The 230686-nt window shown below is 72.1% G+C and carries 190 protein-coding genes, 1 tRNA gene, 3 pseudogenes and 3 CRISPR repeat arrays (2 of these 197 running past the window's edge); of the genes and pseudogenes, 104 read left to right on the forward strand and 90 right to left on the reverse strand.

Translation table 11 applies throughout. The annotated features are described in order from the left end of the window. On the reverse strand, positions 1 to 1736 hold the 5' portion of the coding sequence (locus tag OHQ87_RS03720; RefSeq protein ID WP_328344949.1) for a penicillin acylase family protein. The gene continues 1543 nt to the left of window position 1, outside the view; only the first 1736 of its 3279 coding nucleotides appear in the window; it begins with the start codon at positions 1734 to 1736; the stop codon falls past the left edge of the window. Between the two features lie 212 nt (positions 1737 to 1948). On the opposite strand from OHQ87_RS03720, the gene OHQ87_RS03725 reads away from it, so the two are divergent. Continuing rightward, positions 1949 to 3307 (forward strand): jacalin-like lectin, encoded by a 1359-nt coding sequence (locus tag OHQ87_RS03725; protein ID WP_328344952.1) that lies wholly within the window; start codon positions 1949 to 1951, stop codon positions 3305 to 3307. Between the two features lie 10 nt (positions 3308 to 3317). Then, positions 3318 to 5258 (forward strand): excinuclease ABC subunit UvrC, encoded by a 1941-nt coding sequence (gene uvrC, locus OHQ87_RS03730; protein ID WP_328344954.1) that lies wholly within the window; start codon positions 3318 to 3320, stop codon positions 5256 to 5258. 68 nt (positions 5259 to 5326) lie between these two features. On the opposite strand, the gene recQ is transcribed toward uvrC, so the two are convergent. Together recQ and OHQ87_RS03740 are read right to left on the reverse strand one after the other, a co-directional pair. Continuing rightward, entirely contained in the window at positions 5327 to 7171 is a 1845-nt protein-coding gene (gene recQ, locus OHQ87_RS03735; RefSeq protein WP_328344956.1) for a DNA helicase RecQ, read from the reverse strand. A gap of 129 nt (positions 7172 to 7300) precedes the next feature. After that, on the reverse strand, positions 7301 to 7540 hold the full coding sequence (locus tag OHQ87_RS03740; RefSeq protein WP_328344958.1) for a hypothetical protein: 240 nt from the start codon (positions 7538 to 7540) through the stop codon (positions 7301 to 7303). A gap of 18 nt (positions 7541 to 7558) precedes the next feature. On the opposite strand from OHQ87_RS03740, the gene OHQ87_RS03745 reads away from it, so the two are divergent. The 9 genes from OHQ87_RS03745 to OHQ87_RS03785 all read left to right on the forward strand — a co-directional run bounded on the left by OHQ87_RS03745 (position 7559) and on the right by OHQ87_RS03785 (position 15831). After that, a complete protein-coding gene (locus tag OHQ87_RS03745; RefSeq protein WP_328344960.1) occupies positions 7559 to 8458 on the forward strand; it encodes a hypothetical protein in 900 nt (299 codons plus the stop codon). A 260-nt stretch (positions 8459 to 8718) separates the two neighbouring features. After that, positions 8719 to 9627 (forward strand): RNase adapter RapZ, encoded by a 909-nt coding sequence (gene rapZ / locus OHQ87_RS03750; protein WP_328344962.1) that lies wholly within the window; start codon positions 8719 to 8721, stop codon positions 9625 to 9627. Further along, positions 9624 to 10586: a gluconeogenesis factor YvcK family protein gene (locus tag OHQ87_RS03755; protein WP_328344964.1), complete on the forward strand. Its 963-nt coding sequence runs from the start codon at positions 9624 to 9626 to the stop codon at positions 10584 to 10586. The genes rapZ and OHQ87_RS03755 overlap by 4 nt, the downstream gene beginning before the upstream one ends. A 54-nt stretch (positions 10587 to 10640) precedes the next feature. Continuing rightward, on the forward strand, positions 10641 to 11621 hold the full coding sequence (gene whiA, locus OHQ87_RS03760) for a DNA-binding protein WhiA (RefSeq protein ID WP_328344966.1): 981 nt from the start codon (positions 10641 to 10643) through the stop codon (positions 11619 to 11621). 338 nt (positions 11622 to 11959) lie between these two features. Beyond that, on the forward strand, positions 11960 to 12964 hold the full coding sequence (gap, locus tag OHQ87_RS03765) for a type I glyceraldehyde-3-phosphate dehydrogenase (protein ID WP_328344968.1): 1005 nt from the start codon (positions 11960 to 11962) through the stop codon (positions 12962 to 12964). A gap of 52 nt (positions 12965 to 13016) precedes the next feature. Further along, the gene (locus OHQ87_RS03770) at positions 13017 to 14216 is read left to right on the forward strand and encodes a phosphoglycerate kinase (RefSeq protein ID WP_328344970.1); all 1200 of its coding nucleotides are present in this window, start codon (positions 13017 to 13019) and stop codon (positions 14214 to 14216) included. Then, entirely contained in the window at positions 14216 to 15007 is a 792-nt protein-coding gene (tpiA, locus tag OHQ87_RS03775) for a triose-phosphate isomerase (protein WP_208569200.1), read from the forward strand. The genes OHQ87_RS03770 and tpiA overlap by 1 nt, the downstream gene beginning before the upstream one ends. 95 nt (positions 15008 to 15102) lie before the next feature. Beyond that, positions 15103 to 15363, forward strand: a complete 261-nt coding sequence (secG, locus tag OHQ87_RS03780; RefSeq protein ID WP_088645052.1) for a preprotein translocase subunit SecG — start codon at positions 15103 to 15105, stop codon at positions 15361 to 15363. Positions 15364 to 15486: 123 nt separating this feature from the next. Further along, on the forward strand, positions 15487 to 15831 hold the full coding sequence (locus OHQ87_RS03785) for an RNA polymerase-binding protein RbpA (protein WP_328344977.1): 345 nt from the start codon (positions 15487 to 15489) through the stop codon (positions 15829 to 15831). 61 nt (positions 15832 to 15892) lie between these two features. Here the strand turns inward: OHQ87_RS03785 and pgl are convergent, their stop codons facing one another. The 5 genes from pgl to tkt form a co-directional block, all read right to left on the reverse strand. Then, on the reverse strand, positions 15893 to 16663 hold the full coding sequence (gene pgl, locus OHQ87_RS03790) for a 6-phosphogluconolactonase (RefSeq protein WP_328344980.1): 771 nt from the start codon (positions 16661 to 16663) through the stop codon (positions 15893 to 15895). A 172-nt stretch (positions 16664 to 16835) separates the two neighbouring features. Next, the gene (locus OHQ87_RS03795) at positions 16836 to 17852 is read right to left on the reverse strand and encodes a glucose-6-phosphate dehydrogenase assembly protein OpcA (protein WP_328344982.1); all 1017 of its coding nucleotides are present in this window, start codon (positions 17850 to 17852) and stop codon (positions 16836 to 16838) included. 46 nt (positions 17853 to 17898) lie between these two features. Continuing rightward, on the reverse strand, positions 17899 to 19449 hold the full coding sequence (gene zwf / locus OHQ87_RS03800) for a glucose-6-phosphate dehydrogenase (protein ID WP_328348727.1): 1551 nt from the start codon (positions 19447 to 19449) through the stop codon (positions 17899 to 17901). A 304-nt stretch (positions 19450 to 19753) separates the two neighbouring features. Beyond that, a complete protein-coding gene (tal, locus tag OHQ87_RS03805; protein ID WP_328344984.1) occupies positions 19754 to 20932 on the reverse strand; it encodes a transaldolase in 1179 nt (392 codons plus the stop codon). 16 nt (positions 20933 to 20948) lie between these two features. Beyond that, a complete protein-coding gene (gene tkt, locus OHQ87_RS03810; RefSeq protein ID WP_328344986.1) occupies positions 20949 to 23078 on the reverse strand; it encodes a transketolase in 2130 nt (709 codons plus the stop codon). Positions 23079 to 23341: 263 nt separating this feature from the next. Here tkt and OHQ87_RS03815 point away from each other — a divergent pair, with 263 nt between their 5' ends. From OHQ87_RS03815 to OHQ87_RS03825, 3 genes are all read left to right on the forward strand, one after another. Beyond that, entirely contained in the window at positions 23342 to 24301 is a 960-nt protein-coding gene (locus OHQ87_RS03815; RefSeq protein WP_328344988.1) for a heme o synthase, read from the forward strand. 341 nt (positions 24302 to 24642) lie between these two features. Beyond that, complete coding sequence (locus OHQ87_RS03820; protein WP_328344990.1) at positions 24643 to 24975, forward strand: hypothetical protein; 333 nt, start codon at positions 24643 to 24645, stop codon at positions 24973 to 24975. A 7-nt stretch (positions 24976 to 24982) separates the two neighbouring features. Continuing rightward, positions 24983 to 25897, forward strand: a complete 915-nt coding sequence (locus OHQ87_RS03825; RefSeq protein WP_328344992.1) for an ATP-grasp domain-containing protein — start codon at positions 24983 to 24985, stop codon at positions 25895 to 25897. Positions 25898 to 26307: 410 nt separating this feature from the next. Here OHQ87_RS03825 and OHQ87_RS03830 read toward each other — a convergent pair whose 3' ends face one another. After that, positions 26308 to 27294, reverse strand: a complete 987-nt coding sequence (locus OHQ87_RS03830; RefSeq protein WP_328344994.1) for a COX15/CtaA family protein — start codon at positions 27292 to 27294, stop codon at positions 26308 to 26310. A 313-nt stretch (positions 27295 to 27607) separates the two neighbouring features. Here OHQ87_RS03830 and OHQ87_RS03835 point away from each other — a divergent pair, with 313 nt between their 5' ends. The 9 genes from OHQ87_RS03835 to OHQ87_RS03875 all read left to right on the forward strand — a co-directional run bounded on the left by OHQ87_RS03835 (position 27608) and on the right by OHQ87_RS03875 (position 35595). Then, complete coding sequence (locus OHQ87_RS03835) at positions 27608 to 28267, forward strand: helix-turn-helix transcriptional regulator (protein WP_328344997.1); 660 nt, start codon at positions 27608 to 27610, stop codon at positions 28265 to 28267. Further along, positions 28264 to 29694, forward strand: a complete 1431-nt coding sequence (sufB, locus tag OHQ87_RS03840; protein WP_328344999.1) for a Fe-S cluster assembly protein SufB — start codon at positions 28264 to 28266, stop codon at positions 29692 to 29694. Before OHQ87_RS03835 ends, sufB begins: the two co-directional genes overlap by 4 nt. A 151-nt stretch (positions 29695 to 29845) precedes the next feature. Further along, positions 29846 to 30988, forward strand: a complete 1143-nt coding sequence (sufD, locus tag OHQ87_RS03845) for a Fe-S cluster assembly protein SufD (protein WP_328345001.1) — start codon at positions 29846 to 29848, stop codon at positions 30986 to 30988. Position 30989: 1 nt separating this feature from the next. Continuing rightward, the gene (locus OHQ87_RS03850) at positions 30990 to 31316 is read left to right on the forward strand and encodes a non-heme iron oxygenase ferredoxin subunit (RefSeq protein ID WP_328348728.1); all 327 of its coding nucleotides are present in this window, start codon (positions 30990 to 30992) and stop codon (positions 31314 to 31316) included. Continuing rightward, positions 31316 to 32089 carry a Fe-S cluster assembly ATPase SufC gene (gene sufC, locus OHQ87_RS03855; RefSeq protein WP_328345003.1) on the forward strand — a complete coding sequence of 258 codons (774 nt, stop codon included), beginning with the start codon at positions 31316 to 31318 and terminating at the stop codon, positions 32087 to 32089. Before OHQ87_RS03850 ends, sufC begins: the two co-directional genes overlap by 1 nt. Positions 32090 to 32114: 25 nt before the next feature. Continuing rightward, positions 32115 to 33419 (forward strand): cysteine desulfurase, encoded by a 1305-nt coding sequence (locus OHQ87_RS03860; protein ID WP_328345005.1) that lies wholly within the window; start codon positions 32115 to 32117, stop codon positions 33417 to 33419. After that, on the forward strand, positions 33419 to 33895 hold the full coding sequence (gene sufU / locus OHQ87_RS03865; protein WP_328345007.1) for a Fe-S cluster assembly sulfur transfer protein SufU: 477 nt from the start codon (positions 33419 to 33421) through the stop codon (positions 33893 to 33895). Before OHQ87_RS03860 ends, sufU begins: the two co-directional genes overlap by 1 nt. 101 nt (positions 33896 to 33996) lie before the next feature. Then, a complete protein-coding gene (locus OHQ87_RS03870; protein ID WP_328348729.1) occupies positions 33997 to 34446 on the forward strand; it encodes a metal-sulfur cluster assembly factor in 450 nt (149 codons plus the stop codon). A 462-nt stretch (positions 34447 to 34908) separates the two neighbouring features. Continuing rightward, on the forward strand, positions 34909 to 35595 hold the full coding sequence (locus OHQ87_RS03875) for an acVLRF1 family peptidyl-tRNA hydrolase (RefSeq protein WP_328345009.1): 687 nt from the start codon (positions 34909 to 34911) through the stop codon (positions 35593 to 35595). A 75-nt stretch (positions 35596 to 35670) separates the two neighbouring features. Here the strand turns inward: OHQ87_RS03875 and ypfJ are convergent, their stop codons facing one another. Next, on the reverse strand, positions 35671 to 36585 hold the full coding sequence (gene ypfJ / locus OHQ87_RS03880) for a KPN_02809 family neutral zinc metallopeptidase (RefSeq protein ID WP_328348730.1): 915 nt from the start codon (positions 36583 to 36585) through the stop codon (positions 35671 to 35673). Between the two features lie 246 nt (positions 36586 to 36831). Between ypfJ and OHQ87_RS03885 the strand changes: the two genes are divergently transcribed. Then, on the forward strand, positions 36832 to 38436 hold the full coding sequence (locus OHQ87_RS03885; RefSeq protein ID WP_328345011.1) for an ABC-F family ATP-binding cassette domain-containing protein: 1605 nt from the start codon (positions 36832 to 36834) through the stop codon (positions 38434 to 38436). Between the two features lie 15 nt (positions 38437 to 38451). Here the strand turns inward: OHQ87_RS03885 and OHQ87_RS03890 are convergent, their stop codons facing one another. Further along, complete coding sequence (locus OHQ87_RS03890) at positions 38452 to 39054, reverse strand: cadmium resistance transporter (protein ID WP_328345013.1); 603 nt, start codon at positions 39052 to 39054, stop codon at positions 38452 to 38454. A 202-nt stretch (positions 39055 to 39256) separates the two neighbouring features. On the opposite strand from OHQ87_RS03890, the gene OHQ87_RS03895 reads away from it, so the two are divergent. The 3 genes from OHQ87_RS03895 (at position 39257) to OHQ87_RS03905 (ending at position 42390) form a co-directional block, all read left to right on the forward strand. Next, positions 39257 to 39484: a helix-turn-helix domain-containing protein gene (locus tag OHQ87_RS03895; RefSeq protein ID WP_007072022.1), complete on the forward strand. Its 228-nt coding sequence runs from the start codon at positions 39257 to 39259 to the stop codon at positions 39482 to 39484. 43 nt (positions 39485 to 39527) lie between these two features. Next, a complete protein-coding gene (locus OHQ87_RS03900; protein WP_328345015.1) occupies positions 39528 to 40295 on the forward strand; it encodes an enoyl-CoA hydratase/isomerase family protein in 768 nt (255 codons plus the stop codon). A gap of 112 nt (positions 40296 to 40407) precedes the next feature. Next, a complete protein-coding gene (locus OHQ87_RS03905) occupies positions 40408 to 42390 on the forward strand; it encodes an ABC transporter ATP-binding protein (RefSeq protein ID WP_328348731.1) in 1983 nt (660 codons plus the stop codon). 226 nt (positions 42391 to 42616) lie between these two features. Here OHQ87_RS03905 and OHQ87_RS03910 read toward each other — a convergent pair whose 3' ends face one another. The 7 genes from OHQ87_RS03910 to OHQ87_RS03940 all read right to left on the reverse strand — a co-directional run bounded on the left by OHQ87_RS03910 (position 42617) and on the right by OHQ87_RS03940 (position 47512). Next, entirely contained in the window at positions 42617 to 42886 is a 270-nt protein-coding gene (locus tag OHQ87_RS03910) for a hypothetical protein (protein ID WP_328345016.1), read from the reverse strand. A 111-nt stretch (positions 42887 to 42997) separates the two neighbouring features. Then, the gene (gene mug, locus OHQ87_RS03915; RefSeq protein WP_442930672.1) at positions 42998 to 43690 is read right to left on the reverse strand and encodes a G/U mismatch-specific DNA glycosylase; all 693 of its coding nucleotides are present in this window, start codon (positions 43688 to 43690) and stop codon (positions 42998 to 43000) included. After that, positions 43687 to 44439: an SDR family oxidoreductase gene (locus OHQ87_RS03920; protein ID WP_328345017.1), complete on the reverse strand. Its 753-nt coding sequence runs from the start codon at positions 44437 to 44439 to the stop codon at positions 43687 to 43689. Before OHQ87_RS03920 ends, mug begins: the two co-directional genes overlap by 4 nt. Positions 44440 to 44472: 33 nt before the next feature. Continuing rightward, positions 44473 to 44934 (reverse strand): hypothetical protein, encoded by a 462-nt coding sequence (locus tag OHQ87_RS03925; protein WP_328345018.1) that lies wholly within the window; start codon positions 44932 to 44934, stop codon positions 44473 to 44475. 119 nt (positions 44935 to 45053) lie between these two features. After that, on the reverse strand, positions 45054 to 45872 hold the full coding sequence (locus OHQ87_RS03930) for a DUF692 domain-containing protein (protein WP_328345020.1): 819 nt from the start codon (positions 45870 to 45872) through the stop codon (positions 45054 to 45056). Further along, positions 45869 to 46810 carry a TIGR04222 domain-containing membrane protein gene (locus OHQ87_RS03935; RefSeq protein ID WP_328345022.1) on the reverse strand — a complete coding sequence of 314 codons (942 nt, stop codon included), beginning with the start codon at positions 46808 to 46810 and terminating at the stop codon, positions 45869 to 45871. Before OHQ87_RS03935 ends, OHQ87_RS03930 begins: the two co-directional genes overlap by 4 nt. 129 nt (positions 46811 to 46939) lie before the next feature. Then, positions 46940 to 47512, reverse strand: a complete 573-nt coding sequence (locus tag OHQ87_RS03940; protein WP_328345024.1) for a TetR/AcrR family transcriptional regulator — start codon at positions 47510 to 47512, stop codon at positions 46940 to 46942. A 230-nt stretch (positions 47513 to 47742) separates the two neighbouring features. Between OHQ87_RS03940 and OHQ87_RS03945 the strand changes: the two genes are divergently transcribed. Together OHQ87_RS03945 and OHQ87_RS03950 are read left to right on the forward strand one after the other, a co-directional pair. Next, positions 47743 to 48390, forward strand: coding sequence for an HAD family hydrolase (locus OHQ87_RS03945; RefSeq protein ID WP_328345026.1), 648 nt, complete (start codon positions 47743 to 47745; stop codon positions 48388 to 48390). 235 nt (positions 48391 to 48625) lie between these two features. Beyond that, complete coding sequence (locus OHQ87_RS03950; RefSeq protein ID WP_442930790.1) at positions 48626 to 49471, forward strand: serine protein kinase RIO; 846 nt, start codon at positions 48626 to 48628, stop codon at positions 49469 to 49471. Positions 49472 to 49518: 47 nt separating this feature from the next. Here OHQ87_RS03950 and OHQ87_RS03955 read toward each other — a convergent pair whose 3' ends face one another. Further along, positions 49519 to 49773, reverse strand: a complete 255-nt coding sequence (locus OHQ87_RS03955; protein ID WP_328345030.1) for a DUF2630 family protein — start codon at positions 49771 to 49773, stop codon at positions 49519 to 49521. 346 nt (positions 49774 to 50119) lie between these two features. Here OHQ87_RS03955 and OHQ87_RS03960 point away from each other — a divergent pair, with 346 nt between their 5' ends. The 4 genes from OHQ87_RS03960 to OHQ87_RS03975 all read left to right on the forward strand — a co-directional run bounded on the left by OHQ87_RS03960 (position 50120) and on the right by OHQ87_RS03975 (position 54034). Then, complete coding sequence (locus OHQ87_RS03960; protein WP_328345032.1) at positions 50120 to 52555, forward strand: sensor histidine kinase; 2436 nt, start codon at positions 50120 to 50122, stop codon at positions 52553 to 52555. 78 nt (positions 52556 to 52633) lie between these two features. After that, the gene (locus tag OHQ87_RS03965; protein WP_328345034.1) at positions 52634 to 53056 is read left to right on the forward strand and encodes a roadblock/LC7 domain-containing protein; all 423 of its coding nucleotides are present in this window, start codon (positions 52634 to 52636) and stop codon (positions 53054 to 53056) included. Between the two features lie 5 nt (positions 53057 to 53061). Beyond that, on the forward strand, positions 53062 to 53448 hold the full coding sequence (locus OHQ87_RS03970; RefSeq protein ID WP_328345036.1) for a DUF742 domain-containing protein: 387 nt from the start codon (positions 53062 to 53064) through the stop codon (positions 53446 to 53448). Beyond that, positions 53429 to 54034 carry a GTP-binding protein gene (locus OHQ87_RS03975; RefSeq protein WP_328345038.1) on the forward strand — a complete coding sequence of 202 codons (606 nt, stop codon included), beginning with the start codon at positions 53429 to 53431 and terminating at the stop codon, positions 54032 to 54034. The genes OHQ87_RS03970 and OHQ87_RS03975 overlap by 20 nt, the downstream gene beginning before the upstream one ends. 76 nt (positions 54035 to 54110) lie before the next feature. Here the strand turns inward: OHQ87_RS03975 and OHQ87_RS03980 are convergent, their stop codons facing one another. Beyond that, positions 54111 to 56963 (reverse strand): aconitate hydratase, encoded by a 2853-nt coding sequence (locus OHQ87_RS03980; RefSeq protein ID WP_328345040.1) that lies wholly within the window; start codon positions 56961 to 56963, stop codon positions 54111 to 54113. A 280-nt stretch (positions 56964 to 57243) separates the two neighbouring features. Here OHQ87_RS03980 and OHQ87_RS03985 point away from each other — a divergent pair, with 280 nt between their 5' ends. From OHQ87_RS03985 to OHQ87_RS04000, 4 genes are all read left to right on the forward strand, one after another. After that, positions 57244 to 57678 (forward strand): VOC family protein, encoded by a 435-nt coding sequence (locus OHQ87_RS03985; RefSeq protein ID WP_328345042.1) that lies wholly within the window; start codon positions 57244 to 57246, stop codon positions 57676 to 57678. A gap of 34 nt (positions 57679 to 57712) precedes the next feature. Then, on the forward strand, positions 57713 to 58213 hold the full coding sequence (locus OHQ87_RS03990; protein ID WP_328345044.1) for a YcxB family protein: 501 nt from the start codon (positions 57713 to 57715) through the stop codon (positions 58211 to 58213). A 99-nt stretch (positions 58214 to 58312) separates the two neighbouring features. Then, entirely contained in the window at positions 58313 to 58570 is a 258-nt protein-coding gene (locus OHQ87_RS03995; protein WP_328345046.1) for a Txe/YoeB family addiction module toxin, read from the forward strand. Between the two features lie 100 nt (positions 58571 to 58670). After that, entirely contained in the window at positions 58671 to 59327 is a 657-nt protein-coding gene (locus OHQ87_RS04000) for a DedA family protein (RefSeq protein WP_328345048.1), read from the forward strand. 92 nt (positions 59328 to 59419) lie between these two features. On the opposite strand, the gene OHQ87_RS04005 is transcribed toward OHQ87_RS04000, so the two are convergent. The 3 genes from OHQ87_RS04005 to OHQ87_RS04015 all read right to left on the reverse strand — a co-directional run bounded on the left by OHQ87_RS04005 (position 59420) and on the right by OHQ87_RS04015 (position 61515). Further along, entirely contained in the window at positions 59420 to 60073 is a 654-nt protein-coding gene (locus OHQ87_RS04005) for a C39 family peptidase (protein WP_328345050.1), read from the reverse strand. Between the two features lie 358 nt (positions 60074 to 60431). Continuing rightward, positions 60432 to 61157, reverse strand: a complete 726-nt coding sequence (locus OHQ87_RS04010; protein WP_328345052.1) for a dienelactone hydrolase family protein — start codon at positions 61155 to 61157, stop codon at positions 60432 to 60434. Between the two features lie 178 nt (positions 61158 to 61335). After that, positions 61336 to 61515, reverse strand: coding sequence for a hypothetical protein (locus OHQ87_RS04015; RefSeq protein ID WP_328349124.1), 180 nt, complete (start codon positions 61513 to 61515; stop codon positions 61336 to 61338). A gap of 19 nt (positions 61516 to 61534) precedes the next feature. Between OHQ87_RS04015 and OHQ87_RS04020 the strand changes: the two genes are divergently transcribed. The 5 genes from OHQ87_RS04020 (at position 61535) to pulA (ending at position 69820) form a co-directional block, all read left to right on the forward strand. Continuing rightward, positions 61535 to 62215, forward strand: coding sequence for a hypothetical protein (locus tag OHQ87_RS04020; protein WP_328345054.1), 681 nt, complete (start codon positions 61535 to 61537; stop codon positions 62213 to 62215). A gap of 37 nt (positions 62216 to 62252) precedes the next feature. Further along, entirely contained in the window at positions 62253 to 62447 is a 195-nt protein-coding gene (locus OHQ87_RS04025) for a hypothetical protein (RefSeq protein ID WP_328345056.1), read from the forward strand. Between the two features lie 83 nt (positions 62448 to 62530). Then, entirely contained in the window at positions 62531 to 63289 is a 759-nt protein-coding gene (locus OHQ87_RS04030) for a hypothetical protein (protein WP_328345058.1), read from the forward strand. A gap of 102 nt (positions 63290 to 63391) precedes the next feature. Continuing rightward, on the forward strand, positions 63392 to 64168 hold the full coding sequence (locus OHQ87_RS04035; protein ID WP_328345060.1) for a cellulose binding domain-containing protein: 777 nt from the start codon (positions 63392 to 63394) through the stop codon (positions 64166 to 64168). 153 nt (positions 64169 to 64321) lie between these two features. Further along, complete coding sequence (gene pulA / locus OHQ87_RS04040; protein ID WP_328345061.1) at positions 64322 to 69820, forward strand: pullulanase-type alpha-1,6-glucosidase; 5499 nt, start codon at positions 64322 to 64324, stop codon at positions 69818 to 69820. A gap of 100 nt (positions 69821 to 69920) precedes the next feature. Here the strand turns inward: pulA and OHQ87_RS04045 are convergent, their stop codons facing one another. From OHQ87_RS04045 to OHQ87_RS04060, 4 genes are all read right to left on the reverse strand, one after another. Next, complete coding sequence (locus OHQ87_RS04045) at positions 69921 to 71579, reverse strand: hypothetical protein (protein WP_328345063.1); 1659 nt, start codon at positions 71577 to 71579, stop codon at positions 69921 to 69923. 412 nt (positions 71580 to 71991) lie between these two features. Beyond that, a complete protein-coding gene (locus OHQ87_RS04050) occupies positions 71992 to 72273 on the reverse strand; it encodes a hypothetical protein (RefSeq protein ID WP_328345065.1) in 282 nt (93 codons plus the stop codon). Further along, entirely contained in the window at positions 72261 to 72524 is a 264-nt protein-coding gene (locus OHQ87_RS04055) for a DivIVA domain-containing protein (protein WP_328345067.1), read from the reverse strand. Before OHQ87_RS04055 ends, OHQ87_RS04050 begins: the two co-directional genes overlap by 13 nt. A 39-nt stretch (positions 72525 to 72563) precedes the next feature. Further along, a complete protein-coding gene (locus OHQ87_RS04060; RefSeq protein WP_328345069.1) occupies positions 72564 to 73121 on the reverse strand; it encodes a hypothetical protein in 558 nt (185 codons plus the stop codon). Positions 73122 to 73343: 222 nt separating this feature from the next. Here OHQ87_RS04060 and OHQ87_RS04065 point away from each other — a divergent pair, with 222 nt between their 5' ends. Then, a complete protein-coding gene (locus OHQ87_RS04065) occupies positions 73344 to 73583 on the forward strand; it encodes a winged helix-turn-helix domain-containing protein (protein ID WP_328345071.1) in 240 nt (79 codons plus the stop codon). A 497-nt stretch (positions 73584 to 74080) separates the two neighbouring features. On the opposite strand, the gene OHQ87_RS04070 is transcribed toward OHQ87_RS04065, so the two are convergent. Further along, the gene (locus tag OHQ87_RS04070; RefSeq protein ID WP_328345073.1) at positions 74081 to 75562 is read right to left on the reverse strand and encodes an aminopeptidase P family protein; all 1482 of its coding nucleotides are present in this window, start codon (positions 75560 to 75562) and stop codon (positions 74081 to 74083) included. A gap of 198 nt (positions 75563 to 75760) precedes the next feature. On the opposite strand from OHQ87_RS04070, the gene asnB reads away from it, so the two are divergent. Next, positions 75761 to 77722, forward strand: coding sequence for an asparagine synthase (glutamine-hydrolyzing) (asnB, locus tag OHQ87_RS04075; protein WP_328345075.1), 1962 nt, complete (start codon positions 75761 to 75763; stop codon positions 77720 to 77722). A gap of 151 nt (positions 77723 to 77873) precedes the next feature. Here the strand turns inward: asnB and OHQ87_RS04080 are convergent, their stop codons facing one another. Then, positions 77874 to 79019 (reverse strand): lytic polysaccharide monooxygenase, encoded by a 1146-nt coding sequence (locus tag OHQ87_RS04080; RefSeq protein WP_328345077.1) that lies wholly within the window; start codon positions 79017 to 79019, stop codon positions 77874 to 77876. A 340-nt stretch (positions 79020 to 79359) separates the two neighbouring features. On the opposite strand from OHQ87_RS04080, the gene OHQ87_RS04085 reads away from it, so the two are divergent. After that, entirely contained in the window at positions 79360 to 80292 is a 933-nt protein-coding gene (locus OHQ87_RS04085) for a carbohydrate kinase family protein (RefSeq protein WP_328345079.1), read from the forward strand. 110 nt (positions 80293 to 80402) lie between these two features. Here OHQ87_RS04085 and OHQ87_RS04090 read toward each other — a convergent pair whose 3' ends face one another. Beyond that, on the reverse strand, positions 80403 to 81233 hold the full coding sequence (locus OHQ87_RS04090) for an MBL fold metallo-hydrolase (RefSeq protein ID WP_328345081.1): 831 nt from the start codon (positions 81231 to 81233) through the stop codon (positions 80403 to 80405). Next, a complete protein-coding gene (locus OHQ87_RS04095) occupies positions 81230 to 81634 on the reverse strand; it encodes a thioesterase family protein (protein WP_328345083.1) in 405 nt (134 codons plus the stop codon). Before OHQ87_RS04095 ends, OHQ87_RS04090 begins: the two co-directional genes overlap by 4 nt. 147 nt (positions 81635 to 81781) lie before the next feature. On the opposite strand from OHQ87_RS04095, the gene OHQ87_RS04100 reads away from it, so the two are divergent. Further along, complete coding sequence (locus OHQ87_RS04100; protein WP_328345085.1) at positions 81782 to 82822, forward strand: phosphatase PAP2 family protein; 1041 nt, start codon at positions 81782 to 81784, stop codon at positions 82820 to 82822. Positions 82823 to 82915: 93 nt separating this feature from the next. Here the strand turns inward: OHQ87_RS04100 and OHQ87_RS04105 are convergent, their stop codons facing one another. The 3 genes from OHQ87_RS04105 to OHQ87_RS04115 are packed head-to-tail and all read right to left on the reverse strand — an operon-like array spanning position 82916 to position 85085. Beyond that, on the reverse strand, positions 82916 to 84343 hold the full coding sequence (locus OHQ87_RS04105) for a PH domain-containing protein (RefSeq protein WP_442930674.1): 1428 nt from the start codon (positions 84341 to 84343) through the stop codon (positions 82916 to 82918). Then, the gene (locus OHQ87_RS04110) at positions 84340 to 84858 is read right to left on the reverse strand and encodes a PH domain-containing protein (RefSeq protein WP_328345087.1); all 519 of its coding nucleotides are present in this window, start codon (positions 84856 to 84858) and stop codon (positions 84340 to 84342) included. Before OHQ87_RS04110 ends, OHQ87_RS04105 begins: the two co-directional genes overlap by 4 nt. After that, positions 84855 to 85085: a hypothetical protein gene (locus OHQ87_RS04115; RefSeq protein ID WP_328345089.1), complete on the reverse strand. Its 231-nt coding sequence runs from the start codon at positions 85083 to 85085 to the stop codon at positions 84855 to 84857. Before OHQ87_RS04115 ends, OHQ87_RS04110 begins: the two co-directional genes overlap by 4 nt. 241 nt (positions 85086 to 85326) lie before the next feature. Between OHQ87_RS04115 and OHQ87_RS04120 the strand changes: the two genes are divergently transcribed. The 7 genes from OHQ87_RS04120 to OHQ87_RS04150 all read left to right on the forward strand — a co-directional run bounded on the left by OHQ87_RS04120 (position 85327) and on the right by OHQ87_RS04150 (position 92613). Beyond that, positions 85327 to 86436 carry an AAA family ATPase gene (locus OHQ87_RS04120; protein ID WP_328345091.1) on the forward strand — a complete coding sequence of 370 codons (1110 nt, stop codon included), beginning with the start codon at positions 85327 to 85329 and terminating at the stop codon, positions 86434 to 86436. Further along, on the forward strand, positions 86415 to 87422 hold the full coding sequence (locus OHQ87_RS04125; protein ID WP_328345093.1) for a DUF58 domain-containing protein: 1008 nt from the start codon (positions 86415 to 86417) through the stop codon (positions 87420 to 87422). Before OHQ87_RS04120 ends, OHQ87_RS04125 begins: the two co-directional genes overlap by 22 nt. Continuing rightward, positions 87419 to 88369 carry a VWA domain-containing protein gene (locus tag OHQ87_RS04130; protein WP_328345095.1) on the forward strand — a complete coding sequence of 317 codons (951 nt, stop codon included), beginning with the start codon at positions 87419 to 87421 and terminating at the stop codon, positions 88367 to 88369. Before OHQ87_RS04125 ends, OHQ87_RS04130 begins: the two co-directional genes overlap by 4 nt. Before the next feature lie 797 nt (positions 88370 to 89166). Continuing rightward, the gene (gene fabG, locus OHQ87_RS04135) at positions 89167 to 89871 is read left to right on the forward strand and encodes a 3-oxoacyl-ACP reductase FabG (protein ID WP_328345097.1); all 705 of its coding nucleotides are present in this window, start codon (positions 89167 to 89169) and stop codon (positions 89869 to 89871) included. A 23-nt stretch (positions 89872 to 89894) separates the two neighbouring features. Beyond that, positions 89895 to 90662, forward strand: coding sequence for an enoyl-ACP reductase FabI (fabI, locus tag OHQ87_RS04140; RefSeq protein WP_328345099.1), 768 nt, complete (start codon positions 89895 to 89897; stop codon positions 90660 to 90662). Between the two features lie 100 nt (positions 90663 to 90762). Continuing rightward, positions 90763 to 91794 carry a ferrochelatase gene (locus OHQ87_RS04145; RefSeq protein WP_328345101.1) on the forward strand — a complete coding sequence of 344 codons (1032 nt, stop codon included), beginning with the start codon at positions 90763 to 90765 and terminating at the stop codon, positions 91792 to 91794. A 39-nt stretch (positions 91795 to 91833) separates the two neighbouring features. Then, entirely contained in the window at positions 91834 to 92613 is a 780-nt protein-coding gene (locus OHQ87_RS04150) for an HAD-IIA family hydrolase (protein ID WP_328345103.1), read from the forward strand. Between the two features lie 129 nt (positions 92614 to 92742). Here the strand turns inward: OHQ87_RS04150 and OHQ87_RS04155 are convergent, their stop codons facing one another. After that, complete coding sequence (locus OHQ87_RS04155; protein ID WP_328345105.1) at positions 92743 to 93537, reverse strand: hypothetical protein; 795 nt, start codon at positions 93535 to 93537, stop codon at positions 92743 to 92745. A 127-nt stretch (positions 93538 to 93664) separates the two neighbouring features. On the opposite strand from OHQ87_RS04155, the gene OHQ87_RS04160 reads away from it, so the two are divergent. Next, complete coding sequence (locus OHQ87_RS04160; RefSeq protein ID WP_328345107.1) at positions 93665 to 94492, forward strand: DUF3097 domain-containing protein; 828 nt, start codon at positions 93665 to 93667, stop codon at positions 94490 to 94492. A gap of 113 nt (positions 94493 to 94605) precedes the next feature. Here the strand turns inward: OHQ87_RS04160 and OHQ87_RS04165 are convergent, their stop codons facing one another. Beyond that, positions 94606 to 95919: a serine hydrolase domain-containing protein gene (locus tag OHQ87_RS04165; protein WP_328345109.1), complete on the reverse strand. Its 1314-nt coding sequence runs from the start codon at positions 95917 to 95919 to the stop codon at positions 94606 to 94608. A 94-nt stretch (positions 95920 to 96013) separates the two neighbouring features. On the opposite strand from OHQ87_RS04165, the gene OHQ87_RS04170 reads away from it, so the two are divergent. The 4 genes from OHQ87_RS04170 to OHQ87_RS04185 all read left to right on the forward strand — a co-directional run bounded on the left by OHQ87_RS04170 (position 96014) and on the right by OHQ87_RS04185 (position 101023). Next, positions 96014 to 96487, forward strand: a complete 474-nt coding sequence (locus tag OHQ87_RS04170) for an NfeD family protein (protein WP_328345111.1) — start codon at positions 96014 to 96016, stop codon at positions 96485 to 96487. 4 nt (positions 96488 to 96491) lie between these two features. Next, the gene (locus tag OHQ87_RS04175; RefSeq protein ID WP_328345113.1) at positions 96492 to 97598 is read left to right on the forward strand and encodes an SPFH domain-containing protein; all 1107 of its coding nucleotides are present in this window, start codon (positions 96492 to 96494) and stop codon (positions 97596 to 97598) included. A gap of 221 nt (positions 97599 to 97819) precedes the next feature. After that, complete coding sequence (locus tag OHQ87_RS04180) at positions 97820 to 98614, forward strand: hypothetical protein (RefSeq protein ID WP_328345115.1); 795 nt, start codon at positions 97820 to 97822, stop codon at positions 98612 to 98614. A 180-nt stretch (positions 98615 to 98794) separates the two neighbouring features. Further along, positions 98795 to 101023 carry a transglycosylase domain-containing protein gene (locus OHQ87_RS04185; protein ID WP_328345117.1) on the forward strand — a complete coding sequence of 743 codons (2229 nt, stop codon included), beginning with the start codon at positions 98795 to 98797 and terminating at the stop codon, positions 101021 to 101023. A 192-nt stretch (positions 101024 to 101215) separates the two neighbouring features. Here the strand turns inward: OHQ87_RS04185 and OHQ87_RS04190 are convergent, their stop codons facing one another. Then, positions 101216 to 101821 (reverse strand): dTMP kinase, encoded by a 606-nt coding sequence (locus tag OHQ87_RS04190; RefSeq protein ID WP_328345119.1) that lies wholly within the window; start codon positions 101819 to 101821, stop codon positions 101216 to 101218. Between the two features lie 248 nt (positions 101822 to 102069). Beyond that, on the reverse strand, positions 102070 to 103908 hold the full coding sequence (locus OHQ87_RS04195) for a thiamine pyrophosphate-requiring protein (protein WP_328345121.1): 1839 nt from the start codon (positions 103906 to 103908) through the stop codon (positions 102070 to 102072). Positions 103909 to 104040: 132 nt separating this feature from the next. Between OHQ87_RS04195 and OHQ87_RS04200 the strand changes: the two genes are divergently transcribed. The 3 genes from OHQ87_RS04200 to OHQ87_RS04210 all read left to right on the forward strand — a co-directional run bounded on the left by OHQ87_RS04200 (position 104041) and on the right by OHQ87_RS04210 (position 108357). Next, a complete protein-coding gene (locus OHQ87_RS04200) occupies positions 104041 to 104916 on the forward strand; it encodes a TrmH family RNA methyltransferase (protein ID WP_328348734.1) in 876 nt (291 codons plus the stop codon). A gap of 56 nt (positions 104917 to 104972) precedes the next feature. Beyond that, positions 104973 to 106424, forward strand: a complete 1452-nt coding sequence (gene argG, locus OHQ87_RS04205) for an argininosuccinate synthase (RefSeq protein ID WP_328345123.1) — start codon at positions 104973 to 104975, stop codon at positions 106422 to 106424. Positions 106425 to 106590: 166 nt separating this feature from the next. After that, positions 106591 to 108357 carry a PucR family transcriptional regulator gene (locus OHQ87_RS04210; protein WP_442930675.1) on the forward strand — a complete coding sequence of 589 codons (1767 nt, stop codon included), beginning with the start codon at positions 106591 to 106593 and terminating at the stop codon, positions 108355 to 108357. A gap of 220 nt (positions 108358 to 108577) precedes the next feature. Here the strand turns inward: OHQ87_RS04210 and OHQ87_RS04215 are convergent, their stop codons facing one another. Continuing rightward, a complete protein-coding gene (locus tag OHQ87_RS04215; protein ID WP_328345125.1) occupies positions 108578 to 109927 on the reverse strand; it encodes a hypothetical protein in 1350 nt (449 codons plus the stop codon). Between the two features lie 88 nt (positions 109928 to 110015). Between OHQ87_RS04215 and murD the strand changes: the two genes are divergently transcribed. The 3 genes from murD (at position 110016) to OHQ87_RS04230 (ending at position 114504) form a co-directional block, all read left to right on the forward strand. Beyond that, positions 110016 to 111365 (forward strand): UDP-N-acetylmuramoyl-L-alanine--D-glutamate ligase, encoded by a 1350-nt coding sequence (gene murD / locus OHQ87_RS04220; RefSeq protein ID WP_328345126.1) that lies wholly within the window; start codon positions 110016 to 110018, stop codon positions 111363 to 111365. Positions 111366 to 111562: 197 nt separating this feature from the next. Beyond that, on the forward strand, positions 111563 to 112870 hold the full coding sequence (locus OHQ87_RS04225; protein WP_328345127.1) for an aspartate aminotransferase family protein: 1308 nt from the start codon (positions 111563 to 111565) through the stop codon (positions 112868 to 112870). Next, positions 112867 to 114504 carry a CoA-acylating methylmalonate-semialdehyde dehydrogenase gene (locus OHQ87_RS04230; RefSeq protein WP_328345129.1) on the forward strand — a complete coding sequence of 546 codons (1638 nt, stop codon included), beginning with the start codon at positions 112867 to 112869 and terminating at the stop codon, positions 114502 to 114504. The genes OHQ87_RS04225 and OHQ87_RS04230 overlap by 4 nt, the downstream gene beginning before the upstream one ends. A gap of 128 nt (positions 114505 to 114632) precedes the next feature. On the opposite strand, the gene OHQ87_RS04235 is transcribed toward OHQ87_RS04230, so the two are convergent. Continuing rightward, complete coding sequence (locus OHQ87_RS04235) at positions 114633 to 115727, reverse strand: N-acetylglucosamine kinase (protein WP_328345131.1); 1095 nt, start codon at positions 115725 to 115727, stop codon at positions 114633 to 114635. A gap of 196 nt (positions 115728 to 115923) precedes the next feature. On the opposite strand from OHQ87_RS04235, the gene OHQ87_RS04240 reads away from it, so the two are divergent. The 7 genes from OHQ87_RS04240 (at position 115924) to OHQ87_RS04270 (ending at position 124085) form a co-directional block, all read left to right on the forward strand. Further along, the gene (locus OHQ87_RS04240) at positions 115924 to 116871 is read left to right on the forward strand and encodes a MurR/RpiR family transcriptional regulator (protein ID WP_328345133.1); all 948 of its coding nucleotides are present in this window, start codon (positions 115924 to 115926) and stop codon (positions 116869 to 116871) included. After that, positions 116868 to 117617 carry an SIS domain-containing protein gene (locus tag OHQ87_RS04245; RefSeq protein WP_328345135.1) on the forward strand — a complete coding sequence of 250 codons (750 nt, stop codon included), beginning with the start codon at positions 116868 to 116870 and terminating at the stop codon, positions 117615 to 117617. Before OHQ87_RS04240 ends, OHQ87_RS04245 begins: the two co-directional genes overlap by 4 nt. A gap of 25 nt (positions 117618 to 117642) precedes the next feature. After that, positions 117643 to 119082, forward strand: a complete 1440-nt coding sequence (ngcE, locus tag OHQ87_RS04250) for an N-acetylglucosamine/diacetylchitobiose ABC transporter substrate-binding protein (protein ID WP_328345137.1) — start codon at positions 117643 to 117645, stop codon at positions 119080 to 119082. A 20-nt stretch (positions 119083 to 119102) separates the two neighbouring features. After that, a complete protein-coding gene (locus OHQ87_RS04255; RefSeq protein WP_328345139.1) occupies positions 119103 to 120011 on the forward strand; it encodes a carbohydrate ABC transporter permease in 909 nt (302 codons plus the stop codon). 1 nt (position 120012) lies between these two features. Beyond that, the gene (locus tag OHQ87_RS04260) at positions 120013 to 120933 is read left to right on the forward strand and encodes a carbohydrate ABC transporter permease (RefSeq protein ID WP_328345141.1); all 921 of its coding nucleotides are present in this window, start codon (positions 120013 to 120015) and stop codon (positions 120931 to 120933) included. 553 nt (positions 120934 to 121486) lie between these two features. Next, complete coding sequence (locus OHQ87_RS04265) at positions 121487 to 123184, forward strand: bifunctional 3'-5' exonuclease/DNA polymerase (RefSeq protein ID WP_328345143.1); 1698 nt, start codon at positions 121487 to 121489, stop codon at positions 123182 to 123184. 307 nt (positions 123185 to 123491) lie between these two features. Continuing rightward, a complete protein-coding gene (locus OHQ87_RS04270) occupies positions 123492 to 124085 on the forward strand; it encodes a nucleotidyltransferase family protein (RefSeq protein ID WP_328348736.1) in 594 nt (197 codons plus the stop codon). Between the two features lie 42 nt (positions 124086 to 124127). On the opposite strand, the gene OHQ87_RS04275 is transcribed toward OHQ87_RS04270, so the two are convergent. The 5 genes from OHQ87_RS04275 to OHQ87_RS04295 form a co-directional block, all read right to left on the reverse strand. After that, positions 124128 to 124937 (reverse strand): metal-dependent hydrolase, encoded by an 810-nt coding sequence (locus tag OHQ87_RS04275; RefSeq protein ID WP_328345145.1) that lies wholly within the window; start codon positions 124935 to 124937, stop codon positions 124128 to 124130. 102 nt (positions 124938 to 125039) lie between these two features. Further along, a complete protein-coding gene (locus tag OHQ87_RS04280; protein WP_442930791.1) occupies positions 125040 to 126707 on the reverse strand; it encodes a serine/threonine-protein kinase in 1668 nt (555 codons plus the stop codon). A gap of 203 nt (positions 126708 to 126910) precedes the next feature. Next, on the reverse strand, positions 126911 to 129115 hold the full coding sequence (locus OHQ87_RS04285; protein ID WP_328345149.1) for a serine/threonine-protein kinase: 2205 nt from the start codon (positions 129113 to 129115) through the stop codon (positions 126911 to 126913). A 79-nt stretch (positions 129116 to 129194) separates the two neighbouring features. Beyond that, positions 129195 to 130526, reverse strand: a complete 1332-nt coding sequence (locus OHQ87_RS04290; protein ID WP_328345151.1) for a glycosyltransferase family 4 protein — start codon at positions 130524 to 130526, stop codon at positions 129195 to 129197. Positions 130527 to 130668: 142 nt separating this feature from the next. After that, complete coding sequence (locus OHQ87_RS04295) at positions 130669 to 132609, reverse strand: amylo-alpha-1,6-glucosidase (RefSeq protein ID WP_328345153.1); 1941 nt, start codon at positions 132607 to 132609, stop codon at positions 130669 to 130671. A 45-nt stretch (positions 132610 to 132654) separates the two neighbouring features. Between OHQ87_RS04295 and OHQ87_RS04300 the strand changes: the two genes are divergently transcribed. The 4 genes from OHQ87_RS04300 (at position 132655) to OHQ87_RS04315 (ending at position 138128) form a co-directional block, all read left to right on the forward strand. Continuing rightward, positions 132655 to 135393, forward strand: a complete 2739-nt coding sequence (locus tag OHQ87_RS04300; protein ID WP_328345155.1) for an MGH1-like glycoside hydrolase domain-containing protein — start codon at positions 132655 to 132657, stop codon at positions 135391 to 135393. Positions 135394 to 135446: 53 nt separating this feature from the next. Further along, on the forward strand, positions 135447 to 136145 hold the full coding sequence (locus OHQ87_RS04305) for an HAD family hydrolase (RefSeq protein WP_328345158.1): 699 nt from the start codon (positions 135447 to 135449) through the stop codon (positions 136143 to 136145). A gap of 27 nt (positions 136146 to 136172) precedes the next feature. After that, entirely contained in the window at positions 136173 to 136967 is a 795-nt protein-coding gene (locus tag OHQ87_RS04310; RefSeq protein ID WP_328345160.1) for a DUF4184 family protein, read from the forward strand. Between the two features lie 468 nt (positions 136968 to 137435). Next, positions 137436 to 138128, forward strand: coding sequence for a L,D-transpeptidase family protein (locus tag OHQ87_RS04315; RefSeq protein ID WP_328345162.1), 693 nt, complete (start codon positions 137436 to 137438; stop codon positions 138126 to 138128). 10 nt (positions 138129 to 138138) lie between these two features. On the opposite strand, the gene OHQ87_RS04320 is transcribed toward OHQ87_RS04315, so the two are convergent. The 4 genes from OHQ87_RS04320 to OHQ87_RS04335 form a co-directional block, all read right to left on the reverse strand. After that, positions 138139 to 138414, reverse strand: a complete 276-nt coding sequence (locus OHQ87_RS04320) for a hypothetical protein (RefSeq protein WP_328345164.1) — start codon at positions 138412 to 138414, stop codon at positions 138139 to 138141. 47 nt (positions 138415 to 138461) lie between these two features. Continuing rightward, positions 138462 to 138893, reverse strand: a complete 432-nt coding sequence (locus OHQ87_RS04325; protein WP_328348737.1) for a hypothetical protein — start codon at positions 138891 to 138893, stop codon at positions 138462 to 138464. A 752-nt stretch (positions 138894 to 139645) separates the two neighbouring features. Next, the gene (locus OHQ87_RS04330; RefSeq protein WP_328348738.1) at positions 139646 to 139828 is read right to left on the reverse strand and encodes a DUF397 domain-containing protein; all 183 of its coding nucleotides are present in this window, start codon (positions 139826 to 139828) and stop codon (positions 139646 to 139648) included. Continuing rightward, positions 139825 to 140622, reverse strand: coding sequence for a helix-turn-helix domain-containing protein (locus tag OHQ87_RS04335; protein ID WP_328345166.1), 798 nt, complete (start codon positions 140620 to 140622; stop codon positions 139825 to 139827). Before OHQ87_RS04335 ends, OHQ87_RS04330 begins: the two co-directional genes overlap by 4 nt. Before the next feature lie 312 nt (positions 140623 to 140934). On the opposite strand from OHQ87_RS04335, the gene OHQ87_RS04340 reads away from it, so the two are divergent. The 5 genes from OHQ87_RS04340 (at position 140935) to OHQ87_RS04360 (ending at position 145840) form a co-directional block, all read left to right on the forward strand. Further along, positions 140935 to 141189 carry a flavin reductase gene (locus tag OHQ87_RS04340; RefSeq protein ID WP_328348739.1) on the forward strand — a complete coding sequence of 85 codons (255 nt, stop codon included), beginning with the start codon at positions 140935 to 140937 and terminating at the stop codon, positions 141187 to 141189. Between the two features lie 416 nt (positions 141190 to 141605). Further along, positions 141606 to 142895 (forward strand): ABC transporter substrate-binding protein, encoded by a 1290-nt coding sequence (locus tag OHQ87_RS04345; RefSeq protein ID WP_328345168.1) that lies wholly within the window; start codon positions 141606 to 141608, stop codon positions 142893 to 142895. Further along, on the forward strand, positions 142892 to 143791 hold the full coding sequence (locus tag OHQ87_RS04350; RefSeq protein WP_067308257.1) for a carbohydrate ABC transporter permease: 900 nt from the start codon (positions 142892 to 142894) through the stop codon (positions 143789 to 143791). Before OHQ87_RS04345 ends, OHQ87_RS04350 begins: the two co-directional genes overlap by 4 nt. Position 143792: 1 nt before the next feature. Next, positions 143793 to 144626: a carbohydrate ABC transporter permease gene (locus OHQ87_RS04355; protein WP_208569783.1), complete on the forward strand. Its 834-nt coding sequence runs from the start codon at positions 143793 to 143795 to the stop codon at positions 144624 to 144626. A gap of 8 nt (positions 144627 to 144634) precedes the next feature. Further along, positions 144635 to 145840, forward strand: coding sequence for an ABC transporter ATP-binding protein (locus OHQ87_RS04360; protein WP_328345173.1), 1206 nt, complete (start codon positions 144635 to 144637; stop codon positions 145838 to 145840). A 144-nt stretch (positions 145841 to 145984) separates the two neighbouring features. On the opposite strand, the gene OHQ87_RS04365 is transcribed toward OHQ87_RS04360, so the two are convergent. From OHQ87_RS04365 to OHQ87_RS04375, 3 genes are all read right to left on the reverse strand, one after another. Beyond that, positions 145985 to 147361, reverse strand: coding sequence for a ricin-type beta-trefoil lectin domain protein (locus tag OHQ87_RS04365; RefSeq protein WP_328345174.1), 1377 nt, complete (start codon positions 147359 to 147361; stop codon positions 145985 to 145987). Positions 147362 to 147625: 264 nt separating this feature from the next. Then, positions 147626 to 148693: a winged helix DNA-binding domain-containing protein gene (locus OHQ87_RS04370; protein ID WP_328348740.1), complete on the reverse strand. Its 1068-nt coding sequence runs from the start codon at positions 148691 to 148693 to the stop codon at positions 147626 to 147628. Between the two features lie 315 nt (positions 148694 to 149008). Then, entirely contained in the window at positions 149009 to 149500 is a 492-nt protein-coding gene (locus tag OHQ87_RS04375) for a GNAT family N-acetyltransferase (protein ID WP_328345175.1), read from the reverse strand. Positions 149501 to 149586: 86 nt separating this feature from the next. Here OHQ87_RS04375 and wrbA point away from each other — a divergent pair, with 86 nt between their 5' ends. Continuing rightward, entirely contained in the window at positions 149587 to 150204 is a 618-nt protein-coding gene (gene wrbA, locus OHQ87_RS04380) for an NAD(P)H:quinone oxidoreductase (protein ID WP_328345177.1), read from the forward strand. A 125-nt stretch (positions 150205 to 150329) separates the two neighbouring features. Here wrbA and OHQ87_RS04385 read toward each other — a convergent pair whose 3' ends face one another. Further along, positions 150330 to 152249 (reverse strand): chorismate-binding protein, encoded by a 1920-nt coding sequence (locus OHQ87_RS04385; RefSeq protein WP_328345179.1) that lies wholly within the window; start codon positions 152247 to 152249, stop codon positions 150330 to 150332. Positions 152250 to 152480: 231 nt separating this feature from the next. On the opposite strand from OHQ87_RS04385, the gene OHQ87_RS04390 reads away from it, so the two are divergent. The 3 genes from OHQ87_RS04390 (at position 152481) to OHQ87_RS04400 (ending at position 156952) form a co-directional block, all read left to right on the forward strand. Further along, complete coding sequence (locus OHQ87_RS04390) at positions 152481 to 153908, forward strand: FGGY family carbohydrate kinase (protein WP_328345181.1); 1428 nt, start codon at positions 152481 to 152483, stop codon at positions 153906 to 153908. Positions 153909 to 153977: 69 nt separating this feature from the next. Next, complete coding sequence (locus OHQ87_RS04395) at positions 153978 to 156533, forward strand: sensor histidine kinase (RefSeq protein ID WP_328345183.1); 2556 nt, start codon at positions 153978 to 153980, stop codon at positions 156531 to 156533. Beyond that, complete coding sequence (locus OHQ87_RS04400; RefSeq protein WP_244253239.1) at positions 156533 to 156952, forward strand: roadblock/LC7 domain-containing protein; 420 nt, start codon at positions 156533 to 156535, stop codon at positions 156950 to 156952. Before OHQ87_RS04395 ends, OHQ87_RS04400 begins: the two co-directional genes overlap by 1 nt. Positions 156953 to 157083: 131 nt before the next feature. On the opposite strand, the gene OHQ87_RS04405 is transcribed toward OHQ87_RS04400, so the two are convergent. Beyond that, a complete protein-coding gene (locus tag OHQ87_RS04405) occupies positions 157084 to 158580 on the reverse strand; it encodes a GH1 family beta-glucosidase (protein WP_328345185.1) in 1497 nt (498 codons plus the stop codon). An 890-nt stretch (positions 158581 to 159470) separates the two neighbouring features. On the opposite strand from OHQ87_RS04405, the gene OHQ87_RS04410 reads away from it, so the two are divergent. Further along, positions 159471 to 162377 carry a glycoside hydrolase family 48 protein gene (locus OHQ87_RS04410; RefSeq protein WP_328345187.1) on the forward strand — a complete coding sequence of 969 codons (2907 nt, stop codon included), beginning with the start codon at positions 159471 to 159473 and terminating at the stop codon, positions 162375 to 162377. Positions 162378 to 162781: 404 nt separating this feature from the next. On the opposite strand, the gene OHQ87_RS04415 is transcribed toward OHQ87_RS04410, so the two are convergent. Further along, on the reverse strand, positions 162782 to 163432 hold the full coding sequence (locus OHQ87_RS04415) for a DUF3159 domain-containing protein (protein ID WP_328348741.1): 651 nt from the start codon (positions 163430 to 163432) through the stop codon (positions 162782 to 162784). 263 nt (positions 163433 to 163695) lie between these two features. Between OHQ87_RS04415 and OHQ87_RS04420 the strand changes: the two genes are divergently transcribed. Then, complete coding sequence (locus OHQ87_RS04420) at positions 163696 to 164583, forward strand: phosphatase PAP2 family protein (protein WP_328345189.1); 888 nt, start codon at positions 163696 to 163698, stop codon at positions 164581 to 164583. On the opposite strand, the gene OHQ87_RS04425 is transcribed toward OHQ87_RS04420, so the two are convergent. Further along, positions 164580 to 165032 (reverse strand): YbhB/YbcL family Raf kinase inhibitor-like protein, encoded by a 453-nt coding sequence (locus OHQ87_RS04425; protein ID WP_328345191.1) that lies wholly within the window; start codon positions 165030 to 165032, stop codon positions 164580 to 164582. The two genes, OHQ87_RS04420 and OHQ87_RS04425, sit on opposite strands and share 4 nt — an antisense overlap. Positions 165033 to 165110: 78 nt before the next feature. On the opposite strand from OHQ87_RS04425, the gene OHQ87_RS04430 reads away from it, so the two are divergent. Next, on the forward strand, positions 165111 to 165944 hold the full coding sequence (locus OHQ87_RS04430; RefSeq protein ID WP_328345193.1) for a maleylpyruvate isomerase N-terminal domain-containing protein: 834 nt from the start codon (positions 165111 to 165113) through the stop codon (positions 165942 to 165944). A 44-nt stretch (positions 165945 to 165988) separates the two neighbouring features. On the opposite strand, the gene OHQ87_RS04435 is transcribed toward OHQ87_RS04430, so the two are convergent. Then, on the reverse strand, positions 165989 to 166840 hold the full coding sequence (locus tag OHQ87_RS04435) for a low temperature requirement protein A (RefSeq protein WP_328345195.1): 852 nt from the start codon (positions 166838 to 166840) through the stop codon (positions 165989 to 165991). A gap of 46 nt (positions 166841 to 166886) precedes the next feature. Further along, positions 166887 to 167162: pseudogene (locus OHQ87_RS04440) on the reverse strand (low temperature requirement protein A); the annotation flags it as partial. Positions 167163 to 167286: 124 nt separating this feature from the next. Here OHQ87_RS04440 and OHQ87_RS04445 point away from each other — a divergent pair. Next, positions 167287 to 168261 (forward strand): annotated as a pseudogene (locus OHQ87_RS04445) (LLM class F420-dependent oxidoreductase); the annotation flags it as partial. Positions 168262 to 168364: 103 nt separating this feature from the next. Next, complete coding sequence (locus OHQ87_RS04450; protein ID WP_328345197.1) at positions 168365 to 169180, forward strand: SDR family oxidoreductase; 816 nt, start codon at positions 168365 to 168367, stop codon at positions 169178 to 169180. A 184-nt stretch (positions 169181 to 169364) separates the two neighbouring features. Here OHQ87_RS04450 and OHQ87_RS04455 read toward each other — a convergent pair whose 3' ends face one another. The 6 genes and pseudogenes from OHQ87_RS04455 to OHQ87_RS31320 form a co-directional block, all read right to left on the reverse strand. Beyond that, entirely contained in the window at positions 169365 to 171740 is a 2376-nt protein-coding gene (locus OHQ87_RS04455; protein WP_328345199.1) for a DUF3488 and transglutaminase-like domain-containing protein, read from the reverse strand. Continuing rightward, entirely contained in the window at positions 171734 to 172882 is a 1149-nt protein-coding gene (locus OHQ87_RS04460; protein ID WP_328345201.1) for a DUF58 domain-containing protein, read from the reverse strand. The genes OHQ87_RS04455 and OHQ87_RS04460 overlap by 7 nt, the downstream gene beginning before the upstream one ends. Before the next feature lie 10 nt (positions 172883 to 172892). Continuing rightward, positions 172893 to 173891, reverse strand: coding sequence for an AAA family ATPase (locus OHQ87_RS04465; RefSeq protein ID WP_328345203.1), 999 nt, complete (start codon positions 173889 to 173891; stop codon positions 172893 to 172895). A gap of 35 nt (positions 173892 to 173926) precedes the next feature. Beyond that, complete coding sequence (locus OHQ87_RS04470) at positions 173927 to 176551, reverse strand: fibronectin type III domain-containing protein (RefSeq protein WP_442930676.1); 2625 nt, start codon at positions 176549 to 176551, stop codon at positions 173927 to 173929. Between the two features lie 196 nt (positions 176552 to 176747). Further along, complete coding sequence (locus OHQ87_RS04475) at positions 176748 to 177299, reverse strand: fibronectin type III domain-containing protein (protein ID WP_328349125.1); 552 nt, start codon at positions 177297 to 177299, stop codon at positions 176748 to 176750. A gap of 2610 nt (positions 177300 to 179909) precedes the next feature. Continuing rightward, a pseudogene (locus OHQ87_RS31320) lies at positions 179910 to 180209 on the reverse strand (hypothetical protein); the annotation flags it as partial. Between the two features lie 93 nt (positions 180210 to 180302). On the opposite strand from OHQ87_RS31320, the gene OHQ87_RS04485 reads away from it, so the two are divergent. From OHQ87_RS04485 to OHQ87_RS04495, 3 genes are all read left to right on the forward strand, one after another. Further along, positions 180303 to 180386: transfer RNA gene (locus OHQ87_RS04485), tRNA-Leu, on the forward strand. Between the two features lie 266 nt (positions 180387 to 180652). Beyond that, a complete protein-coding gene (locus tag OHQ87_RS04490) occupies positions 180653 to 180979 on the forward strand; it encodes an AbrB/MazE/SpoVT family DNA-binding domain-containing protein (RefSeq protein ID WP_328345205.1) in 327 nt (108 codons plus the stop codon). Further along, on the forward strand, positions 180976 to 181995 hold the full coding sequence (locus OHQ87_RS04495; protein WP_328345207.1) for a tyrosine-type recombinase/integrase: 1020 nt from the start codon (positions 180976 to 180978) through the stop codon (positions 181993 to 181995). Before OHQ87_RS04490 ends, OHQ87_RS04495 begins: the two co-directional genes overlap by 4 nt. Here OHQ87_RS04495 and fxlM read toward each other — a convergent pair. Then, positions 181881 to 183446: a methyltransferase, FxLD system gene (gene fxlM, locus OHQ87_RS04500; RefSeq protein ID WP_328345209.1), complete on the reverse strand. Its 1566-nt coding sequence runs from the start codon at positions 183444 to 183446 to the stop codon at positions 181881 to 181883. The genes OHQ87_RS04495 and fxlM overlap by 115 nt on opposite strands. A 283-nt stretch (positions 183447 to 183729) precedes the next feature. Continuing rightward, a CRISPR array of direct repeats spans positions 183730 to 185924; the repeat unit is 37 nt; unit sequence GCTGCGCCCGGTCTACGGACCGGGCGAGGATCGCAAC. A gap of 195 nt (positions 185925 to 186119) precedes the next feature. Here fxlM and cas3 point away from each other — a divergent pair. The 7 genes from cas3 to cas2 all read left to right on the forward strand — a co-directional run bounded on the left by cas3 (position 186120) and on the right by cas2 (position 194517). Next, positions 186120 to 188387 carry a CRISPR-associated helicase Cas3' gene (cas3, locus tag OHQ87_RS04505; RefSeq protein WP_328345211.1) on the forward strand — a complete coding sequence of 756 codons (2268 nt, stop codon included), beginning with the start codon at positions 186120 to 186122 and terminating at the stop codon, positions 188385 to 188387. 766 nt (positions 188388 to 189153) lie between these two features. Further along, on the forward strand, positions 189154 to 189843 hold the full coding sequence (cas5c, locus tag OHQ87_RS04510) for a type I-C CRISPR-associated protein Cas5c (protein ID WP_328348743.1): 690 nt from the start codon (positions 189154 to 189156) through the stop codon (positions 189841 to 189843). Beyond that, complete coding sequence (cas8c, locus tag OHQ87_RS04515) at positions 189843 to 191669, forward strand: type I-C CRISPR-associated protein Cas8c/Csd1 (RefSeq protein ID WP_328345213.1); 1827 nt, start codon at positions 189843 to 189845, stop codon at positions 191667 to 191669. The genes cas5c and cas8c overlap by 1 nt, the downstream gene beginning before the upstream one ends. Continuing rightward, entirely contained in the window at positions 191666 to 192556 is an 891-nt protein-coding gene (gene cas7c, locus OHQ87_RS04520) for a type I-C CRISPR-associated protein Cas7/Csd2 (RefSeq protein WP_328345215.1), read from the forward strand. Before cas8c ends, cas7c begins: the two co-directional genes overlap by 4 nt. Then, on the forward strand, positions 192553 to 193203 hold the full coding sequence (cas4, locus tag OHQ87_RS04525) for a CRISPR-associated protein Cas4 (RefSeq protein WP_328345217.1): 651 nt from the start codon (positions 192553 to 192555) through the stop codon (positions 193201 to 193203). Before cas7c ends, cas4 begins: the two co-directional genes overlap by 4 nt. Next, positions 193196 to 194224, forward strand: a complete 1029-nt coding sequence (gene cas1c / locus OHQ87_RS04530) for a type I-C CRISPR-associated endonuclease Cas1c (protein WP_328345219.1) — start codon at positions 193196 to 193198, stop codon at positions 194222 to 194224. The genes cas4 and cas1c overlap by 8 nt, the downstream gene beginning before the upstream one ends. After that, positions 194209 to 194517 carry a CRISPR-associated endonuclease Cas2 gene (gene cas2 / locus OHQ87_RS04535; RefSeq protein WP_328345221.1) on the forward strand — a complete coding sequence of 103 codons (309 nt, stop codon included), beginning with the start codon at positions 194209 to 194211 and terminating at the stop codon, positions 194515 to 194517. Before cas1c ends, cas2 begins: the two co-directional genes overlap by 16 nt. A gap of 126 nt (positions 194518 to 194643) precedes the next feature. Further along, a CRISPR array of direct repeats spans positions 194644 to 198102; the repeat unit is 37 nt; unit sequence GCTGCGCCCGGCCACCGCGCCGGGCGAGGATCGCAAC. Between the two features lie 205 nt (positions 198103 to 198307). Here the strand turns inward: cas2 and OHQ87_RS04540 are convergent. The 4 genes from OHQ87_RS04540 to OHQ87_RS04555 form a co-directional block, all read right to left on the reverse strand. Next, the gene (locus tag OHQ87_RS04540) at positions 198308 to 199444 is read right to left on the reverse strand and encodes an IS701 family transposase (protein WP_442930677.1); all 1137 of its coding nucleotides are present in this window, start codon (positions 199442 to 199444) and stop codon (positions 198308 to 198310) included. Between the two features lie 66 nt (positions 199445 to 199510). After that, positions 199511 to 200355: a CRISPR direct-repeat array (repeat unit 37 nt; unit sequence GCTGCGCCCGGCCACCGCGCCGGGCGAGGATCGCAAC). Positions 200356 to 200939: 584 nt separating this feature from the next. Then, the gene (locus OHQ87_RS04545) at positions 200940 to 201578 is read right to left on the reverse strand and encodes a hypothetical protein (RefSeq protein WP_328345223.1); all 639 of its coding nucleotides are present in this window, start codon (positions 201576 to 201578) and stop codon (positions 200940 to 200942) included. 137 nt (positions 201579 to 201715) lie between these two features. Further along, a complete protein-coding gene (locus OHQ87_RS04550) occupies positions 201716 to 202423 on the reverse strand; it encodes a hypothetical protein (protein ID WP_328345225.1) in 708 nt (235 codons plus the stop codon). Positions 202424 to 202434: 11 nt separating this feature from the next. Beyond that, entirely contained in the window at positions 202435 to 203109 is a 675-nt protein-coding gene (locus OHQ87_RS04555; protein WP_328345227.1) for a hypothetical protein, read from the reverse strand. A 336-nt stretch (positions 203110 to 203445) separates the two neighbouring features. On the opposite strand from OHQ87_RS04555, the gene OHQ87_RS04560 reads away from it, so the two are divergent. The 3 genes from OHQ87_RS04560 to OHQ87_RS04570 all read left to right on the forward strand — a co-directional run bounded on the left by OHQ87_RS04560 (position 203446) and on the right by OHQ87_RS04570 (position 205197). After that, the gene (locus OHQ87_RS04560) at positions 203446 to 203766 is read left to right on the forward strand and encodes a hypothetical protein (RefSeq protein ID WP_328345229.1); all 321 of its coding nucleotides are present in this window, start codon (positions 203446 to 203448) and stop codon (positions 203764 to 203766) included. An 81-nt stretch (positions 203767 to 203847) separates the two neighbouring features. After that, positions 203848 to 204186 (forward strand): transposase, encoded by a 339-nt coding sequence (locus OHQ87_RS04565; RefSeq protein ID WP_328348744.1) that lies wholly within the window; start codon positions 203848 to 203850, stop codon positions 204184 to 204186. 218 nt (positions 204187 to 204404) lie between these two features. Beyond that, positions 204405 to 205197, forward strand: a protein-coding gene (locus OHQ87_RS04570) for an IS5 family transposase (RefSeq protein ID WP_442930792.1) whose coding sequence is annotated in 2 segments (ribosomal slippage) — positions 204405 to 204742 and positions 204741 to 205197 — 795 coding nt in all. Because the reading frame shifts where the segments join, the coding sequence is not laid out codon by codon here. A 98-nt stretch (positions 205198 to 205295) separates the two neighbouring features. Here OHQ87_RS04570 and OHQ87_RS04575 read toward each other — a convergent pair. The 21 genes from OHQ87_RS04575 to OHQ87_RS04675 form a co-directional block, all read right to left on the reverse strand. Continuing rightward, positions 205296 to 205583: a hypothetical protein gene (locus tag OHQ87_RS04575; protein ID WP_328345231.1), complete on the reverse strand. Its 288-nt coding sequence runs from the start codon at positions 205581 to 205583 to the stop codon at positions 205296 to 205298. 16 nt (positions 205584 to 205599) lie between these two features. Further along, a complete protein-coding gene (locus OHQ87_RS04580) occupies positions 205600 to 206592 on the reverse strand; it encodes a ribokinase (RefSeq protein ID WP_328345233.1) in 993 nt (330 codons plus the stop codon). A 49-nt stretch (positions 206593 to 206641) separates the two neighbouring features. After that, positions 206642 to 207385, reverse strand: a complete 744-nt coding sequence (locus tag OHQ87_RS04585) for a glutamine amidotransferase (protein ID WP_328345234.1) — start codon at positions 207383 to 207385, stop codon at positions 206642 to 206644. Positions 207386 to 207396: 11 nt separating this feature from the next. Beyond that, positions 207397 to 208218: an N-acyl homoserine lactonase family protein gene (locus OHQ87_RS04590; protein ID WP_328345235.1), complete on the reverse strand. Its 822-nt coding sequence runs from the start codon at positions 208216 to 208218 to the stop codon at positions 207397 to 207399. 31 nt (positions 208219 to 208249) lie between these two features. Next, a complete protein-coding gene (locus tag OHQ87_RS04595) occupies positions 208250 to 209359 on the reverse strand; it encodes an ABC transporter substrate-binding protein (RefSeq protein ID WP_328345236.1) in 1110 nt (369 codons plus the stop codon). Between the two features lie 20 nt (positions 209360 to 209379). Next, the gene (locus OHQ87_RS04600; protein WP_328345237.1) at positions 209380 to 210096 is read right to left on the reverse strand and encodes an ABC transporter permease; all 717 of its coding nucleotides are present in this window, start codon (positions 210094 to 210096) and stop codon (positions 209380 to 209382) included. A 76-nt stretch (positions 210097 to 210172) separates the two neighbouring features. Next, the gene (locus OHQ87_RS04605) at positions 210173 to 210943 is read right to left on the reverse strand and encodes an ABC transporter ATP-binding protein (RefSeq protein ID WP_328345238.1); all 771 of its coding nucleotides are present in this window, start codon (positions 210941 to 210943) and stop codon (positions 210173 to 210175) included. Next, positions 210930 to 211982 carry a LacI family DNA-binding transcriptional regulator gene (locus OHQ87_RS04610; RefSeq protein WP_328345239.1) on the reverse strand — a complete coding sequence of 351 codons (1053 nt, stop codon included), beginning with the start codon at positions 211980 to 211982 and terminating at the stop codon, positions 210930 to 210932. The genes OHQ87_RS04605 and OHQ87_RS04610 overlap by 14 nt, the downstream gene beginning before the upstream one ends. 582 nt (positions 211983 to 212564) lie before the next feature. Then, positions 212565 to 213419, reverse strand: coding sequence for an SMP-30/gluconolactonase/LRE family protein (locus tag OHQ87_RS04615; protein WP_328345240.1), 855 nt, complete (start codon positions 213417 to 213419; stop codon positions 212565 to 212567). A gap of 87 nt (positions 213420 to 213506) precedes the next feature. Further along, entirely contained in the window at positions 213507 to 214448 is a 942-nt protein-coding gene (locus OHQ87_RS04620) for a GNAT family N-acetyltransferase (RefSeq protein ID WP_328345241.1), read from the reverse strand. Continuing rightward, positions 214445 to 215275, reverse strand: a complete 831-nt coding sequence (locus OHQ87_RS04625) for a fumarylacetoacetate hydrolase family protein (RefSeq protein ID WP_442930678.1) — start codon at positions 215273 to 215275, stop codon at positions 214445 to 214447. Before OHQ87_RS04625 ends, OHQ87_RS04620 begins: the two co-directional genes overlap by 4 nt. 86 nt (positions 215276 to 215361) lie before the next feature. Then, entirely contained in the window at positions 215362 to 216459 is a 1098-nt protein-coding gene (locus OHQ87_RS04630; RefSeq protein WP_328345243.1) for a hydroxyacid dehydrogenase, read from the reverse strand. Next, on the reverse strand, positions 216443 to 217450 hold the full coding sequence (locus tag OHQ87_RS04635) for a dihydrodipicolinate synthase family protein (protein WP_328345244.1): 1008 nt from the start codon (positions 217448 to 217450) through the stop codon (positions 216443 to 216445). Before OHQ87_RS04635 ends, OHQ87_RS04630 begins: the two co-directional genes overlap by 17 nt. 2 nt (positions 217451 to 217452) lie before the next feature. Beyond that, positions 217453 to 218472, reverse strand: a complete 1020-nt coding sequence (locus OHQ87_RS04640) for an NAD-dependent epimerase/dehydratase family protein (protein ID WP_328345245.1) — start codon at positions 218470 to 218472, stop codon at positions 217453 to 217455. A 5-nt stretch (positions 218473 to 218477) separates the two neighbouring features. Further along, positions 218478 to 219371, reverse strand: a complete 894-nt coding sequence (locus OHQ87_RS04645; protein ID WP_328345246.1) for a carbohydrate ABC transporter permease — start codon at positions 219369 to 219371, stop codon at positions 218478 to 218480. Beyond that, positions 219368 to 220270 carry a carbohydrate ABC transporter permease gene (locus OHQ87_RS04650; RefSeq protein WP_328345248.1) on the reverse strand — a complete coding sequence of 301 codons (903 nt, stop codon included), beginning with the start codon at positions 220268 to 220270 and terminating at the stop codon, positions 219368 to 219370. The genes OHQ87_RS04645 and OHQ87_RS04650 overlap by 4 nt, the downstream gene beginning before the upstream one ends. A gap of 94 nt (positions 220271 to 220364) precedes the next feature. Further along, positions 220365 to 221597, reverse strand: a complete 1233-nt coding sequence (locus OHQ87_RS04655; RefSeq protein WP_328345250.1) for an ABC transporter substrate-binding protein — start codon at positions 221595 to 221597, stop codon at positions 220365 to 220367. A 23-nt stretch (positions 221598 to 221620) separates the two neighbouring features. Beyond that, positions 221621 to 222883 carry a Gfo/Idh/MocA family protein gene (locus OHQ87_RS04660; protein WP_328345251.1) on the reverse strand — a complete coding sequence of 421 codons (1263 nt, stop codon included), beginning with the start codon at positions 222881 to 222883 and terminating at the stop codon, positions 221621 to 221623. A gap of 35 nt (positions 222884 to 222918) precedes the next feature. Then, complete coding sequence (locus tag OHQ87_RS04665; RefSeq protein ID WP_328345253.1) at positions 222919 to 225102, reverse strand: hypothetical protein; 2184 nt, start codon at positions 225100 to 225102, stop codon at positions 222919 to 222921. A 26-nt stretch (positions 225103 to 225128) separates the two neighbouring features. Continuing rightward, complete coding sequence (locus OHQ87_RS04670) at positions 225129 to 227228, reverse strand: hypothetical protein (RefSeq protein WP_328345255.1); 2100 nt, start codon at positions 227226 to 227228, stop codon at positions 225129 to 225131. A gap of 278 nt (positions 227229 to 227506) precedes the next feature. After that, positions 227507 to 228322: an IclR family transcriptional regulator gene (locus OHQ87_RS04675; protein WP_328345257.1), complete on the reverse strand. Its 816-nt coding sequence runs from the start codon at positions 228320 to 228322 to the stop codon at positions 227507 to 227509. A gap of 239 nt (positions 228323 to 228561) precedes the next feature. Between OHQ87_RS04675 and OHQ87_RS04680 the strand changes: the two genes are divergently transcribed. Together OHQ87_RS04680 and OHQ87_RS04685 are read left to right on the forward strand one after the other, a co-directional pair. Then, positions 228562 to 229941: an aspartate aminotransferase family protein gene (locus OHQ87_RS04680; RefSeq protein ID WP_328345259.1), complete on the forward strand. Its 1380-nt coding sequence runs from the start codon at positions 228562 to 228564 to the stop codon at positions 229939 to 229941. Then, positions 229941 to 230686 carry the 5' portion of a mandelate racemase/muconate lactonizing enzyme family protein gene (locus OHQ87_RS04685; protein WP_328345261.1) on the forward strand. 442 nt of this gene lie beyond the right edge of the window, so 746 of the gene's 1188 nt are visible here — the first part of the coding sequence; its start codon is at positions 229941 to 229943; its stop codon lies beyond the right edge, outside the window. The genes OHQ87_RS04680 and OHQ87_RS04685 overlap by 1 nt, the downstream gene beginning before the upstream one ends.

Consider the following 230686-nt stretch of genomic DNA (forward strand, 5'->3'; position numbering starts at 1 on the left):
GCCTCGTGCCGGTAGGTGGAGCGCAGCTGGGTGAAGGCGTGCGGCCGGCCGCCCACCGTGCCCCGCCACGACACCAGGCCGAGCTTGGTCCGCCAGGCGACCAGTTTGTACGACCCCTTGGCGGTGCCGTCGGCGAGGGTCGGGGTCCACTTGTTGACGTGCGCGAGCTGCTCCATGGCCAGGCACTGACCCCGGTAGAGGTAGTGGTCGGCGGCCAGGGTGGGGGCGCTGCCGTCGGTGGTGCACAGCGGCACCGCGTAGGTGTCGGTGATGTCGTGGATCGACGAGGTGGCGCTCCACGCGTAGTCCTGGCCCCGGCCGAGCAGCACGTAGAGGTTGAGGCCGGCGAACGCGGCCCCCCGGGCGCTGATGCCCGGCCCCTGCAACTCCTGCACCATCAGCAGCTGCGGCGAGAAGTAGCCGGTCTGCGGGCCGAAGACCGCCACCGGGTGCCCGGTCGCGGAGTTCGCGGCGGAGACCACCGCCGCGTTGGACATGCCCCGGTGCGCCGGGCTGATGGTCAATCCGGACAACGCGGCGGCCAACTCACCGGCCGCGCTCGTGGTGCCGGCCTTGGCGGCACCGGCGGTACGGGCCGCGCCGGTGTGGGCGGCGGCGGTGCCGGCGGAACCCGTCGGGTCGGTGAAGATCGGCTCGACCCGGGCCGAGCCGGCGTCGGGCAGCACCACGCTGGCCGCGTCCGGGGAGGCGTCGCCGTACGGGAAGCTCTGCCCGTCGTGCAGGGTCAGCACGGTCTCCGGGTCGTTCTGGTTGCGGAACCCCGTCCACACCTTGTCGCCCTCGGTGGCCCCGTACTTGGCGCGGGCGGCGATCCGGACCAGCGCGGACTGCATCTCGGTGCCGCCCCCGCCGCCGAACAGCCCGCCGACCACGCCGGCGATGGCGATCAGGTCGGTGAGCTGGAACGGCTCCGGGCCACCGGCGTTGGTGACCGCGTCGAGGTGGCCGGTGAGCACGTACTCGCCGGGGCAGTTGCGGTTGGCCATGCAGACACCGATGTAGGCGTTGATGCCGGCGATGTACTCCTGCACGTCGGCGTAGAGCTGCTGGCCGCGCGTCCCCTTGTCGCGCAGCGCCTCGATCTGCGTCTGGAGGTCCGCCTCCGTGTACGGCGAGTTGCGCCAGACGCTCTGCTCCAGCGCCCGGTTTCCGGGTGCGCCCCCGGCGAACGAGGTGAGGGTGCCCCGGCCGACGTGCCGCAGCAGGTCCATGGTGAACAGCCGGTCCTCGGCCCCTGCGTACCCCGCGCCGTACATGGTGCCGCCCCGGGTGCTGCCGGTGACGTGCGGGACGCCGGTCGCCTTGTCCCGCAGGATGCGCACGTCGGCGCGGGGCGAGTAGTCGCGTTCGACCTGCCCCTGCGGGACACCGAAGGACGCGTCGTCGAAGAACGAGCCGATCTGCTCCTCGCGCAGCCCGGCGTAGCCGTAGACCAGGTCGGCGTACCGGCCGAGTTGGTCGGCGGAGTGCCGGGGGAGGGTGCCGAGGGTCTGGTTGCCGAGCACCTCGACCAGTGTGGCGTTGCCGTTCTGGCCCGGCGGCAGGATGTCGCCGCACTCGCCGAGGCAGTTGTCGTTGGCCGCGTACCCGCTGGTGGTGACGGCGGCGGGCGCGGCGGTGGCGGGTGGGGTGGGGGTGGCGACCAGCAGCGCGGCGACCGCGACGGCGGCGGTGCCACCGGCGAGCAGGCGGCGGGTGGGGCGGGGACGGGGCATGGTGATCCTCCGATGAGGATGGGGATCTTTACGTGAATAACATTCGGTTACCGGATGGTAATCTCCGTTCGTCGATATCGGAAGACGTCCATCGCGCGGCTGCCGGATCGTTGCCCGGGAGTATCGAACCGGTCGGCGCGGGTGGATAGCTTTCGATTCCGCGTCCGCCCGGCGTCAGCCCGTCGGGCCTGCCTCTCCAGATTGGACAGTCGATGAAGGTCGTCCGTCTGCTCGCGTCCGCGACGCTGCTCGCGGCCGTGCTCACCCCGTCCGGGCCGGCCGCCGCGTCCGCGGCCCCTGCCCCTGCCGCTGGCACCGCTGCCGGCACCGCCGCTCCGACGTCGGGGGCGTTCTCCGTGCTCACCTACAACGTGGCCGGTCTGCCGGACATCATCTCCAGCGGCGACCCGGCGACGAACACCCGGCCGATCGGCGAACGGCTCGGCGGGTACGACATCGTGCACGTCCAGGAGGACTTCAACTACCACGCCGACCTGTACGCCACCGACCAGCACCCGTACCGGACCCCGACCAGCGGGGGCGTGCCGTTCGGCAGCGGCCTCAACACGTTGTCGAACTATCAGTACAGCGACTTCGCCCGGGTGAAGTGGCACTCCTGCAACGGCACCGACTGCCTCACCCCGAAGGGCTTCACCGCCAGCCGCATCCGGCTGGCCGAGGGCGTCTTCGTCGACCTCTACAACGCCCACCCGAACGCCGGCAGCACCGACGCCGACCTGGCCGCCCGGCGGGCCAACCTGAGCCAGCTCTCCGCGTACGTCGCGGCCAACTCGGCGGGCAACGCGGTGGTGCTGATGGGGGACCTGAACGTCCGCTACACCCGTACCGGCGACAACATCCGCGACCTGGTGGCGGCCAACGGCCTCACCGACGTCTGGGTGCAGCAGGAGCGGGGCGGTCAGCCGCCGGCCGCCGGTGACCCGGCGCTGGTCTGCGACCCGGCCAACGTGACGGACAGCTGCGAGGTGGTCGACAAGATCCTCTACCGGAGCAACAAGCTGGTGAACCTCACCCTGAACCGCTACCACAACGAGCACGCCCGGTTCCTCACCCCGACCGGCGGGCCGCTGTCGGACCACTACCCGCACGCCGCCTGGTTCGACTGGACCCTCGCCCCCGACCTGCGGGCCAGCGACACCTGGGGCGGCCCGCACGGTGACCCGTTCACCGACGCCGACCGGGTCGGCCCGGCGGTCACCCGGGTCACCCTGCGCGGTGGCTCCCGGCTCGACGCCGTCGGGGTGGACCTCGCCGACGGCGGCCAGCTGCGCCACGGCGGCACCGGCGGGACCGAGACCAGCCTCACCCTGGCCCCCGGCGAGCGGATCACCCAGGTCACCCTGACCCAGGGCCAGAAGGACGGCCGGACCCGGATCTTCTCGGCCCGGCTCGGCACCGACCAGGGCCGCACCCTCGCCACCGGTACGCCCACCTCTGCGGCGGTCACCTTCACCGCGCCCCCGGGTGGTCGGCTGGCCGGCTTCTTCGGCCGCAGCGGCACCGAGGTCGACCAGCTCGGCGTGATCTGGAGTGTCGGGGGCAACGGATAGTCTCGGTGCCGTGGCTGATCCCTCGACCTACCGTCCCGCGTCCGGCACGATCCCCGAGTCCCCCGGGGTCTACCGGTTCCGTGACGGCACCGGCCGGGTGATCTACGTCGGCAAGGCGAAGAACCTGCGCAGCAGGCTCAACTCCTACTTCGGCGATCTGCTGGGTCTGCACGAGCGGACCCGGCAGATGGTCACCACCGCCGAGTCGGTCGACTGGATGACAGTCGCCACCGAGGTCGAGGCCCTGCAGCAGGAGTTCACCTGGATCAAGCAGTACGACCCCCGGTTCAACGTCCGGTACCGCGACGACAAGTCGTACCCGTACCTGGCGGTCACGCTGGACGAGGAATACCCGCGGTTGCAGGTCATGCGGGGCGCGAAGCGTAAGGGCGTGCGGTACTTCGGGCCGTACTCGCACGCCTGGGCGATCCGCGAGACGCTCGACCTGCTGCTGCGGGTCTTCCCGGCGCGCACCTGCTCCGCCGGGGTGTTCAAGCGGGCCGGCCAGGTGGGCCGCCCGTGCCTGCTCGGCTACATCGGCAAGTGCTCCGCGCCCTGTGTGGGCACCGTCTCCGCCGACGCGCACCGGGCGATCGTCGACAACTTCTGCGAGTTCATGGCCGGCCGCACCGACAGCATGGTGCGCCGCCTCGAACGCGAGATGACCGAGGCCAGCGAGCAGCTGGAGTTCGAGCGGGCGGCCCGGCTGCGCGACGATGTGGCCGCGCTGCGCCGGGCCATGGAGAAGCAGACAGTGGTGCTCGGCGACGGCACCGACGCCGACGTGGTCGCCTTCGCCGACGATCCGCTGGAAGCCGCCGTGCAGGTCTTCCACGTCCGCGACGGCCGGGTACGCGGCCAGCGTGGCTGGGTGGTGGAGAAGACCGAGGAGCTGACCACCGGCGACCTGGTGCACCACTTCTGCACCCAGGTCTACGGCGGCGAGCAGGGCGAGGCGGACGTCCCCCGGGAGCTGCTGGTCCCCGAGCTGCCGGGCGACGCCGAGGCGCTCGCCGACTGGCTCAGCGCCCGCCGGGGCAGCCGGGTGTCGCTGCGGGTGCCCCAGCGCGGTGACAAGAGGACCCTGCTGGAGACGGTGGGCCGCAACGCCAAGGACTCCCTGGCCCGGCACAAGCTCAAGCGGTCAGGTGACCTGACCACCCGGGGCAAGGCGCTCGACGAGATCAGCGAGGCGCTCGACATGCGCACCTCACCGCTGCGTATCGAGTGCTTCGACATCTCCCAGATCCAGGGCACCGACGTGGTGGCCAGCATGGTCGTCTTCGAGGACGGATTGCCGCGCAAGAGCGAATACCGCCGGTTCATCGTCCGGGGGGCCACCGACGACCTGTCGGCGATGTCCGAGGTGCTGCGTCGCCGTTTCGCCCGCTACCTCGACGCCCGCGCCGAGACCGGTGAGCTGGGTGAGGAGACCGCCGCCGACCCCGACCGTCCCGGCATCGACCCGACCACCGGCCGGCCCCGGAAGTTCGCCTACCCGCCGCAGTTGGTGGTGGTCGACGGCGGTGCCCCGCAGGTGGCGGCGGCGGCCCAGGCGCTGGCCGAGCTGGGTATCGACGACGTGGCGCTGTGCGGGCTGGCCAAGCGGCTGGAGGAGGTCTGGCTCCCCGACGACGAATACCCGGTCATCCTGCCGCGCACCTCCGAGGGGCTCTACCTGCTGCAACGGGTCCGGGACGAGGCGCACCGGTTCGCCATCACCTTCCACCGGCAGCGCCGCTCCAAGCGGATGACCGAATCGGCCCTGGACACCGTCCCCGGGTTGGGTGAGGTCCGCCGCAAGGCGCTGCTGCGGCATTTCGGCTCGCTCAAACGGCTCTCCGCCGCCACGGTGGAGGAGATCACCGAGGTGCCCGGGGTGGGCCGGCGCACCGCCGAGGCGATCCTCGCCGCCCTCGACGGCACCCCCGCTCCCGCCACGGCCGACTGATCCCGCCCGCTCGCCGGATCGGCCGGGGCAGGGAGCTCGATCCGTTCTATCGGGTGGGAGCGGTGCGGTCAGGGTTGGTCGGCGAGGACGGTGAGGATGGACTCGCCGTACTTGGCCAGCTTGTTCTCGCCGACGCCGCTGATCCGGGACAGCTCGGCCAACGAGGCGGGGGCGTCGGTGGCGATCTGCCGCAACGTCGCGTCGTGGAAGATCACGTACGCTGGCACGCCCTGTTCCTTGGCGGTGGCCCCCCGCCAGGCGCGCAGCCGCTCGAACAGCGACCCGGCCGCCGGGGAGAGTTCCGCGACCACGGTGGCTGCGCCGCGTGGCTTCGCCGACCGGGTCGAGGCCACCTTCTCCGGCTCCCGGCGCATGGTGACCGTGCGGCGGCGGGCCAGCACCTCCGCGCTGGCCTCGGTGAGCGCCAGCGTGCCGTAGTCGCCCTCGACCGCCAACAGCCCCTCGGCGAGCAGCTGCCGGACCACCCCGCGCCACTCCGCCTCGCGTAGCTCGGTGCCGATGCCGAAGGTGCTCAGCGCGTCGTGGCCGTACTGGCTGATCTTGTCGTTATGCTTGCCGATCAGGATGTCCACGCAGTGCCCCGCGCCGAAGCGCTGGTTGCGTTCCCGGTCGAGCCGGTAGACGGTGGAGAGCAGCTTCTGCGCGGCCACCGTGCCGTCCCAGGTCTCCGGCGGGGTCAGGCAGGTGTCGCAGTTGCCGCAGTCGGCCGTGCCGGGCTGACCGAAGTATTCGAGCAGTTGCACCCGGCGGCAGCGGACCGTCTCGCAGAGCGCCAGCATGGCGTCCAGGTGGGTGGCGAGGTTACGCCGGTGGGCCAGGTCGCCGTCGGACGTCTCGATCATCTTGCGCTGCTGCACCACGTCCTGGAGGCCGTAGGCGAGCCACGCCGTCGACGGCAGCCCGTCCCGGCCGGCCCGCCCGGTCTCCTGGTAGTAGCCCTCGACCGACTTGGGCAGGTCGAGGTGGGCCACGAAGCGGACGTCCGGCTTGTCGATGCCCATCCCGAAGGCGATCGTGGCGACCATGACCAGGCCGTCCTCCCGCAGGAAACGCTGCTGGTTGGCGGCGCGGGTGCCCGAGTCCAGGCCGGCGTGGTAGGGCAGCGCGGCGACCCCGTTGGCGACCAGGAACTCGGCCGTCTTGTCCACCGAGGCCCGGGACAGGCAGTAGACGATGCCGGCGTCGCCCGGGTGCTCGTCGCGCAGCAGGGCCAGCAGCTGCTTGCGGGGCTCCTTCTTGGGCACGATCCGGTACTGGATGTTGGGCCGGTCGAAGCTGGCCACGAAGTGCTTCGCCTCGGTGAGCTGGAGCCGGGTGGCGATCTCGGCCCGGGTGGCGCTGGTGGCGGTCGCGGTCAACGCGATCCGGGGCACCGCCGGCCACCGCTCGTGCAGCATCGACAGGGCCAGGTAGTCGGGGCGGAAGTCGTGCCCCCACTGGGACACGCAGTGCGCCTCGTCGATGGCGAACAGACCGATGCGGCCCCGGTCGAGCAGTTGCTGCACGCCCCGGGTGCCCAGCGCCTCGGGGGCCAGGTAGAGCAGGTCAAGCTCACCGGCGACGAACGCCTGCTCGACCGTGCGCCGGGCGGCGTAGTCCTGCGTCGAGTTGAGGAAGCCCGCGCGTACGCCGACCGCGGTCAGCGCGTCGACCTGGTCCTGCATGAGGGCGATCAGCGGGGAGACGACCACCGCGACGCCGTCCCGGACCAGGGCCGGGACCTGGTAACACAGCGACTTGCCGCCACCGGTGGGCATCAGCACCAGGGCGTCCCCGCCGGCCACCACGTGCTCGATGATCTCCTGCTGGAAGCCCCGGAAGGCGTCGTAGCCGAAGACCCGGCGGAGCACGTCGAGGGCGTCGGAGGCGCGCAGCTCGGTGGGGGAGACCATCCGGGGAGTCTACGAGCCCGCCCCGACAACGCCGTCCACGACGCCCCCTGGACCCGTCCCGCCCGCCCCGCAGCCTCACCCGTCGCCCTGAGTCGTCCCCTCGCCGGAGCCACCCGTTGCCCGGCACCGTCACCCGGAGCTGTCCCCCTCGCCCCAGCAGGGTCCGCCGAGGCCGGCCGCGCTGTGGAAGCCGGGGTGACCGGTGACGTCCATGCGGACCTCGCCGTCGGGGCCGATCCGGCCGCAGAAGACCGGCTCGACGTGGTTCCAGGCATCGGCCCGGAACAGCAGCGTCGGTCTGCGGCGGGGCCTGCACGGCTGACCCGTTCGCCGGGCAGCCCCCGCCCTGATGCCGGCGGCGTCACCCATACCCGGTTAGATGGCCGGATGGCGGTACGCATCGACATCGAAGCGCTCCGGGACGAGGCCGGGTCTGTGGCCTGCGCGGAAGCGGACAAGCTCCGGGCAGCCGGTCAGCCGACGGAGATCGTGGCGGTCGGCGGGGGAGCCTCCTGCGTGATCCGGGAAACCGGGCAACCGCCGTACGAGGTCTGGGTGGGGGTGACGGCGGACGGCTTCACCGTCGAGTGCGACTGCCCAGCCGGTGCGGAGGTGTGCGGGTACGCGGTGGCCCTCACCGCCGCTGCCCTGGAAGACGGATTCTCGTGGTCCTCGGCGGCCACCCCGCCGTCGGCTGTGGAAGTCGATCCCAGGCTCACCGAGCTGGTCGAACTCGCGCGCGGCATCCCCGCCCGCCGGCTGGCCGCGCTGGTCGCCGAGTGGGCCGCCACGGATCGCGTGCTGGAGCACAGGTTGCGGGCGCACGCCGGCCAGCTCGCGCCCCTCACCGCCGCCGAGTCGGACGACATCCGGCGGACGATCGACAGCCTGGCCCGCGAGGCGACCAGCGGCGACCGGTGGGACCTGCACGACGTGGAGAAGGCCGGCCGGGCCATCGTCGAGGAGGTCGAGGTGCTCGCCCAACGGCCGCCGACCCAGGAGACGCTGGTGCTGGTCGAGCGGGCCGCCCGCGCCTGGGACGGGCTCGCGGGCTACCTCTGGGACGCCTGGGAGACGTACGAGGAGGAGCCGGCCGAGATCGGCGGCGCGTTGCGGGCGGTCCACGTCCAGCTCTGTGAGCAGGTGCGGCCGGACCCCGACCAACTGGCCGCCCGACTGGCGGAGGTCATCGGGGCGGCCGAGGTCGACTCCTGCCTCGACGAGCCGGGGGACTACCTCGGCGTGCTCGGTCGTGACCGGGTCAAGGCGCTGCGCAACCGCCGCTGACGGTCGTGACCCTGTCGCCTTCGAGCGGCGGCACTTCTCTCGGAGACTGGTATGCCTGTCCGGCATATTTATGCCGGACAGGCATACCAGTCTGCGCGGAACAACGCCCGGGTGCCGGTCGACCGCCGGGCCGCACCCGTCGGGCGACCCGCCGCCGGGCGTGCGGGGATCGACGTCGCCGACCGGGATAGAGTCGTCGACTGACCCTGTGCGGCACGGGACCCATCGGGGCTCGCCGCCACGGAATCGGGAGCGGTGGGATGAGCGAGGCGCGGACAGTCGGCGGGCACGTCGAGGGCACGGCCGAGTCGGAGACCACGCTGGTGGTGGTCACCGGCCTGTCCGGTGGTGGCCGCAGCACGGTGGCCCGCGCCCTGGAGAACGTCGGCTACTACGTCGTGGACAACCTGCCGCAGGCGCTGATGCTGGACATGGCCGAGCTGGCGGTCAAGGCCGGCGGCGCGGCCCGGCGTACCGCGATGGTGCTGGACGTGCGGTCGCGGGCCTTCTCCACCGACCTGGCCGGGGCGATCCGGGAGCTGAAGGACCGGGGTTTCTCGCCCCGGGTGGTCTTCGTCGACGCCGACGACGAGGTGCTGATCAGGCGGTTCGAGAGCGTCCGCCGGTCGCACCCGTTGCAGGGCGAGGGGCGGCTGGCCGACGGCATCGCCGTCGAGCGGGCCCTGCTGGAGGAGGCCCGGGACCAGGCCGATGTGATCATCGACACCAGCCACCTCAACGTCAACCAGCTCCGCCGCCGGGTCGAGGAGCTGTTCGGCGGGGAGGACGCCCGTCGGCTGCGGCTGACCGTGCTCTCCTTCGGCTTCAAGTACGGCCTGCCGCCGGACGCCGATTTCGTGCTCGACGCCCGCTTCCTGCCGAATCCGTACTGGGTGCCGGAGCTGCGGGAACACACCGGTCGGGAGGCGGCGGTCAGCGCGTACGTGCTGGGGCAGGAGGGCGCGGACGCCTTCGTCGCCTCGTACGCCGACCTGGTCAACGCCACCACCGCCGGGTTCGAGCGGGAGGGCAAGCGTTACCTGACGGTGGCCGTCGGCTGCACCGGCGGCAAGCACCGCAGCGTGGCCATCGCCGAGGAGTTGGCCGAGCGGCTGCGCCAGTCGGGGTTGGCGGCCAACGCGCAGCACCGGGACCTGGGGCGGGAATGACGGCCAGGACGGTGGTCGCCTTCGGTGGGGGGCACGGCCTGTCGGCCTCGCTGCGGGCGCTGCGGCACTGCGCCGGGGAACTGGACCTCGACATCACCGCCGTGGTCACCGTCGGCGACGACGGCGGTTCCAGCGGCCGGTTACGCCGCGAACGTGGCGGCCTGCCCCCGGGTGACCTGCGGCAGGCCCTGGTCGCGCTGGCCGGGGACCATCCGGCCACCCGACGCAGCGCCGGGCTGTTCCAGCACCGGTTCGCCGGGGACACCCGGGACGGGCTGGCCGGGCACGCGGTGGGCAACCTGGTGCTCTGCGGCCTGATGGAGCAGCTCGGCGACCCGGTCGCCGCGCTGGCACACGCCGGGGCGATGCTCGGCGCGGTCGGCCGGGTGCTGCCGATGTCGGCCCAGCCGGTGGACATCGAGGCCCGGGTCCGCGGCGTCGACCCGGCCCACCCCGACGAGGTACGCACCGTGCGCGGCCAGCATCAGGTGGCGGTGACCACAGGCACGGTGGAGGCGCTGCGGCTGACCCCGGACACCCCGGTGGCCTGCGCGGAGGCGGTGGCCGCCGTGGGCGACGCGGACTGGCTGATCTTCGGCCCGGGTAGCTGGTACACCAGCGTACTGCCGCACCTGCTGGTGCCGGGGCTGGCCGAGGCGATCGTGACCAGCCCGGCCCGGCGGCTGGTCACCCTCAACCTGGCCGCCGAGCAGGAGACCCTGGGCCTCTCGGTGGCCGACCACCTGGCCGCGCTGCGTTGGTACCTTCCGCAGCTCACCGTGGACTACGTGGTGGCCGACTCCAAGGCGGTGGGTGACCCGGAACCGGTCGGGCGTGCGGCAGAATCGCTTGGTGCCCGGTTGGTCCTCGCCCCGGTCGCCGTCGACGACGGCACGTCCCGTCACGATCCGGCCGCCCTGGCTGCCGCACTGGTGCCTGTCCTGGGCGCCGATCGTTAAGCACGTACGTAATCACCGGCGACACGCCGGTACCGGTCCGTGAGGGGGCGCACAATGGCGATGACGGCTGCGGTCAAGGACGAGCTGAGCCGGGTCGACGTGCCCAAGCCCTGCTGCCGGCGGGCGGAGATGGCCGCGCTGCTGCGCTTCGCCGGTGGGCTGCACATCGTCTCCGGTCGGGTGGTGGTGGAGGCCGAGCTGGACACCGGGGCGGTGGCCCGCCGGCTGCGTCGGGAGATCGCCGAGGTGTACGGCTATCCCAGCGAGATCCACGTGCTCGCCTCGGGTGGCCTGCGCAAAGGCAGTCACTTCATCGTCCGGGTGGTCAAGGACGGCGAGGCGCTGGCCCGGCAGACCGGCCTGCTCGACGTCCGGGGCCGGCCGGTACGCGGCCTGCCGCCGCACGTGGTGGCGGCGAACGTCTGCTGCGCGGTCTCGGCCTGGCGGGGGGCGTTCATGGCGCACGGCTCGCTGACCGAACCGGGCCGCTCCAGCGCGCTGGAGATCACCTGCCCCGGCCCGGAGTCCGCGCTGGCCCTGGTGGGCGCGGCCCGCCGGATCGGCATCACCGCCAAGAACCGTGAGGTACGCGGGGTGGACCGGGTGGTGGTCAAGGACGGTGACGCGATCGCCGCGCTGCTCACCCGGGTGGGCGCGCACTCCAGCGTGCTGGCCTGGGAGGAGCGTCGGGTACGCCGGGAGGTGCGGGCCACGGCCAACCGGCTGGCCAACTTCGACGACGCCAACCTGCGCCGCTCGGCGCGGGCCGCGGTGGCCGCCGCCGCCCGGGTCACCCGGGCCCTGGAGATCCTCGCCGAGGACGCCCCGAACCATCTCACCTCGGCCGGTCGGCTGCGGCTGGAGCACCGGCAGGCGTCGCTGGAGGAGCTTGGCGCGCTGGCCGATCCGCCGTTGACCAAGGACGCCATCGCCGGGCGGATCCGCCGGCTGCTGGCGCTGGCCGACAAACGGGCCCGTGACCTGGGCATCCCGGATACCGAAGCGGCAGTCACGCCGGACATGCTCGTGGTCTGATAGGACGGTGGGCCGCCATCCCGCGGGCGAGTGCGAAGCACGAGCCGGCGGGGCGACGTGTCACGGGTCGGGTGGGTGGGGCGTGCCGTGCCGTCGACCCGACGGGGTCACCACCCGCCGCATCGTGGCGGGGCACGCTCGGATAGGGTCGTCGGGTACGGCAAGGGGGCCGGCACAGGCACTCCTCGCCGTGCACACCGCCTCGGGCGGTCAGGTCCTCCCAGACCGTGGCGGGGTGGCCGAGACGAATCGTCAACGGCCGGCTCACCGGCCGGCGCACACACCTCCGCCGGCCCGGTTCTGACGTCGGCGGACCAGAACGCGAGGAGATGGGACCTGTGACCATCCGGGTTGGCATCAACGGCTTCGGCCGCATCGGCCGTAACTTCTTCCGGGCCGTGCTGGCGTCCGGCGCCGACATCGAGGTCGTCGCCGTGAACGACCTGACCGACAACGCGACGCTCGCCCACCTGCTCAAGTACGACAGCATCCTCGGTCGCCTGCCGCACGAGGTCAAGGCCACCGCCGACGAGATCACCGTCGGTGGCAAGACCATCAAGGCGTTCGCCGAGAAGGACCCGTCGAAGCTGCCGTGGGGCGACGCCGGCGTGGACGTCGTCATCGAGTCCACCGGTTTCTTCACCGACGGCACCAAGGCCAAGGCGCACGTCGACGGCGGGGCCAAGAAGGTCATCATCTCCGCCCCGGCGAAGAACGAGGACGTCACGGTCGTCATGGGCGTCAACCACGACCAGTACGACCCGGCCAAGCACACGATCATCTCGAACGCGTCGTGCACCACGAACTGCCTGGCCCCGATGGCGAAGGTCCTCCAGGACACCTTCGGCATCGAGAAGGGCCTGATGACCACGATCCACGCGTACACGCAGGACCAGAACCTCCAGGACGCGCCGCACAAGGACCTGCGTCGGGCCCGCGCCGCCGCGCTGAACATCGTCCCCACCTCGACCGGTGCCGCCAAGGCGATCGGGCTGGTGCTGCCGGTGCTCAAGGGCAAGCTGGACGGTTACGCGCTGCGGGTGCCGATCCCGACCGGCTCGGCCACCGACCTGACCGTCGAGGTCGGCCGGGAGACCACCGTGGACGAGGTCAACGCCGCTATCAAGGCCGCCGCGGACGGCCCGCTCAAGGGCATCCTGGTCTACAACGAGGACCCGATCGTCTCGTCCGACATCGTCACCGACCCGGCGTCGTGCATCTTCGACGCGCCGCTGACCAAGGTCATCGGCAACCAGGTCAAGGTCGTCGGCTGGTACGACAACGAGTGGGGCTACTCCAACCGGCTGGTCGACCTGGTCAAGCTGGTGGGTTCCTCGCTGTGAGTGCGAGGAGTGAGCTTGCGAGCCCCGCAGTCACGAACGGAGAGTTAGCTCTGTGAGCATCCGCAACCTCGACGACCTGCTCGCCGAGGGGGTGTCGGGTCGGCGCGTGCTGGTGCGCGCCGACCTGAACGTCCCACTCGACAAGCAGACCGGAGACATCACGGACGACGGCCGGATCCGGGCCGTCCTGCCCACCCTGGGCGCGCTCGTGCAGGCCGGGGCGAGGGTCGTGGTCTGCTCGCACCTGGGCCGTCCGAAGGGCGCCCCGGATCCGCAGTACAGCCTCCGCCCGGTCGCCGGGCGGCTCGGTGAGCTGCTCGACGCGCCTGTGCACTTCGCCACCGACACCGTCGGCGAGTCCGCCCGCACCACCGTGGACGCGTTGACCGACGGTCAGGTCGCCCTGCTGGAGAACCTCCGCTTCAACAAGGGGGAGACCAGCAAGGACGACACCGAGCGGGGAGCCTTCGCCGACCAGCTCGCCGCGTTCGGCGAGGCGTACGTGGACGACGCGTTCGGCGCCGTGCACCGCAAGCACGCCAGCGTCCACGACGTACCGGCCCGGCTGCCGCACGTGGCCGGCCGGCTGGTGCTGCGCGAGGTCGAGGTGCTGGGTCGGCTGGCCGGCGAGCCGGAGCGCCCCTACGTGGTGGTGCTCGGCGGTTCCAAGGTCTCCGACAAGCTGGCGGTGATCGAGGCGCTGCTGCCGAAGGTCGACCGGCTGCTCATCGGCGGCGGTATGTGCTTCACCTTCCTCAAGGCCCAGGGCCACGAGGTGGGCACCTCGCTGCTGGAGGAGGAGATGGTCGAGACCTGCGGCAACCTCCTGGCCCGTGCCGACGGCAAGATCCTGCTCCCGGTCGACGTGGTGGTCGCGGACGCCTTCGCCCCGGACGCCGCGCACGACACGGTGCCCGCCGACGGCATCCCCAGCCACCGGCTCGGCCTGGACATCGGCCCGGAGACGGTGGCCGGCTTCACCGCCGCGCTGTCGCCGGCGAAGACGGTCTTCTGGAACGGCCCGATGGGCGTGTTCGAGATGCCGGCGTTCGCCAACGGCACCCGGGGTGTGGCCGAGGCGATCACCAAGACCGACGCGTTCACCGTGGTCGGTGGCGGTGACTCCGCTGCGGCCGTCCGGGCCCTCGGGTTGGACGAGTCGTCGTTCGGGCACATCTCGACCGGCGGCGGCGCCTCCCTGGAATACCTGGAGGGCAAGACCCTCCCCGGCATCGCGGCCCTGGAGGACTGATGGCGAGTGTCACCCGCCGGCCGTTGATGGCCGGCAACTGGAAGATGAACCTCAACCACCTCGAGGCCAACCTGCTGGTGCAGAAGCTGGCCGCGAGCCTCACCGAGCAGCAGCTCACCGCCGTCGAGACGGTGGTCCTGCCGCCCTTCACCGATCTGCGCACCGTGCAGACCGCTGTGGACGGCGACAAGCTGCTCATCGGCTACGGCGGGCAGGACCTGTCGCCGTACCAGTCCGGCGCGTACACCGGGGACATCTCCGGGGCGATGCTGGCCAAGCTGGGCTGCACGTACGTGGCGGTCGGGCACTCGGAGCGGCGGCAGTACCACTACGAGGACGACGCGATCGTCAACGCCAAGGTGGCCGCCGCGCTGGCCAACGGGCTCACCCCGATCCTCTGCATCGGTGAGGGCCTGGAGATCCGCGAGCAGCTGCGGCACGTGCCGCACTGCTGCGACCAGCTCGACGGTGCCCTGAAGGGGCTCACCGCCGAGCAGGTCACCAAGGTCGTGGTGGCGTACGAGCCGGTCTGGGCGATCGGCACCGGCAAGACGGCCACCCCCGAGGACGCCCAGGAGGTCTGCGGGGAGGTCCGCAAGCGGCTGGTCGAGACCTACGACCAGGGCACCGCCGACCAGGTCCGGATCCTCTACGGCGGCTCGGTGAAGTCGTCAAACGTCGCGTCGATCATGTCCCAGCCGGACGTGGACGGGGCGCTCGTGGGCGGGGCCAGCCTGGACGCCGAGGAGTTCGCGAAGATCTGCCGCTTCCCGGAGCACACGGGTCGCTGATCGCTCGCTATTCTTGACTCCGCCCGTCCGCCGGTCGGTGCCGCCGTGCCCGATCTGTCCGGGCGAGGATCGTAACGAGAGGACTGACCCCAGCCATGCCGATCTGGTTCGCATACACGTTGATCGTGTTGCTGGTCATCACGAGCGTTCTGCTCACCATGCTCATCCTGCTGCACCGGGGTAAGGGCGGCGGGCTGTCGAGCATGTTCGGCGGCGGGGTCAGCTCCAGCCTGGCCGGCTCGTCGGTGGCCGAGAAGAACCTGGACCGCTACACCGTCCTGGTGAGCATCGTCTGGTTCGCCTGCATCGTCGGGCTCGGCCTCTGGCTCCGGCTCCAGCTCAACAGCGGGTCCTGAGCGGCTCGATCAGGTCATACAATCTGCGCGCGGTCCGTCACGGACCGCGCGCAGTTTTGTTTCTCCGCCACGTCGCCCACCGCCCGCCTCAGGCGGTGGTCCCCTCCGACGACAGGAGCAACCGTGCCCAGTGGCAACGTCATCCGTGGCTCACGAATCGGGTCGGCACCGGAGCGCCCCACCGAACGGTACGAGCCGGCCCCCCGCCGCGCGGTCACCTACTGGTGCCGCAACGACCACGCCACAGAGATCCGGTTGGCGGTGGACGCCGAGGAGCCGGCCGTCTGGGACTGTCCGCGCTGCGGCCTGCCCGCCGGTCTGGACGCCCAGAACCCGCCCGGACGCACCCGCCCCGAGCCCTACAAGACCCATCTGGCGTACGTGAAGGAGCGGCGCACCCCGGAGGAGGGGGAGGCGCTGCTGGCCGAGGCGCTGGCCGCGCTGCGCCGTCGACGCGGCCGGGAGTGACCGCCCCGGCGACGGCGTGAGCGTCCCGACCTGACCCGGTCCGGGAGGACCGGGCCAGGGCTCAGCGCGGGGTGTGCAGCCGGGCCGGCACGTCGGCCGCCGCCGCCCGGTCGAGCAGCCAGAGGGTACGCGAGACGCCCTGCACCCCGGCGGCCGGCAGCTGCTCCGGGCCGGTCCCGGCCAACGCCGTCCCCACCGCCTGCGCCTTGTCGGCGCCGCTGGCGACCAGCCAGACCTCCTCGGCGGTGTTGATCGTCGGCAGGGTGAGGGTGGTCCGTACCGGCGGCGGCTTCGGGCTGCCCCGCACCGCGCTGACCGGCCGGGTGTCGTGGCGCACCGGGTGCCCGGGGAAGACCGACGCCACGTGCCCGTCCTCGCCGACGCCCAGCATCAGCACGTCGAAGTGGGGGAGTGCGGCGTGACCTGTCCGCGCCGCCCGGGCCAGCTCCTCGGCGTACGCGGCGGCACCGGCCTCCGGGTCGTCGCCGGTGGGGCCGTCGGTGGCCGGCATCGGGTGCACCCGGGCCGGGTCCAGCGGCACCAGGTCCAGCAGCGCGGCCCGCGCCTGCGTCTCGTTGCGGTCCGGATCCCCGGCCGGCAGGAAGCGTTCGTCGCCCCACCAGACATCCACCCGGGACCAGTCGACGGCATGGTGGGCGGGCAGGGCGACCACCGCCCGGTGCACCGCCGCGGCGATCCGCCCGCCGGTCAGCACGATCGACGCCGCACCCCGCTCCGCCTGCGCGTCGAGCAGCTTCACCACCAGCCGGGCCGCCACCGCCTGCGCCAGCAGGTCGGCGTCGGCGTGCACGGCGACACTCGCCTCACTCATCTTGGCCTTTCCCGACCGCTCCACGCGGTCCTGCTCGTCGTGGCGGGACCGGTCGGCCCCGCCGGGTGCCGATGTCACCAGGGATCTCGTCGTGCCGGCCCGCCCGTCCTGGGCGGGCCGGCACCGGACCGGCCGGTGGGCGGCCCCGCCGGACCGCCCACCGGCGCACCGGTCAGGATGCCGTGCTGGTGCCGGAGTGCGCGGTCACGCCCGCCTCGGCCCGCCGGGCGGTGGCCGGGTCCTTCCAGACGTGCACCCGCTGGGCCGGCCGCTGCTCCAGGGCGGGCAGCCCGGCCGCCGCGCCCAACGCCTCGGCGTACACCTGGTCGGCGTCGAGCCGGCGCAGCTCCTCGGCCAGCTCGTCACCGAGCGGGCGACGCACCAGCGGCAGCATCCGGTCGTCCTGGCCGGTACGCCGGAACGTCGCCATGCTGTCGTCCCGGGTCAGCGTCAGCTCGTCGCCGTTGGCGCAGCGCAGCTGCACCTGACGCATCCTCGGGTGGTCGTCGGTGTGCTGCCACTGCGGGTCGATGCCGAGCCGGGCGGCCAGCCAACCCCGCATCAGCGCCGCCGTCGGGTCCCGGCGCGGGGCCACCACGGTCGCCTCGGTGACCCGGGCCTCGGTGGTGTCGAACGCCCCGGCGACCAGGGTGCGCCACGGGGTGATCCGGGTCCACGCCAGGTCGGTGTCGCCTGGGGCGTAGTCCCGGGCCCGTTCCCGCAGCGCCTCGATCGGGTCCACGGCCTGCGCGCAGTCGGTGATCCGTCGGTCGGCGACCACCCCGAGGAAGTCGGTGGCGATCTCCGCCGGCGGCTCCCCGTGCCACCAGGTGACCACCGGTACGTCCGGTACCAGCAGCGGCATCACCACCGACTCGGCGTGCAGGGCGAGCCGGCCGTACATCCGGGTCACCACCGCCTCGCACGGCCCCAGCCGGCCGCCGACCACGATCTCGGCGTCCAGCCGGTTGCGCTCCCGCTCCACGTCGGCGCGGACGACGACGAGCAGCCGGCACGGGTGGGCGGCGGCGGCGATGGTGGCCGCCGCCTCCGCCTCCCGGACCCGCTTCTCGTCGACCACGACGATCAGGGTGAGCGCCATCCCGCTGGCCACCCCGCCCGCGCTGCGCCGCTCGGCGGCGAGCGCCTTGACCACCTCGTTGCCGGTGGTGTCCCACAGCCCGATCACTGGTGCCTCCCGGTCCGCCCGCTGTGCCTGATTCCCTCGTGGCCGTTCACGCCCGCCGCCAGGCGCGGCCCTCGCGGGCCAGCATCTCGTCGGCGGCCCGGGGCCCCCACTCGCCCGACCGGTACGGCTCCGGCTTGGTGCCCTCCCAGGCGTGCTCCAACGGGTCCACCACCGCCCAGCTCTGCTCCACCTCGGAGGCGTCCGGGAAGAGCGTCCGGTCGCCGATCAGCACGTCCAGCACCAGCCGCTCGTACGCCTCGGGGCTGGACTCGGTGAACGCCTCGCCGTACTGGAAGTCCATCGCGATGTCGCGGACCTCCATGGTGGTGCCGGGCACCTTCGAGCCGAACTTGAGCACCACGCCCTCGTCCGGCTGGACCCGGATGACCAGCTGGTTGTTGCCCAGCGACTCCATGTCGGCGGTGTTGAACGGCAGGTGCGGGGCCTTCTTGAACATGATGGCCACCTCGGTCACCCGCCGGGGCAGCCGCTTGCCGGCCCGGATGTAGAACGGCACCCCCGCCCAACGGCGGTTCTGGATGCCCAGCTCCACGGCGACGTACGTCTCGGTGGTCGAGTCGGCGGGGACGCCGTCCTCGTCGAGGTAGCCGACGGCCCGTTCGCCACCCACCCAGCCGGGCAGGTACTGGCCGCGTACGGTGCCCCGGGCGACGTCCTTCGGCAGGGTGATCGCCTTGAGCACCTTCAGCTTCTCGGCCCGGATCTCGTCGGCGTCGAAGCTGGTGGGCTCCTCCATGGCGACCAGGGCGAGCAGTTGGAGCAGGTGGTTCTGGAGCACGTCCCGGGCGGTGCCGACCGAGTCGTAGAAGCCGGCCCGGGAGCCGATGCCGACGTCCTCGGCCATGGTGATCTGCACCGAGTCGACGTACTTGGAGTTCCACAGCGGCTCGAAGAGGTTGTTGGCGAACCGCAGGGCGAGGATGTTCTGGACCGTCTCCTTGCCCAGGTAGTGGTCGATCCGGAAGACGTCCTGCCGGGTGAACACGTCGTCGACCAGGTCGTTGAGCTCCTTCGCCGACGGCAGGTCGTTGCCGAACGGCTTCTCCACCACCACCCGCCGCCAGCCGCCGCACTTCTCGTTGTCGGCCATGCCGGTGCGGGCCAGCTGCTTGAGCACCACCGGGAAGGCCGTCGGGGGGATGGAGAAGTAGAAGGCGGCGTTGCCGTGGATGCCGTGGCTGTCGCGCAGCTTGTCCAGGGTCGCGGCGAGCTTGTCGAAGGCGGCGTCGTCGTCGAACGAGCCGCCGACGAACTTGATGTTGCCGGCCAGCCGGCCCCACACCTCCTCCCGCCACGGTGTCCGGGCGTGCTTCTTCGCCGACTCGTGGGCCAGCGCCTCGAAGTCGCCGTCGCCCCAGTCGCGCCGGGCGAAGCCCAGCACCACGAAACCGGGTGGCAGCAGCCCCCGGTTGGCCAGGTCGTAAACCGCCGGCAGCAGCTTCTTGCGCGCCAGGTCACCGGTCACCCCGAAGATCACCAGGGCACACGGCTCCGGGATCCTGGGGAGCCTGCGGTCCTGCGCGTCGCGCAGCGGATTCACGCCGCCTCCTCGCTCCGTCTGGTCCATGTCGTCCATCGTCACGCCCGCCATTGTCCGATCGCTTCCCGCCGGGCCGGTGCGGCCGGCCTGTCGGCCAGGGGCCGCCGTAGCAGTCGGCCGGCCCCGGTCGGATGGTGCCACCGGGAAGCCCCGCGCGTACAGGGCGGCCGGCACGGAAACGGGCGCGGTCGGTCCGACCGCGTCCGTCCCGGGCACCGCGAGACCGGCACCGGCATCGGCCGGGCCGGTCGACAGCTCACTCACGTCGCCACCGGTGGTGCGGTGGCGACGGCGTGGCGCGTCGCGGGGCAGGGCCCCGCGACGCCTCCGACGCCGTCGGTCACGCGTTCCCGCCGGCCCGCCGGGCCGCCTCGGCGTTGCCCTTGGCCGCCTCGTTCGGCGTGCCGGTGCCCTGCGCCGCGGCGGTCAGCGACTTGCGTACGCCTTCGAGCAGCTCACCCCAGCTGGTCTCGAACTTCTCCACGCCCTCCCGTTCCAGGGTGGCGATCACCTCGTCCATGTCGATGCCGACGGCGGCCAGGTCGGCGAAGACCTGCCGGGCCGCGTCGTACGCGCCGGTGATGGTGTCGCCCCGGGTCTCGCCGTGCTCGGCGTACGCCTGGACCACCGACTCCGGCATGGTGTTGACGGTGCCGGGGGCGATCAGCTCCTCGACGTAGATCACGTCCCGGTAGTCCGGGTTCTTGGTGGAGGTCGACGCCCACAGCGGGCGCTGCGGGTGGGCGCCGGCGTCGGCCAGGGCCTGCCAACGGTCGGAGGAGAAGACCTCGGTGTAGCGCTCGTAGGCGAGCTGGGCGTTGGCGACGGCGGCCTTGCCGCGCAGCGCCTTGGCCTCGTCGGAGCCGATCTTGTCCAGTTGCTTGTCGATCTCGGAGTCGACCCGGGAGACGAAGAACGAGGCCACCGAGCCGATCGCGGACAGGTCGTGGCCGTTGGCCTTGGCCTGCTCCAGACCGGTGAGGAACGCCTCCATCACCGCCGAGTAGCGGTCCAGCCCGAAGATCAACGTCACGTTGACGCTGATCCCCTCGGCCAGGGTCGCGGTGATCGCCGCCAGCCCCGCCTCGGTCGCCGGGATCTTGATGAACAGGTTCGGCCGGTCGACCAGCCACCACAGCGCCTTGGCCTCGGCGACGGTCTTGTCGGTGTCGTGGGCGACCCGGGGGTCGACCTCGATGGAGACCCGCCCGTCGACGCCGTCGCTGCCGTCGTACGACGGGCGCATCACGTCGCACGCCCAGCGCACGTCGTAGGTGGTGAGCATCCGGACCGCCTCCTCCACCTCGATGCCCCGGGTGGCGAGGTCCTTCAGCTGCCAGTTGTACTCGTCGGCGTCGCTCAACGCCTTGGCGAAGATGGTCGGGTTGGTGGTCACCCCGGCCACGTGCTGCTCGCGGCGGAGCTTGTCCAGCCCGCCGGAGCTCAGTCGTACCCGGGAAAGGTCGTCGAGCCAGACCGCCACTCCGGCGGCGGTGAGGTCACCCAGTCTGTCCGTCATGTCGTCCACGCTCTCCTCAGTTGCCGGTCGTGAAACCGGTGATGTCGCCCACCCGGGTCAGCGCCGCGTGCGCGGCGGACACGATCCGGTCGGGGGTGAAGCCGAACTGCTCGAACAGCACGGTGTGCGGGGCGCTCGCGCCGTAGTGCTCCAGGCTGACGCTCTCGCCCAGGTCGCCGACGACGCCCCGCCAGGACATCCCGATGCCGGCCTCGACGCTCACCCGGGCCTTGATCCCGCGCGGCAGCACCGACTCCCGGTAGGCCTCGTCCTGCTCGTAGAACCACTCCTGGCAGGGCATCGAGACGACCCGGGTGGGGGTGCCGTCGGCCTCCAGCCGCTCCCGGGCGGTGAGGCAGAGCTGCACCTCGGAACCGGTGCCCACGATGATCACCTGCGGCTTGCCGTTGGACGCCTCGGCCAGCACGTACCCGCCCTTGGCGGTGCCCTCGGCCCCGGCGTACCGCTCACGGTCCAGGGTCGGCAGCGGCTGCCGGCTCAGCGCCAGCGCGGTCGGCCGGTCGGTGTGCTCAAGCGCCTGCCGCCACGCCCAGGCGGTCTCGTTGGCGTCGGCCGGGCGGACCACGTCCAGGCCCGGGATGGCACGCAGCGCGGTCAGGTGCTCCACCGGCTGGTGGGTCGGCCCGTCCTCGCCGAGGCCGATCGAGTCGTGCGTCCAGACGTACGTCACCGGCAGCTTCATCAGCGCGGCGAGCCGTACCGACGGGCGCATGTAGTCGCTGAACACCAGGAAGGTGCCGCCGTACGGGCGGGTGCCGCCGTGCAGGGCGATGCCGTTGAGGATCGCGCCCATGGCGTGCTCACGGATGCCGAAGTGCAGCGTGCGGCCGTACTCGTGGCCGGGGAAGTCCTTGGTGGCGTGGGCGGCCGGGATGAACGACGGCTCGCCCTTCATGGTGGTGTTGTTGCTCTCCGCCAGGTCGGCCGAGCCGCCCCACAGCTCCGGCAGCACCGGGGCGAGCGCCTCCAGCACCTTGCCGGAGGCGGCCCGGGTGGCCACGCCCTTGGCGTCGGCGGGGAAGGTCGGCAGCGCGTCCGTCCAGCCCTGCGGCAGCACCCGGCCGGCGATCCGGTCGTAGAGCGCCTTGCGCTCCGGGTTGGCCCGCGCCCAGCCGTCGAACTCGCCGGTCCACGCCTGCTCGGCCTCGACGCCCCGGTTGAGCACCCCACGGGCGTGGGTGAGCATGTCCTCGTCGACCTGGAAGCTCTGCTGCGGGTCGAAGCCGAGGATCTCCTTGGTCGCCTTCACCTCGTCGCCGCCGAGCGCCGAGCCGTGGATCTTGCCGGTGTTCTTCTTGTTCGGCGCGGGCCAGCCGATGATGGTGCGCAGCGCGATGAACGAGGGGCGGCCGGTCTCGGCCTTCGCCGCCAGCAGCGCCTGGTAGAGCGCCTCGACGTCCTCGTGGTAGTCGCCCTGGTCGGCGTCGCCGGCCCGCCAGTCGACGGTCTGCACGTGCCAGCCGTACGCCGCGTAGCGGGCCGCGACGTCCTCGCTCTTGGCGATCCGGGTGTCGTCCTCGATCGAGATCTCGTTGTCGTCGTAGATCAGCGTGAGGTTGCCCAGTTGCTGGTGCCCGGCGAGGGCGCTCGCCTCGTGGCTGATGCCCTCCTCGATGTCGCCGTCGGAGGCGATGCACCAGATGTTGTGGTCGAAGACCGAGGCGCCCGGCTCGCTCTCCGGGTCGAACAGGCCGCGCTCGCGGCGGGCCGCCATCGCCATCCCCACCGCGTTGCCCAGGCCCTGCCCGAGCGGGCCGGTGGTGGTCTCGACGCCCGGCGTGTGGCCGTGCTCGGGGTGGCCCGGGGTGAGCGAGCCCCACTGCCGCAGCGACTTCAGGTCCTCCAGGCTCAGGGGGTAACCGGAGAGGAAGAGCTGGATGTAGAGGGTCAGGCTGGAGTGCCCGGCGGACAGCACGAAGCGGTCCCGGCCGGGCCAGTTCGGGTCGGCCGGGTTGTGTCGCATCACCCGGTTGAACAGCAGGTACGCCGCGGGCGCGAGGCTCATCGCGGTGCCGGGGTGGCCGTTGCCGGATTTCTCCACGGCATCCATGGCCAGGACGCGGGCGGTGTCGACGGCCCGGCGGTCGAGGTCGGTCCAGTTGAGTGCGGGTCGGTTGGCAGCCACTATGGTTGTGCTCCTCGGCAGATGGGCGGAACCCTCACTGGTGACCCTATCGAGCGGGTCTAAACGTCCGCCCGGGGATCTCAGCAGGCAGTTACGTATGCGCGGGCCGGATCGTTCGGTCACCCGTCAGGTGTGACGGCCCGCACCGTTGTCGGGTCGCCCGGGCAGCGAAAACGACGGCGCGTAGTGTGTGGTCCGGTGTGTGGACCCCTCCGGGTCCCGCCGAACCGACCTCCCCTGCCGACGCCGGAAGGTGGCAATCCGTGAGCATGATCACCGAGCGCCCCGTCAGCAACTCTGCCGGGCAGCCGCCGGTGCGCACGGTGACCGGGGAACCGGTGGCCCGCCGACGGGACGTCCGTGCGGTGGTGTCGGCGTACGTGGCGCTGACCAAGCCCCGCATCGTCGAACTGCTGCTGGTGACCACGGTGCCGGCGATGATGCTCGCCGACGGTGGCCTGCCGTCGCTGTGGCTGATGGCCGTGGTGCTTGCCGGCGGCTCGCTCGCCGCCGGCGCGGCGAGCGTGCTCAACTGCTACATCGACCGGGACATCGACCAGTTGATGCGGCGCACCAAGCGGCGTCCGCTGCCGGCGCACACCGTCTCGCCCCGCAGCGCCCTGGTCTTCGGGTTGGTGCTGGCGGCGGTCTCGATCGCCCTGATGGCGACGTTCACCAACCTGTTGGCGACGGCGTTGACGCTGGCCGCGATCGTCTACTACGACCTGGTCTACACCCTCTGGCTCAAGCGCACCACGACGGCGAACACCTTCTGGGGCGGGGCGTGCGGGGCGGCGCCGGTGCTGATCGGCTGGGCGGCGGTGACCGGTTCGCTGGCGCCGCAGGCCTGGGCGCTGTTCGCGGTGGTCTTCTTCTGGCAGATGCCGCACTTCTACCCGCTGGCCATGAAGTACAAGGACGACTATGCCCGCGCCGGGATCCCGATGCTGCCGGTGGTGGCCTCGCCCCGGCGGGTCAACGCCGAGATCCTGATCTTCGCCTGGCTCACCGTGGCGACCTCTCTGGCGCTGTGGCCGATGGGCATGAGTGCGATCTACGGGGTACCGACCGCGCTGGTGGGTGCCGTCTTCCTGGTCGAGGCGCACAAGCTCTGCCGGCGGGTGACCCGGGGCGAGCCGGTCAAGCCGATGCGCCTGTTCCACTGGTCGACCACCTACCTGACCATCGTGTTCGCCGCGGTGGCCCTCGACGCGCTGCTCTGAACCCGCTCCGCGCGCCCGCGTGGCCCTCGGTTCCCCGCCGATGGACCTCGTCCCCGCCGGGGCAGGGGCGCCCGGTGGGTCTTGTCCCCTACGGGGGCCGGGACGGCCGTCGTGCCGAAGGAGCCGGCCGGAATCGCGTCCGGATGATGAGATTTTTTCCGGGTGCGGCAATGCACCGCAAGGTGGGCACATCGGGACGATCCACCGGAGGATTGTGCCCGAATTTATCGGACATATGCGGGTAATTGGCCTCTACTTTCCGACAAACCTTCGGGTAATTGGTATCACAAATAGTTCATGATTCTCGCGCGTAGGGGTGCCAGTCTGCTTAGGCTTCGGCCATGGCAGAAGGTTCCGATACGACGCTGACGGCTGAGCAGACCGCCGAACCGGCCCCCAACGGGCTGGTCTCGGGCATCAAGTCCTTCGCCGCCGCACACGGCGGCGCGAAGGCGGTCATCGAGTACGTCGGCAAGCGGGGTGCGCGGATCGTCCTGGTCGGCACCGACGGTGCATGGGGTGACCAGTTCGCCGAGGACACCGTCACCGCCCGGGAGGCGTGCGCCCAGGCGGGGGTCACCGTCGAGAACGCCTGGGAGCGCGAGCTGATGGACCAGATGCGGCCGAGCAACGACCTGTGGCGGTCGATGGCCAGGCGCACGATGTCCCGTTGACGACACCTTGACCACCGACCAGCCGACCCGGGGGGAACCCCGGGTCGCTCTCGTCACCTGCTCCCACTTCGCCGACCTCGTCCCGGACGACCGACTCGTGCTCGCCCCGCTGGCGGCGCGTGGCGTCACCGTCGACACCGCCGTCTGGGACGACCCCCGGGTCGACTGGGGTCGCTACGACCTGGTGGTACTCAGGTCGCCCTGGGACTACGTACCCCGGCGGGACGAGTTCGTCGCCTGGGCGCGGGGCGTGCCGACCCTGGTCAACCCCGCAGACGTGGTCGACTGGAACACCGACAAGCGCTACCTGAGCGAGCTCACCGCCGCCGGGGTGCCCACCGTGCCGACCTCCTGGGTCGAGCCGGGAGCATCCTGGGAGCCGCCCTCGACGCCCGGTGACTACGTGGTGAAGCCGACGGTCAGCGCCGGCAGCCGGGACACCGGCCGGTACGACCTGACCGACCCGGAGCAGCGGACCCTGGCCGTCCGGCACGTCCACCGGCTGTCGACGGCCGGCCGGGTCGCCATGGTCCAGCCGTACCTCAAGGCGGTGGACACCGTCGGTGAGACCGCGCTGCTCTTCCTGGCCGGCCCGGACGGCCCGGTCTTCAGCCACGCCGTCCGCAAGGGCGCCATGCTCGACGGCCCGGATCCGGGTGTCGAGTGGTCCTACAGGCCTGCCGAGATCGGGCCGAGTGCCGCGACCGACGAGCAGTTGGCCGTCGCCGCGCGGGTGCTGACCGAGGTCCCGGGAGGCCCGCAGCGGCTGCTCTACGCCCGGGTGGATCTCGTCCCGGGGCCGGACGGCACGCCCGTGCTGATCGAGCTGGAGCTGACCGAGCCGTCGCTGTTCCTCGGGTACGCCGACGGGGCCCCCGACCGGCTCGCCGACGCGGTGCTCACCCACCTCGCCCGCCGCTGACCCACCCCACCACGAGCTCCACCCATCCCCACTGGCAAGGCCGCCTCGTACCCAACCCAGCAAGCTCGTGCTACTTCGTGGTTGTCAACACCGTTGCGACGGCTGTTCGTCGACCAGCGCTGCCTCGCCGATCATGGAGTTGTGGTGGGTGACAGAACGCCCGTAAAACCCCAAAGTCGGCACCACCACTCCATGATCGCCGAGCGGGCCCACCCCGCTCCCCGATCTGGCACTTCCTGTCCCGGGTTGACCAGCCGCCCACGGCGTTAACGCAACGGTGTTGTCGTGGTTGTAGTGGCCTCCGGGCGTAGCGAGGCCACTACAACCATGTTCGAGCGTGACCTTGAGGCATGTCGGTGGGCGCGCGGTGGGCATGTCGGTGGGGCGCGCTGGGTGCGGGTGGGGTGCGCTCAGACGGGGGACGGCACCTGCTCCGTCGCTGCCCGGGGACTGACCTGACCGGTCGGGAGCGGGCGGCGCTGCCGGGTCGACCAGAGCATCGCCAGGGTGGCCAGCAGCACCAGGCAGGAGCCGAGCATGTGCGCGGCGACCAGCACGGCCGGCAGGTGGGTGAAGTACTGCACGAAGCCGATCAGGCCCTGCCCCAGCTCCACCCCGACCAGCACCAGGGCGGCCCGGGCCGGGCCGGCCGCGTCGACCGCGCGGAACGCGAGGACCAGCGCGACGGAGAGCCCGATCAGCAGGAACACCCCGTCGGCGTGCACCTGGGAGATCGTCTCCGGATCCAGCCCGTTGCGGGCCGCGCCGTGGTCGCCGGCGTGCGGGCCGCTGCCGGTCACCCAGGTGCCGACGACCAGGACCGCGACGCTGACCGCGGTGGTGAGCAGGGCCAGGCTGCGCAGCGGTCGGGGCACGACGGGCATCGCCGGCCCGTCCGGGTCGACCACCCGACGCCAGAGGGCGTACGCCGCCGCGATGACCGCCATCGAGGCGAGGAAGTGCAGCCCGACCACCCACGGGTTGAGGTTGGTCAGCACGGTGATCCCGCCGATGACGGCCTGCGCCGGAATGCCGAGGAACACCGCCACCGCCAGTCCGAGCAGGCCGGTGCGCCGGGGCCGGTGGGCCAGCACGGCCAACAGGGTGGCCAGGGCGATCGCCCCGACCGCGAAGGTGAGCAGCCGGTTGCCGAACTCGATCACCCCGTGCACGCCCATCTCGGCCGTCGTGGTGTACGACGCGTCGGTGCACCGGGGCCAGGTCGGGCAGCCGAGCCCCGACGCGGTGAGCCGGACCGCCCCGCCGGTGACCACGATCGCCACGTTGGCCACGATCGAGGCGTACGCGAGGCGGCGCAGCAGGGTGGTCGAGACCGGGAACCGGTCGGGCAGGCGGACCAGCGCGGCGGGGGCCGGGAACCGGACGGATCGCTTCACGACGCGAATCCTACGCACCGTAGTGGTTCCCGATCGGGTGACTCCACCGACCCGGTGGGCGGAATCACCGGAGTGGGGTTTGCAGCCCTCCGGCGAATTACGTAACGTTGGCGTTGTGAAAAACGTGGCGGCGCTCTCCGGGCATTCGCCGACGACCGGACCGGTCGTCGGCGTCGGCGCGCGGTCGCGCCGTCCCGTGCGACGTGCCGATCAGGCTGGCGGCGCGCGAGGTGCTGATCAGGCTGGCGGCGCGCGAGGCGCGGCACCGGAGTCGACCTCCGCTGCCGCCGGCGATCTTTCCACCCGGGACCGGGTGACCCAGCTCCTGCTGGAGCAGGGGGCGTCCACGGCAGGGCAACTCGGCTCGGCGCTCGGCCTCAGCCCCGCCGCGATCCGCCGGCACCTCGACGCGATGCTCGCTGACGGTGACGTGCTCGTCCGGGAGCAGACGGTGCGGGGCAGCCGGGGCCGGGGGCGACCGGCGAAGGTCTTCCTGCTCACCGACGCCGCCCGGGTGCGCTGTGGCACCCACCACTACGACAACATGGCCACCGCCGCGTTGCGCTGGATCGCCCGCAGCGGTGGCCCCGATGCGGTCGAGGCGTTCGCCGCCGACCAGGTCGCCGCGCTGGAGGCCCGCTGCCGGGCCGCCATGGAGGACGCCGGCGACGATCCGCTCGCCCGGTCGGACGCACTTGCGGGCGCGCTCACCGCCGAGGGTTACGCTGCCAACGCGTCCACGATCGCCTCCGGCGGTCAGCTCTGCCAGCACCACTGCCCGGTGGCGCACGTGGCCGCCGAGTTCCCCCAGCTGTGCGAGGCCGAGACGGCGGTCATCTCCCGTCTGGTCGGCACCCACGTGCAGCGCCTGGCCACCATCGCGCACGGCGACGGGGTGTGCACCACGCACATTCCGGCCCAACCGCGTGCCCAGTCCGGTAACACCGTCACCACTGTGAGGACAGATAGATGACCGAGCAGATCGTCCAGCCCCTGACCCAGGAAGAGCAGCTCGCCGCCCTCGGTCGCTACGAGTACGGCTGGTCCGACTCCGACGCCGCCGGGGCCACCGCCCAGCGCGGCATCAACGAGGCGGTGGTGCGGGACATCTCGGCGAAGAAGAACGAGCCGGCCTGGATGCTCGACCTGCGGCTGAAGGGCCTGCGGCTGTTCGGCCGCAAGCCGATGCCGTCCTGGGGCGCCGACCTCACCGGGATCGACTTCGACAACATCAAGTACTTCGTGCGCTCCACCGAGAAGCAGGCCACCAGCTGGGAGGACCTGCCGGAGGACATCAAGAACACCTACGACCGGCTGGGCATCCCCGAGGCGGAGAAGCAGCGGCTGGTCGCCGGGGTCGCCGCGCAGTACGAGTCCGAGGTGGTCTACCACAAGATCCGTGAGGACCTGGAGGAGCAGGGTGTCCTCTTCCTGGACACCGACACCGCCCTCAAGGAGCACGAGGACGTCTTCAAGGAGTACTTCGGCACGGTGATCCCGGTCGGCGACAACAAGTTCGCCGCGCTGAACACCTCCGTGTGGTCCGGCGGCTCGTTCATCTACGTGCCGAAGGGCGTGCACGTGGAGATCCCGCTCCAGGCGTACTTCCGGATCAACACCGAGAACATGGGCCAGTTCGAGCGGACGCTGATCATCGTCGACGAGGGCGCCTACGTGCACTACGTCGAGGGGTGCACCGCGCCGCTCTACTCCTCCGACTCGCTGCACAGCGCGGTCGTCGAGATCATCGTCAAGAAGAACGCCCGCTGCCGCTACACGACCATCCAGAACTGGTCGAACAACGTCTACAACCTGGTCACCAAGCGGGCCGTCTGCCACGAGGGCGCCACCATGGAGTGGGTCGACGGCAACATCGGCTCCAAGGTCACCATGAAGTACCCGGCGGTCTACATGACCGGCGAGCACGCCAAGGGCGAGGTGCTCTCGGTGGCGATGGCCGGCGAGGGCCAGCACCAGGACGCCGGGGCCAAGATGGTGCACGCCGCGCCGCACACCTCGTCGTCGATCATCTCGAAGTCGATCGCCCGGGGTGGCGGCCGTACCTCCTACCGGGGTCTGGTGCAGGTGCTTGAGGGTTCGCACCACAGCCGGAGCACGGTCAAGTGCGACGCGCTGCTCGTCGACACCATCTCCCGCTCGGACACCTACCCCTACGTCGACATCCGCGAGGACGACGTGTCGATGGGGCACGAGGCGACCGTCTCCAAGATCAGCGATGACCAGCTCTTCTACCTGATGAGCCGGGGTCTGAGCGAGGACGAGGCGATGGCGATGATCGTGCGGGGCTTCATCGAGCCGATCGCCAAGGAGCTCCCGATGGAGTACGCCCTGGAGCTCAACCGCCTGATCGAACTCCAGATGGAGGGCGCGGTCGGCTGACGCCGACCGCCGGCCCGGGTCGCCTACCGGCCGGAGCGGTCGCGGCCCGGCCCGACCCACCCGCCGGAGCGGCCGCGGCCCATCGGCCCGGCCCGCGAGCAGCCCGACCCACCCTCCGCTCAATACCACGGACAGACAGACCAAGGAAGAGATGACTATCCAGGCTTCCGCGCCACCGAGCACCAAGTCGCAGGCGCTCCGCTCGTACGACGTCGCCGACTTCCCGGCCCTGACCGGCCTGGAGGAGGAGTGGCGCTTCACCCCGCTCAAGCGGCTGCGTGGGCTTACCGGCGGGGCGCCGGCCGCCACCGGTGCGGTCCGCCACGAGTACGCCGAGCTGCCGGCCGGCGTCACCGTCGGGCGGATCGGCCGGGACGATCCCCGGGTGGGTAGCGTGCTCACCCCGGTCGACCGGGTCAGCGCGCTGGCGTACGGCGGTGCCGGGCAGGCGCTGCTGGTCGAGGTCGCGGCCGACGCCGTGGTCGACACCCCGGTGACCCTGCGGGTGGTCGGCGACGACGCCGCCGGGCTGGCCTTCGGGCACACCTTCGTCGACGTGGGCCGGTTCGCCGAGGTGGTGCTGGTGCTGGAGCACGTCGGTTCGGCGACGCTTGCCGACAACGTCGAGGTGGCGGTGGCCGACGGGGCGAAGCTGACCCTGGTCACGGTGGCCGACTGGGCCGCCGACGCGGTGCAGGCCCAGCACCTGAAGGTCCGGCTCGGCCGGGACGCCAAGGTGTCGCACATCCAGGTCAGCCTGGGCGGTGACCTGGTCCGCCAGAACACCACAGTCGAGTACACCGGCCGGGGCGGCGAGGCCGAGCTGTACGGCGTCTACTTCGCCGACGGCGGCCAGCACCTGGAGCACCGCCAGCTCGTCGACCACAACGTGCCGGACTGCCGCTCGTACGTCGGCTACCGGGGCGCGTTGCAGGGCGACGAGGCGCACACCGTCTGGGTGGGTGACGTGCTGATCCGGGCCGGGGCGACAGGCACCGACACGTACGAGATCAACCGGAACCTGCTGCTCTCCGACGGCGCGCGGGCGGACTCCGTACCCAATCTGGAGATCGAGACCGGCGAGATCGCCGGTGCCGGCCACGCCAGCGCGACCGGCCGGTTCGACGACGAGCAGCTGTTCTACCTGATGGCCCGGGGCATCCCGGAGGGTGAGGCCCGCCGCCTGGTGGTCCGGGGCTTCTTCGCCGAGCTGATCAACAAGATCCCGGTCGAGTCGCTGCGCGAGCGGTTGGGAGACGCGATCGAGGCCCGGCTCACGAAGGCCGGTGCCTGACGTGATCCGGATCTGCTCCACCGAGGACGTGCCGAAGGGCACCGTGATCAGCGCCGACGTCGACGGCACCCAGATCGCCGTGGTGCACGGCACCGACGGCCGGTTCTACGCTGCCCACGACGAGTGTTCGCACGCCTCGGTCGCGCTCTCCGAGGGTGAGGTCGAGGGCTGCACGCTGGAATGCTGGCTGCACGGTTCCCGTTTCGACCTGCGGACGGGTGAGCCCAGCGGGCTGCCCGCCACCGAACCCGTTCCCGTCTATCCCGTCGACGTACGCGACGGCGACATCTACGTCAGTCTGACGCCGAGCAATGGAGTGACCCGATAATGAGCACCCTGGAGATCCGCGACCTGAAGGTGTCGGTCAAGCTGCCCGAGGGCGAGCTCAAGCCGATCCTGTCCGGTGTCGACCTGACCGTCCGGTCGGGGGAGACCCACGCGATCATGGGCCCGAACGGCTCCGGCAAGTCGACCCTGGCGTACTCGGTCGCCGGTCACCCCAAGTACGAGATCACCGGCGGCTCGGTCACCCTCGACGGCGTCGACGTGCTGGAGATGACCGTCGACGAGCGGGCCCGCGCCGGCCTCTTCCTGGCCATGCAGTACCCGGTCGAGGTGCCCGGCGTCTCGGTGGCGAACTTCCTGCGGACCGCCAAGACCGCCATCGACGGCACGGCCCCGAAGCTGCGTACCTGGGGCGGCGAGCTGCGCGGCGCGATGGAGAAGCTCCAGATGGACCCGGCGTTCGCCCAGCGCAACGTCAACGAGGGCTTCTCCGGCGGCGAGAAGAAGCGGCACGAGATCGTGCAGCTGGAGCTGCTCAAGCCCAAGATCGCCATCCTCGACGAGACCGACTCCGGCCTCGACGTGGACGCGCTGCGGGTGGTCAGCGAGGGGGTCAACCGGGTCCGCGACACCGGCGACACCGGTCTGCTGCTGATCACCCACTACACCCGCATCCTGCGCTACATCAAGCCCGACTTCGTGCACGTCTTCGTGGCCGGCCGGATCGTCGAGCAGGGCGGCCCGGAGCTGGCCGACAAGCTCGAGGAAGAGGGCTACGAGCGGTACGTCGCCGGAGCCGGCGCGGCGCGGGTCTGAACCCACACGGACAGGGGCCGCTGAGATGACCACCATCGCCATCCCGGACGGGATGCCGCAGTACGACGACGTGCCGCGCTTCGACGTCGCCGCGGTTCGCGCCGACTTCCCGATCCTCGACCGGGAGGTCAACGGACACCGGCTGGTCTATCTCGACAGCGCCAACACCTCGCACAAGCCTCGTCAGGTGCTCGACGTGCTCACCGGGCACTACGCGATGCACAACGCCAACGTGTCGCGCTCGGTGCACACGCTGGGCACCGAGGCGACCGAGGCGTACGAGGGCGCACGGGCCAAGATCGCCGCGTTCGTCAACGCGCCGAGCGTGGACGAGGTGGTGTTCACCAAGAACTCCACCGAGGCGATCAACATCGTGGCGTACGCCTTCTCCAACGCCTCGCTGCGCACGGACGCCGACGAGCGGTTCCGGCTCGGCCCCGGCGACGAGATCGTGATCTCCGAGATGGAGCACCACTCGAACATCGTCCCCTGGCAGTTGCTTGCCGAGCGGACCGGCGCGACCCTGCGCTGGTTCCCGGTCACCGACAACGGCCGGCTCGACGAGTCGGGGCTGGACGAGCTGGTCACCGAGCGGACGAAGATCGTCTCGCTGGTGCACACCTCCAACATCCTCGGCACGGTCAACGCCACCGCCCGGATCACCGGGCGGGTCCGCCAGGTGGGTGCGTTGCTGCTGCTCGACTGCTCGCAGTCGGTGCCGCACCTGCCGGTGGACGTGGTCGACCTGGACGCCGACTTCGTCGTCTTCACCGGGCACAAGATGTGCGGCCCGACAGGCATCGGCGTGCTCTGGGGCCGGGGCGAGCTGCTCGCCGCGATGCCACCGGTGATGGGCGGCGGCTCGATGATCGAGACGGTGTCGATGGCCCGGTCCACGTTCGCCGCACCGCCGGCCCGGTTCGAGGCGGGCACCCCGCCGATCGCCGAGGCGGTCGCGCTCGGCGCGGCGGTCGACTACCTCACCGGCGTCGGGATGCGGGCGATCCAGTGGCACGAGAAGGAGCTGACCGCCTACGCGTTGGACGCCCTCGCCACCGTGCCGGGGCTGCGGATCTTCGGTCCGACGGTGCCGGTCGGCCGGGGTGGCACCATCTCGTTCGCGCTCGGCGACGTGCACCCGCACGACGTCGGGCAGGTCCTCGACTCGCTCGGCGTGCAGGTGCGGGTGGGTCACCACTGCGCCAAGCCGGTCTGCACCCGGTTCGGTGTGCCGGCCATGACCCGGGCGTCGTTCTACCTGTACACCACCACGGAGGAGATCGACGCCCTGGTGTCGGGCCTCGAACAGGTGCGGAGGATCTTCGACTGATGCAGCTGGACCAGCTCTACCAGGAGATCATCCTGGACCACTACAAGCGCCCGCAGGGGCGCGGTCTGCGCGATCCCGACGACCCGGCCGCCCGGGTGGCCGAGGCGCACCACGTCAACCCGACCTGTGGTGACGAGGTGACCGTACGGGTGGCCACCGTCGGCGACATCGTGGCGGACATCTCGTACGACGGGGTCGGCTGTTCGATCAGCCAGGCGTCGGCGAGCGTGCTGTACGACCGGCTGTCCGGTCGGTGCGCGGCCGAGATCGCCGCCGTGCACGCGGGATTCGTGACGTTGATGTCCGGCCGTGGCCAGGTCACGCCGGACGAGGAACTACTCGGTGACGGGGTGGCGTTCGCGGGTGTCGCCCGCTACCCGGCCCGGGTCAAGTGCGCGCTGCTGCCGTGGATGGCGTTCAAGGACGCCGCGGCACGCGCGGGGGTGGGCGTGAGCCCGACGGAGGTTGAGGCATGAGCGAGAACACCGCTACCGAGGCGACGCCGGCGACCGGCGACGCCAGCACCACCACACCGCCCGGCGCGGTGCCGCCGCCGGCCGTCAACGGCGCTGCCGGGGTGGCGGGTGCCGACGCCCCGCCCGGTGTCGCCGGGACCTCGGCCGGCGACGCGACGGCGGACGTCGACGGGGCGGCGGGTGTCGAGTCGGCCCCGGCCGCCGCAGGGACGGTCGAGGCCGGGGGCAGGGCGGTCGTCGCCGACATCGAGGAGGCGATGAAGGACGTCGTCGACCCCGAGCTCGGCATCAACGTGGTCGACCTCGGCCTAGTCTACGGCGTGCACGTGGACGACCAGAACATCGCCACCCTGGACATGACGCTGACCTCGGCGGCCTGCCCGCTCACCGATGTGATCGAGGACCAGGCCCGGCAGGCGCTGACCACCGGCCCCGGTGGGGGACTTGTCGACGACATCCGGATCAACTGGGTCTGGCTGCCGCCATGGGGCCCGGACAAGATCACTGACGAGGGGCGGGACCAGCTCCGCTCCCTGGGCTTCAACGTCTGACCCTGGTCGGCTCCGCGGGCACGGCACCCCTCACCGGGTGCCGTGCCCGCTCCGTCTTCGCGGCTGACCCTGGGCCGACGTGCTGATCAGCGTGGCATGACGTCCGGGATCCGCAGTGCCGGGGAATCCGGTGGCGGCACGGCGGGCTCGGGTCGATGATGGGCCGATGATCGAGGGGTACCCGATGCAGAGTCCCGTCCGTGCGGCCAGCGCCGCGCGCCGACAGCGGACCCTGCGGGAGTGCGGATCGGCCCGTCACCGATCGTCGTGAGCGCCGCGTTCCTGGCCCGGTCTGGTGGCCGGCTACGGCGTCGCGGTGCACGCCGTAGCGGGCTGTGTCGGCGGGCTGTGTCGGCGGATGCGACCGCCGACCGGCATCGCCGGGCCCGGCGATGCCGGCGGTCGGTGGCGCGGGCCCGGTGCCGGCGGGGCGGGCCGACCACCGTGCCGTACGGTCGGGTCATGAGCAGCCGACCCGCAGCCGGCGGCGGCCGGTGGGTCGAGGTCGACCCGGTCCGGGTCGCGCGCTGGGCCGAGGGCTTCGCCGATCGGCACGGCCCGCCCACCACCACCATCGAGGGGTACGGGCTGCTGCTCACCGCCCCCGACGGCGCGACCGCCGAGCTGCACCTCCCACCAGGTGCCCCGCCCCTCGGCGACGCGGCGGGAGACACCGACGCGCCCTCGCGGATCGACGGCCTGCCGGGATTCGTCGGCGTCGCCGCCGCGCCCCGCCGGATCGGGCTGCTGCTCGCCCGCAAGGGCGCGGTGGCGGTCGGTGTGGCGGTCGGTGAGGAGCTACTGGTCTCCAAGGTGGACACCCGTTACGTGCAGGGCCGTACCGCCGCCGGGGGCTGGTCCCAGCAGCGGTTCGCCCGGCGGCGGGACAACCAGGCGAAGGCGGCCCTGGGCGACGCGGCCGACCTGGCCGTACGACTGCTGTTGCCCGAGGCGGCGACGCTGGCGGCGCTGGTCTGCGGTGGCGACCGGCGGGCCGTCGACACGGTGCTTGCCGACCGGCGGCTGGCCCCGCTCGCCGCGCGGCGTGCCGAACGGCTGCTCGACGTGCCCGAACCACGGCACGCGGTGCTGGTCGGCGCGGTCACCGCCGCCCGCGCGGTCCACGTCCTGGTCCGCGATCCGGCCTGAGCCGGTCGCGACGACGACGGCGGCCGGTGGGCGTGCGCCCATCCGACCGCCGTGCCGGTGCCGCTGCGGTGCCGGTCAGAGGCTGCCGCCGAAGGTGTCGCAGGTCTTCGGGTCGCCGCTGGTGTAGCCCTTGGTGAACCACTGCTTGCGCTGCTCGGAGGAGCCGTGGGTGAACTCCTCCGGATTCACCGGGCGGTTGGCCCGCTTGGAGATGGCGTCGTCGCCGATCTTCTCGGCGGTGTCGATCGCCTGTGCGATGTCCTGCTCGGTGATGCTCTTGAAGATCTTCTGGCCCTGCTCGTCGGCGGTACCGGTGGCGTTCTTGGCCCAGGCGCCGGCGTAGCAGTCGGCCTGGAGTTCCAGCTTGACCGAGAGCGCGTTGGCGCTGCCCGGGTCCCGCTGCTGCTGGCGGCGCATCTGTGCCTCGGTGCCGAGCAGGTCCTGCACGTGGTGGCCGTACTCGTGGGCAAGCACGTACGGCTGGGCGAACTCACCTTCCGCGCCGAGCTGGTCGGCGAGGGTCTGGTAGAAGGTCAGGTCGATGTAGACCAGGTCGTCGGCCGGGCAGTAGAACGGCCCGACGCCGGAGTCGGCCTGGCCGCAGCCGGTGTTGACGCCCTGGCTGAAGAAGACCGTCTTGGACGGCTGGTACTGCTGGCCGAACCGCTCCGGCAACGAGGTCCGCCAGTACGCCTGGATCGAGTTGACGTAGAGGGTGTTGCGGCAGTCCAGCTGCTTCAGCGCGTCGTCGGCGGAGCACTTCTGTTCCAGTGACGTGTTGTCGCCCGATTCGGCACCGCCGCCGCCGTTCATCGCGTTCAGCCCGAATCCGCCACCCACCAGGGCCACCAGCACGGCGATGATGAGCCCGACGATGCCACCACGCCCACCACCGCCGGGGATCGGGATGCCCATCCCGCCACCCCCGCCGGATCCTCGCCGGTCGTCCACCTGGCCGGTGTCGACCCGCGCGTTCTCGTTCAGCTCCATGTTGACCCCGATCACCGATTCGTCACGTCTGAGGGTTGCGGTACCGGACCGGGTCCGGACGGCGTTTCCGGTACCCGATGATCTTGTACGGTAATCCGGACGGTGTGCGCCGGGCCGCCCCGGTACACTTGTCGGGTGCTGCGCTGCGAAGGCTGAATCGCCCCGCGCCGACGGGAACCACCGACCCGCCGGCGCTTTCGCGTGCCCTGAGTCAGCCCTTCCAGATCCCGAGAGCGAGTACCGGAAATGATCAGTGTCACCGGCCTGGAGCTGCGCGCCGGTTCCCGGATTCTACTGTCCGACACCACCCTTCGGGTACAGCCCGGTGACCGGATCGGACTGGTCGGCCGCAACGGCGCCGGCAAGACCACCACCCTCAAGGTGCTGGCCGGCGAGGGGCAGCCGTACAGCGGGCAGATCGACAGGCGCAGCGCCATCGGTTACCTGCCGCAGGACCCGCGTACCGGCGACCTGGAGGTCACCGGCCGGGACCGGGTGCTCTCCGCCCGGGGGTTGGACGTGCTGATGGCCCAGATGAACGAGATCGAGCAGCGGCTCGCCGAGGGCGTCGACGACAAGCTGGTCCGCCGCTACGGCGCGCTGGAGGACCAGTTCGCCTCGCTGGGCGGGTACGCCGCCGAGGCCGAGGCCGCCCGGATCTGCGCCAACCTGGGGCTGCCCGACCGGGCGCTCGCCCAGACCATCGGCACCCTCTCCGGTGGCCAGCGCCGCCGCATCGAGCTGGCCCGGATCCTGTTCCGGGACGCCGGTGAGAACGGCGGCGGCATCCTGCTGCTCGACGAGCCCACCAACCACCTCGACGCCGACTCGATCACCTGGCTGCGCGGTTTCCTCGCCAACCACAAGGGCGGTCTGATCGTGATCTCCCACGACGGTTCGCTGCTGGAGTCGGTGGTCAACAAGGTCTGGTTCCTGGATGCCACCCGTTCCGTGGTCGACGTCTACAACCTGGGCTGGAAGGCCTACCAGGAGGCCCGGGAGACCGACGAGCGGCGACGTCGCCGGGAGCGGGCCAACGCCGAGAAGAAGGCCGGCGCGTTGATGGCGCAGGCCGACAAGATGCGGGCCAAGGCCACCAAGACCGTCGCGGCGCAGAACATGGCCCGCCGGGCCGAGAAGCTGATCTCCGGGCTGGAGGAGGTGCGCGTCTCGGACAAGGTGGCGAAGGTCCGCTTCCCCAACCCCGCGCCGTGCGGCAAGACCCCGCTGACCGCGACCGGCCTCTCCAAGTCGTACGGCTCGCTGGAGATCTTCACCGACGTGAACGTCGCGGTGGACCGCGGCTCCCGGGTGGCCATCCTCGGGCTCAACGGTGCCGGCAAGACCACCCTGCTGCGGATGCTCGGCGGGCTGCTCCCACCGGACACCGGCGAGGTGCACGCCGGGCACGGCCTGCGGTTGGGCTACTACGCCCAGGAGCACGAGACGCTGGACGTGGAGCGGACGGTGCTGGAGAACATGCGGGCGGCGGCGATCGAGCAGTCCGACACCGACCTCCGCAAGATCCTCGGTGCCTTCCTGTTCTCCGGCGAGGACGTGAACAAGCCCGCCGGGGTGCTCTCCGGTGGCGAGAAGACCCGACTCGCCCTGTCGACCCTGGTCTGCTCCGGCGCGAACGTGCTGCTGCTGGACGAGCCGACGAACAACCTCGACCCGGTCAGCCGCGAGCAGGTGCTCGACGCCATTGCCAACTACCCCGGCGCGATCGTGCTGGTCACCCACGACCCCGGCGCGGTGCTCGCCCTCAAGCCCGACCGGGCGATCCTGCTCCCCGACGGTGACGAGGACGCCTGGAGCGACGACCTGCTCGAACTGGTCGAGCTGGCCTGATCCCGCCGGTCACGGTCAGCCGGCGAGGTCGGCCAGCCGGCCGAGGACGCCCGAGCCGACGAGGATCACCAGACCGATGCCGATGAAGACGGCCGGGACCAGCCAGTGGCCGGCCCGGCCGATCAGGCGGACCACCCGGGGGTGGCCGCCCAGCAGGGCGGCGGCCCCGCACCAGACGGCGACCAGGGCCGCGAAGACCAGCAGGTAGACGAGCGCGGTGCCCGGGTCGAGGGAGCGGAACACCGGGACGTAGACGGCGATGTTGTCGGCACCGTTGGCGATCGTCACGCCGGTGACCCCGAGCAGCCCGCCGACCACGGACGGCGGAGCGTCGTCGTCGGTGCGGGCCAGCAGCGCCCGGACCCCGAGCGCGACCGGCAGCAGCCCGAGCAGGCCGGTCCACGGGTCGGGGACCACCAGCAGGCCGGCGGCGACCACCAGGCCCACCGCGACGAGAGCGGTGATGCCGAGGTACTGGCCGGACACGATCTGCCACGGGCGGGGCCGTCCGGTGCCCCGGGCGGCCACGAAGAGCACGGTCAGCACCACGATGTCGTCGAGGTTGGTGGCAGCGAAGACGGCCGCGGCTGCGCTCACGGCACCCCACAGGTCGGTCACGACCGGCAGGCTACGGGCCGCTCACCGGGCCCGCGACGGCGCGGTTCCCGCCGACGACCGGCCGGGCCGTCACTCTATCGGGTTGGCGACACTGCATAGCGTGTCGGTTGGCGAAGAGTTGATATCTGGCGCATGATCGTTCGAGGCGGTCTAATAGGTGGGACCGTATCGAACCGCACAGTCTGGGACGTGAGGAATCAGCATGGCAGCCACTGGCACAGCCACCAGCACTGAGAAGGGTCGCCGGATCGTCGGAGCCGAGCGTCAGACGCTCGCCAAGGACCTGGTAAAGCGGTACACCGGCGGGGAGAGCATCCGTGCGCTCGCCGCTTCGACCGGGCGATCCTACGGGTTCATCCACCGGGTGCTCACCGAGTCCGGTGTGCAGCTGCGGCAGCGCGGCGGCGCCCGGCGTCGTAAGAAGGCGTGACCCGCCCACCAGCGTCGTCCGTCAGCGCGCCCCGGGTGGTCCGGTGACCGCCGAGACAGCCGGGGTGCGACTGCACTGCGACGGGCCGGTCGCGACGGTCACGTTGTGCCGGCCCGACGTGCTCAATGCCCAGACCCCGGCGATGTGGCGCGCGATGAGCGACTTCTCCCGGGACCTGCCCGGCGACGTGCGCGTCGTGGTGGTACGTGGCGAGGGGCGGTCCTTCTCCGCCGGCCTCGACCTGTCGGTGGCCGGTGCCCAGGGGCCGGGTTCCTTCGCTGAGCTGTCCACCCTGCCCGAGCAGGAGTGCGCCGACCGGATCGCCGGTTACCAGCAGGGTTTCACCTGGCTGCACCGTCCGGACGTGATCTCGGTGGCGGCCGTGCAGGGCCATGCCATCGGCGCGGGTTTCCAGCTCGCGCTCGCCTGCGACCTGCGGGTGCTCGCCGAGGACGCCCGCTTCTCGATGGCCGAGGTGACCCTCGGCCTGGTCCCCGACCTGGCCGGCACGAAGCGGCTGGTCGAGTTGGTCGGCTATGCGCGTGCCCTGGAGCTCTGCGCCACCGGCCGGCGGATGGACGCCGCCGAGGCCGAGCGGATCGGGTTGGCCAACCTGGTGGTGCCGAAGACCGAACTGGACGGGGCGGTACGGGATCTCACCGCCGGTCTGCTCGCCGGTGACCGGGACGCGGTGGTGGAGATCAAGGCGCTGCTCGCCGCTGCCGCCGACCGCTCCCACCCCGAGCAGCAGCGGGCCGAGCGCGAGGCGCAGACCCGCCGGCTGCGCGACCTCGCGGGCCGGGGCGAATAGTAAGGACTGCTCGGGAAGAGTCGGGTTACCGCCGAGGTTGTCGTAGTCGTCGGGAGAATCGACCCGACGGTGTGTGCTGCCCACGACGCGGAGGTGACCGATGTCCAACCCGATGGCGGGCGGCAACATGGCCGGCTGGAGCATGCTCCGGTCGATACGCCACGGCGACGAGGTCTCCGCCCACCGGCTCAACCGCGGCACCGCCAGGCGGATCATGACGTTCGCTGACCCCTACCGGCGGGACATCGTCGTCTTCCTGGTGACCGTGGTGATCGCGGCGGTGATCGGGGTGGCCACCCCGGTGCTCGCCGGCCACGTGATCAACGCGATCAGCGGGGGTGGCCCGGAGGCCGGTGCCACAGTCGTCCGGTTCGCCCTGATCATCGGCGCGTTGGCGGTCGCCGACGCGCTCTTCTCCCTCGCCCAGCGGTGGTACTCGGCCCGCATCGGCGAAGGGATCATCCTCGACCTGCGTACCCGGGTCTACGACCACGTGCAGCGGATGCCGTTGCAGTTCTTCACCCGCACCCAGACCGGCGCCCTGGTCAGCCGGCTCAACAACGACGTGATGGGCGCCCAGCGGGCGTTCACCTCCACCCTGTCGGGGGTGGTCAGCAACGTCATCCAACTGGTGCTCACCGCCGGCGTGATGTTCACCCTCTCCTGGCAGATCACCACGCTCTCGCTGGTCCTGCTGCCGATCTTCGTGATCCCGGCGCGACGGGTCGGCAAGCGGCTGGCCGAGATCACCCGGGAGTCGTACAACCTCGACGCCAAGATGAACGCCACGATGACCGAGCGGTTCGGGGTGTCCGGGGCGCTGCTGGTCAAGCTGTTCGGTGCGCCCGAGGTGGAGGCGGGCCGGTTCGCCGCGCGGGCCGAGCGGGTCCGTGACATCGGCATCCAGTCGGCGATGTACTCGCGGACCTTCTTCGTGGCGATGCTGCTGGTCGCCTCGCTGGCCCAGGCACTCACCTACGGGCTCGGCGGCTGGCTGGCGGTCACCGGCGCGGTCAGCGCCGGCACCGTGGTCACCCTCGCCCTACTGCTCACCCGCCTCTACGGTCCGCTGACCGCGCTGTCCAACGTCCGGGTCGACGTGATGAGCGCGCTGGTCTCCTTCGACCGGGTCTTCGAGGTGCTCGACCTGCGTCCCGGCATCGAGGAGAAGCCCGACGCGGTGCCGGTGCCCCTGGGTGCCGGGCGGGTCGAGTTCCACGACGTCCGGTTCCGCTACCCGGCCGCCGCCGACGTCTCGCTGGCCTCGCTGGAAGAGGTCGCCACCCTCGACCGGACGGCCAACGAGCCGGTGCTCAAGGGCGTCTCGTTCAGCGTCGAACCGGGGCAGATGGTGGCCCTGGTCGGGCCGTCCGGTGCCGGCAAGTCCACCCTGTCCATGCTGATCTCCCGGATCTACGACGTCACCGACGGCGAGGTACGGGTCGGCGGGGTCGACGTCCGGGACGCCACCCTCGCCTCACTGCGCGACGAGATCGGCGTGGTCACCCAGGACTCCCACCTGTTTCACGAGACGATCGCCGAGAACCTGCGGTACGCCAAGCCGGACGCCACCGACGACGAGATCTGGGCGGCGTTGGCCGGCGCCCAGGTGGCCGACCTGGTGCGGGCCCTGCCCGACGGGCTGGAGACGACGGTCGGCGAGCGCGGCTACCGCTTCTCCGGTGGCGAGAAGCAGCGCATCGCCATCGCCCGGCTGCTGCTCAAGGCCCCGTCGATCGTGATCCTCGACGAGGCCACCGCCCACCTCGACTCGGAGAGTGAGGCGGCGGTGCAGCGGGCCCTGGCCGTGGCGCTGACCGGTCGTACCGCCCTGGTGATCGCGCACCGCCTCTCCACCGTCCGCGACGCCGACCAGATCCTCGTCCTCGACGACGGCCGGATCGTCGAACGGGGCCGGCACGAGGAGCTGGTCGCGGTCGGTGGGCTCTATGCCGAGCTGTACCGCACCCAGTTCGCGGTCGCCGACTCGCCGGCCCCGCACGCCGAGGCGGATCAGCCCGAGCCGATCATCACCACCGTGCCGATGGGCACCTACGTCGCGCAGGAGGCGTTGCCCCCGGCCGTGGCCAACTAGTGGGCTGTCCATGGACGGTTCACCGCGCCGGCGCGGTAGGGCCGGCACGCGGGAGTGGATCAGAAGTACACCGTTCCGGTCTTCGTGTGGGTGGTGTACTGGTTGCCCGGCTAGAAGGTCGATCCGGAGACGGTGATCTGCACGTTGGTGAATCCGTAGCTGGAGACGAGATCGCCGCTGGAGATTCCGCAGTTCTGGTAGTAGACGGTGTGGCTGGCGGTGGTGGTTACCCCTGGATGGTCACCTGGGAACTCGGGTAGGTGCTCTGGCCGCAGAGCGTCACCGAGTAGCTCGCCTGGGTGCTCCCCGCCGTCCCCGTCACGGTTCCGGTGGCGGTGCCGAGGGACTGGGTGTTGTTGTATCCACCTTCGACCGAGACGGTGAACGGGGCCGTGGCCGCCTGGGCGCTGGTGACAGGGAGCGTTGCCACTGCGGCCACGCCGACGGTGCCGGCGGCCAGCAGGCGGACGAAGCGGGAAGAACGGACCTGGGGCATGCCTACTCCAACGGGGGTGGGGAGGGTTTCACGACACGGGGCACGTGACATTCCCATCTCCTCCGGGCGAGGTCGTTCCGGGACGGACGCCCGCCGAGGCTCCCCCGTCGGTCAGCTGACGGATGGGGGTGGCTGGCCGGCGACGGCCGCGCGCAGCTCGCCGAAGGCGGCCCCCAGCGTCTGCGGGGTGAAGTGGGCGTTCAGGCCGCTCGGGTTGGGCAGCACCCAGAGCCGGGCACCGGCCAACGGCTCCGGCTGCGGACCGAAACGGGCCTTCGGCCGGGAGAAACCGATCCGGTACGCGGTCACCCCGACCACGGCCACCCAGGTCGGCCGGTGGAGGGCCACCTTGTCGGTAAGCGTCCGCGCGCCCGCCACCAGCTCCGCCGGGGTCAGCTCGTCGGCCCGCGCGCTGGCCCGAGCCACCATGTTCGTGATGCCCAGCCCGTAACCGGGCAACGTGTCCTGTTCGCTCGGGTGCAGCTGCCGCGGGGTGAAGCCGCCCCGGTGCAGGGCCGGCCAGAAGCGGTTGCCGGGCCGGGCGAAGTGCCATCCGGTGGCCGCCGACCAGAGGCCCGGGTTGATCCCGACGAAGAGCACCACGAGCCCGGGGCCGAGCACGTCCGGGATGGTGCCGTCCGCCGCCGCGGCCAACTCCGCCCGATCCGGCCGCCGGACGACCGTTTCGCCGCAACGCCGGGCCGGGCCGGGGGTGGGACCGACGGGCTCGCGGGGTCGGTCGGGGGTGGGGCCGGCCGGGTCGGTGGGGCCGGCCGGGTCGGGGGAGCTGTGGGGCGGGTTCACAGGCCGCGCAGGGCGCCGCCGTCGACCGGGACGGTGACCCCGGTGACGTAGCTGGCGGCGGGGGAGAGCAGGAAGGCGGCGACCCGCCCGAACTCGGCCGGATCACCGATGCGGCGCAGCGGGATGCCGGCCGCCGCCCGGGACCGGGCCGCCTCGTCGTCGCCGAGCAGTTGCCGGTTGCGGTCGGTCAGGAAGCGGCCGGGCAGCAGGCCCAGCACCCGTACGCCGTGTGGGCCGTACTCGTCGGCCAGGTCCTTGGCCACCCCGGCCAGGCCGGGGCGCAGACCGTTGGAGATGCCGAGGCCGGTGATCGGCGTACGGGCCGAGGTGGAGAGCACCATGCCGATCGCGCCGCCGTCGGTGAGCGCGGCGGCCACCGTCCGGGCCGTCCGCACCGTACCCAGGAAGACCGTCTCGAAGGACTCCCGCCACTGCGCGTCGCTTACCTGCGCGGCGGTTCCCGGTGGCGGCCCACCGACCGAGACGAGCGCCCCGTCGAGCCGGCCGAAGTGCTCGCGGGCCGCAGCCACCAGCCGCTCGGGGGCGTCCGGGTCGGCCAGGTCGGCGACGAGGCCGATCGCGTGCCCGGGGCCACCCAGCCGGTCGACCGCCTCGGCGACCCGTTCCGGCGTCCGGGCCGACAGGACCACCCGTGCCCCGTCGTCGACCAGGCAGCGCGCCGTCGCGAAGCCGAGACCCCGGGAAGCGCCGGTCAACACGTACACCCGGCCGGTCAGTTCGAGATCCATGCCCGCGATCCTGCCGTACCCGGGCCGGTGGGGTCAGCGGCGGGCCGGGCGCAGTAGGCGTACCCGACCGGCGAACTGGAGGGCGACGGCCCCGCCGGTGCGGGCGATGGCCGGCAGCCGGCGGTGGCGTGGCGGGTGTCGCCCGTCGTAGCGGTGGGCGGCCTCCCGCCCGACCAGCTCCTCCGCGCCGAGCGGGGGAAGTGCCGTGCGGTCCCGCAGCTCGCGGGCGAGGTCCCAGCCGTCGCGCAGCGAACCGGCGCTGGGGCGGTCGGCCGCCCAGTCGCGGAAGGTGGTCCACCAGGCGTCACCGAGGCCGGCGGCGAGCAGCGGCCAGTGCCGGGCCACCTCCCCGGCCCGCTTGCGCAGCAGGGCTGCCCGGGTCGCGTCGACCCGGTCGGTGGCGAAGCCGGCCGGCACCGGTGCCCCCGCGACCAGTGCCGCGACCAACGCGGCCTGCCGGGCGGCCAGCCCCGTCGGCGCGCCGGCACCGCCCACGGGGGCCGACCCCGCCGGTGGGACGGGGCCGGCGGGCGGGGCGGGCCCGGCCGGCGGGGTCGACCTGGCGGGTGGAGCCGGTTCGGTCGGCGGGGTGGGATCGGCCGGGTGGGGCGCGGTCATGTGACGGCCGGGTGGCCGGCGGCGACGGCGAGGGCGTCCAGTTCGGCGCGTAGCTCGGTGGCGGGCGGGTAGTGGCCGTCGCGCTCCAGCAGCAGCGCGGGCGGACTGCGACGGGCGCAGAGTGCCCCGACCAGCTCCAGCACCTCGGCGGGCACCGGATCGGTGTGCGTGTCGTGGTAGAGCCCGCCGCGTTCCGCCCCGCCGGCCACGTGCACGTAGGAGATCCGTTCCACAGGCAGCCGGTCCAGCAGGAGCTGCGGGTCCTCGCCCCGGTTGCGGGCGTTGGCGTAGACGTTGGCCACGTCGAGCAGCAGCCCCGCCCCGGTGGCGTCGAGGATCTCGGTGAGGAAGTCCGCCTCGTCCAGCTCGTCGTCGGGCCAGTCGAACAGGGCGGCGATCGGCTCCAACGCCAGCGGCACCGGCAGCTCGGCCTGGGCCCGCCGGACGTTCGCCACCACCGCCGCCACCGCCTCCCGGGTACGCGGCAGCGGCAGCAGGTGCCCGGCCTCCAGGCCGCCGGCCCGGACGAAGGCGACGTGCTCGCTGACCAGCGGCGCGTCGACCAGCTCGGCCACCCGGGCCAGGTGCGTCACCCGGGCCGGGTCGACCGGTTCCGCGCCGCCGAGGGAGAGCCGCACCCCGTGCGGTACGACGGTGACGCCGCGCTCCCGCAGCGCGGCCAACCCGGGCGGGAGCGGACCGTCCGGGGCGAGCGACTCCGCCACCACCTCGACGAAGCGCAGCCCCGGCAGCTCGGCGACGAAACCGGCGATCTCCGGCCGCCAGCCGATGCCCACCCCGCTCGGCCCGGTCATCCGCCGCATCCCCCACCGCCACCGCAGGAGCTGCCACCGCCACAGGAGGACGAGCCGCCGCTACAGGACGAGCTGCTCCCGCACGAGGAGCTCGCGGGGGTGGAGGAACCCGAGTAGTAGCCGCCGCCGCTGCTGGCGTTCAGCGCCTGCCGCTGGATCTCCGCCTGCTCGGCGAAGCCCGGGTCGAGCGCGTAGAGGGAGACGGTGCCGAACAGTGCGACGCCCATCGCCGCGCCGGCCGGTCCGTAGGTCGCGTAGGCAGGTGAGGAATCGGGGGCGAGGTGGTTGTTGCTGCGCCGCAGGCCGCGCAGCGCCACGTTCGCCGCCCTGGTCCGGCGGGGCGTACGGGCCAGCAGGGCGAACGCCACCCCGAGCCCGGCCAGGGCCATCAGCAGCCAGCCGACGGGTCGTCCGTTGACCACGCCGGCGACCAGCCGGACCACGCCCAGGGCCAGGAGCACCAGCAGCAGGTTCCGCCCTCGCCGCAGCGCCCGGACCCCGTCGGCGTCGATCAGCAGGCCGCGCTGCTCCAGCCCCTGGCGCAGCTGCTCCAGGGCGCGGGCCACCCCGGAGTCGCGCTGCAGCTTCCGGGCGGCGACCGGCTGGCGGGCGGCGTGCCGGATCGCATGGTCGAGCGGGGTGACGCCGGTGGGCGTCGGCCCGGCGGCGATCAGCCGGCGGTCCGGTCGGACGCCGATCGCGCCGGCTCCGCGCAGGCCGCCCAGCGCCGCCCAGACGGCGAGCTGGTCGCCGCCGTTGAGGTAGGCCACCTGCTGCGGCCCGAGCTGGTCGACGCCGGCGGAGGCGGGACCGGCGGTGGTCCGGCGGCGGTGCAGCAGCGTGCCGACCACGGCGACGCCGGCTACCAGCAGGTAGAGCTTGAGGAAGAGCGAGCCGGGGATGCCCCAGGTGTCGCCCGGTGCGGCGAGGATGTTCATCGGCTGCTCCTGTCGCGCGAGGGGATCGCGGCCTCATTGTGGAGCAGCCCCGCCACGCCGGCACCGGGGCGGTGGGCGAGTTACCGAGCCGAGACCTGTCCTGCCGCGCGGCCGTCCGCAGGGGAGGGGTCAGCGTCGCCGGACGGCCTCCTCGACCAGGTCCAGCACCGGCCCGAGGTCACCGGCGGGCCGCCCCATCGCCAGGTGCAGCACCAGCCCGTCGTACGCCAGCTCCAGGAACTGGGCCAGCACGGCGATGTCGATGTCCTCGCGGAGCACCCCCGCCTCGCGTTGCCGGACGAGCCGGTCCCGGGTCGCCTCGGCGATGGCGGCGGAGCGTTCCGCCCAGCGGCGGGCGAAGGCCGGGTCGGTGCGCAGCCGGCGGGACACCTCCAGCTGACTGCCCAACCAGCCGGTGGTGTCCGGGGAGACCGCACGGGCCAGCAGGTCCCGCATCACCTGGACCAGGCCGTTGCGGGCCACCGTGGAGACCATCACGGCGGCGTCGTCCTCGGCCACGGCGAGGAAGAGGGAGTCCTTGTCGCGGAAGTGGTGGAAGATGGCGCCCCGGGACAGCCCGGTCGCCTCCTCCAGCCGGCGTACGGTGGCTCCCTCGTAGCCGTGCCGGGCGAAACAGGCCCGAGCCGCGCCGAGGATCTCCTGGCGGCGCGCGTCGAGCTGATCCTGACTTACTCTGGGCACGGGTTGATCGTCGCAGGTGACCCTCCGCAAGGCAAACCGTACGTACGGCTTGCTATTGACCCGTCGCCTCGGCCAGTAGGACGCCCGTCCGGTTAGGATCGGCCGGTGCCGACAGCCCCGGTCACCTCCCCGTACCCGCCCGCCGTACCCCCCGACGCCGGCTGCCCGACGGTCGTCGGCGGGTAGCTCGGCCCTGTCGGCGGCGGTCCTCTCTCCCGTAAGGTGCCTCAGTGCCGTTGCTCCTGCTCGACCTGGACAACACCCTGCTCGACCGGGCCGGGCCGTTCCGCGCCTGGGCCGAGGGTTTCCTGGCCGAGATCGGTGCGCCGGCGACCGACATCGACTGGCTGCTGTCCATCGACGCCGACGGCCTGACCGACAGGTGGGACATCGCCGACGCCATCCGGGACCGGTACGCGCTGCGCATCCCCTCCATCGACCTGGTCGAGGAGCTGCACGACGGGGTGGTCGGGTACACCCGGCTGGACCCACTGGTGGCCTGCGCGCTGCGGATCGCCGACGACGCCGGGTGGCTGCCGGTGGTGGTCACCAACGGCTCGGTCCGGCTGGAGGATGCCAAGATCCGGCAGACCGGCCTGGACCGCTACGTCGCCGACTGGGTGATCTCCGAGGAGGCCGGGGTGAGCAAGCCCAACCCCCGGATCTTCGCGCTGGCCGCCCAGCGGGCCCGGTTGCCGCTGCGCGGCGCCTGGGTGGTGGGGGACAGCCCGGAGGCGGACATCGGCGGGGCCGCCGCGGTCGGGCTGCCGAGCGTCTGGCTGCACCGGGGCCGGAGCTGGACCGACGACCGGTTCGCCCCCACCCGTACCGTCGACTCGTTGATCGCGGCGGTCTCGGTGGTGCTCGCCGGCGGGTAAATCGGTTGCACCCCGGTCGGGGCGTCCGCCAGCATGGGCCCGCGCAGGCACGCGCAGCCGGGCGGGGCCCGGTCGAGGAGAGGGGGTCGGTCATGGCCGCATTCGCAGGGTCGTACCACCTGCCTCCACCAGCCTCGACCAAGGGATCACCAGCACCGTGCGCGAACACGACCTCCCGGCGCCGCAGCGCCGTGGCCGCGGCAAGAGCCGCTTCGACGACGACGAGACACCCTTCCTGACGTACGGCCGGCAGCCGGCCCCTACCGGCCCCGACGACGAACCCGACCCGCAGGACCACTGGTCTTCCTGGGACGAGGCCGTCCACGGCCCCGAACCCCACCCGCAGTGGCTGGTCACCGAGCTGGCCGCCCGGGACACCGAACTCGGTGTGCTCAAGACCGGCAAGGAGGCGGACGTCCACCTCGTCCGCCGGTCGGTGCCCGACACCGACCGGTCCTGTGTGCTGGCCGTCAAGCGGTACCGGGACGCCCAGCACCGGCTCTTCCACCGCGACGCCGGCTACCTGGAGGGCCGCCGGGTACGCCGGTCCCGGGAGAACCGGGCGATGGCCGGCCGGACGGCCTTCGGGCGGCAACTGATCGCCGGTCAGTGGGCCGCGGCCGAGTTCACCGCGCTGTCCCGGCTCTGGGAGATCGGTGCCGGGTCCGGGCGGATCGCCGTGCCGTACCCGGTCCAGCTGCTCGGCACCGAGCTGATGCTGGAGTTCGTCGGCGACCCCGACGCAGGCACCGCCGCCCCCCGGCTGGCCCAGGTACGCCCCGACCCGGCGCAGCTGCGCTCCCTGTGGGAACAGTTGGTCGACGCCCTGGTGGTGCTGGCCCGGGCCGGCTACGCCCACGGCGACCTGTCGCCGTACAACCTGCTGGTGCACGCCGGGCGGCTCGTCGTGATCGACCTCCCGCAGGTGGTCGACGTGGTGGCCAACCCGCAGGGGCCGGAGTTCCTGGCCCGCGACGTGCGGGTGGTGGCCGCCTGGTTCACCGCCCGGGGGCTGCCGGCCGCCGACACCGACCCGGCCGAGCTGACCGGGATGCTGCTGCGCGAGGCGGGGGTGCACTGAAGCGGTGACGTCCCGGACGGCCGACGGCCGTCCGGGACGTCGGGCGTTCACTGGAGGTAGCGTTCGACCTCCGACACCGGTCGGGTGCCCTGTGCCTCCGGGTCGCCGTGGGCCTCGCGGGCCGCCCGGCGGCGACGCAGCAGGTCCCAGCACTGGTCCAGCGACTCCTCCAGCGCGCGCAGCTGTTCCTTGGCCTCGTCGTCGGTGCCGGACTCGTGGGCCTGGGCCGTCGACCGGAGCCGGTGCTCCTCGTCGACCAGTTCCGAGATCCGGTGCAGGATGGTCTTGTCGTCCATGCCCATGAGCCTGGCACAGCGGGGTCGGCTACGCCCGCGTTCGGGGTCGGCCGGGCCCGTCGGCGGTGCGGTGGGTGCGGCCGGGTGCGGTCGCGGTGAGAGCCAGGGTGAACTCGCCCACCCGTGACCCACCGTGCCGTTCGGACGTCGCGTCGGGTGCGGGACCGCGTACCGTCCTGCCGGCACTGTCCACGGGGGCCACGACCACCCCCCGGACCTGCGGCACCGGCCCCGTCGCCATGATCAGCAGAGGTTGAGCGATGGTGGTGTCGACTGCTAGCGTGCGCCGGGTTCAGGTGTGTCGTGACGCGTCGGGCGTCCGGCGGCCACGGTCCGGCCCGGGGGCGGTGTGATGGGTTCCGGCAGCACGCGTCTGCGTACCAAAATCGTCGCCCTGCTCACCTCGCTCGTCGCGCTCTGGTCCTTCGCCGCCTGGGTGACCGTCCGGGACGGCTTCAACCTGCTCTGGGTCCAGACGCTCAACAGTCGGGTGGCCGACCCGGGGGAGTCGCTGCTCACCGCCCTCCAGGACGAGCGTCGTCTCGCCAACGCCTACCTGGGCGAGCGCGGCCAGCGGCAACTCGACGCGTTGACCGTCCAGTGGCAGCGCACCGACCAGGTGGCGGACGACTTCGGCACCTCGGTGGGCAGCTGGCAGGCCGAACTGGCCACCGGGGACGACACCCGCCGCCGGGTGGACGAGGTGCTGACCGGCCTGAGTGGCCTGACCGGCGTGCGTGAGTCGGTGCGCGACGCCGGGACGAACCGGGCCGAGGCGTCCGCCGCGTACACCTCGATCCTCGCCGCGGTGCTGCGGATGTACGGCTCGCTGGGCCAGCTCGACGACGCGCGGATCGCCGCGGAGAGCGAGACCCTGGTCGACCTCTACCAGGTGCGGGAGCTCATCTCCCAACAGGACGCCCTGGTCACCGGCGTGCTCGCGGCGGGCCGGATGACCGGCGACGAGTACGCCCGCTTCGCCCAGCTGGTCGGTGCCCAGCGTTACCAGACGGCAGAGGCGGTCGCCGAGCTGTCCCCGGCCGACCGGGTCCGGTACGACCAGCTCGCCGGGTCGGACGCGGTGGCCCGGTTCCGGGCGCTGGAGGACCGGGTGATCCAGCAGTCCCGGTCGGGGACCACCCTGCCGTTGACCGCCGAGGAGTGGCAGTCGACAGTCGGGCCGGCGATGCAGGCCCAGGTGGACTTCGGGGTGACCGTCGGCGACGCGCTCATCGACCGGGCCACCCCGGTCGCGGTGGGTGTCATCGTCCGGCTGGTGCTCGCCGCCGGCCTCGGTCTGATCGCCGTGATCGCCTCCATCGTGGTGTCGATCAGCACCGCCCGGCACCTGGTCCGCCAGCTGGCCCGGTTGCGCGACGCCGCGCTGCGGCTGGCCCACGAGCGGTTGCCCGGCGTGGTGGAGCGGCTCGGCCACGGCGAGGACGTCGACGTGGCCCGGGAGGCCCCGCCGCTGGACTTCGGCGACGACGAGATCGGTCAGCTGGGCCGGGCCTTCAACGCGGTGCAGGAGACCGCCGTCCGGACGGCGGTGGAGCAGGCCGAGCTGCGCCGCAACGTCCGGGAGGTGTTCCTCAGCCTGGCCCGGCGCACCCAGGCGCTTGTGCACCGACAGCTCACCCTGCTCGACGCGATGGAGCGGCGGGAACACGACGCCGAGGAGCTGGAGGACCTGTTCCGGGTCGACCACCTGGCCACCCGGATGCGCCGCAACGCGGAGAACCTGATCGTGCTCTCCGGCGCCACCCCCGGCCGGGCCTGGCGACGCAACGTGCCCATGGTGGACGTGGTGCGCGGCGCGGTCGCCGAGGTCGAGGACTACACCCGGGTGGACGTGCTGCCGCTCGGGCCGGTCGCGCTCGCCGGCCGGGCGGTCGGTGACGTGATCCACCTGCTCGCCGAGCTGATCGAGAACGGACTGTCCTTCTCACCGCCACACACCACCGTCGAGGTGCGGGGCCAGCGGGTGACCGCCGGGTTCGCCATCGAGATCTCCGACCGTGGTCTGGGCCTGACCGGGGAGGAACTGGTCGCGGCCAACCGCCGCATCGCGGACCGGTCCGAGCTGAACCTGGCCGACGCCGCCCGGCTGGGGCTGTACGTGGTCAGCCGGCTGACCGAGCGGCACGGGGTGAAGGTGCAGCTCAAGGAGTCCGCCTACGGCGGGACGACCGCCGTGGTGCTGATCCCGTCGGAGCTGGTCGTGCCGGGCGATCCGAGCCCGTCCGGCGCGCTGCCGGTCGTCGCCGACAGCCCGGTCACCCCCGCCGCGCCGCCGCCGGTGACCGGCGCCGTGCCGCCCTCGGCTCCGGCGGCCGTGCCGCCCTCGGGCGCGCTGACCCCGGCCGGTCTACCGGCCCGGTCCCGCAAGCGTCCCCCGGCGCATGACGCGCTGCACGCGCCGACCGTCCCGACCGGCCTGCCGGTGACCGTCGCCCGACCGTCCACCCCGCCCGTTCCGACGCCCCGGGACGAGCCGACGGCCGACGCCGGTGGCGGTCCGCCGTCGCCTACTGTGGAGGGGCCGGTGACCGATGCCGGCCTGCCGGTGCGGGTGCGGCAGGCGAACCTGGCGCCCGAGCTGCGGGCCTCCCCGACCGGTGGGGAGACCGGGGCCGGTGGTGCGGTTCGGCGTGCACCCGAGCAGGTGCGCCAGCTGATGAGCGCCTACCAGTCGGGCACCCGGCGCGGCCGGGCCGACGCGGCCCGGCTGCTGGAGGGCAGCGGCACCGGTGGTCGGTCGGAGGACGGAGACGACCCGGCGACCTGACGGCGTCGCGACGGACGCGACGCCGACGACGGGGACGGCAACCGAGCACGGCGCGAGCGCCGGGGAAGAGGACGACGAGTGGGGCAGACGACGGCATCCGGTGCCGACCTGACGTGGTTGCTGGACGATCTGGTCGGCCGGGTGAAGCAGGCCGAGCACGCCGTCGCGCTCTCCACCGACGGCCTGCTGATGGCCGCGTCCCGGGGGATGGGCCGGGACGACGGGGAACACCTCGCCGCGATGGCCGCCGGCATCCAGAGCCTGGCCCGGGGCGCCGGCAAACGCTTCGGCGGTGGGCAGGTCCAGCAGACCATCATCGAGATGGAGTCGTCGTTCCTGTTCGTCACCGCGGCCGGGCCGAACGCGTGCCTGGCCGTGCTGGCGGACACCGACGCCGACGTGGGCCTGATCGCGTACGAGATGGCGATGCTTGTCGCCCGGGTGGGCAAGTACCTGGCGTCGCCGGCCCGGGGTGTCGACCGGCCGTCCGGCGGGAACTGACCGCGATGGCCGGTGAGGGCGACACCGAGGAGGAGCGGTGGGTCGACGAGCACGCGGGGCCCGTGGTGCGCCCGTACGCGGTCACCCGGGGCCGGGCCCGCCCGGTGACCGGCTCGTTCGATCTGATCTCCCTGGTCACGGCGACCCGGACGAACGTCGCCGAGGAGGTCGGGTGGGGGCCCGAGCACGTGGCGATAGTGGCGCTGACCCAGCGCATCCAGTCGGTGGCCGAGATCGCCGCCCGACTGGACCTGCCGGTGGGCACCGTACGGGTGCTCCTCGGCGACCTGGTGGCGCAGGACCTGGTCCGGGTGCAGGAGCCCCGTGAGCCGGCCGGCGTGAAGGACGAGAGCATCTACGAGGCGGTGATCAATGGACTACGGGCACTCTGAACGTCCGGCGGGGGCGCGGGTGCTGCCCACCGCCCTCAAGGTTCTGGTGGCGGGCGGTTTCGGGGCGGGCAAGACCACGCTGGTCGGGGCGGTGAGCGAAAGCCGTCCGCTGCGCACCGAGGAGGTGCTGACCGAGACCGGCATCGGCGTCGACGACCTGTCCGGAGTGGAACGCAAGAGCACCACCACGGTGGCGATGGACTTCGGCCGGATCACCATCAGCGGTGACCTGGTGCTCTACGTCTTCGGCACCCCGGGGCAGGACCGCTTCTGGTTCCTCTGGGACGAGTTGTCGGTGGGCGCGCTCGGCGCGGTGGTGCTGGCCGACACCCGGCGGCTGGCCGACTGCTTCCCGTCGATCGACTACTTCGAGGGGCGGGGCACCCCGTTCGTGGTGGCGGTGAACTGCTTCGAGGGCGCCCGCCGCTTCGGCCTCGACGAGGTACGCGCGGCGCTGGACCTGGACCCGGACGTGCCGCTGCTGCTCTGCGACGCCCGGCAGCGGGAGTCCGGCCGGGACGTGCTGATCACCCTGTTGGAGCACGCCATGAAGACCCGGAACTCGCGACGACGCCCGGCCCACTGACCGGACCCGCCCGGCGGCCACCATCGAAGAAACGGGCCTCTTCCCACCGGAAGAGGCCCGTTTCGTACGCCGTGGGTCAGCTGGCGATCATGCGGCGCAGCACGTACTGCAGGATGCCGCCGTGCCGGTAGTAGTCCGCCTCACCGGGGGTGTCGATCCGGACCACCGCGTCGAACTCCACACCCGTGTCGGTGGTGACCCGCACCGTACGCGGGGTGTCGCCCTCGTTGAGCGCGGTCACGCCGGTGATGGAGAAGGTCTCCGTGCCGGTGAGGCCGAGCGACTCGGCGGTGGTGTCCACCGGGAACTGCAACGGCAGCACGCCCATGCCGATCAGGTTGGACCTGTGGATCCGCTCGTACGACTCGGCGATGACCGCCCGGACGCCGAGCAGCATGGTGCCCTTGGCCGCCCAGTCGCGCGACGAGCCGGAGCCGTACTCCTTGCCGGCCAGGATGACAAGCGGGACACCGGCGGCCTGGTAGGCGGTGGAGGCGTCGTAGATGGTGGTCTGCTCGCCGGTCAGGTGGTTGACCGTGAAGCCGCCCTCCACCCCGGGGACGAGCTGGTTGCGCAGCCGGATGTTGGCGAAGGTGCCCCGGATCATCACCTCGTGGTTGCCCCGGCGGGAGCCGTACGAGTTGAACTCGTGCCGCGGCACGCCGTGCTCGGCGAGGTAGCTGCCGGCGGGGGAGTCGGCCTTGATCGCGCCGGCCGGGGAGATGTGGTCGGTGGTGACCGAGTCGCCCAGCTTGGCCAGCACCCGGGCGTCGGCGATGTCGACGACCGGGCTCGGCTCCTGCCGCATGCCCTCGAAGTACGGGGGCTTGCGCACGTAGGTGGAGTCGTCGGCCCAGGCGAAGGTGTCGCCGGTCGGGGTGGGCAGCGACTGCCACCGCTCGTCACCGGCGAACACGTCGGCGTAGGCGGCGCTGAAGCCGGTCGCGCCGATCGACTTGGCGATGACGTCCTGGATCTCGGCGCTGTTGGGCCAGATGTCACGCAGGTAGACCGGGTTGCCCTCGGTGTCCTCGCCGAGCGGCTCGTTGGCCAGGTCGATGTCCATCGTGCCGGCCAGCGCGTACGCCACCACCAGCGGCGGGGACGCCAGGTAGTTCATCTTGACGTCCGGGTTGATCCGGCCCTCGAAGTTCCGGTTGCCCGACAGCACCGACACGACGGCCAGGTCGTTCTCGTTGACCGCGGCGGAGACCTCCTCCGGCAGCGGGCCGGAGTTGCCGATGCAGGTGGTGCAGCCGTAGCCGACCAGGTTGAAGCCGAGCTTGTCGAGGTAGGGCGTGAGACCGGCGCGCTCGTAGTAGTCCATGACGACCTTGGAGCCGGGCGCCAGCGTGGTCTTGACCCACGGCTTGCGGGACAGGCCCTTGTCGACGGCGTTGCGGGCCAGCAGGGCGGCCCCGATCATCACCTGCGGGTTGGAGGTGTTGGTGCAGGAGGTGATCGCCGCGATCACCACCGCGCCGTGGTCCAGCTCGTACTCCACGCCGTCGGTGCCGGTGACCCGGACCGGGTTGCTGGCCCGGCCGCCGGCGCCCACGGCGGCGGTCTCCAGGTCGCGCGGCTCGTCGGCCGGGTCGCTGAAGTCGTTGGCGGGCGGGTCGCTGGCCGGGAACGACTCGGCGCTGGCCTCGTCGGCCGGGCCGTTGGCGGCCCGGGGCAGCTGCTCGCGGGCCACGCTGGGCTTGACGCCGCGCTCACCGGCGGAGTCGTCGGCGACGTAGTCGGTCAGCGCCGAGCGGAACAGCGTCTTGGCGACCCCGAGCGGCACCCGGTCCTGCGGGCGCTTCGGCCCGGCCAGGGACGGCTCGATGGTGCCCAGGTCCAGCTCCAGGCGCTCGGAGTACTCCGGCTCGTGGTCCGGGTCGTGCCAGAGCCCCTGCTCCCTGGCGTACGCCTCGACCAGCGCGACCTGAGCCGCGTCGCGGCCGGTCAGCTCCAGGTAGCGGACGGTCTCGGCGTCGATCGGGAAGATCGCGACGGTGGAGCCGTACTCGGGGGACATGTTGCCGATGGTGGCCCGGTTGGCCAGCGGCACGGCGCTGACGCCGGGGCCGTAGAACTCGACGAACTTGCCGACCACGCCGTGCTTGCGGAGCATCTCGGTGATGGTGAGCACCAGGTCGGTGGCGGTGGTGCCGGCCGGCATCTCGCCGTGCAGCTTGAAGCCGACGACCCGGGGGATCAGCATGCTGACCGGCTGGCCGAGCATCGCGGCCTCGGCCTCGATGCCGCCGACGCCCCAGCCCAGCACGCCCAGGCCGTTGACCATGGTGGTGTGCGAGTCGGTGCCGACCACGGTGTCCGGGTACGCCTGCCCGTTGCGCTCCATGATCGTACGGGCCAGGTACTCGATGTTGACCTGGTGCACGATGCCGGTGCCCGGCGGGACGACCTTGAACTCGTTGAACGCGCTCTGGCCCCAGCGCAGGAACTGGTAGCGCTCCCTGTTGCGCTCGTACTCCAGCTCGACGTTGCGGGCGAAGGCGTCCTCGCGGCCGAACAGGTCGGCGATGACGGAGTGGTCGATGACCAGCTCGGCCGGGGCCAGCGGGTTGACCTTGGTGGCGTCGCCACCCAGCTCACGGACCGCCTCGCGCATGGTGGCCAGGTCGACCACGCACGGTACGCCGGTGAAGTCCTGCATCAGCACCCGCGCCGGGGTGAACTGGATCTCCACGCTCGGGTCCGCGGTGGGATCCCACGCGCCGAGCTGCGAGATGTGGTCGGCGGTGATGTTCGCGCCGTCCTCGGTCCGCAGCAGGTTCTCCAGCAGGATCTTCAAGCTGTAGGGCAGTCTGTCGTGCCCCGGCACCTGACCGATCCTGAAAATCTCGTAGCTCGCGTCTCCGACGCGTAGCTGGGTCTTCGCACCGAAGGTGTCGAGGCTCGCCACGTCGTACTCCTTCACACCAGCGACCGTGAGTAGTCCTGAGCAGTCTGTCGCACCGGGCGGAACGTCGCCGAGGTTAGGTGACACTTACCGCCGATTCGTCGTCTTCAACAAAACCGTACGTCCGTCTTGCTATTGACGCAACCCGGTGCCAGGGTTCGGGACGGGAGGTGCCGCCGGTCGCCCGTGACGGCAACGGATCGTCGGGCCACCCTCACCCGCGCAGCCGATGGCGTACCTCGGCGAGCAGGTCGACCTGCGGGCACCGGGTGTCGGGCCTGGTCGCTATGGTTCTCCGATGGCATCGGTCAGGCAGTTCCAGGTCACCTTCGACTGCGCGGAGCCCGAGCGGGTCGCCCGCTTCTGGTGCGAGGTGCTGGGTTACGTCGTGCCACCACCACCTGAGGGGTTCGCCGACTGGGGCGAGTTCGATCGTGCGCTGCCGCCCGAGCGGCAGGGCTCGGCGTTCGCCTGCGTCGATCCCTCGGGGGTCGGCCCCCGCCTGTTCTTCCAGCGTGTACCCGAGGGCAAGGTGGTCAAGAACCGGCTGCACCTCGACGTGCGGGTCGGCACCGGGCTGGTGGGCGAGGAGCGGCTGGCCGCCCTGGAGGCCGAGTGCTCCCGCCTGCTCGCGCTCGGCGCGACCCGGGTACGCCTGCTGACCGCCGACGGGTTCAACGAGTCGTGCCTGGTGATGCAGGACGTCGAGGGCAACGAGTTCTGCCTCGACTGACCGCACGGCGTCGCGCCGCACTATCGTTTCGGCCGTGCACATCCGATTCGACGTTCCGGCCGATCCCGCCTACCCGGGCCGGGTGGCCGCGGCACTGAGCGGCGTACGGCTGCGCCGGTTCGGCCTCATCGGCGCGGCGCTGGCAGCGGTCGGGGCGGTCGGCGCCGCCGTCTCGTGGGGGCTCTCCCGGGGTGACCGGTTCTCGTCGCTGTGGTGGGTGCTGCTCGTCGGCGGCCTGCTGTCGATGCTGTACGCGCCGTGGGTGCGGTGGCGGGCCCGACGCCGCTCCGACGACTATGCGGTCGAGGGCGGCTACGACATCACCGACGACAACATCATGATGCGCAGCGGCTCGGAGTCCGGCGGCATCGCCTGGGACGGGGTCACCCAGGTGCGGGAGGCCGGCGAATTCTGGATCGTGTACGTCGGCCGGATGCCGGCGACGGTGATCCCCCGCTGGCTGATGTCCGCCGGGGATGCCGAGACGTTGCGTGCCTTCATGACCGCCCGCCGCCTGCTCCAGACGGTGGACTGAGGCACAGTTTTCTGCGCTGCGCCGATCGATGGCGGAACTCGACCGGGGTGACGCGGCCGAGCGTGAGCTGATCGACCCGGAGACCGTACGGGACGTCGCGTGAGGCTGGTCTTCACCGCAACGGCATGGAGCCAGTACCTCAACCACACGGACCGGAAACTGGTCAAGCGCGTCAACGACCTGATCGCCGACGTGCTGCGCGACGGCTACGAGGGGATCGGCAAGCCGGAACCCCTTCGGGGTGAGCTGTCCGACTTCTGGTCCCGCCGGATCGATCGCGAGCACCGGTTGGTCTACCGGATCAGCAAGGAGGGCGTCGAGATCGTCGCCTGCCGGTACCACTACGGCGACCGGTAAGGGACCGGAGCGGGAGCCCGGTCCGCCGCCGCCCCACGGGTGCCCCACCCCGGCAGCCCGGCGCGGGTATGGTTCGAGGTCGGGTCGGAAGGGGTGCGTAGTGATCGACGTGCAGCACTGGCTCTCCGCGCTTCCTCCGGTCGTGGTCTACCTGATCGTCGGCGGGGTGATCGGCATCGAGAGCATGGGCGTGCCGCTGCCCGGCGAGATCGTGCTGGTCAGCTCGGCGTTGCTGGCCGCCACCGGAGTGGTCGAGCCGCACTGGGTCGCCACCGCGGCGGCGTTCGGCGCGATCGTCGGCGACTCCATCGGCTACGCGGTGGGTCGGCGCGGCGGGCGTCCACTGCTGGCCCGGCTGGGCCGACGCTTCCCGAAACACCTGGGCCCGGCACAACTCGCCCGCGCCGAGCAGAGCTTCGCCCGGCACGGTGTCTGGGCGGTCTTCTTCGGCCGGTTCGTCGCCCTGCTGCGCATCCTCGCCGGGCCGCTGGCCGGCGCGCTGCACGTGCCGTACCGCCGGTTCCTGGTGGCCAACGCGGCCGGCGGCCTGGTCTGGGCCTTCGGCACGACCTACCTGCTCTACACCCTCGGCCGGGCGGCCGAGCACTGGCTCAAGGACATCTCCTGGGCCGGCCTGGTCCTGGCGGTGCTCGGCGGGCTGGGCAGCACCTGGTGGCTGCGCCGCCGGGCCCGTCGGCTGGAGTCGTCGACTGCCACCGACGAGGCCGAGCCGATCGGGGCCGGCACCGACCGCTGAACCGCGGCCATCCGTCCATCCTGCCGGACACCCTGTAACCGGCGAACCGGGCCGGCCCCGTGGTGGGGGTCGGCCCGGTTCGGTGTTCGGGGTCAGGAGGTGTAGCCGCGGGTGGCGATCCAGTCGGCGAGGTTGTCGACGGTGATCCGGTAGGCGGCGGTCTCGGGGTTGGCGGAGTCGGCGATGGTGACGGTCTTTGCGTTGTCGTGGTAGCCGACGACGCTGATGTAGTGGCCGCCTTCGAAGGAGTGGGTGTTGCCGTCGGTGTCGGTGGCGGTGCCGGCGATGTTGGCGACTACGGCGCGGCCGTCGTCGATGGTGTGGACGATGTCGGCGCGTAGTTCGTGGGTCTGCTTGTCGTTGGCCTTCGAGTTGCGGATTTCGGTGCTTTCGTAGGCGTTGCGGCCGGTTTCCTTGTTGAGGACGGGGGTGATGTCGTTGATGCTGTTGGTGCCGTCTTCGGTGGTGCGCATTTCTTTGGCCATGGCGTCGACGTCGATGTTCTTGCCTTGGACGGACAGGGCGTTGCGGGTGGCGGCGGGGCCGCAGTAGTAGAAGTTGGGCTGTGCCTGGTAGTCGACCTTCAGTTCGCGTTCGCCGTTGGGCTTGTGGTCGGTCTGCGCCGACGCGGTGGGGGTGGCGGCGTGGGCGGTGTGGGTGGCGGTGAGGGGGCCGGCGATGGCGCCGGTGGTGAGGGCGAGGCCGGCGGTGGTGAGGGCGGTCTTGCGGATCAGATCGGTACGCATGGTGGCGTGCTCCTCTGGTCGGGGGTGCCGTGGGTGCCCAGGGGGGTGGGCGGCCTGCGGGGGTAAGGGGGGATGGCCCGGCGGTCGGGGGGACCTGCTTCGGGTGTCCGAGGGGGTGTAACCAACCCGGTGGGGACCGCATTCCGTGGTCGGGGTTCCGGGGGCCGTCTCCCGGGGGCGGGAGAGTGGCGGTGGTATGCCAGGTACAACGCCGCGGCCCCGGCGGCGATTCCGCCGTGGGGGTGGCCCCGGCCACGGGACATCCGGGCACGAACGGGCCTGTCCGGTGCGGAACCTCCGGGATGAACCGGACATCCGGTCGGACGGCGGACGGCGGGCGGTAGGTGGTGGACCCGGGTCAGTCGGCGCGGAGCAGGTCGACCACCGCATCCCGGGCCGCCTGGACCGCAGCCCGGGACTGCGCCGTGTGGTCCAGGATGTCGAAGGCGTGCTGGCCGTCCGGTACCTCCACCAGCCGCACCGGTCGACCGGCCCGGTCGGCGGCGTCGAGGAACGCCGCGATGCCGATCAGCACCTGGGGGATCTTGTCCTGGCCGGCCCTGGTCAGCACCACCGGCGTCGGCGTACCGGCTTCGAGGGCACCGATCGGCAGGAAACGCTTGTCGACGTCCCAGCCGGGCAACGGGACGAGCAGTGGATAGGTCAACGCGATCCCCCGCAACCATGCCGGTGCCGCGCGCAGCCAGTCCGCCGCCAGCAGGCTCCCACCGGAGAAGAACCAGAGCACCACCCGGTCCGCGTCGACCCGCGGATCGGTCCGGACCAGGTCGACCAGGCCGGCGATGTCGTCGGCGGTGGCCGGCAGTTCGGCCAGGTCGGTCACCTGGTAGCTGATAGCGGCGGCGACCAGGCCCTGCTCGGCGAGGAGCGCGCCGTAACCCCGGTAGAGCAACCAGTCACGGGGATCGTCGGTGCCCGGCGGGAGCGGTGCGCCGTGCACCAGCACCACCGCGGGGTGCGGGCCGGCGTCGGCCGGCAGGTGCAGGTCGACCCGGCCCTGCCGCTCGACCAGAGCGCCGGGCGGCGACAGCACGAAGGGCTGCTGCGCGATCGAACCGTTCATGCCGGTGAGCCTAAACGCCCGCGGCCTGGCCGGCTGTCCCGCCGACGCGCCGCGAACCGCGCCAACACCGTCGAGATCGCCACGTCACCGCCACGGTGGACGGCCCACCGTCGGCCGGCAGCGCGGGCCATCCGTCGTCCGTCCCGGTCGGCCGCGACGAGGTGACGAGCGGCCCGGGTCAGGCCGACCCGTCGGGCTTCGCGGCCTGGGCGTGCCGCTCGCGCAGCCGGTCCCGGATCTCCTCCGGGGTGTACGCGCGACGACGCCGCTCGGCGCGGGCGACGACCGCCCCGGTCGCGGCGACGCCCGCGAGACCGGCCAACCCGAGAACCTTCCACCACCGCATCCGTTGCCGCATCGGCCTAGGGTAGACGCTCATGAGCATCAGCCTGGACGAGGCCGTCGACCTGACCCGTACCGGTGACGTCTGGGTGTTCCGGGGCCGCAGCGTGCCGGACCGGGCCATCCAGTTCACCACCAACAGTCCCGTCAACCACGTCGGCATGGCGGTGGTGCTTGACGACATGCCGCCGCTGATGTGGCACGCCGAGTTGGGGCGGTCGCTGCGGGACATGTGGACCGGCAGCCACCAACGCGGGGTTCAGCTGCACGACCTGCGCGACGCGGTCTGCGTCTGGGCCAACCGGTACGGTCAGCGGGCCTGGCTGCGTCAGCTCGAACCGTCGGCCGACCTGGCGATGGAGCAGGCGGTGTTGCAGACCGTGGCCCGGCTCGACGGCACCCCGTTCCCCTCCACCGCCCAACTGGCCTGGCGCTGGGCGCGGGGGCGGGTCCCGCATCTGCGCCTGCCGCTGCCCCTGCCGGGTCGGGGCCGGGGCGACGACGGGTCGGCCGACCGGCAGGCCGGGGACCGCGCGCTGGAGACGGCGTACTGCGCGGAGGTGGTGGCGGTGACCTACGAGGCGATGGGCCTGCTGCCGCCCGGCCGCCGGCCGAACTGGTACGACCCGGGCCGGTTCTGGAGCGGTGACGACCTGGACCTGACCGGTGACGCGCGGCTCGGCGCGGAGATCGAGGTGCGGATCCCGCCCCGGTGAGGTTTGCCGACGGCCGGCGACGGCAACTGGTGACGCCGTGAGAGCATCCACCGACATCGACACGCTGAGCGACTTCTCCGACAGGTACGGGGTGGCGCTCACCACCGGCCACGTGCCCGCCATCGCCGGCTGCTACGCCCTGCCGGGGCTGGTGGTCGGGGAACGCTACCGCTACCTGCTGCGGGGCACCCAGGACGGCCCGGCGATCTGCACCGTCGTCCGGACCGGCTGAACGGATTCCCGCCCTCCGCCCCCTGTGATCATCTGTACTGGACGGTCGCTAATCTCTGCGTGCGGGGTCGACCGAGGAGGATCATGCCGGGGACGCGTGGGACGCGGTGGACTTCTCGGCTGCCGTACGTGGTCGCCGTCCTGCCCTGGATACTCGCCTCGATCGCGGTGATCGTGCTGATCTTCCTGATGGTCAAGGCGATGGTGGCGGTCTTCGGTCACGACCGTTACGCCGAGCACGGTGCCGGTTCCCGCAGCGAAGCCGTCATGGTGCCGGGGGTGCCGGTGGCGACCGCGTCGGTCCTGCCGTCGTCGTCCCCGTCGCCCACCCGGACCAGGCGGGACTCCGGCGGCTGGCCCGGTGCCGCGCCACCCCCGAACGGGCGGACGCCCACCGCGTCCCGGTCGGCGACGCCGTCGGCATCCGTCACGCCGTCGACCGCGACGCCCTCACCGACGCCGACCACGCTGCTCAACGACGACGCTCCGGGCGTCAACTACCGTGGTCGGTGGGCGGTCTCCCGGGACCGGCCGTACGGCGACCACCGCAACGACGTGCACTACACCTTGCACGACGGGGATTCCTTCAGCTTCACGTTCACCGGCACCGGGCTGGACTACATCACCTCGCGCGACCCCGAGTACGGTGACGCCGACGTGTGGATCGTCGATGCCGGTGGCCGGCCGGTGAAGCAGCAGCGGGTGAGTGCGCGGGCGGACCGGTACCAGCCGCAGCAGACGGTCTTCAGCGTCAGGGACCTGCCCCGCGGGGCTTACACGATCTGGGCGGTCAAGCGCAACGGGGTCTACTTCCAGGTGGACGCGTTACGGGTACGGGGCTGATCCGGGCGAACTGTCCGGTTAGGACAAACTCCGGACGTCGGGCACTTTCCGACAATCACCTGAATCGTTACTCTTCTCGGACGGGGCCGACCAGGGAGGGTCATGTCCGGCATGCGTCGCGCGCAGCCGCGAACACACGGAGCGGGTGCGCTGGCGTCGTCGCCATGGATCGTGGTCGCCGCCGGTGTGCTGGTGATGGTCGTGCTCCTGATCGTCGCGTCGGCGTCGTACCGCAGCCGTGGACCGGCGTTCGAGGCCAGCCCGGCCGATCCGGCACCGACCTACTCGCTGCCCGGATCGGGGGCGACCAACCCCGCGCGGGTGGCGGCGAACCTGCCCGAGCCGGTCGTCCCGGGGCTGACGCCCCGCCGCACCGACCTGCCCCCGGTCGAGCTGCCCGCCGACGTCGTACCGGGTGAGCCGGCGACCGGTGGGGACGCGCTTCCGCCACCGGCCGGCGGGGTGGTCCCGCCGCCGCCCGTGGCCGGGGGCGCGGCGCAGCCCCGCCCGACCACGCCGCCACCGGCACCGGCACCGCCTCCGCCACCGTCGTCACCGGTGACCGGCCGGTTCCGGGTGATGGACAGCTGGAACAACGAGGCGTTCATCGGCGAGGTGCTGCTGTACAACCGCGACCGGGTGTCCCGGTCCTGGACGGTCCGGCTGGTCCCGCCGGCCGGCAGCCGGCTGGTCACCTCGTGGGTGGAGGGGGCTCCGCAGGGCAGTTCCCGGATGTCCGGCGGGGTGTTCACGTACACCAGCGGGGTTGACGTCGGGCCGGGTACCTCGGTGCCGTTGCGGTTCCACTTCGAGAACACCGGGGGCAGCATCCGGCCGTCGCGGTGCACGGTCGACGGCGTGGCCTGCTCCGGCCTCTGAGCCACGCCACCGGGCAGCCACGCCGCCGGGCAGCCGGTTGACCGCGTCTTGTGCAAGGTTGCTGCTTTGTTGCGACTTGGTTTGCAAGGTATTGCAGAACTTTTCCGCAAGGGCTAGCGTGCGGGCGAATCAGCGACCATAGGAAGGCCGTCGATGAAACCCCCGCCGCTGCCGCGCAAGGCGCTGCTCGCCCTGGTCTCCACCCTCACCCTCGCACTCGTCGGCGTCCCGGTCGCCGTCCGCCAGCTCGGTGCCGACAGCACCGACCGGCCGTCCACCGTCGATGCACTCGCGGCCGCCGGTGCCGCCCAGTGGGGCGCCGAACCCTCCACCGAGGCCCTGCTCGCCGCCGGCACCGGTAGGGGCCGCGCCGAACAGTTCTACTTCGTCCTGCCGGACCGGTTCGCCAACGGCGACCGACGCAACGACACCGGTGGCCTGACCGGCGACCGGCTGCGCACCGGCCTCGACCCGACGGACAAGGGCTTCTACCACGGTGGCGACCTCAAGGGCGTCATCGACAAGCTCGACTACATCCAGGGTCTCGGCACCACCGCCATCTGGCTGGCGCCGATCTTCAAGAACCGTCCCGTCCAGGGCAGCGGCGCGGACGTCTCCGCCGGCTACCACGGCTACTGGATCACCGACTTCACCCAGGTGGACCCGCACTTCGGCACGAACGAGGAGATGAAGCGCCTGGTCAAGCTGGCCCACCGGCGGGGCATCAAGGTCTACCTCGACGTCATCGTCAACCACACCGCCGACGTCATCTCCTACGCCGAGGGCAAGTACGCCTACGTCGACAAGAAGACCTCGCCGTACACCGACGCGCAGGGGCGGGAGTTCGAGGACCGCAACTACGCCGACGGCACCCGGGCCTTCCCGAAGGTGAACACCGACGCCGGCCCGTACACGCCGACCTTCGCCAGCGCGGCCGACGCGGGCGTCAAGGTGCCGGCCTGGCTGAACGACCCGACGATGTACCACAACCGGGGCGACTCCACCTTCGCCGGGGAGAACAGCGAGTACGGTGACTTCTTCGGCCTCGACGACCTGTGGACCGAGCGTCCCGAGGTGGTCAAGGGCCTGACCAAGGCGTACGGCGACTGGATCGCCAGCACCGACGTCGACGGTTTCCGGCTGGACACCGTCAAGCACGTCAACCTCGACTTCTGGCCGCAGTTCAGCCAGGGCATCAAGCGCGCCGCCGACAAGGCCGGGAAGAAGGACTTCTTCATGTTCGGCGAGGTCTACAGCGCCGACCAGGAGGTCACCTCCACCTACGTGCGGCGCGGTGGGCTGCCGGCCACCCTGGACTTCTCCTTCCAGGAGGCGGCCCGCGCCTACACCGCCGCCGACGGCCCGGCCAAGGCCCTCGCCGACGTCTACGCCAAGGATTCGCTGTACGCCGCGCGGGACACCGACGCCGGCCGGCTGACCACCTTCCTCGGCAACCACGACATGGGCCGGATCGGCTCGTTCGTCGCCGCCGCCGGTGGGGACGACGCCCGGCAGCTCGGCCGGGACCGGCTCGCCCACCAGTTGATGTTCCTCACCCGGGGGCAGCCGGTCGTCTACTCCGGCGACGAGCAGGGCTTCACCGGCCCCGGCGGGGACAAGGACGCCCGGCAGGACATGTTCGCCACCCGGACGGCGGACTACCTCGACGACGACCTGATCGGCACCACCCGTACCCACGCCAGCGACCAGTTCGACACCACCCACCCGCTGTACCGGACCATCGCCGAGCTGGGCCGGCTGCGGGCCGCGCACCCCGGGCTGCGCGACGGCGTCCAGGTCACCCGGTACGCCGCCGACGGGCCGGGCGTCTTCGCCTTCTCCCGGATCTCCCCGGCCGACCGCACCGAGTACCTGGTGGCGGTGAACAACGCCGGCACCCCGCAGACTGTCACAGTGGACACCTGGACGCCCGGCACCGTATTCACCGGCATCTACGGTGGCACGGCCACCCCGACCACCGGCGCCGACGGGAAGCTGAGCCTGACCGTGCCGGCCGGGTCGGCGGTGGTGTTCCGCGCCGGTCGGGCCGTGCCGCAGGCCACCGCGAAGCCGACCGTCACCCTCACCGCGCCGGGGGCCGACCCGGTCGCCACCCGGGCCGCCGTCACCGCCCAGGTGACCGGGGACCCGCTGGCCACCGTCACCGTCGCCGCCCGGGTCTCGGGTGGCAAGTGGACCCTGCTGGGCAGCGCGCACACCGCGCCGTACACCGTGCACCACGACCTGACCGGGCTGGCCGGGGGCACCCGGGTCGAGTACAAGGCGGTGGTCCGGGACGGGAAGGGACGGACCACCTCCGCCCGGTCGACCGGCGTGGTCGGCACCCCGGCGCAGGGCGCGTCCCGGGACTGGTTGGTGGTGCACTACCAGCGCCCCGCTGGTGGTTACGACGACTGGGGGCTCTACGCCTGGGGCGACCTCGACCCGGCGTACGTGACCGAGTGGCCCGCCGGGCAGCCGTTCGCCGGGGAGGACTCGTACGGCCGGTTCGCCTGGGTCAAACTCAAGCCCGGGGCGAAGTCGGTCGGCTTCCTGGTGGTCGACAAGACCGGCAACAAGGACGTCGCCACCGACCGCACCGTCGACGTGACGACCACCGGCGAGGTCTGGGTCAAGCAGGGCGACCCGGCGCTCTATCCCACCCGGCAGGCCGCCACCGGTGAACCTGACCCGGCCGTCGACCCGGGCACCGCGATCATCCACTGGCGCAAGGCCGACAACGACTACGCCGGGTGGGGCCTGCACCTGTGGGACGGCGCGGCCACCCCGACCGACTGGTCCGCCCCGCTCCTGCCCGAGAAGGTCGACTCGTTCGGTGCGCTGTTCCGGGTGCCGCTGGCTGCTGGCGCGACCGGGCTCAACTACATCATCCACCGCGGCGACGCCAAGGATCAGCCCGACGACCAGCGGCTCGACCTCACCGGGGTCGGCCACGAGGTCTGGCTGCTGGGCGGGGTGCCCGGCCGGCTGCTGCCCACCTCGGCCGCCGGCGCCGGGAAGGACGTCGACATCACGAAACAGCAGGCCCAGTGGATCGACAGGTCCACCGTGGTCTGGGCCACCGGCCCGACCGACGGCAGGGCGTACGCGTTGGTGGCCGCCCCGGCCGGCGGGCTGAGCGTGGTCGACGGCGAGTTGTCCGGGACGTACACCTCGCTGCCGTTGCGGGCGCAGCGCAACGGGCTCACCGAGGTCCAACGCGCGGCCTTCCCGCACCTCTGGGCCCACCAGGCGTTCGGCCTGGACCGGGCGGACCTGGCCCGGGTGCCGGCGGCGCTGCGCGGGCAACTCGTGGTGACCGAGCGGGACGCCGGAGGCGCGCTGCTCCGCGCGACAGGGGTGCAGATCCCCGGCGTGCTCGACGACGTCTACCGCGCCGCCACCGACGCGACGCTCGGCGTCACCTTCGCCGGGAAGGTGCCCACGCTCGCGGTCTGGGCGCCCACCGCCCGGACGGTCGCGCTCGAACTGTTCGACATGCCGTCGGCGTCGCCGCGCACGGTGGCGATGCGCCGCGACGACCGCACCGGCGTCTGGTCGGTGCACGGCAGCCGCGACTGGACCGGCCGCTACTACCGCTACCGGGTCGAAGCCTGGCAGCCGGCCGCCCAGAAGATCGTCACCGCGTCGGTCACCGACCCCTACTCGGTGGCGCTCGCCGCCGACTCCACGCACAGCCAGATCGTCGACCTGGCCGACCCGGCGCTCGCCCCCGCCGGCTGGTCCGGGCTGCGCAAGCCGGCCGCGCCGGCCGCGTCGAAGGCGCAGATCTCCGAGCTGTCGGTACGCGACTTCTCCATCGCCGACAGCACCGTGCCGGCCGGGCGGCGGGGCACCTACCTGGCCTTCACCGACCCGGGCACGGCCGGGATGAAGCACCTGACCGCCCTCGGTGACGCCGGGGTCGACTACCTGCACCTGCTGCCGGTGTTCGACTTCGCCACCATCCCCGAGAAGCGGGCCGACCAGCGGCAGCCCGCCTGCGACCTGGCGAAACTGCCACCGGACTCCGACCGGCAACAGGCGTGCGTCGCGGCGGTCGCCGACACCGACGGCTACAACTGGGGATACGACCCACTGCACTACACGGTCCCGGAGGGCGGCTACGCGGTCGACCCGGACGGGGCGCAGCGGACCGCCGAGTTCCGGCGGATGGTCGCCGGAATCAACGGAGCCGGCCTGCGGGTGGTGCTGGACGTGGTCTACAACCACACCTCCGCCGCCGGCACCGACGCGAAGTCGGTGCTGGACCAGGTGGTGCCCGGCTACTACCACAGGCAGTTGGACGACGGCACTGTCGCCGACTCGACCTGCTGCGCCAACACCGCCCCCGAGCACGCCATGATGGGCAAGCTGGTGGTCGACTCGCTCGTCGTCTGGGCGAAGCAGTACAAGGTGGACGGCTTCCGGTTCGACCTGATGGGCCACCACCCCAAGGCGAACATCCTGGCCGTACGGGCCGCGCTGGACAAGCTGACCCTCGCCCGCGACGGCGTCGACGGTCGGCGGATCCTGCTCTACGGCGAGGGCTGGAACTTCGGCGAGGTCGCCGACGACGCCCGGTTCGTGCAGGCCACCCAGGCCAACATGGCCGGCACCGGTATCGGCACCTTCAACGACCGGCTCCGGGACGCGGTACGCGGCGGCGGTCCCTTCGACGGCAATCCGCGCGTGCAGGGATTCGCTTCCGGCCTCTACACCGACCCCAACGGTGACGAGGTGAACGGCAGCACCGCCGAGCAGAAGGCCCGGCTGCTGCACTCCCAGGACCTGATCAAGGTGGGGCTGACCGGCAACCTGCGCGGTTACCGGTTCACCGACTCCACCGGCCGGCGGGTCACCGGGGCGCAGGTGGACTACAACGGTTCGCCGGCCGGCTACACCGCCGCCCCAGGTGAGGCGGTCACCTACGTCGACGCGCACGACAACGAGATCCTGTACGACGCGCTGGCGTACAAACTGCCGTCGGGCACCTCGGCGGCGGACCGGGCCCGGATGCAGGTGCTGGCCCTGGCCACCACCGCCCTCGGGCAGGGGACCGGGTTCGTGGCGGCCGGCTCCGAGCGGCTGCGCTCGAAGTCGCTGGACCGCAACTCCTACAACTCCGGCGACTGGTTCAACCAGATCCGCTGGGACTGCACCCAGGGCAACGGGTTCGGTGCCGGCCTGCCCCCGGCGGCGGACAACCAGGACAAGTGGTCGTACGCGAAGCCGCTGCTGGCCGATCCGTCCCTGGTGCCGGACTGCGCCGCGATCGACCTGGCCGACGCCCGGTATGCGGAGCTGCTGAGGATCCGGCAGTCCTCGCCGGTGTTCGGGCTGTCCACCGCCGAGCAGGTGCAGCAGCGGGTCGCGTTCCCGCTGTCCGGGGTGAAGGAGACCCCGGGTGTGCTCACCATGACCCTGGACGCCCGGGGGCTGGGCGGCCGGTGGAGGTCGGTGACCGTGGTCTTCAACGGCACCCCGACGGCGGCGAAGCAGACGGTGACCGGTCTGCGCGGCACGGACACCACCCTGCACCCGGTGCTGGCCGGCTCGGCCGACCCGGTGCTGCGGACCGCGTCGTTCGACCGGGCGGCGGGCACCTTCACCGTGCCGGCACGCAGCGTGGCGGTCTTCGTCCAGCGCTGATCCGACGACGACCGGCCCCCCTCCGCGTGGTGCGGAGGGGGGCCGGTGCGCGTCCTGCCCGGTGTGCCGCCGTCACCGGTGGCACGTCACCCGAGGGTGCTCAGCCGAAGCAGTTCGGGATGGTGTCGCCCGGGATGGCCAGGCAGTTGGTCGGACGGTTCGCGACGATTGCGGACTTGTTGTCCACGTTCACCGTGCCCTCGAAGGTGAAGACACCGCCCGGGGCGAAGGTGGCGAAGTTGTCGGCGACCTTCGTCCGGCTGAGGTTGACCTCGCCGAAGGCGTTGAAGATGCCGCCGCCGACGCCGATCGGACCGAGGGCCCGGTTGGCGACGATCTCGGACTCGCGCACAGTGGTGACGCTGTCCACGTTGAACAGCCCGCCGCCGAAGAAGCCGGCGGTGTTCTCCTTGAGGTAGCTCTTCTCGATGGTGACCGCGCTGTCGAAGGCCACGGCCACGCCGCCGCCCACGCCCGCGGTGCTGTTCTTGGCCACCGTCGAGTAGAACACGTTGACCTGGGCGTCCGCTGCGGCGATACCGCCACCGGCGAGCACTGCGGTGTTCGACAGGAGCTCCGTGTAGCGCACGGTGGTGTTGCCCCCGATGTCGAGCAGGCCGCCGCCGAAGCCGAGCGTCTCGTTGTCGGTGATCTTGGACTTCTCGATCAGGACGGTGCCACCGTCGACGTCCTCGGTGAAGATCTCCGCGGCGCCGTTGGAGACACCGCCACCACCGATGACGGCGGTGTTGTCGGTGATCGTGGACTCGTCGACCTTGAGCAGGCCGGCGTTGAAGACGCCACCGCCGAAGAAGAAGGCGGTGTTGTGGGCGACGTCGGTGTGCCGCAGCGACGTGGTGCCGAAGTTGGCGAGCCCGCCGCCGTTGCCACCGGACTGGTTCAGCACCACCGAGGTGTCGAACAGTTCGGCAGTGCCACCCGGCTGCACCAGGATCCCGGCGCCGTCGTTGATGCCCGGCTCCTGGACCAGCGGCGTGACGACCCCAGGCTTGGCCTTCGGCGACACCTGCACGGTGGCCTTGGGCGTGGCCTTCGGCGCGGCCTTCAGGCCGGCCTTCGGGTTCGCCTTCCGGGCGGCGAGCGCCTGGGCCAGCGGCGTGCCGGCCTTCACCTGGGCGGCGAGCGCCTGGGAGTCCGAGAAGGCACCCCAGACCGCCTCCGGCGCGACGGCCGTGAACGCCTCGATGGTCTGACCGCCCTTGATGGTCAGGCCCTTGACGTTCAGGTGACCGCCGGGACCCACGTTGAGGATCCGGAAGTAGTCGGCGGTGGCGTCCCGGGTGATCGTGGTGTGTTCACCCCGCAGGGTGATGTCCTGGGTGATCACCGGCAGGCCGTTGCCGTCCTGGTTGCGGGTCAGGTTGTAGGTGCAGCCCTTGGCCAGGTCCAGCACGCCGCCGTCGCGGCTGTTGGCGAAGACGATGGCCTGGATGAGCTTGTCGGTGTCGCAGGGCACCTCCTTCCCGCGCTCGCGGTCCTTGCCCCCGTGTTCGTCCTTGCCGCCACGGTCCGGGCCCTCGTCGCCACGGCCCTGGTCGCCGTCCTTGGTGACCTGCTGAGTGGTGTTCCACTTCAGTCCGCTCACCCCGACCGCCCCGGCGCTGCCGGCGATGCCCACCGCGGCGAGACTGACCACACCTGTCAACCCGGCGACGCCACTGGCGAGCCAGAGCTTGCGACGGCTCCTGCTCACCGTCGCCCGCGCGGAGGCTTCGTTGTTCGTTAGGTAGTTGGACATCGGAGCTCTCTGCCCTCTCCTCGTACCAGACAGGGTCGCCGCGCCTGAGCGAGCGTCCCCTGCTACAAATCGGTTGTAGCTCCCGAAAGACACGGTATGAGAAGGTTCCTCGCTATGAGGTCAAAACCGAAGAAAGCCCGCTTTGGGGACGCTGTCCGTCGGTCAGGCGCATTCCCGGACGGCCGGGCGTCGCATGCCCACCGCCACCCGCCAACGCAAGATCGTGCTGAAAGCACGAAGTAGTGGCCTCCGTAGTTCCGAAGGCCACTACTTCGTGGTTCGAGCGTGATCGTGAAAGGTGCGCCCGACGTGACGACGCGGAGCGACCTTGAGGTGATCAGTTCGTGATCATTTGCGCGTGACTCGGCACGCCGTGTCGACTACTCGTAGCACGCAGATGATCGTGTGCCGCTCACTCTGGCGTCGGCGCGCACCCGCCGTCGTGGCCGGCGGGGCGTCCGCAGCGACCGGCCGGGCATGGGCGGGGGCCGGGGCCGTCGAGTGGGGCGTCGCACCAGATCCGGGTACGCGTGGACTGCTGGTCTTCCTCGGAGAGGGTGGTCTCGCCGAAGTCGATGGCGAGCACGTGGCCGAGTGAGCGGCGTAACGCCATCGCCAGGGCGGCGGCCTCGTCGACGCTGGTCAGCCTGGTCGGTAGGTGGATGATCCAGCACGGGTCGTTCACCGGGGCCACCCGCTGTTCCGGGCCGTCCGGGTCCGGCGGCAGTCGGTGTGCCCGGACCCCCACCGCCGCAGCGCCGCCCGGATGCGTTCACCCTCGGTGGTGGCGGTGGCCAGGTCGCGGGTGAGGTGTTCCAGTTCGTCGGCGACCTGGTCGAGGAAGGCGTACACCTGGTCGGGGTCGAGACCGCGCCACCGGCGGGTGCCGAAGGTGACGGCGCGGACGTGCTGCGGCAGCAGCCGCCGCCCGGCTCGATAGATCATCCTGTCTCGCCTCTCGGTCGTGTCGGGCTGTGCGGGACTTCAGGTGGTCGCGCCGGACAACCCTTCGGTGTACGACGCCAGCGCGGCGACGGCCGAGGTCAGGCACTCGGCCATCAGGTCGAGCTGTTCGGCGGCGTGCTGCCACTGCCGCGCGGTCGTCTCGGTGTCGTGCTCCTGCCGGGCGGTGGGGTCGGCTGGTGGGGCGTCGGCGGGGAGCGCGTCGCGGAGTTGCCGGCCGGCGGCGGTGACCCGGGCCGGGAGAAGCCGAATCCGATCGGCCGCCGCACTCCACCGGCTGCCCACGCTGTCCAGCACCTCGACCAGCCCACCGATGGTGTCCGGCTCGATGTGCCCGGCGGCGACCCGGAGTCGGCGTACCCCGTCGGTGACCTGCTGGTCGACCTCGCCGGCCAGGTCGAGGGCGTCCCCGCTGCTGCGCCGGGCCAGCCGCAGCGCCGGGTGCGGGCACCCCGCGCCGACACGGTCCAGCAGCACCATCGCGGCGGCCACCCCGAGGTATGTCTCGCGCAGCTCGGCGGCCACCTCCTCGACCGCCCAGATCGCGCTGGCGACCGGCACCTCCGTATTCGTCTCCACCGTGCCTCCTCTGCCTGGCTGGGTGCCGGGGCAGCACGCCGACCAGCCCGGAAGGGGGTTCCTGGCTGCGGGTGCGGCGCACTGCCCCGGCTGGGGATCGACCAGTGCCTAGCTGGGCGTTCCTCAAGGAACTTTACCGATAATGTCGGTGAAGCCAACGATGCGCTTGAAGTTCTTCCCGGCTTCGTGATCAGATGGACGTGCCTAGCTGGGAGTACTCGCATGTCCACATCGCGCAGGTTTGAGCCGCACTATCGACGGATCATCGCTGACATCAGGAGGCGCATCGCCGAAGGCGAGTGGCCGCCCGGTCATAAGCTGCCCTCCACCAAGGAACTGGCGGCCCTGTACGAGGTGGGCAGTCAGTCGACCGTTCGGCAGGCGATCACGATCCTGATCGAGGCTGGTGATCTTTACGGGCATCAGGGCTTGGGTGTCTTCGTTTCGGCTACTCCCAGGTAACGGGAGGGCGAGTGTGAGCCGGGAGTGAAGCTTCCGCCATGCCCGCAGGCTGCAAGATCGTGCTGCTTCCACGATGTCAACACCTTGGCGTTAACGCCGTGGGCGGCTGGTCAACCCGGGACAGGAAGTGCCCGATCGGGGAGCGGGGTGGGCCCGCTTGGCGATCATGGAGTGGTGGTGCCGACTTTGGGGGTTTTACGGGCGTTCTGTTACCCACCACAACTCCATGATCGGCGAGGCAGCGGTGGTTGACGAACAGCCGTTCCACCTAACGCAACGGTGTTGTCCACGATGTAGTGGTCTCGTGGCGGCGGGATGCCACTGCATCATGGATCGAGCACGATCATGGGCTGTTCCGTCTCGTCCCCCACGGCTGCACGGGCGGGGTGGGGGCGCTACGGGAGCCGGGGCGGGTGGACGACTGCGGCCCCGCCGCCAGTGCGCGCCACCCATCGGGGAACGCCTCCGGCGGCGGAGCCGCTGCGGATGGTGCTCGGTCAGCCGGGGAGGCGGGGGCCTGCCTCGCGCTGCTCGGCCAGCCAGGTCTCCACCTCGTCGGAGCGTCGGGGTAGCCCGGCCGACAGGTTCACCGAGCCGGTCGCGGTGACCAGGATGTCGTCCTCGATCCGGACGCCGATGCCGCGCAGCTCCTCGGGGACCAGCTCGTCCTCCGGCTGGAAGTAGAGCCCCGGCTCGACGGTGAGCACGTAGCCCTCGCCGAGCTGGCCGTCGCGGTACTTCTCCTTGCGTGCGTTGGCGCAGTCGTGCACGTCGATGCCGAGCATGTGGCTGGTGCCGTGCAGGGTCCACCGTCGGTAGACCGTGGAGGCCGGGTCCATCGCCTCGTCGACGCTCACCGGCAGCAGACCGAGATCCTTCAGCGCCTCGGCGAGCACCCGCATCGAGGTCAGGTGCACCTCGCGGAACCCCACCCCCGGCCGGATCGCATCGATGCCTGCCTGCTGGGCGGCGTACACCGCGTCGTAGACCTGGCGCTGCAACGAGGTGAAGCGGCCGTCGACCGGCAGCACCCGGGTCACGTCGGCGGTGTAGAGGTTGCGGTTCTCCACCCCCATGTCCATCAGCAGCAGCTCACCCGGACGGGTCGCGCCGTGGTTGTGCACCCAGTGCAGGATCGTCGCGTGCTCGCCGCCCCCGACGATCGAGTTGTAGCCGACGTCGTTGCCGTCGTGCCGGGCCCGCAGCGCGAAGATCCCCTCCAGCAGCCGCTCGGAGACACCCCGGTCGGCAGGCAGCGCGCGGGCCACGTCCTCGAAGCCGCGTACGGTGGCGTCGACCGCGTCCTGGAGCTGGGCGACCTCCCATTCGTCCTTGACCAGCTTCAGCTCGGCGATCGCGATGGCCAGTTCCCGGTCGCGGGCCGGCTGGCCCTCCTCCCGGGGGCCGTCCCACGGCCGCACCGCCGCGTCCACCCGCTTATCGAAACCGCGCAACACCCGGGTACGCCCCGGCGCCATCCGCGCCAACGCCCCGTCCAGCGCGGTCAGGTCCTCCGTGGGCAGGCCCAGCTCGGTGGACTTCTCGGCAAGCGTGTGCCGCCGGCCCACCCACAGCTCGCCGTGCCTGCTGCGGAAGAACTCGTCGGTCTCCCGCGAGGAGCGGGGGCGCATGTACAGCGTCGCGTCGTGCCCCGAACCGTTGGGACGCAGCACCAGGACGCCGTCCGGGTCATGGTCGCCGGTCAGGTACGCGAAGTCGCTGCCCGGCCGGAACGGATGGTCGGTGTCGTTGGCGCGTACCTTCTCGGTGCCGGTGGGGATGACAAGCGTCTCGCCCGGGAAGGCCGCGGAGAGCGCGGCCCGCCGCTTGGCGTGGTGCGGGACCTCCGGCCGGGGGCCGACCGGCAGGCTGGTGTCCCGCCAGCCCCGCCGCATGAAGGACAGGAACGCCTCCGGAAAATCCGGGTCGTGCGATTCGGTGCCGTCCGCCGGCTTGCCGTCCGTGCGTCCCTCGGCCATGTCGGCTCCCTCCGCCTCGTCGCTCGTCCAGACGGTACCCCGGCGTCGGCCCGGCGGGGTGCCTGCGGTGCCCGCCGACCGCTCCGCGCAGGCGACGCGCGCCGCGTGGAAGTGGGACAGCGGGCGTGTGCCGCGTGGAGAGGGGCAGGTCGTGCGGTGCCGCGCGACCGGATTGCGCCGCGTGGAAAGATGACGACCATGTGCGGACTCCTGGCCTTCTTCAGCGCGAACGGCAACGCCGCCGCCCACCGCGACAACATCGCGGGGGCGTTGGAATGCCTGCACCACCGCGGACCGGACGAGACAGGGGTCGAGGTGGTCGGCGACGCCACCGGCCACTACGCGGACGGGGTGTTCGCGCACAAGCGGCTGGCGATCATCGACGTCGCCTCCAGCCACGAGCCGCTGCCGTACGCCGGCGGTCGCTACCTGCTCACCTTCAACGGCGAGATCTACAACTACATCGAGCTGCGGGAGGAGCTGGTTCGCACCTTCGGGGCCCAGTTCGCCACCGCCGGTGACGGCGAGGTGATCGTCGCCGGCTACCACTACTGGGGCGAGCAGGTGCTCACCCGGCTGCGCGGCATGTTCGCCTTCGTCATCTGGGACCGGCAGGAGCGTCGGGCGTTCGGCGCGCGGGACTACTTCGGCATCAAGCCGCTGCACTACCTGGAGACCGCCGACGGCCTCTACCTCGCCTCGGAGAAGAAGGCGCTGCTGCCCTTCGCGCACTCCTACTACCAGGGCGACGCCGGGATCGACACCGCCAACCTCAGCCACTACCTGACCCTCCAGTACGTCCCCGAGCCCGGCACCCTGCACCAGGGGATCAGCCGGATCGGCTCCGGGGAGTACCTGACCTGGTCCCCGGGGGGTCGGCTGGACGTCCGACGTTGGTACCGGCCGGTGTTCCGGCCCGCCCCGGTCACCGACGAGCAGCGGCTCTACCACGACATCCGGGAGACGCTGCGGGAGAGCGTCCGGATGCACATGCGTTCCGACGTGCCGGTCGGCTCGTTCCTGTCCAGCGGCATCGACTCCACCGCCGTGGTGGCCCTGGCGCGCGAGTTCAACCCCAACATCCTCACCTTCACCGTCGGCTACGACGTGCCCGGCTACTCCGAGATCGACGTGGCCCAGGAATCGGCCCGGCACCTCGACGTGACCACCATCCCGACCAAGATCGGGCCGCAGGACATGATCGACGCGCTGCCGAAGATCGTCTGGCACCTGGACGACCCGGTGGCCGACCCGGCGCTGGTGCCGCTCTACTTCGTCGCCAAGAAGGCCGCCGAGCACGTCACCGTGGTGCTCTCCGGTGAGGGTGCCGACGAGTTCTTCGGCGGCTACACCATCTACCGGGAGCCGCTCTCCCTCGGCACCGTCAACGGCCTGCCCGGCGGGGTGCAGAAGGGCCTGCGCGCGGTCTCCAAGGCGATCCCGCAGGGGGTCAAGGGCAAGAGCTTCCTGGAGCGCGGCACCACCCCGATCGAGCAGCGCTACTACGGCAACGCCCGGATGTTCACCGAGGAGGAGAAGCAGCACCTGCTGCGCCGCTACGACCCCTCGGTGCGCTACACCGACGTCACCGCCCCGATCTACGCCGAGTGCACCGAGCTGGACGACGTCACCAAGATGCAGTACGTCGACCTCTACACCTGGCTGCGCGGTGACATCCTGGTCAAGGCGGACCGGATCTCGATGTCGCACTCGCTGGAGGTCCGGGTGCCGTTCCTGGACCGGGCGGTCTTCGACGTGGCGGCCACCATCCCGGTCGACCTGAAGCTGCCGCCCCGCTCCGACGCCACCAAGTACGCCATGCGTCAGGCGTTGCAGGGGGTCGTGCCGCCGGCCATCGTCAACCGGAGGAAGCTGGGCTTCCCGACCCCGACCCGGGTCTGGCTGCGCGGCGAGATGTACGAGTGGGCCCGGCACGTGCTGTCCACCTCCGGCGCCGGCGACCTGATCGACCTGTCGTACGCGATGCGGCTGCTGGAGGAGCACAAGCGGGAGGAGGCGGACAACTCCCGCAAGGTGTGGACGGTGCTGATCTTCTGCATCTGGCACGCCATCTTCGTGGCCAAGACCCTCGACCCGGGCATCCAGCGCAACCAGTCCGCCCTGCTCACCAAGCCGGTCGTCGGCAGCATGGTCCGCTGACCCCGGGCTGCTCGCCGTGGCGGCCCCCGGCAGGTCCGCGGGCTGCCCGGATCGCCGGTCCACAGGTTGCTGCCCGCGCGTCGGGCACCGGTCGCCGGATGAGTCGGAGGCCCCCGACGGGCGGGGGCCTCCGGTCCTCCTCAGCGTCAGGTCACCGGCCGGAGCAGGTGATCGTGGGCAGCCCGTTCGTTCCGGTGCTGCTGGCCGTGAAGCCGAACGTGGTCGTCTTCTCCGGCGCGACGGAGCCGTTGTACGCGGCGTTGGTGACTGTCACCGTCGACCCGCTGGTGCTCAGCGTGCCGTTCCAGACCTGCGAGATCACCTGGCCGTTGGGCCAGGTCCAGCTCGCCGCCCAGCCACCGTAGGTGCGGGTGCTGTGGTTCATGATGGTGACCTCACCCTGGAAACCACCGGACCAGGCGCTGACCACCCGGTAGACCGCCATGCAGTCGCTGTTGCCCGGCGGTGCGGTGGTCGGGTTCGGCGGCGTGGTGGTCGGGTTCGGCGGCGTCGTGGTGGGGTTCGGCGGCGTGGTGGTCGGGTTGGGCGGCGTCGTGGTGGGGTTCGGCGGGGGAGTGGTGGGGTTGTTACCGCTGCCGACCCCGGTCACCTGGCCGCTGCCGCCGTCGAAGGTGACGTCCGAGCAGCCGAAGAAGTTCTCCTGGCTGTCCGAGCGGACCCAGCGGGAGTAGATGATGTGCCGGCCGGACTTGCCCGACGGCAGGTTCCCGCTGAAGTAGTAGTGCCCCTCGTTGGTGCCCGACGCGCCCTGCTGGGGCGGGTTGGTCACCGTGAGGAACGGCTCCTCCAGGTCGCTCCAGGCCAGCGGCCGGGTCGGGCTCCAGCTGTCCTTCGTCACGTAGAAGTAGAACGTGCCGGGGTGGTGGGCCCAGTTGCTGTACTTGAAGTCCAGCCGCGCGCCGGACGTCAGGTGGGTCAGCGGCCAGTCGGTGCGGGCCAGGTCGTACCCGGCGAAACCGGTGTTGCCACCGCTGCACAGCTTGCCGTCGGGAATGAAGCCGACGGTGCGTCCGCCGGCGTCCGAGCGGAGCACGCTGAACCAGTTGTAGAGGGAGTTGGTGCCGCTCTGGGCGACGGCGGCGGAGCAGGCCGGGTTGTTCGGCCTGATCTCGCCGGTGGGGGAGAGGCCGTCCTGCCAGCACAGGTAGGTCCGGCTGCCCGGAACGATCGGCGTGCCGTGCGCGGCGGCCGGTTCCGGTTGCACCGTCAGGGCGACGGCCCCGAAGGCGAGGGTGGCGGCCGCGGTGAACAACGCGGCCGTACGGGAACGGAGCACGAGCTTCTCCTGATCCGCGGGGGTGGCGTGAGCGCCTGCCCCGCACAAGGTGAGGGATGCGTCGGTCGCGGCTCTGGCCGGCGGCCCGACAGGGGCCGGCGGGCGAGTGCCGTCGGCGGTCCGTGCCCACGGACCGGTGCCTCTCGCGTCTGACCCCAGCTGATCGCCGAGCGGGTGCGGCAGCCCTCCGCGCCGGCCCGGCACAGTAATACCATCACGTCCGGACGAACCGCGCAATAGTCGTTGCTCGATGGGTAGGGTCCGGTTGCCCGGCCGGCCCCGATCGGCGTGGGCCGTTGTGCCAGCCTGGTAGCCGGACGACGAGGCGCTGGGAGGCGACGTGGGATACGCGGTGGTGCTCGGTGAGGCGCTGATCGACCTGCTGGACGCCGAGTGCGAGGGTCGGCCGGTGTTCCGCCAGGCGATCGGCGGCGGCCCGCTCAACGTCGCCGTCGGGGTGGCCCGGCTCGGCGGCACGGCCCAGTTCGTCGGCTCCCTCGGCGACGACGTGCTCGCCGGCCGGATCCGCGACTTCCTGGCCACCGCCGGGGTCGGGCTGACCGGGGCGGTCACCGTCGCGGCACCCACCACGCTGGCGGTGACCACGCACACCGGGGCCGAGCCGGACTTCCGGTTCTACGGCGACCCGCCGTCGTACGGCCTGCTCGCCGCCGCCGACCTGGACGTGGCGCTGGTCGAGGGCGCGGACGTGCTCTACTGCGGCTCGATCGTGCTGTTGAGCCCGCCCACGCTCGCCGCCGCACGCCGGGCCTGGTCGCTCGCGCCCGGCCTGCGGGTCTTCGACCCCAACGTCCGCCCCCGGCTGCTGGCCGGTCCGGCGGAGCTGGCCGGTCTGCGGGAGGTGGTGGTGGAGTTCGCCGCCGGGGCGCACCTGGTGAAGCTCAGCAGCGCCGACGCCGCCCTGCTCTGGCCCGACGAGCCGGTCGAGGGGGTCGCGGCGTACCTGCGGGAGTTGGGTGCGGGCACGGTGGTGGTGACCCTCGGCGCGGACGGTGCCCTGGTCGCCGCCGGCCCCGACCCGGTCCGGGTGCCCGCCCCGAAGGTGCGGGCGGTGGACGCCACCGGCGCGGGTGACTCGGTGATGGCCGCGCTCGTGGCCGAGCTGCTCGTCGACGGCGAACCGACCGCGCCGGCCGACTGGCACCGGCGGGTGGCGTTCGCGCTGCGGGTCGCCGGCCTGGTCTGCGAGTCGCCCGGCGGCGCGGTCGCCATGCCCACCCGGGACGAGGTGCGCCGCCGCTTCGCCGCCTGACCGCCGCAGCCCCTCGCGGTCGCCGGACCGCCCGATCGCCCGGTCGGGCGACGGCGGGCGGCCGGCGGGTGGGCGGTCAGCGCCGACGCCGGGCGGTCAGCCGGCGGCCGTCAGGGGGCGCCGTCGAGTTCGAGGTAGCCCCGGCGGGCGGCGACCAGGCCGGGGCGGGCACCGAACGGGGAGTCGGCGGCCACCCGCTCCGGCGGTGCGCCGGCCGTGTGGGCGGCCCGGATCAGCCAGGCCAGCTCGACCAGCCGGGCGTGCTGGGCCCGGACGAACTCCGCGTCCACCGGTTCCCCGTGGCCGGGCACCACCACCGTCGCCGACGTGGTCATCCGCAGCAGCTCGGCGACCGCGTCCGGCCACTGCAACGGGTACGACTCCTCGAACGCCGGTGGCCCGGACTGCTCCACCAGGTCCCCGGCGACCAGCACGTCGGCGTCCGGCACGTGCACCACCAGATCCGCGTCGGTGTGCCCGTGACCCGGGTGCCGCAGCACCACCCGCCGGCCGCCGACGTCCAGCACCGTCTCGGTGTGCACGGTGTGCGTCGGGGCCAGCAGGGTCGTCCCGGCCAGCTCGGCGGCGAGCCCGGGATGCTCCGCCCGCATCTCTTCCCAGGCCGCCCGGCGCAGCCGGTCCGGCCGGTCGCGGAGCGCGGCGGCGGCCACCTCGTGCGCGTACACCGGGCGGGGTGGGTCGGTGGCGAGCGTCGCGTTGCCGAAGCAGTGGTCGAAATGGTGGTGGGTGTTGACGAGCGTCCACGGGTGTGGGGTGACCGCCCGCGCCGCGGTGGCCAGCGCGGCGGCCTGCCCGGCGGTGGACAGGGTGTCCACCAGGAGCGCGGCGTCGTCGCCCACCACCAGCGTGACGTTGACGTCGAGCAGCGGCTCGCGCAGCACGTGGACCCGGTCGGCGATCTCGGTGAACCGGAACGTCATGACAGCCGTGCCGCCCGCGCGACGAAGCGCTGCCGGTCGACGAGCGCCCGTTCCACCCGGCCCGACGCCACCGTCGCGTCGCCGTCGGTCACCGCCACCTCGAACAGCAGCCGTCGGCCGTCGGCCTCGACCAGCCGGGCCTGGGCCACCACGGTCCGCCCGACCGGGGTGGCGGCCAGGTGGGCCAGCTCGACCCGGACCCCGACCGTGGTCCGGCCGGCGGGCATCCCGGCTGCCGTCGCGGCCACCGTGGCGGCCTCGGCGAGGGCGAGCACCCGGGGGGTGGCCAGCACCGGCACGTCACCGGAGCCGACGGCCTGCGCCGTGTCGGCCTCGGTGACGGTCAGCTCGACCTGGCCGGTCAGCCCCGGCGGGAAGGGTTCGTCCGGCTGCTCCTGCATGGGGATCAGCCTAGTGGGCGGGGCACCGGCGTCGGCCGGGAGACCGGCGGCCGGTCGACCCCGACGTCGGGCGGTCCCGCGTGCGGCGGCCACCCGACAGGTGGTCGGCGGTGGTCGATACGTTGCCCACCGTTAACCTTGACCGCGATGGCCGTTGTGACTGAGCCCCCGCCCCCCGTCCCGTCCGAGTCCGTCGGCGCGCCCGCCGGTGGACGTCGCCGCGTGATCGCGATGTCCGTCTGGGGCGTCGCCTTCGTGGTGACCTGGCTGGTCATCGGCCTGCCGACAGACCCGGCGTACGCCTTCTGCTGGATCTGGGCCGGCACCGTCGCCTGGAACTGGGGTCGGCCGTGGCGCAGCCACCTGGCCTTCGCCCGGGACTGGATCCCGGTGGTGCTGCTGCTCGCCTTCTACAACCTCTCCCGGGGCTTCGCCGACAACGGCCGTACCCCGCACGCGTACGAGTTGATCGTCGCCGACCGGGTCATGTTCGGCTGGGCCACCGGGGGCGAGGTGCCGACGATCTGGCTCCAGCAGCACCTCTACCGCCCCGAGGTGCACTGGTGGGACGTGCTGGCCAGCTGGGTCTACTTCTCCCATTTCGTGGTGACGCTGGCCGCCGCCGCCGTGCTCTGGCTGCGCAGCCGGGAGCGCTGGGGTGCGTACATGCGGCGGTGGGGGTTCCTCTGCGCCGCCGGCCTGGTCACCTACTTCGTCTACCCGGCCGCGCCGCCGTGGTGGGCGGCGCAGAACGGCCTGCTCACCGAGGTCGCCCGGATCTCCACCCGGGGTTGGAAGGAGTTCGGCATGCACGGCGCGGGCAACCTGCTCAACGCCGGGCAGATCGCCTCCAACCCGGTCGCCGCGATGCCGTCGCTGCACACCGCCTGGGCGCTGTTCGTGGTGCTGTTCTTCCTGCGGTCGACCCGCCGACGGTGGTGGCCGCTGTTGCTGGCGTACCCGCTGGCGATGACCTTCACCCTGGTCTACAGCGGTGAGCACTACGTGATCGACGTACTTGTCGGCTGGGCGTACGTGGGGATGACGTTCCTGGTCGTCGGCCTGGCCGAGCGGGCCTGGCGGGCCCGCCGCGCCCGGCGGGCCGGCAGCGACGACGACCGGGCCGGTGCCGCCGAGGCCGCGCCGGTCACGCCCGCCGTCGTCGGGTCGGAGGCAGCCGGTCGCTGACCTGCCCAGCCCTGCGTGCCACGCCGGGTCGGCCGCCGCCCGTCGCGGCCGAGCCCGGAGGGTCGGGGTCGGGCGAGCAGGTCGCGGGCGCGGTCAGCGGGCGCGGCGGGCGGCGTGGGACCGCGCGGTCAGTTCGGCGGCGAGCGCCCAGGCCTGGGCCAGGTCACGGTCGTGCGCGGCGGCACCCGACCCGCCGGCGGTGTCGACGTGCACCGTGGCCAGCCGCAGCCGCCGCTGCGCCGGCCCCTGCACCACCCGCACGCTCTGGATCCGGGCGTACGGCACCAGCGCCACCTGCCGGGTGAGCAGGCCGGACCGGACGGCGAAGACCCGCTCGTGCAGCCCGGCGCCGAGCACCCGGGCGCTGAGCGGGCGCAGCCAGCGGGCCCGGGTCGGCGGCGGCGTCAGCGGCAGCGCGGTCAGCCGCACCCCGGGCAGCACCTCGTCGACGATGGCCGCGCCGACGGTCAGGTCACCGACGGGCAGCAGCCGGTCGGGTCGGTTGCGGTCGTCGGCCTCGCCGCCGGAGTAGCCGGCGACCTCCAGCCGCAGCCGCAGCCAGCCCTTCATCCGCCAGAGCAGCGGCCAGGTCACCCCGACGGTCTGCACCCGTTCCAGCGGCACGGTCTGCATCCGGGTCTCCAGCAGGCCGTTGTGGATGCGTAGCCGGTCGGACTCGCGGGCCAGTCGGAAGTTCCAGTCGTCGAGGACCCGGCGGACCGGTTGCAGCAGCACGCCGGCCATCGCGGTGAGGGTGCTGGCCACCGCGATGAACGACCAGGATCCCTCGGAGAGGAACTGCGCCACCACGAAGGCGACGCCGAACGGGAGCAGGAAGGCCTGCGGGGTGAGTAACTGGCTGACCAGCAGGTCGGTGTTCGTCACCGCGTGCAGCGGCCGACCCGCCGGCTCCCGGTCGGTCGGTGCCGGCACCGGCGCGGCGTCCGCCTCCGCACCCCCTGTCGACGGTGCCGCGTCGGCGGTCGTCCGGTCGGGGGTGCCGGCGGCCACGGCGAGCAGCCGCTGCCTCAGCCGGTCCGCGTCGACGACCGAGAGGTACGCCAGCGGCGCCTCGGTCTTGCCGCCGCCGACCACCTCCAGGCGCAGCTCGGCCAGCCCGGTGAGCTGCGCCAACAGCGGGCGGACCACCTCCACGGCCTGCAACCGCTCCAGCGGGATCGCCCGGGTACGCCGCCACAGCAGACCCTCGTGCACCCGCAGCTCCCGCCCGACGACGTGGTAGCCGGTGTTGTACCAGCTGACCACCGCCAGCACCGTCGCACCCAGGGCGAGGGCCGCCACCAGCACCGCGAACCACCCGAAGCCCACCCGGGACAGCGTCGACCAGGAGAGGCCGGCGATCACCACCGCCAGGGACTTCGCCCCCTGTAGAACGGGGCTCAATGGGTGCAGCCGCTGCCGCGGCTCGGCACCGCCCGCCCCCGCAGGGGAGCCCGGGGCGCTCGGGAACCCCGGGACCGCCGGGTGGGCCGCGCCGGGGCCGGGACGACCGTCGGTCACAGCCCCTCCGCCCGGTCCTCACCGAGGGCGGTGAGCCGGTCACGCAGTCGGGACGCCTCGGCCGGCCGTAGGCCGGGGACCCGGGCGTCGGTGGCCGCCGCAGCGGTGTGCAGCTGCACGGTGGCCAGGTCGAAGGCGCGTTCCAGCGGGCCGGCGCTGACGTCGACGAACTGCATCCGCGAGTACGGCACGATGGACAACCGGCGGACCAGCAGCCCATGCCGGACCAGCAGGTCGTCGGCGCGCTCGGCGTACCCCCAGGCGTGGACGGCCCGGACGATCGTCACCGCCCGCCAGCCGCCGCCGAGCAGCACCACGGCGCAGCCCGCACCGAACAGCCAGTGCCCCTGCAACGCCCAGCCCAGCGCCAACCCGACCAGCAGCACCGCCAGGCCCAGCGCCAGGCGGAGCAGCTCCACCCAGATCAGGTCGGTCGAGATGGGCTGCCAGCGGACGGTGTCCGGCCAGGGTTCGAGGGCGCTCACCGGGGACTGGGGTGGCTCGGCAGCGTTCACGCTTCGAGGGTATGCGATCCGGGGAGCGCGGCGACCTCACGGAGGAACCCGCGAGCGTCGAGAAAGTCGCCGAGGCTGCCCCGGTGGGCCGGGCAGGCGAGCCAGGTCTTGCGTCGGTCGGGGACGTGCAGTCGGGGATTGTTCCAGCGCAGGGCCCAGACGGCGGGCGCGCGACACCCCCGGGACGAACACACGGGAGCCTCGTCGGCGGGGGTGGGATCGGTCACCAGGGGAGTGTAGGCACGCCCGGGACCGGAAGTTTGAGCGCCGGGCGGCCACGGGGGGAGCCGCCCGGCGACGGGGTGAATCGTACACGCGGCAGACCCCTTCGTGTCCAGCCTCGTTCAGTGATTCGGTGATCCGGACGGCGTGCCCGAAATCGGGTTCTCCCCACCTCGGCTCTCAGCCGGGCATGCGAGTCTTGTTACCGCACCACGCCACGACGACCGATCATGCTGTGGAGGACCGGTGGCCCAGCCGACCACGCCCGACGCCCCGACCCCGAACGGGACGGCCCCCGAGACATCTGCGACGGTGACCACCCCCGCCCAGGACGCCACTCTGCTGGAGCGCGCGCTGTTCGAGATCAAGCGGGTGATCGTGGGGCAGGACCGGATGGTGGAGCGGATGTTCGTGGCGCTCCTGGCCCGGGGGCACTGCCTGCTGGAGGGGGTGCCGGGGGTGGCCAAGACCCTGGCGGTGGAGACCCTGGCCCGGGTGGTGGGTGGCGAGTTCGCCCGGGTGCAGTTCACCCCGGACCTGGTGCCGGCCGACATCATGGGCACCCGGATCTACCGGCAGTCGACCGAGAAGTTCGACGTCGAGCTGGGCCCGGTCTTCGTCAACTTCCTGCTCGCCGACGAGATCAACCGGGCCCCGGCCAAGGTGCAGTCGGCGCTGCTGGAGGTGATGAGCGAGCGGCAGGTCTCCATCGGCGGCCAGACCCACCGGGTGCCCGATCCGTTCCTGGTGATGGCCACCCAGAACCCGATCGAGCAGGAGGGCGTCTACCCGTTGCCGGAGGCGCAGCGGGACCGCTTCCTGATGAAGATCGTCGTCGGGTACCCCACCGACGCCGAGGAGCGGGAGATCGTCTACCGGATGGGGGTCGCCGCCCCCGTGCCGGCGCAGGTGTTCACCGCCGACGACCTGCTCGCCCTGCAACGCAAGGCCGACCAGGTCTTCGTGCACAACGCGCTGGTCGACTACGCCGTCCGGCTGGTGCTGGCCACCCGCAGCCCCGCCGAGCACGGCATGCCCGACGTGGCCCGGCTGATCCAGTACGGGGCCAGCCCGCGCGCCTCGCTCGGCCTGATCCGGGCCACCCGGGCACTGGCGCTGCTGCGCGGCCGGGACTACGCGTTGCCGCAGGACGTCCAGGACATCGCGCCGGACATCCTGCGCCACCGGCTGGTGCTCAGCTATGACGCGCTCGCCGACGACGTGCCCGCCGACCACGTGGTGCACCGGGTGATGTCGACCATCCCGCTGCCCTCGGTGGCGCCCCGGCAGCAGGCGTCCGCGCCGCCGCCGGTCAGCGGCCCGCCGGCCGCCGGTTGGCCCGGGCAGCGGCCGTGACCACACCGGTACGCCCGGCCGACGCCGGTGGGGAGCGGACCGAGGCGGTGCTGTCCCGGCTGCAACTGTTGGTCACCCGTAAGCTCGACGGCCTGCTCCAGGGCGACTACGCGGGTCTGCTGCCGGGGCCGGGCAGCGAGGCGGGGGAGTCCCGCGAGTACCGCCCCGGCGACGACGTACGCCGGATGGACTGGCCGGTCACCGCCCGCACCACCACCCCGCACGTGCGGCGTACGGTGGCCGACCGGGAGTTGGAGACGTGGCTGGCGGTGGACCTGTCGGCGAGCCTGGACTTCGGCACCGGCCGGTGGCTCAAACGGGACGTGGTGGTCGCCGCGACCGCCGCGCTGACCCACCTGACCGTGCGCGGCGGCAACCGGATCGGCGCGGTGATCGGCACCGGGGAGCAGGCGCCGCCAGCGCCCGCCCGCCGGTGGCGGCCCGCCCCGCCGCCGCCCACCGGGCCGGGGGTGATGACCCGGGTGCCGGCCCGCTCCGGCCGGCGCGAGGCCCAGGCGCTGCTGCGCGCGGTGGCGCACACCCCGTTGCGACCCGGGCGCGGCGATCTGGGGGCGCTGGTGGACCTGCTCAACCGGCCGCCGCGCCGGCGTGGCCTGGCCGTGGTGATCTCGGACTTCCTCGCACCGCCCGCGCAGTGGGGTCGGCCGCTGCGTAAGCTGCGGGTCCGGCACGACGTGCTGGCCATCGAGGTGGTCGACCCGCGCGAGCTGGAGTTGCCCGACGTGGGGGTGCTGCCGGTGGTGGACCCGGAGACCGGGGAACTGCACGAGGTGCAGACCGCCGACCCGCGACTGCGGCGGCGCTACGCCGAGGCTGCTGCCGCCCAGCGCGGCGCGATCGCCGCCGAGTTGCGCGCCGCCGGCGCCGGGCACCTGATGTTGCGTACCGACCGAGACTGGCTGCTGGACATGGTGCGATTCGTGGCCGCCCAGCGGCACGCCCGCACCCGGGGGACGACGCGATGATCCGTTTCATGCAACCGTGGTGGCTGCTGGCGCTGCTGCCGGTGGTGGCCCTGGCCGCGGCGTACGTCTGGCGGCAGCGCCACCGCCGGGCGTACGCGATGCGGTTCACCAATGTGGACCTGCTGCGTACCCTCGCGCCGAAGGGGTTGGGCTGGCGGCGGCACGCGGCGGCGACCGCGCTGCTGCTGGCGATGGTGGCGCTGGCCACCGGGATGGCCCGGCCGGCGATCGACACCCAGGAGCCGTTGGAGCGGGCCACCGTGATGCTCGCCATCGACGTGTCGTTGTCGATGCAGGCCGACGACGTGTCGCCGAACAGGTTGGAGGCCGCCCAGGAGGCGGCGAAGCAGTTCGTGGGTGAGCTGCCGGCCAGCTACAACCTGGGGCTGGTCTCCTTCGCCAAGGCGGCGAACGTGCTGGTGGCGCCCACCAAGGACCGGGCGGCGGTGACCGCCGCGATCGACGGGCTGACCCTGGCCGAGGCGACCGCCACCGGCGAGGCGGTGTTCACCTGCCTGGAGGCGATCCGCTCGGTGCCGGCGGACGGCGCGGCCGGGATCCCCCCGGCCCGGATCGTGCTGCTGTCCGACGGTTTCCGCACCTCGGGCCGGTCGGTGGAGGAGGCCGCCGCGGCGGCGCAGGCGGCGAACGTGCCGGTCTCCACCATCGCGTTCGGCACCGACTCCGGTCAGGTGGACATCGGGGGCCAGTTGCAGCGGGTGCCGGTGGACCGGCTGGCGCTGGCCCAGCTCGCCGAGACCACCGAGGGCTTCTTCTACGAGGCGGCCTCGGTCGCCGAGCTCAAGCAGGTCTACCAGGACATGGGCTCGTCGATCGGGTTCCGCACCGAGCCGCGCGAGATCACCCAGTGGTACGCGGGGGTGGCGCTGCTGCTGGCACTCTGCGCGGGCGGGCTGAGCCTGCTGTGGACGTCCCGGATGCTGTGACGCGGGCGGGCTGACCGGTGGCGCCCCGGGCCGGGTGCTCGGGCTGACCGGTGGCGCCCGGGCCGGGTGCTCGGGCTGACCGGTGGCGCCCGGGCCGGGTGCTCGGGCCGGTCGGTGGCGCCCGGGCCGGGCGGGCCGGTGGTGGTCAGTGACCGCCGCCGGCCAGCACGAACACGACGGCCACCCAGACGGCGGCCAGGGTGAAGCTCAGGGGGGCGACGTAACGGCTCATGAACGGCTCCGGTGGCGACTGGACGGTCCGCGGGGCGGGCGGACCGCAGGGGGTTGGTCAGGGCGCACACACGAAGTCGTGACCGGGCTGCTCCACCGTGGGACCGGCACCCGCCGAACCTCCGGCTGACGGCCGAGGGTGCAGCGGTGCGGTGCGGGGAGCGGGAGCTGGGTCAGCTCAACCGACTGAGTCGTGGCTCAGCGGGGCTGACGGAGGGCCCGGCCACGACTGGGAGGATCGCTATCTCGCACAGCGATCACCTCCTGCGGTCGGCGGGGCCCAAAACGCGAGCGGCATTCGGCTCGCGGACGCCGATCATCGTACAACGGGGAGGCCGGGGACGCGTAAACGACTGGCCGGCACCGGTCCGGTGGACCAGGAGTGACCCGACGGACCCGGCCGCGACGCCGGCTGGCGGTGCAGGCCAGTCGTCGGGGGCGGGTCCGCACCGGCCGGGCCGCGCCGCCGCGCCACGGCGGGTACGTCGACGGCGGACCGTTAGCGGTTACCTGTCGGTAACGCCTAGGCTCCGACCGGAATGATCAGCGGAACCGAAGGGGGACCCGTGGCCCGTACCGTGCTGGTGACCGGCGGCAACCGGGGAATCGGACTGGCCATCGCGCAGGCCTTCGCCAAGCAGGGCGACCGGGTGGCGGTCACGCACCGCAGCGGCGACGCCCCCGAGGGGCTGTTCGGGGTCCGCTGCGACGTCACCGACTCCGCCTCCGTCGACGCCGCCTTCACTGCCGTCGAGGCCGAGTTGGGCCCGGTGGAGGTGCTGGTGGCAAACGCCGGCATCACCGACGACACGCTGCTGATGCGGATGTCCGAGGAGCAGTTCACCGGGGTCGTCGACACCAACCTGACGGGTGCCTTCCGCTGCGCCAAGCGGGCCTCGTCCAAGATGCTCCGGGCCAAGTGGGGCCGGATGATCTTCATCTCCTCGGTGATCGGGCTCTACGGCGGTGCCGGCCAGGTCAACTACGCCGCCAGCAAGGCCGGTCTGGTAGGGGTGGCCCGCTCGATCACCCGGGAGCTGGGCGGCCGCAACATCACCGCGAACGTGGTCGCCCCGGGCTTCATCGACACCGAGATGACGGCCAAGCTGCCCGAGGACCGCCGCACCGAGTACCGCAAGGTCATCCCGGCCGGCCGGTTCGCCACACCGGACGAGGTCGCCGGGGTGGCCACCTGGCTCGCCTCGGACGCCGCCGGCTACATCTCCGGTGCCGTCATCCCGGTCGACGGCGGCCTCGGCATGGGTCACTGAGAACGTACGGAGGAAGCCAACACATGTCAGGACTGCTCGCCGGAAAGCGGCTGCTGGTCACCGGCGTCATCACCGACGCCTCGATCGCCTTCTCGGTGGCGAAGCTCGCCCAGGAGAACGGCGCCCAGGTCGTGCTCACCGGCTACGGCCGGCTCTCGCTGGTCGAGCGGATCGCCCGCCGGCTGCCCCAGCCGGCGCCGATCATCGAGCTGGACGTGACCAGCCCCGAGCAGCTCGCCGGCCTGGCCGACCAGGTACGCGAGCACGTCGACGGCCTCGACGGGGTGGTCCACTCGATCGGCTTCGCCCCGCAGAGCTGCCTCGGCGGCGGCTTCCTCGACGCCCCCTGGGAGGACGTGGCGACCGCGCTGCAGGTCTCCACGTACTCCTACAAGTCGCTGGCCATGGCGGCCCTGCCGCTGATGTCGCCGGGCGGGGCGGTGGTCGGGCTCACCTTCGACGCCACCAAGGCCTGGCCGGTCTACGACTGGATGGGCGTGGCCAAGGCCGGTCTGGAGTCCGTGTCCCGCTACCTCGCGGTGCACCTGGGCAAGCAGGGCATCCGCAGCAACCTGGTCGCGGCCGGGCCGCTGCGCACCATGGCGGCGAAGTCGATCCCCGGCTTCGAGCAGTTCGAGCAGGCGTGGACCGAGCGTTCCCCGCTCGGCTGGAGCCTCACCGACCAGGAGCCGGCCGCCCGCGCCTGCCTCGCGCTGATGTCGGACTGGTTCCCGGCGACCACCGGCGAGATCGTCCACGTCGACGGCGGGTACCACGTCCTCGGCGCCTGACCGCCACACGGAGGGGCCCCGCTCCCGGGGCCCTTCCGTCATGTCCGCCGACCAGGGGGCGTCGTCGGACCGTCGCCGGGCGCGGGGGAGAATGCACCCCATGTCGTACGACGCATTGGTGCTGGTCTCCTTCGGTGGCCCGGAGCGGCCCGAGGACGTGCTGCCCTTCCTCCAGAACGTGACCCGGGGGCGGGGGGTGCCGCCCGAACGGCTGGCCGAGGTCGCCGAGCACTACCTGCACTTCGGCGGGGTCTCCCCGATCAACGAGCAGTGCCGTGAGCTGCTCGCCGCGATCCGGGCGGACTTCGCCGCCCACGACGTCGACCTGCCGGTCTACTGGGGCAACCGGAACTGGGATCCGATGCTCGCCGACACAGTGGAACACATGCGCGGCGACGGGATCACCCGGGCGCTCGCCTTCGTCACCAGCGCCTACGGCGGTTACTCGTCCTGCCGGCAGTACCAGGAGGACATCGCCGCCGCGCGCGCCGCCGTCGGCCCGGACGCCCCGGTGATCGAGAAGCTGCGGCAGTTCTGGGATCATCCCGGCTTCGTCGAGCCGCACGCCGACGCGGTGCGCGCGGCGCTGGGCAAGCTCGACCCGGCGCGGCGGGACACCACCCGGCTGGTCTTCACCGCGCACTCCATTCCCAGCTCGGCGGCGGCCACCGCAGGCCCGCAGGGCGGCCGGTACACCGCGCAGTTGGCCGAGACCGCCCGCCTGGTGCACGCCGCCGCCGCGCCCGACCTGCCGTACGACCTGGTCTGGCAGAGCCGCTCCGGCCCGCCCCAGGTCCCGTGGCTGGAGCCGGACGTCAACGACCACCTGACCGCCCTCGCCGGGCAGGGCGTGACCGGGGTGGTGGTCAGCCCGATCGGGTTCGTCTCCGATCACCTGGAGGTGGTCTGGGATCTCGACACCGAGGCGTCGGAGACGGCCACGCAGCTCGGCCTGGACTTCGTCCGCGCCGGCACCCCCGGCACCGATCCGAGGTTCGTGACCATGGTCCGCGAACTGGTGGCCGAACGCACCACGCCCGACGGGGAACGGCTTCGCCGTCGCCTCGGTGAGCTGCCCATGTGGGACACCTGTCCGACCCCGTGCTGCGTGTCGGCCGCCCGCCGCCCCTGATGACGACCCGCCCGCTCCGACACCCCCTTGGGACGACAGATGCTTGACCGCAGACCGGTACAGAGCTGGCTCACCGACATGGACGGCGTGCTGGTGCACGAGGGGCAGCCGGTTCCCGGCGCGCCGGAGTTCATCAACCGGCTCCGGTCGTCCGGCAAACCCTTCCTGGTGCTGACCAACAACTCGATCTACACCCCGCGTGACCTCCAGGCCCGGCTCACCCGGATGGGTTTCGAGGTGCCCGAGGAGGCGATCTGGACGGCGGCGCTGGCCACCGCCCAGTTCCTCGCCGACCAGCGGCCGGGTGGCACCGCGTACGTGATCGGGGAGGCGGGGCTGACCACCGCGCTGCACGCTGTCGGCTACGTGCTGACCGACTTCGCCCCGGACTACGTGGTGCTGGGGGAGACCCGCACCTACAGCTTCGAGGCGATCACCAAGGCGGTCCGGCTGATCAACGACGGGGCGCGGTTCATCTGCACCAACCCGGACGTCACCGGCCCGTCGGTGGAGGGCGCGCTGCCCGCCGCCGGCTCGGTCGCCGCGATGATCTCCAAGGCGACCGGGGTGGAGCCGTACTTCGTCGGCAAGCCGAACCCGATGATGATGCGCTCGGCGCTGAACACCATCAACGCGCACTCGGAGAGCACCGCGATGATCGGCGACCGGATGGACACCGACATCCTGTGTGGACTGGAGGCCGGGTTGGAGACGATCCTGGTGCTCACCGGGATCAGCACCCGGGCCGAGACGGAGCGTTACCCGTACCGGCCGTCCCGGATCGTCGACTCGGTGCTCGACCTGATCGACGAGATCTGAGCCACGGCGGTCCGGCGGCACGAACCGGTGCCGGAACCGACCCGGTCAGCGCGCGGCGGTGGGACGGGCGGCACGGGTGCGGTCACGGGCGTGCGGGGTCAGGAGCCGTGCGGGGTCAGCGGCGTGCGGTCAGGGGCGGAGCGGGGCGTTGCAGGCGGCGACCAGCGCCTGTCGGCAGGCGGTGGTGAGCGGGCGCAGGGCGGCGTCGCGCTGCTGGGCCTCGTGGTTGTTGACCGCCCCGCCGGGCGCGCTCTCCCCGGCCAGCGCGAGCACCCGGTCGACCACGGCGGCGCGGGCGAAGAGCCGCCGGGAACGCGGGTCGAACCCGGGTGGCAGGTCGGTGGCGCCGTCCGGGCGACGCAGCGCGGCGAGCGCCCCGGCCAGCTCGGGCCGCCACTGGGCCACGTCGAGCCGGGTCAGCGCGGCGGTCGACTCGGCAAGCGCGGTGGCCAGTTCGGCTTCCGCCTCGGCCGCTCCCGGTGCGGTGAGCGACGCTCTCGGCGCGTCGGCCGGCAGCGGGTAGACCCGCCACAGCACCGTCTCCCAGGTCATCCCCGAACCCGAGGTGTGGCTGCGCACCTCGGGGATCAGCCCGAGCCCGCCGGCCACCACGGCCTCCCCGGCCAGCAACGCGGCACCGGCGAAGTCGCCCGGACCGGGCAGCCCGCGTGGGTCGCCGGGGGCCGGCAGCACCAGCCGGATCTCGTCGGGGGAGAGCTTGGCCAGCGCCGGCAGGGCCTCCCGCAACGGCACGTCCCGCCAGGTGCCCGGGGCGTCGGCGACCAGGTGCTCCTCGTCGCCGGCGACCGACTCGGTCACCTCGTCGAAGGGCACCAGGCCGGCCCGCCAGGCGCGTACCCAGGCCACGAAACGGCTCGACCGGCGCGCGGCCAGGGTGGCCGCGCCCGTTGCGGGGGAGGACATGCCGAAAGGGTACGTGCTCCCCGCCGCCCCTGTCTCGACTGCCGTGTCGTAGGTCGCCCGGCCGGCCCACCGCGCGGGTGGGCGCGTCGGGAGGTGCCGGGGCGCGGCGGGGGTTAGCGTGATCGACATGGCGGGGCGATACGGCGAGGACGTGCTGGCGGGCGACTGGCGGCGGCGGAAGGTCACCCCCGAGGTCGACGCCGAGGTGGATCTCGTGGTGGAGGACGCCGACTCGGGGTTCTGCGGCGCGGTGGTCGGGTTCGAGTCGGGCGCGGTGGTGCTGGAGGACCGGCACGGCCGTCGACGCGTCTTCCCCCTGCTGCCTGCCGCATTCCTGCTCGACGGGAAACCGGTGACCCTGCGAAGGCCGGTCCGTGCCCCGGTTCCCGCCGCCCGTCGCCGTACCGCCTCCGGGTCGATCGCCGTGGCCGACGTCCGGGCACAGGTGGCCAAGGCCAGCCGGATCTGGGTCGAGGGGGTGCACGACGCCGCCCTGGTGGAGCGGATCTGGGGGGACGACCTGCGGGTCGAGGGCGTGGTGGTGGAGCCGCTGGACGGCATCGACGCCCTCGACGCCGAGGTGGGTGCCTTCGCGCCCGGCCCGGCCCGCCGGCTCGGGGTGCTCGTCGACCATCTGGTGCCCGGCTCGAAGGAGAGCCGGATCGTGGCCCGGGTGGACTCCCCGTACGTGCTGGTCACCGGCCATCCGTACGTCGACGTGTGGCAGGCGGTCAAACCGGCCGCGCTGGGCATCCGGGCCTGGCCGGTGGTGCCACCGGGCCGGCCCTGGAAGGAGGGCGTCTGTGCGGCCCTCGGGGTGGCCGAGCCGGCCGACATGTGGCGGCGCATCCTGTCCCGGGTGGACAGCTTCGCCGACGTGGAGACCCCGCTGATCAACGCGATGGAACGCCTGATCGACTTCGTCACCGAACCGGACCGCACCGCCGCCGGCTGACCTGCGTCCGGCCCGCCACCTCGCCGGCCGGACGCCCGCGACCGACCCGGGCACGGCGGGCCCGGCCACCCGTGGGCGCCGGCCGGCCCCGCGTGCCCGTCCGGGTGATCCGGTCAGGGTTCCTGGTCGGGGGTGCGGGTGAAGACGAAGGTGCCGATGTCCAGGCCCACCGCCCGCCCGTCCGGGTCGCGGAGCACGGCGAGGACTTCGCCGTCCTGGTCCCCGGAGCGACCACGCCAACGGTCCGGTCCCTCCCGGGTGAACCGGAGCGTCGGGTTGCCGACCCGACCGGCCCACAGCTCGCCGGCCGGGTCGGCCCGGACCTCGTACTCGATGCCCATCCACCACCAGCGGCCGGTCAGCTCGGCCAGTTCGGCCGCGGGTGGGGCTGCGGCCGGTCGCCAGGGCGTGACCGGCGTCGGCTCGGCGTCCAGGACCAGGGTGAGCAGTTGCCGGGACAGCCCGCCGATGTGGCCGGTGCGGAACCCGTACGAGTTGGCGTAGCCGACCACGGCGGTCCGGCTGGGCCGGTGCACGGTCAGCGCGGCGACGTAGCCGGGCATCGAGCCGCCGTGGCCCACGTAGACCCGGTCACCGTCGCGGTACAGCTCCAGCCCCAGGCCGTGCCCGCCGCGCCAGGAGTCCAGGTCGTTGAGCATCACCGGGGTGCACATCTCGGTGAGGGTGTCGGCGGCCAGCACCTCGTCGGTGGGGTCCGCGAGGAACGCCGCCCACCGGGCGAGGTCGGTCACCGTCGACCAGAGCTGCCCGGCGGGGGCCATCGCCCCGGTGTCGGTGCGCGGCTCCTCCCGCAGGGTGTCGTGCCAGGGGTGCACCACGTAGCCCGGCGCGTAGGGCTCGGTGGGGTGGTAGGTGGTACGCCGCATACCCAGCGGGTCGAGGATCCGGGCGGTGAGCAGGTCGGCCCAGGGCGTCCCGGTGACCCGCTCCAACACCCCGCCGAGCAGCCCGTACGCCAGGTTGGAGTAGTGGTAGCCGCGCCAGGCGGGGTAGCCGACCTTGTCCGTGGTCACACCGGCGACCAGGGTGGCCAGGTCGGTGCCCCCGGTCCGCTCCCACCACGGGCCGTCGGGCTCGCGTAGCAGGCCGCTGGCGTGGCCCAGGAGTTGGCGCAGGGTGAGCCCGCCGACGGCGGTGCCCGGCAGGTGCCGCTCCAGCGGGTCGTCGAGGGTGACCCGGCCGGCGTCGCGTTCCCGCAGCAGCAGCGTCGCGGTCATCGTCTTGGTGATCGAGCCCACCCGGTACTGGAGGTCGGCGTCGGGGCGCGGGTGGTCGCCGGCCGCGGCCAGGTGGACAAGCGTCCCGTCCCGCACGATGCCCAGCACCAACGACGGCGTACGCCCCGCGGCCTGGGCCTGGGCCACGACGGTGTCGATCCGGCGGACGGTCTCGGAGAGCAGGGTCACCATCGGCTCCTCCACGGCGGTCGGTACGGGCCTGGATCGAGCTTACTGATCACGAGAAGTGGGTGGATTCGCGTGGACGTGTCACGATCGGGGGGTGGACGCCGTGGTGTGGATCGTGCTGGGTGTGCTGTTGGCCGTCGCCGAGATCTTCACGACGACGCTGTTCCTGATCATGTTCGCGGTCGGTGCGTTCGCCGCCGCCGGAGCCGCCGCGCTGGGTGCTCCCGTCGCGGTGCAGGCGGTGGTCTTCGCCGTGGTGTCGGCGTTGACGGTGGCGCTCGCCCGGCCGACCATCCGCCGGCACATGCGGCCGTCGGTGGACACCGGTGAGCAGCCGTTCGGGGTGGAGGCGCTGGAGGGCGCCACCGCGTTGGTGATCGAGCAGGTCGACGCCGAGCGGGGCATGGTGAAGATCGACGGCGAGTTGTGGACGGCGCGTCCGTACGACGCGACGCAGACTTTCGAGCCCGGTGTGCGGGTGCAGGTGATAAAGGTCCGGGGCGCCACCGCCCTGGTGTGGCAGGACGACATTTCCTCCCCCGGCGAGCTGCCGGAAGCGAAAAGGTGACGGTATGGAATTTCTAGCGGTCCTGTTGGTGGCCGTGGCGTTGATCATGGTGGTGACGCTGGCGAAGGCGGTACGCATCGTGCCGCAGCAGCGTCAGGACGTGGTGGAGCGACTCGGCAAGTACAAGCGCACCCTGAACCCCGGCCTGAACCTGCTGGTCCCGTTCGTGGACGCGGTGCGTACCAAGGTCGACATGCGGGAGCAGGTGGTCAGCTTCCCGCCGCAGCCGGTGATCACCTCCGACAACCTGGTGGTGTCGATCGACACCGTCCTCTACTACAAGGTGGTCGACGCGGTCCGGGCCACCTACGAGATCGCCAACTTCATCCAGGCGATCGAGCAGCTGACCGTCACCACGTTGCGTAACGTGATCGGTTCGCTCGACCTGGAGCGGGCGCTGACCAGCCGCGAGGAGATCAACAGGCACCTCTCCGGCGTGCTCGACGAGACCACCGGCCGGTGGGGCATCAAGGTCACCCGGGTGGAGATCAAGGCGATCGAGCCACCGGCGAGCATCCGCGACTCGATGGAGAAGCAGATGCGTGCCGAGCGGGACCGCCGGGCGGCGATCCTCACCGCCGAGGGGCACAAGCAGTCGCAGATCCTCACCGCCGAGGGTGACAAGCAGTCCGCGGTGCTGCGCGCCGACGGTGACCGGCAGGCCCGGATCCTCCAGGCCGAAGGTCAGGCCAAGGCGATCCGGACCGTCTTCGACGCGATCCACACCGCCAATCCGAGCCAGAAGGTGCTGGCCTACCAATACCTCCAGGCGCTGCCGCAGATCGCCAACGGCACGGCCAACAAGGTCTGGATCATCCCGACCGAGCTGACCAAGGCCCTGGAGGGCATGGGCGGTGCGCTGGGTGGGCTCAGCCGGATGGTCGGCGACGAGCCGGCCCCGGAGGCCAAGCACAGCGCCGGCGAGGTCGAGCGGGAGGCCGCCGAGGCGGCCCAGGCGGCGGCCATCGCCGCCCAGCAGATCCACGACGAGGTACGCGTCGCGGAGGCGCAGGCCACCGGCGGCAAGGTGCCGCAGGGGCTGCCGGCACCCGAGCCGGTCTCCCCGGCCAGTCTGGTCAGCGACCCGGCCGACCAGCGCGAACGGGCCTGACCCCGACGCCGCCCACCCCGGGCGGCAAATGCGAGAAACGCTCATCCGGTGCCCCGGTGCCTGCCACGATCGGTCCTGAGGGACGGGTGGTGGTCAGGGACCGGGGCGCCGATGCGTCGCATGCCCCCCGTCGGAGCAGACGGGTGACGCGTTCCGGCCCACCCGTCGGAGCAGACGGGCGCTGCCTTGCGTGTCGCCCGTCCGAGCGGACGAGGTGAGGCATGAAGGACCTGTTCTCCCGTACCCCGGTTCCCGGCGCACACGACCCGGCAGGGCCGCTGGGCACCCGGCGGACCGGTGGCGGCTTCGGGGTGCTGCCCTTCGTCGGCGACCCCGGCCCGGCCGCGCCTGCCACCGACGCCAGTTGGGCCTGGTCACTGCGCCGGCTGTCCCGCGCCTCGGTCTGGCTGCTGCCCGCGTACGCGGTGCTCTACGGGCTGGTGGCGATGGCCAGCGACGGCGGGGTCGGCAACGACCCGTACCCGGCCGACGGCCGACCGCTCTACCTGCTCGGCTGGGTGGCCGCGATCTGGCTGGGGCTGCTCGCCCTGCTCGCGCTCACCGGCCTGCTCGCGGCCACCCGCAGCCGGCGGGGCGCGGTGGCGGGCCTGCTGGCCAGCATCGGCGGCACGGTGCTGATGCTGCCCTTCGCCGGCCTGACCGAGCAGGCCCCGGTCTTCGGCACCACCGCCCGGATGCTGGTGCTGGTCGGGGCCACCTGCTACAGCGCGGGATGGCTGCTCACCGGCTGGGCGGTGGCCCGCAGTGGTGTCTTCGCCATCGGCGACGGGGCGATGCTGATGATCGCCGCCCCGCTGCTCGGCCTCGGCGGCGCGCTGGTCGGCTCGTTGCAGACCTTCGGCGCGATCTTCGTGCTGATCGCCGGCATCGGCATCGGCTACCGCTCCGGCCGCCTGCTTCCCGCCGCCACCGCCCGAGACGCCGCCACCGCCAGCCTCACCACCCCCACCCCCACCCCCACCCCCACCCCGCCCCGGCTCGTCCCGCCCCGGTGATCAAGAGGTTTTGGTCAAAATTCCGTTCGGAGAGCCCTCAAACTTCTTGATCACCGATCCGGGGGCGGAGAGGACGCGGCGGGCGGCCGGGGAGGGAGCGGGACGTGGGGGACGTGGGGGACGGGAAGGTTGGTGGGGGACGGGAGGGTGGTGGGGTGGGGAAGTCGCTGGCAGGTTACGGTGAGTTACCTGACAATCGGGTGGTGGAGTGGGCCGCTGGTCGGTGCGGTGGCAATGCTTACGCCCATGTCCTCACCCCGGACGCCGCTGACGCGGCTGCTCACCGTGCTGCTCGCCGGCCTGCTGGCCGGTCTGGTCCTCGCGGTCGCCGCGCTGCCGGGCAATCTGCTCGCCGGAGCCGCCACCAAGGCGGTGCTCGGGGCGTTCGACGACCTGCCGGCGGCGCTGCGCACCCCGGCCACCCCGCAGCGCTCCTACCTCTACGCCAACGACGGTAGGACGCTGCTCACCACGTTCTACGACGTCAACCGCACCGACGTGGCGTTGGCCGAGATCGCCCCGGCACTGCGGCAGGCGATCGTCGCCGCCGAGGACCGGCGCTTCTACTCCCACGGCGGGGCAGACCTGCGGGGCATGGCCCGTGCCCTGGTCGCCAACGTCACCGGCGGCGGCACCGCCCAGGGCGGCTCCACGCTGACCATGCAGTACGTACGCAACGTGCTCAAGTCCGACCCCACCCGCACCGCCGAGGAGCGGCAGGCGGCCACCGAGCAGACCGTCGGGCGCAAGCTCCAGGAGATCCGGTACGCCACCGAGCTGGAGAAGACCCTCGGCAAGGACGAGATCCTCAACCGCTACCTCAACATCGCCTACTTCGGCTCCGGGGCGTACGGGGTGGCCGCCGCCAGCCAGCGCTACTTCGGCAAGACACCGGCCGACCTGACCCTCGCCGAGTCGGCGCTGCTGGCTGGCCTGGTCCAGTCCCCCGACGCGTACAGTCCGATCGACGGTGACCGGGACGCGGCGCTGCGGCGGCGCGGGTACGTGCTCGACTCGATGGTCGCCACCGGCGCGATCACCGCGGCCCAGGCCGACGTGGCCCGCGCCGAGAAGCTGACCCTGCGCCCCACCGCCCAGCCCAACGGCTGCACCGCCACGGCCACCGCCGACGCCGGTTTCTTCTGCGACTACCTGCGCCGCTGGTGGCTGGAGCAGCCCGCCTTCGGCGCGACCGCGCAGGAGCGGGAGCAGGCGCTGCGTCGGGGCGGCTACACCGTGGTCACCTCGCTCGACCCCGACGTGCAGGCCACCGCCGTGGCCGAGGCCCGCAAGGTCTACCCCGCCGACGACAGGCGGGCCCTGCCGATCGCCGCCGTCGAGCCCGGCACCGGCCGGGTCCTCGCCCTGGCCGTCAACCGGGAGTACGGCGTGGGCGACGGCCAGACCGTCAACCCGCTGGTCTCCGGTGGCGGCAGCATCGCCGGCTACCAGGCCGGCTCGACGTTCAAGCTGTTCACCATGCTGGCCGCGCTGGAGAACGGTCGTACCCTGTCCACCGGGTTCGACTCGCCGAGCCGGCTGACCACCCGGTTCCCCGCCGAGGGCGAGGCCGCCTGCGACGGTAAATGGTGTCCGGCCAACGCCAACCCGGCGCGGATGGACGGCTACCGGATGATGTGGGACGGCTTCGGCCGCTCGGTGAACACCTACTTCGTCTGGCTGGAGGAGCAGGTCGGCCCGGCCAAGGTGGTGGAGATGGCCCAGCGCCTCGGGATCACCTTCCGTGCCCAGGCCGACGCCGACCTCGCCGCGCACGACGCCGACGACTGGGGGGCGTTCACCCTCGGGGTGTCCGCCACCACTCCGCTCGACCTGGCCAACGCCTATGCCACCGTCGCCGCAGAGGGGACGTACTGCGCCCCGACGCCTGTGGTGTCGGTGACCGCCCCGGACGGCACGACGGTGCCGGTCGGCGAGCCGTCCTGCCGGCAGGCGCTGTCACCGGACGTGGCGCGGGCCGCCACCGACGCGGCCCGCTGCCCGGTGGGCCAGCAGTCGGCGTACGGGCAGTGCAACGGCAGCACCGCCGGCGGGGTGGACCGGATCGTCGGCCGTCCGGTGGCCGGCAAGACCGGCAGCTCGGAGCAGAACGCCACCGAGACCTTCGTCGGCTTCACCCCGCAGGTGGCGGTCGCCGGCATCGCCGCCAACCCCGACGACCCGAGCGACGCGGTCGGCGCGGCGGTGCAGGGCGAGGTGATCACCGCGGTCGCCCGGACCATCCGCACCGCTGTCGACGGCCAACCGGTCCGCGACTTCACCGCTCCCAGCCGGGAGCTGGCAGGCAACCCGCAACGCCCGTCGCCCCGCCCGTCGCCCAGCCTGCCGCAACCGGACCAGGGCCTCCCCTCGGACCTGCTCCGCTGGTTGCAGAACCGCCGAGGCTGAGCCGGGATCCGTGCGTGGCACATGATCTTCAGCGGTAGTGGCGAGGAGGAACCAGCGGGACCACCAGCCGGGCGCGGGGGCCGGGATGGTGGCCGTGCTGTCGACGGGCCGGGGTGTTGGCTGTGCTGTCACCGGGGCTGGACCGGGGTGCTGGCTGTGCTGTCGGGGCTGTTCGACGCGGGGCGGTGACGCCTACCGGCGGGCGGTCGCCGCGGCGACCGCACGGTCCAGGGCGGCGGCCACCGTCGCCGGGTCGGCGTCGCCGTCGATCGTGGTGAAGGCGCCGAACTCGGGGAGCGCCCGGTACCCGGCGTCCAGCGCGGTCAGGTGCGCCAGTTCCTCGGTGTCGATGCCCCGGTCCGACACCCGCTGCCGGGCCAGCTCCGGGGCGACCGCCAGGAAGCAGACCAGGTCCGGCCTGGGAAAGAGGGCGTACGCGGCGCGGACGAGTCGTACGCCCCGGTCGCCCCGGGCTCGCATGATCACGTACTGGCACCAGGTCCAGCGGTCCATCACCCCGACCCGTCCGGTCAGCCGGGTGACCACCACCGCTCGGGCCAGAGCCAGCCAGCGCACCGTCGCCTCCAGCACCGGGTAGCCGCGCCGACCGAACAGGTGCACACCGTCGCGACGACCCACCGCCCGCGCCAACCGGTTCCACAGCGGCCGTCCACCGGCGTTCTCGAGGTACGTCGCCGGCACCCCCGCCGCGTTCAGCCGCCCCACCAACCCCTTCGCCTGGGTCGACTTCCCGGCCCCGTCCACTCCCACCACCGCGACGACCACCCCACGCCCCACCCCCGGCACCCTAACCACCCCGAACAACCCCACCCCCCAAACTGCCCCCACCCCCCGCCCCCGCCCCCGCCCCCAGCCCCCGCCCGCCGTCCTCCCCCTCCTCGCCTGCCCTCGGTGATCAAGAGGTTTACGTCATGACAAGCGCCCTGCATGACGTAAACCTCTTGATCACCGGCCCGTGCTGGCCCGTGCTGGGCCGTGCTGGGCCGTGCCGGCCTGAAGCGGGTGGGCGGGGAAGGTGAGGTGGGTCAGGGGTTCTTGCGGCGGGGGCGGTAGGTGGTGAGGGTGGCGGGGAGGGCGCGGCGGATGATGGCGGCGCGGTCGGTGTCGCCGTGGAGCAGGGCTGCCGCCGTGTTGCGGGCTTCGTCCAGGGTGAAGTGCGGGGGGAGCATCAGCTCCGCCGGGTCGACCATCGCGTTGACCACCATCGGGCGGTCGGCGGTCAGGGCCCGCCGCCACAGGCCGGCGACCTGGCCGGGGGAGTCGACCAACTCGCCGTCGAGGCCCAGCACCTCGGCCCACCTGTGGTACGCCACGTCCGGCACGTCCTGGCTGGCCGGATAGCGCGGGGTGCCCTCGGTGGAACGCTGTTCCCAACTGACGAACGCCAGATCCCGGTTGTTGAGCACCAGCACCACGAAACGCGGGTCGGCCCAGTGTCGCCAGTTCTTCGCCACGGTGATCAACTCGTTGACCCCGTTCATCTGCATCGCCCCGTCGCCGATCAGCACCACCACCGGTCGGTCCGGGTGGGCGAACTTCGCCGCCAGGGCGTACGGCATGGCGCCGCCCATCGACAGCAGGGTGCCGGAGAGGCTGGCCAGCATGCCGGGCCGGACCTGGAGGTGGCGGGCGTACCAGGCGGTGGCGGTGCCGCAGTCCACCGCGATCATCGCGTCGTCGGGCAGCGCGTCGTTGAGGGTGTGGAACAGCAACTGCGGGTTCACCGGGTCGGCGGACTGCCCGGCCAGGTCCGCCTGGGAGCGTCGCCACGCCGAGGTGGCGTCGGCGATGGTCGCCCGCCAGGCCGTCGGGGCGGGGTGGTCGCCCAGTTCGCGCAGCAGCGCCCGCAGGGTCGGGCCGGCGTCGCCGGTCAGGTTGACCTCCGTCGGGTAGCGCAGCCCCATCCGGGTCCCGTCCAGGTCGATCTGCACCGCGCGGGCCTGACCCTGCGGCGGATAGAACTCCGAGTACGGCATGTTGCTGCCGACGATCAGCAACCTGTCGCACCCCTGCATCAGCTGCCAGCTCGGTCGGGTGCCGAGCAGGCCGATCGCCCCGGTCACCCAGGGCTCGCGGTGATCCACGGCGGTGAAGCCGAGCAGCGCTGTGGTTACCCCGGCACCCAGCCGGTCGGCGATCAGGCGTACCTCCTGCTCGGCGTCGAGCGCGCCCTGACCGACGAGCATCGCCACCTTCTCGCCGCCGCGCAGCACCTCGGCGGCGCGGCGCAGCTCCGCCTCGGGCGGCACCGTCGGCATGCTGCTCGGGACCGAGCTGGTGTGGTAGTAGCCGTGCGCGTGCGGCGGGTCCGGCACCGCCGGCTCGTCCTGCACGTCCAGCGGGAGCACCAGCGCGGTCACCGTCCGGCGGGACAGCGCCGTACGGCAGGCCCGGTCCACCAGGTGCCGTACCTGGGACGGGTCGTCGAGCTGGGCCAGGAACTCCCCGGCGACGTCCTTGTAGAGGGCGAGCAGGTCGACCTCCTGGTAGTAGCCCCCGCCCTCGGCGGTCAGCGCGGTGTTGCCGACCAGGGCCACCACCGGCTGGTGGTCGAGCTTGGCGTCGTAGAGGCCGTTGAGCAGGTGGATCGCGCCGGGGCCACTGGTCGCCAGGGCGCAGCCGATCGGGCCGCCGCCGTACTTGACGTGGGCGCTTGCGGCGAAACCGGCGGTCTCCTCGTGGCGGACCTGGACGAACTCCACCCGGTCGCCGGCCCGTTGCAGGGCGGAGGTCATGCCGTTGATGCCGTCGCCGGGGTAGCCGAAGTAGCGGTGCACGCCCCACTCGGCGAGGCGGGCCACGATGTGGTCGGCGACAGTGGCGTTCTTCGGCAACCGGCCGTCGGCGGTGCCCGCTGCGCTCATCGTGGTAGTCCCTCCGGTGGTGTCCGCTCACCGCCCGATTCCCCCGCCACGCTCCCGGAAACCCGGCCGTGCCCGGAATGACCCGACGGTGTGCGTGCCCGGCAGGCCGGTGGGCGGGACACCGGCAGGCCGGTGCGCCGGGACCGCACCGGCGGTGCGTGCCGGGACACCCGGCAGAATCGGGCGGTGTCCGTTGAACAGATCACCGATCCCGACGACGCGCGGATCGCCGACTACCGCGCGTTGACCGACGTCGAGCTGCGTACCCGGTGGGAGCCCCCGCACGGGTTGTTCATCGCCGAGGGGGAGCTGGTGCTGCGCCGGGCGGTGCGGGCCGGCTATCCGGCCCGGTCGTACCTGGTCGACGCGAAGCGGGTCGACCAGTTGGCTGACCTGGACACCGGGGACGCGCCGGTCTACGCGGCCAGCCCCGACGTGTTGGAGAAGGCAACCGGCTTCCACGTCCACCGGGGCGTGCTCGCCTCGTTCCACCGTAAGCCCCTGCCCACCGCCGCCGAGGTGCTTGCCGCCGCCCGCCGGGTGGCGATCCTGGAGGACATCAACAACCACACCAACCTCGGCGCGATCTTCCGGGGGGCTGCGGCGCTGGGCATCGACGCGGTGCTGCTCTCGCCGTCCTGCGCCGATCCGCTCTACCGGCGCAGCGTGCGGGTCAGCATGGGGGAGGTGTTCGCGGTGCCGTACGCGAAGCTGGAGCGTTGGCCGGTGGGGTTGGACCAGGTGCGGGAGGCGGGGTTCACCGTGCTGGCCATGACGCCGGCGGCGGACGCCGTACCGATGCAGCGGTTGACGTCGGCGCAGCGGGCGCGGGCGGCGTTGCTGTTGGGGGCCGAGGGGCCCGGTCTCTCCGCGGCGGCGCAGTCGGCAAGCGACGTGCGGGTGGTCATCCCGATGCGGCGCGGGGTGGACTCGTTGAACGTGGCCGCCGCGGCGGCGGTGGCGTTCTGGGAGCTGGGACGCGACGATCCGGCCTGCGACTGTGGCTGACCGCCGCGAGCCCAGGCTATTTGCATGAGAATGCGGGCAGGTGCATAATCTTCCCTGTGTCCAAGGTTCTCACCTCCCTGCCCATCGGCGAACGTGTCGGCATCGCCTTCTCCGGCGGCCTCGACACCTCGGTCGCGGTCGCGTGGATGCGCGACAAGGGCGCCGTTCCCTGTGCCTACACCGCCGACATCGGCCAGTACGACGAGCCCGACATCGACTCGGTGCCCGGTCGTGCGCTCAGCTACGGCGCCGAGGTCGCCCGCCTGGTCGACTGCCGCGCCGCCCTGGTCGAGGAGGGCCTCGCCGCGCTGACCTGCGGCGCCTTCCACATCCGCTCCGGCGGCCGGGCCTACTTCAACACCACCCCGCTGGGTCGGGCGGTGACCGGCACCCTGCTGGTCCGGGCGATGATCTCCGACGACGTCCAGATCTGGGGCGACGGCTCGACCTTCAAGGGCAACGACATCGAGCGGTTCTACCGGTACGGCCTGCTGGCCAACCCGCAGCTGCGGGTCTACAAGCCGTGGCTGGACACCGACTTCGTCACCGAACTCGGTGGCCGCAAGGAGATGTCGGAGTGGCTGCTCGAACGCGGCCTGCCATACCGGGACAGCACCGAGAAGGCGTACTCGACCGACGCCAACATCTGGGGTGCCACGCACGAGGCGAAGACCCTGGAGCACCTCGACACCGGCATCGAGACGGTCGACCCGATCATGGGGGTCCGGTTCTGGGACCCTTCGGTGGAGATCCCCACCGAGGACGTCACGATCGGCTTCGACCAGGGCCGCCCGGTCACGATCAACGGCAAGGAGTTCGGCAGCGCCGTCGACCTGGTGCTGGAGGCCAACGCCATCGGCGGCCGGCACGGCCTGGGCATGTCCGACCAGATCGAGAACCGGATCATCGAGGCGAAGAGCCGGGGCATCTACGAGGCCCCCGGCATGGCGCTGCTGCACGCCGCGTACGAACGGCTGGTCAACGCCATCCACAACGAGGACACCCTGGCGAACTACCACCAGGAGGGCCGCCGCCTCGGCCGGCTGATGTACGAGGGCCGCTGGCTGGACCCACAGGCGCTGATGCTGCGCGAGTCGTTGCAGCGCTGGGTCGGCACCGCGGTCACCGGCGAGGTGACCCTGCGGCTGCGCCGGGGCGAGGACTACTCGATCCTCGACACCACCGGCCCGGCGTTCAGCTACCACCCCGACAAGCTGTCGATGGAGCGTACCGAGGACTCGGCCTTCGGCCCGTCCGACCGGATCGGCCAGCTCACCATGCGCAACCTGGACATCGCCGACTCCCGGGCCAAGCTGGAGCAGTACGTCACCCTCGGTCTGGTCGGCGGCGGCGCCCCCCAGCGGGCGGTCGGTGCCGCGCAGGCGGCCTCGACCGGGCTGATCGGGGCGATGCCGCAGGGCGGCGCGGAGGCCATCGCCTCCCGGGGCGTCGCCTCCGCCGACGACGAGGCGCTCGACCGCGCCGCGATGGAGTTCGGCGTCGACTGACCGGTCCCGGCGGAGCCGGCCGACATGGCCGGTCGGCTCCGCCGTGCCGCCTGCCGGTGCGCGGTGACCGGGCGGACCGGGCGACGCCGCCGCGCCCACCATCGACCGCGGCTGCGGCGGCGGTGGGTGGTGAGGGACAGGGGTCACGGAGGGTAGCCTGTCGCCCGTGTTCCCTACCGTCCGTGAGGTGCTGGCGCTGGACCCGGTCCGTCGCGGTGCGCCGCGGCTGGTGGCCGGGGAGACCGCCCTGGACCGGCCGGTGCGTTGGGTGCACGTGACCGAGGTGCCCGACATCGCCACCCTGCTCGGTGGTGGCGAACTGGTGCTCACCACCGGGATCGGCCTGCCCGCCGACGACGCCGGACTACGCGCCTTCATCGGCGACCTCGCCGAGGTGGGCGTCTCCGGGCTCGTGGTCGAGCTGGGTCGCCGCTACCTCACCGAGGTGCCCCGGGTGATGGCAGTGGCCGCCGAACGGCGCGGCCTGCCCCTGGTCGAGCTGCGCCGGGCCACCCCGTTCGTCCGGATCACCGAAGCGGTGCACGCCCTGATCGTCGATGCCCAACTGCACGAGCTGCGGGCCACCGAGGAGATCCACCAGCGGTTCACCGACCTGTCCGTCGAGGGCGCCGGGGTGGCCGAGGTGGTCCGGCAGGCCGCCGAGCTGGCCGGCTGCCCGGTGGTGCTGGAGAACCTCTCCCGGCAGGTGCTCGGCTACGACCCGGCGGGGGAGAGCGCCGACCTGCTGCTGGACGGCTGGGAGCAGCACTCCCGGCGGATCCGTCCCGCCGGGCGGACAGCGTACGACGTGGACAGCGGGTGGTTGGTGACCACCGTCGGCGCGCGCGGGCAGGACTGGGGCCGGTTGCTGCTGCGCTGGCCGGCCGGTGGGGGCCTAGGAGGTAGCCGACCCGTCGGTAGCCCGCCCACCCGGCTGACCATCCTGGTGGAGCGGGCCGCCTCGACGCTGGCGCTGGGTCGACTGATCCGGCGCGACGCCGAAGGGCTGGAGCGGCAGCTGCACCGCACCCTGCTCACCGCCCTGCTCGACCACTCCCGCCCGGTGGACGAGATCGCGCTGCGGGCCAGGGCGCTGGGGGTGGTCCTGGAGCGCCGGCACCTGATCGGCGTGATGGTCCGGCTTCGCCGGGACGGCGCGGTGGGCAGCCCCACGTCGGGCGACGGCGTTCCGTCGGTCGACGGACCCGGCCCGCCCCCTTCCCCGGCCCCCTGGCCGGCACCGACGACCCCGGCGCATCCGGAGGCCGGACCGGCCCGGTTGCGTGATCTCGCCGAGGCGGTCGGCCAGGCGCTGCGGGAGACGAAGCTGTCCGGCCTGTCCAGCCCCGTCGACGACCAGGTGGTGGGGGTCCTGCTGGCCCTGCCGGACGTCGCCGCCGAGGAGCGCGCCCTCGCGACCTTCGCCGCCGCGCTGCGCCGCCGCCACCCCGACCAGCCGTCGCCCGGCGGGAACAACCACCGGCTGACCGTGATCGTCGCGGCCGGCTCCGGGGTGGGCAGCCTGCGGGAGGTACGCCGGTCGCTGGTCGAGGCCCGCCAGGTCGCCGAGGCCGCCCGTCGGGACCGTCGGGACCTGCCGGTCTTCCGGCTGCCGGATGTCGGACTGGCCGGTCTGCTGCACCTGCTGCGCGACGAGCCCCGGTTGCAGACCTTCGTCGAGCGGGAACTAGGCGCGCTGCTGGCCCACGACGCCCGGCACCCCCGGGACCAGCTGCTCGCCACCCTGCGCGCCTACCTGGAGCAGGGCCGCAACAAGTCGGCCGGGGCGGCTGCCGCACACCTGTCCCGGCCGGCTTTCTACGAGCGGCTGGCCCGGATCGGCCGGATCCTCGGCGTCGACCTCGACTCGGTCGAAGCCTGCCTGTCCCTACACGTCGCCCTGCTCGCCCTCGACGCCGTCCGCACCCCCTGAAACCCCACCCCCACCCCCACCCACCCACCCACCCACCCCCACCCACCCCCACCCCCGCGCCTGCCGGGCCACCCCAGCCCCGCGCTCGCCCCGGTGATCAAGAGGTTTGCGTCAGCAGAACGCCGAATCTTGACGCAAACCTCTTGATCACCGGAGCGGGACGGGGCGGGACGGGGCGGGGCGGGGCGGGGCGGGACGGGGCGGGGTGGGGTGGGGTGGGTTAGGTGAGGGTTTGCAGGGCCTTGGCGTAGGGGGCGGGGACGAAGTGGGGGCCGGTGGGGGTGAAGACGTCGGAGGTGGTGGCGGTGGGCCAGGCCGCTGGGGGGACCGCGTCGACCAGGGTGCGGACCACCGGGGCGTCGCGCCACTGGTCCTGCTCGGCGAGCAGGCTCAACGCCACCACCGACTCCTCCACCTCGCCGACGCACTCGAACGGCTTGTGCCCGTCCACGCCCAGCAACTCCCGGTAGCCGGGGATCTGCGCCTCGTCGGCCAGCAGGTCGCCGCCGAAGATGCCGACCACCCGCTCCCGGGGCATGAACGGGGCCATGGCGAGGAAGACGAACCGGCACTTCGGGCAGTTGCGGCACCAGCGGGCGCTGGCGTCGCGCAGCTTGAACGCGGCGTTGCAGCTGGTCACCACCGCGTCGTAGCGGTCGATGGTGGCGAACAGCCGGGCGATGTGCAGCTCCGACAGCGACCGCAGCAGCGAGAAGTACGGCTCGGTGAGCCCGGCGTGCTCGGCCAGCGCCGCCCGCAGCAGCCCCTCGGCCTCGACCCCCTTGGACCACTGGTGGTTGATCTCGTGACCGTTCCAGATCAGGTTCGGGTCGGACGCGGACCGCTCGTTGGACATCACCACCGGCCCGAGCCCGTGCAGCACGGCGGTGGCGACCGCGATCAGCGAGTTGATCGCGGTGACCGGGATGTGCCCGTTGCGCGCCCCCGCCGCGTTCAGGTCGAACAGCACCGGGTCGAGCCGCCGCCGGGCGGCCAGCGCGGGCAGCCCGGACGCCTCGTTCACCGAGACGATCACGTGGTTGGGGTTGACCGAGAAGGGCACCGGGTCGAAGCCGGCCCGGCGCAGCGCCTCCAGGCTGACGATGGAGTCCTTGCCCCCGCCGACGGCCGACACTGGACGACGGTCGGAGTCGTCGTATACCCGGGGTGGCGGCACCTCGCCGGCCGGCACCTCGGGGCGCAGCTCCAGCACGTGCGGGAGCTGGTTGCGGTAGGCGTACTCGGCCAGACCCCTGGTGTAGACGGCGGTGACCAGCGCGGTGGCGGCGGACCCCAGCGGCGCGGGCAGCACCAGCCTCGGCGGCGCGGCGGCCTTGTAGTAGCTGACCCCGGCGACCACGTGCAGCAGCTCCAGGACCCGGCCCAGGGTGGCCACCGTCTCGTCCGACGGCGGCCCGGACGGCAGCGGCAACGTGATCACCTCGGTGAACCGCTGCTCACCGTCGGGGCCGGTCAGGGCGTAGTCGAACGACACCTCGCCGGTGGCGAGGTCGATCGAGTACGACGGGAAGGTGAAGGCGTCCATCCGCCGGAGCTGCTCGTTGGGCACACGCCATACTAGGCCCTGGTTCGTCCGGTCGGGTCCGCTGTGCCGGAGGCGGGCCGGTGCCTCACCGTCGACACCTCAGGGAGAGTTCGTGCGCCTGTCCGATCTGCGCGGCCGTACCGTCGCCGTCTGGGGGGCCGGCCGGGAGGGCCGCGCCGCCGTGACCGCCATCGCCGCGCACGGCCCGGCCGACCTGGTCGCCGTCGACGACAGCGCCAACTTCCTCAGCCTGCCCTGGGAGGGTCCGCTCGCCGAGGCCGCGCCGCTGGTCACCGGCGAGCAGGCGTACGCCCGGCTGGCCGCCGCCGAGATCGTGGTGCGCTCCCCGGGGGTGCCCAACACCCACCCGTGGCTGGTCGAGCTGCGCGAGCGCGGGGTCACCGTCACCCAGGGCACCGCGCTGTGGATGGCCGACCACGCCGACCGGACCATCGGGGTCACCGGCAGCAAGGGCAAGTCGACCACGTCCAGCCTGATCAGCCACCTGCTGGCGGCGGTGGACCGGCCCAACGTGCTGGGCGGCAACATCGGCGTGCCCACCCTCGACCTGCCCGACGCCGAGCTGTACGTGCTGGAGCTGTCCAGCTACCAGTGCAGCGACCTGACCGAGTCACCCCGGGTCGCGGTGGTCACCGCCCTGTTCCCGGAACACCTGGACGCCCACGGTGGTGAGGCCGAGTACTACCGGGACAAGCTCAACCTGATCGCGTACGGCCCCCGGACGGTGGTGGTCAACGGCAACGACCCACGGCTCGCGCTGGAGTTGGGCGACCGGGCGGCGATCCGCGCCGGCCTGCCGGACACCGCGCACGTCGCCACCGGCCCGGACGGCACCGACTGGTTCCACCTCGGCGACCAGCCGCTCTTCGCCCGGGGTGTCCTGCCGCTTGTCGGCCGGCACAACGCGGGCAACCTCTGCGTGGCGCTCGCGGTGCTCGACGCGCTGGGGGTCGACGTGGTCGCCCACAAGGACACCCTGGCGGTGGCGGTCGCCGGGTTCCACGGGCTGGCCCACCGGCTCACCGAGATCGCCGACCCGTCCGGCCTCACCTTCGTCGACGACACCCTCGCCACCAGCCCGTACGCGGCGATGCACGCGATCGACGCGTACGACGGGCGACCGTTGACGGTGATCGTCGGCGGCACGGACCGGGGGTTGGACTACACGCCGCTGGCCGCCCATCTCGCCGAGCGGGAGCTGACCGTGATCGGGATCCCGGACAGCGGTTCCCGGATCGTCGCGGCGCTGGCCGGGCTACCGAAGGTGCGTACCGAGGTGGTGGACGACCTGGTGGACGCGGTCCGGCTGGCCCGGTCGGTGACCCCGGTCGACGGGGTGGTGCTGCTCTCGCCGGCGGCGCCCAGCTATGGCCGGTTCCGCAACTTCGAGCACCGCTCCGAGGTCTTCGCCGAGGCGATCCGGGACACCGCCGCCGGCTGAGCCGCCGACCCGCGACCTCCACCCCGGCGCGGGCGGCGACCTCCACCCCGGCGGGCCGTGATCCCGACGACGCCGGGGCGGGTGACGCGGTGTCAGGTGTGGACGACCGCCGGGCTACACACTGACAGTTGTCGTCGGACGGTCGGGGTGGCAGCGTGCGGGGAACGCGCAAGCCGCCGCCGCTGAAGGGTGTGCCGATGACCGCCGACGACCTGCTGGCCCGACACCGGGCCGTGCTCCCGTCCTGGATGCCGCTCTACTACGCCGAGCCGATCGAGCTGGTGGCCGGGTCCGGCCGCCGGGTCACCGACGCCCAGGGGCGCAGTTACCTGGACTTCTTCGGCGGCGTGCTGACCAACATGATCGGCTACGACATCCCGGAGATCCGCGAGGCGGTGGAGCGTCAGCTGCGGACCGGCCTGGTGCACACCTCCACCCTCTATCTGATCCGACAGCAGGTGGAGCTGGCCGAGAAGGTGACCTCGCTCGCCGGCATCCCGGACGCCCGGGTCTTCTTCACCAACTCCGGGACCGAGGCGAACGAGGCGGCCCTGCTGGTCGCCACCAACCACCGCCGGTCGCACCAGATCCTCGCCGTCCGCAACAGCTACCACGGTCGGTCGTACGCGACCATGGGGATCACCGGCCACCGGAGCTGGACGGCCAGCGCGCACAACCCGCTCCAGGTGGCCTGGCTGCACTCCGGTGAACGGCTGCGCGGGCTGCTCGCCCGGCTGCCCGAGGCCGACCGGATGGACGCCGCCGTGGAGGACCTGCGCGAGGTGCTCGCCACCCAGACCAGCGGCGACGTGGCCTGCCTGATCGCCGAGCCGATCCAGGGCGTCGGCGGTTTCGTCGCCCCGCCCGACGGGTTGTTCGCCGGCTGGCGCAAGGTGCTCGACGAGCACGGCATCCTGCTCATCTCCGACGAGGTGCAGACCGGCTGGGGGCGCACCGGCGAGCACTTCTGGGGCTACCAGGCGCACGGGGTCACCCCCGACCTGCTCACCTTCGCCAAGGGCATCGGCAACGGGTTCGCCCTGGCCGGGGTGGTCGGCCGGGCGGACATCATGGAGTCGGTGCCGGCGATCAGCTTCTCCACCTTCGGCGGCAACCCGCTCTGCACCGCCGCCGGCAACGCCGTCCTGGACTACCTGCGCGACCACGACCTCCAGGCCAACGCGGCCCGGGTCGGCGCGATCCTCCTCGACGGCCTGCGGGCCACGGTCGCCGACCTCGACGGCGTCGCCGAGGTGCGGGGGAAGGGCCTGATGCTCGCCGTGGAGTTCGTCCGGCCCGGTGGGCTGGAACCTGATCCGGCGTTGGCCGCCGGGGTCCTCGAGGCGTGCCGGGCCGGCGGCCTGCTGGTCGGCAAGGGTGGCCTGCACGGCAACGTGCTGCGGATGGGCCCGCCGCTGACCCTCACCGAGGACGAGGCCCGCGAGGGGCTGGCGATCCTGGTCGAGGCGATCCGCTCCGCCGTCGCGGCGGAGGCGACGCGATGAGCGGGCGCACCGCGCCGGACCCCACGGGCCCACGGCCCGGCCTCTCCGCCCCAGTGCCCGGCCCTTCCGCCCCACCACCGGAGCCGGCAGTCCCGCCAGCGGAGCCGGAGGGCGCGGCGGACCCGAAGGGCGCGGCGGCGGGGGAGCGCCGCATCGGGCACTTCGTCGACGGTAGGCGGATCGACGGGACGTCCGGCCGGCACGGGGACGTCTTCGACCCGGCGACCGGGCGGCGTACCGGTCGGGTGGCGCTGGCCGACGCGGCCGATGTCGCGGGCGCGGTCGAGGCGGCCGAGCGGGCCGCCCGGAGCTGGCGGGACGCCTCGCTGGCCCGGCGGACGGCGGTGCTGTTCGCGTTCCGGGAGTTGGTCCACGCCCGGCGGGACCGGCTCGCCGAGGTGATCACCGCCGAGCACGGCAAGGTGCTCGCCGACGCCGCCGGCGAGGTGCAGCGCGGCCTGGAGGTGATCGAGTACGCCTGCGGCGTCGCCTCGGCGCTGCGCGGGAGCTTCAGCGAGAACGTCTCCACCGAGGTCGACTCGTACAGCCTGCGGCAGCCGCTCGGGGTGGTGGCGGTGATCTCGCCGTTCAACTTCCCGGTGATGGTGCCGCTGTGGTTCGTGCCGGTGGCGGTGGCCTGCGGCAACGCGGTGGTGCTCAAGCCGAGCGAGAAGGACCCGGGCGCGGCGCTGCTGCTTGCCGAGTGGTTCGCCGAGGCGGGCCTGCCCGGCGGGGTGCTCAACGTGGTCAACGGCGACGCCGAGGCGGTCGACGCGCTGCTGGACCACCCCGGGGTGAAGGCGGTGTCGTTCGTCGGCTCCACCCCGGTCGCCCGGCACGTGCACCAGCGTGGCACGTTGGCCGGCAAGCGGGTGCAGGCCCTCGGTGGGGCGAAGAACCACCTGGTGGTGCTGCCCGACGCCGATCTGGACCTGGCCGCCGACGCGGCGGTCAACGCCGGATTCGGCTCGGCGGGGGAACGGTGCATGGCGATCTCGGCGCTGGTCGCGGTGGCGCCGATCGCCGACGCCCTGGTGGCGAGGATCGCCGACCGGATGGCGGGGCTGCGTACCGGCGACGGTCGACGCGGCGGCGACCTGGGTCCGCTGGTCACCGCCGCGCACCTGGCGCGGGTCCGTGGGTACGTCGAGGCCGGGGTGGCGGCGGGCGCGGTACCGGTGGTGGACGGCCGGAACGTCGTGCCGGACGGCGAACCCGGTGGCTTCTGGCTCGGCCCGACCCTGTTCGACCACGTCACCCCGGACATGTCGATCTACACCGACGAGATCTTCGGCCCGGTGCTCGGCGTCGTCCGGGTCGGCTCGTACGACGAGGCGGTGGCCCTTGTCAACGCCAACCCGTACGGCAACGGCACGGCGATCTTCACCAACGACGGTGGGGCGGCCCGGCGTTTCCAGCACGAGGTGGAGGTCGGCATGGTCGGGATCAACGTGCCGATCCCGGTGCCGACGGCCTACTACTCGTTCGGCGGCTGGAAGGCGTCGCTCTTCGGTGACCTGCACGCCCACGGCGAGGACGGGGTGCGGTTCTTCACCCGGGGCAAGGTGGTCACCAGCCGCTGGCTGGATCCGCGCCACGGCGGGGTCAATCTCGGCTTCCCCACCCAGACCTGAACAGCCGGTGCCCCGCCACCTGAAGATCGCGCTCGATCCACGAAGGAGTCCCCTCGTCGCGGCGGGACCCCACTGTTTCGTGGTTGGAACGCGATCTTGGCAGGGGGCGCGACGCGGGTGGGGCGGGGTCAGCCGGCCGGGGGCACCAGGAGGGCGTGCAGGGCCAGTGGGTCGGTGACCTCGGGCAGGGTGCGGGCGGCCAGCCAGGCGGCCCCTGCTGCACCGTCCCCGGCCGTGTGGAGCGGGGCGTCCGGCCAGCGGCGGCCGGCCTCGGCCCGGACCGCCGTGCCGAGCGGGGTGTCGCCGGTGAGCAGCCCGCCGCCGAGCACCAGCGGCGTCGTCGTCCCGTCCGGGCGGAGCCGGCCGGCGCTGGCGACCAGGTGCGCGGCGGCGCGGTGGAGCAACTCGACCGCCACCGGCTCACCGCCACCGGCAGCCGCCTCGCCTCGGGGGATCGATCCCGGCCGGCCGTCGGCGGCGGCGTCGACAGCAGTCGCGTCGAGTGGTGGGATCGTTGCCGAACGGTCGGCGGCGGCGTCGACCACCAGCGGCGCGAGTCGGGCCAGGGCGATCGGCGGCTGCCGGGTGACCGTCTGGACCACGGCGTCCACGGTGTCCCGGGGCCGGGCCGCCACCTCGGCCGTGCCGAGCAGTTCGGCGAGCAGCCGCCGGCCGAGCGGGCCGGGCGCGGTGCCGGCGTCCAGGTCGGCCAGCAGCAGGCGGACCGCCTCCCGGCCCAGCCAGAATCCGGAGCCGGCGTCGCCGAGCAGCCAGCCGTGCCCGTCGGCGATCCGGTCCAGCCGCAGGTCGCGCACCTGGGCGGCGATCGCCCCGGTGCCGGCGATCAGGATCGTGCCGTCGGGTGCGGCGGTGCCGGAGGCGTAGCCGACGAGGGCGTCGCTGTGCACCGCGTACGGGCAGCGCAGGCCGGCGTCCGACCACGCCTGGTCGAAGGCGGCCCGGCCGGCCGGGTCGGCGCGCAACCGGCCGACCCCGGCCAGGCCGATGGCCCCGGCGCGGACCCGGGCCGGATCGACCTCGCGCAGTGCCTCCCGCAGCGTGGCCGACAGCTCGGCGGCGGCCCGGTCGGCACCGTGGCTGGTGGGGTTCCCGCCGCCGGCCCGGCCGGTGCCGAGGCGTTCGCCGGTGAGGGTCAGGGCGGTCGCCCGGGTGGACGTACCCCCGATGTCGAGGCCGACCACGACGGCGTCGGACGTCCTCACGGGCCTCCCGGGGCGCGGCGGTGCGGGTGCTGTCCATGCTGGTCGACCCGGTGCCCGAGGGCAAGACCGGTGGGCGGTGGCGGACCGGCGCGGCAGGTAACAGTTTGAAAACTTCGCCCACGGTCTTGACAGGAAGGGCCCTTCAGTAAGAACTTTTACCACTAACAGTTAACACTCTTTTCCGAAAGGCGCGTCGATGGCCGAGCATGAGGCGGACACCACCGCGGTAACCGCTGTGGTCGATGCCGAGCCGGTCGACCGGCGGGGCACCGACGGGGTGCTGGCCAGGGTCCGGGCCGGCGCGGGGGAGTTGACGGGAGCGTTGCGCCGGGTCGCCGAGCAGGTGCTCAGCGACCCGGAGGCGGCGGCCCGCGCCACCATCGTCGAGCTGGCCGAACGCAGCGGCACCTCACCGGCGACGATCACCCGGTTCTGCCGGGCGATGGGCTTCGACGGCTACGCCGACCTGCGGCTGGGCATCGCCTCCGAGACCGGCCGGGCCCGCTCGGCCGGCTGGACCGTGGACATCGGGCGGGAGATCCAGCCCGGCGACCCGCTGGCCCGGGTGCTCGACCAGATCATGGCCGCCGACACCCGGGCCATGCACGACACCGCCACCCTGCTCGACCTCGCCGAGGTGGAACGGGCCGCGGTGGCCATCGCCGGCGCGGCCCGGGTCAACATCTTCGGCGCCAGCGGCAGCGCACTGGTCGGCGAGGAGATGCAGTTCAGCCTGCACCGCATCGGGGTGGCGGCGTGGGCCTGGAGCGACGTGCACGAGGGGCTGGCCAGCGCCGCCCTGCTCGGCGTCGGCGACGTGGCGTTGGGCATCTCGCACACCGGGCAGACCCGGGAGACCATCGAGATGCTTGCCGAGGCGGGCAGCCGGGGCGCCACCACCGTGGCGTTGACCGGGTTCCCGCGCTCCCCGCTGGCCGAGCTGGCCGACCTCGTCCTGCTCACCGCCAGTCAGGCCACCACCTTCCGGCCGGACGCGCTGTCCGCCCGGCACCCCCAGCTCGTCGTGCTCGACCTGCTCTACATCGCCGTGGCGCAGCGCACCCACGACCGCGCCCACGCGGCCTTCCGGCGTACCGCCCAGGCCGTCGACGGGCACAAGGCCGCGAAGGGGACCGCCTCATGATCAGTGCCCAGGGGTACGCACGGGCCGTCCGACCCGTCCTCGACCGGCTGGTCGACTCCCAGGCCGAGGCGATCGGCCGGGCCGCCGACCTGATCGCCACCAGCCTGCGGGCCGGCGGGGTGCTCCACGCCTTCGGCGCGGGCCACTCCGAGGCGTTCGCCGCCGAGTTGGTGGCCCGCGCCGGCGGTCTGGTCCCCACCAACCGGCTCAGCCTGCACGACCTGGTGCTGCACGGCGACGCCCCGCGCGACGTGCTCACCGACCCCAAGCTGGAACGCGACCCGGCTGTGGCCCACCAGCTCTACCCGCTGGCCCGACCGCAGCCGGCCGACGTCTTCCTGATCGCCTCCCAGTCCGGCATCAACGGCTCGGTCGTCGAGCTGGCGATGCTGGTCACCGGGCGCGGCCACCCGCTGGTCGCGGTCACCTCGGTCGCACACACCGCACGGGTCGCCCCCCGCCACCCGTCCGGTCACCGACTCGCCGACCTCGCCGACGTCGTGCTGGACAACGGCGCCCCGTACGGCGACGCACTGCTGCCGCTGGAGGGCGGCGGCGCGGTCTGTGCGGTCTCCTCGGTCACCTCGGCGCTGCTGGCGCAACTGGTGACCGCGGAGGTCGTCCGACGGTTCCACCAGGCCGGAGAGGTACCCCCTATCTACCTCTCCGCCAACGTCCCCGGTGGGGACGCGCACAACCTCGCCCTCGAGTCGCGGTACGCCGGGCGTCTCCGGCGCACCGCCTGACCCGAACACCCAAGGAGAGACGACGATGTCGAATACCCCCGAGAACCCGACCCCGCTGAGCCGGCGGAGCCTGTTGGGTCGTACCGCCGCGGCGGGCCTGCTCGCCACGCCGGTGGTCGGCCTGCTCGGCGCCTGCGCCACAAGCGGCTCCGACGAGGGCGACAACACCAAGGCGGAGGAGGGCACCAAGAGCGCCACCAACCCGCTCGGCGCCGCCGAGGACGCCCCGCTGGAGGTGGTCATCTTCAACGGCGGCTACGGCGAGAAGTACGCCACCGACGTGCACGAGCCGCTCTACAAGAAGGCGTTCCCCAAGGCGGAGATCAAGCACCAGTCCACCCAGGCGGTCTCCACAGTGCTCCAGCCCCGGTTCGCCTCGGGCAACCCGCCGGAGTTCGTCAACAACTCCGGCGAGAAGCTGATCGACTTCGGCTCGCTGGTCGCCGACGGGCAGCTGATGGACCTCACCGAGCTGTGGGACGCCCCGTCGGTCGACGACCCGAGCAAGAAGGTCCGCGACACCGTCGTCCCCGGCACCGTCGAGGCCGGCTCGTTCAACGGCAAGCCGTACGTCCTGTACTACGTCTCCACCGTCTTCGGCATCTGGTACTCGGGCAAGCTGTTCAAGGAGAACGGCTGGGCGCCGGCGAAGGACTGGTCGGAGTTCACCGCCCTGCTCGACAAGATCAAGACCAAGGGCATCACTCCGTACGGCTACGCCGGGGCGAACGCGGCCTACTACCAGTGGAACGTGATCCTGACCCACGCCGCGAAGATCGGCGGCACCGACGTGCTCAAGAACATCGACAACCTGGAGGACGGCGCCTGGCAGCAGGACGCCGTCAAGCAGGCCGCCGAGGCGTGGGCCGAGATCGGCGCGAAGTACGTCGACAAGAGCTTCGAGGGGCTCAAGCACACCGACGTGCAGCTGCGGCAGAACCAGTACAAGCTGGCCCTCTACCCCAGTGGCGACTGGCTGGAGGGTGAGCAGAAGAAGGACACGCCGGCCGGCTTCGACTACCAGCTGATGCCGGTGCCGAGCCTGTCCGGCTCGGACAAGCTGCCGGGCACCGCGGTACGCGCCACCGCCGGTGAGGGCTACTTCGTCTCGGCCAAGAGCAAGAACCCGCGCGGTGGTCTGGAGTACATGCGTCAGATGCTCTCGGTCGCCGGGGCGAAGGGCTTCACCGAGGTGGTCAAGGCCCCGACGGTGGTCACCGCCGGCAGCGCCGGCTTCGCCTTCCCGCCGGGGGTGGCCAGCTCGCAGGCAGCCCTCGCCGCCGCCGGCAAGGACGTGTTCAACCTGTACTTCGACGGCTGGTACAAGGAGCTCGACACGGAGGCGCGGACCGCCACCAACGAGCTGATGTTCGGCCGGATCAAGGCGGACGCCTTCGTGGAGCGGATCCAGAAGCGGGCCGACGCCATCAAGAAGGACAGCTCCGTCGCCAAGTTCACGCGCTGACCGATCGGAGTAGCGGGATCATGCGGCACGGCAAGTATCCGTTCGTGATCGGGTTCCTCTTCGCCCCGGTCACGCTGTACGTGGTCTTCGTCATCGCACCGTACGCGCAGGCGTTCCAGATCTCGATGACCAACTGGCGGGGGCTGTCCGCCCCGCAGTGGGTGGGCTTCGACAACTACCGGCGGCTGCTCGACGACGGGCGCTTCTGGCAGGCGGTCCAGCACCACGGCGTACTGCTGCTTGCCCTGCCGCTGATCACGATCGCCATCGCGCTGTTCTTCGCCTTCCTGCTCAACGTGGGCGGACGCAGCGTGGGCGGTCAGCGGCAGGGGGTCAGGGGGGCGGCGTTCTACCGGGTGGTGTTCTTCTTCCCCCAGGTTTTGGCGGTGGCCATCATCGCTGTGCTGTTCCAGATGGTGTACCGACCCAACGAGTCCGGCCTGATCAACGGTGTGCTGATGAAGTTCGGCCTGGATCCGGTGCTGTTCCTGATCCGGCCGAACCTGGCCCTGTGGTCGATCATCGCGGTGCTGGTCTGGCAGGCGGTCGGCTTCTACGTGGTGCTCTTCTCGGCCGGGATGTCCGCCATCCCGGGCGAGATCTACGAGGCGGCCGAGATGGACGGGGCGAGCAAGGTGATGCTCTTCTTCCGGGTCACCCTGCCGCTGCTCTGGGACACCCTCCAGGTCGCCTGGGTCTATCTCGGCATCGCCGCGTTCGACGCGTTCGCCATCGTCGCGGTGCTCTCGGTGGACGGCGGCGGCCCGGACGGCGCGACGACGGTGCTGGCGATGGAGATCTACCGCAACGCCTTCGTCTACTCGAAGTACGGCTACGCCTCGGCGATGGGCGTGGCGCTGTTCTTCCTCACCCTCACGTTCGCGGCGCTGACGCTGCGGTTGACCAAGCGGGAAAGCGTGGAGTACTGAGATGGCCGCACAGACGACGCTGCCGCCGACCTCGGCGGACACCCCGCCGGGTCGGCCCGCCACCCCCGCCCGCCGGGCCCGGCGAGAGCAGCATGAGGTACGACTGTTCAGCGGGCTCGGTCAGCTGGCGCTCGCCGTCTGGGCGGTGATCGTCATCGTGCCGATCCTCTGGACGTTCCTGGCCGCGTTCAAGAACACCGGCGAGATCTTCAGCAGCCCGTGGACACTGCCGGCGGAGCTACGCTGGGAGAACTTCGGCCGGGCCTGGACCAAGGCGCACATCGGCCGGTACTTCCTCAACAGCGTCTTCGTGGTGTCGTGCAGCACCTTCGGCACCATGCTGCTCGGCTCGATGGCGGCGTACGTGCTGGCCCGGTACAGGTTCCGGGGCAACCGGGCGATCTACTACCTGTTCGTCTCCGGGTTGGCCTTCCCGGTCTTCCTGGCGCTGGTGCCGCTGTTCTTCGTGGTCCGCAACCTGGGCCTGCTGGACACCCACACCGGCGTGATCCTGGTCTACATCGCCTACTCGCTGCCGTTCACCATCTTCTTCCTGGCCGCGTTCTTCCGGACGCTGCCGAACTCGGTGGCCGAGGCCGGCATGATCGACGGCTGCTCGCACACCCGGCTGTTCTTCCAGGTGATGCTGCCGATGGCGAAGCCGGGCCTGATCAGCGTGGCGATCTTCAACATCATCGGGCAGTGGGCGCAGTACCAGCTACCCCTGGTGCTGCTCTCCAACGCCAAGGACAAGTGGGTGCTCACCCAGGGCATCGCCGACATCTCGGTCAACGCCGGCTACGAGGCCGACTGGTCCGGCCTGTTCGCCGCCCTGACCATCGCCATCCTCCCCATGATCATCGTGTACGCGATCTTCCAGCGGCAGATCCAGTCCGGCCTGACCTCCGGCGCGGTGAAGTAGCCCGCCCCGGCGACGGGTTTGGCCAGCCCGTCGCCGAGGTGGCGGGGGTTTGGGCGGTCGGTGGCCGAGGTGGTGGTGGTCTGCCCGTCCGTGGTCGAGGTGGCGGCGAACGTCCGGCCTCGTGCAGGGCAGACACCAGATGCCCGGAGGTCGGTATGCCACTGAGGCATAAATATGCCTCAGTGGCATACCGACCTCCGCGCGATATCACCTCCGCTCCATCCCCCGTCCTGCCTCGTCCGTCGGGGGCCGCCGTCCCGTCCCGTCGGGCGCCGCCCGCCCCGTCCTGCCTCGTTCCGTCTCGCCCGCCCGCCTGCCCGTCTCGCCCCGTCCGCCTGCCCGTCTCGCCCGCCCGCCTGCCCGTCTCGCCCCGTCCGCCTGCCCGTCTCGCCCGCCCGCCTGCCCGTCTCGCCCCGTCCGTCTCGCCTGCTCGTCTCGCCTGCTCGTCCCGGCCGGCGGTCCACGCCCGTTGGTGACGACGACCGGTGGCCTGAGCCGCTGGCCGGGCGGGAGCGCGCCGGGGGGTGTCACAGGGACGGGGCAGAATCGGGGCGTGGCGGTGGCGGTGGTGGCAGGCGAGCGGGGCGGTGGAGTGCTCCGGCCGCTGGACGACGCCGGCCTACCGGTCGGGCCCGCCGAGGTGGTCGACGACCTGCCCGGGGCCGTCGCCGTCCGCGAGGCGGCCGAGCGCCCGCGCTGGGTGTGGTCGTCCGGCGCGGCGAGCTATCCGGCCCTGCTGCGCGCCGGGGTGCGGGTCGAGCGCTGCCACGACGTCGAGCTGACCGAGGCGCTGCTGCTGGGGCACGCCGGCCGGTGGGGCGAGCCGCGCTCGCTGGCTGCCGCGTACGCCCGGCAGGTCGGGGCCGCCGTCCCACCCGACCCGCCGCCCCGGCCGCCCGCGCCGCCCGGCCACGGCCAGGCCGCGCTCTTCGAGGCCGTTCCCGGCCCGCCGGCCCCCGGCATCGACGCCCTGACCCGGGTGTACGCCGACCAGCTCGCCCGGGTCGCCGCCACCGCGCCGCCGGGCCGGTTCCGGCTGCTGGTCGCGGCCGAGTCGGCCGGCGCGCTGGTCGCGGTCGAGATGGCCGCCACCGGGCTGCCCTGGCGGGCAGACGTGCACGACGCGCTCCTCGCTGAGCTGCTGGGTGAGCCGTCCCCGGTGGGTGGGCCGCCCCGGCGGCTGGCCGAGCTGTCCGCCCGGATCGCCGAGGCCCTCGGTGTCCGGCAACTGCACACCGACTCCCCGGCCGAGCTGTTGCGCGCGTTCGCCCGGGTCGGCGTGGAGCTGCCGAACACCCGGGCCTGGGTGCTGCGCGGCGTCGACCACCCGGCCGTGCCGCTGGTGCTCGAATACAAGGAGCTCTATCGGATCTGGACGGCGCACGGCTGGGCCTGGCGGGACGCCTGGGTCCGCGACGGCCGGTTCCGACCGGAGTACGTCCCCGGCGGGGTGGTCTCCGGCCGGTGGGCGACCCGGGGCGGCGGCGCGTTGCAGATCCCCAAGGTGATCCGTCGGGCGGTGGTGGCCGATCCGGGCTGGCGACTTGTGGTGGCCGACGCCGGTCAGCTGGAGCCCCGGGTGCTCGCCGCGGTCTCCGGCGACGCCCGGTTGGCCACCGCCGGTGCGGCCGGTGATCTCTATGCGGCGCTGGCCCGGGATTCCTTCGGTGGTGACCGCGCACGGGCCAAGCTCGCCCTGCTCGGCGCGATGTACGGGCAGACCGGTGGGGCGGCGCTGCCCGCCCTGGCGGTGCTCAAGCGCAGCTATCCGACCGCCTTCGGTTACCTGGAGGCGGCGGCCCGCACCGGCGAGGCGGGCGGCCTGGTCCGCTCCTGGCTCGGCCGGACCTGTCCGCCGGGGACGGCGGGTCTCGGCGGCGGCGACGACGTCCCGTCGGACCCGGACGTCGGGTCGGATCCGCGCTCGCCCCGGGCCCGGGCGGCCCGGTCCCGGGGCCGGTTCACCCGGAACTTCGTCATCCAGGCCACCGCCGCCGAGTGGGCCTCGACGCTGCTCGCCACGCTCCGGGGCGAACTGGCCGCGGTCGGCGGCGAACCGGCCGGAGCCGGCGGCGAACTGGTCTTCTTCCAGCACGACGAGGTCATCGTGCACTGTCCCGCCGAGCGCGCCGACGCGGTCGTCGACGCGATCCGCCGAGCCGGATCGCGCGCCTCGACACTGCTGTTCGGCAACACCCCGGTCCGTTTCCCCCTGGACCTCTCCACAGTCACCTGCTACGCCACCGCCTAACCCCCACCCCCCACCCCCACCCCCACCCCCACCAACCCACCCCCACCAACCCACCCCCACCCCCACCAACCCACCCCCACCCACCCCCCTCGCCCCGGTCCCACCTCGCCCCCCCGGTGATCAAGAGGTTTGCGTCATGGGGAGGCGCGAACCTGACGTAAACTTCTTGATCACCGGGGAAAGTGCGGGTTGATCACGGGGGGAGTGCGGCAGGGGCGGGTGGGGTGAAGCTATATGCGTCAAATATCCGTTTCGGGCCGACACTCATCTCTCGGGGGCTCGTTGCATTGGTGTGCGTATCGCAGGAATGATCATCGCGGCGGGCGGGGGACGCCGGCTGGGCGGCCCCGAGGCGTTACTGCGCCAAGGGGACCGGCCGCTTGTCAGCCGGATGGTCGAGACGATGACCGAGGCCGGTTGCGGGCAGTTGGTGGTCGTGCTGGGGGCGGCGGCCGACGAGGTCCGCGCGGCGGCCGACCTGAGCCCCGCCACGGTGGTGGTCAACCGGGCCTGGGGGACCGGGGTCGGCTCGTCGATCCGGGCCGGACTGGCCGCGTTGGCCGACGAACGGGTCGAGGCGGTGGTGGTGGTGCCGGTCGACATGCCCGGTCTCACCCCGGCGGCGGTCCGGCGGGTGGCCGCCCTGCCGTACCCGGACGTGCTGGCCTGCGCCACCTACGACGGGTTGCGCGGCTACCCGATGCTCTTCGGCCGTCGGCACTGGGCCGGCATCGCGACTCTGGCCAGCGCCGACGTCGGGGCCCGGCCGTACCTGCTGGCCCACAAGGACCAGATCGTCGACATCGCCTGCGACTCGGTCGCCGACGGCAACCGGGTGGACAGCCCGGAGCTGATGGCGCTCTACGGCCTCACCGTGCCACCCCAGCGGGTCGGCGTCTGAGGGGCACACCCGGCCCACCGACCACCGGCCCACCGACCACCGTCAGACCTCGATGTTGAACCGATGCAGCACCGAGGGCGCCACCAGCCCGACCGTCGCGAGCACCGAGAGCACCGTCAACGCGGTACGCAACACCACCACCTCGGCCTTGCTGCCGGTACGCAGCGCGATGCTGTTCGGCAGCCCGATCATCGTCCACATCCGACGCTTGATCGGAATCGGCCAGAGGATCGGCACCCCGGCCTTGGTGATCATGTCACCGAGGATGTGCACGAAGCAGCCCACCCCGACCGCCAACCCGATCATCGGATAACCACGGTCGCCGGGCAGGTTGGCGAAGGTGAACCAGGCGGCGGCGGCCGAGACGAGCGTGACGATCACCCAGCCGGCCCGCTCGGCCCACTTGTCGAAGAGGCCGCGTAGCGCCAGCCCGATCATGAAGAACAGGATGCCCACCACCGCCCACTTGCCGTACGCGGTGCAGAGCGCGGTGGTGCCCCAGCCGACCAGCACGGTGAACGGGATGGTGTGGGTCAGCGTACGGTGGCCGTTGTTGCGGCGCGGGTCCCGGCTGAGCTTGGTGGCGTAGTAGACCCCGAGCGAGATCTTCTCCATCACCTCGGCGACGAAGAGCGAGAAGACGCCGAAGGTACGGGCCACCGTCGCGCCGCCCTGGTTGCGGGTGACCTTGCCGGAGAGGTCGAGGTCGGGAAAGAGCGCGCCACCGGCGCAGACCGCCGTGCCGACGGCCAACGCGAGCGGAGACTGGTGGTAGTCGGCGAACTGGTCCAGCGCCCACGACCCGGTCAGCCACACCGCCGCGCCCGACAGCGCGTGGGACGGTCCCATCATGTCGCCTCGCCCCTCCCCGGTTTGTTGATCGACAACGCTACGCCACTGTGCCAGAACCGTCGCCGACGGGGCAATCACCCGGACGGTCCACAGGGGAGGGTGTCAGACGGCGGGGCGGAAACTCTGCCGGATCATCAGGAAGTATGTCGCGTTGACCTGCCAGTCGAACTGGTCTGTCAGCCATGAGACGGTGTAGGCCCGCTGCGGGGTGACCCGTACCAGCAACCGGGCGGTGTGCAGCCGGGTGCCGGCCGCGCCGGTCCACTCGCACTCCCACAGCGCGCCGCCGCGGAACATGTCCAACGCGGAGATCTCCACCCGGCGGTAACCGGCGAGCCGTCCGTCGTCGGTGAGCCGGCGCTCCTCGGCCCGCCAGTGGGCGACCGGCTCGGCCGGCGCGTCACCCGGGGCGACGCTCAACACCCGGGGGCCGTCCGGCTCACGCAGGCAGGTCACCGTGCCCTCGGTGTAGCGCAGCCAACCGGCCGGCGCGGCGATCCGGAATCCGGCCGGGTCCTCGTACCAGGTCCAGCCGGGGACCAGGCCGAACCGCTCGGCCGACGGCGGCGGCGCGGACCGGACCGGGGTGGCGTCCGCCGGTGCGGGCGCGGCACACGGGAAGGCCGCCGGCCGGGCCACCGGGTCGCCGGCACCGCCACCCGGCGAGGACGGCGCGGCGCCGCCGTTGTGCAGGGCGAACGTCGTCCCGGTCCCGGCCAGCAGCGTGCCCGCCACGGCCACCGCGACCAGGACGGTGCGGCGACGACGACGGCGGAGCACTCCGACCGGCAGCGGCGGGGTGTCCCCGGTGGACGCGCCCTCCGTCGGCCCGCCCCACCCCGCGCCGGCCGGCCCGGAGGCCGGGTCGGCCGCCGGGACAGCGGCGGCGGGGCCGCCCGATGACAGCGTCCGGCCGCGCCGCTCCGCTGCGGGGCCACCCGATCGCGGTGCCGGGTCGCCCCGCTCCGCTGCCGGGTCGGCCGACCGAGGTGCCGGGTCGCCCGGCGGTCGGGACGTCGCGGCGAGCGCCGCCCGCAGCAGCGGCTCCGCCTCGGCGGCGGTGAGCCGTCGGTCGGGGTCGCGGCACAGCAGACCGTCCAGCACCGGACGCAGCGGGCCGGCCCGGCGCACCGGGTCGGGCGGCTCGGTGGCCAGGGCGCTCAGCGTCGCCATCGCGCTCGACCGGGCGTACGGCGACTGCCCCTCCACCGCCGCGTAGAGCGTGGCCCCCAGCGACCACAGGTCGGTACGCGGGTCGGACACCCCGTCGCGGGCCCGCTCGGGGGCGACGAACTGCGGCGAGCCGAGCACCATGCCCGGACCGGTCATCGCCCCGTCACCGCCGTCGAAGGTGGCCAGCCCGAAGTCGGTGAGCACCACCCGCCCGTCGTCGGCGACGAGCACGTTGTGCGGCTTCACGTCCCGGTGCAGCACCCCGGCGGCGTGCGCGGCGCGCAGGGCGGCCAACACCGCCAGACCGATGCCGGCCACCCGGTGCGGGTCCAGCGGGCCGTCGTCGCCCAGCAGTTGCTGCACCGACCGGGACGCGACGTACTCCATCACGATCCAGGGGCTGTCCCCGTCGTGCACCACGTCGTAGATGCGTACCACGTTGGGGTGGTTGAGCCGGGCCGCGGTACGCGCCTCACGCAGCGTCCGCAGCCGGAGTTCGGCCCGCTCGGACTCGGCGAGCCAGTGGGGTGGGACGACCTCCTTGACGGCGACGTCCCGGTGCAACATCTCGTCGCGGGCCAACCAGACCCGACCCATCCCGCCGGTGCCGACCAGGTCGAGCAGCCGGTAACGCCCGGCGACCAGCAGCTGCTGCACGACGTTCCCCCTCGGATCCCCCGGTACCAGGGTAGCCACCTAGCTGCGGTTTCTCGACCGCAGCTAGGTGGGAGGGCAGTGGTCGGGCGGTCGGGCGCGGTGGTGGTGGGTCCTACGGGGCGGGCGGCCGTCGGGGGCCTGGGTCAGGTGGGCGAGGTGACCTCGGTCGACCGGCCCCGGAAGCTCTCCCGGACCACCACCAATTCGTCGGCCGAGTCGTCCCAGTCCTCGTCCGCAGCGGACCAACTCAGCAGGTATCTGGCCAGGTCACGACCGGGGATCAGCCGGACCGCGTGCTCCCGGCCGCCGAACGGGGTGTCCCACCGGCACTCCCACTGGGCACCGTCGCCGTCGAACGCCGCCAGCTTGATCTTGTCGTACCCGGGCAGGGCGCCGAAGTCGAGCTGCGTGCGCTCCTCGGCCCGCAACCGGTCCAGCGCGCCGCCACCGCCGGCCCGTGGTTCCACACTGAGCGTCCGGCGGCTGCCCGGGTCGCGGAAGCAGGCCACCTGCCCCTCCTGGGTACGCAGCCAGCCGACCGGGACGGCGATCCGGTAGCCGGCACCGTCGTACCAGGTCCAGCCGGAGGGGGGCCGGAACCCGTCGTCCACGGTCGCCGGTCGGCCGGTGACCTTCGTGCCGACCGGGTCGGGGCGCAGACACGGCAGGGGTGGCGGGGCGACGTCCGGTCCGCCGGGCGGCGGCGGTCCCGTCCGGCCCGGTCCGGGGCCCGGTGGGCCGTACGGGCGGGTCGAGGGTGTGACGCTGGTCGAGCCGTCGGTGGCGGCCGGCGCGGCCCGGTGGTCGTCGTCGCTGATCGCGAAGGTGGTGCCGATCCCGACTGTCGCCCCCACCGCCAACGTCACCCCGGCCAGCAGCCATCCCCGGGCGCCCCTGGTCAGCCGGGTGACCAGCCCGGCCACCCGGCCCGTCCCGGTCGCCCGTCGGGAACCCGCGCCCGCGCCGGCCCGCCCCGGGCCGCGTCCTGCCGGCCCGCCCATCCCCGGCCCGCCCATCCCCGGCCCGCCCATCCCCGGCCCGCCCATCCCCGGCCCGCCCAGGCCCGAACCGGGTCCGCCAGGGCTGCCCGCGCCGGGGACGCGTCCTGCCGGGTCGACCAGCGCCGGGGCACGGCCTCCCGGGTCGCCGGGCCCCGGGGCAGGTCCGCCCGGCCCCGCAGCGGCGGTGCCGGAGGCGACCACCGCGGGGCTGCCCGGTGCCGCGTCGACCGTCCCGGCACGGCCGGGGTCCGAGCTCGCCGGCTCCGGTCCGTCGGCACCGGCCGACGCCGGGGGAGGGGACGTGGCGGGCTGCTGCGTCGCGTCGCCGGACACCCGGCGGCCGGGCGGTCCCCAGACCCGCTCGGCGTCGATCTCCGCGCGGCTCCTCGGCGGCCGTTCCGTCGGCCGTTCCGTCGGCCGGCCCGTCGGCCGCTCTGCCGGCTCACCGTCCGGCCCCGGCCAGTGCGGCGGCGGGGCGACGCCCGCCGGACGGGCGACCGGCAGCACCACCGTGGGGGGTTCCGAGCGGGGCACCGGTCGGGTCACCATCTCCAGCCGGCGGCTCGCCTCGTCGTGACCGATCCGCTGCCGGGGGTCGCGCAGCAGCAGCCCCTCCAGCACCGGACGCAGCGGCCCGGCATGCGGTGCCGGATCCGGCGGCGAGGTGGCCAGGGCGGCCAGGGTGGCCATCGCGGTGCTCCGGGCGTACGGCGAGCGGCCCTCCACGGCGGCGTGCAGGGTGGCCCCGAGCGACCACAGGTCCGCCTCCACGCTGGACACCCCCTCGGCGGCGCGTTCCGGGGCGACGAACTGCGGTGAGCCGAGCACCATGCCGGGGCGGGTCATCAGCCCGTCACCGCCGTCGAAGGTGGCCAGCCCGAAGTCGGTGAGCATCACCCGTCCGTCGTCGGCGACCAGGACGTTCTGCGGCTTGACGTCGCGGTGCAGCACCCCGGCGGAGTGCGCGGCGCGCAGCGCGGCCAGCAGCGCCAGCCCGATGTCGGCGGCGCGGACCGGATCGACCGGGCCGGCGGTGTCCAGCACCGTCTGCAGGGACTGCGACGGGACGTACTCCATCACGATCCACGGTCGTTCCTCGATCTGCACCACGTCGTAGACCCGGACCACGTTGGGGTGGTTGAGCCGGGCCGCGGTGCGCGCCTCGCGCAGCGTCCGCAGCCGCAGCTCGTCGCGTTCGTCGTCGGCCAGCCAGGCAGGGGGCACCACCTCCTTGACCGCCACCTCGCGGTGCAACACCTCGTCGCGGGCCAGCCAGACCCGGCCCATGCCACCCCGGCCCACCAAGTCCAACAGGCGGTACCGACCGGCGATCACTACCTGCTGCACCGTTCTCCTCACCATCGGCCGAGGTACACCGTAGCCAATGGATCGGGACGGACCTATCGGTTGTCGGGTGCCGATCCACTCAACATGCGGCGCCGTCCAGTGCCAGCAGGTTGCCGTCCGGGATGGTGATCCGCTGTCGACCGCCGGCCAGCAGCGTCGCCGCCCGACGGGCCTGGAAGCCGCCGTGTTCGCGGCGGGCGGCGGCATAGCTGCCGGCGGTACGCGCGGCGATGGCCGCCCAGCCGTACCGTTCGCCGACCATGGTGCGGGCCCGGCGGGCCACCCGGCGGGCGAAGACCTCGTCGCCGACCAGTCGGCCGACCGCACCGGCGAGCGCGTCCGGGTCGCTGTGCGGGAAGGTCACCCCGGTGACGCCCGGCTCGACGATCTCGGCCAGCCCGCCGGTGTCCGCCACGGCCAGTGGCGCACCGGCCGCCGCCGCCTCCAGGGCGATCATGCCGAACGGTTCGTAGAGGCTCGGCACGACTGTCGCGTCGGTGGCGGCGAGCATCGCCGGGAGCTGCCCGGAGTCCAGGAAACCGGCGAACCGGACGCTGTCGGTGACGTGCAGCCGCTGCACCCGGTCGACGAGTTCGTCCTTGTACGGGCCGTCGCCGGCGATCACCACCCGCAGCCCCGGGTGCCGGTCACGCAGGTACGGCACGGCGTCCACCAGGTGCTGGACGCCCTTCTCGTAGACCAGCCGCCCGGCGTAACCGACAAGCGGACCGTCCCCGGCGAACCGGGCCCGGGCCGAGGCGACCGCCCGCGGACGGGCCCGCCAGGCCCGCTCGTCCACCCCGTTGGGCACCACGTCGACCCGACCGGCCGGTACGTCGAACAGCCGGCTCACCTGGGCGGCCATGTAACCGGAGCAGGCGATCACCCGGGCCGAGGCGTTGCTGATCCAGTGTTCGACACCGTGGATGGTGCGGTTGAGCTCCCCGGGCAGCCAACCCTGGTGCCGACCGGCCTCGGTGGCGTGGATGGTGGTGACCAGCGGCAGGTCCAGGTGCTCGGCCAGGGTCACGGCGGTGTGCCCGACCAGCCAGTCGTGCGCGTGGATCACGTCGTAGTCGGCGGTGTCGGCGGCCCGCAGGGCGGTCCGGGTCAGGGTGTGGTTGAACGCCATCGTCCAGGCCAGCAGGGAGCCGGTGGCCAGCGGGAACGCCACCGGGTCCTCGGGGGCGCGCAGGATGCGGACCCCCTCGGCGTACTCCTCCAGCGGTGACCCGTCGGCGTGCCGGGTGACCACGGTGACCTCGTGCCCGGCGGCGGCCAGGGCCGTCGCCAGGGCGTGCACGTGCCGGCCGAGGCCACCGACGAGCACCGGCGGGTACTCCCAGGAGAGCATCAGCACCCGCTGGTGCCGGGCGGGGTGGATGTCGATCACGTCGGCGTCAGGTGACATGCGGCCCCCTTCGGGTGTGTCCTGGGCACGCGCCGGTGGGACACCATGAGGGTGTCTTCGCTGTGGCCCGGGGTCGGTACCCATCCTGCCCAGCCGTGGATAACCAGCGGAGACGTCACCGTTGCCGGTGTGTAACGGCTGCCTAGCCGGCCCGCCTGACCCGCAGCAACTCGGCCACCGACCAGGCCTGGAACGGGCAGCCGGTGGCGGCGTGCGGGGCACTGCCGTCGGCCGTCTCGCTCACCGACCCCAGGCCGTACTCGCCCAGGTGGCCGACGAGCCCGGCCAGCAGGTCGTCGGTGGGCAGTCCGGCCTTCCGGTATGCCTCGACGAACGGGCCGACCAGCCACGGCCAGACCGTCCCCTGGTGGTAGGCGCCGTCCCGGTCCGCCGGGCCGCCCCGGTGCCGGGGTGCGAACTCCGGCGCGTCGGGGGCGAGACTGCGCGGGCCCAGCGGGGTGAACAGCCCGGCGGCCACCCGGCGCAGCGCCACCGGGTCCGGCTCCAGCGGGGCGTACGGCAGCGACCAGGCGAGCAGTTGGTTGGGGCGGAGCAGGTCGTCGTCGTGGTGCGCCGCCCCACCCAGCGGGTACGCCGGGGCGGGCGCGTCCACCACGTCGTGCAGCCAGCCGGCCGGGGTGGGGAACCGCTTGCCGAACGCGTCCCGGGCCCGGTGGTGCAGCCGCCACAGCTCGGCCGGGTCCTGACCGGCCAGCTCGGTCAGCTCGGCCAACCCGGCCAACCCGTTGATCCACAACGCGTTGACCTCGACCGGCTTGCCGGTACGCGGGGTCACCGGCACCCCGTACACGCGGGCGTCCATCCAGGTCAGCGCGGTGCCCGGGGTGCCGCCCTGGGTGATCAGCCCGTCGGCCGGGTCGACCGCGATGCCGTACCGGGTGCCGGCCAGGTGCGCCTGCACCACCCCGTGCAGCGCCGGCAGCAGCTCGTCACCCAGGTCGGTGTCGCCGGTGACGGTGACGTGTCGGCTCACCGCGTGCAGGAACCACAGCGTCGCGTCGACCGTGTTGTACTCCACCCGACCGGTGTCTGCGGTGTTCGCCAGCATCCCCTCCGACAGCGTCGCCGCGTACGACCGCAGCAGCTCCCGCCCCTCGTCGGCCCGCCCGGTGCACAGGAACAACCCCTCGTAGGAGGTCATGGTGTCCCGCGACCAGGCCCCGAACCACGGATAGCCGGCGACCACGTCCGGCCCGGTGGCGGTGCGCACCACGAACGCGTCGGCGGCCAGCGCCAGGGTCGCGTCCACCGCGTCGGCCGGCTTCGCCGCCGTCACCACCGCCCGGTGCCGTCGCCGGGCCGCCGCCACCACCTGCGTCGCCGGCGGTGGCTCCTCGGCCAGGTCACCGGCCCAGGCCAGCACGGAGACGGTGTCCCCGGGGCGGTCCAGCGCGCCGGAGAACCGCCCCGCGCACCAGAGGTCCTCGTCGGGGTGCAGCCCCCGGGCGGCCTCCTCGCGGTGATGCACGCCCAGCCACCACTGCCCGGCGGGCGTCCAGTCCGGGCCGGCCAGGCGGTACGCGCCCTCGACGACCGCGCCGCCGTCGGCCGGCTCCACCCGGGGCGTCGGGCCGTCGGCCCGCCGCTCGCCGTGCGCGTCGCGCCAGGTGCAGGCGGCCGACAGGTCCAGCCGGACCGGGCCGCCGGCCACCAGCCGGTGCACCACCGCCACGGCGGGCCGGCCGTACGTCATGGCCAGTTCCCGCTCGATGACCACGTCGCCGATCCGCCACCGCCAGCGGGGCAGCCCGTCGACCAGGTCGAAGCGTTCCAGGAACTCGAAGCCGCGCGGGTCGACCACGCCCGAGGACCACTCGTGCGCGCCGAGCCGGATCCGGGCCCCGGACGGCAGGACCACCGCCGGGTCCAGGCTGACCAGTCCCACCCGGCGGGCCGCCGGAGTCTCCCCGGCCACCACCAGCAGACCGTGGTAACGGCGGGTCCGCAACCCGCTCACGGTGCCCATGGCGTACCCGCCGAGACCGTCGGTGACCAGCCATTCCCGGGTCGTCCCAGCGGCCAGTTCGCCGCAGACCCCCGGGCCGAAACCGAACTCGATCAACTTCTTTCCTCCTGTGGCGGCGAGGTGTAACACGCCACGACGACAATGGCCGCTGTGGTCAAGTACCCCGGCGGCGTCGAAAATGTGCAGGTGTTCACCGACAGATCGCCCTCCGATGCCCCGTCCCCCGACGCCGAGCGGCTCCGGCTCGCCCAGGCAGAGGCCGGGGAGCAGGACTGGCGCGCATGGGGTCCCTATCTGTCCGAGCGGGCGTGGGGGACGGTACGGGAGGACTACAGCGAGCACGGCACGGCGTGGGACTACTTCCCCCACGACCATGCGCGGTCCAGAGCCTACCGGTGGAACGAGGACGGCATGGCGGGCGTCTGCGACGACCGGCAGACGTTCTGCTTCGCGCTGGCGCTGTGGAACGGGGTGGATCCGATCCTCAAGGAGCGGATGTTCGGCCTCGGCGGTGACGGCGGCAACCACGGCGAGGACGCCAAGGACTACTGGTGGTACCTCGACAGCACGCCCACCCACTCCTGGATGCGCTGGCGTTACCACTACCCGCAGGCCGCCTTCCCGTACGACGAACTGGTCGCCGTGAACGCCCTGCGTGGCCGGGACGAGAACGAGTACGAACTGGTCGACACCGGCATCTTCGACGACGACAGGTACTGGGCGGTCACCGTCGACTACGCCAAGGCGTCCCCGACCGACCTGTGCATCCTGGTCACCGTCGCCAACCGGGCCGACGAGGCGGCCACCCTGCACGTGCTGCCCACGCTGTGGTTCCGCAACACCTGGGCCTGGGGTCCGCCCGGCGCGGACCGGGTGCCCCGGCTGGTCGGCGAGGGCGGCCGGCTGGTCGGCGAGCACTGGGTGCTGGGGCAGATCCTGCTGGAGGGCGACGGTGAACCGACCCCGCTGCTCTGCGACAACGACACCAACGCCGAGCGGCTGTGGGGGCTGGCCGGTCGCTCGCCGTACCCGAAGGACGGGATCAACGACCACGTGGTGGCCGGCGCGGCCACCGTCAACCCGGACCGGGAGGGGACCAAGGGCGCCCTGCACTACGTGCTCGAGGTGCCGGCCGGCGGGCAGCGGCAGATCCGGCTGCGGCTGACCCGGACCGCCCCGCCGCCCGCGGCCGTCGCACCGCCCCTGGCGGAGCTGGGGGCGGGGTTCGACGCGGTGGTGTGGGCCCGCCGGGCCGAGGCGAACCGCTTCTTCGCCGGGGTGATCCCGGCGGCGGCCAGCGCCGACGAGGCGCTGGTGGCCCGGCAGGCCATCGCCGGGCTGATGTGGGGCAAGCAGTTCTACCACTTCGACGTCAAGCGGTGGCTGGAGGGCGACCCGGGCTCGACGCCGCCGGCCGGTCGCCGGCACGGGCGCAACAGCGCCTGGTGGCACATGACCAGCTTCGACGTCATCTCCATGCCGGACCCGTGGGAATATCCCTGGTACGCCGCCTGGGACCTGGCCTTCCACTGCGTCACCATCGCCCGGGTCGACCCGGGCTTCGCCAAGGCGCAGGTGCTGCTCCTGCTCCGTGAGTGGTACCTGCACCCCAACGGCCAGATCCCGGCGTACGAGTGGGCGTTCGGCGACGTGAACCCGCCGGTGCACGCCTGGGCGGCGCTGAAGGTGTTCGAGATCGACGGCGGGCGCGACCACGAGTTCCTGGCCCGGGTGATGCACAAGCTGCTGCTGAACTTCACCTGGTGGGTCAACCGCAAGGACACCGGCGGCAACAACCTGTTCGAGGGCGGCTTCCTCGGGCTGGACAACGTCGGCCCGTTCGACCGCTCGGCCGCGCTGCCGGTCGCCGGGGTGCTCGAACAGTCCGACGGCACCGGCTGGATGGCGATGTACGCCCTCAACCTGCTCGACATGGCGATCGTGCTTGCCGAACACGACCGGGCGTACGTGGACACCGCGACGAAGTTCTTCGAGCACTTCGCGTACATCGCCGCGGCCGGCTACTCGCAGGGCCTGTGGGACGCCGAGGACGCGTTCTTCTACGACGTGCTGCGGCTCGCCGACGGCAGTCAGGTGCCGCTGAAGGTCCGCTCGGTGGTCGGCCTGCTGCCGTTGGCGGCCACCACCCGGCTCAGCGGCCGGACCCTGCAACGCCTGCCCGAGCTGGGTGCCCGGCTGCGCTGGTTCCTCACCCAACGCCCCGAGTACGCCGACGTGATCGGGGCCCGTCGGCTCGGCCCGGACGGCCGTCAGCAGCGGCTGCTGTCCATGGTCGGCCCGGAGCAGGTGGTCCGGCTGCTGGCCCGGATGCTCGACCCCGACGAGTTCCTCTCCGACTACGGCCTGCGGACGCTCAGCCGGGCGCACCTGGACAAGCCGTTCGCGGTCGACCTCGGCGGGCAGGAGTTCTGCGTCGGCTACGAGCCGGCCGAGTCGACCAGCGGGTTGTTCGGCGGCAACTCCAACTGGCGCGGCCCGATCTGGATGCCGACGAACTTCCTGCTGATCAGCGCGCTGCGCGACTACGCCGCGTTCTTCGGCGACGACCTCCAGGTGGAGTACCCGACCCGGTCGGGGCACAAGTGCACCCTGGACGAGATCGCCGACGACCTCTCCGCCCGGTTGATCTCCCTGTTCACCCGGGACGGCTGGGGCCGCCGGCCGATCTACGGCGCGTGTCAGCTGTTCCAGACCCATCCCGACTGGCGGGACCTGATCGCCTTCCCCGAGTACTTCCACGGTGACAACGGCGCCGGGCTCGGGGCCTGGCACCAGACCGGATGGACCGCCCTGGTCGTCGACCTCATCCTGACCCTGCGCCGGGACAACCCGGATGTGCCGGGCGGGGCGGACCACTAGCGTGTCCGGGACGCCGCCGGCCGGGCGGGGCGACCCTTCGGGAGGGAACCGGGATGCGTACGGGTGGGACCGCGAAGACGTTGGTCTTCGACGCCGACGACACGCTGTGGGAGAACAACGTCCTGTTCGAGCGGGTGATCGACGACTTCCTGGACTGGCTCGACCACCCGACCCTCGACCGGGTCCAGATCCGTGGGGTGCTCGACGACATCGAGCGGGCCAACGCGGTGGCGCACGGCTACGGCAGCAAGGTCTTCCTGCGTAGCCTCGGCGAATGCCTCGTCCGGCTGCGCGAGCGGCCGGTCACCGCGCGGGAGCGGCAGGAGATCGACGGGTTGGCCACCGCACTGGTCAACCACCAGGTCGAGCTGATGCCCGGGGTCGCCGACACCCTCGACGCCCTGGCCACCCGCTACGACCTGCTGCTGCTGACCAAGGGGGACCAGGAGGAGCAGCAGCGCAAGCTGGACGCCTGCGGCCTGCTGCACCACTTCACCGCGGCGCACGTCGTGGCGGAGAAGAACACCGAGACCTACCGGTGGCTGGCCCGGGAACACGGGTTCGCCCCGGCCGACGCCTGGATGATCGGCAACTCCCCGAAGTCGGACATCCTGCCGGCGCGGGCGGCCGGCATGCGGGCGGTGTTCATCCCCAACGAGAACACCTGGGTCCTGGAGGACGACGACCTCGACCCGGCCGATGCCGGGGTGGTCCGGCTGGCGGCTTTCCCGGACCTGCTTGCCCACTTCTGAGGGTGTCGGGGCGGTAACGTACGGTGCGTGCCGCTGACTTTCCCCTCCCACCTGGCTCCGGTGCTGCCGTTGAAGTTGTGGCGACCGCACTGGTTCGACGGGGTGGCGCTCTGCACCGGGGCTGTGGCGCCCGACGTCGCTTACCTGGTCAGTGGCACCCGGTTCGAGATGGGCGCGCGGGTACACACCCTGGGTGGTGCGCTGTGGTGGGGCCTGCCGGTGGCGCTGGCCTACGCCTGGTTGGTCCGCCGGGTGGTGGCCGGGGTCGCGGTGCACCTGCCCGGCGGTCGGCTCTTCGGCTGGCCCGGGTATGCGGCGCTCGGCGGCGTCCGGCACCCCTGGCAGGTCACCGTCTGTTCGGCGCTGATCGGCGTGGTGAGCCACGTCGTCCTGGACCGGGTGACCCACAGCGCGTGGTGGGCGTACGCCCTGGGGGTGGACCCCGGCACGGTCAGGGTCGCCGGTCTGGACTGGCCGCTGCTGGCCAATCTGACCAGCAGCCTGGCCTGCGGGGCGCTGGTGTGCGTGTTGGCGGTCCGGGCCGCCCGTCGCGGGCAGCTCTTCCCCGACGTGCCGGCAGCCGCGCCACCGGACCGTCCGGGGGTGTTCCGGGCGGTGGCCCTGGCGGTCGTCGCGCTCGGGATGCCGGTGCTGCCGGTGCTGCCCGCCGCCACCGCACCCGCCCCCTACGGCGTGCGACTGCTGCACCTGATGGCGCTGGGGACGATCCTCGGTGCCTGGGCGGCGGGACGTCGTTCCGCCGGGCCCGCGGTCGTGCCGACGACCACCCGCCTCGACGAGAAGCAGCGTCAGCCCGGCTGACCGTGTCACGCCGAGATGCCGCAATTCCACCCCTGCGGGAATCACCTCCACGGCACCGCCGAGCTGCTTGCCCGGCCACCCGACGGGTGCCTAACCTGGGCCGGCGTTCCGGACCATTCGGGGTGGTCGGGAACGCACCGAAGTCCGGCGCCGGGGCACAGTGGAGCTGAGTGCAGGCGGCCTGGTCCGCGTGTCGGGCCGACGTGGGCGGCCTGCCCCGCCCATCGTGCCCGCACCGGCGAGCACCGTTGCCGGGCCGGACGGCCGGCGGTCAGGGACGGGGAGTTGCGGACCCGGCCCTGACCCGCCGGCACCGCCCGCCGGTGCTGACCCGCCGGCACCGCCCCGAGCTGCCGGCGTCGGTCGTCGGGCACCGCCCCGAGCTGCGGGCGTCAGCCGTCGGGGCGCGACGTCGATCCGTCGGCCTTGGGGAGCCGGGGAGTCGTCAGTGATGCGATCATGTCAGCGATGGAGACGACACCTGCCGGGGCGGCATCGGCGACGGGCCGTGGGCGGCCGGTCCCGCCGCCCAACCGGGCCTCCCGGCTGACCACCCTGCCGGCCGCGACCCGTCAGGTCGTCATCGTCACCGGTGCCGGCTACTCCACCACCTACGCCACCCTGGAGACGTTCCACCAGGCAGGCGGGCACTGGGTGCCGGTGTCGGCTCCGCTGCCCGCCCGGGTGGGCGCGAAGGGCTTCAGCGACAACCACGCCGAGGGGGTGTCGACCACCCCCACCGGGGTCTACTCGTTCGGCCCCACCATGTACGGCATCGCCGTCGATCCCGGCGTGCGCTTCCCCTACCACCGGGTGGTCGCCGACGACTGGTGGAACGAGAACCCGAACTCGGCCGCCTACAACACCTTCCAGCACAGCACCACCAACCCGGGCGGGTACAGCGAGGCGCTCTGGCGGGAGGTGCCCGCGTACACCCACTTCGCGGTGATCACCTACAACATGCCGCCGAACGTGCCCAGGCCGGTGCCGAACGCCGGCAGCGGGATCTTCCTGCACGAGTTCAGCACCGCGACCGGGGGCCCGACCGCCGGCTGTGTCAGCCTGTCGCACGCCGACCTGGTGGCCGTACTGCGCTGGCTGGATCCGAAGCACTCACCGCGCATCGTGATCTGCCCGGCGCAGAACCTCGGCCGGTACTGAGCTGGCGGGGTCAGGAGACCTCGTCGCGGACGATGGCCACCGCCACCCGGCAGAACTCGTCCATGTCGGGCCGGAAGCCGGCGGCGATGTCCGGGTGCAGCCCGGACCGGGTCTCCTCGAGCAGCCGCTGACAGACCTGCTCGACCGGTTCGCCCGCGTAGCTGGCCCGCACCCGGTCGGTGGCCGCCTGGAGAGCCGAGGTGAGCTGGTCCTCCAGTGGGCCGCGCAGCTTCTGCTGCACCGGGTCGAGCCCTCTCGGGTCGAGCGTGACATGTGGCTCCGACATCGGCGCTCCCTTCGTCGGCGTCCGCGGTACCCCACCGCGGACGTCGGTCAAACCACGGTTGGCGCGGCGGCCACCCGGACCTGGTACGAGAAGTCCTCCGCCGGCTTCTCCAGATACGACAGCCGGCGGATCTGCCGGTCGTCGGTGTAGAGGGCGACGTCGACCAGGACCCCGAGATGGGCCAGCCCGATGTTCGCCACCCGCTTCTTGTCCTGAAGCACCGCGCACACCCCGCCGAGCAGGGTGCTGGCGTCGGACGTGCGGTGCCCGGGTGGGCAGCGCAGGATCAGGTCGACCTCGATCGGCCCGGCCAACGGCGTCCAGCCGGTCTGCTGGGCCGCGGCGCAGGCCGCTTCGAGCAGGGCGCGTACCCTCGTCGCCTGCCGATGGCCGGCGGCGAAGATGGACAGCGCCTCGGTCTTGACCGGTGGCAGGCCGCTCACCTCGAACGTCAGGGCGAGAGCGCGGGTGTCCTGCACCACGGAGCACCTCCTCGTTGAGGATGATCCTGCCCAAGCGGTGGGCGCGCAGCGGTGAGTTCGCCGGAGAACCCACCGAACGGGCAGGCTGATGTCGGCCGGAGGCGTATCGACTACGACGGCGACGCGCCGGCTGTGGAGTGAGTGCATCAACGCTAGTGCAAGAGGCACACGCTGGGTAGCCCGTCGCGCCCGCCGACCGGACAGTCATGGTCAGCCGACGGACCCCACGGTGCCCGCCGGGGCGCGGGGCGTCGGGCGGTGAGGGGTGCGGGCGGTGATGGGGTGCGGTGATGGGGTGCGGGCGGTGGAGCCTCAAGATCAGATTGCCATTCGATGTACTTTCCCGGGCGTGTCGTCTCTATTTCGGCAATCCGATCATGGGGCGGGGCTTTGCATACCGACGACGTGGGGCATGGGGCGGTCAGCCAAGGCCGCAGCGGCAGGTCGACGGTCATCTGCGGTGTGGGCACCCCGACCAGCAGTCGCGTCGGGCGTGCGACTCCGGGTCGAGACGTACGTGCGGGCGACACCTGCCGGCGGCACGCTGACGGCCGAGGCGATTGACGCCCCGATCGCCTCCGTGTCGCTGTCCCGAGATTGCGCTCTTGCTGAGCGCCGCCGCTGCCGAGTAGAGCCTCGTTGATCATCGACGACCGTCGTCCTGCGCGACGGGCCGGAGCGGGGGTGAGAGGCGGCCGGGGCCGGCCAGGCTCCCCGGCTGCGCGGTGGAGCCTGGCCGGTGAGCCGCGTCAGTGCTGCTTGGCGTAGCCGACGAACGCGGTCCAGGCCGTACGGTCGAAGTGGAGGGTGCCGCCCTCGCGGTCCTTGGTGTCGCGCACCAGCACCCGGCCGGGCAGGTTGTCGGCGACCTCGACGCAGGCTCCGCCGTTGCCGCCGGACCTGGTCGACTTCCGCCACTGCGGGGTCATCATGTCCATGACTTCGCCACTTCCTTGATCAGCTCGATTGACTGCCGGCGGGGGAGCGCCTCGTTCCGCACGATCTCCCACGTCCTGGCCAGACTAGCAACGGCGGGCGTCGCATCGACGATCTGTGCGGTGAGCTGGTTGTCCGCATAGGTCACCCGTTCGCCGTCGGGCATCTCGGCGATGATGAACTGCCCGGCCAGCCCCAGGTACATGCCGGCATCGGTCGGCACGATGTGCACCTGGATGTGCTCCTCGGCGGTCAACCGGGCCAGGTGCTCACACTGCTCGATCATCAGCCCCGGCTGGTCGAGCACCGGCCGGCGGAGCACCGCCTCGTCGATCACGCAGATGAGCTGCGGTGGGCGCTCGCGCCGCAGGATCGCCTGCCGTTCGAGCCGGGACGCCACGATCCGGTCCACGTCCTCCGAGGCGAACCGGCCGCCGGCCAGCGTCGCGCGGGCGTACCGCTCGGTCTGCAACAGGCCCGGCACGTACGCCAGCTCGAACCAGCGCAGGGTGGTCGCCTCCCGCTCGAACTCGATCCACTCCCGGAGCCAGGCGGGCTCGGCGTCGAGCCGGCCCAACCGCTCCAGCATCCGCAGGAAACGCCCACCGGTCTGGTGGTGGCCGTCGACCGCCTTCATGAACTCCTTGGTGGGTGCCCGGCCACCGGTCTCCACCGAGCTGACGTGCGACCCCGAGTAGCCGATGCCCTTGCCGAAGTCGTCCTGGCTGAGCGCGAGCGCCGCCCGGAACAGGCGTAACTCCTCCAACACATAGTCGGTAGCTGTCCCCATCACACCCCCAGTCTCTGCCCACCGTGGACCGGCGGGTCTGTCGTGGTCGCTCACCCGCCCTGCTGAGCTGCGCAGATGACGTGAGCGTGTATCGACAGTAGTGGTCCGATCAGCAGACTGTCACCCGTGGCGGGCCCGCTGGCAGCCGGGGAGGGCGGCAGCGGGCCCTGCCGGGGCCGCTCCCGATCCCCCGTGCGGGAGCGGCCCCTTCCAGTCCCCAGATCGGTGTGGTGACGCGGATGGTCGGCCCCGGGTCGAGACGACCGGGGTCGACCCCGCCGAACGCGCCCATGATTCGAGGAGGTGGCGGTGATGGTGGTCCGACCGCCTGTCCCGCACGTCGCGATGCGCCCGCTGTGGCGGTGCCGCAACTGTGGCCGGGAGTGGCCCTGCCAGCCGGCCAAGCTCGCCCTGCTCACCGAGTACCGCAAGGACCGCACCGGGCTGCTCGTCTACCTCGGCACCCTGATGTACGAGGCGACGAACCAGCTCAGCCAACTGCACCCGGAACACCCACCGGCCCGGATGACCGAACGCTTCCTGTCCTGGGCGAGAGCCCGCGCCTGAACCGGGCACCCGGCCTGAACCGGGTGCGCCCGCTCCTGAACGGGTGCGTGTCAGCCTGAACGGTGCGCATCGGCCTTGACGGTGCGCGTCAGTCTCAACGGTGCGCGTCGGCCTGAATGGTGCGCGTCGGCCTGACGGTGTGCGTCGGCCCGCAGAGTGTGTGCCGAGGTTGAACCGTGCGGCCGGCCCGATTGGGCACGAGGTGGGACACCCGGCCGCGCCACCTCCGGTGCGGGCCGACCGATCGGTCCGGACTCTGGTTACCGGCAGGTTTCGCGACTTCACAGGTCGGGCAGTGTAGGCGCACGGAACGGCCGGGCGGGCGCGTTTCCGCACTTCACCGGCCCGGTACCGGCTCGCCGTGCACCGGGGCGCGGGTGACTTCCCCGGTATTCGCCGAAGAGAGGGGGAGAGCGATGACGGACCCCGGAACGGCCCGGCACCGGCGTCGGCCGGCGCTCCGGGCCGGGGCGGCGGCAGCCGCGCTGGCGCTGGTCGCGCCGCTGGCCGCATGCGGCGCTGACGACGGCGACGGAGGTACGCCCACGATCAACCTGTACTACCCACCCGAGCAGAACCTGCAGAAGGTGGTCGACGACTGCAACACCCGGGCCGAGGGCCGCTACCAGATCACCTACCGGGTGCTGCCCCGGCAGGCCGACGACCAGCGGGTGCAGTTGGTCCGCCGGTTGGCCGCCGAGGACACCGGGATGGACGTGCTCGGCCTCGACGTCACCTGGACCCAGGAGTTCGCCAGCGCGAAGTGGATCCGGGAGTGGACCGGTCAGGACAAGAGCGAGGTGGAGCAGGGCACCCTGGCGGGCCCGCTGGACACCGCCCGGTACGAGGGCAAGCTCTACGGAGCGCCGAAGAACACCAACGTGCAGCTGCTCTGGTACCGCAGTGACCTGGTCCCCGAGGCCCCGAAGAGCTGGGACGACATGATCAGCGTCGCCAAGGACCTCAAGGGGCAGGGCAAGCCCCACCAGGTGCTCACCATGGGCGCGCAGTACGAGGGCCTGGTGGTGCTCTACAACACCCTGGCCGAGAGCGCCGGCGGCAAGATCCTCAGCGACGACGGCAAGAAGGCCGTGATGGACGAGGGCACCGTCAAGGCCCTCGACCAGCTCCAGCGGTTTGCCACGTCGGGCGTGACGTCGCCGTCGTTCAGCAACTCCACCGAGGATCCGGTCCGGTTGGACTTCCAGTCCGGTAAGGGTGCCTTCCAGGTCAACTGGCCGTTCGTCTACCCGGCGTTGCAGGAGGCGGACCCGGAGCTGGCCAAGAAGGTCAAGTGGGCCCGGGTGCCCGGCGTCGACGCGAACACCCCCAGCAAGGTCACCATCGGCGGGGTCAACATGGCGGTCAGCGCCTACTCCAAGCACCCGACGGAGTCGTTCGAGGCGGCGAAGTGCCTCCGGGACGCCAGGAACCAGAAGTTCTCCGCGATCAACGACGGGGTGCCACCGACCATCGAGGCGGTCTACGACGACCCGGAGATGGACGAGGCGTACCCGATGAAGGAGACCATCCTGGAGGAGTTGAAGGAGCCGGCGGTCCGGCCGCTGACCCCCGCGTACCAGAGCATCTCCACGGTGATGTCGGCGATCCTGTCGCCGCCGTCGGCGATCCGGCCGGAGCAGACGGCCAAGGAACTACGCAAGGCGATCTCCGACGCGCTCCAGTCCAAGGGGGTCCTGCCGTGAGCCGGCGTGCCCCGTTGAGCGAGAACAAGAAGGCCGAACGGAAGCTCGGCTGGCTGCTCTGCGCCCCGGCCGCGCTGGTCATGGTGCTGGTCACCGCGTACCCGATCATCTATTCGGTCTGGCTGTCGTTGCAGCGCTTCGACCTGCGCTTCCCCGACCAGCGCGAGTTCATCGGGCTGGAGAACTACGTCACCGTGCTCAGCAACGAGTTCTGGTGGACCGCGTTCGGGGTGACCATGCTGATCACGGTGGTCACCGTCGCCGTCGAGCTGGTGCTCGGTATGGGGTTGGCCCTGGTCATGCACCGCACCCTGGTCGGCCGGGGGATCGTCCGGACCGCCGCGCTGATCCCGTACGGCATCGTCACGGTGGTCGCCGCGTTCTCCTGGCGGTACGCCTGGACGCCCGGCACCGGTTACCTGGCCAACCTCTTCGACGGCAGCGCCCCGCTGACCGAGCGGGCCAGCTCGCTGGCGATCATCATGCTGGCGGAGATCTGGAAGACCACCCCGTTCATGGCCCTGCTGCTGATGGCCGGGCTGGCGCTGGTCCCGGAGGACCTGCTCAAAGCGGCCTCCACCGACGGGGCGACGGCGTGGCAGCGGTTCACCAAGGTGATGCTGCCGGTGATGAAGCCGGCGATCCTGGTCGCCCTGCTGTTCCGCACCCTGGACGCGTTCCGGGTCTTCGACAACATCTTCGTGCTCACCAACGGCGGCAACGAGACCTCGTCGGTGTCGATGCTCGCCTACAACAACCTGATCCGGGGGCTCAACCTCGGCATCGGCTCCACGATGTCCGTGCTGATCTTCATCACGGTGGCGATCATCGCGTTCGTCTTCGTGAAGCTGTTCGGCACCGCTGCCCCGGGCAGCGACGACGGGGAGAGGCGCTGACATGGCCGACACCACCACCCGGGCGAAGCTGCGCTGGGGCCTGATCGACGTCATAGTGGTCGTCTTCGCCCTGGTTCCGGTGCTCTGGATCGCCTCCCTGTCGTTCAAGACCCCGGCCACCCTGACCGACGGCAAGTTCTGGCCGAGGGAGTGGACGCTCGACAACTACAGGAGCATCTTCGACACCGACCAGTTCGTCCGGGCCCTGGTCAACTCGATCGGCATCGCCCTGATCGCCACGCTCATCGCGGTGGTGCTCGGCGCGATGGCCGCGTACGCGATCAGCCGGCTGGACTTCCCCGGCAAGCGCCTGCTGGTCGGGGTGTCCCTGCTGATCGCGATGTTCCCGCAGGTGTCGCTGGTGTCGCCGCTGTTCGAGATCGAGCGGCAGTTGGGCCTCTTCGACACCTGGCCGGGGCTGATCCTGCCGTACATCACCTTCGCGCTGCCGCTGGCGATCTACACGCTGTCGGCGTTCTTCAAGCAGATCCCGTGGGACCTGGAGAAGGCGGCCAAGATGGACGGCGCGACCCAGGCGCAGGCGTTCCGGCGGGTCATCGCCCCGCTTGCCGCCCCGGGCCTGTTCACCACGGCGATCCTGGTCTTCATCTTCTGCTGGAACGACTTCCTGTTCGCCATCACGCTCACCTCGACCGAGCGGGCCCGTACGGTGCCGGTGGCGCTGTCGTTCTTCACCGGCGAGTCGCAGTTCGAGGACCCCACCGGGGCGATCTGCGCCGCCGCCGTGGTGATCACCATTCCGATCATCCTGTTCGTGCTCTTCTTCCAGCGCCGCATCGTCTCCGGTCTGACCTCCGGCGCAGTCAAGGGATAGGTGACAAAATGGCTGACATCGTGCTGGACAAGGTGAGCAAGAGCTTCCCCGACGGCACCGTCGCGGTGCAGGACGTCGACCTGGAGATCGCCGACGGTGAGTTCGTCATCCTGGTCGGCCCGTCGGGGTGCGGGAAGTCCACCACCCTCAACATGATCGCCGGGCTGGAGGACATCAGCTCCGGTGAGCTGCGCATCGGCGGGCAGCGGGTCAACGACAAGGCGCCCCGGGACCGGGACATCGCGATGGTGTTCCAGTCCTACGCGCTCTACCCGAACATGACCGTGCGGGAGAACATGGCCTTCCCGCTGCGGCTGGCCAAACTCGACAAGGAGACCATCGACTCCAAGGTCGAGGAGGCGGCGAAGGTCCTGGAGCTGACCGCGCTGCTGGACCGCAAGCCGGCCAACCTCTCCGGTGGGCAGCGCCAGCGGGTGGCGATGGGCCGGGCGATCGTCCGGCAGCCCAAGGCGTTCCTGATGGACGAGCCGCTGTCCAACCTGGATGCGAAGCTGCGGGTGCAGATGCGCACGGTGGTGTCCCGGTTGCAGAAGAAGCTCGGCACCACGACCGTCTACGTGACCCACGACCAGACCGAGGCGATGACCCTGGGCGACCGCGTGGTGATCATGCGGGGCGGCGCGATCCAGCAGGTCGGCCCGCCCCAGGAGCTGTACGACCACCCCCGCAACCTCTTCGTGGCAGGGTTCATCGGCTCCCCGTCGATGAACTTCCTGCACGCCGCCGTGGAGGACGGGAAGCTGCGTACCGCCCTGGGCGACGTGCCGATCGGCGAGCGGATCCGCCGCGAACTGGAGGGTGCCGACGCGCCCCGGGAGCTGATCCTCGGCATCCGCCCGGAGCACTTCGAGGACGCCGAACTGATCGACGACGAGGCGCGGGCCCGGGGGATGGAGTTCACCGCGCCGGCCGACATCGTCGAGTCGATGGGCTCCGACAAGTACGTCTACTTCACCGTGGAGGGGCAGCGGGCCAGCGCCGCCGAGTTGGAGGAGTTGGCCGCCGACGCCGGTGCCGACTTCAGCGGGGGCGGGGGCAACCTGGTGACCCGGTTGTCGGCCGAGTCGCCGGTGCAGGAGGGGGAGGACCGGCGGGTCTGGTTCAACCTGGAGAAGATCCACCTGTTCGACCCGTCGTCCGGGCGGAACCTCACCCTGCACGAGGGCCGGTCAGCCGGCACGCTCGGCGACTGATCCGCCGGGTGCGCGGTCGACCGGGGCGGTGACGACCCGCCCGCCGGGGGCCGGTGCGACACGGTCCGGCGGGGTGGCGGCCGGAGGATACGACCGCCACCCCGCGTCGGCATCGTGCCATGGTGGTACGGGGTTGTCGGACCGTCAGCTACGGGTGGCCCATTGCTGGTTACCGCCTCCGTTGCACGCCCACAGGTTGAGTTGCGTCCCGTTGGCGGTGCCGGCGCCGACGGCGTCCAGGCAGAGTCCCGACTGGGCGGAGGTGATGGTCCCGTTGCTGTTGCGGTTCCACTGCTGGTTCGCGCCGCCGTTGCAGTCCCAGATCTGGACGACGGTGCCGTTGCTGGTGCCCGACCCGCTGGCGTCCAGGCACTTGTTGCCGTAGACGGTCAGGGTGCGGTTGGCGGTATGGGTCCAGCGCTGGTTGCTGTTGCCGTGGCAGTCCCACAGCTGCAACCGGGCGCCGTTGCTCGTGCTGGAGTTGGCGACGTCGATGCAACGGCCCGACTGGCCACCCGCGATCATCACGTTCGCCTCGCCGGCCGGCGGCGTGGTCGGCGGCGTGGTGGTCGGCGGCGGCGTGGTCGGCGGGGTGGTCGGCGGCGTGGTGGTCGGCGGGGTCGATCCGAACTGGGTGAAGAACCGCCACACCTCAGGCTTGACCCAGCTTCGCGCGCCGCTCTCACAGCCGGCACAACCGTCCACCGGACCCTGCTGGTGGCCCCCGTCGAACGGGGCCCAGACCACCGGGTAGCCGGCCCGGCACGAGTAGGTGGTGATGATGTGGGTCAGGCTGCCCCGCGCGGGCTCGGGAGCGTTCTGCGCCGCGCAACCGTTGTTCCTGAGCCACCTGTCACGTAGTGACCGGCCGTTCTGGATGTTGTCGCTGATGCCGTGAATGCCCAGGTACGCCACGGGTTGGGTCCCGCCACTGCAGCCACTGATCGTTCCGGGGGCGGCGATGGCCGCGACCGCACGGAACACCGTCGGCCGGGAACACGCCAACGAGTAGCTCATCGCGCCGCCGTAGCTGAACCCGACCGAGAAGCGTTGCGTCGTGTCGACGCAGAGCGCGTTGTCGATCATGCGGATCATGTCGTCGGTGAAGGTGACGTCCTCACCGTTGGTGTTGGCCCAGCCGTTGTTGATGCCCTGTGGGGCGACGAAGATCGTGGTGTTGTTCGACTGCGACAGCATGCCGTAGTAGGCCCAGGGGTAGCCGTCGGTTCCGCCCGAGGCGACGGCACTGGCGGTGCCGCCCAGCCAGTGGAACCCGAAGGCCAGCCTGTGTGGGTAGGTGTTGTTGTAGCTGTCGGGGAGCCGGAGGATGAAGCTGCGGCTCTTGCCGCCGCTCTGGATGGTGTGGGTGCCGCTGTTCAGCCCCGGGGCCTTGCCGCAGCCGGCAGTGGTGGCCGCCGCGGCCGGTGGCGCGTTCGTGATGACGTTCGCGCCGACGGCGACCAGGACCAGGGCGGCCAGGATCGTCCCGATTAGTGGGGCCGAGCGTTTGCGAGGTGGCACGGGGTCGTCTCCTTACGGGGAGGCCGTCATCCGGTTCGGGGGTGTGACGCCAGAGCACTACCTGAGCCACCCGACCGGACGCGAAGGCGTCACCGAAGCATCGACGTCAGCATGGGACGGGCGGTCGAAGCGGCGGGCGCAGACGTCGACCGGTCCGGTGTCATCTCGACCCTCCGGACGGGACGCGGAATCAGTGCATATATCGATGCTCATATTGGTATGACGTACGACGTCTGTCAAGTCTCTGCCGCTGCGGCAGGCGGGCTACCAGGAGAGGTGCAGCGGCAGGGCGAGGAAGCGGGCGTAGCCTTCCAACGCCGCCTCGACCCGCTGCCTGGTCGACGGGTCCAGCGTGACCAGCGGCTGCACCGTCACGGTGACCCTGGTCCGGGCGAGGCGGCGCTTCCAGGTGCCGATCACCCGGCCGCCGCGTACCACGGTGGACTGGAAGACCCCGTTGCCGCCGGGGACCACCGCCGACATGTGTGCCGGGTCGACCATCAGGGTCCGGTCCTTGAAGCCCAGCAGGTATTCGTCGAAGCCGGGCAGCACGTGCACGTCGTCCACCGGCAGGCGGGGCGCGTCGAGCAACGTCGGGTCGAGATACGACTCCACCCCGTCGACCTGCACCCGGGCCAACTGTCCGGCGTCGGTGGCGACCGCGACGGCGCGTTTCGCGTCGGTGGCGGTCAGCCCCGTCCAGCCGGTGAAGTCCTGCCGGGTCGTCGGCCCGTGACTGCGGAAGTACCGGCGGGCCAGGATGCCCAGCGCCTCGTCCCGCGCGGGCCGGTGCGGGTCGGGGGCCCACTCGTCGAGCAGCGCGAAGGTCTGCTCGGTGCCCACGTGCGGGGTGATGCAGGTGACGCCCCGCTGGCTGGCGTACCAGAGCAGGTGGTAGCCGCGCTGACCGGTGACGTCGACGCCGGCGGCGGTGAGCGCGGCCAGGCACTGGGCGCGGGTCAGCCGGCCGCCGCCGGCCAGCGCCGCGCCGAGCACGTCGGCGGCCCGGTCGGCCTCGGCCTCGGTCAGCCCGATCACGGCCCGGCGGGCCGGTGCCCCGGCCAGTGCCCGTACGCCGGTCAACTCCAGCATCCAGCGGGCGTCCCGGCAGGGCACCAGGTGCACGGTGCCGCGCATCGGCCAGGTGCGCAGCGCCTCGCGCCGCTCGAGGGCGGCCCGCACGTCGGCCTCGGTGCGGCCGGGCAGCCGCAGCCCCAGCGACCACAGGCCGCTCGCCGCGTCCTGGGCCTGCATGGCCCCGAACCACTCCACCACCCCGGCGACGTCCGCCGGGCGGCCGGTCGGATGTTCCCGCAGGGCCAGCGCGGTCATCCGCAACGTCAGCGCCTCGCCACCGGTCAGCTCCACCACGCGGTCAGCATAGGAGCGTCCCCCGACACCAGCGGTCACGCCGGGCCCGAACCGGTGGTCACGGCCGTGGTGGGGCACCCCTGATCGCGCTACGCCGGTTGCCGAACCGGCGGAGCGCGATCCCCCGTGCAGGTCCCCCCGGCTACCGATGGTGGTCTCCACCCCCGGCATCCGTGCCCCCCAGGATCGCGTTCCGGCCCCGGGCGTGGGAGCGTTCCCGGGCGGAACTTGCGGAAATCTTGAGCTGCGGCCGAAACTCCCGGGACCGGCGGCCGGTCAGTCGAGCGGGCGGTGCATCACCAGCAGGTCGACCAGGCCGAGGTCGGGATGGCGGAAACCCTCCGGCACCCGGCCGACCACCGCGAATCCCAACGACTCCCACAGCGCCACCGCCCGGGTGTTGCTGGCCACCACCGCGTTGAACTGCATCGCCCGGTAGCCGTCGCCCCGGGCCAGCTCCAGCACGTACACCCCGAGGGCCCGGCCGACGCCGCGACCCGCCGCCGTCGGCGCGACCATGAAGCTGGCGTTCGCCACGTGGTCACCCGGCCCGTCCTGGTTGGCGACCAGCTTCGCCGTCCCCAGGACCGTCCCGTCGGCGTCGACCGCGACGACGGTACGACCCGGCGGGGCGACCAGCCACCGTCGGCGGGCGTCGTCCTCGCCGACGTCGCGGGGCCAGGTGTACGTCTGCCCGGTGGCGACGATCTCCCGCAGGAAGGGCCAGATGGCCGGCCAGTCCTCGGCGGTGGCGGCGCGCAACTGCATGTCCGGATCATGCCATGGCCAAACGTTTGACCCGGCGACCGGCGGGTAGTCGCCGGAGCTGACCCGAACCGAGGAGGACACAGACGATGGACGGCCAGGTCAAGGTTGCGGTCATCTACTACAGCGCGACAGGCGTCACCTACCAGATGGCGCAGGCGGCCTGCGAGGCCGCCGGTGAGGCGGGGGCCGAGGTGCACCTGCGCAAGGTGCGGGAGTTGGCGCCCGACGAGGCGATCCGCTCCAACGCGGGTTGGCAGGCGCACCGGTTGGAAACCCAGGACGTGATGGAAGCGGAGATCGACGACCTGGCCTGGGCCGACGTGGTGATCTTCGGCTCCCCCACCCGGTACGGCATGATCGCCGCCCAGCTCAAGCAGTTCATCGACACCACTGGCCCGCTCTGGGCCAACGGGGCGTTGGCTGACAAGGTCTACAGCGGCTTCACCTCCACCGCGACCTCGCACGGGGGCCAGGAGTCGACCCTGCTGTCGCTGTTCACGATCTTCTACCACTGGGGTGGTGTGGTGGTCACCCCTGGTTACACCGACCCGAGCCAGTTCGTCGCCGGCAACCCGTACGGCGCCTCGCACACCAGCAACAACGGCGAGGTCGCCCCGGATCATGTGGCGCTCGCGGCCACCGCGCTGACCGCGAAGCGGGCGGTCCGCATCGGTGGTGCCGTCAAGCGTGGCCTCGCCGGCTGAGCCCTGCCGGAGCCCCCGGCCGGGCCGCACCACCCCACCCGCCACCGGACCGGGCCGGGTCGGACGGGTGACCGGTGGACCGGGCGGGGGCTCTCGACCCGTGCGGTCCACCGGTCAGCGCTGTGCTACCCGTGTTCGGCGTCGCCGTGTGCCGTCAGGGCCGGTCGGGCCAGCAGCTGCCCCGACAACTCGGCCAGGACCGCGAGCCCGTCCCGGCTGAGCACCGACTCCGGGTGGAACTGCACCCCGGCGAAGGTCGCCCCGCGTAGCGCGTGCACCGACCCGTCCCGCGGGTCCCGGGCCAGCTCCACCGGCCCGTACGGCGAACCGGTCCGGTCGGTGGCCGACCGGGCGGTGAACGTCGAGTAGAAGCCCACCAGACGCGGCACCCCGAACATCGACACCTGCCGTTGCAGCCCCTGGTAGGGCGCTGCGCGACGGTGCAGCGTCAACCCCAACAGCCCGCTGAGCAGCTGATGCCCCAGGCACACCGCCAGGGTGGGAAGGCCCGCGTCGAGCCGCCCGGCCAGCAGCCCGCGCAGGGCGGCCATCTTCGGGTCGTCGACCGCTCCCGGGTCACCCGGCCCGGGGCCGACCACCACCAGGTCGTACCCCCCGTCGTCGCCGGGGGTGTGCCACGGCCGGACGTCCACCGTCAGGCCCAGCGCGCGCAACTGGTGGGCGAGCATCCCGGTGAAGGTGTCCTCGCCGTCGACCACCAGCGCCCGCCGGCCGACCGCCCCGGGCAGCGTCGTGGCGCCGGGGGCCCGCTGGTCGAGCCAGAACCGGGCCAGCGGGGCGTTGCGGGCGGCGAGCACCGCCCGTACCTCCGGATCGTCGGCCAACCGCACCGGCGGGTACGGGCCGACGGCCGCCGCCTGCGGCCCGAGCCCCAGCGCGGCGAGCACCCCGGCGGCCTTGGCGTGCGTCTCGGCGACCTCGCCGGCGGCGGTGGAGTGCCGGACCAGGGTCGCCCCGACCGGCACCCGCAACTGCCCGGCGGGGGAGATCTCGGCGGTCCGGATCAGGATCGGCGCGTCCAACGTCTGCCGGCCCTCGGCGTCGCGGCCCAGCAGCGCCAACACCCCGGAGTAGTAGCGCCGGCCGGTACGTTCGTGCCGGGCGATCACCCGGCAGGCGTTCTGCATCGGGCTGCCGGTCACCGTCGGGGCGAACATCGTCTCCCGCAGCACCTCCCGGACGTCCCGGGTGCCCCGGCCGGCCAGCAGGTACTCGGTGTGCGCCAGGTGCGCCATCTCCTTGAGGTACGGCCCGACCACCTGGCCGCCGTGCTCGGCGACGCCGGCCATCATCTTCAGCTCCTCGTCGAGGACCATGTACAGCTCCTCGACCTCCTTCGGATCGCGCAGGAACCGCAACAACCCGTCCCGGTCGGCGGCCGTCCCGGTGTGTCGGAAGGTGCCGCTGATCGGGTTCATCATGACCAACCCGTCGTCGACGCTGACGTGCCGTTCCGGGCTCGCGCCGACCAGGGTCCGGGTGCCGGTGTGCACCAGGAACGTCCAGTACGCGCCCCGCTCGTCGCGCAGCAGCCGGCCCAGCGCCGCCAGCGCGGCACCCAACGGGGCACCCTGCACGGTGGCGTGCAGGGTGCGGTGGATGACGAAGTTCGCCCCCTCGCCCCGGCCGATCTCCTCGGCCAGCACCCGTTCGACGATTCGGGCGTACTCGTCGTCGTCGACGTCGAAGGCCGCGCCGTCGGTGACCACCGGCCCGGCCGGCAGGGCGGCGAGCAGGTCGGCCAGCGGCAGTTCGACGTGCCCGGTGACGGTCAGGTACTCCAGCGGGACGCCGTCGTCCACGCACTCGAAACCCCGCTCGGCGATCTGCCGGTACGGCACCAGCGCCAGCGTCCGGGGGCCGGGACCACCCTCGGGCAGCGGCAGGTCGGCGAGCCGGTCGGCGACGCCCACCGGGCCGGTGAACAGGTCGACGTGGTCGACGCCCTCGCGGCGGACCAGGGCGAACGGGCCGGGGTCCACGCCGTCGGCGACGGCGGCGAGCAGGTCGTGTGGGCGGTTCATCGGGTTCTCCTCCGGGGTCGGGACGCCTCGTCGTCGGGCGGCCCCGGTGCCGGGGAGAGAACCGTCGGCCGCCTCGTCGGGCGGCCGCGTGAGATAGCTACGCGCGGGGGGTGGCCGCCGGGTCGGCGGGCCACCAGCAGGTCAGGTGCGCGGGCATACCCACACCCTAGGCGGCGCACGGGCGGCGCGGAAGGGCGTTCCCACCCGGAACGCCGGGTACCGTGACCCGCGATGAACATTCTCGCTCTCGACCTGGGCACCTCCTCGGTACGCGGACTGGTGCTCGACGCCGACGCCGATCCGCTGCCGGGAGCGCTGGCCCGCCGCAAGGTGCACCTGACCGTCGCCGAGGACGGGGCCGGCACCCTGGACGCCGCCGGTTACCTCGCCGGTCTGACCGAGTGCCTGGACGAGTTGGCCGCCGGCGGGCACCTGCGCGACGTCCGGCTGGTCGCGACCTGCGCGCAGTGGCACTCGGTGGTGCCCCTCGACCGCGCCGGCGACCCGCTCGGCCCGGTACTGACCTGGTTGGACACCCGGCCCACGCCCCCGCCCGGGGCGCGGGGCCCGGCCGACCCCGAGGACTTCCACTGTCGTACCGGGGCATGGTGGCACCGCTGCTACTGGTCGGTGCGGCTGCCCTGGCTGCGGGACCGGACGGCCGGGGCGACCCGGTTCGCCGGCCTGGTCGAGTACGTCCTCGGCCAACTGCTCGACAGCGCGCCCATGTCGGTGTCGATGGCCTCCGGCACCGGCCTGCTCGACCTGCGTCGGCTGGACTGGGACGCCGAGGCCGTCGCGTTGGCCGGGGCCCGGCCGGGCGACCTTCCCGCACTGGCCCCGATGGACTGGCACGGCCGGTTGAGGGCCGAGCACGCCCGGCGGTGGCCGCAGCTCGCCGGGGCGGACTGGGCCGCCCCGGTCGGCGACGGGGCCGCCTCCAACGTCGGCTCCGGCTGTGTCGACCCCCGCCGGGCCGCTGTCACGGTCGGCACGTCGGCCGCGGTACGGCTGGTCCAGCGGGTGCCGGCCGGAACGGCGCTACCACCCCTGCCCGACCGGTTGTGGCGCTACCGGGTGGACCACGAGTACGTGGTGACCGGCGCGGCGTACTCGTCCGGGGGGAACCTGTTCGCCTGGGCCGAACGGGAACTGCGCCTGCCCGAGGGGGCCGACCTGGAGGCGGCCCTGGCCCGGGTGGCACCGGACGGGGTGCTCGCGGCGAACCCGCGACTGGGCGGGGACCGGCCCCCCGGTCTGGCCCCGGCCGGCTCCGGTGCGGTGCGTGGGCTCAGCTTCTCCAGCACCGGGGTGGACATTCTCGCCGGTCTGATGACCGGGCTGTGCCGGATGGTCGCCGACGACCTGGCCGTGCTGGAGTCCGGTGTCGACTCTCCGGTCGAGGTGGTGCTCGGCGGGGGAGCGGTGACCGCCTCCGCGTGGTGGCGTGCCGCGTTCGCCGCCGCGCTCGCGCCGCGACCGGTCCGGCACCGGGCCGAGCGGGAGATCGGGGCCACTGGCGCCGCGCTTGTCGCCCTGGGCCGGGTGCCCGACGCGGCCCGGCTCGCCGGCACCGGCCGTACGGAGGAGGACCCGTCACCGACCTCGGCCGTGGAGCCCGGTACGTCCGCCCGATCGGATGCCCCGTCGACCCGTTGACACAGCTCCCGGGCCTGGTTGGATGGACCGGGCTCCCCGTCGTGGGGACGGGGACCGAGGAGGCGAGTCGTGGACGCAGGTCCCGATCCGACACCGAGCGCGGCGTTGACGCCGGGCCGGAACCGGTTCGACGAGCGGGTGGTGCCGCACCGACGGCGCTCGCCGTTGCGGTTGCGGGACTGGCGGATGCGGACCAAGCTCGCCACAGTCCTGGTCATCCCGTCGGTGGCCTTCCTGGTGCTGGCCGGGGTGCAGGCCGCCGGGCTGGTCGGGCGGACCAGCGCGCTCAACGACTTCGCCCGGCAGGTAGGCATCGGGCAGCAGATCACCACGGCGGTGGACCGGCTCCAACAGGAACGGGACCGGACGGCCGGTGAGCTGGCCGTACTGCGTCAGGCGGGGAACGCCGCCGACCGGGACGCGGCGCTGCTCGCCCTCCGCCCGCTGCACTCCGCGACCGACACGGCCTTCGGCGAGCTGCGTGCGGCGGCCGGGCCGCTGGCCGACTCCGACGCCGCCTGGCAGGTCGCCTACGCCGAGGCGCTGGAGGCGTACGACCAGGTGGTCTACATCCGGGCGGCGGTGCCGCCGGCGGTGTTGAGCAGCGACACCATCCTCGGCAACTACCACCGGGCGGTGGAGGCGCTGCTCGGCCTGCTCGCCGAACCCGACCCGGGACCGGACCGGCCGGAGCTGACCGACGCGGTGCTGCGGTACGTGCAGCTGGCCCGGGTCAAGGAGTTGTCGTCGCGGATCCGGAGCCAGCTGTACGCCGCCGCCCGGGCCGGCCGTTACGGCCTGGAGGACCAGGTGAACCTCACCGACCTGCGGGCCCAGCAGTTGGCCGCGTTGGGTGCGTTCCGGGTCGCCGCGACCACCGCCCAGATCCAGGCCTACGACCGGACCTCCCGCGACCGGGCGTTCGTCGACGCCACCCGGCTGGAGGAGAAGAGCATCACCACCGGCGGCACCGCCCTGCCCGCGGTGCTGCCCGCGAACCAGTGGTGGACGGCCAGCGAGCAGCGGCAGGAACTGCTGCGCCAGTTGGAGACCCGGGTGCTCGACGACGCGTTGGTCCGGGCCGACGAGGTCAGCGGCGCACAGCTGCGCACCACCCTGCTGGTGCTGGGCGGCATCGTGGTGGTGCTCGCCCTGGCGGTGCTGCTGGCCGCGCTGGTCGGCCGGTCGATCGCGAACTCCATGCAGCGGCTGCGTGACCAGGCCCTGCGGATCGCCCAGATCGAGCTTCCCAACGCCCTGGACCGGCTGCGTGCCGTCGACGGCGGGGTGCCGAAGATCGACGTGCCGCCCGCCGTGGTCCGGTCACTCGACGAGATCGGCGAGTTGGCCGAGGCGTTCGTGGCGGTGCACCGCAGCGCGGTCAGCGTGGCGGTGGAGCAGGCGGAGACCCGCCGTACCGTCAACGCGATGTTCGTCAACCTGGCCCGACGCAGTCAGGTGCTCGTGGAGCGGCAGCTGGAGCTGTTGGACGACCTGGAGCGGGAGGAGGCCGATCCGGACCAGTTGGAGAGTCTGTTCAAGCTGGACCACCTGGCCGCCCGGATGCGTCGTAACGACGAGAGCCTGCTGGTGCTGGCCGGCACCGATTCCACCCGGCGGTGGAACCGGCCGGTGCGGCTGGGTTCGGTGCTGCTCGCCGCCAGTGCGGAGATCGAGCAGTACCAGCGGGTCCGGCACGAGTCGGTGGCCGACCTGTACGTGGTCGGGCACGCCGTCGGCGAACTGGTGCACCTGCTGGCGGAGCTGCTGGAGAACGCCACCGCCTTCTCCCGGCCGGACACCCTGGTCCGGGTGACCGCGCGGGCCGAGGGCGGCGGTGCGGTGGTGGAGATCGCCGACGCCGGCCTCGGCATGAGTCCCACCGCGTTGACACAGGCCAACACCGTGCTGGCGGCCCCACCGGTGGCGGACGTGGCGGCCGTCGAACGGATGGGCCACTTCGTGGTCAGCCACCTGGCCGCCCGGCACGGCGTCGGGGTGCGGCTGGCCGCCGCCGGGCAGGGGCTGGTGGCCCGGATCGCGCTGCCGGGCACCCTGCTCGCCCCGGCGCCCGCCGTGGAGCTGGACGCGCCGGCCGGGCAGCGGGCCCTCACCACCTTCGCCCCGGTCAACGCGGCGCTGCGCCCCGTCGAGGCGTCGCGTCAGCCCGGTCCGGTCCGCCCGGCCGACCTGCCGGTGGCCGGCCGTCCCCCGCAGCAGTGGCCGGGGGTGCCGGACCAGCGGCCCGGGGCGCCGGCCGCACTGCCGGTACGCGCCGCGGACGTGCCGGCGCCGGCCGACGGGGGTGGTGGTTGGTGGTCCCGGGAGGGGCCGGCACCGTCCTCACCGGTGTCGCTGGGGGAGAGCACGCCGGCACCGCCGGTCGTCCCGGTGACCGGTGGCACCAACGAGCGGGGCCTGCCGGTACGGGTGCCGATGGCCCAGCTCAGCTCGGTGACCGAGCCGGCCCGGCCGGCGGCGGCGCGGGTCCGCGAGGACCCGGATCCGGAGGCGGTGGGCGGGATGCTGTCCCGGCTCTACAGCGGCGTCCGCCGGGCCGAGGCCGAGGAGACCACCGAGTTAATCTTGCCGCCGGGTGTGCGCAGCGAAGGAGGACGACAGTGATGACACTGAGCCAGGAGGCGCGGGACCTGAACTGGCTGGTCAACGCGTTCGCGGAGCGGGTGCCCGGGGTGGCCCACGCGGTGGTCGTCTCCTCGGACGGGTTGCTGGTGGCGATCTCGGCGCAGTTGCCCCGGGACCACGCGGACAAGCTGGCCGCGGTCACCTCGGGGCTGATGAGCATCACCGCCGGCGCGGCCCAGATGTTCGACGGGGACATCGTCAAGCAGACGGTGGTCGAGATGGGCCGGGGTTACTTCCTGGTCATGCAGATCCGGGACGGCTCGATCCTGGCCACCCTGGCCGGCGCGGACGCGGACATCGGCGTGGTGGGTTACGAGATGGCCCGGCTGGCCAAGCAGGCCGGTGAGATGCTGACCCCGGCGTTGCGGGCGGAACTCCAACAGGCCCTGCCCCGCTGACCGGCCCCGGGTCGGGACGGTTCCGGGGTGCCGGGGCGGACTCCACCCGGGCTCCCGGGCGGGGTGCCGGGCCGGACCGCTCCCACGCGGTCCGGCCGTGCCGGTGTGTCTCTCCGTCCTCCGACGGCGCCCTACAGGCCGTTGTCCCGGATGACCTGGCGGTACCAGTGGGCGCTGCGCTTCAGGACGCGCCGTTGGGTCGGGTAGTCCACGTAGATCAGTCCCCAGCGCTGGTCGTACCCCTCGGCCCATTCGAAGTTGTCAAGCAGTGACCAGACGTGGTAGCTCTCCAGCGGTACGCCGTCGGTGACGGCCCGGTGGGCGGCGGTGAGGTGGTCGCGCAGGAAGGCGATCCGGCCGGCGTCGTCGACGGTGCCGTCCGGGCCGAGGGTGTCCGGACAGGGCAGGCCGTTCTCGGTGACGGTGATCGGGATCGACCCGTAGTCGCGGGTGACCCGGGTCAGGATGTCGTACATGCCCTGGGGGTAGATCTGCTGCCAGTCCGCCTCGCTGGTGGGCCAGCGGGTGACGGTGTTGCCGTTTCCGGTCAGGTAGAGCGGGGTGTAGTACTGCACCGCGAGCAGGTCCACCGGGCTGGCGATGATCGCCAGGTCACCGTCGCGGATGCCCTTGACCATCCGGCTGTCCGGGCCGAGGTCGGCCAGCACGTCGGCCGGGTAGGCGCCGGTGAGGACGGAGTCCAGGTAGAGCCGGTTCTCGTACCCGTCGTGCAGCGTGGCGGCGGCGGCAGCGGCGGCGCTGTCGTCGGCCGGATAGCACGGGTGCAGGTTCAGCGCCGGGCCGATCCGGGCGTCGTGGCCGGTGGCGCGCAGTGCGCGGACGGCGAGGCCGTGGGCGAGCTGGAGGTGGTGGGCGACCAGGTAGGCGGCGTCGGCGTCCTGCCGGCCCGGGGCGTGGTGGCCCCAGAGGTAGCCGTTCTGCACCACGGTCTTCGGCTCGTTGACGGTCAGCCAGACCGGCACCTGGTCGCCGAGGCCCCGGTAGACGGCGTCGGCGTAGTCGGCGAACCGGTGGGCGGTGTCCCGGTTCTCCCAGCCACCCTTGTCCTGCAACGCCTGCGGCAGGTCCCAGTGGAAGAGGGTGACCATCGGGGTGATGCCGCGTTCGTGCAGCCCGTCGACCAACCGTTTGTAGAAGTCGAGCCCGCGCTGGTTGGGCTTGCCGGTGCCGTCGGCCTGGATCCGGGGCCAGGAGACGGAGAACCGGTAGCTGCCCAGTCCGAGGTCGCGCATCAGGTCCAGGTCGTCGGCCCAGCGGTGGTAGTGGTCGGCGGCCACGTCACCGGTGTCCCCGTTGCGGGTGCGTCCGGGGGTGTGGCTGAAGGTGTCCCAGACCGACTCGCCCCGGCCGTCCTCCTTGGCGGCGCCCTCGATCTGGTATGCCGAGGTGGCGGCGCCCCAGCGGAAGCCGGGCGGGAAACGCAGTGCGTCTTCGCGGGGATCGGCGGTCGGTTCGCCACCCTTCGGCGCGTCGCAGCCGGCGGCGAGGACGCCGGTGGCCGCGGTCAGGCCGACGCCCCCGGCGGCGGCGGAGAGCCCGGCGCCGGCGGTGGCGGTGGCGGAGAGCGCGGCGCGTCGCAGCAGGCGCCGTCGGGTGAGTATCGACATCGGTGTTTCTCCTCAGGGTGCGGGCCACCCCGACGGCCGGGAGCGCTCCCAGCGCGGGCGTGCGACGGCCCCGCCGCCTCGGGGGCGGACCGCCAGCCTAGAGGGCCGCGCGCGGGCGGCCGGGATGGGGAATTGGGGGTGTGCCGGCCGCCACCGAAGGACGGACGGCCCAACTGCCGAGGGGCAGATAGCGATCGAGGCCGCCCGGGTGGCGCGCACGCCTGACCCGTCGGCCTCTTTTCCCGTCGAGTACGGGGGTTTAGTGTGGGGACGGGGGAGGGCAACCCCCGTCCCCACCTGTGTTGCACACACGCACGCTCGAATTGGCGTCCGGCCGTGCGTGTCGCGCGGGAGCCGGGCCACGCGAGTGGCTCTGGTTCCACCTCCCTCCATGATGGTGGGTTTTCGGCTGGCGACGGTGTCCGGGCTGGCCCGTCGTCAGCCGTTCGGGCTGAACCCCGTGGTCGGGCGACCACGGTTCTGACCTTCTCTTGTTGCATCTCCGTCGATGGAAGCGCTCCCATCGGCGATGCTGCGACTGTAACGCCCGTCACGGCTTTGTGAAAGCCCCTAAACGAGATCGAAACATCGACCTGCGTTTCGATACTGGCAGTTGTCGTGGGAGCGCTTCCATGGCAGACTGTCGAATCAACGCAGCGGAGCCAGACACGCGCGGAAGATGGGTCGCCGAGGGCATCCGGGTCTCCCGGACGGCACCCGAAGGAACGGCACGGCCGATCGAGTGGCCGTACCCCGTCCTGCCCCGGCCCACCGGCCGGACCGACCACCATTCCGGCGCCTCCGTCCCCCCGCGCACCCCTGTTCCCGCGCGTGGAGGTGCCTCCGCCGGGGCCCGCAGCCCCGGCCCGGTCCGAGGAGACACCGCGCACATGAGACTCATGGCAAGACGTCGCCGTACGGCGATGCTCGCCGCCACCGCACTCGCCATCGGCGGGGTGGGCCTGCCGGCCAGCGCGGCCCAGGCCGCGCCGGCCTGCGACGTGGTCTACGCCACCAACGACTGGGGCAGCGGCTTCACCGCGAACGTCACCATCAAGAACATGGGTGACGCGCTCAGCAGCTGGTCGCTCAAGTGGACCTTCCCGAACAGCAGCCAGCGGGTCACCCAGGGCTGGTCGGCGAAGTGGAGCCAGAGCGGCAGCGAGGTCACCGCGACCAACGAGTCCTACAACGGCAGCCTCGCCACCGGGGCCTCCACCACCATCGGCTTCAACGGCTCCTACTCGGGCAGCAACCCGAAGCCGACCGCGTTCACCCTCAACGGCACCCCGTGCAACGGCACGCCGGCCAACCAGCCGCCGACGGTCTCCCTCGGCGTGCCGTCCGGCCCGTTCACCGCGCCGGCCGACGTGCCGCTGACCGCCACCGCGAGCGACCCGGACGGGACGATCAGCAAGGTCGAGTTCTACCGCAACGGCCTGCTGGTCAACACCGACACCTCTGCGCCGTACGCGTACACGCTGACCTCGCTGCCGGCTGGCAGCTACACGGTCCAGGCCAAGGCGTACGACAACGCCAACGGCATCGGCGTGTCGGAGAAGTCGTTCACCGTCGGTGCCGCCACCGGACCGGTGCTGGTCGCCACGCCGTCCACGGTGAGCGTCAACGAGGGTGGCAGCACCACCTTCAACCTCAAGCTGAGCGCCGCGCCCTCGGGCAACGTGCCGGTCACCCTCACCCGCGCCGGTGACACCGACATCACGGTCTCGCCGTCCACCGTCACGCTGACCCCGAGCAACTGGAACACCGGGGTCGCCGTCACGGTCTCCGCGGCGGAGGACGCCGACACCGCCGGTGGCGCCGCCACCATCACCGCGGCCGGCACCGGAGTCGCCTCGGTGGTGGTCACCGCCACCGAGATCGACAACGACACCCCCGGTGGGGACAACGCCTACGTCGCGAAGTTCCTCGACCAGTACGGCAAGATCAAGAACTCGGGCTACTTCAGCCCCGAGGGCGTGCCGTACCACTCGATCGAGACGCTGATCGTCGAGGCGCCCGACCACGGCCACGAGACCACCTCGGAGGCGTTCAGCTACTGGCTGTGGCTGGAGGCCTACTACGGCCGGGTGACCCAGAACTGGGCGCCGTTCAACAACGCCTGGACGGTGATGGAGAAGTACATCATCCCGTCGCACGCCGACCAGCCCACCGCGGGCGTCGCCGGCACCCCGCAGTACGCCGCCGAGTACAACCTGCCCAGCCAGTACCCGTCGGCGCTGAACCCGAACATCTCCGTCGGTCAGGACCCGCTGCGCTCGGAGCTGCAGTCCACCTACGGCACCGGCGACATCTACGGCATGCACTGGCTGATGGACGTCGACAACACCTACGGCTTCGGTCGCTGCGGCGACGGCACCACCAAGCCGGCCTACATCAACACCTTCCAGCGCGGCACCCAGGAGTCGGTCTGGGAGACCGTCCCGCAGCCGTCCTGCGACACCTTCAAGCACGGCGGCCAGTACGGCTACCTCGACCTGTTCGTCAAGGACTCGGGTGCCCCGGCCAAGCAGTGGAAGTACACCAACGCCCCGGACGCCGACGCCCGCGCCATCCAGGCCGCGTACTGGGCGCAGACCTGGGCCAAGGCGCAGGGCAAGCAGGCCGACGTCGCGGCCACCGTGGCCAAGGCCGCCAAGATGGGCGACTACCTGCGGTACGCGATGTACGACAAGTACTTCAAGAAGATCGGCAACTGCGTCGGGGCCAGCACCTGCCCCGCCGGCACCGGCAAGGACTCGGCACACTACCTGCTGTCCTGGTACTACGCCTGGGGCGGCGCGTACGACGCCAGCGCGGGCTGGTCCTGGCGGATCGGTTCCAGCCACAGCCACTTCGGTTACCAGAACCCGTTCGCGGCCTGGGCGATGACCAACGTGAACGAGCTGAAGCCGAAGTCCCCGACCGCGGTCGCGGACTGGCAGAAGAGCCTCGACCGGCAGCTGGAGTTCTACACCTGGCTCCAGTCCGCCGAGGGCGGCATCGCCGGTGGCGCCACCAACAGCTGGGACGGTAGCTACGCCCAGCCGCCGGCCGGCACCGCCACCTTCTACGGCATGTTCTACGACGTCGACCCGGTCTACAACGACCCGCCGTCGAACCAGTGGTTCGGCATGCAGGTCTGGTCGATGCAGCGCATCGCCGAGCTCTACCTGGAGACCGGCAACACCAAGGCCAAGGCCCTGCTCGACAAGTGGGTGCCCTGGGCGATCGCCAACACCACGCTGGGCACCAACTGGGCGGTCCCGTCCGAGCTGAAGTGGACTGGCCAGCCCGCCAACTGGAACCCGAGCAGCCCGGCGACCAACACCGGCCTGCACGTCGAGGTCAGCTCCAAGGGCCAGGACGTCGGCGTCACCGGCTCCTTCGCCCGGACCCTGATCGCGTACGCGGCGAAGTCGGGCAACACGCAGGCGAAGACCACCGCCAAGGGTCTGCTGGACGCGCTCTCGGCGGCCAGCGACAGCAAGGGTGTCTCGACGACGGAGACGCGCGGCGACTACAAGCGCTTCGACGACGTCTACAACGCCACCGACGGCCAGGGCCTCTACGTGCCGCCGGGCTGGACCGGGAAGATGCCCAACGGTGACACCATCGCCGCCGGCAAGAGCTTCCTGGACATCCGGTCGTTCTACAAGAACGACCCGGACTGGCCGAAGGTCGACGCGTACCTCAAGGGCGGCCCCGAGCCGACGTTCAACTACCACCGGTTCTGGGCCCAGTCCGACATCGCCATGGCGTACGCGGACTACGGGATGCTGTTCCCGAACGGCTGAGTTGACCCTGCCGGGTGGGTGGCGCGGCGCTGCCCACCCGGAGGCCGACCGGGCCCGGGGGAGCGGACAGCCCGGTCGGCGGGCGGCCTGATTCCCACGGTCAGGCCGGGGGTGGGTCGATCATCTGGCCGACGCAGCGGATCGGTCGGCCCACCCCACCATCCCTCTTCCCTGCCACGATGGGAAAGCCGCGAAAAAAGAGGGCGCGCGGGATAACGCGACGCCGTATGACGGAGTACCGTGTTGATCGGAGAGGCCGCTCCCCCCGTGGCGGCCTCTCCATTAACGTTCCCGCCCCCGGTCTGCCGGGGCACCGGTCGCTCACCGCGACTCCGCCGGAGCACCGGCCGGCCCCGCACCTCACCCGGTCCCACGCCGGCTCTGACGGGGCTCCACCCCGCACCTCACCCCGGCTCCACCGGGTGGCGCAGCCCCGGATGACCGGCCGGCAGCGAGCGGCGGATCACCACCCAGCTCACCGTCAGCGCCGCCGCCACCAGCGGCCAGGTCAGCGCGACCCGGGCCACGGTCAACGCGAGCACCTGCCCGCCCAGCCACAGCGGCAGGAACACCGCCACCCGCACGGCGTACGTGGCCGCCCACACCCAGCTGCCCCGCCCGTACGCCCGCAGCAGCGCCGGGTCGCGTCGCCACCGCCCCCGCTGCCGCAGGGCCGCCCCGACGACCACCCCGAGCAGCGGTCGGCGTACCACGATGCTGACCACCCAGACCAGCGCGCTGGCCAGGTTCGAGAAGACCTGCACCGCGAAGAAGTCGACCGCCCGGCCGGTGCGCAGCGCCACCACCGCGGCCAGGCAGACCGCCAGCAGCCCGATCAGCACCGCCCGGGGACGGTCCCCGCGCCGCCACCGCCACAGCGCCACCGCCGTGCCGACCAGCACGGCTGCGGCCACCCCGCCGACGACCGAGCGTCCGGTCGCCAGCCAGCCGATCGTGAACGCCACCGGCGGCAGGGTCGCGTCGACCGTGCCACCCCGCCCACCGAGCAGACCGGCCAACGACTCCACCGGCTCCGGTGCCGACGGGTCCGGCAGCTCCGGCTGCGGGGTCGACGGTTCCCGTGCGGCCCGGTCCGCTGCCTGCTGGTCCGCTACTGGTCGGTCCGGTGCCGCGCGGTCCGGTGTCGCCCGGTCCGGTGCCGCCCGGTCCGGTGCCGCCCGGTCCTGGGCCGCCCGGTCCTGGGCCGGTCTTCCGTGCTGCGGTGTGCCGGTCACCGTCACCTCCCGTGGTCCGGATGCCAAGTATCCGCACCGGATCGGTGGCCCCGCGCGCGACGGGCCGGGCTTGCCGCTACGGTGTGCGGGTGCGAGCGACGGCAAGGGGTTGGACCGCGGTCTGGTTGGTCGTACTGGCGTTGGTCCAGGCGGCCGCTCTGCTGCTGGTGTGGCGCTTCGCCGTGCACACCGGCACCGGGCAGTGGCTCGACACGGTCGCGTTGACCGGCAACCGGATCGGTCAGGACCGCATCGACGGGCTGGTCAGTCGGATCCTCAACGCCATGTCTGTGGTCTCCCTGCTGGCCGCCACCGTGGTGATCTTCTTCATCGCCCTGATCAGGGGCCGCAAGGCGCTCGCCATCTCGGCCACCCTGGTGATCGCCGGGGCGAACGTCACCACCCAGGTGCTCAAGTACGTCATCGACCGGCCGGCACTGGGCATCGACCCGCAGCGCGACGGGGTCGGCAACAGCCTGCCCAGTGGACACACCACCATCGCCGCCTCGGTGGCGCTGGCGCTGATCCTGGTGCTGCCGGCCAAGGTGCGCGTCGTCGGCGCGTTCCTCGGCGTCGCGTACGCGGCGGTCGCCGGGGTGGCCACCCTCTCCGCCGGCTGGCACCGGCCCAGCGACGCGATCGCCGCGTTCCTGGTCGTCGGGGTCTGGGCGGCGCTGGCCGGTCTGCTCCTGCTGATCTTCCAGCACGAGCAGGCGCAGGTGGCCCCGGACGACGCGCACAAGGTGGCCGCCACCGTGCTCGGCGTCGGCGGTCTGCTCGCCGTCCTCGGCTGCGGGCTGGCCCTGTCCGGCCTGCTCGACCAGCAGCAGGTGCCGGTGGACGAGCTGGGCCGCCGCACCCTGTTCATCGGGTACGCGGGCAGCGCCGCCGGCATCGCCGGCACCATGGGGGTGGTGGCGGCGCTGGTGCTGCTCTCCGTGCACCGCCTGGTGCCCCGCTGGAAGGGCTAACGCCGGTACGTCCCCACCATGGTGCCGCTGGCCAGTTGCCGGCCGGCGAGCGCCGCGTGCACGTCGGCCGCCTGCGGCTCGTCGGTCAGGTCCAGCGGACGGTCCAACGCGTACAGCCGGAAGAAGTACCGGTGCGCCTCCTCGCCCTGCGGCGGGTGCGGCCCGGCCCAGCCCGTCGTCCCGAAGCCGTTGGGCCACGCCCGAGCACCCCCGGGCAGGGTGCCCTCGGCCACCCCGTCCGAGGTGGGGGAGATGCCGGTGACCAGCCAGTGCAGGAACGGGCTGCGCCCGGCGTCCGGGTCCTCCACCAGCAGTAGCAGTTCGGTCGCCGTCGACGGCACGTCGGACCACTGCAACGGCGGTGACACGTTGCCGCCGTCCCGGGCGAACCGCCCCGGCAGCAGGTCGTGATCGGTGAACGCGGTGCTGCGCAGCATCAACCCGGCCATCTGGCGACCGCCCCCTCTCCTCGACCCGGCGCGGGTACCCGGGCGCACGTCGACGAAACCGGATGCGAGGCTACGACCATGGGCGCAGCACGGTCGGCGGGCGGCATCGAGGCGGTAAGCACGGCGTTCCGCGACGAGTGTGCCCAACTGGACACGATCCTGCGTACGCTGGCCGTCACGGACCTCGACCGGCCCACGCCCTGCCCACCCTGGGCGGTGCGGGACCTGGTCGCCCACGTCCGTACCGGTGCCGGTCGCCTGGTCGACATGCTGGCCGCGCCCGCGCCGCCCCGCGCCGAGGTCGACGCCGCCGGCTACTTCGGTGCCGCCAAGTTCACCCCGCAGGTCGACGCGGCCCGGATCGACAGCGCCCGTCGGGCGGCCCGCGACCTCCCCGAACTGGCCGGACCAGGTGAGGCCCCTCGACTGCCCGGGCCTCCCACCGGTCCGGACATGGCGGACGATGCCCGGTTGCCTGCCGACGTGGCGGTGTACAGGATGTCGTTGACAAGCGTCGACTTGCCCGAGCCGGAGACCCCGTTGACGACCGCGGCGGCCTTCACCGCTGCCTGGCGGGCCACCGACGCGGCCGTGGCGGTGCAGCCCGCCGACCGGGTCGTCCGTACCCGGCACGGTGACCCGATGAGCCTGCCCGAGTTCCTGGTGACCCGGGTGGTGGAGGTCGGTGTGCACGGGTTGGACCTGGCGGTGGCCCTGAACCGCGAGCCGTGGCTCACGCCCACCGCCGCCCAGGTGATCGCCGATCTGCTCACCGGAGGCCGGCCTGTCCCGGCCGGGCTCGGCTGGGACAGGCTCACCCTGATCCGCAAGGCCACCGGCCGTGCCCCGCTCGCCGGCCGGGAACGGGCGGTGGTGGCGGCTGCCGTCCGCTGGCTGTCCTTCGGCGGTTGAGCGAAGGGGTGGGCTTCATGATCGGGTAAGGATTCTGGAGTGATTCATCGGCGTGTCGTGTCCATAATCGCTACCCGATCATGGGCGAAGTCGGTGGCGGAGCCCAGCGGCGGTACGTGCAACAGCAGTGGAAGCAGCACCACCAGGACGCCCACGGCGATCCACCGGGACGGCGACACCCGGCCGAACACCTCGTACTCGAACCGGGCCCGGCCGAGCAGGAAGAGCCCCGGCCCACCCACCACCATCACCACCCAGGCATCCTCGGGGACGGCGAGCGGGTGCTCGATGGTCAACTCGTAGCCGATCGCCGTGCCGACCAGCCCCACCACCATCACCAGGTGGGTGTCGGCCGCCGACCGGCCGGTGTTCGACGGGTGCCTCGACCGCACCACCGCCTCGGCGAGGATCTGCCCGGCCCGCTGCACGTAGATCCGCCACAGCAGCACCGAGGTCAGCAACGCCACCGCGAACGCGCCGGTACGGGCCGGGTCGAACGGTCCCGTGCTGTACGCCAACCCGCCCACCAGGATCGTCTCGCCCAAGGCGACCAGGAAGAACTGCTGGTACCGCTCGGCCAGGTGTTCCCCGGCGACGTCCCAGCGGCTCGCCGTCGACCGGCCGAGCCCCGGCACCGGCCACCCGAACCGGGCGGCCAGGTATTCGACGCCCAGCGCCGACGCCCAGAGCACCACCCGGGCGGTGGTGGGCAGGAACGCGCCGGTCAGCCAGAGCACCCCGGTGGCACAGTAGGTGATCAGCATGCGCAGCTTGATCCGCCGGTACTCGTGCCGGCCGAGGGCCAGTAGCAGCAGCCCCGGGCGGGACACCTGCGCCGCCACGTACGCCACCGCGAAGGCGACCCCGGTGGAGGTGAACGCGCGGGGGATGGCCACCCCCCATCACCATGCTGCAGACCAGGGCGCTGATCACCACGAACTGGAGCCAGCCGTGGTGCGGGTCGTAACGGCTGGTGGTCCACGCGGTGCTCTGCCACACCGCCCAGAGCGCGAGGATCAGCAGCAGCGTCTTGCCGCCCCCGGTGATCGGTGACCAGCCGGTCGCGCCGCCCGGCTCCAGGGCCAGGTCCTCGAAGGCACGGAACGAGATGCGGGTGAGCGCGAAGACGTACACCAGGTCGAAGAAGAGCTCCAGGAAGGTCGCCCGCTGGGTCGATTCGGTACGCCGCAGCGGAGCGGCCTGGTCGCCGCTCGTCATGATCGTCGGCGTCCACCGTCGGCCCGGCCCACCAGGGGTTCGTAACACCCCGGCCGGGCCCGGCGACGGTCAACGCGACAATCCACCCTTGTTCCGTCGGGGGTGAGCGGGCACGATCGACCGGATGACGAACCGATGGGGCTTCACGGTGCCGCTGGCCGGCGTCCCGCTCGCCGCGCACGCCGCCTGCTACGCGGCCCTGGCGCGGGCCGGCTTCACCGACCTGTGGTCGTCGGAGGTCAACGGCACCGACGCGTTCACCCCGCTGGCGCTGGCCGCCGCCTGGCAGCCCGACCTGCGGCTGGGCACCGCGATCACCCCCGCCTTCACCCGGGGGCCGGGCCTGCTGGCGATGAGCGCGGCGGCGCTGGCCGAGGCCGCCCCGGGCCGGTTCGCGTTGGGCATCGGCGCGTCCTCGCCGGTGGTGGTGGGGGACTGGAACGCGGTGCCGTACACCGAGCCGTTCCGGCGTACCCGCGACCTGCTGCGGTTCCTCAGGCCGGCGCTGCGGGGCGAGACGGTCGACGGGGCGTTCGACACCTTCCAGGTCCGCCGGTTCACCCTGGAACGCCCGCCGGCCAGCCCACCGCCGGTGCTGCTCGCCGCGCTGCGCCCGGGGATGCTGCGGCTGGCCGCCGCCGAGGCCGACGGGGTGATCCTCAACTGGCTGGCCGCCGCCGACGTCCCCAGGGCGCTGGCCGAGCTGGGCGGTCGCGGCCCGGACTTCGACGTGGTCGCCCGGATCTTCGTCTGCCCCACCGAGGACGTCGACCACGCCCGCGCCCTCGGTCGCCGGTTGATCACCAGCTACCTCACCGTCCCCGCGTACGCGGAGTTCCACCGCTGGCTGGGGCGGGAGTCGGCGCTCGGCGGAGTCTGGGCGGCCTGGGCGGCCGGTGACCGGCGGGCCGCCGCCGCGGCCGTGCCGGACGACGTGGTCGACGCGCTGATCCTGCACGGCTCGCCCGAACACTGCCGCGACCAGGTCCGCCGCTACGCCGACGCCGGGGTGGACGTGCCGGTGCTCGCCCTGCTGCCCACTCCGGAACTGGCTGCCGGTGGGGCCGCCGCATTGGGCGAGCTGATCGCCCGGCTGGGTCCACCGTCGACCCCGGGAGGCCGGACCGGCCCGCTGCCGGCGCCGGAAGCGCCGCCGGCTCCGGGCAGCGGGCCGGCCGGGCAGCCGGCGGAACGGGGTTGAGATGAACCTGACCGACCGGGTGGTGGTGATCACCGGAGGAGCCGGTGGCATCGGGTCGGCGCTGGCCCGCCGCTTCGCCGCCGAGGGTGCCGCCGCCGTCGTCCTGGCCGACCTGGACGCCGCGGCGACCGCCGCGGTGGCCGAGGCCGTCGGCCCGGTCGCCCGGGGGGTCGCCGTCGACGCCGCCGACGAGGGCCAGGTCCGCGACCTGGTGGCCGACACCGAGCGACGGTACGGCCGGATCGACCTGTTCTGCGCCAACGCGGGCGTGGCCACCGGCGTCGGCATCGAGGCCCCCGACGCCGACTGGGACCGGGCCTGGCGGGTCAACGTGCTGGCCCACGTGTACGCCGCCCGCGCCGTGCTGCCCGGAATGCTGGCCCGGGGCGGCGGCTACCTGATGCACACCTGCTCGGCGGCCGGGGTGCTGACCGCGGTCGGCGACGCCCCGTACACCGCCACCAAGCACGCGGCGGTCGGGTTGGCCGAGTGGCTGGCGATCACCTACCGGGACCAGGGCATCCGGGTCAGCGCGCTCTGCCCGCAGGGGGTGGACACCCCGATGCTCGCCGACGGGCTCGCCACCGGCCACCTGGCCGCCCGGGTGATCGCCGCCTCCGGCGCGGTGCTCACCGGCGACCAGGTGGCCGACGCGGCGGTGGCCGGGCTGGCCGAGGAGCGCTTCCTCATCCTGCCCCACCCGGAGGTCGCCGGGTACGCGCTACGCCGCGCCGAGGACCCGGACGGGTGGCAGGCCGGCCTGCGCAAACTGGTCCGCCGGCTGCGCGCCGCCAGCCCGCCGTCGCCCTCCCCGTAGCCGTCGCCCACGCCCGCCGCCCGCCGGGGTCGACGCCGCTGCCCGCTGCCTGCCGCTGCCCGCTGCCTGCTGCCTGCCGCTGCCTGCTGCCTGCCGCTGCCCGCTGCCTGCCGGCCCCGCTGTCCACCCTCCGCGGGTTGCCGGATGTCGGGTGGCGATCGGCGGGTGTCGGTCGGTGGGAGCGTCAGCGGGGCCAGCGCAGCGGGCCGGGGCGTACCGACCAGAGCAGCCGCCGCCAGCGGGGCCGGGCCGCCCGCAGGGCTGCCGCATAGCCCTCGGCGATACCCCGGGCCCGATCGGCCTGGGCGTCGGTCAGCGTGCCGGGGGCGAAGGCCGCCTGGTTGAGCAGCCCGGCCAACTCCGTCAGCGGCACCTCGTCCCCGGCGCGTCCGGAGTCCCCGGCGCGTCCGGAGTCCTCGGCGAGGGCACGCCGGGCCTGTTCGGCCACCTCGGTGGCGGAGAGCTGCCCGCCGACCGGTCGCCCCGACAGTCGTAGCGCGTCCGTGACGTGCCGCCACGCGCCGAACACCCGGGTTGCCGGATCGCCCCGGGTCAACCGGGCCCGGGTCTGCGCCCGGCGCCGCCCGACCAGCGCCCCCACCGTCATCCCGGCCAGCAGCAGCACCCCCACGCCGCCGACCACCAGCGCCGGCGTCGACCCGTCCCGGCCGTCACCGTTCCGCACCGGCCCGGCCGCCGCCGGTGGGGTGGTCGGTGGGGTCAGGGTCGGCTCGGGCACCTCCGACGGTGGTGGGCTCTGCGGGGCCGGTCGGAAGTCCTCCTCCACCGGGCGGGGCGCGCTGTCCGGCCGGGGCAGCGGATCGAACGGCACCCACCCCACCCCGGCGAAGAGCACCTCCGGCCAGGCGTACGCGTCGGCGGCCCGGACCGGCCCGTCCCCCCGGGAGGTGAACCCCACCACCACCCGGGTGGGTAGGCCGACCAACCGGCCCAGCACCGCGAAGGCGGCGGCGAACTGCTCGGAGGTGCCCCGCTGACCGCCGCCGTTACGCGGCCCGAACAGGAAGAACTCCAGATTCGGGTACGCGTGCCCGCTCGGGGCGTCCGCCACCAGCCGGTAGTGCTCGGCGAGGAACTGCTCCACCGCCGCCGCCCGCGCGTACGGGGCGCCGTTCTCCTCGGCGAGTTGGGCGGCGAGCCGGCGCATCGGTTCCGGTGTCCCGTCGGCCACCCGCAACACCCGGGCCACCTCCGCGCCGGCAGGTACGTCGGCGGTGCCGAGCAGGTTCGAGTCCGGCCGTTCCCGTGCCGAGGTGACCGTGTACGCCAACCCCGGTACCAACCCCTCCGGTCGGATCAGCGTCCCGCTCTCCGGGTCGTACGCCACCCGGGCGCCGTCGACCGAACGGGGGGTGGCCACCGCCGGCAGCAGCCGACCGGTCAACCCGGCCACGGTGATCTCCTGCCGGACGGTGTCCACCGTCCCCGATCCCGGCTCCCCGACCGGCAGGACCCGTCCGGCGGTGCGGTAGGTCGCCCCCACCCGCCAGGTGACCCCGTCGTAGTCGCTGAGCACCGCCAGCCGGATGGTGGTCGGCCCGTCGGTGGAGGGCCGGGTCGACACGTCCAGCAGCTTGCGCTGCGGGTCCAGCGCCCACCCGGAGATCCGGATCAGCGGGTTCTCGTCAAGCGACTCCACCCGGGGCGGCGGCACGTAGCGACGCGGGTCCACCGGCCGCTCGTCGACCAGCCCGGCGAGCACCGGACCCAGCAGGGCCGCCGCCCCGACCACCACCGCCACCCCGGCGGCGGTGACCGCCGCCGCCCGGACCCGGACGGTGGCCCGCACCGCCGGTGCCAGCCCGGCGGTCGGGTCCGGCCCCGGGGCGCGTGCCCCGACCAGGGCCACCGCGACCAGGCCGGCGAAGGCCACCGACACCCCTGTCGCCGGTGCCGCGTTCGGGCCGACCACGTAGACGCCCCCGGCGTAGAGCGCGGAGGCCGGCAGGAAGCCGAGCAGCACCCGACCGGCCCGCAGCGCCACCTCGGCGCCGCCCAGCCCGGCCAACCAGGCCGCGACCACCGGCAGCAGCACCGTGTCCGGTGCCGGCTCGACCGGGATCATCGCGGTGAGCAGTCGGGGTACCGCGTTGCCGGCGGCGTCGGCGGCCACGTCGAGGAAGCTGCCCGGCAGTCCGGCGTGGGCGGCGGCGAGCCGCACCGACCAGGCCGTCCACCCGAGCATGGCGGCCACCGACAGCGGCGCCACCAGCCAGGACGGCAACCGGCGGGCCGCCACGCTGACCAGCACCGCGCCCAGGGCCGCACCGCACACCAGCCGGGTCAGCAGGTCGCCGGCGTACACCCGGCCGAGCACCACCCCGGTCAGACCGATGGCGGCGACAAGCGCCGTCGGCACCACGGCGGCCCGCAGCACCCGCCCGGCGATCCGGCCCGTCGCCCGGTTCCACCCCGCTTCGGCCGGACCACTACCGTCGGCCTCCGCCCGTTCCGGTCCGTCGCCGGCCGGACCACCGCTGTCGGCCTCCGGTCGGGGCCGGCGGCCGGGCCCGTCGTGCGGGTCGGTCACCGTCACCATCGGCGCACCGCGTCCCACGCGGCGGCGAACGCCGCGCCGTCGACCGCGTCGAGCACCACCGGCCCGGCCGCCGCGGACGTCGGCCCGGCCGCACCGAGCACCCCCACCACCACCGACGGGTACGCCCCGCGCAGCGCACCCACCCGGCCGAGGTCGTCGCGGCCACCGGGGCCGGTGAGGAAGACCAGCGTGTCACCGGACCGGTCCCCGCGTAGCCGGGTCAGCATCGCACCCAGCACCCCGTCGGAGCCGGAGTCGGTCAGGGCCACCGCGGCCAGCCGGTCGAGCGGCGGATCGGCGGCCCGGTCGTCCCCCGGATCCACGAGCAGCAGCACCACCGGCAGGTCCTGGCGGAACGCGGCCACCACCAGTGAGGCCGCCGCCTCGCAAGCCGACTCGAACGACCCGGCCACCCCGCCGGCCCGCTCCGGGTGGGCGGCGGCCCGGTTGTCCAACAGCACCACGATCCGGGGCAGGCTGGTGTCCACGTTCTCCCGCACCATCAGCTCACCCACCCGGGCGCTGGTCCGCCAGTGCACCCGGCGCAACTCGTCGCCGACCACGTACTCGCGTAACGAGTCGAAGGTGATCGACCCATGCGGCACCCCGTCCACCCGACCGTCCAGACTGCGCCCCGCCCCGGTCGGCACCGCCGTCAACGGGAACACCCGCGGATGCACCCGGATCACCGTCGCCGGCCCGTACGGGCGGGTCGCGGCGTACAGGCCCAGCGGGTCGCGGCGGGTCACCCGCAGCGGTCCCACCGGTAGCACCCCACGCCGACGGGTCGGTACGTCGTACCCGAGGGTGGTGTCCCGGCCGGGGCGCAGCCGCAGCAGCGGCACCGGCACCGGGCGGTCCGCGCAGCGGTCCACGGCCAGCAGGGTGGTCACCCGCAGCCGGCCGGCGTTGCGGACCGTCAGCGTCATCCGGGCGGGCTCGCCCACCGCCACCCGGTCCGGGTCGGCCGCGCGGTCCACCACCAGCCGGGGGCGGCGGGCCGCGCCCAGCACCGCCTGCCCGACCGCCACCGCGCCCGCCGCCCCCAGCACGGTCAGCTCCGGGTACGCGAACCGCAGCCCCGCGCCCAGCAACGCGGACGCGGCGACGAGCAACCCGGCACCCCGGGCGGTGAGCCCCATCGCGGCCCGGTCAGCCGTGCGTCGGGGTCGACTGGCCCGACGGCAGCGGCACCGGCACCGACGCCACCGCCTGACGCAGCACCTCGGCGGCGGTCACCCCACGCACCTGCGCGTCGGCGGTGAGCAGCAGCCGATGGGCGAAGACCGGCTCGACGAGCGCCTTCAGGTCCTCCGGCATGATCCACCCCCGGCCGTCGATAAGCGCGTACGCGCAGGCCGCCCGGGTCAGCGCGATCACCCCCCGGGGGCTGACCCCCACCCGCACCTGCGGATGGTGGCGGGTGGCCGTGGCCAGCCGGACGGCGTACCCGTAGAGGGGTTCGGCGATGTGCACCCGGCGGGCCATCCGGACCATCTCCCCGACGGTGGCCGTGTCGGTGACCGGTTGCAGCGAGTCGGGGGAGCGGACCGTCGCCCCGCGCAGCACCTCCACCTCGATCGCCTCGTCCGGGTAACCCACCGACAGCTTCACCAGGAACCGGTCCAGCTGGGCCTCGGGCAGCCGGTACGTGCCGTCCATCTCCACCGGGTTCTGGGTGGCGACCACCAGGAACGGCTGCGGCACCGGGTGCCGGACACCGTCCACCGTGACCGTCCGCTCCTCCATCACCTCCAGCAGCGCCGACTGGGTCTTCGGCGAGGCCCGGTTGATCTCGTCGGCGATGACGATGTTGGCGAACACCGGCCCCGGGTGGAACTCGAACCCCCGGGTGGCCTGGTTGAAGATCGTCACCCCGGAGACGTCCGAGGGGAGCAGGTCCGGGGTGAACTGGATGCGCCGCCACTGGCCCTGCACGGTGGCCGCCACCGCCCGCGCCAGGGTGGTCTTGCCCACCCCCGGGACGTCCTCCAGCAGCACGTGCCCCTGGGCGAACAGGGCGGTCAACGCGAACCGCACCACCTCCGGCTTGCCCAGCACTACCGCGTTGACGTTCTCCGCCAACCGGGCGGCCAGGGCGGCGAAACCCTGGACCTCCGGCTGGCTGAGCGGTTCGGGGGTGCTGTTCACGACGACGGGATGCTCCTCGGCTACGGCGGCGCTGGTCAGCAGGTGGGTAGTACGGCGATGTCGTCACCGCCGGCCAGGTTGAGCCAGGCCCAGGGGATGTAGTTGCGCCCCTGGTAGTCGACCCGTACCCACCAGGTGCTCTGCTTCTGGTCGTTGTAGATCCAGGAGTCGACGTTCTCGCCCTGCCGCCGACAGTACGTCCGCAGCCGGGTGCCCGGCTTCGCCCAGCCGACCTGCTTGTCGTCGTCCTGCCGGGGCACCGAGAAGACCTCGTTGCCGTTGCGGCCGTCCACGTCGGAGTCGCAGTAGGTGCGCTGGTCGCCGTCCGGCCCGTTGACGCAGGTCGCCACGCCGTACAACGGGTCGGTGCCCTGCGCCCGGGTGTCCGTGCCCCGGCCGGCGGCGTTGCTGGCCGTGACGGTCACCGTGTACGCCGTACCCGGGGTCAGGCCGGTCACCCGCAGGCTGGCGCAGCTGCCCGTGGCGCTCTTCCCCCCGGTGGCGGCGGTGCAGGTCGGCTCCCCGCCGCCGGCGTCCACGGTGAACGTCACAGTCACCGACGTCGCCTCCGCCGACGACCCGGTCACCGTCACCCGGGGCGCCGCCACCGTACGCGCGGTGGCGGTGGCCTCCGGCCCCGGTCCGGCCTCGTTGACCGCCTTCACCCGGACCATCAGGTTCTGCCCGTCGCCCAGCCCGGTGACAGTCGTCGCGGTGTCGGTCACCTCGCTGGTCCGCCCGCCCACGTCGACCTGGTACCGGCTCACCGGCCTGCCGTTCGCCTCCGCAGGCGACCACCGCACCGCGATCGTGCCCGGCCGGTCGGCCACGGTGGCCGCCCGCAACCCCGCCGGCTGGCCGGGAGCGGTGAACGGCACCACCGTGTCGCTGATCGGGGAGGCCGCCGAGGCGGCGCCCCGGTCGTTGACCGAGGTCACCGTGAACGCGTACTGGGAGCCGTACGTCAACTCGCCGGCCGGCACCACCAGCTCGGTGCGCCGCGACTCGCCGACCGGGGCGTTCGTGCCGGCCGAGGTCGCGGTGACCGCGTACCGGGCGATCCGGTTGCCCTGCCCGTCGGCGGCCGGCCACCGCACCAGCACGGTGCCGTCGGCGCGGGCCTGCGCGGTGACCTGCGCCGGCGGGGCGGGCACCGCCGAGGTCGGGGTCACCGGGTTGCTGCGCCGGGCCGGACCGTCGCCCTTCGTGTTCACCGCGTGCACCGAGAACGTGTACGTCGCCCCGTTTGTCAGTTCGGTGATCTCGACGGCCCGCTGGTTCGCCCCCACCTCGTGGCGTTGACCGGCGCCCTCCACCACGTACCGCAGGACGGCCGCGCCGTTCGCGGCGGCCGGCCGCCAGGCGACCCGGGCCCGCGCGTCACCCGCGGTGGCGGTGACCTGCCGGGGCGCACCGGGCTTGCCCACCCGGGGCTTCGGCGGCGGTGGCGGCGGAGGCGGATCCGGCGGCGGATCCCCGCCCAGCACGTCGTTGGCGTACTTGTCGACGGTGCGCACCCGGTGCGCGTCGTCGACCACCCGGGCGGTGGCCGACCCCGGGGCATTGACGAACAGGTGGTTCTCCCGCACCTCCAGCTCCAGCGGACCGGTCGCCCGACCGGGGCGGATGGTCTCCACCAGCTGCCCGGCAGCGTCGAACGAGTAGACCGCGCCGGTGACCCCGTCGGCACAGTAGAACCGGCCGGCCCAGGCGACGGCCGGCCCGACCCGGTCGCCGCTGCCCGGCACGACGAACCGGGTGACCACCCGGCCGTCGCCGACCGCGAGCACCCGCCGGTCGCCGCCGATCGTCACCGGCACCACCGGGCCGCTGGTCCGCGCCGGCAGCGCGCCACCGGCGGTCGCCCCGAGCACGGTACGCCGCATCTGCCCCGCCCGGACCGTCACCAACTCGCCTGTGGTCCGGTCCAGCACCGCCACCCCCTCGTCCAGGGTGGACAGGACCAGCTCATGGTTCGGCTCGGCCACCGGATGGGTCTCGACCCGCCGGGGCCCCCGACCGTCGGCCGCCCCCGACACCGGCCCGGACGGCAACGCGGCGGCGGTGACCGCCGAGACGGTGCCCTCCGCCGGCACCGCGATCCACAACCGACCCCGACCGTCGAACGCGCCGGCCGTGATGCCCGGCGGAAAGAGCACCGGGTCGCCCACCGGCACCAGCGAACGGGGGTCGAGCTGCCGCACCACCCCCCGCACCGCGTCCACCACGAACGCGGCGTCGTCGTGCAGCACCACGTTGACCCCGAGCCCCGGCGTCGTGGGGGTGGTCGCGGTGATCTGGAGCGTGGCCAGGTCGAGCGCGCTCACCTGACCGGTCTCCAGATCCCGCAGGACCAGCAGCCGGTCGGTCTGGGTGACCTGCACCGGATGCTGCCGGGCCCCGGGGACCTCCTTGCGGGTGTCCACCCGGGCGGTGATCCCGTTGACCCGGGCCAGCTCGCCCCGGGCGCTGCTCCACAGCCAACTGCTGGCGTCGAAGCTGGCCAGCGCATCCTCGGCGGCACCCCGGCCGAGCAGGGTGAGCCCCAGCGCGGCCACCAGCGCGGTCACCGTGCCGACAGTGACCAGCCCGCCCCGTAGCCGGGACCGCCGACGGGACGCTCCGGCGTCGGCGGTCGCGGCGTCGTCGATGCTGGCCACAGCGGGCTGCCCTCCGTCCGGTGGCCCGGGCGGCGTGCCGGGTGCCGGCCGTCCTGCCCTGAACCGTGGGACATCATATGGGCCACTCCGGTACGACGAAACCCGCACCGTTCCGATTCGGACACCCAGCGTGCCGGGGTGGACGGGGTTGCGCGCACCGACGCTGCCCGGGTCGGTGCCCTCCGGCGCTGCCCGGTCAGCCGCTCGGCGACGGTCGTACCCGGTCGGTACAGACCTGACCGGAGGTGGCGAACGCGTTCGTCGAGTAGACCGCCAACACGGTGAAGCAGTAGTCCACCTCGGCGTTCAGGCCGTTGACGGTGAAACTGGTCTGTCCCGGGTCGACTGTGGCCATCACTCCGAGCGCCCGCCCGGTCCGTCCACCCGCGACCATGAACGGCACCGACCCGTTGCTCGGATCGGACCAGGTGACCGTGATGGTGGCGGCGTCGTCGCGCAGCTTCAGGTCGTCCGGCGGCGGCCCGGCCGTACCTTCGGGGGCGGCACCCGTCGACTGTCCCGGACCGGTCGATTCCCGGCCCAGCATGACCGCACCGATCGTGCCCCCGACAGCCAGCAGCACCACCACCCCCGCCGTCACGGCCACCAGCCGACCCCGGCCGGGCGGCCCACCCGCCCGCACCGGGTACGACGGCGCGAGCTCGGGATACCCCGTTCCCTCCATCGGCGGCAGGTGTACGTGGGCGGCCGGCCCTCCGTCCGGTGCCGGCCCCGGTGGGGCGAGCATGGCGGTCTCCGGTTCCGCCCCGCCCCGCGCCACCGGATCGTCGGCCGTAACCGGACCGTCCTCGGTGTCCCGGCGACTCCCGGCGGTCCATGCCGGCTCACCCGTGCCCCAGGAGCCGGTGTCCCACCCAGGTGACGCGCCCGCCGGCAGCCGCGGCGGCGACTGCGATCCCGGCCGGTCGAGCGGCCCCACCGGCTGACGGCCGTCGACCAGGTACGTAGGCGTCCCGGTCGGCGATGCCGGTGCCGCCGCCGGTGGCCCGCCCACCGGATGCGGGTGGGTTCCGGCGAGTGGTGCGCTCGTCGGATACGGACGTGTTTCGGTGGGTGGCCCGCCCGCCGGATGCGGGTGTTGCTCGGAGGACGGCCCGCTCACGTTGCTCGTCGACGGTCCGTCGGCCTGCTGCGGGCGTGCTCCGGCGGGAGGTGCGCTCACCGGATCGACCGCCGACGGCGGTCGATCCGGCAGCGACATCGGAGCGGGCGGTCCGCTGACCGGAGGAACCGGCGGGACGGTGTCTGTCGACCCGCCGTACGTACCGGGTGGACCCGGCGGCGACGGGCTGAGCAGCGCGCTGCTGAGCGCATCCACGGGTACCGGCGGAACGCTTGCTGGTGCTGGTGGAATCCTCGCTGCCGATGGTGGCGGTGCTGCCGGTCCGCTCGCTGCCGGTCCGCTCGCTGCCGGTCCGCTCGCTGCCGGTCCGCTCGTTGGTGGTGCAGCCCGGGCCGCTGCCGGTGGCGGGATTATGGTGGCCGGTGGTGCCGGTGGTGTCGGGAGGCTCGGCGTCGGGTGCGCGGCCGGTGCCGGCGACGGGGGATGTCCGGCAGACGGTGTGGCGGTGGGCGGCGAACCGGTCGGTGTCGGGTCGCCTGGCGGAGTCCGCTGGTCCCGAGCGGCGTCGTGGTCCCGGGCAGCGTCGTGGTCCCGGGCGGCGTCGCGCGCCCGTTCCTCCCACAACGGTCCGATCTGCTGTACCTGCACCGTCGGCCGGTCCCAGTTCTGTTCCGGCGAGGGCCCGGCGACGACTGGTGTGTCCGGTGGTGCCGTCGGGGACGGTGGTGCGACCGGGGACAGGTCGTCCGCAAGTATGTTCGGCCCACCACGCTCGCGAGCAGGTGTCGTCGGCCCGGACCTGTCAGCGGTAGGTGTGGTCGCTGATCCGGACCGGTCGGCGGCCGGGGGCGTTGCCGGTCCTGGCCGGTCGGCGGGCGGGTTGCGGTCTGGTGCCCACCGGTCGGGGGCGGGTGACGGGGTGGTTTCCGGGGAGAGCCGGGGCGCGGGAACCTGCGCCGGTTCGGCTTCCTGCTCCCGGGGGACGACAGGTGGTGTGCTGGCCGGCCCGGTGAGGCGTCCCTCCGGGGCAGACGGAGTCGCGGCGGAGACAGCCGGGCGTACCGGACCGGTGACATCGGTCCGCCCGTCGAACGGGGCGGCGGGGAGGGCGGTCGGCTGGCCGTGCCGGGTGGGCGGCCCGGACGGGAGCGCGGTCGGCTGGGCCGGACCGGTGGGGATCACGACCGGCTGTCCGTGGTGGGCCGGCGGGCCGGGTGGCGTCGCGGTCGGCTGTCCGTGGTGCGGTACGGGCAACCGTGCGACCGAGGAAGTGCCGCCATGCGCCGCTCCCGCCTCGCCGAGGTCGGGCTGCTCGGGCGGGATCGGCGACGCTCGGCGACGCGGCGGAGGGAGGTGCGGCGATGCGGAGTGCGGTGGCTGGGGGTGTGGTGGCTGGAGGTGTGGCGGTGCCCAGGGTGACGTGGCCGGTCCGCCGCCGGAGACCGGAACGGACGGGGGGACCGGTGGCGCCGAGTGCGGGCGGGACGGTGCCGAGGCTGCGGGAGCGGAGCGTGGCGGTACTTCCGGCGGCGCGGCGTGTGGCGTGACTGCTGGAGCCGCCGGGGTGGCGCCCTGCGGTGCGGGGCGAGGCGGTGGCTCGGACTGCTGGCCGGGTGATGTCGGCCAGGGCCGGGGTGCACCGGGTCGGTGAGCGGTCGGCAGACCGTACATCTGCCTGGGCAGCGGCACCCGGGGTTCGGCGTCCGGCACGGGAGCTGCCGGGGTGGTGCCGTGCCGGGGCGCTGGTGGCGTGCGCACCGGCTGACCGGGGGAGGCCGGGTGGGTAGGCGCGGCCCGTGGTTCCAGCGGGGTGCCGGGTTGGGGTGGGGTGGGGTGATCGGCGGCAGCGGTGGGCGGTGCGGGGATCGGACGGGACGTCGGTGAGACGACTTCGGGTCGGGGCGTCGACGTGGGGGCGTACCCCTGGCGAGGTCCCGTCGGCGGGGTGTGTCCGGTCGGGGCCGGCGACGGCGGTGCTGTCGGAAGCGACGTCCCGGCGGAAGCCGGCTGCGGCTGGTCCGCCGGAATGCCCAGGTACTGGCGGGCGACCCGTACGGCGGGATGCTGTTCACCGAGCACGGCGGGCCCGGCGGTGGCGACCCGGGTGTAGTTGCGGCGGGCCTCGTGCCGGTTACCCAACTCCTCGGCGACCCCGGCCAGGTCGAAGGCGAGGGCGAGCATCAGCGGGTCGGCCGGATTCCACCGCCGCTCGCCGGCGGCGTACGCCTCCTCCAGCACCCGACGGGCGGCGGCTGGTTCGTCGGCCTCCCGGTGCAACCTCGCGAGCAGGTGCGCGGTGCCCATGATCTCCGGGTGGTCCTCGCCGTACGCGGGGCGGGCCGAGTCGATCGTGTCGGTGAGCAGCCGGCGGGCCGCCGACAGGTCACCGGAGGAACGCAGGGCGAGGGCCCGGTGTTGGACTGCGGCCAGGGGTGAGGGTGCGGACACGCAAGCAATGCTGCCGCTTGACCGGGTCCGGACGCTACCCGCCCGGCGGAGCCGTCCGGAACAGGCGCCTGACCTGCGATGATCCAGTTCCCGTTCGCCTGCCCGGCGGCGATGTGCATGATCCATTCGAGCCGTGTACAGTAATGCCCCGTGCGGCCCACCAGGGTGGCTGACCGGGGTGAAAGCCGCCGGAGTCGACACGGTAGGCTGAACGAGCAGGTCCGGGTGGCGGAATGGCAGACGCGCTAGCTTGAGGTGCTAGTGCCCGTATAGGGCGTGGGGGTTCAAGTCCCCCCTCGGACACAATTTGGCAGCATCCCTGCTGTTTTTGACGTACTGGTGGTCGAGCGCGCTTGACCACACCAATCTGATCTTCGTGTCGATGTCGGCCGGTCCCGTTTCGGGCGGGGGTGGTCGGCGTGTCTGACGTTGTGGTCGCTCCCGTTGTCCCGCCGGTCGTGTTGGCGGGCCGGGGTAAGCCGGGTGGTCGTTCTGGCGGGGGTCTTCGTCGTCGGCCGTTGCCGCTTGCGGATCTTCCGACTCCTCGTGTCGGCACCCTGGTCTATGGGGTGGCGGCTCTGGATGCCAGTGGTCGGATCGCCGACAGTGGGGTCGTTCGTGCGCTCGGTTGGGTGCCGGGCACCCGGCTGCACATCCATGAGGGTGCCGGTCTGGTGGTGCTCCGCGCGGATCGGCAGGGCGTGTTCACGGTGACCGGTCAGGGTCATCTGCGGCTGCCGGCGGCGGTGCGGCAGTGGTGCGGGTTGGCGGCGGGTGACCGGCTGCTGCTGGCGGCCTGTCCTGCGGATGGGTTGTTGGTGGTGCATCCTCCGGCGGCTGTGGACGCGATGGTTGGCCCGGTGCACGCTGCTGTGCTCGGTGGTGGTCGGCCGTGACCGATGGTGCGGTGGGGCGGGCGGAGTTGGACGCGGCCCGGTTGTTGTTGGCGCGGATGGGGATCTCGCCGGCTGATCTGGTGGAGGCGGCGGCGGTGCGGCCGGTGGCGCCGACGTTCGCGGAGTACGTGCCGGTCGTGTCGGCGGCGGTGACCGCGGGTACGCGGCGGGCGTACGGGTCGTACTGGAAGCGGGTGGTGGAGCACTGGGGGCAGCGGCGGTTGGATGAGCCGAGCCCGTCGGAGATCGAGTGGTTGGCGGAGTACGTCAGGACGCATGTGGTGGCGCGTCGCAATGCGCGGGGTGGGCGGAGCGCGGCGGAGCATCTGATCGCGGCGTTGCGGTGTTTGTACAAGCGGGCGGTGGCGGACGGGTTCATCGCGGCGGCGGACAATCCGGCGGTGAAGGTGGCCAAGCCGCGGCGGTTGGCGAGTACCAGGCGGGCGGTGGCTGATGCCCGGTTGGCGGAGATCAATGCGGTCGCGGCGGGTACGGGTGATGATCCGGTGTTGGACAGTCTGTTGTTGCGGTTGCACACCGAGACGGCGTGCCGGCGGGGTGGGGCGTTGGCGTTGCGTCCGGTGGATCTGGATCCGGATCAGTGTCTGATCCTGTTGCGGGAGAAGGGTGACACGGTGCGGTGGCAGCCGGTGTCACCGACGTTGATGCGGCATCTGCAGCGGCACGCGGAGGAGCGTCATGCTTCGGCGCGGGGCCAGTTGCTGCGGTACCGCAACGGGCAGCCGATCACGTACCGGCGGTACGACCATCTGTGGGTGCGTATCGGTGAGCATCTGCCGTGGGTGTGGGTGCAGCAGATCAGCACTCACTGGTTGCGGCATACGACGTTGACGTGGGTGGAGCGGAACTTCGGTTACGCGGTGGCCCGTGCCTATGCCGGTCATGCCGACAGTGGCGGTGATGTCGGTACGACCACGACGTATGTTCGGGCGAGTCTGCAGGAGGTCGCCGCCGCATTGGCGGCCTTGACGAACGAGCCGCATCCCCTCGCATGAGTTTCAGCAGTGGGCGTGTGGGGCCTGTTCTGCGGTCCTGAACGCTGTGGTTGCGCGGCCATCGCAGGGCAGAGATGGCGGGCGGGGGTGCCGGGGGCACCGAAGGGCACGGACGGCGCGGTGATCCCGCATCCCCGCATGGGCGGGAACGAGGTGCGTCCAGGTCGTCCTGACGTCTCTGCTGAGCTCGTCCCTGGGGTGCCGGGGCGGGGGCAGGGCACCTCCCGGCGTGGGGTGTGGTCAGAAGGTGATCGTGAGGGTGGTGTCGGGTCGGTTGATGTCGCCGGGTTCGGCGGGTCGGGTTCCTGCGCGGTGACGGTGGGCTGGTTGGGGCGGCCTGCGGCGTCCCATTGGTCGAGCAGGTTGGTCAGGTCGGTGGCGAGCGCGTTGGCGTCGGGTCCGTGGGCGATCGCGCCGAGTTCGTGGTGGCCGTCGCCGGTGTCTTGGAAGGCGAGGTAGGCGATGGTGCCGCCGTGGTAGATGGCGGCACCGGCCCATCGGTAGGCGGGGGTGACCAGTCCGCTGGTGCGGGCGGTATCGCCGACGCCGAGGCGGCCGAACGGTTTGTCGGCGTGTGCGAGGAGCCACAGGTCGAGGTGGCCGATGGGGTCGGCGTCGTTGACCTGGATGCCGGTCCAGCGTTCGAGCCGGGGGTGGCTCAGAGCCTTGGCGAGGGCGGCGCGGTCGGGTTGGTCGGTGGCGTCGAGTTTGAGGACGACGTCGGTGTCGAGGCGTACGTGGTGGTCGGTGTGTTCGGTGCTGCCGCGCATGGGGACGAATCCGCAGACCAGTGGCGTCGTGGCGCTCACCAGCATCGTGGGGCTGGTGCGGTCGAAGGCGAAGCATCGGGTCAGGCCGCTCTCGTGCACGCGCAGGGGCACGACGATGCGGCCGTGGTCGGCGAGTTGGTTCCACCAGGCGGCGGAGATGTCCCAGGCTCCGGCGGTGACGATGATCCGGTCGTAGGGCGCGTGGTCGGGTGCGCCGAGGGCGCCGTCGCCGCAGATCACCTTCACGGTGTGGTAGCCGGCGCGGTCGAGGCCGGCGCGGGCGCCGTCGGCGAGGTCCTGGTCGAGTTCGATGGTGACGACCGTGCCGCCGGGGCTGGTCAGCTCGGTGAGCAGTGCGGCGTTGATGCCGGTGGCCGCGCCGATCTCCAGGACGCGGTGGCCGGGTTGGGGGGCGAGTTGTTCGAGCATGTCCGCGACGAGGCTGGGGTTCGATGCGGACGACAACGCGGCACCGCTGGGGTCTCGTTTGGTGACGATCTGGCGGCGGGTGTAGACGGTTTCCAGGTCGACGCCGGGGAGGAACTGCTCGCGGGGGACCGTACGGAATGCGTGCGCGACGGGGGCGGAGCGGATGTGGCCGCGCTGTTCGAGTGTGCTGACGAGCTGTTCGCGGAGCGTCGCGGCACTCGACGTTCCCGGTGCGGTGGGGGAAGTGTTCACTGCGTTGACCCTACTGTCGATCTTGGGGGCATTCGGCTGGTGCAGGCGGGAAGCGAGAGTTGCCAGACGTTGCGCCGTTGTCCAAGGGTTCAAGGCTCATCATCTCCACTCGTGGCGTCAGCATTGACATACTGAAGGTTGACCAGTGGCTGATCTAGGAACCCCCGGTGGACACGGAAAGGCGGGAGGTTCCGAACCTCGAAATGAGAATGATTGGGGCATACCGGTTGCGCATCGCCTGGGTGATTCGCTGGCGAGCGTCGATTTCTGCTGGTGGAGAGCTGCTGCGCCCGGTCTACGGACCGGGCGAGGATCGCAACACCGCGTCGAAGTTGCCCAGCAGAATGCCACCGTCGAGCTGCGCCCGGTCTACGGACCGGGCGAGGATCGCAACAGGTCGAGCCCGAACGCGAGGTGCAGCGCGACCAGGCTGCGCCCGGTCTACGGACCGGGCGAGGATCGCAACCACCCGGGCATCATCGCCCACCGGGAAGCCACGCCGTCGCTGCGCCCGGTCTACGGACCGGGCGAGGATCGCAACCTCGGAGCGGCCGGGGACCTGCTGGGCACGGGGCTGGCTGCGCCCGGTCTACGGACCGGGCGAGGATCGCAACTCACCGCCGCTCGCCGCTGCCCCGGCGACACCCCGCTGGCTGCGCCCGGTCTACGGACCGGGCGAGGATCGCAACCCCGGACTGCCCGGCGCGGACCAGAGCGGCCAGCTCGGCGGCTGCGCCCGGTCTACGGACCGGGCGAGGATCGCAACTCACCGCCGCTCGCCGCTGCCCCGGCGACACCCCGCTGGCTGCGCCCGGTCTACGGACCGGGCGAGGATCGCAACCCCGGACTGCCCGGCGCGGACCAGAGCGGCCAGCTCGGCGGCTGCGCCCGGTCTACGGACCGGGCGAGGATCGCAACCACTCCCCTCCCAGCCACGTCTCGATGTCGGGCGGCAGGCTGCGCCCGGTCTACGGACCGGGCGAGGATCGCAACTCGATTCCGGCCAGGGCCTCTGCCCGGGCCGCGTGGGCTGCGCCCGGTCTACGGACCGGGCGAGGATCGCAACGGGTCCGGTCTTGGTGGGTGGCTGTCCGGCCGGCGGGGGCTGCGCCCGGTCTACGGACCGGGCGAGGATCGCAACATGGTGTTCCTGTCCACGATGGTGCAGCTGCTGATGCGCTGCGCCCGGTCTACGGACCGGGCGAGGATCGCAACCAGTACTGCGTCGTCCCCATGGCCGGGGGCTGCGGGGCGCTGCGCCCGGTCTACGGACCGGGCGAGGATCGCAACCCGGCACCGGGGATGTCCACGGTTTCGGCGCTCACGCTGCGCCCGGTCTACGGACCGGGCGAGGATCGCAACAAGGTCGAAGCGGGCCGGGAGTAGATCAACGTTGGTGGCTGCGCCCGGTCTACGGACCGGGCGAGGATCGCAACGGCGGACCCGCAGGAACCGGTCCAGGGCCTGCCCGGTGCTGCGCCCGGTCTACGCACCGGGCGAGGATCGCAACCCGCATGACGGCCAGGTCCCGCTCGTCACGGCGGATCGCTGCGCCCGGTCTACGGACCGGGCGAGGATCGCAACATCCGGTGGTACAGCCCGGACTTGAGTCCCGGCACATAGCTGCGCCCGGTCTACGGACCGGGCGAGGATCGCAACCTGGTCGCCTCCGTGGTGGGTGACGCAGCGGGGCCGGGCTGCGCCCGGTCTACGGACCGGGCGAGGATCGCAACCGGCATCACCGCAGCGGTGAACATCCCGAGACCGATCGCTGCGCCCGGTCTACGGACCGGGCGAGGATCGCAACGACGAGGATCAGGGGCCACGGGACGCGGCCGGTCGGCTGCGCCCGGTCTACGGACCGGGCGAGGATCGCAACGACGTGATCGAAACGGGCATCGGCAGCGTGTCGGCGGTGGCTGCGCCCGGTCTACGGACCGGGCGAGGATCGCAACATCAGCAACACGGCCGACGCCGCCGAGATCCTGACGATGCTGCGCCCGGTCTACGGACCGGGCGAGGATCGCAACAGACAGGCGGCGGCCATCTCACGCGGCATCGCCCGCCAGCTGCGCCCGGTCTACGGACCGGGCGAGGATCGCAACCTGGACTACGCGGCGTTGGCCCTGCATCACGTGGCCCGCTGCGCCCGGTCTACGGACCGGGCGAGGATTGCAACAAGCCGGACCGGGAGGCAGTGATTGTCGAGCTGGCGCTGCGCCCGGTCTACGGACCGGGCGAGGATCGCAACTCGGCCATGGGTATCTCCTGTCGGCAGGGTGCGGGCGTGCTGCGCCCGGTCTACGGACCGGGCGAGGATCGCAACTGCGCCACGTTCGAGGTGGTGATGCTCCACCAGGGCAGCGCTGCGCCCGGTCTACGGACCGGGCGAGGGTCGCAACGCCGTGCACCCGCAGGAACAGCGGGGTCTCGACGTCCCCGCTGCGCCCGGTCTACGGACCGGGCGAGGATCGCGGCCTTCCGTACCCACCAGTGCTGCTGGGTACGCGCTGGGTGAGGTTCTCGATATCGAGGGCCAGGTCGGCACACTTTGGCTGTGGCGAGCGCCTGGGCGCGACAGGAGTCGGTGGTGGCCGCCGACAGGGTCAATGCTCTGTGGTCGGTAACCACTTGGCTCAGGAGGATCTGTAACGATGATCTTGGGAGTTGTTTATGTCTGGTGTGAGTTCTCTGCGGGCGCATAGTCCTGCTACCGGTTCTGGTCGGTGGCACTCGCTTGCGGATCATCTTCGTGGCACGGCGGTGCTGGCGCGACGGTTCGCTGCCCCGTTTGGTGGGGGTGAGGTGGCGTACTGGCTGGGTGCGCTGCATGACGTGGGAAAGGCGTCCTGTGCGTGGCAGGACAAGCTCGCTGTGGTCGGGCCCACTGGGGGAGCGGTGGGTATTGATCACAAGTCGTTGGGGACCAGGATCGCGCAGGAGCGTGGGCTTGGGCCGTTTGCTGGGGCGATTTTCGGCCATCATGGTGGGCTTGTCGATAATCCTGGGCTACGTGAGGCGTTGCGGAAGAGGCTGGCTGACTGGTCCGGGGACGTGGCGTCCGCTGAGCGCGAGTTGCCCGTGTTGCTGCCCGATCTGCCACAGGATCTGGGTTCTCTGGTGCCGGTGGATTGGCGTGGTGATCCGCTGGCGGGGGAGATGGCGCTACGCCTGTGTTACAGCGCGTTGGTGGATGCGGACAGTTTGGACACTTCCGCGCATTTCAAAGGGTTGACCGGTCCTCGGGTGTGTGCGGATGCCGACTTCAGTCATCTCTACCAGAGGTTCGAGGGTCGACGTCGGGCGGAGATCGCCGCACGTGGCGGCTCTCCGATCGCGGCCTTGCGGGAGCAGATCTACGCGGATTGTCTGGCGGCGGCTGAGTGCGAGCCGGGGGTGTTTCGCCTTGGTGCGCCGACCGGTGCCGGTAAGACGCTGGCGAGTGGGGCGTTCGCGCTGCGGCATGCGGAGAAGCACGGGTTGCGCCGGGTGATTGTGGCGGTCCCGTTCCTGACCATCACCGAGCAGAATGCCGCCGTATACCGTCGGCTGTTGGACGAGGAAGGTGAAGAGCCGGTCGTCCTCGAACATCACAGCCAGGCCGACTTCGATGATCCGGATGCCGGCCGGTGGGCACGGCTCGCGGCGGAGAACTGGGATGCGCCGTTCGTGGTCACGACCTTCGTCCGGCTCTTCGAGTCGCTGTACGCGCGTAAACCGTCGGCGATGCGTCGGGTGCATCGCCTGGCCAACTCGGTGATCGTGTTGGACGAGGTGCAGGCGCTGCCGCATGCCATGCTCGCGCCGATCCTCGATGGTCTTCGCCTGCTCGTGCGGCACTTCGGTGCGACCGTGCTGCTGTCCTCGGCGACACAGCCGAGTTTCTGGGCGTTGGATGAATTCAAGGATGTGCCGTGCATGGATCTGATCCACGACACCCCAAGGCTGGTCAGTGAGCTGCGGCGGGTGCGATACAAGTGGCAGCTCGACCCGCAGCCGACGCTGGCGGACATCGCCGACCAAGCAGCGGCAGAACGGTCGGCGTTGGTGGTGGTAAACACGACGGCGGACGCGAAGGCAGTGTTCGAGCGGTGGAACGACACGGAACAGGAAGGGGCGGCCTGGCACCTATCGACTCGCATGTGCCCAGAGCATCGGCGGCAGGTGCTGAATGAGGTACGCACTCGTCTCGACCAGGACGAGCGGGTCCTGTTGGTAGCCACGCAACTCATCGAGGCTGGTGTAGACGTCAGTTTCCCGGTGGTGTTCCGGGCGATGGCGCCGGCTGACTCACTGTTGCAAGCAGCCGGGCGAGCCAACCGTGAAGGGCGGATGGCCGACGGTGGTCTGGTGGTCGTCTTCGCGCCGAAGGACGGCGGGCAACCACCCTCGTACAAGACGTTGGTCGGCTGTGCCGGACGTCAGTTCGGACCGGACAAGGCCGACCCGGACGACGTGGCGGCGCTCGGACGCTACTACCGCAACGTGTACGACATGCTGAACCTCGCCGACAGCCAGCACGTCGGCAAACGCATCCAGTACGCCCGGCAACGCTGGGAGTTCGAGACCGTGGCGGACGGGCCGATGGATGCGAGCACCAAGCGGCGGGATCGGAAGCTGGCGTTCAGGATGATCGACGACGACGCTATCAACGTGGTGACGCCACAGGGCGCAGTAACACCTGAGCTGCGGTATGAGCTGGAGGAGCTCATCGTCGAGCTACGTCACGCACCGGTTCCGGATCTGGCGAAGCTGCGTCGTTTGCAGCCATACACGACGAACCTCCACCCCAGCGTTCTACGCCAGCCCGGAGTGACGGCGCTACTGCGACCGATTCTCGGCACCGAGGTACGGCGGGGCGCGTTGGTCGAGTGGATCGGCGAGTACGACAACTCCACGGGGATCAACCTCGACCCGAACCTGGAGCAGTTCGTCTTCTAACGTTTTCAGGTCACCAGGTGAGCGCACCGTGCGCTCACCTGGCAATCCAGTCAATCCATGATCTTGTGCAGCCCTCCGGCGGTGATCAAGCTGGCAAGCACACCGGTGGGCAGACTCTCGGCGGTGCCGACCATGATGCCAATCGCAGCGCTCAGCGCCATGATTACTACCCAGCGTAACGGGAGAGGGGAGGGGCTCCGGGGTTCTTGACTCTCGTCGGGTGGCCTGTGGGCGCGGCGTTGCCCTACTGTCATCTTGTTCCTTTCGGCCTCACGGATGGCGGGGGAGCTGGGCGGTCCGCTGTTCGCGCAGCGGACCGTCGTGTTTCTGGGGACGGTGCCCGCCCAGCCGACATCTTTATAGCCCACAGTGGAGCGTGTGTCTAACCACAGGGTGCTTGAGCCGACTCCGTCCGGCTCAAGCACCCAAGGAAGTTTGATAGCCTGTTTGGGCCGCTAGCAAGGTCGGGTGGCCTGCAGTGCCTAGGTGCTGAGGATCGCAACCTTGGGTGTTGCCCGGAGGGGGTTGGCTTCGTCCGACCAGGACTGACCCGTCCTTGTCGGACGGAGTTCCGCCCCGAAGTAGTCGAGTCGGATTCTTGTCAGTCCTTCATGGAGTGAACCGGCGTGGTGCGGCCGTTCCTGCCGCACTGGTCGTGGATCGTCGCACCTGGTGTGCGAGGAGGCCTCCGGTTTCGTGGTGGGGTCTTGCTTCGATCATGTGTGCGAGGGGCCTGTCGTGGGAGGGCTGTGTGGTGACGATGGAAGTGGTCAATGGGGTGACCTTGCGGCGGAGCCCGGAGGGTGATCTTCCGGTGGTGGTGCAGGTCAGTGGTGAGGCGGCGTTGTTCTCGCGGCCGGAGTTGAAGGTGGAGCGGGTCAGTTATCCGGTGATGACGCCGTCTGCTGCGGTGGGGGTGCTCGAATCGATCTTCTGGAAGCCGGAGATGCGGTACCGGGTGGTGGCGATCGAGGTGCTCAAGCCGGTGCGGCAGTTTTCGATTCGGCGGAACGAGACCTCGGATGTCGCACCGTTGGCGGAGGCGCTCAAGGGCTCGCGTCGGGTCGATACCGCAGCGCATCGTGATCAGCGGAATGCGGTGTGCCTGCGGGATGTGGCGTACCGGATTCATGCTCATGTCGAGGTGGCGGCGCACGCGGACAAGCCGGTCGCGGCGTATCGGGATCAGTTGCGTCGGCGGGTCCGGAAAGGGGCTTGCTTCCAGCAGCCCTACCTGGGCACGCGTGAGTTCAGCGCGGAGTTCGGCTGGCCGGATGACACGCCCCGGGCGGATGTCAACGAGGAGATCGGCATCATGCTGCACTCCATCCACCGGGACGGGCAGTCGGCTCAGCCGCGGATGGAGTGGTTCGCCGCTCGGGTGGTGGCCGGGGTGTTGTCCGTGCCGGAACGGGGGATCGAGCTGGCGCTTCCGGTGGAAGGCCAGGTGGTGTAGTGCTGCTGCAGCGGCTGGTGGAGTTCGCCGACACCAGCACAGAGATCATCCCGCCGTTCTACTCCCGCAAGGCGGTGCGTTGGAGCCTGGAGATCGACGCCAACGGTGTTCCCCAGGGTGGCCTGGTCGATACGGCGAACAAGGACGACCCGAACTCCCGGTTCGGTGCGCCCCGGCTGGTGCCGGCGGTGACCCGGACCGTCGGGATCTCGCCCGCGCTCGCGGTCGACACGGGGGAGTACGTCTTCGGTTGGCTGTCGGAGGGGGTCAAGCCGGAACGGGTCGCCAAGCAGTACACCGCGTTCCGTGCCCTGATCGCCGAGTGGGCGGCAGCCGAACCAGATAGTCATGGTCCGGCTGTCGCCGCCTTCTACCGCGACGGGCACGCCGACCGTGTTTCACCGCCGGCGGACTGGGGCAGGGGAGACCTGGTCGGCTTCTGGGTCGACGGGGTCTACGCGGCGGACGCTGTCGCGGCGCAGCGTTTCTGGGCCGGGGTGGCCGGTGACCGGAAGGGCTCCGGACGATCCGGGTTGTGTCTGGTCTGCGGGCGGGTGCAGCCGCTACTCCACACGATGCCGCAGCAGATTCCTCGACGGTGGGTGCCCGGGGCCACCCAGAGCGCGTCGCTGGTCAGCATGAACGAGGCCACCCACGGCTACGAGTTGCAGAAGTTCCTGACCCATACCCCGATCTGCGCCGACTGCGGACTGAAGTTCATGACCGCGCTGACGGCGCTGCTGTCCGATCCCCGGCACAGCACCAGCCTGTCCGGGCAGAACGCCCGGCTCGCCTGGTGGGTCCTCGGCGGGTCGACCATCGACCCGTGGGCGGCCGTCGAGCAGTTGGACCCCAGCCACATCCAGCGCCTGGTTGCTGGGCCGGCGAGCGGCGCGGAAGCCTCCCTCGACGAGGTGTCCCGGTACTGCTCGGTGACCGTGGGCGGCAACGTCGCCCGCGTCGTTGTGCGGGACTGGGTCGAGCTGCCGATCTCCCGGGTCAAGGACAACATCCGGGCCTGGTTCGACGACCACCGGATCGTTGACGCCTGGACCGGTGAGGTGGCCACCATCAGGGTCTCCCAACTGGCCCGGGTAGCGGGTCGGTTCGAGGTCGGACGTAACGGAGGTGCCGGGACGTGGACGAAGTTCGGCGCGTCCGGGGAACACCGCCCACCTGACCTGTTCCACCGGCTGCTCAGCGCCGCGCTACTCAGGCGACCGTTGCCGCCGAAGCTGCTCAACCACGTCATCAACCGCATCCGGATCGACGGCCGTCTCGACCCCGCCCGCGCGGCGTTGATCCGGCTCGCCCTGCGCCGTCACCCGACCCTGCCCGAGCATGAACGAGAGAGGCTGACGCCGACCTTGAACGTCGCCCACAAGCAGCCGGCCTACGTAGCCGGCCGCATCTTCGCCGTCATGGACGACCTGCAACGCACCGTGTTCCGGGTCGCCGACCAGAAGCTGAACACCACCTTCGCCGAACGTTACTTCGGCCGCGCCATCGACAACCCGCAGGTCGTCATCGTCTCCGGCCGCCGCAACGTACAGGCGTGGCTCAAACGCCTCCGCGGCCCGCTGCGCCGGCCCGGCTGGTCGGACGCGTACGAACGGCGGCTCGACGACCTGTTCGTCCAGCTTGACGTGATCCCCAGCGCTGCGGTGCTGACGGACAAGGCCCAGTTCATCCTCGGCTACCACCAGCAGCGGGCCGAGATGCGGACCGAACGCGTCGCCGCAGCCGCGAACAAGAAGAAGACCGACCTTCCCCCGGAGCCCGACGACGTGGCACCGACCGCCGACGACGAAGGAGACGACGCATGAGCGCCGCGCACCTCGACCCGACCCGCCGCCACGACGCCGTCCTGCTGTTCGACGTCAGCGACGGCAACCCCAACGGCGACCCGGACGCCGGCAACCAGCCCCGCACCGACGATGAGAGCGGACAGGGCCTGGTCACCGACGTGGCGATCAAACGCAAGATCCGCGACACCGTGTCGCTGCTGCGCGGCGACGACCCGCGCTACGGCATCTTCGTCGAAGCCGGCCACGCCCTGAACACCCGAATCGACGGCGCCTTCACCGCCAACCCACCCAAGATCAGCAACAAGCCCACCCCGGCAGAGAGCGCGGCAGCCCAGCAGTGGCTCTGCGCGCACTACTTCGACATCCGGATGTTCGGCGCGGTGCTCAGCACCGGCAAGAGCGGCGGCGCCGGTCAGGTCCGTGGTCCGCTCCAGCTCACCTTCGCCCGCAGCATCGATGCGATCCTGCCCACCGACCACACCATCACCCGGGTCACCCAGACCCGACAGGACGACATCGACAAGGGTGAGCGCACGGAGATCGGATCCAAGTGGACCGTCCCGTACGGCCTCTACCGCGCCCACCTGTTCTACTCCGCACCCCGCGCCGCCAAGACCGGCGTCACCAGCGACGACCTCGCCGCCTTGTGGCAGGCCCTCACCGTCATGTTCGACCACGACCGGGCCGCCAGCCGCGGCGAGATGAAGCTCTGCGGTCTCTACGTTTTCAGCCACCCCGACGCCTTCGGAGCCGCACCCTCGGCCGCCCTCACCCAGCGGATCACCGTCAAGCGCACCAACGACGACAAGGCGCCACGCGCCCACACCGACTACACCCGCAGCATCGACGAGTCCGGCTTGCCCGGCGGCATCGAGCTGACCAAGCTGGTCGATCTCTGGCCGTGACCGACGACCACCCTGAGGACAGCGGCACCGACCTGCGGGAGGTGCCGCTGTCCGCGTTGGAGCACTACGCCTACTGCCACCGGCAGACCGCCCTCATCCACGTCGAGGGCGTCTGGACGGAAAACGTCGAGACGGTACGCGGCGACCTCAGCCACACCACCGTCGACCTACCCGGCATCCAACGCCGCCGAGGCCTCACCACCATCCGGTCACTGCCGGTATGGAGTCACACCCACGGCCTACGCGGTATCTGCGACGTCGTCGAGTTCGAGAAGAACGCCGCCACACCCGTCGAGTACAAGGTCGGACGCTACAAACCCGGCGGCCCCGCCGAACTACAACTCGGCGGGCAGGCCCTCTGCCTCATCGAAGCCGGCTTCGACGTACCCACCGGATACATCTACTCCGTGGCCGAACGCCGCCGACACCCCGTACCCATCGACCATGACCTGCTCGAACGGGTCATCGCCGCCACCGCAGCCGTCCGTCGACTGCTGCACACCCCGGCGCTGCCGGCGGCACGCAACGACACCCGCTGCCGGCGATGCTCCCTGCGCGAGGACTGCCTACCCGAACTAACCGACGGCCAGCGGCAGACCCCACCCGACCTGTTGACCCCACGACCATTGGGACAGTGGCGTGACTGAACTACTCAACACCCTCTACGTCCAGACCCCCGGCACCAGCCTGCGCCTCGACGGCGACACCGTCCGGATCTACCACCCCGACCAACCCGGACGTCACCTACTACCCCTCGTCCGACTCGACCACCTGGTCCTGTTCAGCGGCGTGACCCCCACCGACGACCTGCTCCTGCGCTGCGCCGACGACGGCCGCTCCGTCAGCTGGCTCACCGGCAGCGGACGATTCCGCGCCGGACTGATCGGCCCCACCCACGGCAACCCACTGCTACGCCAAGCCCAACACCGCGCCGCCGACTCACCACAGCGCCAACTCCCCATCGCCGTCGCCATCGTCGCCGGCAAAATCCACAACGCGCGCCAAGTCCTGCTCCGCACCGCCCGCGACACCAGCGGCCCCCGACAAACCGCACTACGCGCCACCGCCGAACTCCTCGCCCAACGACTCGAACTCCTCACCACCACCGCCAGCACCAACGAAATCCTCGGCGTCGAAGGCATCGCCGCCCGCGACTACTTCGCCGCCATGCCCTACCTCCTCGGCGACAACACCGACTGGAAGGCATCCGGCCGCAATAAACGACCACCCACCGACCCCCTGAACTGCCTGCTCTCCTTCCTGTACGGCATGCTGCGCGTCGCGGTGCAGGGTGCACTCGAACAGGTCGGCCTCGACCCCTACATCGGTTTCCTCCATGCCGTCCGACCCGGTAAACCAGCCCTCGCTCTCGACCTGATGGAAGAGTTCCGACCCCTCCTGGCCGACCGCCTCGCCCTCACCATGCTCAACAGACGAGAGCTGACCCCCACCGACTTCGAAGAACTACCAAACAACGCATACCGACTCACCGACAACGGACGAAAGACCGTGCTCGCAGCCTGGCAACAGAGCCGACAACGCGAGTGGCCGCACGCGCAACTCAACCGCCAAGTGCCTGCCGCGCTGCTCCCACTCGTGCAAGCCCGACTACTCGCCCGCCACCTCCGCGGAGACACGGTCGCCTACGAGCCGTGGACGGTGAACTGAACGTGGACCTACTCGTCACCTACGACGTCGAGACAGTCACCCCACAAGGGCAACGCCGCCTCCGCAAAGTCGCCAAGATCTGCGAGGCATACGGACACCGCGTACAAAAATCGGTCTTCGAAGTAGTCTGCCGCGACACCGACAAAGTCCGCTTCGTCGCCGCCCTCCAAGACGCCATCGACCCCACCCAGGACAGCATCCGCATCTACCACCTACCAGCCCACGCCCTCGACGACGTCGAACACCTCGGCAAACCACGACCCATCGACCCACGCGGACCACTAGTGATCTAGGAACCCCTAGTGGACACGAAAACCCCGGAGGGTTCCGAGGTCAAAAACCCGGATCAGAGAGTCAAAACGGACTGCGAGCACGTCGATGAAGGATCGCCTAATCGCTATATTTGCTGCTTGTGAACCGCTGCGCCCGGCCACCGCGCCGGGCGAGGATCGCAACCGCCGGGGGCGTACTGCCGCACTGCGCCACAGTGCAGTGGCTGCGCCCGGCCACCGCGCCGGGCGAGGATCGCAACCTCCGGGCCCCCGTCCGGCATCCCCAGGTCCGATTCCGCTGCGCCCGGCCACCGCGCCGGGCGAGGATCGCAACGCCGGGAATCGCGGAAGCGCTGAACGAAACCGCGAGGGCTGCGCCCGGCCACCGCGCCGGGCGAGGATCGCAACTCCCCGGGGATGGTTCCTACCCTGACGCAGCGGCGTGGCTGCGCCCGGCCACCGCGCCGGGCGAGGATCGCAACCTCCAGGAAATCGAGCTGTACGTCAAGGCGACCACGCTGCGCCCGGCCACCGCGCCGGGCGAGGATCGCAACCCCTTGCTCGGGTCCTCTGGCACCACCAGGCCGTGAGGCAGCTGCGCCCGGCCACCGCGCCGGGCGAGGATCGCAACTGGTCGTGGTTGGAGGTGGAGGCGCAGCAGGCCGGGTGCTGCGCCCGGCCACCGCGCCGGGCGAGGATCGCAACTGGGCAACAAGGCGGCGGCCGAGCGACTGGCCGACTCCGCTGCGCCCGGCCACCGCGCCGGGCGAGGATCGCAACCGCGCGGTCACCCGGATCTCGTACTCCACGTCGGTCAAGCTGCGCCCGGCCACCGCGCCGGGCGAGGATCGCAACCGGCGATACCTGACCACCCACGACATGATGGAGGAGCTGCGCCCGGCCACCGCGCCGGGCGAGGATCGCAACCGTTCCGCCGTCCAGATCAGCCGCAGTCCGGACGCGCGGCTGCGCCCGGCCACCGCGCCGGGCGAGGATCGCAACCGGCCGTGGTGACGTCCATGTCCACGGTCCAGATCGCGCTGCGCCCGGCCACCGCGCCGGGCGAGGATCGCAACCTTGATGCGTAAGCCGCGCGTGCTGACCATGGCAAGCTGCGCCCGGCCACCGCGCCGGGCGAGGATCGCAACTGCCTGGCGGGTGGTCCGGTCGGGCCACCTCCGCGCGGGCTGCGCCCGGCCACCGCGCCGGGCGAGGATCGCAACCTTGTGCTCGACGACCTGACCAGACATGACGGTGGTGCTGCGCCCGGCCACCGCGCCGGGCGAGGATCGCAACTACGAGGCCCTGGTGCGGGTCGACGGCTGGGAGCGGAGCTGCGCCCGGCCACCGCGCCGGGCGAGGATCGCAACATGCGGGAATTGGCACCTGGGCTGCGGGACGCTGCGGAGCTGCGCCCGGCCACCGCGCCGGGCGAGGATCGCAACGGCGCGGTCGGACCGCCCCCAGGTGATCGCGACGTCCTGCTGCGCCCGGCCACCGCGCCGGGCGAGGATCGCAACATCCCCACCAAGCACGGCCTGATCTCCCCCATCTGCAGCTGCGCCCGGCCACCGCGCCGGGCGAGGATCGCAACCGGGCGATCGTGGTCACCCACGCGCCGAAGTCACCGCCGCTGCGCCCGGCCACCGCGCCGGGCGAGGATCGCAACGGGGTTGGTGAGGTGCCGGTTGGTTATCTGCGCGCCAGCTGCGCCCGGCCACCGCGCCGGGCGAGGATCGCAACAGCCGGAACGGGTTATGGCAGATGGCGCACGCGCCGCCCGCTGCGCCCGGCCACCGCGCCGGGCGAGGATCGCAACGCCGACGAGCTAGCCGGGCTCGATGACGAATTAGGCGCTGCGCCCGGCCACCGCGCCGGGCGAGGATCGCAACTCGCCGGCCTTGACCACGCCGACGGACAGGTGGGGGGCTGCGCCCGGCCACCGCGCCGGGCGAGGATCGCAACTCGATCGAGCCGGCGAGGAACACCCGCCCGTCGCGGGCTGCGCCCGGCCACCGCGCCGGGCGAGGATCGCAACGTCAAGGAGGGTGCGGAGCTGGGTCGCGCCGCCGCTGGCTGCGCCCGGCCACCGCGCCGGGCGAGGATCGCAACCACCCACCAACCATGATCGACTCCTGTCGGGTCTACCCGGCTGCGCCCGGCCACCGCGCCGGGCGAGGATCGCAACAGTCGGAACGGCTTGAGGCAGATGGCGCACGCGCCGCCCTGCGCCCGGAAGCTGCGCCCGGCCACCGCGCCGGGCGAGGATCGCAACCGACGAACGGCCAGTATCACCGGCGTCGGGATGCCGGCTGCGCCCGGCCACCGCGCCGGGCGAGGATCGCAACTGGGTCGCGGTCAAGGTGATCAACGTGGACCTGCACCGGCTGCGCCCGGCCACCGCGCCGGGCGAGGATCGCAACCTGTTCGCGGGGTGGCTGCTCGCCGCAGTCATCGCTGCGCCCGGCCACCGCGCCGGGCGAGGATCGCAACCACTGCCCCGGGTAGAGGCGTCCCTGAGTGTCCCAGCTGCGCCCGGCCACCGCGCCGGGCGAGGATCGCAACTTGCCGACCGAGTTACTCCGCAGACTGTCGGTGTGCGGGGAGCTGCGCCCGGCCACCGCGCCGGGCGAGGATCGCAACTCTCGACGTCGTCGCCCAGGCCCTGGGGATCTGGACGCTGCGCCCGGCCACCGCGCCGGGCGAGGATCGCAACATTCTGCTGTTGTACGTCGCCATGCTGTTCCTGCTGCTGCGCCCGGCCACCGCGCCGGGCGAGGATCGCAACCGGGCTGGTAGAACCGCGGCCAGACGTAGACGCCGGTCGGGCTGCGCCCGGCCACCGCGCCGGGCGAGGATCGCAACCTGCGCGGGCTCGCCAGCCCCCACACCGCCAAGAGCTGCTGCGCCCGGCCACCGCGCCGGGCGAGGATCGCAACTCGTACGAGGACTGACCGGAAGCCGCCCGGTGCCCACCGCTGCGCCCGGCCACCGCGCCGGGCGAGGATCGCAACTCGCGATGGCGCGGCGAGATGCACGCCGAGGGCTACCGGCTGCGCCCGGCCACCGCGCCGGGCGAGGATCGCAACCCGACGGCGCATAGCCGCACTAGCGTGGCGGTGGCGCTGCGCCCGGCCACCGCGCCGGGCGAGGATCGCAACATCCGGACGGACCCGGACACGGCCGAGGTCTCCGCGCTGCGCCCGGCCACCGCGCCGGGCGAGGATCGCAACTCGCAGAAGCCGGGATGGGAAAACCGGCGTAGCTACCTGCTGCGCCCGGCCACCGCGCCGGGCGAGGATCGCAACACCCGATCGGCTGGGTACACGCCGCGCACCCGCCCGGCTGCGCCCGGCCACCGCGCCGGGCGAGGATCGCAACTCAGCGCCCTTCGGCGGCGCGACGGGCGGGGCTGCCTCCGCTGCGCCCGGCCACCGCGCCGGGCGAGGATCGCAACTCTACCGGCAATGCCAGGCTGACCGATGGGATCGCGGGCTGCGCCCGGCCACCGCGCCGGGCGAGGATCGCAACCCCATGGACTCCGGCGTGAAGGTTTCGTCCTGTGCAGCGCTGCGCCCGGCCACCGTGCCGGGCGAGGATCGCAACGCTGGTGGGGGGGGCTGGTGGGGGGTTAGTACTGCAACGGCAGTTGGTCAGGGGTAGCCGCGTCGTCGGTAGTGGCATGTTCGGGCCTGGTGTTGGCGGCGTCGTCGCCATCGGGACCAGGCCCAGACATGCTCGGGTTCATGGATGTGTCGCACTACGAGTGCGGTGAGGAGTCTTCGGATCTCCGGTACCGTGTAGCCGATCATCATGCCGTCGCCGGCGCTGGTTCCCCCTTTGTCGCAAAGGATCTGGCCACGGACAGCCAGGCGTGGGCGGCCATCGCGAGGGTGATGTGGGCGTACCAGGCCCGCCAATCACGCACCTGGTACTCGTCGAGGCCAGCTTCGTTCTTGGCCTGCTGGAAGCACTCCTCGATCGCCCACCTCGCCCCAGCGACACGAGCGAGGTCGACCAGGCGGGTGCGGCGAGGCCCGTAGCAGACGTAGTAGGCGATCTCGCCGGTGGTGATGCTGCGCCGAGCCAGGAGCCAGTGTCCACGGCCCGGTTTCCAGCAGATCCGTACCGGGATCCGAGCCCACCAGTACTCGCGTGGGCCGTGCGCCCCGGCGCCGGCTGAGAGCCGGCACCACGCCCGAGCGGGCAGGGCGGCGATGAGCTCGTCGGCGCGGGCGGTCCCCATCGTCGTGGTGATCATGTCGTCGTTACGGCGGGTCGCGACCACATAAGCCACATCCCGGTGTTCCAGCCACACCCGCAGGGACTTCGACTGCCCGTAGGCCTCGTCCATGGTCACCCACCCCACCGGCACCCCCGCGTCCAGGGCGCGGGCGAGCATGGTGCGGGCCATCTGCACCTTCGTGGCGAACTCCACCTCGTCGGGGATCCCGGCGGCCCGGCACCGGTCCCGGTCATCGGTCCACGACGCCGGCAGGTACAGCTGCCGGTCGATCAACGCGTGACCCTTCGTCGAGCGGTAGGCCAGGAACACCACGACCTGGCAGTTCTCCGTCCGACCAGCCGTGCCGGAGTACTGGCGTTGCACCCCCGCCGACCGGACGCCCTTCTTCAGGAACCCGGTGTCATCGACGATCAACACCCCGGCCGGGTCACCGAGATACTCGACCACGTAGTCACGCACGTCGTCCCGGACGGCGTCGACGTCCCAGTCCGCCCACCGCAACAACCGCTGCATCCCATCCGGCGACACATCCCCGGCCTGCTCCGCAAGGGTCCAGCCGTTCTTGCGGCCCAGACCCGACACCAACCCGCACAGGTACTGCCGCGCCCGCCGACGAGGCTCAGACCGGCGAAACCGAGGCCCGATCCGGGCATGCAGCCGGTCCAGCTCCCCACGCCAACGATCAACATCAACGTCCGTCACAGGCAGACCAACGAACCCGACCCGAAGACGATTCGCCTACTGCCGTTGCAGTATTAGCCCGCGCTGGCTGCGCCCGGCCACCGCGCCGGGCGAGGATCGCAACGCCGTCACCGGGGCGACCTCGTACGTCTTGAGCAGGTGCTGCGCCCGGCCACCGCGCCGGGCGAGGATCGCAACCAGCACGGCGAGGTAGCAGTTGTTGTTGTCGGTCCAGGCTGCGCCCGGCCACCGCGCCGGGCGAGGATCGCAACGCCGTCACCGGGGCGACCTCGTACGTCTTGAGCAGGTGCTGCGCCCGGCCACCGCGCCGGGCGAGGATCGCAACTCGGCGGGGATGGGCAGCTCGGGGACCTGGCAGCAGTGCTGCGCCCGGCCACCGCGCCGGGCGAGGATCGCAACACCGGTGCGGACCCGGGCAACGTCACGTCCATCGTGATGCTGCGCCCGGCCACCGCGCCGGGCGAGGATCGCAACTCCTTCGTGTGGTTGGGGATCGCGCGGTGCTGCGCCCGGCCACCGCGCCGGGCGAGGATCGCAACGATCTCGCACAGTCGAACCTTGGGCTTCCGCTGCCCTGCTGCGCCCGGCCACCGCGCCGGGCGAGGATCGCAACACCGGCGAGACGCAGCCGGTCGACAAGCCGGCCCGAGCTGCGCCCGGCCACCGCGCCGGGCGAGGATCGCAACGGGTTGACCGTGGTCTTGCGGACCGAGGGGTCACAGCAGGCTGCGCCCGGCCACCGTGCCGGGCGAGGATCGCAACGACGCGACCGGCCGGCGGAAGTAGTCGAACCTCGACGTGCTGCGCCCGGCCACCGCGCCGGGCGAGGATCGCAACGTGACGGACGAGGTGGTTCCGGTTGGCCCGGTGCCGCGCTGCGCCCGCCCACCGTGCTGGGCGAGGATCGCAACGTCTTCCGCGACGAGTGGCACGACTTCAAGGACGAGCTGCGTCCGGCCACCGCGTCGGCGAGGATCGCAACCGTGGTCTACCAGTCGTTGGACACCAGCCTTGACGTCTGCGCCCGGCTACCGTGCCGGGCGAGGATCGCAACCATGGCACCAACTCTGCCTGTCGGTACGGCAGCCGCTGCTGCGGCCAACCACCGCGTCAGGCGAGTGCCCCGCCGAAAATGAACCCCTGCCGGCGGCGGGTGGGTTGCGATGGGGCCGGCGCTCGTCGTGCTCGTGCCGATGCTGCCCGAACCCTGAGCGGGGTCGGTGGATCCTGGGCAACGTGCCGTCGCACCCCTCGTTTACCCCCCGAAAACCCATGTCGGTGAGTGACAGTAAGTGACAAGCGGCGATCATTGCGCGGGTATGTCTGTGCAGTTCAGTGTCAATTGGCGGCAGATGGCGACAAGGTTCGGATCGTTGCTTTCGGTAACCGCGGGTTCGGGGTTCGATTCCCTGAGCGCGTACCAGCGAGAAGCCGTGACCTGTCAGTCATGTCGTGGACTGGCGCGGCGGCGAACGGGAGGCCGTGGCGGCCGTTATCAGAGCGCAGCTACAGGGCGACAGTCGACTATCGCATTATCGTCTGCGCCAAACGATGGTGGGGTTGCGGTATCGATCACCCCTCGGACACGTACAGTTACCCCACAGTAATCAGCGTCAGGCTTAGCCTCGACGCTGATTTTGTTTTCACCGGGGTCGTAGGTGAGGGCGAGTCGTAGCTCGCGGTAGACGGCGCTTTTATCCGCGCTGTCGGCGTCGCGCAGGATGTTGCGGATGTCCTCGAAGCCGCCGACGAGGCGTCGGATGTCCTCCTCGGTGAGGCGGCGGGAAGCCGACCCTTGTGCCGCTTTGTCGCGTTCGACGATGGCGACGGCGTGTTGAGCGTTGACCTCGGCCATCCAGGCGGCGACGGTGGCGGGGTCACCTCCGGCATCGGCGATGGCCCGATACTGTACGAGTTTGGCGTCACACGCGGCAATGACCTTGTTCGCAGCGGCGATCTCCGGCGCGACGCTGCTTGGTCCGGCTCCCGACTGGGCGGCGTGGAGCCGGTGGATCGTGTCGGTCAGCCGGTGCGGGGCGAACGCAAGTGGTCGCGGTGCGCTGGGGTGCCGGGTTGATACCGGCCTGTTCGAGGAGCTCCCAAACGTGGAGGCTGCGACCTCCGCACTCAGCACGAAGGGTTCGCTGGGGATGCGGCAATATTCTAGGTGCTGTTTTCGCCGCCAGGCGCAGCACCGGTCGGCGGATCGACGGACAGTGCGTGGCCGTCGGGCCTGGCGCGGTCGGGAGACTCTGGCGTGCCGCCGCTCCGCTAGGCGGATTGTCGATATGTACGTAGTGCCTGGGCGAACCGCTCCTGTATATCTCGTTCAGCCTTGCGCCCGGGAAGAACGCCGACCTCGTAAGTCCGCTTGCGTCCTTCGAGGAGGTGAATGACAGAGGGATTGGTGATTGTAGCGGCGAAGACTTTGAAGCGCGCGGAAAGATCAACCTCTAGGCCGAGGAACTCGCGGCCGGTCCCAAGGGTAAGTGGTGTGGTGTAGTACTTGCCTTCGATTACGAGAATCGCGTCGTGACTTGCGGGGTCGATTCCTAGCTGGCGGCATCGCTGGGCATCAGCGGAAGGTATGACCAGGACATCTGCCTCGTGGGCGACCTTACTCTTACCGATGACCGCGACTCCAGTATGGACTTCTAGCGGGTCTTTCGAGCTGTCTGGCAAGGCAAGTATCGCATGGGTGAAGCCAGCTCCACTGGGAAGCCTTCCCGGGCTGCGCCTGAGACGAAACTCAGCCGGTATGCCACCGACTCCATCAGCGAAGGAGATGCTATATCCTTCGTTGCTAGCCGCCCGCAGAACCAGCGCAAAGAGATACGCTTCGTAGAGGTCGTTGCCAGCAGTCGGCGACGGACCGCCGACGCTAAGGGCCGAGGGTAGCGCCGTGGGCAACTCTGCTCGCAGTTGGGCGAGCATCCGGGACGCTGCCGTGCCGTCGGGGGCCGCACCTACGTTCGTCATCCTTGCCTGCCTTAAAGGTCCCAGTCGCCTTCATTGCCGCGGCCATGTGGGGTTAGCCATGAGCCTCGGACCACCCCAGCTTCAATCCGAAGCTCATTCAGTGTGTCGAGAACTGAGCGCACCCGGAAAGCGCTGGCGCGCCGGGCTTCAGCCGAGGCCAGTTTCCAGGCCGGTAGCCGGCGACCCCGTAGTTCCGCCTCTGGTGGATCCATGAAGACGACTGTTCCATCCCACGTCTCGGCCCAGGGGTCTGAGGACCCAGCGGCAGCGAAATCCGATCCGCCGTTGTGATGCTCAAGGGCGAGCCGTCGAAGCTCTTCAAGCTGCTTCTGGACGTCCCGTTCCATGGCGAGCGTTCCTGCGGTCGCTACCTCGATAAGGTCGAGCAAAATCCCCAAGCGCGCACGTGGATTTAGTGGTGTGACCACGACGTCGCCGCGTTTGAAGCGAGGCCTGCTGCCGGATCGCTGCCCCGGCGCATGTCGCAACTGATTCAGGTATAGCGGACTGCCAGCAATCTCATCGAAGCGACCATCGTCGAACGCAGTACCGGTCGGGTCTGTCGGCGACTGCGACACACCCTCGGCGGCCAGCGCGCGCTCCTGTGTAACGATGAAGCCGAGTCCCAGCTCAGTCAGCAGCTCCTCTACCTCGGCGAGTAACTGCTGGATCTCCTCTTCGGTCACTCGGCTCCTCGTTCACTGCGAAGGGTCTGGAGCTACTGTAGCGGTGAGGGGCACTCGCGGTGGATCGCCGTAGATGCTTGCGATGGGCGGGAGGCGCTACAAGTGCCTGCGAGAGCAGTGACACACCTGGTCAGAAGGCTCGTCTCGGCTGGCGCCAGTCCCCGCTTCGGCGCCGCTGACCCACGATCTGCGCGGGCTTCCTGCTGAAGCACGTCAGCTTGATCCTTGGCAAGACATGTGCAGGCGCGCCGCAGGTAACGATCCGGCATGACCCGCTGGTCCTGAGCCGGCAAGGCACCACGTGCGATCGCGGGACCTCACGAGCAAGGAGCTCCGGTGTACGCGCACGCCACGCTGGCGCGTGGCGCGGTTGAGTCGGTCGCCTGGTTGTGGTGGCTGCTCGCCGACGGCGAGCGGTTCGAGGCACGCTTTGGCCGCGGGATCGCGTTCCTAATTGAGGATGCCGGTTGGCCACCAAAGCAGCCGACCAGGTGCCCGGTACTGCCGCCGGGCGCGCAGGAGCAGGCCCGGCAGCAGGCACTGCTTGCCCGGCTCGACGATGCCCGTATCGAGCGGGTATATGGACCGCCCTGGCACCCGCGTCAAGATGATCCGCGTCGTTCGCAGCGGTTGCCCATGCCCCCCAGTGGGGCCTAAGAGCGCGTTTGGAATGTGTGCTGGTCGGGGTTGTCGCACAGTGGGTGTGATCGATGAACCGGGCTCGGTCGGTAGATGGGTATGGATCGAGTGCGGCGGTACCCGTCTGACCTGACCGATGGCGAGTGGGCGCTCGTCGAGCCGATGCTGCCGTCGCCGCAGTGGATGGGCAGGCCGGAGAAGCACCCGCGTCGGGCGGTCGTCGACGGCATCCTGTACGTGGTGCGGACCGGGTGTGCGTGGCGGTACCTGCCGGTGGACTTTCCGCCCTGGCAGACGGTGTACTCCCATTTCCAGCGGTGGAACCGGCGGGGTGTGACCGATCGGAACCTCACCGAGCTGCGGGAGGAGGTCCGCCTGGCCCATGACCGGCAGCCCGAGCCGACAGCGGGGATCATCGACTCCCAGAGCGTCCGCTGACCCGATGTGCTCGATATCCCGCGACCCCCGCCGCTGCGAGTGCACGATCTGCACCGCCCGCGCCCCAGAAGCCGTCTTCACCGTCCGCACGTACGCCACGGCCCCGCACGATAGAACCCGACCCGTTTACAACTCCTAACTCAATGAGGTTGGGCGTAACTGGACGGACGTGAGGATGGTTCTGTCTGAACGCGGGGAGGGGTGCGCAGCCGCCGTGGATCGTCTCGGACGAGTTGTGGGCCGAGGTCGAAGCTCTGTTGCCACCGCGTCCGCCTCGCCGGTACCGCTATCCCGGGCGGAAGCCCCTGGATGACCGCAAGGTGCTCTGCGGGATCCTGTTCGTGCTCTACACCGCGATTCCGTGGGATTACCTGCCTCAGGAACTCGGCTTCGGCTCGGGGATGACGTGTTGGCGCAGGTTACGGGACTGGAACAGCGCCGGTGTCTGGCAGCGGTTGCATGAGGTTCTGCTCGGTAAGCTCCGCGCCAGCGGGCAGCTCGACCGGTCTCGGGCGGTGATCGACGGTTCCACGTCCGGGCGCTCAAGGGCGGCCAAAAACCGGTCCGAGTCCGGTCGACCGCCGCAAGCCGGGCTCGAAACACCACGTCATCACCGACACGGGCGGCATTCCCCTCGCTGCGGCGTTGACCGGCGGCAACCGCCACGACGTCACCCAGCTCATGCCTCTGGTCGACAGGGTCCCCCGCATCAGGGGCATCCGTGGACGGCCCCGGCAGCGACCACAGTGGCTGTACGCCGACCGTGGCTACGACTACGACTGCTACCGCCGCCAGCTTCGGGCGAGGGGCATCACCCCTGTCATCGCCCGACGCGGCCACGGCTCCGGCCCCGGCACCCGACGATGGGTCGTCGAGCAAACCATCGCACTGCTGCACTGGTTCCGCCGCCTACGCATCCGCTGGGAGATCCGCGACGACATCCACGAAGCCATCCTCACCCTCGCCTGCGCCATCATCTGCTGGCGCAGACTCCAACGCTCAAAGAGTTAGGAGTTGTTAGTGCGCACCTCCCGACACGACACCCCAGGTCACAGCCCTGCCGACCACGAAATCAGCCAACCGTGGCCCAAGTCGGGGCTAGTGCCTCGTCATGCAGCCTTGAACGGGTAATCCGGGTGGCGGATTTTGAAGCCGGTGGCGAATGCGGTTTTCGGTTCGGCTCGTTGGTTGCGCCAGCGGATGTAGGTGCCGATGGCGGTGTCCTGTTCGGTGTGGGTGCGGTGGTCGGTGCCGTTGAGGGCGAAGTAACGCACGCGGCGAACTCGGCCTCGATCCAGTTCAGCCAGGACGCATACGTCGGCAGGAACACCAGGACGGGGCGGTTGGCGGCGCACCAGAAGCGTGATTACGCTCGGGATGCGGATCGGCACCGCCAAGCCACCACCCGCCGTGCTACCGGTTGGCCGCACCGGCCAAAAACGAGTCGACCTCGACGCGGTTCGGTAGGCCGCCCTGAGCACCGATCGCGCGAGTCGACAGTGCGGCAGCGGCCACGGCGACATTCGCTGCATCGATCAGGTCGGCCCCCTCGATCAGCGCCGAGGTCAGCGCCGCACAGAAGCAGTCACCGGCTCCTGTCGTGTCGACAACCGGCACCACCGGAGCCGGCACCAGCTCATACCGCTGCCCGTCCCGGACCAACGCCCCGACGGCGCCGAGGGTCACCACCACCCGTGGCACCGGCAGGGCAGCCAGGGCCGCCCGTACTCCGACGAGGTCGTTCAATTCGTCGTCCCGAGCGCCGGTGAGCTGGGCCAACTCGACCCGGTTCGGCACCAGCACATCCACCAGTTCGAGCAGCCCGACGTCGACCACACCGGCGGGAGCCGGGTTGAGCACCCTCAACTGACCGGCGTCGGCGGTGGAGAGCGCCGCCCGGATCGCGTCGACCGGCACCTCGCACTGCACGAGCACCGCCGCCGTTTCCGGGTCGATCGGCCCAACATCCGCTGCCGTCAGTCGACGGTTGGCGCCCTCAATGACGACGATCGAGTTCTCGCCCTTTCGGTCCAGCAGGATCACCGCCTCGCCGGTGCCGACGCCCTCGCCGAGGCGGCGCACCCCTGACGTTTCCACCCCGAGCCGGCGCAGGTTGTCGATCAGGAAGCTGCCGGCGGCATCGGAGCCGACGGCGGCGCGCAGAGCCACCCGGCGTCCCAGCACGGCCAGTGCCACGGCCTGATTGGCGCCCTTGCCACCGGCGCCGATCCGAGGATCGGCGGCGAGCACCGTCTCCCCCGGGCGGGGCAGCCGGTCGATCCGGACCACCCGATCGACATTGGCGCTGCCGACCACCACCACCTCGGCGGGTTCGGCCTCTCCCCACCCGGTCGTCACCGAGCCGGCCGCCGCGGCGGCCACCGAGCAGGCCGCCGCCGCGACCACGGAACCGCCCAGCGCCGAGCCGGCTGTAGCCGATCGCGGAGAGGCCGAGTCAGTCACGGGCGGCCAGCCACGAGATGAGTCGGACCCACAACTGCGGGTAATCCGGCCAGGCCAGGAAGGGCGGTGGCGCCCAGTGCGGTGCCAGGTCGGAGGTGAAGACACCGGTCCGTCCCGCACCCACCTGCCGGACCGCGATCAGCGGGTCGGCGCCGACCTCGACCAGGACCTTCCCTTCCGGACGTTGCCGGGTGCGGTTGTAGCCGAGTAGACCGGGCCACTGCTGCTGCCCGTCCGGCAGCGCGGGATGAACGCCGAGGACCCGGGGCGGGATCGCCTCGGGCACCTCCACCCGGTCGTCGGTGGTCAGCAGTTCCACCGGAAGGATGTCGGCCAGCGGGCTCTGCCCGTACCGTGCCTTGCCCTCGATGCCGGCGAAGGAGAGGTATCCGCCGACCATCAGCAGGGCGCCACCCGTCTCTACGTAATCGCGGAGGGCCGTGAGGCGGTTGGGTTCACTGGCCGAGTTACTGAACACGTTCGGCGTCAGCAGGAAGGTGTTCGCCCCCACGTCGCTGATCACGATGCAGTCGTACTGCCGAAGACCGTCGGCGGTGGTCGGCATCCTCTCGGCGATACGGTGCGCCGGAACATGGTCGACCTCCCAGCCCTGAGCCAGCAGCGCCGCCTTGAACTCGTGGCCGCCCTCCTGGTACTCGCTGTTGGTGAAGCTGTCGAAACCCTTCTGGTGGATCAGGTGGATGAACCACGACTCGCCGAGTAGCAAAACCTTCACGGACCAGACTCCTATTCGATCGTCCCGCTCGGGAAATGCTCGCGGAACTGCCAGTCATGTTCGGGGATGATGAGATCAGCCTCGTGCCGGAGGCGGGCATAGCCGCGCATGAGTTCCGGTAGGTTCCAGAACGAGCCCATCGGCCAGTTCAGCTCAAGATTGCGGTAGTTGTACATGACGTCGCTGGTCAGGCAGACGGTGCCTCGGGCGGTCTCGACCATGACCACCATGCAGCCGGGGGTGTGCCCACCGATCTTGACGAGCCGGACCCCGTCGGCGATGTCGACGTCGCCGTCGATCACCTCCAGACGGTCCCGAATATCAGTGACCTTGTACGAGTAATCGGGGTAATAGAACATGCAGAACGACGGTGGCGCGACGGCCTGCGGCAGTTCGTCGCGTTGCACGATGAACTTCGCCCTCGGGAAGAGCTCGTTGTTGCCGACGTGGTCGAAGTGCAGGTGGGTCAGCACCACCACGTCCACGTCGGCCGGGCGGACTCCGTGCCGGGCAAGCCCGGCGACCAGATCCTGGTCTTCGCCACGGGAAGCAACGAAGTCCACCCCGTAGCGGCTCTGCATCGCCGACACCTCATCGATGGCGCCCAGTCCGGTGTCGATCAGGATGGTCTGGCCAGCCCCCTCGATCAGCCAGACCGGCACCGGCACCATCACCCCCTCGGTGAGCTCACCGTTGCGCCGCCGGATGTCGTTCCGGAAGCCGTACGGCAGGACCTTCGACCGGTCCAGGTCCGGATGGGCACCGCTGTTGAGCAGGCTGACCGAGAGTGAACTCTCCAGTTCACCGGTGACGATCTGGTGGATCCGCATCATCGTCGTACCCCTCTCCTCACCGCCATCGGGATTAGAAGCCGGTCTCGTCCGCGCCGTACTTCTCGACGTACTTGTTCCAGGTCTGTTCCACCAGGAAGTGCTTGCCGGCGTCGACCGGTGCCGGGATGGATTTGTTGGCGGTCAGGTAGCTGTTGTCGCCGTCCCAGGTCTTCTTCCAGTAGGAGATTCCGCTCGGGTCGAGAATCAGTTCCTTCGTTGCCTTGGCGTTGGGCGCGTACAGCTCGAACTTCTGCCAGAAGTCCTGGAATCCCTGCACGGTCAGGTTGGCGCCGGTGTCCCGGTTGAGCCGTTCGGTGATGGTCTTGCCGCAGTCGGCGGTGTTGGCGTCGCAGTACCGCACGATCCGGTGGAACACCTTGACCAGCTTGAGCAACGCCTCCTCGTTCTCTCCGGCGAACTCGGTGGTGGTGACCAGTCCGTTGATCGGCGGCGGGGCCAGGTCGGGGCCGGAGGCGAGCACCGGCATCCCCTCCGCGGTGGCCCGGACCCGCTGCGGAATGCCGCCGAGGTACGCGTCACCGGTGCCACTGAGGAAGGCGGCGAGGCCCTGGTCCGGGTCGAGGTCGACCAGCTTGACGTCGGACTGCTTCAACCCGACCGACTCCAGTGCGGCGACCACCTGCTTGCCCATGTCGGTCGACATGGTGGTGACGATGGTCCGCCCCTTGAGCTGTTTGAAGGTCTCGGCCCGGGCGGCCTCCTCGGGGAGGCCGGTGGCGACGAAGTCCTCGAGGGTCTTCAGCCCGGAGCCCTTCTTGCCCATCAGCGCGGAGCCCTCGGTGAACGGGTTCCAGGCGTACCAGTAGACGACGTTGTCGGCCTTGTTGGCGACCGAGACCACGCCGGTGGTGTTGTTGATGGCCGCGTCGATGCCGTTGGAGGCGACCGCCGGCATGATGGCGTCCCAGGCGAGCGACTTCAGCTCGACGTTGAGCCCTTCGGCCTTGAACCACCCCTTCTCCTCGGCGATGATCGGAAGCATGGTGTCCTGGAACGGCGAGATGCCGAGCCGGATGGTCGTCGTGCCGTCGGCGGCCTTACCGGATTCGGTCTCGGCGTTGCAGGCGGTCAGGGCGAGCGCGGTGACGACAAGGCCGACGGCGAGCTTTCTGGTTGACATGGTCGTGCTCCTTAGCTGCCTCAGGAAGAGCTTTCGGACCAGCGTGTGATGCGTGAGCTGACGAATTTGATGAGCCGGTCGACGGCCACCGCCTCGATGGCGATGACGATGGTGCCGATCAGCACCACGGGGGTGTTCAGCGTCCGGCTGGCCTGCATGATCAGCCGGCCGATGCCCTGTTCGGCACCGAGGAACTCGGCCGCCACCACCACCGCGAAGGCGAGCGCGCTGCCGATCCGCAACCCGGAGACGATTTCGGGAACGATGGCGGGCAGAATCACGGTCCGGTAGACCTGCCCCTCGCCGGCACCCAACGAGCGGGCCGCGCGACCGTAGACCGGGCTGACGTTGTTTGCCGACACGATCGTGTTGACCACCATGACCATGAAGCAGGCCAGGGAGCCCAGGAAGAGCTTGCCGCTGTCGCCGATGCCGAACCAGAGGATGACGAACGGGATCAGGGCCACCGGTGGAACCGGTCGCAGTGCCTCGATAACCGGGGTGAGGGTGTGAAAGAGAATCCGGGAACGGACCATCAACAGACCGATCAGAATGCCGGCAGCCGAGCCGAGTGACCAGGAGAAGAGCACCCGGAGCAGGGTGGCCCCGGCGTCCGGCAGCATGCTCCGCCAGATCTGCTGCAGGGCGCTGAGCACCTCGGTCGGGGCCGGGAAGTAGAGCGGCCTGATCGTGCCGGTCAGGTCGGTGAGCAGCCACCAGAGGGCGAGCAGCCCCACGATGACACCGCCACCGAGCCCGAGTCCGATTATCCGAGACCGGTCCCCTGCCACGCGGGGGCGGACGAGCTGTCCCTCAGGTGCGGTCACCGGACACCTCCCGAAGACTCCGCGAGATCTGGATCCGCATGTCCTGGAATTCCTTGCTGCCCCGTAGATCGAGGTCACCGCGCCGATCGAAGGGCACCGTGATGTCCTGGTGCACCCGCGCCGGACGCGGGGTCATGACGATCACCCGGTCGCCCACGAAGAGCGCCTCCTCGATGTCGTGGGTGACGAAGACGATGGTCTTCGGCTCCGCCAGGTTGACGTGGTGCAACGCGAGCCACATCGCCTCGCGGGTGAAGATGTCCAGTGCGCCGAACGGCTCGTCCAGCAGCAGCACCTCGGGGCCGGAGGTGTAGGCGCGGGCGATGTCGACCCGCTTGCGCATGCCGCCAGAGAGTTCCTTCGGGTATGCATCCGCGAAGTCGGCGAGCCCGACCAGGTCGAGATACCGGTCGACCCGCTCCTTCCGAGCGGTCCGGTCGACACCGCGCAGCCGCAGCCCGTACTCGACGTTGCGGCGCACGGTCAGCCATGGGAAGACCGCGTCTGACTGGAAGACCACCGCTCGCGAGCTGTCCGGCCCGGTGACCGGACTGCCGTCAACCAGCACTCGACCGGCACTCGGCCGCAGGAAGCCGGCGATGAGGTTGAGCAGGGTGGTCTTACCACAGCCGCTCGGCCCGACGACACAGACGACCTGGTTGCCCTCGATCCGCAGGGTGGTCCTGGACAGCGCCAGCACGTCGGCCCGCCGCGCCTGGAACTCCTTACTGACATCCTCGACGTCAATGACCGCCATCGTTGTCGCCTCCATCCACAGGTGTCGGGTGCAGCAGTGGCCCGGTGGTGCCCCGCAGAGTCAGTGACACCGGCAGGATGTGCCGGCTGGATCGGGTTTCGCCGTTCGTCGGAGCGAGCACCCCTAGCAGAGCCGAGGCAGCCAGCGCACCCATGCCGACCGCGTCCTGACGGACCGTGGTCAAGCCGGGGATAACGTGGCGTGCCGCGTAGATGTCGTCGAAGCCGACCACGGAACAGGCCGTCGGTATCTGCAGGCCCGCCTCCCGCAACGCCCGCAGCGCACCGAGGGCGACCAGGTCGTTGAGAGCGAAAACGGCGGTCACCTCACCGATCCGGATCCGGGGTACGAGGTGGCTGGCTGCCAGGTAGCCGGCCTCCTCCTCGAACGGGCCCTCAATGACCTCCGGCGTGCGACCGACCAGCTCGCCCCAGGTGTGGACGAAGCCGTCCACCCGGTGCTTGCTGCTGGCCAGGTGGGGGTTGGCGCCGACCACGACGGCCCGCTGGTGCCCCAGTCCGGCCAGGTGTCGCGCGGCGAGCGCTCCGCCGGCCCGGTTGTCGGAGACGACGGTGGTCAGGGCCAGCCCGTCCAGTTCCTCGTCGACCGCGACGACCGGTACGCCGGCAAACAGCTCGGCGAGCCGGGAGGTGGGTGCGGGCGCACCGGCGGCGTAGACCACCCCGTCGATGGCCCGCGACTTCAGCGTCTCCAGGTAGAAGATCTCCCGCTCGGAGGTCCACCCGGTGTTGCCGAGCAGGACGTTGAAGCCGCGCTCGATCGAGGCCTGCTCGACACCCTTGGCCAGGTCAGCGAAGAAGCTGTTGCCGATGTCGGGCACCAGCAGCCCGATAGTGCGGGTGGTGCCCCGCGCCAGGTTCTGGGCGGTACGACTCGGCACGTAGCCCAGATCCTGCATGGCCTCCCGGACCAGGGACTGGACGCGCTGACTGACCGGCCGGTTGCCGCTCAGAACGTGGGACACGGTCGCTCGGCTGACTCCGGCCCGAGCGGCCACGTCACTGATGGAGACAGACATTCTCACCTCCGCGCAAACCGGTTTGTCAAACCGGTTTGCGTCACGCTAATCATGAGAGACGCCCACGTCAAGGGCATGTTTTGGAAATCTTCGGCCAGTGCCGGCACCGTTCGTCGGTAGCAGTCGTAGTCGTAGCCCCCGGTCGGCGTAGATCAGTTCGGGCCACGATCGAGGCGAGGCCGCCGGGGGCGTCGGCGGGGACGAGGTGTCCACTGTCCGGGAGTGGGCACTGGTCGAGGTGATCCGCGTGTGCGGATCACCCCCGCCCGCACGGGGAGCAGCGATCGGCCTGTACCGGGCCAGCCGGACCGAAACCTGGCTGACCCCGACTGACAGGATCAGACGACGGGAGCCGAACCGATAAGCGCATCCGTATGGACTCCAGGCGAGTCATCGACCGCCGCGTTGCGTTCGACGGTGTCCGTCTTGGGTGTGCCCGGACGCGGTGCGGACTGCGATTCGGCGGCCGTGGCGTCAGCGTGCTGCTGTGCGCGCCCGTCGACGGTGTCGAGGATGAGCTGCTCGACCTCGCTGAGACCGCGGGTCCCGGACCGGACCGGTGGGTCCGGGCGGCCACCCGTCTCAGCCAACGAATGTGTAATCGGGGAAGCCGGGAACCTCGGGTCGGATCCGGAACAAGGCCCCCGCCGGGGAGCGGTCGTCCGCCGGCAGGCCGTGGCGGGAGGTGGTGATGTAAAGGTCGGCGTGGTCGGGGCCGCCGAACGCGCATGCGGTGGGGCGTCGGACCGGCAGCTCCACGACGGCGGTGAGGCGACCGTCCGACGCGTACCTGTGCACGGCCCCGCCGTCCCACAGCGCGACCCAGACACCACCCTCGACGTCGAGGCAGAGCCCGTCCGGCGTGCCCACCTGCGGTGGCACCGCCACCACCGGCCGCCGGTCGTGCAGCTCGCCGGTGGTCGGGTCGAAGGCGAAGGTGTCTATCCGGTGGGTGGCCGAGTCGACGTACCAGGCGGTGCTGCCGTCCCGGGTCCAGGCCAACCCGTTGGAGACGGTCAGCCCGGTGAGCACCGTCTCGACCGCGCCGTCGGGGCCGAGCCGGTGCAGCGCGGCCCGGCCCGGCGCGGCGTCGTACGCCATGGAGCCGCAGTAGAAGCGCCCAAGCGGGTCGCACCCGCCGTCGTTCATCCGGATCGACGGGTCCGACCAGTTCTCGGGCAGCAGCTCCACCGCGTCGTCCGTGAGCAGCGCGAAGCCCCGCTCGACGGCGGCGACGAGCCCACCACCGGACCGCGGGCGCACGGCCGCGACCACCGGGGCGACGTGCCGGCGGGTGATCACCCCGGTGACCGGGTCCAGCGTCAGGATGTCCCCGACCAGCATGTCGACCCAACGCAACCGCTTGTCGGCCGGGCACCACACCGGCCCTTCGCCGTGCTCGGCGACCGGTGAGGTGACCTGCGCAAGGGCACCCATCGCGCCTCCTCTTCCGAAACGTGCCGGTCACATTCCACACCATCCGGCCACGACCGGTGTCCGGCCCGCGCAGTGCGGTCCGGGTCCTCACAGGTAGTCGGCCGGCCAGTGGAAGGCCTCGGGCGCCTCCGTGATCGCGGCCAGATGGTCGGGCGCGGCGTGGATCGGCCGGACCATACCAGTGGCGTCGGCCTGCGTCACCGGGTCGGTCAGGAGGTGCGGCAGTGCGGCGTCGATGGCCGGATCGGCGGGCAGCCGGGCCACGCACTCCCGTACGCCGCGCTCGGCGGCGGTGCCGGCGACGGCGCCGAACAGGGCGCGCAGGGCCTCCGGCCGGTCGGGGTGCGCCGCCACCTCGACCACTCGCACGGACCCGGGCGTCCACTGCGCGGCCAGGTAGCCGGCCATCCGGCCGTGGTGCCGGGCGACCAGCAGCTGGGTGGGCGGGGCGTACCACACCGGCACCCGCAGCCGCCAGTCGTCGGCGTCCCGCACGGTGCTGAGCGGCCGGCGGGCGTTGAACGCCTCGTGCAACGGGGCGAGCTGCGCCCAGTCCACTCCGGCGTCGGCCTGGACGATCCACTCCGGCGGCAAGGGGGCCACGGCGGCCGCCGGTCGACCGCTCGGGTAGCGCAGGGCGAACGGGCGGTAGCCGCTGGACAGGTACACGCCGGGGGTGCCGGTGAACAGCAACGACCAGGCGCAGCCGTCGGCGGCCATCGCCGTGACGGCCAGGTCGAGCAGGCAGCGGATGTGACCCTGGCCGCGCGCCCGGACCCGGGTGGCCACATTGGCGACGCCGCCGACCAGGTCGACGCCGCCGGCGGCGTTGCGTAACCGCCGGGGCAGGTAGTGGACGGCGGCGACGACCGTCCCGGCCTCCACCGCGACGAAGGTGCGCGGGAGGCGGCCGGGGTCGCGGGCGTAGAGCTGGGTCACGTGCGCGCTGGTGAACGCCTCGGCCCAGGTGGCGTACAGCGACGGTACGTCCGCCGGCGTGGCCGGGCGGTAGTCGACGGGGGTGCTCACGCCGGCGCGAGCACGGTGCGCTGCCGGCCGAGCCCGTCGATCTCCATCTCCATCACGTCGCCGGCTGCCAGGTAGGGGAACCGGCCGGAGAGCGCCACGCCCTGCGGGGTGCCGGTGTTGAGGAGGTCGCCCGGTTCCAGCACGGTGTACTGGGACAGGTGCCAGATCAGGTACGCCACGTCGAAGATCATGTCGGCGGTGCGTGAGTCCTGCCGTGGATCGCCGTTGATCCAGGAGCGGAGCCGAAGCGCCTGGGGGTCGCCCACCTCGTCCGGCGTTACCAGCCACGGGCCGAGCGGGTTGAAGGTCTCGCACGACTTGCCCTTGGACCACTGGCCGCCCGGGTCGGCGAACTGGTAGTCCCGTTCGGACACGTCGTTGGTGACCGTGTAGCCGGCCACATGAGCGAGCGCCTCGGCCGGGGAGTCGAGGTAGCGGGCGGGCTTGCCGATCACCGCGGCCAGCTCGACCTCCCAGTCGGTCTTCGTCGAGCCGCGCGGGATCAGCACCTGGTCGTACGGGCCGACCACGGTGTTCGGCGACTTGTGGAACAGGATCGGCCGCTCGGGCGGGGCGACCCCGGATTCGGCGGCGTGCGCGCTGTAGTTCTGCCCGATGCAGAGCACCGCCCCGGGCCGGGCGATCGGGGCGCCGATCCGCTCCCCGGTGACGTCGAGCCGGGGCAGTGGACCCGCCGACCGTACCCGCGCCACGGGGTCCGCGGCGAGGAACGCCGCGTCGATGTCGGAGGTGACTCCGGTCAGATCGAAGTAGCTGGTGCCGTCGAACAGCACCGGCCGCTCGGCGCCGACCGGGCCGATCCGCATGAACCTCATGGTGTCCTCTCCGTGGTGGTGTGGGCCCGTCGGCGGGCCCGGGTCGATCGCGTACGGGGGCGGTGTGCGACGGCGGGTCAGCCGGTCCGGGCGAGCATCTCGGGCGTCACCGCGTGGCTGAGGGGCCGGCCGGCGGCGTACCGGACGATCTCGTCGACGACGATCTCGCCCTGCCGCCGGCGGCCCTGCACCGTGCCGGCGGCCTGGTGCGGGGTGAGCAGCACGTTGGGCAGTGCCCGCAGCGGGTGGCCGGTGGGCAGCGGCTCCTCGTCGAAGACGTCCAGCGCGGCGTCGATCCGGCCGCGGGACAGCTCCGCGACGAGCGCCGCCTCGTCCACCAGCCAGGACCGGGCGGTGTTGACCAGCCCGGCGCCGTCGGGCAGCAGCGCCAACTCGCGGGCGCCGAGCAGGTGCCGGGTCTCCGGCAGGGTCGGCGCGTGCAGCGCGACGATGCGGCTACCGGCCAACAGCTCGTCGAGGCCGACCAGCCGGGCACCGAGCGCGGCGGCGTTCGCCCTGGTCAGGGTCGGGTCGTACACGCTGGCGTCCGCGCCGAGGGCCCGGACCAGGTCCAGGTACGCACGGCCGGTGCGGGACGCCCCGACGACGCCGATCGGGCAGCCGAGGATCTCGTGCCGGGGTGGTGCCTGTTCCGCCCGGCTCCAGCCTGCACCCGCGTGCAACGCGTGGTCGAAGCGGGGCGTCTGGTGCAGCAGGGCCAGGGTGAACGCGAGGGCGACCTCGGCCACCGACCGGGCCATGCCCTGCCCGGCCTGGGTGACCGTGACGCCGCGGGCGAACAGCTCGGGGGTCACGAACGGTTTGACCGAGGCACCTGTGTGCGCGACCAGCCGCAGCGCCGGGGCCCGGTCCAGCAGGGCCGCGTCGAGCCGTGGGACGCCCCAGGAGGTCACCAGCACCTCGGCCCGGGCCAGCAGCGGCGCCAGGTCGGCCCGGGTAAGCGCCGCATGGTCGTCGATCAGCGTGGCGTCGGTGGCCGCGGTCAGTCGGTCGCCGACCCGGTCGGGGAAGAACTCGGCCCGCAGCGGGGCGGACACGGAGACCACGGTGACCGGACGGTGCCCGCCGGAGAGCGTGGTCACGGGCGGCCCGGCCGGGGGCCGGGGCACGCCGCCCGCACCGGCCCCGGGCGGCGGCTCAGCGGAGCCAGTCATCGCGGTGCTCCGCGACGAAGTCGTCGTCGGTGAGCCACGGGTAGGCCGTGATCACCCGGGTCAGCTCCTCCGCCTGGCCGGGGGACAGCCCTTCGGCCGGGTCGAGGCACCACACCCCGTCGAGCAGCCCTTGCCGGCGCAGCACCTCGTGCACCCCGGCGATGCAGCCGTGGAACCCGTTCACGGCGTCGAACACCGCCGCGTTCGCGTCGGTTACCGCCGCGGACCGGCCAGTCAACTCCGCCAGCGCCGCCCCGTCGCCGGCCCGCGCCGCCCGTGCCTGCGCGAACAGGGCGACCGCGGCGCGGGTCCACACCGCCCACTGGCCGAGCAGCCCGCCGACGAACCGGCGGCCGGCGAACTCGCCGAGCAGGTCGCCGACGATGTGGTCGTCGTTGCCGGTGTACAGCGCCACGTCCCGGCCCCGGTCGGCGGTGGCGATCCCGTGCACCGCCTCCAGGGTGCGGTACCGGTCGAACGGGGCCAGCTTCACCGCCACCACCGACGGGAGGTCGGCGAACGCCCGCCAGAACGCCGTCGACAGGCGCGGGCCGCCGATGGCCGGCTGCAGGTAGAAGCCGATGACCGGCAGCACCTCGCCGACCGTCCGTGCCCGCCGGAGCAGGTACGCCTCGTCGGCGCCCGGCACGACGGGGGAGAGTAGGACGGCGTGGTAGCCCAGCTCGGCGGCGAGTTCCGCCTCGGCGACCGCCTGGGCGGTGTCGCCGCACGCCCCGGTGACCTTCACCACCGGCCGTCCGGCCTCGGCGTCGACGGTCTCGGCGGCCAGGGTGAGCACCGGTCGCAGTAGGCCTGCCTCCCGGATCGTGAACTGGGTGGTGTGTACGCCGACGGCGAGCCCACCGGCCCCGGCGGCCAGGTAGTAGCGGGTCAGCGCCCGCTGCCGCCGTTCGTCGAGGCGGCGGTCGGCGGTCAGCGCGAGCGGGTGTGCGGGGATGACTGTCCCCTCGCGCAGCAGGTCCAGGGACACGGTCAGAACCTCCCGTCGCGGACGGAGAACTTGGTGGGCCTGCCCGAGGTGGGCAACCCGGCGGCCAGCCAGTCGGCCTGCCAGTCGATCAGGGTGCCCAGCGGGACGTCCGGGTAGCCGAACAGCGCGTGGCAGCGGGTGGCGTCGTTGAGCAGCGCGGTCGGCGCCTCCGTGCCGGCGTAGCTGACCGGCCGGCCGAGACGTTCGCCCGTGCGGGCGGCGATCCGGCGCACCGGGGCGGTCTCCGGGCCGGTCAGGTTGAGGGTGAACACGTCGGCGGAGGCGTGTCCCAGCGACCGCAGCGCCACCTCGTTGGCGTACCCCTGCCAGACCACGTTGACGTGGCCGGTAGTGACGTCGACCGGCTCGCCGGCGAGCACCGCCTGGCCGATGTCGGCGAGCACGCCGTAGCGCAGGTCGACGGCGTAGTTGAGCCGGAGCACCGCGACCGGGGTGCCCCGGCTGGCGGCGTGCGCGAACACCTGCTCGCGGCCGAGGCAGCTCATCGCGTAGTCGCCGACCGGGCCGGTCGGGTCGGTCTCCACGCAGCCTCCGGAGGCCACCGGCGCCATCGGGTAGACGTTGCCGGTGGAGAATGCGGCGATCCGGGCGGCAGGGTAGCGCCGGGCCACCGCTGCGGGCAGCACCGCGTTGACCATCCAGGCCAGGTACGGGGCGGTGGCGGTGCCGAACTTCGCGCCCACCATGAAGATCACGTCGCTGGCGTCGGGCAGTCCGGCCAGGTCGCCGTCGCCCAGCAGGTCGAACGCCACCGGCTCCACTCCGTAGGTGGCCAGCGCGTCGGCGGCCGTCCGGTCCGACCAGCGCGACACGGCGTACACCCGGTCGCCGGAGCGGCCGGCGGCGTCGAGCCCTCGGCGGGCCAGCCGGCACAGCGACGGGCCCATCTTGCCTCCGGCGCCGAGGACCACCAGGTCACCGGAGCCGCCGGCCAGGTCGGCGACGAGCGCCGCCGAGGGCCGGGCGAGCCGGTCCTCCAGTGCGGACTCACTGTTGAACACTGCACTCACCCCTTGATTCCGGACATGGTGACGCCCTCGGTGAAGTACCGCTGGCCGACGAGGTAGGCGGCGAAGATCGGCACGAACGCGACGACCGAGCCGGCGAGCATGACGTTGAGCGGCACCTGCTCCTGCTGGAGGGAGGCGATGCCGACGGTGAGGGTGCGCATGTCCCCGCTCTGCCCGATGATCAGTGGCCAGAGCAGGTCGTTCCAGTGCCACAGGAAGACGAACACGCCGAGGGTGGCCAGGATCGGCTTGCACAGCGGCAGCACGATCCGCACGAACATCCGCCACTCGGAGGCGCCGTCGATCGTCGCGGCCTCGAAGAGTTCGTCGGGCAGGCCCTGGATGAACTGTCGCATCAGGAACACCGCCTGCGCGTTGGCCAGGGTCGGCAGGATCAGCCCCCAGTACGTGTCGACCCCGCCGACTCTCGCGATCAGGATGAAAGTGGGGATGAGGGTGACGTGGTACGGCACCATCACCATCGCCAGGAACGACCAGAACATGGTCTCCCGGCCGGGGAAGCGCTTCTTCGCGAACGCGTACCCGGCCAACGCGGAGAGCAGCAGCACCGCGACGACGCTGACCACCGAGTAGATGGTGGTGTTGAGCAGCCAGCGCAGAATGTTCCGCGAGTCGAGCACCGTCGCGTACGCGTCGAACTCGATCGGCCAGGGCAGGAGGCTGCCGGGGAACTCGACGGCGGCGGCGGGCTTCAGGCTCAGCACCACCATCGCGTAGAACGGGAAGAGGGTGGCCACGCTGGCCACGGCCAGCAGCACGTACCGCAGCACGGTGCCGCCGGGCCCGGGCTGCAACGCCCGGTACGAGCGTCGCCGGCGCCGCGGCGGGGGTGCCGGGGTGGGCGCGGGGGCGGTGGTCGTGGCGGTCACTTGTCCCTCCCGAGGGCCAGCCGTTGGATCAGCGCGACGACCAGCGTCATCACGAACAGGGCCACCCCGATCGCGCTGGCGTAGCCGAGGTCGAAGTACTTGAAGCCCTGGTCGTACAGGGCCATGACGAGGGTGTAGCTGGCGCGGGCGGGGCCGCCGCCGGTCATCGCGTACACCAGGTCGAAGACCTGGAACGAGGCGGTTGTCTCGATCACCAGCAGGAAGAACAGCACCGGCTTGAGCTGGGGCAGCACGATGAAGCGGAACCGCTGCCACGCGCCCGCGCCGTCGGTGAGGGCGGCCTCCTCCTGCTCTCTGGGCAGGTCCTGGAGGCGGGCCAGGACGATCAGCATGCCGTACCCGAAGTGCGACCACACGCCGATCAGGGCGAGTGCCGGCAGGACCAGCGTGCTGGAGGCCAGCCAGGAGTCGTCGGGCAGGCCGACCCAGCCGAGGATCCGCGACCACGGGCCGCCGGAGGAGAACACCCAGGAGAAGATGGTGGCGACCAGCACCAGGCTGGTGACGACCGGGAGGAAGAACACCGACCGGAAGAAGCCGACGCCGCGGAAGCCGCGCCGGACCAGCAGTGCCAGCCCGACCGACGCGGCGACGGTCAGCGGCACGTACAGCACGGTGTAGCCGACGGTGACCCGCAGCGCCTGCCAGAAGACCGGGTCGTCGGCCAGCCGCCGGGCGTTCTCCAGCCCGGTCCACTCGGCGTCGCCGCCGATCGTGTAGTCCATGAAGCCGAGCACCAGCCCGGCGATCGCCGGGCCGAAGCGGAACGCCAGGAACAGCAGGAACGCGGGGAGGACGAAGAGCAGACCCCATCGTGCCTCGCGCCGGGCGATCACCCGCCGGGCCCGCCGGGCCGGCAGCTGAGCAGGTACGGCCATCTCGCCATCCTCTTCGCAGGTTCGACATCGGCCGCTGCGGCCGATGCGGTGGCGTCCGGCCCGCCGCCGCACCGCGGCGGCGGGCCGGCGGGGTTCAGAGCAGCGCGTCGGCGGCCTTGGCCGCGTCGGCGAGCGCCTGCTCGGGGGTCTTCTTGCCGATCAGCGCGGCCTGGATCTCGGGGGCGAGGACGCCCATCACCTCGCGGCTCTTCTCGTTGAGCGGGCCGACGGTGGTGCTGTCCAGGGTCTTCTCCATCTCGGTGTTCACCGGGTCCTGCGGGTACAGGGCCCCGGCGGACGTCTTGGCCGAGAAGTAGCCGCCGGCGACGTCGTACGCGGAGGCGACCGACGGCGCGGTGACGAAGGTGACCCACTGGCCGGCGGCCTTCTTGGCCTTGCTGCCCTTGAGGATGGACAGGCTGCCCACGGTGCCGTAGCCGACGCTCTTGGCGTCGCTCAGCGGCGGGAAGATCTTGATGTTCTCCGTGCCCCAGAGCTTCTCGACGTCGGCCGGGACGTGCTGCCAGGTGCAGGCGACCTTGTTCTTGGCCACGTTGGTCTGCTCGAAGGCCGGGATGCTGGTGATCAGGTCCTTCTCGACGTAGCCGCCGTCGACGAGCTGTTTGAGGAAGGTCAGTGCCTTGACGCCCTCGGGGCCGTTGAACGCCACGGACGTGCCGTCGGCGTTGAACACGTCGCCGCCGGCCTGCCAGAGCAGCGGGTAGAAGGACTGGTTGAGCGTGGCGTTCGGGTCGGCGTAGTAGTTGGTGGCGTCGAAGCCCTTGGCCTTCAGCTTCGGCGCGAGGGCCAGCAGGTCGGCCCAGGTCTTCGGGTACTCGGTGATCCCGGCGGCGGTGAACACCTTCGCGTTGCACATCAGCGGGTTGCTGCTGGTCAGCAGCGGTGCGCCGAGCATCTTGCCGTCGAGGGTGACGGCGGCCCGGACGTTCTCCCGGTAGTCGGCCTTCGCGTCGGCGGGCAGGTACTCGTCCACCGGCTCGATCATCTTGTGGAACTTGCCCAGCTGGTCGGGGATCAGGTAGACCACGTCCGGGCCCTTGCCGCCGGCGATCGCCGCGGTCAGCGACTCCTCGCGCTTGGCCCACGGGAAGATCTCCACCTTGACGTCGATGTCGGGGTGGTCGGCCTTGAACGCGGCGACCTGCTTGTCCCAGAAGCCGCGGTGGGTGGCCTCGTCGGGGATCACCGGGTAGATCCACATGGTGACGCTCTCCTTGTCGCCGCCGGCGTCGGAGCCGCCGCAGGCGCTGAGCAGACCGGCCACCAGCGCGGCGGCCGCGACCGGTGCGAACCTTCGAAGTCTCATCTGTGCGTTCCTCTCTCAGTGGTTCACTGCGCGGGCACGGTCACGACCGTGCCGGTGTGCCGGGCCGTCTCGGCGGCGAAGACCGCGAGGTGGCTGGCGAGGGTCTCGTCCAGCCCGGACCGGATGTGGTGGCTGTCGCCGGTGGCGACGGCGCGGACGAAGGCGTCCATCAGTCCCGTGTCGCCGCCGCCGTGGTCGTCGGCGGCGGTGGACCCGCCGACCGTGGCGGCGTCGAGGATCTCGATCCGGTCGGTGCGAAAGTCGTGCACCCGGACCCGTTCGCCGTCGCCGGAGAGGGAACCGTGGGTGCCGAACAGCTGGGTCTGCCGGTGGGTCTGCTCGGTGAAGGCGGCCATGGTGAAGCTGGCGGTGACGCCGCCGGTCAGCTCCATCGCCACGACCTGGTGGTCGACGACGTCGTTGTCGCCGGAGTACACGCACCGGCCGTACGGGCCGGTGCGCAGCGCCTCGATCAGCGCGGCCTCGTCGGTGCCGTCGGTGACCACGCTGACCGGCCAGATCGACCCGCGCTCGCGCAGCACCGGCAGGTACAACTTCGGTGCCGAGTACGGGCAGCCCGGCTCGGCCGTGCAGTCCAGGCACCGCGCGGCGGCGCCGGCCGGCGCCTGGTCGGGCCGGAAGTGGTGGAGCCCGCCGAAGCTGGCGACCCGCTCGATACGCCGGCCGGTGACGTAGCCGAGCCAATCCAGGTCGTGGCTGGACTTGGCGAGCAGCATCGGGGTGGCGAGGTCCTCTCGCCGCCAGGGGCCGCGCACGTAGGAGTGGGCGTAGTGCCACCAGCCGACCGGTTCGAGGTGCTGGGCGCTGACGATCTCGCCCAGCACCCCGCTGTCCACCACCCGCTTCACCAGGTCGGTGTAGGGGGTGTACCGCAGGACGTGGCAGACGGCGAACAGCACGCCGGTGGCGCGCACCGCGTCGACGATCTCGCGGCACTGGTCGGCCGTCGGCGCGAGCGGCTTCTCCACCAACAGGTGCTGGCCGGCGTTGGCGAACGCGACGGCCGGCTCGACGTGCATCCGGTCCTGGGTGGCGACGATGACCGCGTCGGCCGGTACGTCCGCCGCCAGCAGGTTTCGCCAGTCGCTGAACTCCGCCGCGCCGGGGTGGGCGGCGGTGACCAGGCTCCGCTGGTGCGGACGCGGGTCGGCGACCGCGACGATGCGCGCCCGCGCGGGGTTGGCGGCCACCCACCGGGCGTACGTCTGGCCCCGGTTGCCCACGCCCGCCAGCGCGACCCGCACCGGCCGGTCCTGCTGTTCCACCTGGCTCCTCGCCTTCTCTCGCTGCTGCGGTGTGGTCAGACCGTCAGGTTCCCGGCGTCGCGGATGCGCGGGCCGGCGGCGGGTAGCTCACGGGAGACGCCCTCCTCGACGCACCCGGTGTGGTGCAGGTACGAGCCGTCACCGAAGCCGGCGTCGGCCAGTCGCAGCTTCCCGCCGGTGAACTGGGTGCCGACGGCGGAGTACCGATTGGTGCCGGCGTCGACGGTGATGTGCGCGGTGCCGGCGTCGGAGGTGGTGCTGAGGTAGCCGCCCAGCTCCCACCGGACGACGCCGGTGGCCGCGGCGCGGGACAGCAGCGCCTTGGCCGTGTTGGTTCCGCTGAGCACGGCCCCGCCGCCGACGCTGATCCGCTGGTCGGCGGTGCCGGCAAGGCGGACGCCGGCGTTGGTGAAGGTGCCTCCGCAGACGCGCAGGTCGGCGGATTTGACGGTGACCGGCGCGGCGTCGGGGGCGCCGACGAGGGTCACGTCGGTCAGGTGCAGCTGCCCGCTGCCGCTGAAGGTGTGCCCGTCGACCCCGCGGACGGTGGTGCGGACCAGGTGCACCGGCGTGGTGACGTTGGCCTGCACCACGTCCGTGCCGGCGGTGGCGAGGGTGAAGGAACAGCCCTCGATGACGTTCGGCCGCTGCGACCGGGTGGACTGCTGCGAGATGATCAGCGTGTCGTCGGCGGAGCAGCCGCGCAGCTGCACGCCGTCGGCGTTGACCCACAACATCCCGGAGCCGGCCAGGCCGGCCTTGCGGATGACCTGGACGTCCTCCAGGGTCAGGTCGGTGATCTTCACGCGGGCCACGAACCAGGAACAGACGTGCTTGCGCACGGTGATCCGCTTTGCCGCCGAGCCCCAGGCCGCCCCGGAGTTGGCGAAGGTCATGAGCCCGGAGTTGCCGGTGTAGACGAGGTCGTGCTCGTACTGGCCGTGGGTGACGAAGGGGCCTTGGTCGTCGCCGTCGCCGTGGCAGTTGGTGACGTACCCGTACGCCGAGGCGGTCCAGTCGTTGAGGTGCCGGGCGTTGGAGGTGCGGCAGTCCTCGACGTGCCCGTACAGGCAGTAGATCTGCTGGGTGAGGTAGCCGGCGCCGCCCCAGGTGACCGAGGTCGGGTTCTTCAGGCTGCATCGGGCGGTGTGGAAGTGCGTGCACCAGCGCCGCATGATCACCGGCCAGAAGCTGCCGGTGGCGTCGATGTCGGCGACGTCGCAGTGCACCGCGTACTCGTAGGCCACGGGGTGGGAGCCGGTGTACTGGTCGGCGCCGTTGCCGGTGAACACGAGGTTGCGTACGTGCACCCGGCTGACCGGCTCGATGCGGGTCCAGGTGAGGGTGCGGCCGGCGGCCAGCTCCCAGCCGTTCTTGTAGTTGACCCGGATGTGGGTGCCGTCGACGATCTGGGTGACCTGGACGAGTTTCTGCAGCTCCCGCTCCCAGCTGCCGGCGAGCCGGTTGACCTCGACGGCGTACCACTGGCCGACGGTGAGCGCCGAGGAGTCGGCGACCTGGAACGTGTCCCAGCCCTCCCGGACGACCTCGGTCAGGGTGTGGGTGCGTACCTGGTCGGTGACCTTTCCGCGGAAGAACAGCACCGCGGCGAACGGGTCGTCGCGGCCGGCGTCCTCGATGCCGTCGGTGGACATGGTGTGCCCGCCGAAGTCGAGCACGAGGTCACTGCGGGTGAACCGGTGCCGCTTGACGAAGTGCAGGTCGGAGTGGGCCTCGATGCGGTGCACGGTGGGGTCGTTGACCATCGCCTCGAGGGCGGCGTCGGCGGGGGTCTTGGCGTCGAAGATGCCGAAGTGCCGGAACTCGACGGCGCCGTCGTGCAGCTGGAGCCAGCGGCCGGGCCGGTCGTTGGCGGGGGCGAGGACGGTGCCGCCGTTGCCGGCGGCGGTGCTGGCGGCGTTCCAACGGAACATGCGGGCGGCGCCGTCGCCGGCGGCGTGGTAGCCGTCGACGTGCACGACCTGCCCGGCGCGCAGGGTCTGGGGCCTGACGGCGAGCAGCGCGGCGACGGTGCCCACGTGCAGCACCCCGTTGAGGCCGGGGGCCAGTGGGGTCGGCGGGCCGTCCGGCTTGGCGGCGGCGGCGGTGGCGGTGGCGGTGGCGGGGGAGAGGGCGAGGGCGGTGCCGGCGAGGGCGAGCCCGCCGAGCCCGGAGGTGCGCAGCAGGGTGCGGCGGGAGGTCGGGTCGGAGCGGTTCATGGGTGTCTCCTCTTCCGGGGGGGCGATCAGAGGGCGAGGTTGTCGCCGGTGACGACGCGGGGGGACTCGGCGGGCAGCTCGCGGGCGACCCCCTCCTCGACGCACCCGGTGTGCAGCAGGGTGGAGGCGGCGCCGAAGGCCGCGTCGGCGAGCGTCAGCCGGCCGCCGGAGAAGCCGGCGCCGACTGCGCGGTAGCGGTTGACGCCGGCGTCGATACGCACGTGCGCGGTCTGCGGGTCGGCCGCGGTGCTGCGGTAGTCGCCCAGCTCGATCCGGACGGCCCCGGTGCCGGCGGCCCGGGTCAGCAGGGCCCGCCGTGCGTTGGTGCCGGTGACCACCGCGCCGCCGTCGACCACGAGGCGCTGGTCGCGCACGGCGGACAGCTCGATGCCGGTGTCGGTCAGCGTGCCGCCGTGTACCACCACCTCGGCCGCGCCGACCAGCAGTGGCGCCGCGCCGGGCGTCCCGGTCAGCGTGCAGTCGGTGAAATGCACCGGACCCGGGCCGCGCAGGATCGCGCCATCGAGGCCGCGGAAGGTGGTGCGGACGAAGTGCACCGGGTTGCTCACCGGGGTCTGCACGATCACCGTGCCGGCGGGCTGGTCGAAGTCGCAGTCGGCGATGATCGTGGGCCGGGCCGAGCGGGCCGAGCGCTGGGCGATGCTCAGCGTCCGCGCCGAGCAGCCGCGCAGCTGCGCGCCGTCGGCGTTGACCTGGAGTGTGCCGGCCGGATCGAAGGTCGAGCGCGGGATGACCCGCACGTCCTCCAGGGTCAGGTCGGTGATCTTGGTGCCGGCGACGAACCAGGAGCAGAGGTGCCGGCGGACGGTGATCCGCTTCGCGCTGATGCCCCACTGGCCACCGCTGTTGGCGATGTCCATCAGGCCGGAGTTGCCGGTGAAGACCAGGTCGTGCTCGTACTGTCCGTGGGTGGTGAACGGGTTGCCGCCAGCGTCGTCGCCATCGCCGTGGCAGTTCTCCACGGTGCAGTACGCCGACGCGGTGAGGTCGTTGAGGTGCCGGGCGTTGGCGCTGCGGCAGTCCACGACGTGCCCGTACAGGCAGTAGATCTGCTGGGTCAGGTAGCCGGCGCCGCCGTACATGACGGTCGGCGGGTTCTTCAGGGTGCAGTTGGCGGTGGTGAAGTGGGTGCACCAGCGGCGCATGATAACCGGCCACCAGGTGCCGATGGCGTCGATGCCGGACACGTCGCAGCGCACGGCGTACTCGTAGGCGACGGGGTGGGAGCCGCTGTACTCGCGGTCGTCGGGCCCGGATCCGGGGTACTCGCCGGTGAAGGCGACGTGGCCGAGGAAGACCATGTTGCGTACGTGCGCCTGCCGGACCGGCTCGACCCGGCGCCAGGTGATCGTGCGGCCCGGCTCCAGCGTCCAGCCGTTGAGGTAGCCCACGCGGATGTGGGTGCCGTCGACGATCTGGGTGACCTGGACCATCTTCTGTAGTTCGCGCTCGTCGGCGCCGCTGAGGGCGTTGCTGGTGGCGGTCCACCACTGGCCGACGGTGAACCGCGCCGAGTCCGGGACCTGGAACACGTCGGTCAGCTCGGGGACGGTCTCGGTGAGGGTGTGGGTGATCACCGTGTCGGTCACCGTGCCGCGGAAGTAGAGCACCGCGCCGAACGGGTTGTCGTGGGTGTTGCGCTCGATGCCGTCGGTGTGCACGGTGTGCCCGCCGAAGTCCAGCTCGATGTCGCTGCGGCCGAATGTGTGCCGCTTGACGAAGCGCAGGCCGGTGTGGGCCTCGACCCGGTGGATCGCCGGGTCCGTGACCATGGCGTCCAGCGCGGCGTCGGCGGGGGTCTCCCGGCCGAAGATGCCGAAGCGCCGGAAGTCGCCGAGCCCGTCGTGCACGGCCAGCCATCGGCCACGCCGGGCGCTGCCGTTCGGGTACGGGTCGTGCACGGTGCCGCCGTTGCCGGCGGCGGTGCTGGTGGGGTCCCAGCGCAGTATGCCGCCGCCGCCGTCGCCGGGGGTGTGGTAGCCGGCGACGCGCACCAGCGTGCGGGCGGCCAGCGTGGCGGGAGTGAGGGCGGCCAGCTCGGCGACGGTGTCGACGCGCTGAACCTGGCCGTGGGGGGTGGGTGCGGACGTGCCAAGTAGACCCATGGAGAGCCTCAACCTTCGCGGTCCGGCCGGCCGGCGGGACGCCGTACGGCGGTGCTGGGGGCCTGCGGGCACCACGGGGGAGCCGCAGGGCGGGGGAAGGTCGGGCAAACGCGCGAGGCGCGCAGGCGGCGGAGCTGCTGACCGGAACGCCCGGCGCCGGGGCTGCGGCGCGACGGGAGTCAGCTGTTCGCCCGAGACGGCCGCGACCAGGGGTCGCGACCCGTCACGGCCAGGGCCGTGACGTTGGCGGGAACGTTAAACAGCAGGTGAACCGGCTGTCAAGCGGTCTGTTCCGCCGGGACCTGGCCGAGCCGGACGGAGATGGCCTCGGCGGCCTGTCGTACCTGTCGGCCCAGCTCCTGGTAGCGCCAGCTGGGTAGACCGAGCTTCAGCCCGGTCACGCTGATGGCGCCGCAACACAGGCCGGTGTGGTCGCGCAGGGCGCTGCCGATGCAGAACACCCCGTCGGCGTCCTCCTCGTCGTCGAGGGCGTACCCGTCCTTGCGGACGTCGTCGAGGTGGGCCAGGAGCGAGTCCAGGTCGGTGATGGTGTGGTCGGTGCGCCGGGGCAGGCCGATGCGGCCGATCAGCTCGGCAACCTGCGGCCGGGTCATCTCGGCCAGCAGGGCCTTGCCCAGCCCGGTGCAGTGCGGCAGTTCGCGGGTGCCCATCCGCAGCTCGATCTGGATGCGCTCGCCATTGCCGACCTGGTCGATGACGACCGCGTGGGACCCCTCGGGGACGGCCAACCGGGAGCTGAGGCCGGTGTCGCGGGTCAGCGCGGCCAGCACCGGGCGGGCGATGTCACGCAGCGACAGCTGTTCCTGGGCGCGGCCGCCGAGTCGGGCCAGGGCCATGCCGAGCCGGTAGCGACGGTTCATCCCCTCGCCGTCGTCGGCGGCCAGGCCGTGGTGGCACAGCGTGTGCAAGGTGGCGAACGCGGCGCTCTTGGACAGGCCACAGGCGCGAGCGACGTCGGTGACGCTCAGCCCTCCGCCGGGGGTGGCAGCGGACAGTACCTCCAGCACCTCGGCGGCGCGGCTGACGCTGCGCACCAGGTAGCGGGAGCTGTCCCCGTCTTCGGTGGTGGTCATGGTCCTTCTTTCGGTCAGGGAAACCAGCACTGTTCGCCAAGGCCGAACAATGTAACAAATCTGTTCGGAGAAAGGCTGCCCTGGCTGTTGACCTCCGCGATTTGGCCTGACTAATATACCGAACATCGTTTGGCAGGACCGAACAGTGTTTGGAAACTTGAGTGGTTTCCTCCCGCGGCGGACAAACCGCGGTGCCGCGACCGGGCTGGGTCGCCGCGCCGCAGCGATGAGGAGAAGGTGTGAACTCACGATCGGCCCCGTCCGGCGCCACCCTCGCCGAGCGGGCACGCCGGGTCATCCCCGGCGGCGTCAACAGCGGGCAGCGCAGCATCCCGGGCCTCACCGAGCTGGTGATCGCCAGCGCCTCCGGCGCCCACTTCTGGGACACCGACGGACGCCAGTACACCGACTACCACGCGGCCTTCGGCCCGCCCCTGCTCGGCCACAACGACCCCGACGTCAACGCCGCCGTCACCGAGGCCGGCAAGCGGCTCGACCTGTGCGGGGTGGCCGTCACCCACGGCGAGATCGAGCTCGCCGAGACCCTCGCCGAACTGATCCCGAGCATCGAGAAGGTGCTCCTGACCAGCACCGGCAGCGAGGCAACCTTCCATGCCCTGCGGGTCGCCCGCGCCGCCACCGGCCGGCGCCTGGTGGTCAAGTTCCAGGGCTGCTACCACGGCTGGCACGACTCGGTCAGCCTCAACGTCATCTCCGCCCCCGACCGGGTCGGCCAGGTCGACCCGATCTCTACCGGCATCCTGCCCGAGGTCCTCGACGCCACCCTCGTGCTGCGCTTCAACGACGTGGCCGCCGTCCGGGCCGCCTTCGCCGCCCACGGCGCCGACATCGCCGCCGTCATCGTCGAGCCGGTGCCACACAATGTCGGCTGCCTCCTGCCCGAACAGGAATTCCTCCAGGCCCTGCGCGACGAGTGCACCCGGGCCGGCAGCGTCCTCGTCTTCGACGAGGTGATCACCGGCTTCCGGCACGACCTCGGCGGCTGGCAGAAGATCAGCGGCGTCACCCCCGACCTGACCACCCTCGGCAAGGCCATCGCCAACGGCTACCCGATCGGCGCCCTGGGCGGTCGCGCCGACCTGATGGACCTGTTCAGCACCCGCCCCGGCGCACCCGCGTTCTTCGCCGGCACCTACAACGGCCATCCGGCCGTGGTCGCCGCCGCCCTCGCCACCCTCGGCAAGCTGCGCGCCGAACCCGTGCACGAGCACGTCTACCGCCTCGGCGAGCGGGCCCGCGCCGGCATCGCCGAGGTCCTCGCCGGCCTCGGCGTCCCCGCCGTGGTCACCGGCCACGGCTCGGTGTTCGTGACCTACTTCATGCCCGGCCCGGCACCGAGTAGCTACGACGACCTGCTGCGCAACGATGCCGCCATGTTCATCGGCTACCGTCGGCGGATGCCCGAGCACGGCATCTTCGAGCTGCCGCTGAACCTCAAGCGCAACCACATCTCGTACGCCCACACCGACGCCGACATCGACCACCTGGTCGAGGCCACCCGGGCGGCCGTCCGCGACACCCTCGCCTCCGGCGGGGTGACCGAGCTGGCCGGCACCGCCACCATGGGCGGCGCGGCCGCCGGAGGGGAAGGGTGCTGATGCTCACCGTCGACAAGACCCGGCCGGTCGGGCCGGCGGGGCGGATCAGCCGGGTGGAGACCCTCACCCTCGGCACCGCCTGGCGCGACTTCTCCTACGTGCGGGTGCACACCGACGCCGGGCTGACCGGCGTCGGTGAAATCACCCACCCCTACCGGACGCGGGAGACCTGCCAGCTCGCCGAGGCGATGGCCGGGCGGCACCTGATCGGCGCCGACCCGTTCGACGTCGAGGAGATCTGGCTGCGCATGTACCAGGGCGACTTCCTGCGCGGCGGCGACGTCGGCGGGATCGTCGTCTCCGGCGTCGACCAGGCCCTCTACGACATCATGGGCAAGGCCCTCGGCGTGCCCGCGTACCGGCTGACCGGCGGCGCCTGCCGTGACCGGGTACGGGTCTACGCCAACGGCTGGTACACCGGCGACCGGGAGCCGGCCGCGTTCGCCGAACGGGCGCGGGCCACCGTCGCCAAGGGGTACACCGCGCTGAAGTTCGACCCGTTCGGCGCCGGCCTCGGTGAGCTGTCCCGCGCCGAGCTGCGCCGCTCGGTCGACATCGTCGCCGCCGTCCGCGCCGCCGTCGGCCCCGAGACCGAGCTGTTCGTCGAGGGGCACGCCCGCTTCGCCATGCACACCGCCGCCCGGCTCGTGCGGGAGTTGGAGCCGTTCGACCTCGGCTGGTTCGAGGAGCCGCTGCCGTGGACCCACATCGAGCGCTACGCCGAGCTGCGCGCCCGGGCTACGAT

The sequence above is a fragment of the Micromonospora sp. NBC_00421 genome (assembly GCF_036017915.1).
Taxonomy (GTDB): Bacteria; Actinomycetota; Actinomycetes; order Mycobacteriales; family Micromonosporaceae; genus Micromonospora.

What these genes read in the sequence shown, in the direction of transcription:
- OHQ87_RS04410 (WP_328345187.1), top strand. Translation starts at nt 159,471, where the DNA reads ATGAGACTCATGGCAAGACGTCGCCGTACGGCGATGCTCGCCGCCACC.
- OHQ87_RS04430 (WP_328345193.1), top strand. Translation starts at nt 165,111, where the DNA reads ATGGGCGCAGCACGGTCGGCGGGCGGCATCGAGGCGGTAAGCACGGCG.
- OHQ87_RS04655 (WP_328345250.1), bottom strand. Translation starts at nt 221,597, where the DNA reads ATGAGACTTCGAAGGTTCGCACCGGTCGCGGCCGCCGCGCTGGTGGCC.
- OHQ87_RS04275 (WP_328345145.1), bottom strand. Translation starts at nt 124,937, where the DNA reads ATGATGGGACCGTCCCACGCGCTGTCGGGCGCGGCGGTGTGGCTGACC.
- OHQ87_RS03740 (WP_328344958.1), bottom strand. Translation starts at nt 7,540, where the DNA reads ATGGGTGACGCCGCCGGCATCAGGGCGGGGGCTGCCCGGCGAACGGGT.
- ypfJ (WP_328348730.1), bottom strand. Translation starts at nt 36,585, where the DNA reads ATGGAGCTGAACGAGAACGCGCGGGTCGACACCGGCCAGGTGGACGAC.
- OHQ87_RS04400 (WP_244253239.1), top strand. Translation starts at nt 156,533, where the DNA reads ATGACACTGAGCCAGGAGGCGCGGGACCTGAACTGGCTGGTCAACGCG.
- OHQ87_RS04320 (WP_328345164.1), bottom strand. Translation starts at nt 138,414, where the DNA reads ATGTCGGAGCCACATGTCACGCTCGACCCGAGAGGGCTCGACCCGGTG.
- OHQ87_RS04315 (WP_328345162.1), top strand. Translation starts at nt 137,436, where the DNA reads ATGGAGACGACACCTGCCGGGGCGGCATCGGCGACGGGCCGTGGGCGG.
- OHQ87_RS03985 (WP_328345042.1), top strand. Translation starts at nt 57,244, where the DNA reads ATGGCATCGGTCAGGCAGTTCCAGGTCACCTTCGACTGCGCGGAGCCC.
- OHQ87_RS04155 (WP_328345105.1), bottom strand. Translation starts at nt 93,537, where the DNA reads ATGTCCTCCCCCGCAACGGGCGCGGCCACCCTGGCCGCGCGCCGGTCG.
- OHQ87_RS04020 (WP_328345054.1), top strand. Translation starts at nt 61,535, where the DNA reads ATGAGCATCAGCCTGGACGAGGCCGTCGACCTGACCCGTACCGGTGAC.
- OHQ87_RS03905 (WP_328348731.1), top strand. Translation starts at nt 40,408, where the DNA reads ATGGCGGGCGGCAACATGGCCGGCTGGAGCATGCTCCGGTCGATACGC.
- OHQ87_RS04670 (WP_328345255.1), bottom strand. Translation starts at nt 227,228, where the DNA reads ATGGGTCTACTTGGCACGTCCGCACCCACCCCCCACGGCCAGGTTCAG.
- OHQ87_RS04375 (WP_328345175.1), bottom strand. Translation starts at nt 149,500, where the DNA reads ATGCAGTTGCGCGCCGCCACCGCCGAGGACTGGCCGGCCATCTGGCCC.
- OHQ87_RS04355 (WP_208569783.1), top strand. Translation starts at nt 143,793, where the DNA reads ATGGCCGACACCACCACCCGGGCGAAGCTGCGCTGGGGCCTGATCGAC.
- secG (WP_088645052.1), top strand. Translation starts at nt 15,103, where the DNA reads ATGCCGATCTGGTTCGCATACACGTTGATCGTGTTGCTGGTCATCACG.
- OHQ87_RS04255 (WP_328345139.1), top strand. Translation starts at nt 119,103, where the DNA reads ATGCGGCACGGCAAGTATCCGTTCGTGATCGGGTTCCTCTTCGCCCCG.
- OHQ87_RS04305 (WP_328345158.1), top strand. Translation starts at nt 135,447, where the DNA reads ATGCGTACGGGTGGGACCGCGAAGACGTTGGTCTTCGACGCCGACGAC.
- OHQ87_RS04405 (WP_328345185.1), bottom strand. Translation starts at nt 158,580, where the DNA reads ATGTCGATACTCACCCGACGGCGCCTGCTGCGACGCGCCGCGCTCTCC.
- cas3 (WP_328345211.1), top strand. Translation starts at nt 186,120, where the DNA reads ATGTCTGGTGTGAGTTCTCTGCGGGCGCATAGTCCTGCTACCGGTTCT.
- OHQ87_RS04615 (WP_328345240.1), bottom strand. Translation starts at nt 213,419, where the DNA reads ATGGGTGCCCTTGCGCAGGTCACCTCACCGGTCGCCGAGCACGGCGAA.
- sufB (WP_328344999.1), top strand. Translation starts at nt 28,264, where the DNA reads ATGACCGAGCAGATCGTCCAGCCCCTGACCCAGGAAGAGCAGCTCGCC.
- wrbA (WP_328345177.1), top strand. Translation starts at nt 149,587, where the DNA reads ATGGACGGCCAGGTCAAGGTTGCGGTCATCTACTACAGCGCGACAGGC.
- OHQ87_RS04385 (WP_328345179.1), bottom strand. Translation starts at nt 152,249, where the DNA reads ATGAACCGCCCACACGACCTGCTCGCCGCCGTCGCCGACGGCGTGGAC.
- OHQ87_RS04455 (WP_328345199.1), bottom strand. Translation starts at nt 171,740, where the DNA reads ATGGTGACGGTGACCGACCCGCACGACGGGCCCGGCCGCCGGCCCCGA.
- OHQ87_RS04330 (WP_328348738.1), bottom strand. Translation starts at nt 139,828, where the DNA reads ATGATGACCCCGCAGTGGCGGAAGTCGACCAGGTCCGGCGGCAACGGC.
- OHQ87_RS03970 (WP_328345036.1), top strand. Translation starts at nt 53,062, where the DNA reads ATGGCCGGTGAGGGCGACACCGAGGAGGAGCGGTGGGTCGACGAGCAC.
- OHQ87_RS04005 (WP_328345050.1), bottom strand. Translation starts at nt 60,073, where the DNA reads ATGCGTACCGATCTGATCCGCAAGACCGCCCTCACCACCGCCGGCCTC.
- fabI (WP_328345099.1), top strand. Translation starts at nt 89,895, where the DNA reads ATGTCAGGACTGCTCGCCGGAAAGCGGCTGCTGGTCACCGGCGTCATC.
- whiA (WP_328344966.1), top strand. Translation starts at nt 10,641, where the DNA reads ATGGCGATGACGGCTGCGGTCAAGGACGAGCTGAGCCGGGTCGACGTG.
- OHQ87_RS03910 (WP_328345016.1), bottom strand. Translation starts at nt 42,886, where the DNA reads ATGCCCCAGGTCCGTTCTTCCCGCTTCGTCCGCCTGCTGGCCGCCGGC.
- recQ (WP_328344956.1), bottom strand. Translation starts at nt 7,171, where the DNA reads ATGGTCTCCCCCACCGAGCTGCGCGCCTCCGACGCCCTCGACGTGCTC.
- OHQ87_RS04665 (WP_328345253.1), bottom strand. Translation starts at nt 225,102, where the DNA reads ATGAACCGCTCCGACCCGACCTCCCGCCGCACCCTGCTGCGCACCTCC.
- OHQ87_RS03960 (WP_328345032.1), top strand. Translation starts at nt 50,120, where the DNA reads ATGGGTTCCGGCAGCACGCGTCTGCGTACCAAAATCGTCGCCCTGCTC.
- OHQ87_RS04240 (WP_328345133.1), top strand. Translation starts at nt 115,924, where the DNA reads ATGGCCGAGCATGAGGCGGACACCACCGCGGTAACCGCTGTGGTCGAT.
- OHQ87_RS04090 (WP_328345081.1), bottom strand. Translation starts at nt 81,233, where the DNA reads ATGACGTTCCGGTTCACCGAGATCGCCGACCGGGTCCACGTGCTGCGC.
- OHQ87_RS04045 (WP_328345063.1), bottom strand. Translation starts at nt 71,579, where the DNA reads ATGTCCAACTACCTAACGAACAACGAAGCCTCCGCGCGGGCGACGGTG.
- OHQ87_RS04630 (WP_328345243.1), bottom strand. Translation starts at nt 216,459, where the DNA reads ATGACTGGCTCCGCTGAGCCGCCGCCCGGGGCCGGTGCGGGCGGCGTG.
- OHQ87_RS04335 (WP_328345166.1), bottom strand. Translation starts at nt 140,622, where the DNA reads ATGGGGACAGCTACCGACTATGTGTTGGAGGAGTTACGCCTGTTCCGG.
- OHQ87_RS04270 (WP_328348736.1), top strand. Translation starts at nt 123,492, where the DNA reads ATGATCATCGCGGCGGGCGGGGGACGCCGGCTGGGCGGCCCCGAGGCG.
- OHQ87_RS04100 (WP_328345085.1), top strand. Translation starts at nt 81,782, where the DNA reads ATGGCCGTTGTGACTGAGCCCCCGCCCCCCGTCCCGTCCGAGTCCGTC.
- OHQ87_RS04195 (WP_328345121.1), bottom strand. Translation starts at nt 103,908, where the DNA reads ATGAGCGCAGCGGGCACCGCCGACGGCCGGTTGCCGAAGAACGCCACT.
- OHQ87_RS03875 (WP_328345009.1), top strand. Translation starts at nt 34,909, where the DNA reads ATGAGCAGCCGACCCGCAGCCGGCGGCGGCCGGTGGGTCGAGGTCGAC.
- OHQ87_RS04175 (WP_328345113.1), top strand. Translation starts at nt 96,492, where the DNA reads ATGGAATTTCTAGCGGTCCTGTTGGTGGCCGTGGCGTTGATCATGGTG.
- OHQ87_RS03920 (WP_328345017.1), bottom strand. Translation starts at nt 44,439, where the DNA reads ATGGATCTCGAACTGACCGGCCGGGTGTACGTGTTGACCGGCGCTTCC.
- OHQ87_RS04610 (WP_328345239.1), bottom strand. Translation starts at nt 211,982, where the DNA reads ATGTCTGTCTCCATCAGTGACGTGGCCGCTCGGGCCGGAGTCAGCCGA.
- pulA (WP_328345061.1), top strand. Translation starts at nt 64,322, where the DNA reads ATGAAACCCCCGCCGCTGCCGCGCAAGGCGCTGCTCGCCCTGGTCTCC.
- tal (WP_328344984.1), bottom strand. Translation starts at nt 20,932, where the DNA reads ATGACGGACAGACTGGGTGACCTCACCGCCGCCGGAGTGGCGGTCTGG.
- OHQ87_RS04605 (WP_328345238.1), bottom strand. Translation starts at nt 210,943, where the DNA reads ATGGCGGTCATTGACGTCGAGGATGTCAGTAAGGAGTTCCAGGCGCGG.
- rapZ (WP_328344962.1), top strand. Translation starts at nt 8,719, where the DNA reads ATGAGCGAGGCGCGGACAGTCGGCGGGCACGTCGAGGGCACGGCCGAG.
- OHQ87_RS04345 (WP_328345168.1), top strand. Translation starts at nt 141,606, where the DNA reads ATGACGGACCCCGGAACGGCCCGGCACCGGCGTCGGCCGGCGCTCCGG.
- sufU (WP_328345007.1), top strand. Translation starts at nt 33,419, where the DNA reads ATGCAGCTGGACCAGCTCTACCAGGAGATCATCCTGGACCACTACAAG.
- OHQ87_RS04010 (WP_328345052.1), bottom strand. Translation starts at nt 61,157, where the DNA reads ATGAACGGTTCGATCGCGCAGCAGCCCTTCGTGCTGTCGCCGCCCGGC.
- OHQ87_RS04145 (WP_328345101.1), top strand. Translation starts at nt 90,763, where the DNA reads ATGTCGTACGACGCATTGGTGCTGGTCTCCTTCGGTGGCCCGGAGCGG.
- OHQ87_RS04260 (WP_328345141.1), top strand. Translation starts at nt 120,013, where the DNA reads ATGGCCGCACAGACGACGCTGCCGCCGACCTCGGCGGACACCCCGCCG.
- OHQ87_RS03935 (WP_328345022.1), bottom strand. Translation starts at nt 46,810, where the DNA reads ATGAACATCCTCGCCGCACCGGGCGACACCTGGGGCATCCCCGGCTCG.
- OHQ87_RS04450 (WP_328345197.1), top strand. Translation starts at nt 168,365, where the DNA reads ATGAACCTGACCGACCGGGTGGTGGTGATCACCGGAGGAGCCGGTGGC.
- OHQ87_RS04625 (WP_442930678.1), bottom strand. Translation starts at nt 215,275, where the DNA reads ATGCGGATCGGCCCGGTCGGCGCCGAGCGGCCGGTGCTGTTCGACGGC.
- OHQ87_RS03895 (WP_007072022.1), top strand. Translation starts at nt 39,257, where the DNA reads ATGGCAGCCACTGGCACAGCCACCAGCACTGAGAAGGGTCGCCGGATC.
- OHQ87_RS03885 (WP_328345011.1), top strand. Translation starts at nt 36,832, where the DNA reads ATGATCAGTGTCACCGGCCTGGAGCTGCGCGCCGGTTCCCGGATTCTA.
- OHQ87_RS04590 (WP_328345235.1), bottom strand. Translation starts at nt 208,218, where the DNA reads ATGATGCGGATCCACCAGATCGTCACCGGTGAACTGGAGAGTTCACTC.
- OHQ87_RS03725 (WP_328344952.1), top strand. Translation starts at nt 1,949, where the DNA reads ATGAAGGTCGTCCGTCTGCTCGCGTCCGCGACGCTGCTCGCGGCCGTG.
- OHQ87_RS03975 (WP_328345038.1), top strand. Translation starts at nt 53,429, where the DNA reads ATGGACTACGGGCACTCTGAACGTCCGGCGGGGGCGCGGGTGCTGCCC.
- OHQ87_RS04230 (WP_328345129.1), top strand. Translation starts at nt 112,867, where the DNA reads ATGAGCGGGCGCACCGCGCCGGACCCCACGGGCCCACGGCCCGGCCTC.
- sufC (WP_328345003.1), top strand. Translation starts at nt 31,316, where the DNA reads ATGAGCACCCTGGAGATCCGCGACCTGAAGGTGTCGGTCAAGCTGCCC.
- OHQ87_RS04360 (WP_328345173.1), top strand. Translation starts at nt 144,635, where the DNA reads ATGGCTGACATCGTGCTGGACAAGGTGAGCAAGAGCTTCCCCGACGGC.
- OHQ87_RS04015 (WP_328349124.1), bottom strand. Translation starts at nt 61,515, where the DNA reads ATGCGGCAACGGATGCGGTGGTGGAAGGTTCTCGGGTTGGCCGGTCTC.
- OHQ87_RS03955 (WP_328345030.1), bottom strand. Translation starts at nt 49,773, where the DNA reads ATGGGCATGGACGACAAGACCATCCTGCACCGGATCTCGGAACTGGTC.
- cas7c (WP_328345215.1), top strand. Translation starts at nt 191,666, where the DNA reads ATGAGCGCCGCGCACCTCGACCCGACCCGCCGCCACGACGCCGTCCTG.
- OHQ87_RS03820 (WP_328344990.1), top strand. Translation starts at nt 24,643, where the DNA reads ATGGCAGAAGGTTCCGATACGACGCTGACGGCTGAGCAGACCGCCGAA.
- OHQ87_RS04300 (WP_328345155.1), top strand. Translation starts at nt 132,655, where the DNA reads ATGGCCGCTGTGGTCAAGTACCCCGGCGGCGTCGAAAATGTGCAGGTG.
- OHQ87_RS04245 (WP_328345135.1), top strand. Translation starts at nt 116,868, where the DNA reads ATGATCAGTGCCCAGGGGTACGCACGGGCCGTCCGACCCGTCCTCGAC.
- OHQ87_RS04280 (WP_442930791.1), bottom strand. Translation starts at nt 126,707, where the DNA reads ATGGGTCGGGTCTGGTTGGCCCGCGACGAGATGTTGCACCGGGACGTC.
- OHQ87_RS04035 (WP_328345060.1), top strand. Translation starts at nt 63,392, where the DNA reads ATGTCCGGCATGCGTCGCGCGCAGCCGCGAACACACGGAGCGGGTGCG.
- OHQ87_RS04160 (WP_328345107.1), top strand. Translation starts at nt 93,665, where the DNA reads ATGGCGGGGCGATACGGCGAGGACGTGCTGGCGGGCGACTGGCGGCGG.
- OHQ87_RS03755 (WP_328344964.1), top strand. Translation starts at nt 9,624, where the DNA reads ATGACGGCCAGGACGGTGGTCGCCTTCGGTGGGGGGCACGGCCTGTCG.
- OHQ87_RS04650 (WP_328345248.1), bottom strand. Translation starts at nt 220,270, where the DNA reads ATGGCCGTACCTGCTCAGCTGCCGGCCCGGCGGGCCCGGCGGGTGATC.
- OHQ87_RS04225 (WP_328345127.1), top strand. Translation starts at nt 111,563, where the DNA reads ATGACCGCCGACGACCTGCTGGCCCGACACCGGGCCGTGCTCCCGTCC.
- OHQ87_RS04290 (WP_328345151.1), bottom strand. Translation starts at nt 130,526, where the DNA reads ATGTCACCTGACGCCGACGTGATCGACATCCACCCCGCCCGGCACCAG.
- OHQ87_RS04425 (WP_328345191.1), bottom strand. Translation starts at nt 165,032, where the DNA reads ATGGCCGGGTTGATGCTGCGCAGCACCGCGTTCACCGATCACGACCTG.
- OHQ87_RS03930 (WP_328345020.1), bottom strand. Translation starts at nt 45,872, where the DNA reads ATGACCGGGCCGAGCGGGGTGGGCATCGGCTGGCGGCCGGAGATCGCC.
- OHQ87_RS04055 (WP_328345067.1), bottom strand. Translation starts at nt 72,524, where the DNA reads ATGATCTATCGAGCCGGGCGGCGGCTGCTGCCGCAGCACGTCCGCGCC.
- OHQ87_RS04030 (WP_328345058.1), top strand. Translation starts at nt 62,531, where the DNA reads ATGCCGGGGACGCGTGGGACGCGGTGGACTTCTCGGCTGCCGTACGTG.
- asnB (WP_328345075.1), top strand. Translation starts at nt 75,761, where the DNA reads ATGTGCGGACTCCTGGCCTTCTTCAGCGCGAACGGCAACGCCGCCGCC.
- tpiA (WP_208569200.1), top strand. Translation starts at nt 14,216, where the DNA reads ATGGCGAGTGTCACCCGCCGGCCGTTGATGGCCGGCAACTGGAAGATG.
- OHQ87_RS04595 (WP_328345236.1), bottom strand. Translation starts at nt 209,359, where the DNA reads ATGTCAACCAGAAAGCTCGCCGTCGGCCTTGTCGTCACCGCGCTCGCC.
- pgl (WP_328344980.1), bottom strand. Translation starts at nt 16,663, where the DNA reads ATGAGTGAGGCGAGTGTCGCCGTGCACGCCGACGCCGACCTGCTGGCG.
- OHQ87_RS03860 (WP_328345005.1), top strand. Translation starts at nt 32,115, where the DNA reads ATGACCACCATCGCCATCCCGGACGGGATGCCGCAGTACGACGACGTG.
- OHQ87_RS04130 (WP_328345095.1), top strand. Translation starts at nt 87,419, where the DNA reads ATGATCCGTTTCATGCAACCGTGGTGGCTGCTGGCGCTGCTGCCGGTG.
- OHQ87_RS04565 (WP_328348744.1), top strand. Translation starts at nt 203,848, where the DNA reads ATGGATCGAGTGCGGCGGTACCCGTCTGACCTGACCGATGGCGAGTGG.
- ngcE (WP_328345137.1), top strand. Translation starts at nt 117,643, where the DNA reads ATGTCGAATACCCCCGAGAACCCGACCCCGCTGAGCCGGCGGAGCCTG.
- OHQ87_RS04070 (WP_328345073.1), bottom strand. Translation starts at nt 75,562, where the DNA reads ATGGCCGAGGGACGCACGGACGGCAAGCCGGCGGACGGCACCGAATCG.
- OHQ87_RS04390 (WP_328345181.1), top strand. Translation starts at nt 152,481, where the DNA reads ATGAACATTCTCGCTCTCGACCTGGGCACCTCCTCGGTACGCGGACTG.
- OHQ87_RS04095 (WP_328345083.1), bottom strand. Translation starts at nt 81,634, where the DNA reads ATGCAGGAGCAGCCGGACGAACCCTTCCCGCCGGGGCTGACCGGCCAG.
- OHQ87_RS04550 (WP_328345225.1), bottom strand. Translation starts at nt 202,423, where the DNA reads ATGACGAACGTAGGTGCGGCCCCCGACGGCACGGCAGCGTCCCGGATG.
- zwf (WP_328348727.1), bottom strand. Translation starts at nt 19,449, where the DNA reads ATGGACGACATGGACCAGACGGAGCGAGGAGGCGGCGTGAATCCGCTG.
- OHQ87_RS04065 (WP_328345071.1), top strand. Translation starts at nt 73,344, where the DNA reads ATGTCCACATCGCGCAGGTTTGAGCCGCACTATCGACGGATCATCGCT.
- OHQ87_RS04370 (WP_328348740.1), bottom strand. Translation starts at nt 148,693, where the DNA reads ATGACCGCGCTGGCCCTGCGGGAACATCCGACCGGCCGCCCGGCGGAC.
- OHQ87_RS04460 (WP_328345201.1), bottom strand. Translation starts at nt 172,882, where the DNA reads ATGGGGCTCACCGCCCGGGGTGCCGGGTTGCTCGTCGCCGCGTCCGCG.
- OHQ87_RS04180 (WP_328345115.1), top strand. Translation starts at nt 97,820, where the DNA reads ATGAAGGACCTGTTCTCCCGTACCCCGGTTCCCGGCGCACACGACCCG.
- OHQ87_RS04475 (WP_328349125.1), bottom strand. Translation starts at nt 177,299, where the DNA reads ATGCTCGCCCCACCGGGGCCGGCACCGGACGGAGGGCCGGCCGCCCAC.
- OHQ87_RS03745 (WP_328344960.1), top strand. Translation starts at nt 7,559, where the DNA reads ATGGCGGTACGCATCGACATCGAAGCGCTCCGGGACGAGGCCGGGTCT.
- OHQ87_RS04150 (WP_328345103.1), top strand. Translation starts at nt 91,834, where the DNA reads ATGCTTGACCGCAGACCGGTACAGAGCTGGCTCACCGACATGGACGGC.
- sufD (WP_328345001.1), top strand. Translation starts at nt 29,846, where the DNA reads ATGACTATCCAGGCTTCCGCGCCACCGAGCACCAAGTCGCAGGCGCTC.
- OHQ87_RS04675 (WP_328345257.1), bottom strand. Translation starts at nt 228,322, where the DNA reads ATGACCACCACCGAAGACGGGGACAGCTCCCGCTACCTGGTGCGCAGC.
- OHQ87_RS04340 (WP_328348739.1), top strand. Translation starts at nt 140,935, where the DNA reads ATGGTGGTCCGACCGCCTGTCCCGCACGTCGCGATGCGCCCGCTGTGG.